Below are 224,746 nucleotides of genomic sequence, written 5' to 3'. Positions count from 1 at the left end.
GTGCGGCACGGAGCCGGTGTTCTGCAGCATCACGGCGAAGCTCCCGAGCGCCGTCTCGACGGCGTAGAGCCAGAAGCCCCCTAGGAAGAGGCGCGACTGCACCCGCCCGCCGAGCCCTGCGGCCCCATCATTGCCGATGCGCAGGCGCTCCGGCCGGATGGTGAGCAGGATGTCGCCCTGGCGATCGGCCAGGTCCGGCGGCAGGGCGAAGCGATGCCCCCCAGCTTCCGCCTGGCCGCCCCCCGCGCAGGCAGGCAGGCGGTTGCTGCGTCCCAGAAAGTCGGCGACGAAGTCGTCCGCTGGGACGTCGTAGGCCCGCCACGGTGCATCGATCTGAACGATGCGGCCGCCCTGCATGATCGCCACGCGGTCGCACAGGGCCATCGCCTCCGACTGATCGTGCGTGACCAGGATCGTGGTGACGCCGATCCTGCGCTGGAGTTCGCGCAGCTCGACCTGCATCTCCTCGCGCAGCTTCGCGTCGAGGTTCGAGAGCGGCTCGTCGAGGAGAAGCAGGCGTGGCTCGATTACTAGGGCGCGCGCTAGTGCGACCCGCTGCTGCTGGCCGCCCGACATCTGCCGCGGGAAGCGGTCGGCGAGATGGGCGAGGTGGACCAAATCGAGCGCCTCAGCGACGCGCTTTATGCGCTCCGCCTTCGACACCCGACGCATCTCCAGGCCGAACGCCACGTTCTCGGCCGCGGTCATGTGCGGGAACAGGGCGTAGGATTGGAACACCAGCCCGATGCCGCGCTTGGCCGCCGGCACCGTGGTCAGATCGCGCCCATCCATCGTGATGCGGCCGCGGCTCGGGGCCTCGAAACCGGCTATCATCTGCAGCGTGGTGGTCTTGCCGCAGCCGGAGGGGCCGAGCAGGCCAAGGAACTCCCCCGGGGCTACCGAGAAGCTGACCTCACGGATCGCCGTGAAAGCCCCGTAATCCTTGCCGATTCGGTCGAGGGTGAGGAAATGCGGGGCGGCCATCAGCGCTCGACCTCGCGCTGCCAGCGGCGGGTCCAGTCAGCGCGGTTGCGGTTCACCACATCCCAATCGAGCCCGATGAGGCTCTTCACCTGATCCTCACCGTAGATCACCCGGTTGGCGACCTCGGGGGGCAGTTTGGTGGCCGGGTTGGTCGGTCCGGCGCCGTACTGGGTGGCAAAGGCCAGTTGCACGGCCGGCGAGATCATATAGGCCAGGAACTTGTCGGCCAGGGCGGGCTCCGGGCTGCCGGTGACGGCGCATCCTGCGGTCATCAGGACCACGGATCCCTCCTTCGGCCGCACGATGGCCAGGGGGAAACCCGCCTGCTGCATCGCTGCGACCCGCGAGGAGCCCCAGACTGCGAGCCAGATCTCGCCGGACTGGAACATCTCGCTCATCTTGCCCGGGCTGCTCTCGTAGGCGAGGACGTTCGGGTTGATCTGCTGGCGCAGCACTTTGAGGCCCGGCGCAATGTCGGAATCGCTGCCGCCGTTGATGCGCGAGACCATCGCCAGGGTGTGGACGCCGTACGTATTGTCGATGCCCGGGATGGCGATGTGCTGCCGGTATTCAGGCCGGGCGAGGTCCATCCAAGACGTTGGGACCGGTAGGTTCTTCTGCGCGAAGACATCCTTGTTGTAGGCGATGCCGGTGAAGCCGAAGCCGGTGCCGACGGCCTGATCGCTCGCAAGGCGGGCGATCGGGTACACGGCGTCCCGGGTGGTCTCCGGCAACGGGCGGCAGAGGCCGAGCCCGGCCGCCTGGACCATCGGACCGTCGTCCAGCACGGCGACGCCGATGGTCTGATTGCCGCGCTGCGCCTGCATGCGGGCGAGATTGTCGGACGAGTTGCCGGTCAGGTAGTCGATCCGGACATTGTTCTCACGTTCGAAAGTCGGGATCACGCTGGAGCGCATGACCTGCTCATAGCTGCCACCGTAGCCGGCAACGGTCAGGCGCTGTTCGGCCACGGCCGAGGAGGCCGCCATGCTGAGCACGGTGGCCGTCGCAGTAAAGAGACCTAGTGTCGACCGCAACATTGCTTGCCTCCGTGAGCAATCGGAAAGCTATTCATGGGCATAAAACGAGCACGTCGCTTCCGGCCTGAGCATCTCCGCGAATTTCCAGCCCCGAATGCTTCACAGCGTGCGATCTCTTGACGAGGGACGCAAATTCATAATTTTTGTCGTTTCATTCCTTTCAGTAGCGAGTTGCAGGATTTTGGATGACCCCGAGCCGGCTTCGCCAGCTAGAAGCATTCCGTGCAGTCATGCAGAGCGGCTCGGTCAGCCGTGCGGCGCAGCGGATGTTCCTCTCACAGCCGGCCGTCACGAAGCTGCTGCGCGGCCTGGAGGACGAGACCGGATTGCCGCTCTTCGATCGCTCGCGCCGCCATCTTCAGCCGACGCCGGAAGCCGTGAAGCTGGAAAGTGACGTCGCGACCTTGTTTGCGGCCGCCGACCACCTGGATCGCACCATCGACGATATGCGGGGGGTCGGAAGCGGAGAGTTGCGCGTCGCAGCCATGCCACTGATGGGTCTGTCGCTTATTCCGCGGCTGCTAGCGAAGTTCGCCCGGGAGGTGCAGCCGGTGCGGATATCGCTCGTGGTGGCGAGTTCGCGTGAGGTCCATGATCTGGTGCAGGCCGGCAATGCCGACCTCGGGTTTGCCCTGCCGGTCGGCCGAAGCGCCCTCGTCGCAGCACCACCGATCGACCTGCCTGGACTTGTTGTCCTGCCACCCGGGCATCGCCTCACGCGGAACAAGGCGATTCCGCTTTCTGAGCTGCATGACGAACCCTACATCTCACTCGGTCGGCAGTACCGCCTTCGCGATCAGGTTGACGAACTCTTCACTGTCAACGGTGTCGTGCCTCGCCTTGTCGCGGAGACGCAGAACGCGGCAGCCGCCTGTGCCATGGTCGCCGCTGGCCTCGGCTTCGCTGTAGCGGAGGCTGTCACTGTGAGGGCCCTAAAGGGACAGGTTGTCGTGCGGAGATTGCAGCCGACTGTGACGTTCTCGGTCACTGTACTGGGAAGCCCTGGGCGCCCGCTATCAGCCGCCGCCCTGTCCTTCCTTAAACTGGTCCGCAGCGACTTAGATAACTGATCTTCCACTTAATGCGCTGCTCATTTTTGTTGCATCGGCGATTAAAACAGCAAATCTAGTTGTTTTATTATATTAAAAGCAGACGATCGATTGCATATTTTAACAAATCTTTGTAGTTTTGTAGCATGAAATTGGACGGATTGGGCAGTTATTCCGCAGCTTGCTATTACGCGTCCACATTGCGTCGGCAGGGACTCTGTCCGCTTCTATGGCACCCTTGCTTCGGGACGATTGTCTCTTCCAAACCTCTCGCCTCAGTCCCCACGAACATCAAGCTTCACGCGCTAGCCACTGGCGCAGTTTGGTCCACCGCGGCCGTGTGTTGCCGCCGCGGACCGCGATGCCCAGCGCCTTGCGCTGCCCGAGGAGCACGACCAACCGCTTGCCGCGCGTCACGCCCGTGTACAGGAGGTTCCGCGCCAGCATCGTCCAGTGCTGCATGGCCAGCGGGATCACCACCGCCGGGTACTCCGAGCCCTGCGACTTGTGGATGGTCGTGGCGTAGGCCGGCACCAGCGTGTCGAGTTCGCCGTACGGGTAGACCACCTCGCGCCCGTCGAAATCGACGATCACCGCGCCCTCGTCCTCGTCGATGCGGGCGACGGTTCCGAGATCGCCGTTGAACACCTCCCGGTCGTAGTCGTTCTGGCTCTCCATCACCCGGTCGCCGGGTGAGAAGCGCCAGCCGAACCGCTCCACCGAGATGGCGGGGTTCGGGTTCAGCACCGCCTGGAGTTCGTGGTTGAGGTTGCGCGCGCCGAGCACGCCGCGCTGCATCGGGGTGAGCACTTGCACGTCGCGCACCGGATCGAGGCCGAAGCGCGCCGGGATGCGTCTGGTCACCACCTCGATCAGCGTCTCCACCGCCGGCTCGGGCTCGTCGATCTCGATCAGGTGGAAGTCGCTGTCCGCGCCCCGAGCAGCTGGCTCGGGCATCTTGCCGGCGTTGATCCGGTGCGCATTCACGACGATCCGGCTCTCGGCCGCCTGCCGGAACACTTCGGTCAGCCGCGCCACCGGGATAGCTCCCGAGGCGATGATATCCGCCAAGACCTGCCCGGGCCCGACCGAGGGCAACTGGTCAACATCGCCGACGAGGAGCAGCGCCGCGTGCTCCGGCACCGCCTTGGTCAGGGCGTTCATCAGCGGCACGTCGACCATCGAGGTCTCGTCGATCACCAGCAGGTCGCAGGCGAGCGGGTTGTCCTCGTTGCGCGAGAAACCGCCGTGCTTCGGGTCGATCTCCAACAGGCGGTGGATCGTCTTGGCCTCGAGCCCGGTCTGCTCGGTCATGCGCTTGGCCGCCCGGCCGGTCGGGGCGGCAAGCAGCACCTGCACGCCCTTCGCCCGCAGGATCCGCAGGATCGTGTCGAGGGTCGAGGTCTTGCCCACGCCCGGACCGCCGGTGATCACCGCGAGCTTGGCGCCGAGCACCCGCCGCACGGCTTCCCCTTGCGAGGGCGAGAGCGTCTTGCCGGTCTTGTCCTGGACCCAGGGCTGAGCCCGGGCGAGGTCGATCTCCGGCCAGGGCGGTGTGCCCTTCGTTCGGCGGAGCAGCCGCTCGGCGATCATCCGCTCGGCGGCGTGCAGCCCAGCCAGGAAGATGCACGCCTTGTCGCCGAGGATGTCCTGCACGACCTCGCCGGTCTCCAGCACGTCGAGCAGCGCCGAGCGGATCAGCGCCGCCTCGACGCCGAGCAGCTCGCCCGCGAGCTTGATCAGTTCCGCAACCGGTAGGGCACAGTGTCCGCCGTCGGTCGCCGTCTGCAGGGCAAACGAGATGCCCGCGCGCAGCCGCTGCGGCGCCTCCGGGGTCAGCCCGAGCTTCATCGCGATGGCGTCGGCGGTCTTGAAGCCGATGCCGCGGATGTCCTTGGCCAGCCGATAGGGATCCTCGGTCATGACCACGATGGCGTCGTGGCCGTAGGTCTTGAAGATCCGCACCGCCCGCGCCGTTCCGACGCCGTGAGCGTGCAGGAACAGCATGATCTCGCGCACCGCCTTCTGCTCGGCCCAGCCGGCGATGATGCGAGCGGCGCGCTTCGGGCCGATGCCGGCGACCTCAGGCAGCCGCTGCGGCTCGGCCTCGATGATCTCAAACGTGCCCTCGCCGAACGCCGCGACGATGCGCTTGGCCATGGCCGGACCGATGCCACGCATGTGGCCGGAGGCGAGGTACTTCTCGATGCCCTCCACCCCGGTGGGCGGCGTGACCTTGAGGGTGTCAGCCTTGAACTGCACGCCGTGCTGGCGATCCGTGTGCCAGATGCCGGTGGCGGTGATCCACTCGCCAGCCGCGATGGCGGGGGCATGCCCGATCACCGGGACGAGATCGCGCTTGCCCCGAGCCTGGACCTTGAGCACGCAGAAGCCGGTCTCGGGGCTGTGGAAGGTGACGCGCTCGATGGTGCCTGCCAGCGCCTCGACGGGCTGACCGCGTTCAAACTGCCGCGGTCGCCCTCTCTCAGTCATGGGATACGTCCAGGCACCGTTCGCTGACGCTTCAAACCGCTACTGGCTCGAAATCTCGGCGCAGACGGGCAGCGACTACGAGAAGATCGGCCAAGCCTGATGAAGGCACAATGGCGACGCGTTGCCCCGCTCGCGAGTTCACCAGGTTATCCGCTACACCTGACGACCCGCGGTCTCTCTGCCGCAGGAACACGACAATCCTGCTCTGGTTCGTTGATCGAGATCGACGAGCGGGAGGGCAAGACATGGCGCAAGTGCGCGGATCTACGGTCGTGATCACCGGCGCGTCGAGCGGCATCGGCCGTGCCGCGGCTTATGCCTTTGCTGCCAGGGGTGCCCGCGTCGTTCTCGCTGCCCGTCGTGCCGATGTTCTCGACGATGTCGTACGCGAGATCCGGGACGGTGGTGGCGCGGCGATCGCGATCCCAACCGACGTGACCGACACCGACGCTGTCTTCGCGCTGGCGGAAGGCGCGGCGAGGGCGTTCGGTGGCATCGATGTCTGGATCAACAATGCAGGTGCGGGGGTATTCGGGCCGCTCCTCGACGCTCCGCTCGACCTGCACAGACAAACGATCGAGATCAACCTAATGGGTGCGATTCACGGTGCCTATGCCGTGCTGCCACACTTCCTGCGCCAGAGGCACGGCACGCTGATCAACACGGTCTCGATGGGCGGCTGGGCCCCGACGCCGTTCGCGGCAGCGTACACCGCAAGCAAGTTCGGCTTGCGCGGCTTCTCGGCCAGCCTTCGCCAGGAACTTGCCCGGCATAAGCACATCCACGTCTGTGGCGTGTTCCCAGCAATCGTCGATACACCCGGTCTGGAGCACGGGGCCAACGTCACGGGCAAGACGCTCAATCCAGGCCACGTCTACTACGCGCCCGAGGATGTGGCCGAGGCCTACCTGCGCTTGGTTCGACATCCCCGACACGAGATGGCGGTCGGCTGGCCGGCCCGCCTCGCCCAAGCCGGCTACGCGCTTGCGCCCTCGCTGACCGAGCGTGTGATGGGCGCAGGATTCCGCCTCGCATTGGACCGGGCCGATCCAGGATCACGGACCCATGGGGCACTGCGGGAGCCGATCCCACAAGGAACGAGCGCTGACGGCGGCTGGCGGGCACGCAAGGGTGTACCGTCGGCGGGGACGATGAGTGCCGGGCTCGTTTGGGCCGGTGTCGGCGCCGCCGTTTTGCTTGGCGTCGCCCTGAGCACGCGGAAGGCCCGATAGCGGATTGTATCCTCGTCTGCTCAGGCTGGGATCCGGGAGCCATCAACCGCGCTGAGCGTCGATCCTGGAACGATGTCGCCCCGCCGCCGTGGCAGACGTGCGAGCAAACCTGGCGTTCGGCCATGGAGCGGGCGTTTTGACAGGCGTTAAGGCGTGCGCGGGCGGATGTCCGCCGCGCCGGGGATCCAGCGGGTCCCGACAACAATCTGCCAAGACCGCTTGTCGCTCGCCCTACCGTTCGCCCGGCTTGAACGGGGGTTCCTTGCCCGGCGGCACGCCTTCCTCGGCCATACTCAGCAGCATGGCCACCGTCACGTAGGTGCCGGTGAGTGTCGTCAGGTCCACTACGCCCTGCTCACCCAGCACTTCCTTGGCACGATCAAAGGTCTCGTCCGAGACTGCATGCTGCGTGGAAAGCTCCATGCAGAAGTCGTAAACGGCCGCCTCGTCGGGCTTCATGCCCTCCGGCCGCTTGTTAGCTTTAAGATCCGCCGCCACCTGCTCGGAGAGTCCCGCTTTGATCGCCAGCGGGTAATGGGCGTACCACTCGACCTGCGAGCGCCAGAGGCGGCCCTGGATCAGGATCGCGAACTCATTCAATCGCGTCGGCACGGAGGTGTGCCAGCGCAGGTAGTCGAGCAGGTCGTACATCCGCTGAGCCATCTCGGGGCTTCGGATCATCGGGTTGTACGGGCCGGCAAGTCCGACGCTCGAGACCTTCATAATCTGTTCGCCAACCGGACGCTGAGCAGGCGTAAGCTGCTCGAGGGTTAGCTGCGGGAACCGCGGTGGGTGGTCGGATGATCCCCAGGAAGTCTGGGCAAACAGCCAGCCGCCTGAGGCCGCGACGACAGCCAGCGCCACGGTCTGGCCGGTTTTAAGCACGCCCATCGAAGTTCCTCCAAACGCGCGGACTCGTCTCAGCGAGCCGTCGTGCTCCAGCATAGTCCGCCAAGCGTCAGAGAAGATCCAGCAGATCCCTTTTGATCCTGAGGTCCGTTGTTATGATGGCTATAACCTTCGCGTTTTTTGACACTGTCGTGCCGGTCGGGCGGCGGTGAAGTTTGGGTCGCGGCGTACGGTCAGATCCGATGCCTGCTGCACACCCGCTCGACGGCATTACCGCTATCCTCAGGCCGCGTGTTGAAGGCGATCGGAACTGTCGGCGCAGCCTCCCGAGCTACGTTGATAAGGACTTCGAATACCGCCAGGTGCCGCGGCCAGGAACGCACGCCAGCGCCGATCACGAGGCAGTCGTAGGAGCCGGAAGTGAGCATCTGCCGCAGGATCGGGCCGGCTTGATCGTCCGGTTGTATGAAGCACTGCTCAGCCGCCCAGCCGCGGTCGCGCATATCCTTAAGCGCCACCTCGATCCCATGGTGGATCTTCTCGGCATTTAGTCCGTGCGGGAGAGCTGGGTCCGAGAAATCGACCGAGTCAGGTTCATAGCCAACCATCAGAACACGCATTGGACTCTCCGGCTTCGGCCACCGGACTGTGCCGGTCGCTCCGCCAGCTAGCGGTGATGACGGCGGCTGCAAGGCATAACGCTCAGGCTTGGGACATGCGGCCCGCCGCTCGTAGAGGCTTACAGACCCGCCTTTCGTGTTGCAGCCGTGTTGCGTGGAGCACCCGCAAGCGCCTCGGCTCGCGTCGTAAGCCATTGTAAATTAACGATCGGTGTTGCGGCGTGTTGCGCGCTTAGAATGCCGTATACAGGCCAAGAAAAACCCGCCAAGTCATTGACTGGGCGGGTGAATTGCTGGCGACCCCGGTTGGGCTCGAACCAACGACCTGCCGCTTAGAAGGCGGCTGCTCTATCCAGCTGAGCTACGGAGTCTGGGGTGCCAGCAGGCCCAGAAGCCACGGGCTTGGCCGAGGGTCAAGCGTCTGCGGCCGGTCCGGGGCGCCCCGATGGGGCAGCCGGTCGGCGTGGCAGCGAGCGCGTTCCGTCGCCCCGGCGCGGCAAGGCAGGGTTGCGGCCCGGGTGGATCCGGACAGGTCGGGGCGCGGTTCATGCCGGGGCCCAGCGCCCGCAGGAGCGCCCGCACAGGAGTCCGAGCTTGTCGCCCCCGAGTCCCCCCGCATCGTCGCCCAACCCGGCGCCCAACCCGGCGCCGAAAGGGGCCCAGGCCGGCGCCGCGCCGCCGGGCTGAGGGCCGGGCAGCCTCGGCCGGCCCGGGGCGGATCTGCGGCGCCTGCCCACGGGCCTGGACCTGCGCAACGTGCGGCTGGTCGAAGGCGTGCGTGCGGCCTTCGCGTTCGGCGTCGTGATCCTGATCAACATCTGGGTGCAATGGCCGCCGCTGCTGACCATGGCGCTGGCCGCCAACCTCGCGTGCTTCTGCGACAATGGCGGCCCGATGCGGGTGCGCCTGCGCGTGCTGACCGCGTTCTCGCTGCTCGGCGGCCTGCTCTGGGCGGGCCTCGGCCTGCTGCAGCCCCTGGGGCTGCTGGTGGTGGTGCCGGTCTCCTGTGCGCTGATCTTCGCGTGCTCCTACGTCCGGGTCTGGAGCGTGCAGGCGCAATCGGCCGGGAACGTGCTGGTGGTGGTGCTGTGCATCGCGCTCGACCGGCCGCTGACCCTGGAGCAGGCCGGGATCGTGGCGCTGATGTTCGCGGCCGGCGGGCTCTGGGCGACGCTGCTCGCCCTGGTGATCTGGCGCCTGCACCCGTACCGGCCGGCGCACCGGGCGGTGGCCGAGGTCTGGCACGGCCTGGCGCGGCTCTGCGGCGACCTCGAGCGGCTCGTCGCCCTGCCCGCTCCCGACGCGGACGCGTTCGACGGGCATGCGCGCGGCCACCGGCGGGGCGTGCGCGCGAGCATCGAGGCCGCCCGCACCATGATCCTCGACCTCGCCCGATCCCGGGAGCGCGTCTCCGAGCGCACCGCCCAGGCGCTCCTGCGCCTTGAGAGCGCCGAGCAGATTTTTTCCGCCCTGATCGCCGTTTCGGAGCTGATCGACAGCCGGCCCGATGCCCGCCGCCGGACCCTGGCCAAGACCTTCCTGCGGCGCCTGCGCCCGCTCCTGGTCACCATCGCCCGGGCGATCCGCGACGATGCCAGCCTCGATCTCGCCCGGCTGGAGCGCTCCATCGCCCGGGCGGCCGAGGACCTGTCGGAGGATCCGACCCTGGCGCGGCTGGCCGACCGGATCGTCGGGCGCGTCCGCATGGGCGCCAAGCTCTCGACCCCGGAGGGCTATCGGCCCGGCGGCACCCTCACGGACGGCCGCAGCCTCGACCGCTGGACCCGCTATTGGGAGCCGCTGCGGCAGAACTTCACCCCGGCCTCGCCGAACCTCCGGCACGCCCTGCGGGCCACCGCGGTCGCGGCGCCTGCGCTGGCCGCGACCCTGACCTATGCCGGCGCGTTCACGCATTGGCTGGTGATGACCGTGGTGCTGACCATGCAGCCGTTCTACGCCGCGACATGGCAGCGGGCACTGGAGCGGATCGGCGGCACCGTGCTGGGCGGCCTCGCGGGCGCGGTGCTGGCCTACTACGCCACGACCCCGCTGGTGGAGGCCGGGCTGATCCTCGTGCTCAGCGTCGTCGGGTTCGCCGCGCGCCAGATCTCCTACGGCTTCTTCGTCACCTGTCTGACCCCGCTGGTGGTGCTGCTGGTCGAGTTGCTGGAGCCCGGCCACAGCTCCTGGGAGATCGTCGGCATGCGCGCCGGCTTCACCGTGCTGGGCGGGCTGATCGCGGTGGCGAGCTGTCTCCTGCTCTGGCCGATCTGGGAGCCGGACCAGGTCCGACAGGAGTTGCGGCGGGCGCTCAAGGCCCATGCCGGCTTCGCCGAGGCGGTGCTGCTCGCCGTCCCCGGCGAGGCGCGCGATGCCGTCGTGCTGGCCCGGGCCCGCACGGCCGGCCTCGCCCTCAACGACCTGGAAGCCGCCCTGTCGCGGGCCCTGCAACAGCCCCGGGCGGGGAGCCACCCGGAGGTGGAGGCCGCCATGGTGGCGGACGCGACCCTGCGCCGGATCAGCGCCCGGCTGTCGGTGCTGCGCCACGCGCCCGAGGCCGGCGCCCCGAGGCGGAGGCCTGGCGGGCCTGGATCGCCGCCACCTTGGCGGCGCTCGGTGAGGACCGGCCGCTGCCCGAGCGGCCGGTCCTCGACCGGGGGCAGTCGCTCGCCCGCCTCGTGAGCCAGGTCGATCTCCTGAGCGGGACCCTGCGGCCGGGCGAGTTGCGGGCGATCGATGGCGTGGGGCCGGAAGCCGGCATCGGCGTGCGGGACGAGCTGGCCGTCCCGGTACGCTGACGGGCGGCGCCCCCCGGCCTCAGTACCGCGGCAGGGCGTTGGCCGGGCCGCCGGCATGCGGGCCGGCGTAGCGATAGGCGGAGGCCCGTGCGGACTGGGTCCGATCCTGCTGCAGGACGCCGGCATTCCCGACCCAGCCCGAATAGGCCGAGGCCGGGTAGGGCGAATGCTTCGAGTCCAGCCCCTGCGCCAGGGCCGGGGTGGCCGCGGCGGCGAACAGGGCGGCGGCGGCGAACATGCGAATCGTCATGACGATCTCCTCGTGTCTGAGTCTGACTGCGACGGGAAGTGATCCGGTCAACCGTGTCGGGTGAGGAAGATCGTCGGTGCGGCGGTCTTGATCGCTCGGGCTTTGCTTGGCCGAATGTGACCTCTCAACCGCGATACTCTGCCGGCGGTTCGACCGATGCCGTGCGGTGGCGCACGGTCGGCGCAAGGTCGGCGACCGTGCGGGTCCGAAGGCCCGATGCAGGATCCGGTGAGGCCGGAACGGCAGGCGCGGCGGTGCGGGTCTCGCGGCCGGCGCGGGGATGCGTCGCGCGGGGAAGCGTGCCACAGACCGCCCCGCAATGGATGCCCCGTGAGCGGGTATGAACCGGATCGCGCCAGGAACCCTGCCATGCGGTTGATCGTCGGCCTCGGAAACCCGGGTTCGCGCTACGCGAACAACCGGCACAATATCGGTTTCCTGGCCATCGACGCGATCGCCCGCCAGCACCGGGCGAGCCCGTTCCGGCACCGCTTCCAGGGCGAGGCTGCCGAGGTCGTGCTGGGCACCGAGCGGGCGATCCTGCTCAAGCCCTCGACCTTCATGAACGAGTCCGGGCGCTCGGTCTCGGAGGCGCAGCGCTTCTACAAGATCCCCTTGAGCGACGTGATCGTGCTGCACGACGAACTCGACCTCGCCCCGGCCAAGCTCCGGGTGAAGCTGGGCGGCGGCAATGCCGGCCATAACGGCCTGCGCTCGATCACCGCCCAATGTGGCAACGACTACCGCCGGGTGCGGCTCGGCATCGGCCATCCCGGCGACAAGGCACAGGTGCACGCCTACGTGCTCAATGATTTCGGCAAGGCCGAGCTGCCCTGGGTCGAGGATCTCTGCCACGCGGTCGCCGACCACGTCGCCCTGCTGGCGGTGGGCGAGGATGCGAGCTTCCAGAACAAGGTCCACCTCGCCATGGCCGGCCGAGGCTGGGACGCGGTGAAGACGCTGGGCGCGAAAAATTGACACGGAAACACGAGGACACGATATAGCCGGCGGAGGCTGCGATGAAGAACGTCACCGTGACGATGAGCGAGGCCCTGCTGCAGCGGGCGCGTGTCGCCGCCGCGCGCGACGGCAAGAGCCTGTCGCGGTTCGTCGCCGAGGCCGTCGAGCAGCGCGTCGGCCGGCCGCTGACGCAGCTCGAAGCGATCGAGCGGTTCCTGGCCGGCCCCCCAATGAACCTGACCGACGAGAACGGACGCGCCCCGACACGCGACCAGCTGTACGATGACTGACCAGGTCTTCGTCGATACCAACGTGCTGATTTATGGGCGCGACGCCAAGCAGAGCGACAAAAACGCGACCGCCCAGGAATGGGTGCGAAGCCTCGGCGCACAGGGCGCCGCGCGTATCAACATGCAGGTCCTCAACGAGTTGACACGCTGGATCCTGAGGAACGAGCCGAGGCGTCCCCTCGCCGACATCCAGCAGGAGATCGAGGCGCTTAAGGTCTGGGGCGACAAGCCCTTGGACGAGGAGGAACTCGAGGTCGCCTGGGCGGTGCGGGACAAGCTGGGCTATCAGTGGTTCGATTGCCTCCTGGTAGCCGCGGCCCAGCTCGCCGGATGCCGATACTTCCTGACCGAGGATATGGCACACGGCACCGTGTTCGAGGGCCTGACCCTCATCAACCCTTTCCGCGCGTCGCCCGGCGACGTGCTTCAACGGAACTGAGTCCATGGGCTTCAAATGCGGCATCGTCGGCCTGCCGAACGTCGGCAAGTCGACCCTGTTCAACGCGCTGACGCAGACGGCGGCCGCGCAGGCGGCGAACTATCCGTTCTGCACCATCGAGCCGAATGTCGGCGAGGTGGCGGTGCCAGATCCGCGCCTGGACGACCTCGTCCGGATCGCGAGTTCGAAAGAGAAAATCCCGACGCGGCTGACCTTCGTGGACATCGCCGGGCTGGTGCGCGGCGCCTCCAAGGGCGAGGGCCTGGGCAACCAGTTCCTGGCCAACATCCGTGAGGTCGACGCCATCGCGCACGTGGTCCGCTGCTTCACCGACGGCGACGTCACCCATGTCGAGGGCAAGGTCGATCCGGCCGCCGACATCGAAACCATCGAGACCGAGCTGATGCTGGCCGACCTCGACAGCCTGGAGCGCCGGGCCATCGCCCTGGAGAAGAAGGCCAAGGGTGCCGACAAGGAGGCCAAGGAGAGCCTCGATCTCGTCAACCGCGCCCTGCCGCTGCTGCGCGAGGGCAAGCCGGCGCGGCTGGTCGAGCGCAAGCCGGACGAGGAGAAGCTGTTCCAGTCCCTGGGCCTCATGACCGCCAAGCCGGTGCTCTACGTCTGCAACGTCGACGAGGGTGATGCCGACAAGGGCAACGCCTACTCGGATTCGGTCTTCGCCCGCGCCAAGGCCGAGGGTGCCATCGCGGTGGTGGTCTCGGCCAAGATCGAGAGCGAGATCGCCGTGATGCCGGAGGGCGACCAGGCCGAGTTCCTGGAGGCCGTGGGTCTGACCGAGCCCGGCCTCAACCGGGTGATCCGCGCCGGCTACGACCTCCTGGGCCTCGTGACCTACTTCACGGTCGGCCCCAAGGAGGCCCGGGCCTGGACGATCACCAAGGGCACCCGCGCGCCCGGCGCCGCCGGAGTGATCCACTCGGATTTCGAGAAGGGCTTCATCCGCGCCGAGACCATCGCGTTCAAGGACTACACCACGCTGGGCGGCGAATCCGGTGCCCGGGACGCCGGCAAGCTGCGACTCGAGGGCAAGGAGTACGTGGTGCAGGACGGCGACGTGCTGCATTTCCGCTTCGCCAACTGAGCCCCCCTCCCCTGACGCACTGGACGAGGCTGCCATGCCGGACCCCGCGGTCGAGGATTTTTCCGTCGGCGACGTCATCGCCGGCGAGCCCCTGACGGTCACCCGCGACGCCATCGTGGGGTTCGCGCGGGCGTTCGACTTCCAGCCATTCCACCTCGACGAGGCGGCGGCGGAGCCGACCTTCGTGGGCCGTCTGATCGCGTCGGGCTGGCACACGGCCGCGCTCGGCATGCGGCTGCTGCAGCGGGGTCCGTTCCAGGGCGGCTCGTCGTTGGGCGCGCCCGGGATCGACGAGTTGCGCTGGCTGGCGCCGGTCCTGCCCGGCGATGCGCTGACGCTGACCTTCCGGGTCGTGGGGATGCGGGACTCGGCCTCGAAGCCGGGGCTCGGCTTCGTCACCGCGGAGGTCGCGTTGGGCAACCCGCGCGGCGAGACGGTGCTGACCCAGCGCTTCACCTTCATGCTGGCCCGCCGCGGCACCGATCCCCTGCCGCCCCGCCCCGTCGAGATCGGCGAGCCGGGCCCGGTCGAGGAGCCGGAGGATGCCGAGATCCTGCCGTTCCTGCGGGACGCCGAAATCGGCTTGGTCCGCGACCTCGGGGCCTACCCGTTCAGCGCCGCCGCGATCGTGGCCTTCGCCGAGGCCTACGACCCGCAGGCGTTCCACCTCGACCACGCGGCCGCCAAGCGCAGCCATTTCGGCGGTCTCTGCGCCTCCGGCTGGCACACCGCCTCAGCCTACATGAACCGGCTGCTCACCACCCGCGCCCGGGACGCCGCCTACACGGCGAGCCGCGGCCCAGTTCCGGAATCGGGCCCCTCCCCGGGCTTCAAGAACCTGCGCTGGCTCAAGCCGGTCTACGCCGGCGACACGGTCCGGTTCAGCACGAAGCTCACCGACAAGCGCGCCTCCGCGTCCCGCCCCGGCTGGGGCCTGGCGTTTGCGCGCAACACCGGGGTGAACCAGCGCGGCGAGCCGGTTTTTTCGTTCGACAGCGCGGTGTTCCATCGCTGGGAGCCGTGAGGCGCAGCGGTTCCGGTCCCCGTGCGTTGTCGCGACGGAGACGGACGGGATACCGGATACATGTACCAGAAGAAGCTCGGCAACACGGGGCTGTTCGTTTCGGAACTCTGCCTCGGGACGATGACCTTCGGAGGCGGAGCCGGGATGTGGCGCCAGATCGGCGCCCTCGACCAAGCCGAGGCGGGGCGGCTCGTCGGGCGGGCGATCGACGCCGGCATCAACTTCATCGACACGGCGGATGTCTACGCCGAGGGGCTCTCCGAGGAGATCACCGGACAGGCCTTGCACGATCTCAAGGTCCCGCGTGACAGCGTCGTCGTCGCCACCAAGGGCTACGGGCCGATGGGTCCAGGCGCCAACGCGCGGGGCGCCTCGCGCTTGCACCTGATCGACGCCTGCAAGGCGAGCCTGAAGCGGCTCAAGCTCGACCACATCGACCTCTACCAGATCCACGGCTTCGACCCGGCGACGCCGATGGAGGAGACGATGCGGGCCCTCGACATCCTCGTGCAGCACGGCCACGTGCGTTACGTCGGGGTCTCGAACTGGGCGGCGTGGCAGATCGTCAAGGCGCAGGGCATCGCCGAGCGGGCCAACCTCGCGCGGTTCGAGACCCTGCAGGCGTATTACTCGATCGCCGGGCGCGACCTCGAACGGGACATCGTCCCGATGCTGCGGTCCGAGGGTCTCGGACTCCTGGTCTGGAGCCCCCTCGCCGGCGGCCTGCTCAGCGGCAAGTATTCCGGCGGTTCCGGGGAGGGTCGGCGGGCGAGCTTCGACTTTCCGCCGGTCGACGGCCCGCGCGGCGAAGCCTGCATCGCCGCGATGCGCCCGGTGGCGGAGAGCCGCGGCGTCTCGGTGGCTCAGGTGGCGCTCGCCTGGCTGCTGCACCGCCGGGCGGTGACCAGCGTCATCGTCGGCGCCAAGCGCCTCGACCAACTCGAGGACAACATCGCGGCCACGCGGCTGAGCCTCACCGACGCGGAACTCGATGCCCTCGACGCGGTGAGCGTCCTGCCGCCCGAATACCCGGGTTGGATGTTCGAGCGTCAGAACGCACGGGCGCAGCAGCTCGCCGAATCCGGCCGGCCCGGCGTGCGCTGAGGCGGCTCACGCCGCCTTCCGGCGCTCCGGGTAGAGCCCGCACAGCCCCTCTTCGCTCGCCGCGCAGATGCCGCGCTCGGTGATGATCCCGGTCACGAGGCGGGCCGGGGTCACGTCGAAGGCCGGGTTGGCCACGGGGCTGCCCGGGGAGACCACCTCGATCGTGGCGAAGCCGCCCTCGGCCAGGCGGCCGGTCATGTGGGTGACCTCGCGGCCGTCGCGCTCCTCGATCGGGATCTCCTTGACGCCGTCGTGGAGCGTCCAGTCGATCGTCGAGAACGGCAGGGCGGCGTAGAACGGCACGCGGTTGTCGTGGGCGGCCAGCGCCTTCAGGTAGGTGCCGATCTTGTTGCAGACGTCGCCCGACGCCGTGGTGCGGTCCGAGCCGACGATGCACAGGTCGACGCCGCCATGCTGCATCAGGTGGCCGCCGGCATTGTCGGCGATCACCGTGTGGGGCACGCCGTGGCCGTTCAGCTCGAAGGCGGTGAGCGCCGCGCCCTGGCTGCGCGGCCGGGTTTCGTCCACCAGCACGTGCACCGGCACGCCCCGCTCGTGGGCGGCGTAGATCGGCGCCAGCGCGGTGCCCCAATCCACCGTGGCGAGCCAGCCGGCGTTGCAATGGGTCAGCACCGTGACCGGCCGCCCGCCGTTCGCCTTGTGCAGGTCGGCGATGATCTGGCCGCCATGGGCGCCGATCGAGCGGCAGCTGGCGACATCCTCCTCGGCGACGCGGCCGGCTTCCGCGAAGGCGTGGGCGAAGCGCTCGGCCGGCTGGATCTGCCGCAGGTTGCCGGCGACCCGGTCGAGCGCCCAGCGCAGGTTGATCGCCGTCGGGCGCGTCGCGGCGAGCGTCGCCACCGCCCGGTCGATCCCGTCCATCGACGGATCCGCCCGCATGGCGAGCGCCAGCCCGTAGGCCGCGGTGACGCCGATCAGCGGCGCGCCGCGCACGATCATGGTGCGGATCGCCACCGCCGCGTCGTCCAGCGTGGCGAGGCGCCTCAGCTCGAACGCGAAGGGCAGGCGTGTCTGGTCGATCACCTGGACGCTGACGCCGTCCGGGTCCGGGAAGATCGTGCGATAGGGCTGACCGTCGATGTTCATGGCGGTTTCTGTGCCATAGCGGGGCGGTTTTTGCACCACCCCAGGCCCGGACACGCCCGCTCCGGATCCCGCGCGGGCCCGGGTACGGGGGGTCAGGCTTCCTCAACCTTAGCAGGTCGTTAAGGCCGGCGTGACTAGCCTTCGGGTCAGAGTCCCCGTTCGCGTCCGGTCCCGCATGCGCTCGCTTCGCCGTCCCGCGTCGCCCTACGACACTTACGTCGACAGCGTTCGCCCCTTCTTGGGCAAGCGCCTGACGGAGCTCGGAGGGCTCGTCCTGTTCACCGGCGCGGTCGCGCTCACCGTGGCGCTCGCCACGTGGTCGATCGACGACCCGAGCCTCAACCACGCCACCGACCACCCGGCCCACAACGTGCTCGGCCAGCCGGGCGCCGTCGTGGCCGACCTCGCCATGCAGATCCTCGGTCTGGGTGCCCTCGCGTTCGTGCTGCCGCCCGTGCTCTGGGGCGTCCGGCTGATGCGCGAGCGCGACCTGCCCCAGGGCGGCATGCGCCTGGCGCTCTGGATCATCGGCTTCTGCGCCGCGAGCGCGGTGGCGAGCGCCCTGCCGCCCACCGCGCGCTGGCCCCTGCCCACCGGGCTCGGCGGCGTCGCCGGAGACGGCCTGCTGTCCATGGCCCGGGTGATCGTCGGGGCGGTGTCGTCGGCGGCGGCCCACCTCGTCGGCTTCGTCTACGCCGCGGTGGCGATCCTCAGCCTGACCGGCGCCTGCCGGTTCGGGGCCGCCGAGGAGGAGTCCTTCCACGACGAGCCCTATCCCGCCCGGCATCCGTCCGTGCGGGGTCGCGACGAGCGCGAGGATGCCGACGAGCCGAGCCTCGGCCTCGTGGGCATCGGCGCCCTCGCCCAGGGCCTGATGCGGATGCGCGTCGCCCTGGCGCGGCGGATCGAGGCGTGGCGGACCGGCCGGGTCGAGCCGTTCGACAGCGCCTCCCGGCGCTCGCGGCGCGGCGCGCCTTCACGGATGCGGACCTGCCCTGGGCCGAGCACCTGCCGGAGGCCGCCCAAGCCGGGCCAGGCGCGGCGCGAGCCGTTTTCGAGGCCCCGTTCGACGGTCAGGATCCGAGCCGGGACGCGTCGGCTCCTGCGGGGGCGACCGCCCGCCGGGCACCGGTCCCGCTGCCCCGGAAGAGGACGAGCCGGACGCGTACGAGGAGGCCCCGCCGCGGCCGGCCGCCGCCCGTCCGGAGCCGACCGCCTCGCGGGTCGCGGCGCCGGCCGCCGCGCCGGTGCCGGCCCGCCGGGCGCCCGCGCCGCAGGTCCGGCCCGAGGATTACGCCCTGCCGGCCCTCGATCTGCTGGCGGCCCCGCGCGGCCCCTCCCCGGCAAGCCAGGTCTCGGCCGACGCCCTGGAGCAGAACGCGACCCTGCTCGAGGCGACGCTCGGCGATTTCGGCGTGCGCGGCGACATCCTGGCGGTGCGCCCCGGCCCGGTCGTCACGCTCTACGAGCTGGAGCCCGCACCCGGCACCAAGTCCAGCCGCGTGATCGCGCTCGCCGACGACATCGCCCGCTCGATGTCGGCGGTCTCGGCCCGCGTGGCGGTCGTCCCCGGCCGCAACGCCATCGGCATCGAACTGCCGAACGCCAAGCGCGAGACGGTGTTCCTGCGCGAGCTTCTGGCCTCCACGGACTTCGCCGAGAGCAAGCACAAGCTGGCTTTGTGCCTCGGCAAGAACATCGGCGGCGAGCCGATCATCGCCGACCTCGCCCGGATGCCGCACCTGCTGGTGGCCGGCACCACCGGCTCGGGCAAGTCGGTGGCGATCAACACCATGATCCTGTCGCTGCTCTACCGGCTGAAGCCGGAGGAGTGCCGGCTGATCATGGTCGATCCCAAGATGCTGGAGCTGTCGGTCTACGACGGCATCCCGCACCTGCTCTCCCCGGTCGTGACCGACCCCAAGAAGGCGGTGATCGCCCTCAAATGGGCCGTGCGCGAGATGGAGGAGCGCTACAAGAAGATGTCCAAGATCGCGGTCCGCAACATCGACGGCTACAACGCCCGCGTCTCGGAGGCCGCCGCCCGCGGCGAGGTGTTGACCCGGACCGTCCAGACCGGCTTCGACCGGCAAACCGGCGAGGCGATCTACGAGGACGAGGCCATGGACCTCGCCCCCCTCCCCTACATCGTGATCGTGGTCGACGAGATGGCCGACCTAATGATGGTGGCGGGCAAGGACATCGAGGGGGCGATCCAGCGGCTCGCCCAGATGGCGCGCGCGGCCGGCATCCACCTGATCATGGCGACGCAGCGCCCGTCGGTGGACGTGATCACCGGCACGATCAAGGCGAACTTCCCGACCCGGATCTCCTTCCAGGTCACCAGCAAGATCGACAGCCGCACGATCCTGGGTGAGATGGGCGCCGAGCAGCTGCTCGGCCAGGGCGACATGCTGTTCATGGCCGGCGGCGGGCGCACGACCCGGGTGCACGGGCCGTTCTGCTCGGACAGCGAGGTCGAGAGCGTGGTCGCCCACCTCAAGCGCCAGGGCCGCCCGAGCTACCTCGACGCCGTCACGGCCGACGACGAGGACGGCGCCCCCGAGAAGGGGACCAAGGGCAAGGCCGGCGCGGCCGAGCTGGAACTCGACGGCGCCGTGTTCGACCAGGGCTCGTTCGGCGAGACCGGCGGCGACCTCTACGACCAGGCCGTGCAGGTGGTTCTGCGCGACCAGAAGGCCTCGACCAGCTACATCCAGCGCCGGCTCCAGATCGGCTACAACCGCGCCGCCTCCCTGATGGAGCGGATGGAGACCGAGGGCATCGTCGGTCCGGCCAACCACGCCGGCAAGCGCGAGATCCTGTTGGAGGAGGCTGCGGGCTGAGGGTCTCGCGGTTCGACCGAGCGCGTCGAATCAAGGCTCGAGCGCCGGTCCCGATTGCACCGTGGGGACCGGCTCCGGGCCTGGGACGCGTCCCTGAAAGCGGTGGCGGCCGCCGAGGGCGAGCCCTCGGTACCGTGGCGGCGCATCATGCGGGCGTCGCGGCCGCGACCCTGCAATCGGCCCGGCAAACGGGCGCGGCCTTGGGTGTCGCCATCTTCGGCGCGCTGCTTACGGCACTGGCCAGCTTCGACCGCGCCCTGCCCGTCGCCCTTTGGATCATCGTGGCCGCGTCTCTGACAGCGGCGCTGGGCTGGCGGCTCTCGGCGGGTCGCAGTTCGGATGCGGGCCCCGGTCACGGGAACCCACCATTGGGCAGGGGAAGGGGCTGATCATCGATCGCCTGCGGAGACCGGTGTCTCGAAGGCGTGGCGCCTCACGCCACCGAGAACCGGAACGTGGTGGCCGCCCGAAAGACCTCCCCCGGGCGCAGGGTCGCGGACGGGAAGTCCGGCTGGTTCGGGGCGTCCGGAAAGCCCTGCGTCTCGAAGCAGACGCCGTCCCCGGAGCGGTAGATCCGGCCGGAGGGGCCGATCAGCGTGCCGTCCAGGTTGTTGCCGGTGTAGAGCTGCAGGGCCGGCTGCGTGGTCGCCACGTCGAGCCGCCGGCCGCTGCCCGGATCGATGCAGGCGGCGGCCGGGCGCAGGGTCCCGGCGGGGCCGCGCAGCACGAAGGTGTGGTCGTAGCCCTTGGCGTAGGCGAGTTGCGGGTCGCCCTCGCGGATGCGCGCGCCCAACCGGTGCGGTGTCCGGAAATCGAACGGGGTGCCGGCGACCGGCTGGACCGTGCCGGTGGGGACCTGCGTCGCATCCGTGGGCGTGAACGCGTCGGCCTCGATCTGGACGACGTGGTCGAGCACGCTGCCCGTCCCCTCCCCGGCCAGGTTGAAGTAGCTGTGGTTGGTGAGGTTCAGGACCGTGGGCCGGTCGGTCAGGGCCTCGTAGGCGATGTGCAGCAGCCCGTCCTCCGGCAGGCTGTAGCGCACGCGGACGTCGAGGTTGCCGGGGAACCCCTCCTCGCCGTCCGGGGAGCGGCGGGCCAGGGTGAGGCTGGTGGCGTCCGCCGCCTCCGCCTGCCAGAGGCGTGTGCCGAAATTCCGGTCGCCGCCGTGCAGGGTGTTGGGTCCCTCGTTCACCGGCAGCCGATAGGTGCGGCCGTCGAGGTTGAAGCGCCCGCCGGCGATGCGGTTGGCGTAGCGCCCGACCACCGCGCCGAAGCTCGGGCTCACGGTCTCGTAGCCCGCGAGCGTGTCGAGCCCGAGGACGACGTTGGCGCTGCGGCCCACGCGGTCGGGCACCTCGATCGCCGTGATCACCGCGCCGAAATCGATGACGTGGACGCGCAGGCTCCCCCGGGCCAGTCGGTGCCGGGTGACGACTTGACCGTCCGCGGTGCGCCCGAAGATCTCGCCCGCCATGCTGCGATCCCCGCTCAGCGCTTCCAGACGCCGAGCCGCTCGGTGCGCGCGTGGTCCTCGGCGGCGACCAGTTCGGGGCTGGCCTCCGGGGAGGCGCGGCCGCCGCCGTTGAACAGCACCACCTCCGAGAGGTCCCGCCCGTTCACCAGGCAGTTCATCGTGTCGCTGCCCGGCGCCGGCTGGCAGGTCACCGGGCGGCCGCCGATGTAGCGGGTCAGCTCGTCGGCCTGGCCGCCGCGCACCCACTCGACGCCGAACAGGCGCACGACCTTGCCGGCGACCTTCAGGGTCGCGGTGTCGATCACCTGGGCCGGTCCGGTGATGGCGTTGGCCGCGGGCGGCGGCGTATCGGGCTCCGGATCGCCGCCGGTCTCGGGCGGGGGCGTGACCGTATCGGGGGCCGCGGGAGACGCCGCCGACGGCCCAGTGGCTTGAGATCCGGCTTGAGATCCGGCTTGCGATCCCGCTTGCGGTGCGGCGGTCTGGACACTCGCGGGCGCGTCGGCCGTCTGGGGCGAGGTGGTCGTGGAGCGCGTGGCTTCGGGCTCGCGGCCGGCCAGGACGAGGCCCGCCGCGACCACCGCCACCAGGGCGGCCGCGCTCGCGCCCGCGAGCCAGCGCCGATGCCGGCGGCTGCCCTCGTCGCCGCCGGCGAGACCGAGCCGTTCGCGCAGACGGGGCAGGCTGTCACGCACCGACTCGCCGAGCCGGCCCGGGCCGTCGTTCCACGCCGAGACCGGATCCGCGCCGGACGCCGCGGCCTCGGAACGGCGGGTGAGACGGGCCTGCAGGCCCGTCCGCAGGGTGGCGAAGCGGCCGGCCGCGGTCTGCGCCAGCGCTCGTCCCTGGACGGAGGAGCGCTCGGCGAGAGACCGGGCCCGCTCGGACTGGGTCTCGACGAAGCGCGCGGTCGCGGCCTTCATCTCGTAGGCGCCGGTCAGGATCGGGGAATCCTTCGGATCTTCGGGCTCGGCCTCGGGCTCCGGTGCCACCTCCGGCGGCAGGAACAGGGCCGGATGCCGCGCCTGGAGTTCCGCCACGAAGTCGGCGAGCGTCAGCGGCTCGCCGGTGCCGGGCCGCGTGCGCACGACGCCGTGCCGGTCGAGCACCCGGTAGCCCGCGTCTCCGCGCACGATCGCGGCCTCGGCCATGAGCCCGAGGGTCCGCACCGCCACCGGGCGCGGGCGCGCCCGAGCGATCGCCGCCTGGATCGCCTCGCGGAGGGCGGCGCGCTCCGGATCGTCGAGCGCCGGACGCGCCGGCCTCGATTCCTGTTCCGCCACCACCGTTGAAGACGTCATAAACCCGATCCCGGCATCACCGCGCGCCGCACGGAAGCCGCTTTACGCCTTGCCGGGCGAGGGGGCCAGGGTGCCGGCCTGGACGCTCCGGTGCAGGACCCGTCCGGACTCGCCGACGATCACCGGGCGCGTGCCCGCGAAGCTCACCTCCAGGACCAGCTCGGCCGCCCCGGTGGAGACGGCGCCGCGATCCGGGTTCGCAGTGCGGAAATCCACGATCGTGCGGATCGTGCAGGTCTCGGCGTCGCAGGCAGTGCGGATGGTCCGCGGCTCGTAGCGCCGCTCGGGCCAGCGCTGCACGAAGCTGCGCTTCTCGGCGACCAGCCCCGCCAGGGTGACCGGGTGCCCGTAGAAGCGCACCCGCGACCCGTAGAAATGCGGTGCGGCGCCGACCATCGTGTCGCCCGAGCTGGAGACGGTGGCGAGGTAGTTCGCCGCCAGGGCCCGGGCCACGGCGGCCCGCTGCCCCGAGGCGGCCGAAGCCGGCGCCACGGCCGCCGGCGTGTCGGCGAGCCGGCGCGGATGCGCAGCATACCGCGGCGAGGCCTGGCGGGCGTGCGGACGCTCCAGGGCGGCCGCCCGCTTCGGGCCCGCGGCCCGGGTCACGGCGTCCTGGGTCGCGGCGCTCCCGGTTGCGGCGCTCTTGGTCGTAGCGCTCTTGGTCGTGGCGCTCTTGGGCAGGCCGTCGTCGGCGGGCTCTGGCTTGGCAGCCTGCCGGACCGGCTCCGTCTCCGGGACGGCCCGCTTCGCCTGGTCGGCCGGATTCAACTTGGCTGCCGCGGACGGCGCGCTGCGGGCCGGCGGATCGACCCAGGAACTCTGGGACCCCGCCCCCTGCTGCTGGGCCGAGGCGCCGCCGACGAGGGCCAGCGGCAGGATCACGCCGAGGGCGAGGGCAGAGCGGGTGGGAATGGTGGCGGGCATCGGTGCCTTCCTGGCGGCCGGAGCGTACGTGGGGAGAACGCGCCCGCATGCCGAAGCGGTTCCACGGTTTCCCCGGGCGCACCCGTGACTCTGACGATGTGCCGGGCCCACACCAGCCCGGGATTGCGTGGATGACGGGGTTGCGCTCGATCTTTTCACCACCAAGTCGGGGACAATCTTGGCTGTCGCGCGTTTCGGGCTGTCATCCCCCCTTTCGCCGCCCTGAGCATCGAGGTTCCTGTGTCCCGACTCGAGACCGCGGTGACCTCGCAGATGCATCGGAGCCCGTGATGAGTGCCGACCAACGCCGGGCGCTGCTGATCTGCAACGCGAAGGCGCGCAACGGCGGCCTCGACCTCGACGAGGTGCGGAGCATCCTGCGGGCGGGCGGCATCGAGCCGGTGGAGCCGCCGCCGGACGCCGATTGCCGAGAAGTGATCCGGGCGCACGCCAAGGATGTCGACCTCGTGATCCTGGGCGGCGGCGACGGCACCATGAACATGGCCGCACCCGCCCTGGTGGAGAGCGGGCTGCCCCTCGCTATCCTGCCGCTGGGCACCGCCAACGACCTCGCCCGCTCCCTGGACCTGCCGCTGGATCCGATCGCCGCGGCGCGGTTCATCCCGAATGCCGCGACGCGGCCGGTCGATCTCGGCTGGGTCAACGGCCACTACTACTTCAACGTCGCCAGCATCGGCTTCTCGGCCGAGCTCGCGGGCGAACTCACGGCCGAATCGAAGAAGACCTGGGGTGTGCTCGGCTACGCGGTGGCGGCCATCCGGGTGCTGCGCCGGGTGCGGCCGTTTACGGTGACGATCGAGCACGACGGCACGGTCGAGCGGGTGACGACCATCCAGGTCTCGGTCGGCAACGGGCGCCATTACGGTGGCGGTATGACCGTGGAGGAGGCCGCCACGGTCGATGACGGCAAGCTCGATTTCTACAGCCTGGAAGTCGCCCATTGGTGGCGGCTGATCGCGCTGCTGCCGGCCCTGCGCCGGGGCACCCATGGACGCGCGGCCGACGTGCGCGCCTTCCAGACCCGGGAGATCAAGATCGCGACGCGCAAGCCCCGGCCGGTGAACACCGACGGCGAGCTGACCACGCACACGCCCGCCCACTTCAAGGTCTTCCCGAAGATCCTCCGGGTGTACGCTCCCGATCCGGCGGACAGTGCCGGTCCGTTCGATCTGGCCGCCCTCGGCAGCCGCCTCTTCCCGACCAGCGAGACGCACGACCCGTGACCGACCTGATCCAGCTTGCGAGCCAGCCCGCGATCTGGGTCGCCCTGGCGACCCTCATCGTGATGGAGGTGGTGCTCGGCGTCGACAACCTGATCTTCATCTCGATCCTGACCAACAAGCTGCCGGCCGACCAGCAGACGCGGGCGCGGCGGATCGGCATCGGCCTGGCCTTGATCCTGCGGCTCGGTCTGCTGGGCACGGTCGCGTTCATCGTGCACCTGACCGAGCCGGTCTTCTCGGTGCTCGGACAGGACTTCTCCTGGCGTGACCTGATCCTGATCGGCGGCGGCCTGTTCCTGCTCTGGAAGGCCACCAAGGAAATCCATCACAGCGTCGACCCCGACGACCCGGCCGACACCGGGAAATCCGGCGGCACGATTGGGTTCGGCGCGGCGATCGGCCAGATCCTGCTCCTCGACCTCGTGTTCTCGATCGACTCGATCATCACCGCGGTGGGCATGACCGAGCACGTGCCGGTGATGATGGTGGCCGTGGTCGTGGCGGTGATCGTCATGCTGGTCGCGGCCGAGCCGCTCTCGGCCTTCATCGCCCGCAACCCCACCGTGGTGATGCTGGCTTTGGGCTTCCTGATCATGATCGGCATGACGCTGATCGCGGAAGGCTTTGGGGCGCACGTGCCGAAGGGTTATATCTACACCGCTATGGCGTTCTCGGCCGGCGTCGAAGGCCTCAACATGCTGGCCCGCGGACGCAAGCGGGCGGCCGCCGCCGGCACGGAGCGGAGCCCGCGCTGAGCGGTCCCGTCCCGCCGGCCTCCGGCGCAAGCGGCGACACGGCGCTGGAGACACCCATGCGGATCGCGGCCCTCCTGTGCGCCCTGCTGACCGCCAGCCCCGCCGGCGCGGAGACGGTCCCGATGCCCCCTCCCCTGCGGCCCGGCACGACCTCGCCCCCACCGGCACCTCCGGGCGGCGATCAATCTCGGCAATCCGGTGCTCGCCCGGTCCGGGGCGGACGGCCCGGCCGGCGTGTCGGTGGATCTCGCCCGGGCGCTGGCGCAGCGGCTCGGCGTGCCGGTAGCGTTCGTGACGTTTCCCGGCGCGGGGGCCGTCTCGGGCTCGGCCGGGTCCGGGACCTGGGACATCTGTTTCCTGGCGATCGACCCGAAGCGCGCCGAAGGCATCGCCTTCACGGCCCCCTACGTGCTGATCGCCGGCAGCTACCTCGTCCCGGCCGACGCGCCGATCCGGAGCCTGCCCGACGTCGACCGCGACGGGATCCGGATCTCGGTGGGGCATGGCAGCGCCTACGACCTGTTCCTGACCCGTACGCTGCGCCACGCGACCCTGGTGCGGGCGCCGACCTCGGCGGAGGCGGTCACGGCCTTCGCCCGGGACGGGCTCGACGTGGCCGCCGGGGTCCACCAGCCGCTCGCCGCCTACGCGGCCGCGCACCCGGAGGTGCGGCTGCTGCCGGGGCACTTCATGGAGATCCCGCAGGCGATGGGTCTGCCGGTGGGCCGGGACGCGGGGGCGGCGTATCTGGCCGACTTCCTCGCCCAGGCGAAGGCGGACGGGATGATCGCACGCAGCCTCGCGGCCGGCGGGCAGGATCCCGGGCTGGCGGCACCCTGATCCAAGCCGGGTGCATCATGCCGCCTCGATCAGCGCGATTCGCAGCGCAGGGTGAGCCGCGCTGGCGATGTCGACGCGTGCGTCCAGCGAGAACGTGTCGCGCTTCCCGGGCATCAGGTCGCCACGCGGGCGCGCAAGGCCGGGCTGCGCGGCGACGCTGCAAGCAGCGGGTCGGCCCGTGCCGCCATGTCAGGCGCTTCGATCGGTGTGTTCGCGCGATCCCTGGAGCCCTCCTGCGAGGCCCAGCGATCCTCGATCGCCGGACCTCGCAGGCCGAGGAGGTGCGCGGGATCGGCAGCCCCGCCCTCGTTACACCACCAGATTGACGATCCGCCCCGGCACGACGATCACCTTGCGCGGCGGCTTGCCCTCCAGGATCTTCTGGACCGTCTCCAGGGCCAGGGTCGCGGCTTCGACAGCCTTGGCGTCGGCGTCGCGCGGCACGGTCACGTCCGCGCGCTTCTTGCCGTTGATCTGGACCGGCAGGGTGATCTCGTCCTCGACCAGGAGCCCCGCCTCGGCCTCCGGCCAGGGCGCCTGGGCGGCGAGGCCGGGGCGGCCGAGCGTGGTCCAGCATTCCTCGGCGAGGTGCGGCATCATCGGGGCGATGAGCTGCACCAGGATGCCCGCCGCCTCCGTCGCCGCCGCGCCCGAGACCGGCCCGCGCAGCCCGTCCTCGAGGGCGTTGGCCAAGGTGTAGATGTGGGCGACGCAGCGGTTGAACCGCAGGCGCTCGATATCGTCCTGCACGGCGGCGAGCGCCCGGTGGGCGGCCTTGCGCAGGGTGAGGTCGGCGGCGCCATCCCCGCTCGCGGCCAGCGCGGCATGGGTCAGCCGCCAGACTTTCTGGACGAACCGGGCGGCGCCCTGCACGCCCTCCTCGCTCCAGATCACGTCGCGCTCGGGCGGCGAATCGGAGAGGACGAACCAGCGCGCCGTATCGGCCCCGTAGCTTGCGATGATGTCGTCCGGATCGACCACGTTCTTCTTGGACTTCGACATCTTCTCGATCGAACCGATCGCGATCGGCGCCTGAGTTTTCACGTGAAACGCGCGGCGCTCGCCCTCCTCGGTGGAGAAGCGGATCTCGGCCGGCGGCACCCAGGCGCCGGCCGCGTCCTTGTAGGTCTCGTGGACGACCATGCCCTGGGTGAACAACCCGGCAAACGGCTCGGAGACGCCGGCCCAGCCGGTCTCGCGCATCGCCCGCATGAAGAACCGGGCGTAGAGCAGGTGCAGGATCGCGTGCTCGATACCGCCGATATACTGGTCCACCGCCAGCCACCGATCGACCGTGGCGCGGTCGGTGGGGGCGTCGGTGAGCCAGGGCGCGGTGAAGCGCGCGTAGTACCAGGACGAATCGACGAACGTGTCCATCGTGTCGGTCTCGCGCCGGGCCGGTGCGCCGCATTGCGGGCACGGCACCGTCCGCCAGGCCTGGTCGCGCTCCAGCGGGTTGCCGGGCTGGTCGAACGAGACCTCCTCGGGCAGCTTCACCGGCAGGTCGGAGACCGGCACCGGCACCGGGCCGCAGGACTCGCAGTGGATGATCGGGATCGGGCAGCCCCAGTAGCGCTGGCGCGAGACGCCCCAGTCGCGCAGGCGGAACTGGACCTTGCGCTTGGCCACGCCCTCCCGCTCCAGCCGGCGCGCCACGGCCTCGAAGGCCTCCCCGGTGGTCATGCCGTCGAGGAAGCGCGAATGGATCATCCGCCCGTCCTCGACATAGGCGGTGGTGGTGATCAGGAACGCCTCCGGATCCTGCCCCTCGGGGCAGACCACCGGGACATTGCCGAGCCCGTACTTGTTGGAAAAGTCGAGGTCGCGCTGGTCATGCGCCGGGCAGCCGAACACCGCTCCGGTGCCGTAGTCCATCAGCACGAAGTTCGCGACGTAGACCGGCAGCGTCCAGGCCGGGTCGAGGGGGTGTCGGACGGTCAGGCCGGTGTCGAAGCCGAGTTTTTCCGCGGTGTCGATCGCCGCCTGGGCGGTGCCGGTGCGCCGGCATTCCTCGATGAAGGCCTGGAGATCCGGGTTGTTCGCGGCAACCGCTGCTGCCAGCGGATGGTCGGCCGCGATCGCCAGGAACCGGGCGCCGAACAGGGTGTCGGGCCGGGTGGTGTAGACCGTCACCGACTCGGCCTCGCCGGCCGGAGGCCGGGCCAAGTCGAACCGGACTTCCAGTCCCTCGGAGCGGCCGATCCAGTTCTTCTGCATCAGCCGGACTTTTTCCGGCCAGCGGTCCAGCCCGTCGAGGGCTGTGAGCAGATCCTCGGCGAAGTCGGTGATCTTGAAGAACCACTGGGTCAGCTCGCGCTGCTCGACCAGGGCGCCGGAGCGCCAGCCGCGCCCGTCGATCACCTGCTCGTTGGCCAGCACGGTGTGGTCCACCGGGTCCCAATTCACCTTGGCGGTGCGCCGGGTCACCAGGCCCTTGTCCAGGAAGTCGAGGAACATCCGCTGCTGGTGCTTGTAGTAATCGGGGTCGCAGGTGGCGATCTCCCGGCTCCAGTCGAGCGACAGGCCCATGGCCTTCAGCTGGTCGCGCATCGACGCGATGTTGGCGTAGGTCCAGTCCCGCGGGTTGACCTTGCGCTCCATGGCGGCGTTCTCGGCCGGCAGGCCGAACGCGTCCCAGCCCATCGGGTGGAGCACGTTGAAGCCCCGGGCGCGCTTGTACCGGGCCACCACGTCGCCCATCGCGTAGTTGCGCACGTGGCCCATGTGGATGCGCCCCGACGGGTACGGGAACATCTCCAGCACGTAGTATTTCGGGCGCCCGTCAGAATTGTCGGTCTCGAACAGGCGTTGCTCGGCCCAGGCGGCCTGCCAGCGCGGCTCGGCATCCTTGGCGTTGTAGCGCTCGACGGGCTGGGGGGCGGTGCTGGTCATGGGTCCGGCTGGGTCAGAGGCTCGGCGGCTGATCGGGGAGAGCCGCGGCACGGTTGCGGCCCAGTAGCATATCTGCGCCGGAGCCGGTCAACGGATGCAGGGATCCGGGCTTGCGCGAGGCGCGCAACGGCATAGGTCGGCGGGGCAAGGGACCGATGTCCCATCAGGATAGGCACGCGATGGACGACGCGATCACCGGGCAGACCGCTCCCGCCACCGACGGGATGGGGCAGCCGACCGCCAAACCCCCGGTCGGCGAGGCCGACGTCGCCGCCGGCCTCGCCGAGGTGCGAGCCGCCATCGCGCAGGCGGCCGAGGATTCGGAGCGCGACCCCGCGGAGGTCCAGCTCGTGGCCGTCTCCAAGACCGTGCCGGCGGAGGGCATCGTTCCGGCCCTGGAGGCGGGGCACCGGGTGTTCGGAGAGAACTACGTCCAGGAATCCGTCGCGAAATGGCCGGACCTGCGCGCCCGCTACCCGGATGTCGAGCTGCACCTCGTCGGCCCGCTGCAATCCAACAAGGCCCGCGAGGCGGTGGCCCTGTTCGACGTGATCCACGCCCTCGACCGGCTGTCGCTCGCGGCGGCGCTCGCCAAGGAAATCAACCGCGCGGGTCGGACCCCGAAGCTGCTGATCCAGGTCAATACCGGCGCGGAGCCGCAGAAGGCCGGGGTCCTCCCGGATCAGCTCGCCACGCTGCTGGCCGAGTGCCGTGACACCCACGGGCTCGCGATCCAGGGCCTGATGTGCATCCCGCCCGCGGAGGACCCGCCCTCGGCCCATTTTGCCCTGCTCGCCCGCCTGGCGCGGGATCACAACCTGCCGATCCTCTCGATGGGCATGAGCGCGGATTTTCCGGCGGCGATCCAGCAAGGCGCCACCCATGTCCGCGTCGGGACCGCCATCTTCGGGGCCAGGCCCCGGAAGGCGTGAGCCTCACCCGATCCGAAGATGCGTGCGTGGGCCGAGGCGCCCGAGCAGGCGCAGCAGGTCCGACCGGGCCAGGGCGACGCAGCCCTCGGTGGGGCGGTAGCCGTCCCGGGCGATGTGCAGGAAGATCGCGGAGCCCCGTCCCTTCCGGATCGGCGCGCGGTTGTAGTCGAGGTCGATCACCACGTCGTAGAGCCCGTCGTCGCGCCACATCGATTCGGCACTGATGCCCGGGGCCGGCAGGCGGATCGGCCGGTTGTAGCGGCGGTCCCGGCGGTCGTCGCACCAGCCGTCGCCCGGCCGGGTCGCCCGCAGGGACAGCGCCGAGCGCGGGCGCAGGCCGAGATGGTCCGGGCGGTACGCGCCGCCCGCAGGCGGAAGCGACCGCGCGGCGAGCCGCCGTCGCCCTCGCGCTTGTCGGAGACGATGCCGCCCGCCCCGAGGGCGCAGGGGATCACCGCCGGGCCGACCAGGAGCTGGCCCCGGCAGCGGTCGCCGACCAGTGCGCGGACCCGGATCTCGCTCACGGTCATGCGGACCGGTCCGGGCCGCTCGCGCCGATGTCCCCGCACAACACCCCTCCCCTGCCGGTCGCACGCGCCCCGGTCCGGCCCGCGGTGATGCGGCGCCAGGGGCAGATCGGCAGGGGTTATGCCCGGTATCCAATACCGAAACCGTGAAAAATTGCGCACAAGGCAATTTCCGGCCACAAACGAAGCTCTATCCTTACGGTGGAACCTAGGCCGTCGAAGCCGGGATTCGGGAGCGAATCAGCCCACCGCCCTGCGACGGGGGGACCGAGCGCCCTTGGATTCCGGCGCGCCGGCCCCGCTTTCCTGGAGCCGGCCGTGTTGTCACGCGACGGGCGGCGTGCTCCAGATCCTTGTCATCGCGCACTGTCTCCGAACACCGGGTCTCCCGGTCCCGCAGCGTGCTCCAGGGCCCCGGACGATGTCGAATGTCTATCGCCTGCTGATCTGTGACGACGACGCGATCCTGCGCGACACGCTCACCGAGCAGCTCGACCTCTGCGAAGAATTCACCGTGGTCACCGAGGCGAACGCCGCGGACGCGGTCCGGCGGGTCGGGGCCGAGCGCATCGATCTCGCCGTGATGGATGTCGGCCTGCCCGACCTCGACGGACGCGAGGCCGTGCGCCGGATGCGGGCCGGCGGCTTCCGCGGCCCGGTGATCATGCTGACCGCGCAGGACTCGGAGGCGGACCACGTCGAGGGGCTTGAGGCGGGCGCCAACGACTACGTCACCAAGCCGTTCAAGTTCGGCATCCTGCTCGCCCGGATCCGCGCGCATCTGCGCAGCCACGAGGCGTCCGAGGACGCGGTGTTCCAGATCGGCCCGTACACGTTCCGGCCCGGCGCCAAGCTGCTGGTCGGCGAGCGCGGCTCGAAGCTGAAGCTCACCGAGAAGGAGACCGCGATCCTGCGCTTCCTGTACCGGGCCGGCCGGGCCGTGGTGAACCGCGACACGCTGCTCGCCGAGGTCTGGGGCTACAACGCCCACGTCACCACGCACACGCTGGAGACGCATATCTACCGGCTGCGCCAGAAGATCGAGCCGAACCCCGCCACCGCGGCGATCCTCGTCACCGAGGGCGGCGGCTACAAGCTGCTGCCCTGATCGAATCGCGCCCGTCGCAGGGCGCACGCGGAGCCGGGTGCGATTGCAACGCGGTTGGGAACGGCTTTAGGGATTTGCGTGTACGCGAGGCGCAGGCTCGTTTGCACGCAGGCGGTGAGGCGGTTCCTTGGGGCTCGACGACGACATCGCGATCCTCGCCGACGCGCCGCTGTTCGGCTTCCTCGACCGGGACGCGCTGCGCCTGCTGACCTTCGCGGCCGAGCGGCGCGAGCTGGCGGACGGCGACCTGCTGTTCGCCCGCGGCGACCCGGCCGATGGCGGCTTCGTGGTGATGTCGGGCACGATCCGGCTCGCGCCCCGGGTGCCGGATGCCGAGCCGGTCCGTGCCGGGCGCTCGGCGCTGATCGGGCAGCTCGCCCTGTTCGTGCGCGGCACCCGGCCGACCGAAGCCCGGGCCGAGGGCGCCGCCGAGGTGATGCGCATCACCCCGACGCTGATGCGGCGCGTGCTGGAGGAATTCCCCGCGGCCGCGCAATCCGTCTACGACACCCTGGCGATCGACCTCGTGGACCTCGTGACCGATCTCGACCGGGTGCGGGTGCTGCTCGAGGATTGATCCGGGCGGATTGCGCCGGCTCCCCGGGTGACAGCCCCGGTGCCCGCGAGTAAGCACGGGCTCCCGCCATCGAGAGCATCGTGCGCCCATGTCCACCTCCGACCTCGCCAAGACCATCGAGACGGCCTGGGAAGAGCGCGCCGGCATCTCGACCTCGACCCAGGGCGCCGTCCGCGAGGCCGTCGAGGAGGCGTTGAACCTGCTCGATTCCGGCAAGGCCCGGGTCGCCGAGAAGAGCGGCAACCAGGATTGGGTCGTCAATCAGTGGCTGAAGAAGGCGGTGCTGCTGTCCTTCCGGCTCAACGACATGGCGACGATCGATGGCGGCCCCGGCGGCGCGCCGTGGTGGGACAAGGTCGCGTCCAAGTTCGCGGGCTGGGGCGAGGCGGAGTTCCGCGCCGCGGGCTTGCGTGCCGTGCCGGGCTGCTTCGTGCGCCGCGGCTCCTACATCGCGCCGGGCGCCGTGCTGATGCCGAGCTTCGTCAACCTGGGCGCCTATGTCGGCGAAGGCACCATGGTCGACACCTGGGTGACGATCGGCTCCTGCGCGCAGGTGGGGAAGAACTGCCACATCTCCGGCGGCGCCGGCATCGCCGGCGTGCTCGAGCCGCTCCAGGCCAACCCGGTGATCATCGAGGACGATTGCTTCATCGGCGCCCGCGCCGAGGTGGCCGAGGGCGTCATCGTCGGCCAGGGCAGCGTGCTGTCCATGGGCGTCTATATCGGCGCCTCCACCAAGATCGTCGACCGCAGCACCGGCGAGGTGATGTACGGCCGCGTGCCGCCCTACTCCGTGGTGGTCTCGGGCACGATGCCCGGAAAGGCTCTGCCGGACGGCACCCCGGGCCCGGGCCTGTACTGCGCGGTGATCGTCAAGCGCGTCGATGCCGGCACCCGCTCCAAGACCGCGATCAACGAGCTGCTGCGCACCTGATTCTTTTGGGACTTGAGGGCGGCCCTGTGGAGACGACGCGGACCCTGGACCTGATCGTGGCGGGCCGGCCGGTGCCGACCCCGTGCGCCGTGATCGGTGCGGGGCCCGACGCGCTGCTGCTGCCGGCCCTGTCCACGATCTCGGACCGGTCCGAGATGCACGCCCTCGCCCACGCCATCGGCTCCGAGTACCGCTGCCTGGTGCCGGACTGGCCGGGCTTCGGCGCCCGGCCGCGCACCCGGCTGCCGCTCGGTCCCGACACCCTGCACGCCTTCCTGGACGCGCTGCTCGCCGCCGCGCCCGGCCCCTACGCGGTCGGGATCGCGGCGGGCCACGCCGCAGGCTATCTCGTCGCCGCGGCGCGCAGGCACCCGGCAGCGTTCGCGCGCCTGGTTCTGGTGGCGCCGACCTGGCGCGGGCCGCTGCCCACCGCGATGCCGAGCCGGGCGCACTGGTTCCCGCGGATCCGCCGGGCCGTCGAGGCGCCGATCCTCGGCGAGGCGCTCTACCGGCTCAACATCAGCCCGCCGATCATCGGCCGGATGATGCGCGCCCACGTCTACGCGGACGCGGCTCACGTCACACCGGCTCTGATTCGCGCCAAGCACGCCATCACCCGGCAGCGCAACGGCCGCTTCGGCACCGCCGCCTTCGTCACCGGCGGCCTCGACCCGGTGGGCGACCGCGCGGCCTTCCTGGACCTGTTCGGGGACGGCCTGCCGCCGACCCTGGTGCTGCGGCCGGAGAACGCCCCGCGCCGCTCCGGCGCCGAGATGGACGCGCTGATCGCCCACGGCCGGGTCGCCAGCACCGCGATCCCCGGCGCGCTCAGCCCGCACGAGGAGTTTCCGGCCGCGGTCGCAACCGCGATCCGAGCGAATTAGCCGGCAAATTTATCGATTCAAAAAGTCCGGGACCTTTTGCGGGTCCAGGGCTTAGCCCTGGCATCATCAGGGCTCAGCCCCGATCACCGGGCTCAGCCCTTTGGAAACCCATGCTCCGGTGGCATCGTGATGACACCGCGATGGTAGGGGAAGCGGGCGCGCTGGAGCGGATCTGGGCCGGTGAAGATCAGCCGCGTCCGGAACGAGACCGGGCTGACGCAGATCAGGTAGCCCCGCAGGGCCTTGTCGCCGGGGACGAACAGGGCCGTCGCCAGATACCGCTCCTCGGCCCGGACCCAACCGGGGATGGGCAGGCACCAGCGCCGGGCCAGATGCTCACCGGCCCCACCCAGGAACGCGTCCGCCTCCGGCCGCCCCAGCAGGCCGGGCTCGTCGGCCACGAAGGCGGCCTGCCGGGCAACGTCGCCATCGGCCGCGTAGAAGGCGTCGAGGAAGTCGCGCAGGTGATGCTCCCAGTCGCCGTCGCCGCGCGCGCGCTCGACCACGGCAGCCAGGGAACGCGGCCTCATGGCGTCCCCGCGAAGACGGCCGAGAATCGACTGCGGGCCTCCGGTGATGGGTCTTCGCCGTAGATCGCGCGGTACAGCTGTTCCAGGGCTTCCACATCACGCAGGCCCAAGTGAGCGGCCAGGGCACGGGCGTCGTTCAGGTCACGGTCGCCGCGATCCAGGCTCTGCAGGGCATGGAGTTTCATCGCCAGGAGGTAGGCGGGTTTGGCCACAACCGTCCGAAGTCCCGGCGTCCCATCAGCCGGGAACGTGCCGGACAGGGCGAACAGCGTCTCATCCTCGTCGAGCGGAGTGAACATCCCGACGGCGTTGTTGAGCCAATCCGACTCCAGTCCCATCCGCGCGGCGACCCGGGCCACCGAGGGTGCCAGGGCTGCCTCGTCGTAGCCGGGTCGCACGACCGCATCGACATCCTCGGTGCCGCGCCGCCAGGCGAATTGCAGCATCAGCGCGCCGCCACCGTAGACGGCGATCTCGACGAACCGTCCGTACTCGGCGAGGTCGGCACCGAGTGCCTCGAAAGCCTCGAGGAGGCGGGCGCGGTCGAGCGGCTGAGCCATGGGGTCGGAAGGCCGGAGCGGGGATGGTGCAGCGTTCGCGTGAACGCGGCTTCGGGTCAACCGCCCCGCCCGCTCGACGAACCGCCGGGTTCGCCCCTGGACAGAATGAGAGCCCTGTGTGCGGACTGAACCGTCCCGCCAAGTCGTTCGTTTGCAAGTCGGTCGTTTGTCTGCGGGACCGGCCCGCCTCCACTCCCGCCCCTTCGCCGACACCGCCAAGGATCCGATGCGCCGCACCCTGACCTTGCCGATCCTCGCTCTGCTGGTCGCCGCGACCGTGGTGCGCGCCGAGGATATGCCCCAGCCAGCCCCGGCGAACCCGCCGGCGGCGCCGTCGCTCGGGGCCGACACGCTCAAGCCGGGCAAGCCGGCGATCAAGCCCTACCTGGCCGAGACCGCGGGTCCCGATGCCGTCCAGATCCTGCCGGCGCCGCCGGCCCACGACGCGCCGCTCGACAAGGCCGACCGGGCGGCCTTCAACAGCACCCGCGCGCTGAAGGGCAGTGCCCGCTGGGAGATCGCCGCGAACGACGTGTCGGAGGGGGCCTCCGCGGTCCTCGAGAACTTCGCCTGCGTGCTCGGCATCCGCATCGACCAGACCCGGGTGCCGGCGGTGATGAACCTCCTCGAGCGCACGCGCCTCGACCTCGCCCGGGCGACCCGCGGCCCGAAGGTCCATTACCGGCGGCTGCGGCCCTTCGTGGGCAACGAGGCGCCGATCTGCGTCCAGCGGACCCAGGCGCTCACCGACAGCTTCAGCTACCCGTCCGGCCATGCCACGCAGGGCTGGGCCTACGCGCTGATCCTGGCCTCCCTGGTGCCCGAGAAGGCGACCGCGATCCTGGCGCGTGGCCGGGCCTACGGCGAGAGCCGGGTCGTATGCGGGGTGCACTGGCTGAGCGACGTGGCGGCGGGGCGGATCACCGGCTCCTCGGTCCTCGCCACGCTGATGGGCGATCCGGGCTTCCGGGCCGACCTGGAGAAGGCGCGGGCCGAGCTCCGGGGCGCCCTGTCCGGCGGCGGCGCGGCCCCCGACCAGGCCATCTGCACCCGCGAGGCCGACGCCCTCCGGGAGCCGCCGCTGGAGTTCTGAGCCTCGAACGAGTCCAGATGCGAACACCTCCAAGTGTCCGACTGACGACACGCTTTCGGGCTGATCGATCGCCCGCGACGGGATGATCTTGGGGTCGAAGCGCCGATGCGTGGCGCATCCCGGGATCCATCGTGCCGCCGCGTTCCGCCCGCCTCGGGCTTCTGCTTACCGCCACCGCCCTGACGAACGCCGCCGTCGCGCGGGGCACGGACGTCAAGGGCGCAGACGTGCAGCTCAACGAGATCTCGGTCGAGGCCGCCCGCCCGACCTCGGTTCTCCCGGCCGGGGCCGGCTTCGGCGGCGCCAACGTGAGCGGCGGCAACGGCAACAGCGCGGCCACCGGCGGCGGAGGCGGCGGCCCCTCGGGCGTCACCGCCGACCGTCACCCTGTCCGACGCCCTGGTCGCCTACGACGTTGCGGCGCTCGATCCGAAAGACAAAGGGTTTCGTGCACCGATCAACGCGCTCAACCTCTTCGACCGCAGCTCCACGACCTGCCAGGCGGGCTTTCTGCGATCGCGGCGCCCCCGCGACGGTGATCGGCAGCCTGATCTATCGCTGGTAGCGGCTCCCGCGGGGCAGGGGAGCATGGCAGGTTCCCGTCCCCGGCACTGGAGGTCGATGCGGCTCCTGTCCTAAGGCCGGAGCCTCGTCCTCCCACCCGGGCCGCCCATGCTCTCGACCCTGCTGGTCGTGCTGCCGATCTTCGCGCTGATCTTCGCCGGCTGGCTGGCGCGGCGGATCGGCGTTCTCGGCACTGCGGCGACCACCGAGCTCAACCGGTTCGTGGTGTTCCTGGCCCTGCCGGCGCTGCTGTTCGACGTGACCGCGCACGCGCATTGGAGCGCGATCTGGAAACCCGGCTTCATCGGCGCCTTCGGGCTGAGCAGCCTGGCGGTGTTCGCCGTGACGGTGCTGATCCGGCGCGGGGAGGGGCGACCGCTCTCCGACGCCGCCGTGGACGGGCTCAACGCCGGCTATCCCAATACCGGCTTCATGGGCTTTCCGCTCGGGCTGGTCGCGTTCGGCCCGGAGGCGCTGGCCCCGACAACCGTGGCTGCGATCCTCACGGTCTGCGGGGTGTTCGCGGTGGCGATCGTGCTGATCGAGACCGGGCTGCGGCGGGAGACCGGCGATGGCGGCGCGGGCGGGTCCGGCGTCCCGGTCTGGCGCACGGTCGGCCGGTCGCTGATCCGCAACCCGCTCCTGGTGGCGCCGGCGCTGGGCGCCCTGGTACCGACCGCCGGCCTCACCCTGCCGGTGTCGGCCGAGACCTTCCTGAAGCTCCTCGGGGGCGCGGCCTCGCCCTGCGCCCTGGTGGCGCTCGGCTTGTTCCTGGCCCAGAAGCGCCGGCCCGGCGGCGCGCAGACCCGGGCGGCCGCCCTTCTGGTCGGCCTCAAGCTCGCCGGGCAGCCGCTGCTGGCCTACGGGCTCGGCCGCTTCCTGTTCGACCTGCCGCCGCTGCTGCTGCACGTCGCGGTGCTGATGGCGGCCCTCCCCACCGGCACCGGCCCGTTCATGCTGGCGGAATTCTACCGCCGGGAGGCCGACCTGACCGCCCGGGTGGTGCTGGTCTCGACGATCCTGTCGATCGTCACGGTGTCGGGCTATCTGGCAACGGTCTGAAACACCGCGACCACGCTCCCGCCGCAGAGGAATCGTAACGGTTGCCGCGTAGCCTCATGGCGCGGCCCGCCCGGTCCGGGCTAAGAGTGGCGGCGATGACGCGGGGCGGAACGGCGACGTGATGGTGCGTTCGGAAGTATCGGTTGCGGGTCGGGTCGGCCGCCTCGCCTGCGTCGCCGGCCTGGCGCTGAGCCTGTCGGCCTGCTTCCGTCCGTTGTACGGGCCGACCGCCTCCGGCGAGACCGTGCAGGCCCTGCTGGCCTCCGTGCAGGTCGACGACGTGGCGATGGCGCAAGGGCAGGAGCGGCTCGGGCATTACCTGCGCAGCGAACTGGTGTTCGAGCTCGACGGGTCGGGCCAGCCGTCGAGCAAGCGCTATCGGCTGAAGCTCTCGGGCTCCGAGATCGTGCAGACCCCGATCGTCTCCTCCACCACCGGCCGCGCCGAGGCCGGTACGCTGGTCGCCAACATCAAGTACAGCCTGGAGGACATGGCCGGCGCCAAGGTCTACTCCGAGGGCGTGGCCACCTCGACCGCGACCTACGACCGCTCGGTCCAGCGCTTCGCCAGCCAGCGGGCGGCGCGCGACGCCGAGATCCGCCTGGCCAGCGTGCTGGCGGACCAGATCAAGACCCGCCTCGCGGCCGTGCTGTCGACCAAGCCGTGAGCCGGCTTTGACGGCCGTCAAGGCGGGCGAGATCGAGGGGCTGATCCGGCGCGGGCCCGATCCGCGCATCCCGGTGATCCTGGTCTACGGGCCCGATACCGGCCTGGTCACAGAGCGCGCCCGCAAGCTCGCCGAGGATTTCGTCACCGACCCCGGCGATCCCTTCGCGCTGGTGCGGATCGACGGCGACACCCTCGCCTCCGACCCGGGCCGGCTGTGCGACGAGGCCGGCACGATGGGGCTGTTCGGCGGCCGCCGGTCGATCTGGGTCCGGCCCGGCAGCCGCAACTACGCGCCCGCCGTCGAGGCGGTGCTGGCCGCCGAGATCGCCGACGCGCGCGTCGTCGTGGAGGGCGGCGACCTCGCCAAGAACAACCCGATGCGCGTCCTCTGCGAGCGCTCGCCCCGGGCGCTGGCGATTCCCTGCTACGCCGACGACGAGCGCACGCTCGGCGACCTGATCGACCGCACCCTTCAGGAGCGCAGCCTGCGGATCGACCGGGCCGCCCGGGAAGTCCTGGTCCGCAGCCTGGGCGGCGACCGACGGGCGAGCCTGATGGAGATCGAGAAGCTGGCGCTCTACGCGGCCGGGGAGGGGACCGTGACCCTCGACCATGTCGAGGCCGTGACCAGCGACGTCGCCGCCAGCGTGCTCAACACCCTGATCGACGCCGCCTTCGACGGGCGCCGCGAGGCGGTGGAGCGCGACTACCGGCGCTTCCGGCACGAGGGGCTGGATCCCGGCGTGGTGCTGGGCTCGGCCCTGCGGCACGCCCTGACCCTGCTGGCGACTCGCCTCGACAATCCGGACAAGACCCCGGCCCTGATGGCGGCGGCCTGGCGGGGCCTGCATTTCAAGCGCAAGGCCAGCATCGAGGGCCAGCTTGCCACGTGGCCGGCCGGCACCCTCCGGCAGGCCGCCAAGGCCCTGCAGGAGGCCGTCCTGGCCTGCCGACGGGCCGAGCCGGAACTGGCCCACGCTCTCGCTTCAGCGGCGCTGCTGCGGGTGGCGGAGGCGGGGGCAAGGCGGCGGCGTTAGAGGTGATGCTGGCTCGATAGGACGCGCAGGCCTGCAATGGCGTGCGTTCCCCTCACGGGGGGATTTGAGTCTTCGCACGGTCGGGACTTCTCGCAGCGCGCGATCATCCACTTCGTCATCTCAGGGCCGCGCAGCGCAGCCCGGGATCCATAGCCGCCGAAAGATCAAGGTCCGGCGCCGTCGGCGGATCCGGATTCCGGGCTCGCCTGCGGCGCCCCGGAACGACAAGGCGATTCATCCTGTGGCCGCGACACCTCCGATCGAAGGCGGGATCTCGGAGGTCGTTGAAGCGCTGGGAGACCGCGAAACGCGTCCTCAGCCCTCCTCCGGCTCCGACACCTTGAAGCGGTTGAGCAAACCTTCCAGCTCGTCCTGGGTCTCGTAGCGGATGCGAATCTCGCCGGATTCCGCGTCCTTGGGCTTGTACGTCACCTCGACGCCCAGGGCCCGGCGGATGCGCAACTCCAGGTCGCGCACCGGGGCAGGGCGCTCGGCGGAGAGCCGCGGACGGCCGGGGCGGGGGGTGTCGGGCTTCGCGGCCTCGGCGGCCTCCGACGCCGCCACCGCCTCGACCTCGCGCACCGACAGGCCTTCGGCCACGACCCGGCGGGCCACGCCCTCGGGATCGCGCACGGCCAGGAGCGCCCGGGCATGGCCGGCGGTAAGTTCCCCGGCGGTGACCCGGTCCTGCACGGCGGGCGGCAGGTTGAGCAGCCGCAGGGTGTTGGCGAGATGGCTGCGGCTCTTGCCGAGGATCTCGGCCAACTCCTTCTGGGTATAGGCGAAATCCTGCATCAGGCGCTCGTAGCCCGAAGCCTCCTCGATCGGGTTGAGGTCGGCCCGCTGGACGTTCTCCAGGATGGCGAATTCCAGGGAGGCGCGGTCGTCGATCTCGACGATCACCACCGGCACCTCGTCGAGGCCGCCCTTCTGGGCCGCGCGCCAGCGCCGCTCGCCCGCCACGATCTCGAAAGCCCCCGGCACATCGCCGAGCGGCCGGACCACGATCGGCTGGATGATGCCGCGCTGGCTGATCGATGTCGCGAGCTCGGCGAGTTCCGCCTCGCCGAAGCTGCGGCGCGGGTTGCGCGGGTTCGGGCGCAGGAATTCCACCGGGACCTTGCGCTGCGGCTCGATCTTTCCGTCGAGCTTGGCCGCCTGTCCGGCGTCGCCGAAATCGCCGATCAGCGCCGCGAGCCCGCGCCCGAGACGGGGTCGTGCCCCCTCCTCCGCCATCCTTGTCACCCGTGTCACGCTCCGCACTCGATCCCCGGCTTCTGGGGATCACACAATCACGCCGCCGCCGGCACCCGGCCTTCACGCTGGATCACCTCGGAGGCGAGGCGCAGATACGCTTGGCTGCCGGCACATTTCAAATCGTAGAGCAAAGCCGGCTTGCCGTGGGACGGCGCCTCGGAGATGCGGACGTTCCGGGGGATCACGGTCTCGTAGACCTTGTCGCCCATGAAACCGCGCACATCCGCCACCACCTGGGCGGAGAGGTTGTTGCGCGGGTCGAACATCGTCAGCACGATGCCCTGGATGGTCAGCTTCGGGTTCAGGGCGCCCCGGACCTGCTCGACGGTGCGCAGCAGCTGGCTCAGGCCCTCCAGGGCGAAGAACTCGCATTGCAGCGGCACCAGCACCGCGTCGGCGGCGGCGAGCGCGTTGATGGTCAGCAGGTTGAGCGAGGGCGGGCAATCGATCAGCACGTAGCTGATCCGGTTCAGGCTCTGCGCCTGGGCGATGTCCTTGAGCACGGCGCGCAGCCGGTGCGCCCGGTCGGGCAGGGTCGCCAGCTCCATCTCCAGGCCGAGCAGATCCATGGTGGAGGGCGCGATCGACAGCCGCGGCACCGCCGTGGGGATCACCGCCTCGGCCAGCGTCGCCTCGCCGATCATGACGTCGTAGGTCGAGACGTGACGGCGTGCCCGGTCGATGCCCAGCCCCGTGGAGGCGTTGCCCTGCGGATCGAGATCGAGCACCAGCACGTCCTCGCCGATCGCCGCCAGCGCGGTGCCGAGGTTGATCGCGGTCGTGGTCTTGCCGACGCCGCCCTTCTGGTTGGCGAGCGCGAGGATGCGCAGGGGATGCCGCACGGACGGGCCTGGGGTGGAGCTACGGGCGGGATCACGGACAGGATCGCGGGAAGGATCCATGGACCGGTCGGCGGAGTCGCCGAGGATCGCTTCGGTCATCGATGGCTCGGGGCGGCGAGGGCAGTGACGCGCACGATCCGGGCTTCGGAATCAGTCCGGCTCGGCACGAGGTCGTTAACGACTCTCCACTGCGCGGCGGCCTGGGTCAATTCAGCTTGCACGTCGCGCCCTTTCGGAAACAGGCCGGTGGTGCCCGTTTTCAACAGCGGCTCGGTCCAGGCGAGGAGCTGCGTCATCGGCGCCAGAGCACGGGCGCAGACCACGTCGACGCCAGCGAACTCGCCGATCACCGCCTCGATCCGCGCGTTGCGCACCCGCGCTGGGGCACCGGTCAGCCGCGCCGTCTCGGTGAGGAAGGCGCATTTGCGTGCGTTGCTCTCCACCAGATCGACCTGGATGCCGCGTGACCGACCCGCGATGGCGAGGATCAAGCCCGGTATCCCGGCGCCGGAACCGAGGTCCAGCCAGGTCTGGGCCTCGGGGGCGAGGTCCAGGAGTTGCAGCGCGTCGTCGATGTGCCGGCTCCAGACCTCCGCCAGGGTGGCCGGGCCGACGAGGTTCTTGATCGGCTGCCAGCGCCGGAGCTGCGCGACGTAGAGATCGAGCAGCGCGGCTGTTTCACGTGAAACACCGGAGGCCGCCAGGATCCGGGTGCGGTCCGGGTCGCTCATGACGCGCGCCGGCCGGCGTCCGGCACGGCCCGTCTGGCATGGGCCGCCAGGAGGGTGAGGGCAGCCGGCGTGACGCCCTCGATCCGCGCCGCCTGGCCGAGGGTGCCCGGCCGAACGGTCTCAAGCTTGACCCGCATCTCGTTCGAAAGGCCGCTGATCCCAGCATAGTCGAGGCTCGGCGGCAGCCGCACGGCCTCGTCGCGCCGGAAGGCGGCGATGTCGGCGTTCTGCCGATCGAGATAGACCGCGTAGGTCGCGTCGGTCTTGAGCCGGTCCGCCACCCGCGGCGACGTCCCGGCCAGTTCCGGCCAGATCGCGGCGAGCTGCCCCCAGGCGATCTCGGGATAGGCCAGCAGCTGGAACGCGCTGCGGCGGATGCCGTCGCGGTTCAGCACGATCCCGTGGGTGGCGGCCTGGCTGGGGGTGAGGCTGACCGCGTCGAGGCGGGCCCGCGCCGCCTGGAGCTGCTGCTGGGAGGACGCGAAATGAGCCGCCCGACCCGGCCCGATGCAGCCCAGCGCGAGGCCGCGCGGGGTCAGGCGCTCGTCGGCATTGTCGACCCGCAGCGACAGGCGATACTCGGAGCGCGAGGTGAACATCCGGTACGGCTCGCTGACCCCGTGGGTGACGAGGTCGTCGATCATCACCCCGAGATAGGATTCGGCCCGATCGAAGGTCGCGGCGTCGAGGCCGCCGGCGCGCCGGGCCGCGTTGAGCCCAGCCACGAGCCCTTGGCCTGCCGCCTCCTCGTAGCCGGTGGTGCCGTTGATCTGGCCGGCCAGGAACAGGCCGGGCAGGCGCTTGACCTGCAGCCCGGCATCGAGCTCGCGCGGATCGACGTAATCGTACTCGATGGCGTAGCCCGGCCGCAGGATGGCGGCGCGCTCGAGCCCGGGGATCAGCCGGATCAAGTCGTTCTGCACAGCTTCGGGCAGAGCCGTGGAGATGCCGTTCGGGTAGATCGTCGGATCGTCCAGCCCCTCCGGCTCGAGGAAGATCTGGTGCCCCTCCCGGTCGCCGAAGCGCACCACCTTGTCCTCGATCGACGGGCAGTAGCGCGGGCCGCGGCTGGCGATGCCGCCGGAATACATCGGCGAGCGGTGGAGGTTCGCCCGAATCAGGTCGTGGACCGCCTGGTTGGTCCGGGTGATGCCGCAGCGGATCTGCGGCGTGGTGATCTTGTCCGTGAGCGTCGAGAACGGCACCGGGTCGGCATCCGCGTCCTGCATCTCCAGACCGGACCAGTCGATGGTGCGTCCGTCGAGGCGGGGCGGGGTGCCGGTCTTCAGACGACCCAGTCGCATGTCGAGCCGGTCGAGGGTCTGGGCCAGCCCGATCGCCGGCGCCTCCCCGACCCGGCCGGCCGGGATCTGGCGCTCGCCGATATGGATCAGCCCGCGCAGGAACGTGCCGGTGGTGAGTACCACGGCGGCGCAGGCGATCGTGCGGCCATCGGCCAGCACGAGACCGCGGAGGCGCCCCTCGGGATCGAGGACGAGATCCTCGCAGGCGCCCGCAACCACCGTGAGGCCGTCCGTTTCCGCGACGGCCGCCTGCATGGCGGCGGCGTAGAGCTTGCGGTCGGCCTGGGTGCGGGGCCCGCGCACGGCCGGGCCCTTGCGGCGGTTGAGCAGGCGGAACTGGATGCCGGCCGCATCCGCGACCCGGCCCATCAGGCCGTCGAGGGCGTCGACCTCCCGGACGAGATGGCCCTTGCCGAGCCCCCCGATGGCGGGATTGCACGACATCGCCCCGATCGTGGTGGGGTCGTGGGTGACCAGGGCCGTGCGGGCGCCGCAGCGGGCGGCGGCGGCAGCCGCCTCGACGCCGGCATGGCCGCCGCCGACGACCACGACGTCGAACCGGTCGGATGATGGGGTGCGCATGCGGGTGATTACGCGGGTGCGACCGGGACGGTCAACGCATCCGGCCGCGGGACCCTTGGATCGAACCAGGGAATCGACGCGCTCGACGCCTGTGTCCCACGCATGGCGGGGCAGGGGGCCATGAACACGGCGCAGTATTCGAGGCCGTCCGGGCGAGCGCAGCACGAATTCTTGCCGGCAGAACTTCGGAAATTCCAAGCGGCGCGCAGACAGACAAGCTCTCGCGCACGCTTGCCAGTGCTTTCGCGTCGTGCCAGCCTGTACACGAGATGAGATCCTGAACGGACAACGGCGTCCGACATGCCCCGGGACCGGGACTGTTTCGCAGCGTCGGCGGGCGGCGCGCGGTGCGGAGGGATTGCGATGTCGTCGCTGACCATCGGCCTGGGTGCCGCCTGCTGCGCGGCCGGCGCCGCCGCCCACTTCCTCGATCACACCCACCGCAAGGAAGGCCTGTTCGGCCTGGCGGCCTTCGGGCTGCTGCTGACCGGGATGTTCCTCAGCCGGTCATAGGCGGGCGTGGCGGTCGAAATCGGGGGGTAGCTGTTCCCCGCCCCACCCCGCGGCGCGACCTCATCCGACGCGAGCCGAGCGCGGACGGGAGATGCCGACCGGGCTTCCCCTCACCCGGTCATGGCCGTGGCGGTGTAGCCGGCCTTGGTGAGGGCGTCGGCGATCACCAGGGCCTGGGCGTCGGTGCGGATCGCGACACGCCCGGATTCCCGGTCCACCTCGACCTCGGCCCCCGGGTCGATCCGGTTGACCGTGCGGGTCACCGCGGCGGCGCAGCCGTCGCAGGTCATGCCCTCCACCTGCATCAGCAGGTCGGCGCGCGTCTCGTCCATCCGGGCCTCCATCAACCGTGTCACCGGCATTCCTGTGACGGGCATGTCGGAGCGCGGCGCAGCCGGCGCAAGACGCCTCAGAATTGAGCGGGCATGCGGAACGCGTAGTCGACCTTCAGGCCGAACTGGAACTGGTCGGGATTGCCGAACGGCCGGCGCACCAGCGGGCTGTCGCCGGACGCGCCCAGGATGCGGGCGTAGCCGGCATAGGCCGTGTAGGCCCAGGTCTCGCTCTGGGTGTAGGTCACGGCGCCGAGCACCCCCGCCGAATAGAAGCCGCCGGGATTGTACGGGGTCACACGGCCGTTGAGCGCGGCCTCGGCCGGCGACACGCCAAAATACTTCCGGGCGTAGCTGGCATCGCCGACGTTGAGGCGCGGGCCGATCGAGAACAGGAACGCCCCCGTCGGCATCAGGTAGTCGGCGGCCAAGGAGCCGACCGTGCCGTGATGCCCGTACACGCCCTGCCGGATTTCCACACGGGTGCGGATGGACGGGGCGGGGTAGAACTCGGCGAACACGCCGGGCTCCAGGGCGATGCGCGCATCCCGGAATCCGAACAGGTGGCGCCGGTCGTCACCGTAATAGCGGCCGGGCACGATCCGGGCGGTCGGGCCGATCCGGAACACCGGATCGTCGTAGAACGAGACGCTGAAGCCGTCATCCGGGGTCGAGAAGCGGCGCGGCTCGCCGGCCTTGCGGATGTCGATCGAGGGATAGCCGACCGCGGTGTAGTCCGATGCGCCGGGATAGCGCGGGATTGCCTGGAGCGAGGCGCTGACCGTGACGATCCAGGTGCTCGGATCGACGGCGCCCGGGTCGAGCTGCGTGAAGACCGGCCCCCGGCGCGCGGGCGCCGCCTCAAGATCTGCCGCGCGGCTCGGGGCGGCGGCGAGGACCAGAACGAGGGCGCCGACGGACGAGCCGACACGACGGAGAGAACGGAGCATCGGAACGCACTTCGGAACGCTTGAAGACACTGTGGTCATAGCCGCGCTTTATGCCGCCTTTTCTTTCCATCCACATGAGCGACCCGCGCAATCGTCTTCCGAGCACTCGCAAACCGCCTGTCCGTGACGATTCCGCAACGTTCCGGCTGGCTCCGGCACCACACCGGGCGGAAATCGCGTCCGCTCGCCTTGCCGCCGGGGCCGCGCGGCGACAAAGATCTCCGAATCGGTCTTCGCCCGCCGAATCAATCCCGGGACTTCTCCCGGCGGCCGGTGCGTGACCCGGGTAGGTGTTTTTGAAGATGGTCCCGGTCCTCGGCCGGTACGCGGGGCTGTTGGCGGCCGGGCTCCTGGCGCTGGTCGTGCTCGGGCCGCTGGCGGTGTTCGCGCCGCTCATGAGCGCCCTGGCGCTCGGTGCGCTCGCCGCCGTGGCGGCCGGCCTCGCCCAGGCGCGTACCACCGCCCTGAAGGCGCGCTGCGAGAAGCTGTCCGGCGAGGTCGATCTGCTGTCCCGGCGGCTGCTGAAGGCCGAGACCGCCGTCGTGCCGCCGCGGCCGGAGGCCGGCGATCCCGCACTGCGGGCCGAGGTCCAGGAGCTGACCGTGGAGCTGGGGCTGCTCAGCGGCATCGTCCGCGACCTGACCACGGTGGTCAGCACCCAGGATACCGAGATCGCCAGCCTCAAGGCCCGGCCCGAGCCGCGCCCGGAGCCCCCGCCAGCCGCGCTGCCGCCGGCCGAGCCGGAGCGCATCCCGGCGCCCCCGAGGCCGAGCCTGACACGGCAATTCCCGCGAGCCCGCCGCGGGCGGCTCCAGCCCGCGCCGCAGCCCGTCGCCGGGACGCGCACTCCGGAGGCACCGCCGGTGCCGCGCCCGATCCCGCCCCGTCCCGCCCCCGGGCCGCCGCGCCTTGGTCCGCCACGCCTCTGACCGCCACGCCTCTGACCGCCACGCCTCGGGCCGACCACGAGGCCGAGATCGTCCGGGCTTTCGAGGCGGATGCCCTCGAGATCCACCTGCAGCCGACGGTGACCCTGCCCCAGCGCAAGGTCACGGCCTACGAGGCGCTGGCCCGACTGCGGGTCGATGGCCAGCTGACCGAGCCGGAGGCGTTCCTCCCGGTGCTGGAGCGCTACGGCCGCACCACCGAGCTCGACCGGCGCATGCTGCAGCGGGCCGCCATCGTGGTCCGCCACCTCGCCCGCCGGGGCAGCGAGACCATGCTGACCTACGGCCTGTCGCCGCTCTCGCTGTTCGAGCCCGGGCTGCTGCGCGAGCTGGCCCGCACGGTCGCGGACGATCCGGCCCTGGCCGGGCTGGCGATCGCGCTGCCGCAGGCGAGCTGGCAGGGTCTCGATGGCGGGCAGCGCGGCCTGCTCCTGTCGCTGCGGGGCCGGATCGGGTTCAGCCTCGACCGGGCGGACGACCTGCGCTTCGATGTGGCCCAGCTCGCGGGGCTCGGGGTCGGCCAGGTCAAGGTTCCGGCCGAGCTGCTGCTGCGGCCGGGGCCAGAGCGACGGCGCCTGTCGGACATCGCCATCGAGGATCTCGCCCCGGCCCTGGCCCGGGCCGGCATCCGCCTGATCGCCACCGGCGTCGCCGACGAGGCGGACGTGCCGGACCTGATCGACCTCGACATCCCGTACGCCCAGGGTGCCGCCTTCGCGGCGCCACGGCCGGTGCGCGCCGAGGTTTTGGCCGCGCCGCCGCCGGAGCCGCCGCCCGCGCCGGCCGAGCCCGAGCCCGAGCGGCGGCCGTTCCGCTCGGTCCTGCGCAGAGCCGTCTGACCGGCGGTCCGAGCCGTGCGGCTCACCAATAGATCTGAAGCCGTCCCAGGACGGTGTCGACCGAGAACGGCGCGGTGCCCAGCGCGTCCGACTGGGCCGCGCCGGGCTGAACGCGGCCGTGGATGACGTTCGCGATCAGGCGCAGGTTCGGCTCGGGATACCAGCTCAGGCCCAGGCTCACGTCCCGCTCGGCGCCGCCGCGAAAGCCCCGGGCGTTCAGCTCGATGGCGCTGTAGCGGGCGGACAGCTCGAACACGCCGATCCCGCCCCGGGAGACCCGCTGGTCGTCCCGGGGCTGGACGCCCCTGAAAATCGCGTAGGTCGTTCCGCCATTGGGGGCCAGCGCGTAGGCGCGGCCGGCGCCGTTCAGCACCCAGCCGGCCTCGACATACCCGCCTTGAAAATTGAGGCCAGGGACGGCCCCGCCCGGGCCGCCGAACCGGTCGATCGCGGCGTGGATATACTCGGCCTGCACCAGGACGGGGCCGTTGCGATAGGCGAACTCGGCGCCGACCCGGGACACGCGCGCCACGTCCGGCAGGTCGCCGGTGTCGACGAAGGGGCGCGTGAACAGGAACGTCTCCGGCGCGGTGGAGAAGCCGAACGCACCGTCGGCCCGGCTCCGGCTCTGAAAGACGCCGGCGAGGCCGAAATGCAGGGTCTCGCGCTCTTCCAGGATCGGCGCCACGGTGGCGCGGCCCGCCGCCGCCACCCCGTCCCCGGTGATCCCGTTGCTGGCGGCGTCGCCGAACACGCTCGCCACGGCGGTCCAGGCCTGCCCGTGATGCCCGATAGCGAAGCCGAAGCGGCGATCCGGCACGAACGCGTTGGCGAGGGAGCGCTCGGCGAACAGGGTGTCGTTGTTGCTCTGCAGCCATTCGAGGCTCAGGGGCACCTTCATGTTGCCGAGCGTCAGGATCGTGTCCGGCAGCCCGGTCCAGGCGACGAAGGCGTCGTTGATCGGCAGGACCGGGTCGCTGAAATCGTACTGGAAGGCGACCACCCAATCCTTCCCGATGGTGAGCGTCGGCTCGATCCAGGAGCGGCGCACCGCGACGCTGTCGGGGAAGGCCGCGGCGAGGCCCGGCCGGCTGAAGCTGGCCGCGCCAGCATCCAGGTGGAGGCGGCCACCGATCTGGAGCTTCATCTCCGGCTCGGGCACGGTGAAGGTCAGGCCCTTCGCGTCGTAGCGCAGGCGCTCGCCGGCGGGGCCGGCCATACCCTCGATCGCATCCTCGGCCGCCCCGGCGGGCGAGGCGGCCAGGGTCAGGACCACGAGGGCAGGGACGGGGCGCATGCCCATCACCGGGCCATGGATCGGGCGGGGCGCCAATGACGTAGAGCAAGAATCGCCCGAATGATCGGGAGCGTGGCCCCGCGGTCCCAGTCCGTGCGGAGCGGATCCCGGACCGACGGCCGATCAGCCTCCGGCGGCCCCGTCGAGATACGCCCGGATGTAGCGCCCCGCGCTCGCCAGGGACCGCCGGCCGGCCGCGACCTCCGGGTAGAACAGGTGCCAGGCATGGATCATGTGCGGCCAGACCTGCAACTCGACCGCCACGTCCGCGGCCGCCGCCACCCCGGCGAGCCGCAGGGCGTCGTCCAGAAGCGTCTCCGCGGAACCGACCTGGATCAGCATCGGGGGCAGCCCGGCGAGATCGGCGCGGATCGGCGAGACCAATGGGTCGCCGGGATCGGCACCGTTGAGGTAGGCGGCGGCGAGTTCGGCGAGGTAGACCCGGCTGAGCAGCGGATCGACCGCAGCCTTGGTGTCCAGGCTCACCCCGGTGAGCGCGAGGTCGGTCCAGGGCGAGCTGAGCCAGAGGCAGGCGGGCAGGGGCAGGCCGCGCGCGCGCAGGGTCAGGGCCACGGCCAAAGCGAGGCCGCCGCCCGCGCTCTCGCCGGCCAGGGCGATCCGGCCAGGGGCGAACCCGGATTCGAGCAGGAACCGGTAGCCGGCCAGGGCGTCGCCCAGCGCGGTGGGGAACGGGTGCTCCGGCGCGAGCCGGTACGCGAGGGCGAGGGTGCGCGTCCCCGCTTCCCGGCCCGCCTGGGCCACGGCGTGGCGGTGACTCTCCAGCGACCCGGAGACGTAGCCGCCCCCGTGCAGGAACAGGATCACCCGGTCGCGGTCCGCGGCGGGCGTGGCGGTCCATTCCGCGGGCACGTCCCGGAGCTTCGCCGGCTGGACCGCGACATCGTCCGGCAGGCCATATCCCGCCCCCAGCGCATCGACCCGGGCGCGCCGGGCCGCGAGGTCGGCCGGGCGAGGACTGGCCGCGAGGCGTGCACGGATGACGGCGATCTCGCTCGCGTCGACGGAAGGACTCGGCATCGTCGGATCCCGGCACGGTTGAATACAGTCACGATGGCCGGAGCCGCGTGATTGGCCAAGATGATCGGGATCCGCAACCCAATGCAACGGGGATTGTGATCGGCGCGCCACCTCGCAGGGCTCTGCCCCGCACCTGCAAAAGGTCGCGGGCCTTTCGAAACCTCGCGTTTTGGCCGGCGCGCCCGGGCGTCGGACGAGCGTTAGACCGCCACGTTGTCGATCAGCCGGGTCCGGCCCAGGAACGCCGCCGCCAGGACCCGCGCCGGGGCCTCGACCCGCTCGACCTGGGCCAGGGTCCGGGTGTCGCAGACCGCGAGGTACTGGACCTCGAAACCCGCGGCCTCCAACGCGGCACGCCCGTCGGCGACAGGGCCTGCCACGGGGCTGCCGCCCCGGGCTGCCGCGGCGATGCCGGCCAGGACCGCGTGCAGGCGCGGCGCCACCGCGCGCTCCTCGGGCGTGAGGTAGCGGTTGCGCGACGACAGGGCGAGGCCGTCCGCCTCGCGCACGGTCGGGACACCCCGGATCTCGACCGCGAGGTCGAGGTCGGCCACCGCCTGCTGGATCACCCGGAGCTGCTGGAAATCCTTCTCGCCGAACAGGGCGACGTCGGGCCCGACCTGGTTCAGCAGCTTGGTCACCACCGTGGCGACCCCGGAGAAGTGGCCGGGCCGGAACGGGCCGCACAGCCCGTCCGTCAAGCCGGCGACATCGATCCGGGTCGCGAAGCCCGGTGGGTACATGGTCTCCACCGCGGGCGTCCAGGCCGCGTCGGCGCCGGCTTGGCCGAGCAGGGCGAGGTCGGCCTCGACGTCCCGTGGGTAGCGCGAGAAATCCTCGTTCGGGCCGAACTGGGTCGGGTTGACGAAGATGCTCGCCACCACCCGACGGCCGATCCGCCGGGCCTCGGCCACCAGCGCGAGGTGGCCCACATGCAGGGCCCCCATGGTCGGGACCAGGACGACGCGCTCGCCCGCACGCCGCCAGGCGCCCACGCTGTGGCGCAGGGGAGCGAGATCGCTGAAACGCAGGGGATTCGATTCGGGCACGGGTCCGGCTCCGCGGCGGGGCGCCGATCTAGCGCATCGGGCCGGATATCGGAACCGGCACCCGGTGGGCGAACGCGGATGTGCCCCGGCGTATGGCTGAACGCCGGCCGCCACCGTTCGGGACGATGCTCCGGAGCCTGCTCCGCGCGCCGGGACCCCACCGATGCCGGATCAGGGGCAGTAAGGCAGGAGCGACCGGCCGAACGGGTCGTCGACACCGAGCGGCGGCGTGAAGCCGTAGTAGCTCGGATGCGACAGGCCGTATTCCGAGCCGACATAGCTCGGATCGTCGGGCGCGTTGGTCGGCACCGGCACCCGGCGGGGCGTGCAACCCACGGGGATCGCCCGGGTGCGGAGGGCGTAGACCGGGCGCCGCTCGATTCCATCGTTGCGCGGGAAGAAGCGCGGGCCGCTCCGGGTGACGGTCTCGTAGCTCCCGCGCCCGTCGAGGCCGCCGCGGACGTCCAGGTCGGCCGCCCGGGCGCCTGCACACATGGCCAGGAGGGTGAGGCCGAGCACCGTCCCGATCCCGTGCGGCCGGGTCCCGCATGCCCCGCGTCGCTGCCGTGCCGTCACCCGCATGCCGAACCCGTCCCGCATCCCGGGCCAGGGTGCTGCACCAGGGTAAACGGCGGCTTACCGTCGGGGTGTGCCCTTGAGGTGATCGCTCGAAGTGATCGCTCGAAGTGATCGCTTGTAGCGATCCCTGGAGCGATCCTTGGAGCGTTCCTCGGGGCCGATCAGGTCAGCGGCACCACCAGGGCCGTCAGCACGGCCGCGAGGTCCCCCTCGGTGAGACGGATCTGCAGGCCGCGCCCGCCGCCGTTCACGTGAATCTCGGCCGCCGGATCCGACAGCGAGCCGGCATCGATCGCGGTGGGAAAAACCCGCTTCGGCCCGAGCGGGCTGATGCCGCCGACATGGTAGCCGGTGAGGCGCTCGGCATCCGCGGGCTTGAGCATCGCCGCCGCCTTGCCGGAGAAGGCCGCCGCCACGCGCTTCATCGAGACCTCCTTGTCGGAGGCCACCAGGAGGCAGACCGTCCGCCCATCCACCGCCGCCATCAGGGTCTTCAGCACACGGCCGGGCTCGACGCTCAGCGCTTCCGCGGCCTGGAGGCCGATGCGCGGGGCGTCCGGATCGTAGGCGTAGGCGTGGAGACTGTAACGGATCCCGGCCTTGTCGAGGGCCAGGGTCGCCCGGGTGGTTTTGGTGGCAGGCGTTTTGGCGGCAGGCATTTTGGCGGCAGGCGTTTTGGCCATGGAGCATCGTCTCGAGAGGTGGCGGCCGAAATTCGTGAGAAGACGCGGCGGACCAAAAAAGGCGCGCGTATCGGACCGGCTCCGATACCCGGCCTGCTGCGCCACTGCAGTCTCGGATCAGGTGGCGCCCACCCTGGCGGCGATGAGCCGGCCGATCTCGGCGTAGGCCGACTCGACAGCCGGCGCGGGGGCCGTGGCTCCGGTGACGTACACGCAGGCGAGGACCGGCGCAGGTCCGGACGGGGAGCCCGGCGGCCGAAGGATCGCCACATCGTTGAACGTGCCGTTGTCGCCGCTGCCGGTCTTGTCGCCGACGATCCAATCCGGTGGCAGCCCCGCGCGCAGGCGCTTGGCCCCCGTCTGGCACGCGATCATCCAGGCCTCCAATCGCCCGCGCGAGGCCGCCGACAGGACCGGACCGAGCAGCACGCGCCCGAGGGTCTGGCGCATCGCCTCCGGGCTGGTGGTGTCGCGCGGATCGCCCGGCAACGCGGTGTTCAAGGTCGGCTCGTCCCGGTCGAGGCGGGTGCGGGTATCGCCGGTGCCGCGCAGCCAGACGGTCAACGCTTTGGGTCCGCCCAGCGCGGTCAGCAGCAGGTTGGCCGCGCTGTTGTCGCTCCATACGATCGCGGCGGCGCAGAGGTCGGAGATCGACATCCGCCCGGTGCCGCCGCCGGCCTCCACGACCTTCCGGGTCACGGGTGCGTAGCTCAGGAGGATGTCGGGTCCGAAGTCGACGACCCGGTCCAGGGATTCCGATCCCGCATCGACCCGCGCCAGGATGGCCGCGACGGCGACCGCCTTGAACGTGCTGCACATCGGGAACAGCTCGTCCGCCCGGTGGCTCAGGAGCACGCGGTCCCGTGTCCCGGCCGAGACCCCGAGACGGCCGCCGAGACGCCGTTCGATCTCCGCCAGGGTCGGGGCCGTCTCATCGGCCCGGACGGTCCCCTGGCTCAGGATTAACGGTGCGGCGAGGACGCCGAGGCAAACGGTACGGCGGGTCCAGGACGTCACGGCGTCTCGCTCTCTCGGTGGATCGTCCCGCCGATCTTAAGCGTCGGCGTGACCGATCGATGACGCCAGGGGCGCGACTCGCCGCATCGGAGTGATACAGGGGCTGGAGCGCGTGTTTCACGTGAAACGCGTCGGATTCCAAGCGGCCGCGCACCACCGCCAGTGACACCAGCATGACCGAGTCCGATACCCTCTTCGCACCGGCCACCGGTTTCGGCCGCGCCGCCGTCTCGGTGATCCGGGTGAGCGGGCCGGGCGCCCGGGCGGTGCTGGGCGCCCTTGCCGGACCTCTGCCATCTCCCCGGCGCCTGTCGCTGCGTACCGTGCGGGATCCCGCGGACGGCACCGAACTCGACCGCGCCCTGGTTGCGTGGTTTCCGGGGCCCGACACCTATAGCGGCGAGGACATGGCCGAGCTGCACCTGCATGGCGGGACGGCGGTGCGGATGGGTGTGCTTACGGCGCTGGCCCGGATCCCAGGCTGCCGGGCGGCCGGCCCCGGGGCGTTCACCCGCCGGGCGGTGCTCAACGGCCGCATGGACCTCGCCGAAGCCGAGGCGGTGGCCGACCTGATCGACGCCGAGACCGAAGGGCAGCGCAGGCAGGCCCTGCGCCAACTCGACGGGGCGCTGAGCCGCCAGGTCGCGGCATGGCGGGCGGAGGCGATCGATTGCCTGGCGGCGGCCGAGGCCGCGCTCGATTTCGCCGACGAGGGTGACGTCGATGAGGCCAGCCTCGACGCCACACTGTTCGGCCGCGTGTCCGGCCTGCGCCACGCTATCGCGACCGCCCTGCACGATGGCCGCCGGGGCGAGCGCCTGCGCGAGGGGTTTGTCGTGGTGCTGGCCGGTGCGCCCAATGCCGGAAAATCGACGTTGCTGAATGCTCTTAGCCGGCGGGACGTCGCGATCGTGTCGGATGTGCCCGGCACCACCCGGGACGCCATCGAGATCCGCCTCGATCTCGGCGGCCTGCCGGTTTTCCTGGTCGACACCGCCGGCTTGCGCGAGACCGCCGAGCCGGTGGAGGCCGAGGGCATCCGGCGCAGCCGCGCCCGCATCGGCACGGCCGACCTCGTCTTGGCCCTCGTACCCCCGGACGGGAGCGGGCCGGATCTCGGTGCGGCCGACCTTCCCGTTCTCCCGGTGCGCACCAAGATCGATCTTTTTGCCGGCTTAACAAACACCGTGGCGCCCGGAGCACTGGCGGTCTCGGCCCGGACCGGGGCCGGGCTGGACGCGCTGCTGGACGCGATTCAGATCGCGGCGGAAGCCGGGCTCGGCACCGGCGACGCGCTGGTTACGCGGGCCCGCCACCGGGCGGCGCTGGAGGCCTGCGTGGCGCATCTCGACCGGCTTCTCGCCGGGGCGGGCGCTCTGCCCGAACTCGCTGCAGAAGATCTCCGGCTCGCAGTCCGGTCGCTGGGCGAGGTCGGCGGGCATGTCGGCGTCGAGGATGTGCTGGACCGGTTGTTTTCCGGTTTCTGCATCGGAAAGTAGTTTGTTAGCCGGCGTATTTCGAAGGATCTGGCGGTGGCGCCGGGCTCGGCAATCGCGTTTATCCTCCCGACCGCCGCCCTCGAACCGCGGCCTTTTCCGCGTGCGGACGAACAGGCCTCCGAGTCCGCCAGGCCGGCCATTGGGGCTATTGTGGGATCCGCAGGATCCGCGGGCGCCAGATCCCCAGGGCCACGTTGGCGGCCGACACCGCCAGCAGCACCCAGAGCGTGCCGCGCTCGCCCTCCAGCGAGGCGGCCAGGGCGGCGGGATCCAGCAGGCCGGCGAGCGCCCGGGCGCTGCGCTCGGCCTCGCGGTTCATCGGCCCCTGCACGTAGACCAGGCCGCCCTCGAACATCAGGACCCCGGTGGCGAGCTTCACCCAGGCCCAGCCGGCGTTGAGGTAGGCCCGGTTGAGCGCCATCGCGAGCAGCCCGGACAGCAGGGTCGCGGCGAGCGACGGCACGAACACCCAGGTGGCGACGGCCCCCATGGCGCCCCGGATCGCCGCGTAGCCGGGCAGGGCGGCCGGCGCGGGAGCCAGCGCCAGGAGGACCACCAGGGACGCCATCGCCCCCAGCAACCCGGCCGACCCCATCGTGTGGAGGAATTTCAGCAGGCGTCGCACGGCATCTGGCCCCCGGCCCGGTCGCCACGAGCTTAGCGCCGGAAACCCGGCGCGGGAGCGGGCCCGAAGGTCGCGGCCCACCCCCGTCAATCGTGCAGGCCCCTGTGAGCTGCGCAGGCCTCGTTCAGCTGTGCAGGCTTCCTTTGGCTGCGCAGGCTTCGTTCCGCTGCGCAGGCTTCGTTCAGCTGCGCAGGCCTGGTTTAGCTGCGCAGGCCTGGCGCCTCCTGGCCGGTGCGGGCCACGTACTCGGTGTAGCCGCCGCCGTACTGGTGGATGCCCTCGAGCGTCACCTCCAGCACCCGGTTCGACAGCGCCGCCAGGAAATGCCGATCGTGGGAGACGAACAGCATCGTGCCCTCGTAGTTGGCAAGCGCGGTGATCAGCATCTCCTTGGTGCCCATGTCGAGGTGGTTGGTCGGCTCGTCGAGCACCAGGAAGTTCGGCGGGTCGTACAGCATCAGGGCCATCACCAGCCGGGCCTTCTCGCCGCCCGAGAGCACCCGGCAGCGCTTCTCGACGTCGTCGCCCGAGAAGCCGAAGCAGCCGGCCAGCGCCCGCAGCGAGCCCTGCCCGGCCTGCGGGAACGCGTCCTCCAGGGTCTGGAACACGGTGCGGTCGCCGTCGAGCAGGTCCATGGCGTGCTGGGCGAAGTAGCCGAGCTTGACGCTGCCGCCGACCATGACCGAGCCGTCGTCCGGCGCGGTGGTGCCGGTGACGAGCTTCAGCAGCGTCGACTTGCCGGCGCCGTTGATCCCCATCACGCACCAGCGCTCCCGGCGCCGCACCGAGAAGTCCAGCCCCTCGTAGATCGTGCGGCTGCCGTAGCGCTTGTGGACGCCCTTCAGCATCACGACGTCGTCGCCCGAGCGCGGCGCCGGCTGGAACTCGAACGCCACCGATTGCCGCCGCCGGGGCGGCTCGACCCGCTCGATCTTATCGAGCTTCTTCACCCGGCTCTGGACCTGGGCGGCGTGGGAGGCCCGAGCCTTGAACCGCTCGATGAAGGCGATCTCCTTGGCCAGCATCGCCTGCTGGCGCTCGAACTGCGCCTGCTGCTGCGCCTCGTTCAGCTTCCGCTGGCCCTCGTAGAAGGCGTAGTCGCCCGAGAAGGTGGTCAGCGCGCCGCCGTCGATCTCGATCACCTTGGTGACGATCCGGTTCATGAACTCGCGGTCGTGCGAGGTCATCAGCAGGGCGCCGTCATAGGCCTTCAGGAACGATTCGAGCCAGATCAGGCTCTCGAGATCCAGGTGGTTGGACGGCTCGTCCAGCAGCATCACGTCCGGGCGCATCAGCAGGATGCGGGCGAGCGCGACCCGCATCTTCCAGCCCCCCGAGAGGGCGCCGACATCGCCGTCCATCATCTCCTGGCTGAAGCTGAGGCCGTCGAGCACCTCCCGGGCGCGCCCCTCCAGGGCGTAGCCGTCGAGTTCCTCGAACCGGGCCTGGACCTCGCCGTAGCGCTCCACCAGGGCGTCCATCTCGTCGGCCCGGTCCGGGTCGGCGAGCGCGGCGCCGAGCTCCGCCAATTCGGCCGCCACCGTGCTCACCGGGCCGGCGCCGTCCATCACCTCGGTGACGACGCTGCGCCCGGCCATCTCGCCGACATCCTGGCTGAAATACCCGATGGTGATGCCCCGGTCGGCCGCGACCTGGCCCTCGTCGGGCTGCTCCTGGCCGATGATCATCCGGAACAGGGTGGTCTTGCCGGCCCCGTTCGGACCCACGAGCCCGATCTTCTCGCCCCGCTGGAGCGCGGCCGAGGCCTCGATGAAGACGAGCTGCCGCCCGTTCTGCTTGGTGATTTTGTCCAGGCGTATCATGAAGGGCGGTTGCCGTGTCCGGGGGAAATACTTCGGGCCGCTTACGGCATGGATCGAGACGGCGCAAAGACGAAGCCGGGGTCGGGGGGCCGCTTGCCGCTCACGCAACCGTGGGATCGGCGCCGGGAGCCAAGCACAGGCAGGGCCGTTGCCCCGCGCGAGACACAAGGAACGCGATGCTGTTCGGTTGGTGGAAGACGAGCCTGGACATGGCCATGCTGGGCCTGGAGGCCCAGGGGGTGATCGCACAGCGCATGGCGATGTTCGCGGTGGGCGGCCCGGCCGCGCAGATCGAGGCGCAGCGCATGGTGACGGAGAAGATCATGGCGGCCAGCGAAGCGGCCCTGATGGTCGCCTCGGGCGCCTCGAACGGCAAGGTGATCCGCAGCTACCGCCGGAAGGTCCAGGCCAACGCCCTGCGGTTGAGCCAGCGCTGAGAAGCCCGGCCCGGGACGCATCGCGACCGGAGCCGCGTTCCGCACAGGCGCTGCGCGGCCTCCCCGTGCCGGGCCCGCGACGTCACAGCCTCCTGGTCGAAGGAGACGACGATCTCACCGGCGAGCCGCCGGCCTTCCTACGCCAGGACGCCGTCGGCGAAGTCGCCACCGGCCTCTCGCGGCCTGAGTCCGAGCCAACACGGCGGTGTCGAGGGACATGTTCGTGCGTCGTCCGGCGCACCAGCCCAAGCCAGCCTCCGCCCGGGCGTTCATCGCCTCGATCGTCCGAGGCGCATGCCGCGTCACGTCTGCGTCGAAGGCTTGGACGACATCGGCGATGGTGCCGGATGGCCGGGCCGCCCGCGCGCGCAGCGCACCACTTGGCCACGTCTCGCAGGTCGACCCGCTCCTCCGGCGAGAGGCCGAGATGTTGCAGCAGGTCCCGTCTCAGGGCGCCCTGTCCTTTCGCAGCCACGGCGAGGGACGCCATCGCGATCTGCATGGATCGGAATGGATGGATCGGACTGGGATAGGGCGTACGCCTGTCGCCATCCACGTCGCCGGGATACCGGCGCGCGCGAGAGAGCGGGGTCGATGCCCGTCGCGGAACGAGCGCAGCGAAGCGACCCGGGGAAGAGCCCGGTCAGGGAGCGTAGCGCCGCAGGGTTGCGTCGCTACGCCCGCATAGACAGCGCCTGCTCGCCGTATCCCCGGAGCCCTGACCGAGCCTCAGTTGTTCGCCGTCCGGAACGTGTCGCAGGCCTTGGTCTGCCCGCTCTTGTAGCCGGCGGTGAACCAGCGCTGGCGCTGGGCCGAGGAGCCGTGCGTGAAGGAATCCGGCACCACGTAGCCCTGCGAGCGCTTCTGCAGCGAATCGTCGCCGATCTGGGCGGCGGCGTTCAGGGCCTCGTCGATGTCGCCCTGCTCCAGCTCCGCGTACTTGTCGTTCGAGTTCTTGGCCCAGACGCCGGCCAGGCAATCGGCCATCAGCTCGATCCGCACCGACAGGGCATTCGCCTCGGTCTTGCTGGAGGCCTGCTGCTGGCGGGCCTGGACCTTGCCGAGAATGCCAAGAACGTCCTGGACGTGGTGGCCGACCTCGTGGGCGATGACGTACGCGTAGGCGAAGTCGCCCTTCACGCCGAACTTGCTCGCCATCTCCTTGAAGAAGCCGGTGTCCAGGTAGACCTTCTTGTCGAGCGGGCAGTAGAACGGGCCCATGGCGGCCTGGGCCGAGCCGCAGCCCGAGCGGGTGCCGCCGGTGTAGAGCACCAGGGTCGTCGGGGTGTATTGCTTGCCGGTCTGCTGCGGCAGGATCTGGCTCCACACGTCCTCGGTGTTGCCCAGGATCTTCGAGGCGAACCGGCCGCTCTCGTCCGTCGGGGCCTGGCGGCGCCGGGACTGGGTTTGCGGGTCGGCCGTCTGCTCCTGCTGGCCGCCGCCGCGGCCGATCTGCTGGGCGCCGCCGATCAGGATCGCCGGGTTGATGCCGGTGAAGTAGCCGATGATCATCAGCACCACGATGGTGCCGATCCCGAGGCCGCCCGCGCCGCCGCCCGGGAAGCCCATGCCACCGCCGCCGCCCTCACCGCGGCGATCCTCGACGTTGTCGGAGCTGCGTAGATCGTCCCAGCGCATGGTCCCGCCCTGATGCCGCGCCTGCCGCCGGGCAGGGTGCGGTCCTAACTGTGCATCGCCTATGTCCGAAAGCCGGCAGACACCGTTCGGGACGAAACTCTAATGACGGGAGGGAACGCCCGGTTCCGCGGCTCCGGTCAAGCTTTCCCGTCGAGCAGGGCGCGCAAGGCGCGAAAATCCCGCCATGCGAGGCGCTTCTGCACCGGCTGTCGCAGCAGGAAGGCCGGGTGGAGGGTGGCCAGGAGCTTCGCCTCGCCGGTCGGCAGCTTGTACGGGAACAGCCGGCCGCGGGTCCGCAGGATCCCGTCCTTGGTGCCGGTCAGCGTCTGGGTCGCGGGGGCGCCGAGGCAGACGATCACCTCCGGATCGACCAGCTCGATCTGGCGCTCCACGAAGGGCCGGCACACCGCCACCTCCTGGGGTGTCGGGTTGCGGTTGCCCGGGGGCCGCCACGGGACGATGTTGCCGATATAGGCGCTGGTCCGATCGAGGCCGATCGCCGCCATCATCTTGTCGAGGAGCTGGCCCGAGCGGCCCATGAACGGCTTGCCGATCCGGTCCTCGTCGGCGCCCGGGGCCTCCCCGAGAAACATCACCCGCGCCTCGGGATTGCCGTCGGCGAAGACCAGGTTCTTGGCTGTGAAGCGCAGCGGGCAGGCGTCGAAATCCGCCAGGATCTTTTCCAGCTCGTCGAGGCTCTTGGCCTCGCGCGCCCGGGCGCGGGCATCGCTCGCCGCCTCCTCCGGCTGGGCGCTCGCCGCACGCCCGAAGGTGCGGGCCGGGGCCGGGGACGGGGGGGGGTGAGCCCGGGGGCGGCACGAGGCTGTGGGACGGGCGGCGGGCCGGGGCGAAGCCGCCGGGCGCCAGGGCGCCCGCAGGGTCGGGGCCGGCGTGTCGGCCTCGCCGAAGCGGTCGTGCGGCCGCTCGTCGAGGACCGCGTCGGCGCCGGCCTCCACGTGGAAATCGAGATAGGCGATGAGGTCGGCTTGCGCGTCGGTGGGGCTCGGCATGCTGGTCAGCATGTGGGGCGCTCGATGCCTGTGGACAACTCTTGAAACCCGCTCGACGGCAAGGACTTGCGTGACCGAACGGCGCGGCCTTCGGCGCCCTGCCGCACGCCACGGTGACCGCCGGGTCGCCCCGAGCCCGTCCGTATTCCCCCCATGTGGCATAGGAGAGCTTTCGCTCAAGTCCGGGCTCCGGCAGCTTGCCTTTCCAGTCTGGAATCGCTTGAGACGGCGACACGTACTGCCGATCCGGCAACGGATCGGGCATAGCGACAAGAAAACAGGAGGCTCGACGATGGCGCTGCCCGAACGCGAAAGCATGGATTTCGACGTGGTCGTGGTCGGCGCCGGCCCGGCCGGGCTCGCCGCCGCGATCCGCCTGAAGCAGCGCGCGGCCGAGATCGGCGAGGAGATCTCCGTCGTCGTCGTGGAAAAAGGCTCCGAGGTCGGCGCCCACATCCTGTCGGGCGCGGTGATCGACCCGATCGGCCTCGACCGGCTGCTCCCGGACTGGCGCACCGATCCGGAGCGGCCGCTCAAGACCGAGGTCCGGCGTGACGAGTTCATGATGCTGACCAAGAACAGCGGCGTGACCCTGCCGAACGTGTTCTTCCCCAAGCTCATGTCGAACCACGGCAACTTCGTCGGCTCGCTGTCGAACACCTGCAAGTATCTGGGCGCCCAGGCGGAGGCGCTCGGCGTCGAGATCTATCCGGGCTTCCCGGCCGCCGAGGTGCTGTTCGACGAGGCCGGCGCGGTGGCGGGCATCGCCACGGGCGACCTCGGGATCGGCCGTTCGGGTGATCCGCGCGAGGACTACACCCGCGGCATGGAGCTGCGCGGCAAGTACACGGTGTTCGGCGAGGGCGCCCGGGGCAACCTGACCAAGGGGCTGATCCAGCGGTTCTCGCTCAATCGCCACAGCGACCACTTCAAGTACGGGCTCGGCGTCAAGGAGCTGTGGCAGCTGCCGGATTCCACCTTCGAGCCGGGGCTGGTGCGCCACACGATGGGCTGGCCCCTGCCGAACCGGGCCGGCGGCGGCTCCTGGCTGTACCATTTCGACGACAACCTGCTGTCGGTCGGCTTCGTGACGCACCTGAACTACGAGAACCCGACCCTGTCGCCGTTCGAGGAGTTCCAGCGCTTCAAGACCCACCCGATGATCGCCGACACCTTCGCGGGCGCCAAGCGCATCGGCTACGGCGCGCGCGCCATCATGGAGGGCGGCTGGCAATCGGTGCCCAAACTGGTCTTCCCGGGCGGCTGCCTGGTCGGCTGCTCGGCGGGCTTCGTCAACGTGCCGCGGATCAAGGGCTCGCACAACGCGATCCTGTCCGGGATGCAGGCGGCCGACGCCATCGCGGACGCCCTGAAGGCCGGCCGGGCCGGAGACGAGCTCGCCGCCTACGATGCCGGCTGGCGCGACAGCCCGATCGGGCAGGACCTCAAGGCCGTGCGCAACGTCAAGCCGCTCTGGTCGCGCTACGGCACCCTGGTGGGGGTGGGGCTCGGCGGGGTCGACATGTGGGCGACCAGCCTGCTCGGCGCCTCGCCGTTCGGCACGCTCAAGCACGGCAAGCCGGACCATGCCTGCCTCAAGCCGCTCTCGGAGGTGACGCCGATCACCTACCCGAAGCCGGACGGCAAGCTGACCTTCGACCGGCTCTCCTCGGTCTACCTCTCGAACACCAACCACGAGGAGGACCAGCCGCCCCACCTCAAGGTCCGCGATCTGGAGCTGCAGAAGCGCTCGGAGCACGACGTCTACGGCGGCCCCTCGTCCCGCTACTGCCCGGCCGGCGTCTACGAGTGGGTGGAGGACGCCGCCGCCTCGGACGGCGTGCGCTACCAGATCAACGCGCAGAACTGCGTCCACTGCAAGACCTGCGATATCAAGGACCCGAACCAGAACATCGATTGGGTGACGCCGGAGGGCCCGGGCGGACCGAACTATCCGAACATGTGAGGGACGGCCGATACATATCGGCCGTCTGACGCGTTCGCCGTTCGTCGGACAGGCGGGCGTACCCATATGTTTGCGATCAGCCGGCAGCGGGTTTGGGTCGCCGAGCCCCGGCGCCTCCCACGGGATGGCGCTCCGGTTGAGCCCGTTTCTCAGAGAAACACGTTTCGTCCGACCGTCCGGGTGTTGAGCGCGACGTCAGGGCGCGCGCTGTGGCAATCGTGACAAAGCATCGGGGCGGCTTCCTCGCCCCGAAGACCTTCCTCGCCCCGAAGACCTTTCTCGAGCCGTTGCGCGATCTCGACCCGGCTGCCTCGACCCGTCCGGACCTCTGGCCTGGGGTAGCCGCGTGCCGGAGTGCCGGTCTCGCTATCCCTGTGAGCGTGCCTCGCCCCTCGACGAACACGCTTCCGGCGATGCTTCCGAGCAAACCTCCGGCCGATCTGTTCGCCGCGGGCGGCAACGTTGTCGCAGCAAGCGACGAGGGCCCGCGCGGGTGCAAGCCTGACAGACGTGCGCGAGTCCGAGGACGCCGGCTACCGCGCCGGCCTGAATCCGTAAGCCCCCGCGCCATCCTTTCGCCTTGCGGGGCTGGCGGGATGCGTTCAGTGTCCCCAGCGATTTTCGGGGATGCCCCGCCATTCTCGCGCCCGGCCCCCGTAGGCCGGCGCCCAGGAGCCGCGACCGGTTCATGATGATAACACGCGCCCGCCGGAGCGTCTCGGCGCTCGCCCTGATGCTCGCCGCCGGCCTGCCTCAGACCGTTCTGGCCGCCCAGCCGCGCGAGTCGGCTCCGCTGCTCGAATACGAGCCCGCGGAATCCCTGGAGGGCAACTTCCTGTCCGCCTACATCGCGGGCGCCTCCCGGGACACGGCGGCGGCGGCGACCTTCTACCGCGAGGCGGTCAAGGCCGACCCGCGCAACGCCGAGCTGGTCGAGCGCGCCTTCATCTCGCTGCTCGCGGACGGCGCCCTGCCGGACGCGTTCCGGGCCGGCGAGAAGCTGATCGCACGCGATCCCACCAACGGGCTCGCCAACCTCTCCCTCGGGGTGCGCCAGATCAAGGCCGGCCAGTGGGCCGCCGCCCGCCAGAATTTTTCGAGGAGCGGCCGGGGCGCGGCCACCGACCTGACCGCGACGCTGCTGACCGCTTGGTCCTATGCCGGCGCGGGTGACGGCAAGAAGGCGCTGGAGACGGTCAACAAGCTCCGGGGCGAGCGCTACTACAACACCTTCCGCGACTACCATGCTGGCCTGATCGCCTCGGTGATCGGCGACAACGCCGAGGCCGAGCGGCGGCTCAAGGCCGCCTACGAGGCCGACCGCAACACCCTGCGGATCGTCGACGCCTACGCCCGGCTGGAGGCCAGCCTCGGCCGCACCGACCTGGCGATCCAGGCCTATTCCGACTTCGACCAGCTCTCGCCCCGGCACCCGCTGGTGCGCGACGCCCTGGACAAGCTCAAGGACGGCAAGCCGCTGGCCCGCCTGATCGGCAACGCCCAGGAGGGCGCCGCCGAGGTGCTGTACGGGCTGGGCTCGGCGGGCTCGACGCAGGGCGACGAGCTGCCCGCGGTGATCTACCTGCGGCTCGCGCTCTACCTCGCCCCCGACCACGCGCTGGCCCGGCTGACGCTCGCCGACACCCTGGACCGGATGAAGCAGACCGAGCGGGCCAACGAGGCCTACGCGCAGATCCCCGCGACCTCGCCGCTCAAGCTCAACGCCGACATCCAGGTCGGCCTCAACCTGGAGCAGATGGGCAAGGGCGACGAGGCGCTGGCCCATCTCGACGCCGCCATGAAGGCGCATCCGGACGACATCGACGTGATCACCGCGCTGGGCAACGTCCAGCGGGCGCGCAAGAAGTACGAGGAGGCGGCCGCCACCTATACCCGCGCCATCGACCTGATCGGCGACCGGCCACTGGCGAATTACTGGACGACCTTCTACTTCCGCGGCACCGCCTACGAGCGCGCCAAGCAATGGCCCAAGGCCGAGGCCGACCTGAAGAAGGCCCTGTCCCTGGTGCCGGCGAGCCAGCCGGCCGCCAAGGCCCAGGTGATGAACTATCTCGGCTATTCCTGGGTCGACCAGAAGATCAACATCGACGAGGCGTTCAAGCTGCTGCAGCAGGCCGCCGACGCGAGCCCCCGGGACGGCATGATCGTCGACAGCCTGGGCTGGGCCTATTACCGCCTCGGCCGCTGGGACGACGCGGTGCGCGAGCTGGAGAAGGCGGTCGAGCTGAAGCCCGGTGACCCGACCATCAACGACCACCTCGGCGACGCCTACTGGCGTTCAGGCCGGCGCCTCGAGGGCAAGTTCCAGTGGCAGCATGCCAAGGACCTGAACCCCGAGCCGGACGACCTCGCGCAGATCAACGACAAGCTGAAGGACGGCCTGCCGGAGATCGAGAAGCCCACCGCGACGGCCGAGACCGTGCCGGCCCCGGTGGCGGCCCCGCACAACGCCGAGAATCCGGAACTGCCCAAGGGCGCCCCGCAGCCGCACGAGGCCCCGGGCGCCGCCGACAAGGCCAAGAAGTCGGGGGGTTAAAAGCCGCCTCCTCCGGGGCGCGCATACTCTCCGGGCCGGCAAGACTAATTTGTCCGTCGGCTCATAAAAATCGACGCGCTTTTCCGGTCGGTTTGACGCACAGTGCCGCGGCTGCCCTCGGGCGGCCTCGCCGCGTCCCGGGCTGCGTCCGCGCATCCGAGCGACCGGCGCTGCACATCATCGCGAGGCAAGATCCCCGTACGATAACAGTCGGCGGGTGGGCGGGCGCCGGGCCCGCGGAGCCAGGGAGAACGCCCATGCCGTCAGATATCGAGATCGCCCGCGCCGCGACCCTGAAGCCGATCGCACAGGTTGCCGAGAAGCTCGGCATCCCGGACGAGGCGCTGCACAATTACGGCAAGCACATCGCCAAGCTCGACCACGGCTACATCGCCGGGCTCGAGGGCAAGGCGCCGGGCAAGCTCGTGCTGGTGACGGCGATCTCGCCGACGCCCGCGGGCGAGGGCAAGACCACCACCACGGTGGGCCTCGGCGACGCGCTGAACCGCATCGGCCAGAAGACCATGATCTGCCTGCGCGAGCCCTCGCTCGGCCCCTGCTTCGGCATGAAGGGCGGGGCGGCCGGCGGCGGCAAGGCCCAGGTCGTGCCGATGGAGCAGATCAACCTGCACTTCACGGGCGACTTCCACGCCATCACGTCGGCCCACAGCCTCGCGGCCGCCCTGATCGACAACCACGTCTACTGGGCGAACGAGCTCAACATCGACGTGCGCCGGATCCACTGGCGCCGGGTCGTCGACATGAACGACCGGGCCCTGCGCCAGATCACCCAGTCGCTCGGCGGCGTCGCCAACGGCTTCCCCCGGGAGGACGGATTCGACATCACGGTCGCCTCCGAGGTGATGGCGGTGTTTTGCCTCGCCAAGGACCTCGCCGACCTCGAGGAGCGCCTGGGCCGGATCGTCATCGCCGAGACCCGCGACCGCAAGCTCGTCACGCTCAAGGACGTGAAGGCCACGGGCGCCATGACGGTGCTGCTCAAGGACGCCCTGCAGCCGAACCTCGTGCAGACGCTCGAGGGTAACCCCGCGCTGATCCACGGCGGCCCGTTCGCCAACATCGCCCATGGCTGCAACTCGGTGATCGCCACCCGGGCCGGCCTGCGGCTGGCCGACTACACCGTGACCGAGGCCGGGTTCGGCGCCGATCTGGGCGCGGAGAAGTTCCTGGACATCAAGTGCCGGCAGGCCGGCCTGAGCCCCTCGGCGGTCGTGGTGGTGGCCACGATCCGCGCGCTCAAGATGCACGGCGGCGTCGATAAGAAGAGCCTCGGGGCCGAGAACATCGGCGCCCTCGAGACGGGGTTCGCCAACCTCGCCCGGCACGTCACCAACCTGCGCGGCTTCGGCCTGCCCGTTGTGGTCGCGGTCAACCACTTCCACGCCGACACCGACGCCGAACACGCCCGGCTGAAGGAGCTGTGCCGGGAACGCCTCGACGTCGAGGCGATCACCTGCCGCCACTGGGCCGAGGGCGGCGCCGGCGCCGAGGAGCTGGCGCACGCGGTGGTGCGGCTCGCCGCCTCGGAGCCGGCCCCGATCCGCTACGCCTACGAGACCGAGGCGCCGCTTTCGGAAAAAATCCGGGCGATCGCCACCAAGCTGTACGGCGCCGCCGACATCCAGATCGAGACCAAGGCCGCGGGCAAGCTCGCCACCTTCGAGAAGGACGGCTACGGCCACCTGCCGATCTGCATGGCCAAGACCCAGTACTCGTTCTCCACCGACCCGAGCCTGATGGGCGCCCCCGAGGGCCACGTCGTCGGGGTGCGCGACGTCCGGCTCTCGGCCGGTGCCGGCTTCGTGGTGGCGATCTGCGGGGAGATCATGACCATGCCGGGCCTGCCCCGGGTCCCCGCCGCCGACACGATCCGCCTCGATGCCGACGGGCAGATCGACGGGCTGTTCTAAGCGGGGTCGCTCGGGCTGCGCCTCTGCAGGCAAAGTCAGTCAGACGTCGCTGCTGAATCAGGCTGACGGCTGGACGCACGCGCATCTCCCGCCCCTGCGGGGGAAGGTGGCACCCGAAGCCGGGCCGGGCCGGGACGAAGGCCCGTGCGAGGGGCGCAACGTGCAGCCTATGGCTGCGGCCGTCATGCCCGCTCGGTTTCATCCAGAAGCCGGGTTCCCCTTTGCCGCCCCCTGCAGATGCTGCGCCCTCCCGCCCCCACAGATGGGGGAGGGCGCAGCATCGGCACCGCCCTTGGCCCTCGTCCGCGACGCGGCGGAAACCCGACCGCCTTCGAGGCTCATCCCGCCCCGAACAGCGCCACCGCCAGCCGCGAATGGTCCTCGCGCAGGCGGCCCGTATCCACACCCAGCGGCTCACCGTCGATCACCCGCCAGCGGCCGGCCACCATCACCCGGTCGGCCCGGGTCGCGCCGCACAGGACCAGGGCCGCCAGCGGATCGTGGGCGCCGGAGAAGCGCAGCTCGTCCAGGGTGAACAGGGCGAGGTCGGCCTCCAGGCCCGGCGCGATCCGGCCGATATCGGCGCGTCCCAGGCAGGCGGCCGAGCCCTGCGTGGCCCAGCGCAGGGCATCGCGATGGGTCACGGCCTCCGCCCCGTAGGTGAGCCGGCTCAGCATCAGCGCGTGCCGCACCCCCTCCATGAGGTTGGAGCTGTCGTTGGAGGCCGATCCGTCGACCCCGAGGCCCACGGGCGAGCCCGCCGCCTCCAGTTCGCAGGTGCGGCAGCGGCCCGACGCCAGGGTCATGTTCGAGGTTGGGCAATGGCACACGCCGACCCCGGCCTTGCCGAGCCGGGCGACCTCGGCGTCGTTGAAGTGGATGCCGTGGGCGAGCCAGACTCGGTCGGTCATCCAGCCGACCCGTTCCAGGTAGTCCACCGGTCGGCAGCCGAACATCGACTGGCAGTAGCCGTCCTCGTCCAGCGTCTCGCCGAGATGGGTGTGCAGGCGGCAGCCGTGCCGGGCGGCCAGCTCCGCGCTCTCGCGCATCAGCCGCTCGGTCACCGCGAAGGGCGAGCACGGCGCCAGGCCGATCTGCACCATCGCCCCGGGGGCGGGGTCGTGGAACAGGTTCAGCACCCGCTCGCAATCGGCCAGGATCGTGTCGTCGTCCTGCGTCAGCGTCTTGGGGGGCAGGCCGCCCTCCCGGTCGGACAGGCTCATCGACCCACGGGTCACGGCGGCGCGGATTCCGAGGCTCCGGGCCTCCTCGACCTGGACGTCCACCGAGTCCTCGAGTCCCTCCGGGAACAGGTAATGGTGATCGCCCGCCGTGGTGCAGCCCGAGAGCAGCAATTCGGTATAGGCCACCCGGGTGGCGAGCCGGAACGCCTCCGGGGTGATCCGGCCCCAGACCGTGTAGAGCGCCTTCAGCCACGGGAAGAGCGGCTTGTTGATCGCCAGCGGGTGCGCCCGGGTGAGCGTCTGGAAGGCGTGGTGGTGGGTGTTGATCAGCCCCGGGACGACCACGTGGCGCGCGGCGTCGAAGGTCTCGTCCACCGGGGCGGCCGGCCGGGCGCCCGCCGGCACGCATTCGACGATCCGGCCGCCCTCCACCACGACGCCGCCCCCGGCCCCCTCGGCCAGGATGGCCAGCGGATCGCGGATCCAGACCCGGCGGCCCCGTATCTCGGCGTCGCGCATGCTGTTCCCCTCGGGTCCCGACCTCGCACCGGACCGGTATCGGACCCGGCGCGGCGGCCGGCAAGCCCCGGACGGGTCAGGGGCGGCTGTCTCGCGGGCCGGCGCCCCCGGGCTTGACGCTCCCGGGCGGCGCTGAGACATGTCAGCGGGACTGACCTTCTTATCATCCGGTCTGCTTAGAGTGACGGTCTGCCCCCCGTGACGTCATCGGTTCAGCGCGACGGCCTGCGCGTCTCCGGGCTGCCTGCCGCGGCGCCCCGTCGGCCGGACGGCGTGGCCGCGACCGCCGCGCACGCCCTCGGCAGCGACGACCTGATCGAGCTGCTGTTCTTCGCCTACCGGGATTTCGTCGGCGACCCGGACCGGATCCTGGCCGCCTACGGCTTCGGCCGTGCGCATCACCGGGTGCTGCACTTCGTCGACCGCTATCCGGGGCTGACCATCGCGGAGCTGCTCGACATCCTGCGGATCACCAAGCAGAGCCTCAACCGGGTGCTGAAGGACCTGATCGGGCAGAGCTACGTCACCCAGAAGACCGGGCCGAGCGACCGGCGCCAGCGCCTGCTGTACTGCACGCCGTCCGGTGCCGAGCTGGCCGCCGACCTCACCCGCGTCCAGGCCCGGCGCCTGGCCCGAGCGCTCGCCGCGCCGGACGCGCTGGGCTCCCCGGAGGATTTTCTGATGGCGATGATCGAGCCGGAGGACCGGCCTGCGGTCCGGCGCCTGATGGCCCGGCGCGGGCCGACCGGCGGTGGCGGCGCGTGACGGCCGCCCCCGGGCCGACTTGCCCGACGCGGCGCCGCACGTCCTCGTGGTCGACGACGACCGCCGCCTGCGCGAACTGCTGGCCCGCTACCTGACCGACCAGGGGTTTCGCGTCACCGTGGCGGCCAGCGCCGCCGAGGCCCGGGCCCGGGCCCAGAGCGTCGTGTTCGACGCGATGGTGCTCGACGTGATGATGCCCGGCGAGAACGGCTTCGACTACGCCCGCAGCGTCCGCGAGACCTCCCGGGTGCCGATCCTGATGCTCACCGCCCGCTCCAACCCGAACGACCGGGTGATGGGCCTGGAGATCGGCGCCGACGACTACCTGCCCAAGCCGTTCGAGCCCCGGGAGCTGACGCTCCGGCTCAGCAACATCATCAAGCGCAGCGACCACCCGCGCGAGGCGGCGGCGGAGTCGGTGACCTTCGGGCCGTTCGCGTTCCGCATCGACCGGGGTGAATTGCGCCGGGACGACGCGCTGATCCGGATCACGGACCGGGAGCGCGAGATCCTGACGATCCTGGCCGCGGCCGGGGGCGCCAACGTCGAGCGCGAGCAGCTCGCCGGCCCCGGGGGCGCCGCCGCGGAGCGCACGGTCGACGTGCAGATCAACCGCCTGCGCCGCAAGACCGAGGTCGACCCCGCCAACCCGGTCTTCCTGCAGACGGTGCGGGGCGTCGGCTACCGGCTCGCGGTGGACTGATCCGGGCCCGCTACACCACCCGCGGCTCGCCCGGCTTCAGCTTCAGCCCCTTGGACACCCGGGTGGAGAGGCTGCCCACGACGGCGACGGCGACCGGCCCATCGGCCAGCGCACGGACCGCCGCCAGGGCGGCCTCGGCGTTCGGCTTCATCACGGCGTAGACCAGGGGAGCGGGTTTGGAACCCGACCGGCCGCGGCCGCCGGATCGCTCCGCGGTCACGGACACCAGGAAGGTCGTGTGGCGGCTCCGGGCGCGTCCAGGCATGTCTCAGCATGTGGCATGTCGGCTAATCATCACCAACTCCCCACCTCCCGGAAGGGCCGGGATGGAGAACGCGGATGTGCGGCACAGGGCGAATCGCGTGCCGCGATCGGCCGCCCCATCTCGCCTTACCCCATCCGGCGGCACCCGCGACGGATTTCGCGCGAATACTCTGCGGCTTTGTGTCGAAGACGCGCGATCACGGGCGTTCCGGGGGGCCCGTCGGCGCGTCAGGCCAGAACGAGGTCGAGGCCCGGCAGCGGGAGCCCCGCGAGCCGGGTGCTCCAGACTTGGCCGGGCGCCACCGGCAGGGCGTCGGTGAGCGTCCCGGTCGTGACGATCTCGCCAGGCGCGAGCGGCGGGCTCGCAGGATCGTTAGCCAGAACATCAACGAGATGGCCGAGGGCCGAAAGGGGGCCGCCGCCGAGCACGTTGCGGGCGCGGCCCCGGTCGGCGACCGCGCCGTCGCACAGCAGGTCGACCGAGAAACTCGCCAGCGCATCGATCCAGGCGGGCGTCGAAGCCGGGGTGAGCGGCACCCGCTCGCCCAGCACCAGCAGGCCGTGCAGCCCGAACGCCGCCACGGTGTCGGGGGCGGCGAAGCGCCAGCCGGGAAACAGCGACTGCACGAGTTCGAAACCCTGGGCCACCCAGTCGAGGCACCCGATCAGGGCGGCCGGGTCCATGCCGGGCTCGGGCGCCCGGGCCAGCCCGAACACGATCTCCGGCTCGATCCGCGGCTCGACCAGGGCGGCGAGCGGCACCGGCCCGGTCAGGTCGGCGCGCGCCCGCAGGGTCGTGTCGTAGACGTGGCCCCAGATCGGGGCGCGGACCCCGTAGGCGTCCCAGAGCGTCGTGTTGGTGAAGCCGATCTTGCGGCCCACCGGCCGCTCGCCCCGCGCCGCGCGCAGGCACCGGACCGCCTCGGCGACCCGGTAGGCGGCGGGCAGGTCCAGGCCGGCATCCCAGCCGCTCAGGGGCGGGATCTGGCGGCGATGCTCGTGAGCCGCCAGGATGGTGCGGGCATGGGTGGCGGCGGGGACGGGATCGCTCATCCCCGGACCTGTAGCATGGCGGCCGGCGGGGATGCGCTACCAGACCAGCCGTTCGATCACCGCGTCCGGGTGGACGGCCTGGCGCCCGAGCCATTCGGCGACGTCGCCGAGGCGGTGGTGCTCGGCCGAGACGCCGAGTTCCTCCGCGTGGATGCCGCGGGCCACCAAGAGGCTGGCGATGCCGAAGCCGCAGGCGCCGGCGATGTCGGTGCGGATCGCGTCGCCGATCGCCATCACGCGGCCCGGGTCCACCGGCGCGCCCGCGAGGTCGGCAGCCTTGGCGAGCGCCGCCTCGTAGACCGGGCGGTGGGGCTTGCCGGCGTAGATCACGGCGCCGCCGAGTTCGGCATAGGCCGCCGCGAGCAGGCCCGCGCAGGGGATCAGCCGGTTGCCGCTCTCGACCACGAGGTCGGGATTGGCGCAGATCAGGGTCAGCCCCCGGGCTGCCAGGCGCATGAGTTCGTCGCGGTAATCGTCGGCGGTCTCGCTGCGGTCGTCGAACAGGCCGGTGCAGACCACCAGGTCGGCCTCCACCTCCGGGACGAGGCTGAGGTCGAGGCCCTGGAAGATGCCGAGGTCGCGCTCGGGCCCGAGATGCCGGATCCGGGCGCCCGGGCGCTCGGCGATCAGCCCGCGGGTGAGGTCCCCCGAGGTCAGGATCGCGTCGTAGGCCTCCCGGGGCACGCCGAACCGGTCGAGGATCCGGCCGACGCCGTCCCCGGGCCGCGGCGCGTTCGAGACCAGGATCACCCGGCGCGGCCGCGCGCCCGGCAGGCCGCGGTACCGGATCAGCGCCTCGCCGGCCGGGACATGGGCCTTCTGGCCGTCATGCAGCACGCCCCAGACGTCGCAGAGGAGCAGGTCGTAGCGCTCCGCCACCTGCGCGAGGCCGTCGAGGGTCGGGATCGGTGCGGTCATGGAGGGATCCGGTCACGGTTTCAAAAGGTCCGGGACCTTTTGCGGGTGCAGGGCGGCGCGCTGCAAGCCTCCGGGCTCGCGCGACCCCAAGGCTTAGGGCGCTCGCCGCCCGACCGGGGACCGGTCCGGCGTGAGCGCGGGCGTCGAACCAAGGCCTGGGAGCCGTTCCCGCTTGCAGCGCGGTCGGGCGCTGTTCTACCGCGGCCCGAGCTTTTGCTCGGTGAAGAAATCGAGCATGGCCCGCGACGCGTCGGGCCCGTCGGTATCGGTGTAGCTGCCCTCGGGGCGGCCGCCGGACCAGGCATGGCCGGCGCCCCGGATCCGCCAATCCTCGACCACGACCCGGCCGGCCTCGTCCCGGAAGCGCGTGCGGGTGAAGGGATGGCCGCGGTCCTCGAAGGTCTCGGACCGGGCGGTCAGGCCGGCGACGTTGGCCTGGGCCAGCACCTGGTCGGCGTTGCGCACGCTGACGGTGCCGTCGTCCTCGCCGTGGAACACGATGGTGGGGATGCGCTGCCCGGCCGGGGCCGCACCGAACGACGCCGCGGTGCCGAGGCCGGGCGCGCCGACCTGCATGGCCATCAGCGCAGAGCCGAGGTCGCGGGCGCAGCCGGCGGCGAGGCCCGAATGGACCCCCACGGCGGCGTAGAGGTCCGGATAGGCCCGGGCGATGTTCAACGCGGCCGCGCCGCCCGCCGACATGCCGGCGATGTAGACCCGGGCCGGGTCGATCGCGTGGGCCGCCATCACGGCCCGGGTGAGCCCCGCGATGATCGCGGCCTCGCCGGATTCCCGGCGCTGGTCGCGCGGATCGTACCAGTTCCAGCAGCGCTGGACATGGGCCTGCCGGCTCTGGCCCGGATAGGCGACGAAGATGCCGGCGCGCTCGGCCAGCACGTTCATGCCGGTGCCGGCGGCGAAATCGTCCGGGTTCTGCATGCAGCCGTGCAGCATCACGATCAGCGGCGCCGGCTCGGCCGGATTCCCCGGGATGAACAGCTTGTAGTCGCGGCTGCCGGCCGGCTCGGCGTGGCTGAGGCCGACGAACCGGCTCTCGGCCGGCGGCTTGCGGGATGCCGGCTTGCTGGGCGCCGGCGGCCGCGCGGGTCCGCGCCGCGGTTGCCCGAACCCTTGAGCACCGGCGCGAGCCCGCGCACGACCTTGCCGACCGCGTTGCGGACCCGCAGCGCCGGATCGGAGATCGGGTTGCGGGCGGGCTCGATGCGCGCCGCGCGCCGCCCCGGTGCCGGAGCGTCCGTCCCGGCATGCCGGGGGCCGCGCTCGGCGCATCCGGGCGTTGCACCTGGGGCTGCTGCGGGGTCTCGGCGGTCTCCGGCGGCGGCGGGGCCGCGTAGCCGCCGAAGCTGCGCTGGATCAGGGCGGTCGCCTCGTCCAGGCGGCCCAGGCTGGTCAGGCGTGTGGCCTCGATCATGTCGGCGAAGGGCGAATGCGTGGCCCGGTCGCGGGCACCGTCCTGCATAGCCTTCAGCTTGCCGAAGGGATCCATGATGGGTGCGCGCTTGGTCACATCAGCGTCCGTGTCGCGGCCGGGATGGCCCGCGGGTCGGCATATGGTGCGATGCAATAGAGGCCGATGTGCGATGCGGCAAGGCCGGTCAGGACGGGTCGTCGGCGCCGATATACTCGGCCCAGATCGGTGCCGCACCGAGGCTCGCGCGGAAGCTGTCGTGCCGCGCCCGCTCCTCATCCGTAAGGCGGCTCCGATATGGCCGAGGGGCCGCCGGAGCCGCCTGGACGACGGTCCGGACCGCCGGGCCGGACTGGGCGTCCAGGAGCCCAAGGCTGGTCTGCTTGCCGCCGAGCAGCTCGACATAGACCTCCGCCAGGATCTGCGCGTCGAGGAGCGCCCCATGCTTGGTGCGTCGGCTGGTGTCGATGCCGTAGCGGTTGCACAGGGCGTCGAGGTTGTTGGCCGCGCCCGGGTGCTTGCGCCGGGCCATGGGCAGGGTGTCGACCACGTCGTCCAGCTGGATCGGCGGCGGCGCGTTCGCCCCGAGCCGGGCATATTCCATGTTGAGGAAGCCGACGTCGAAGGGCGCGTTGTGGATGACTAGGCGCCCGTCGGCCAGGAAGGCCTGCAGCTCGCCGACGATGTCGGCGAAGAGCGGCTTGTCCGACAGGAACGCGTCCGACAACCCGTGGACGTTGAACGCCCCCTCGGAGACCGCCCGCTGCGGGTTGCAGTAGCGGTGGAAGGTCCGGCCCGTGGGGATGTGGTTGAACAGCTCGAGCGCGCCGATCTCGATCAGCCGGTCGCCGTTCCGCGCCTCGGTGCCGGTGGTCTCGGTGTCGAGGACGATCTCACGCAGCATTTTTGCGACTCAGGGGTCAGGATCACGCGCCCGATCGGCGATGGGGCTCCGGGGCGGGTGACCGCTTGCGGAGGACTCTGTCGCCCGAAAGGTTGACACTTCCTTGGACGCCGGCGGACCGGCGCCCGTGTGCCTGGCGGCGAGCGCCTCAGGCCGCCAGGGCCAGCCGCCCCTCGTCCTCGTCGGCCTCGGCCGCCATGAACTGGGCCCGGGCGAGTTCGGCGAAGCGGCCGTTCTGGGCGACCAGCGCGTCGAACGTGCCGGCCTCGACGATCCGGCCCTCGTGGAAGACCAGGATGCGGTCGGCGTCCCGGATCGTGGCGAGCCGGTGGGCGATCACGAAGGTGGTGCGCCCCTCCATGACGGCCTCCAGGGCGCCCTGGAGCTTGCGCTCGGTGGCGGCGTCCAGCGCCGAGGTCGCCTCGTCGAGGATCAGGATCGGCGGGTTCTTCAGGAGCGCCCGGGCGATCGAGAGCCGCTGGCGCTCGCCCCCCGAGAGCGACCGGCCGCGCTCGCCGATCACCGTGTCGAGCCCGTCCTGCTGGCGCGCCATGAAGGCGCCGGCCTGGGCCCGCTCGAGGGCGTCGAGCATCTCGGCATCGGTGGCGTCGGGGCAGCCGACCTGCAGGTTCTCGCGGATCGAGCGGGCGAACAGCATCGGCTCCTGGAACACCACGCCGATGTTGTGGCGCAGGGACGACAGGCCGATGTCGCGCACGTCGAGGCCGTCGATGCGGATCGCCCCGGAGGACGGATCGAAGCTGCGGTGCAGGAGGCCCAGCGTCGTCGACTTGCCCGAGCCGGTGGTGCCGACCAGCGCCACGGTCTCGCCCGGGCGGGCCGAGAACGAGACGCCGTCCAGCGCCTTGCGCCGGCCGTCATACGAGAAGGCGACGTCGTCGAAGGTGACCTCGCCCTCGAAGCGGGCGACCTGCCGGGCATGGGGACGGTCGGCCACGGCCGGCACGGTGTCGTAGATTTCGAAGAACTCGGCGATCTTGGGCGCCTGCTGGAACAATCCGTTAACGAAGCCGACCACATGGTCGAGCCGCGCCACGAAGGCGGTGGCCAGGCTCATGAAGGCCACGACCTCGCCCACCGTGGTGGTGCCGGCCTGGTACAGCCAGATGCCGGTGACGAAGATCGCCGTCATGGTGATGGTCGCCGAGGCGCGGGTCGCCACGTTGGCGAGCGCCCACCAGGACAGGACCGGGATCTGCGCGGCGAGCAGGTTGGTGATGATGCCGCGCATCGCGTCCTTCTCGGCCTTGGCGCGGGTGAAGGACTGGATCACCGCGACGTTGCCCAGCGCGTCCGAGGCGTGGGCGGCGAGGCCGGAATTGAATTCCTCGACCTGGCCCTGGAGCGTCTCGGTCCGGCGCATCACGAAGGTGGTCAGCGCCGTGAAGGCCACCACCAGCACCACCAGGATCGAGCCGAGCTGCCAGTTGATGAACAGGGTCATCGGCAGGAGCACGACCAGCGAGACCAGGGCGACGAGGTGGTCGCGGAAGAAGCCGAGCCACAGCCAGGCCATGCCGTTGGTGCCCTCCAGCATCGCCTTCAGGACCCGGCCGGAATGGTTGGCCGAGTGGAAGGCCAGCGGCAGGTCGAGGACGTGCTCGAAGTAACTCGCCATCGAGGACAGGCGGTTGCGGTGGGCCAGCCGGTCGGCGTGGAGCGCGATGAACACGCCCGCCGCGATGGTGAAGAAGCCGAACGCCACCCAGGCCGCCAGCAGGGGCAGCATCGTGGCCATGGCGTTGCCGCCGCGCTTGAGGTGGGTCAGCTGATCGATGATCCGGCCCATCAGCAGCGGTTCGGCGAAGGCCGCCACCGCCAGCACGACGTTGGTGGCCGCCAAGCCGATGGCCAGCCGCCGATCCGCCTTCAGGAAACCCAGGACCCGCCCGTACAGACGAACCATCGCCACCGCTCCGCCACCCCCGGCGCGGCCCGTGTATCCGGGTCTCGCGCCACTTCTTAAGGTCCGTGCGACGGGCGGCCACCGCCGATTCCGCCGCCAAACCCCTCGCACCACACGGCTTATGCCCGAGCCCGCCTGAACGGGCGATGACGGCCCTATACAGGGTCGAAGCGTCCGCCTTTACGGTTCGTTCAGCAAGATTTCCTAACGCTGCGAATAACCCGGCCGCAAGCCACAGCGGGGGGCGACTCGTTGACGATTTGCATCGGGCGCCCAGGGCCGTGGATCGCGCAACCGCACTCGGCCTCCTCTCAAGCCTCGGCGTCGTGGTCGGGCTGATCCTCCTCGACGGCGGCCATTTCGGTGCCTCCGCGTCGGAGTACGCGGCGGGGGTGGTGTTCGGGGGCGCCACCGCGGCCACGATGATCCGCGTCCCGTTCCCGGTGATCGTGCACGGCCTGCCGATGGGCCTGCGCTACGCCTTCGTGATGCGCTCGGTGATGCCGCAGGCGCCGATCTGAGGAGATCACCAAGATCGCCGACGTGGTCCGCGAGTCCGGCCCGATGGCGCTGGAGAACATGGAGATCGCCGACCCGTTCCTCGCCCAGGGCGCGCGCGGCATCGCCGACGGCTACGACCGGGACTTCATCCGCGACACGATGGAGCGCGACCGCGACAACGTCCTCACGCATCCCGATGAGGGCTTGAGGGTCTGCCGGGCCTACGGCGACTGCGCCCCGGCCTGGGGCCTGATCGGCCCGATCCTCGGCCCGGTGGCGATGTTCGCCAACATGTCCGCCCCCTCGAAGCTCGGGCCCGCCATGGCGACCGCGCCGCTGGCCACGCTCTACGGCGCCGGGATCGCCAACCTGATCACCCTGCCGCTCGCCGACAAGCTGCCCGTGAAGCTCGAGGAGGCGGACGTCTCGCGCTCGCTGATCATCGACGGCATCCCCGACACCCCCGACCTGGCGGCCAACCGGCGGGTGACCGTGACGCTGCTGACGGAGGCGCCGCCGGTGCCGAACGTGAAGGGACTGCCGTAGGGCGACCCACCGCCGGCGGTCGGGGTTTCGAGAGGTCCGCGCCCTCTTGCGGGTGCAGGGCAGAGCCCTTGGAAACCGTCTTTCCGCTGGTGTCGCGTCCTACTTGGCGGTGAGCAGCGCCCAGTAGACCTTGTACTTCGAGCCCGGCGCGTACGCGGTGGCGATCCCCATCCGGGTCGCCCGGGGGTCGAGCATGGTGGCGTCGTGCGGGGGGCTCTCGCGCCAGCCCGAGAAGGCTTCGGCCAGGGTGTGGTAGCCGGCCGACAGGTTGGCGTTCACGTCGGAGAAGCCGAGCCGTCCGACCGCGGACTTCACGGTCTGCGCCCGGCTCGGCCGGTCGGCGAGCGCCATGGCGGCCACCTCCGCCTCGGCCAGCCGCTGCAGTTCGGGATCCACCGTCAGCGGGCCGGCGCCGCGGTTGCGGCGATAGGACGAGATCATGTCCCGGGCGGCGTCGGTGTCGACATGGGCGGTCTGGCTGGCCAGCGGCAGGTAGATGCTCGGCAGCGCCGTCTTGGTCGGCACCTGGGCGGCACAGGCGCCGAGCAGCGCCAGCGCCGGGATACAGGCCGCCGCCCGGAAGCCGCGTCTCAGGTTGCGTCCGCCCACGTTCGAAGGTCCATGCTCTGCGCATCCGGCTTGGACGCCCGAGCGATATAGGGAGCGCGGGGCGATTGCGCGACCGGCTCCGCCGCCCGGGCCGCCCGTCCTCAGCCTCCGGCGCTGCGGAGCCCACGGTCGCGCTGCTGTTGGGCCGGCAATGCCCCGGCCTCCTTCGCCTCTTGAGGGTCGGAGACTGGCGCACCCTGCCCGAACCGGCTCGCGATCTCGCCCATGGCGGCCTGCATCGCCTCGAAGCCCTGCACGGTCACGATGCTGGCGCCGGGGCCGAGCGGTGGGATGAAGCCCGCCCCCGAGAGGGTCGCGAACACCGCGTAGTTCAGGTCGGTCTGGACCTTCTGGCCGAGGCTGACATCGACGATCCAGACCAGCAGCTCGAATTCCAGGAACGGGTCGCCGATCTTCTTGAACACCACCCGGGGCGCCGGGTCCTTCAGCACGTCGGCATGGCCCTGCGCGCAGCCGACGATCATCTCGGCGGCCCGCACCGGATCCTGGTTGCGCAGGACGCTGACCGTGATGCTGACCCGGCCGGAGCGGTCGCCGCGCACCCGGTTCTTGACCACCCCGGAGATCAGGTTCGAGTTCGGTACGATCACGGACGAGCGGTCGAAGGTCTGGATCTCGGTGGAGCGCACCGAGATGCGCTTCACGATGCCCTCCGAATCGCCGATCACCACCTGGTCGCCGACCCGGATCGGGCGCTCCCAGAGCAGCAGCAGGCCGGAGACGAAGTTGTTGACGATCGATTGCAGGCCGAAACCGATACCGACCGACAGGGCGCCGGCCACGATGGTGAGCTTCTCCAGGCTCAGGCCCAGATACGAGAAGGCGAGCGCCAGGGCGAGCAGGAAGCCGCAATAGCCCGCGATCGTGGTGATCGAGTTGCGCAGGCCGGCGTCCAGGTCGGTGGCCGGCAGGTAGGTCAGTTCGAGCCAGCGCTGCACCGCCCGGGTGACGAACACGCCGAGCACCAGGATGCCGATGCCGAACGCGATGCTCGAGAGCGAGATCGTGACGTCGCCGACCTTGAAGCCGAAGAAGGCCTGCCGGATCGACGAGACGATGTCGGTGGAATCGAGCCCCCAGGGCGCCAGCACCAGCAGCGCCGCCACCAGGATCAGCACCACCCGGGCGGCCCCGGTCGCCAGCACCGAGATCTGGTTCAGCGAGCGCTTGCGCAGGCCGGTATTGGCCTGGAGCGTGGTGGCCAGCCGGGTCTCGTCGGTGAGCGCGCGGCCGATGAACGTGTCGACGCTCTGGACCAGCAGGTAGAGCAGGACCAGGACGCTCGCGGCCCAGATCAGCTGATCGATCAGGAAGGCTGCGAAGGCGACGTAGCCCACCAGCGCGCCGAGCCCGATCAGCCCCACGGCGGCCCAGCCGAGCAGCCGGGCCGGGCCGCCGATGCCCGTGGTGGTCTTGGTCGGCACGTAGGGGCCGAAGCAGGCCTCCTCCTCCTGATCGGTGTCGGCGAACCGGTGCAGGCCGACCGCCAGGATCAGCGCCGTGGCCACGGCGCCGAGGCCCCGGGTCGCGATCGAGATCGGCAGGGCCGCCGAGATCCCGGAATTCAAGGCCTCCACGGATTTCACCACGGTGAGCACCGTGGCGATGCCGACCGCCAGCCGGGTCAGCCGGGTGGCCGCCGCGTCGCCGACCGGGGCGGGGCGCCAGGCCGGCTTGTCGGGGCTGAGCAGCCCGTCGCACAGGGCCTCCACGAAGGCGATGAAGGCGAGGCCGCCCAGGATCGCGGCGGCCACCGGAAGCAGCCGGGAGGGCAGCAGGTTGGTGGCGTCGAGCGCGTAGTAGACCGCGTAGGAGCCCGCCACCGCCGGCACGGTGCCGAGCAGGATCACCCGCCAGGCGGCCAGCAGGGTCGCGCGCCGCGACGGCTCGGCGGTGGCGGCATCCCGCCGGGCGGCCCGGGGGGCGATGTTGCGCCGCCCGAAATACAGCGCGATCGAGATCCCGAAGGCGAGCCCCAGGAACAGCAGGTTGCCGATGCTGCCGTTGCGGGAGAACAGCAGCCCGATATCCGACACGGCGCTCTGCAGGGAGCGGGTATCCCGCGGCACGTCGGCCATGACCTTGGTCCAAAGGCCCGGCCCGACCAGGGGCTGCGAGCGCTGGAACAGGTCGCGGGTGAACGATTCGCGGCGGCGGTTCGAAACCCGGTCGATGATCTGGTCGCCCTGCACCTGCAGGGAGCGGGCGAGGCGCTGGGTCTCGTCGATGCGGGCGACGGCGGCGTCGCGCTCCACCCGCTGCTCGGCGACGTCGGGGCTCTCCTGGGTGTCCTTGGGCTTCGGGCCGAGCTGGGTCAGCCGCTCGCGCGCCGCCTCGAGCGGCGTGTCGAGCCGGGTGATCAGCGCGCGGATCTCCTCCGTGACGGTGGCGGCGCTGTCGCGAATCGACGCCAGGTCCGTCGGGGTCAGGTCGGGATGCCCGAGCTGCTTCTCGCGGGCCTCGAGCTCGGCCTTGGCGGCGTCGAGCTGGGCCCGGACCGCCTTGAGCGGCTCGGACATCTCGGGCTGGGGCGCGGCGGGCTTCGGCGCGGCCGGCTTCCCGTCAGCCCCTTTGGCATCAGAAGGCTTGGCATCAGAAGGCTTGGCGTCGGCAGGCTTGCCCTCCGCGGCCTGTCCGGCCGGGCTCCCGCCCTGCGCCGAGGCCGGCGGCACGGCCGCCAGGATCCCCAGCATCAGCGCGGCCAGGACGGCCAGCACGACGCGGGGCGCGCGGCGCGGCGTTCGGCTTCCGGGAGCGCACCAGCGTGCGGATCATGGGCTACCTCTCGTCGGGCGCGGCAGGCGCGCGTTCGGGGGCCGGCATCGGCGGACCGGCGGTCGTCGGGAACCGCGCGGGCCGCCTGCGGGCCTCTTGGAGCGCCCGCCGCCGGAGGGGACATCGGTTCGGCGTCGGCGAGCACGGGATATCGAAGCCGCACGAATCGGGACCGCCGGCGGCGCGGCCGGGCCCGATTCGCGCGGCCGAGCGCTGTGGGCGAGCAATAGGGCCAAACCGTGCCCCTGCCCACCCTCGGGCCGATCGCCCGTCCCCGCGGCGAGCTCCGGGACAGGCTTCAGGACCGGCTTCGGGACAGGTTTGGGGGCCGGCTTTGGGACAGGCTTCGGGACTGGCTTGGGGGCCGGCTGTGGGTGCGTCCCCGGGACCCGGCGGGAAAAGCTTCACAAGGGTGTCACGGTGGGATTAGATGAACACCTTATGGACAGGGCCTTTTCGTCGTCACGCGAAAGGGTTCGGCCGGCTCCGAAGCCGGTCCGGCCCGGCCGCGTTCCGGTTGCTACCGCACCGACTGGCGCCTTCGCGCGCCGGCCCGCCGCCCTGTTGCTCCTTCCGCCTCTCCCGCCGAGCCGACGCCCCGTCCGCCGGCCCGTCCTGCACCGGCCCCCGGCTGCGTCGGACGGGCCGGTGGGGCGACGGCGCGTTCCCGCGCGTTACACGCGTCAGAGATAGTCTGAAGAGTCGCGCCGATGATGGATCTCCAAACCCTCGTCCTGAACGCGGATTATCGGCCGCTCTCGTACAATCCGCTCTCGCTCTGGTCGTGGAAGGACGCCTTCACGGCCCTGTTCCTCGATCGCGTCACCTTGGTGGCGAGCTACGACGTCGAGGCGCGCTCGCCCTCGCGGGCGCTGCGGGTGCCGAGCGTAGTGGCGCTGAAGAACTACGTGACGCTGGCCCGCAGCCCCGCCTTCACCCGCTACAACATCTACCTGCGTGACGGCTTCAGCTGTCAGTATTGCGGGTTGCGGCTGCCCTCGGGCGGCCTGACCTTCGACCACGTGGTGCCGCGCTCCCGGGGCGGCCTGTCGAGCTGGGAGAACGTCGTGGCGGCCTGCTCGCCCTGCAACCTGCGCAAGGCCAACCGCACCCCGCAGGAGGCCGACATGCCCCTCGCCACTGAGCCGCGCCGGCCGACCCGCTATGAGCTGCACCACCGGCAGCCCGAGTTCGACCACCGCCAGTATCACCACACCTGGCTCGACTACCTGTACTGGGACAGCGAACTGGAGAGCTGAGACTGATTCACCAAGCCGGCCCGCGGCGGGGCGGCTCGTTGTACATCGGGACGTTGTGGTTGCGCGGCAGGTAGCCCCGGACGATCACGGGCGGCGGCACCGCCGTCAGGTCGGGCCGCACGCGGACGACGCGCCGGAGGCGGGGCGGATCGAAGCCGCGATCCTCGGGCCAAGCGGAGGCCGGGACGGGGGCGAGGGCGGCGAGCAGGATGGTCGCGAGCATGGCCCGCGCGCGCATCGGCCGTCGGGCGGAGCAGGGCGCTGTCATGGTCGGTCTCCGGCCGGCATCGGGGCGATCAGAACTTGAGGGCCGCGCCGCCACGGATGGTGTTCAGCTCGGCACGATGCCCGTTGAAGCTCTGGAACAGCACGTACTGGTACTCGCCCCGCAGCAGGATGTTGGGCGTGATCGCGTATTCGAGACCGAATCCCAGGGCGACGCCGCCGATCGTCTTGGTCTTGGCGTTGGCCACCAGCGTGCTCGGGCCGTACGGAATGGTCTGGGCGCCCTGTCCGGCCGGGGTCGACCGGTTCAGCGGGAAGTTTTGGTTGAAGCTGGCATAGCCGTGATTGTAGACGGCCGCCGGCAGGCCCGTGGTCAGGGCTTGGTTGGCCGCATAGGTCGTAGCGCCGTAGCCGTAATTCTGGACCGCGACGGTGTCGTTGATCGTCACCCGGCCGACCGCGAGGCCTCCGGTCACGTAGGGCAGCAGGTTGCCGAAGGCGTAGCCGGCCCGGGCGCGGATGCTGCCGTAATCGTCGATCCGCGTGTTCGACGTACCCGAGAGATTGACCGATTCGGAATTGCCCGCGGCCGTCGTCATGATCCGGCTGATGCCGTTGGTCGACCAGCTGTTCATGTCCGCGTGCGTGTAGTCGGCCTCGATACCCAGGACGATCTCGTCGAACTGGATGTTGTAGCCGGCAAACGCACCGAAGCTGGCGCTCTTCACGCGGGTCCCGGGCAGCGACAGAAACTTCGAGACGCCGAACTCGCTCTCGACCGCGCTGTAGCTGAAGTCTTGCGCGAGGGTCGATTGCAGGGCATCGCGCTGCGCCAGGCCGCCCGACGTATACCCGCCATGGCCGCCGACATACACGCCGCTCCAGTCGAGCACCGGAGCCGGGGCCGGATCGTAATCGGCGCCGCGCAGGTAATCGTAATCCAGGTCGGCGGCCCGGGCGGTGCTCGCGCCGCAGAGGCCGAGGATCGCCAGCAGCGGCAGGGTGACGGTGCGCATCGGGATCGTCCTGGAACTGCGAGACGGACGGCAGATCGGGCCTCGATGCAGAGATAGTTGGGTAACCTTAAGCGTCCGTTATTTCAGAGCTCTTCGCGCGTCCCGTTTCGATCATTGCGACTTGGATCAAACTATCCGGCAGCCCGATTCTGGTCTCCCACTCCTCCCGTTCCGCCGCAGCCCGGTCGCAAAACGAAAAACGGCGCGGAGGACATCCGCGCCGTCGGCCGTCAGAGCGTTGAGAAAAAAATCAGTACTTGCGGACCAGCGGTCCGGGGATCGGCTCCGGCATCAGCGGCGGCAGGGGCGCCGCGACGAGGCCGCCGAGGTAATAGCGCAGGCCGATCTTCACGTCGTGCGCCTCAATGTCCTTCACCTTGATCGCCTGCAGGCTGCCGGTGCAGCACGGCACGAAGCCCGGGCCGGTCTCGGCCTTGCCGAGGTTGAGGTAGCGGTACGCCACCTCGATCTTCAGGGCGTCGCTGACGTCATAGGCGAGACCGGCATGCAGCGCCCAGGCGAAGCTGCCGCTGGTCTTGCTCTTGTAGAACTTGCTGCCGCTGTTGGTGTTGTATACCGGATTGCCGTTGCTGTCGTAGACTGGCGCGTAGTTGTAGTACGCCTGCCCGCACTTGCAGTCGTAGATCGGGTTGCCGTAATCGTAGGCGTAGGTCGGGCTGGTGAACTGCTGGTTCGTCGAGTAGCCCGAGACGTGGTTGAAGGCGTAGCCGACACCGCCGCCGATGAACGGCGTGATGCCGTACCACGTGCCGAGGTCGAAATACGCGTTGGCCAGCACCACCGCGGAATCGAAGTTGCTGGACGACTTGTTGACCCCGTAGGAGCCGAGGCCGTTGTCGAACTCGGGGCCCTTGTAATACTCGCTGCCGCGCAGGCCGGTGGAGTAACGATACTCGCCGGTCACGTCGCCGCGCAGGAACGGGGTGAACTGATAGCCGACGCCGACGCCCGCGAACCCGCCGCCGCCGATCTCGTTGCCGAACGAGCGGTTGGCATCCGGATAGCCGGTGTAATCGTAGGCCTCGCTGTATCGCGGCCGCGTGTAGACGCTCGCGCCGACGTCGCCGCGCAGGTACCAGCCGCCGCCGACCTCGATCGGGGGCGGAGGGGCGGCGGCGGAGGCGGGGCAACAGGTCCGCGGCAGCGGCCAGGCAGGGCGCGCCGACGCTCGCCGCGAGCGTCAGGCTGCGCACCAAAGCGTTCAGCTTGGAGCGGGCCATGGAGATTCCTTCACTAGACTCGTGTGCCGGAGGCTTGGCATGCCGGCTCTGTTGACGAGGCGAAGGATGGATCGAACGTCTTAAATCCGGCTTAACGTTAAATGTTAGCCTTGCCGGCTGCTTACGGTCCGCAAACCTGCACCCCAGGGAAGGATTTGCTAGTCTTGCCCGCACCATCCCGCACCGTCAGGACGACGACGCCCGCCGGCGGATCGGGCTGAGCCGGTGTTGCCCGAGGACGTGCGCATCCTGGCGCTGATGCTGCCGGAGACGGTGGCGGGCGCCCACCGCGGCAACCCGGATTTCCGGGTCGGCGGCCGGGTCTTCGCGACCCTGTGGGTGGAGGAGGACCGGGTGGTGCTGCGCTTGGCCCCGGCCGACCAGGCCGCGTTGTGCGAGGCCGAGCCGGACCTGTTCACGCCCCTGGACGGCGCCTGGGGCCGGCGCGGCTGGACCAATCTCGACCTCGACCCGTGCGAGGAGGAGACCCTGCGCGCCGCCCTGCTGGCGGCCTGGCGGACCACCGCGCCCGCTTTGCTGCGCGCCGCATATGCGTGAGCGCGAAAGCCCCGCCGAAGGGCCGCGGGCCCCTCGGGACCCCCGACCTCAGGCTGCGACTTTGGTGACGGCCTCGACCACCTCGTCGACCACCTCGTTGACGAGGCCGCGGTCGTCGCCCTCGGCCATCACGCGGATCACCGGCTCGGTGCCGGAGGGGCGGATGACCAGGCGGCCGCCATTGCCCAGCCGGGCGCGGGCCTGGGCGATGGCGCTGACCACGCTGTCCTGGCTGAGCGGCTCGCCGGCCCGGTAGCGTACGTTCTTGAGGATCTGCGGCAGCGGGTCGAAGCAGTGGCAGACCTCGCTCACCGGCCGGCCCTGGCGCTGGACCACGCTCAGGATCTGCAGGGCCGCCACCAGGCCGTCACCCGTGGTGGTGTAGTCCGACATGATGATGTGGCCGGATTGCTCGCCGCCGAGGTTGTAGCCGTGCTCGCGCATGTGCTCGAGCACGTAGCGGTCGCCGACCGCGGTGCGGGCCAGCGACAGGCCGAGGCCGCCGAGAAAGCGCTCCAGGCCGAGATTGGACATGATGGTGGCCACCAGCCCCGGCTGGGTGAGCCGCTCGTCCTCCTGCCAGGAGCGCGCGACCACCGCCATCAGCTGGTCGCCGTCGACCACGTGGCCCTTCTCGTCGACGATCAGCACCCGGTCGGCGTCGCCGTCCAGCGCGATGCCGATATCGGCCCGGCGCTCGCGCACCTTGGCGACCAGGGCGGCCGGGGCGGTGGAGCCGACATCCCGGTTGATGTTGAACCCGTCCGGCTCGGTGCCGATGGCGATCACCTCGGCGCCGAGCTCCCACAGGGTCTCGGGGGCGACCCGGTAGGCGGCGCCGTTGGCGCAATCGACCACCACCCGCAGGCCGTCGAGGGTCACGTGCCGGGGCAGGGTGCGCTTGGCGAACTCGATGTAGCGGGCGTGCACACTCTCGATCCGCTTCGCCCGGCCGAGGTCGGCGGAGCCGGCCAGCTTGGTGTGCAGCTCGGCGTCGATCAGCTCCTCGATCTCACGCTCGATCGCGTCGTTGAGCTTGAACCCGTCGGGCCCGAACAGCTTGATGCCGTTATCCTCGAAGGCGTTGTGCGAGGCCGAGATCATCACCCCGATATCGGCCCGCATCGAGCGGGTCAGCATCGCCACCGCGGGGGTCGGCACCGGGCCGAGCAGCAGCACGTCCATGCCGACCGAGGTGAAGCCCGCCACCAGGGCGGTCTCGATCATGTAGCCCGACAGGCGGGTGTCCTTGCCGATCACCACCCGGTGGCGGTGGTCGCCGCGCTGGAACACCAGACCCGCCGCCTGGCCGACCTTCAGGGCGAGTTCCGGGGTGATCACCCCGTTGGCCCGGCCCCGGATGCCGTCGGTTCCGAAATACTTGCGCGCCATCACGATCTCCGGTGCCGGGCCTCTCGTCCGGCCAACGCGGCGACAGAGTAGCGCGACAGAACTTAGCAGATTGGATTGCCCCGGGTGCTCCCCGACAAAGACGGTCGAAATGCGGCGTGCCCCGGCGCGGGGCGCTACAGCACCCGCGGGAGCGCCGCCGTGAGCAGCGTCACGCCGGAGACCGTCAGGAGGCCGAGCACCACCCGGCGGAACGCCGTCTCGCTCAGGCCGACATAGACCCGTGTGCCGAGGAAGACCGGGATCAGCATGGCGGGCAGCACCACGGCCAGCATCGGCAGCGCCGTCCGGGTGACGAGTCCGGAGCCGAGATAAACCAGCATCGTGACCGCCAGCATCGTCAGGTTGAAGTTCTGGATGATCGTGCGCTGCACATCGCGCTCGTAGCCGCGCAGGACGCACCACAGGGTCGGCAGCGTGCCGGTGAAGCCGCCGAGCCCGCCGAGCAGGCCGCCGCCCAGGCCGACGGCGGCATCCGCCAGCCGCCCGCCCACGGTGATCCGCGGCAGGTCCTTGGCGAGCAGCATCGCCGGGCACCACACCACCAGCAGGGTGCCGAGCACCAGCTTGAACCAGTCGGCATTGAGGTGCGGCAGCAGGAGCACGCCCAGCGGAATCCCGGCCAGCCCGCCCAGCACGAACGGGGCGAGGCGGGCCCGGTCGACGCCGCGCCGGACCGTCACGGCGGCCACGATCTGGCCGGTCAGAGATCCGGCCACCGCCAGGACGGCGGCCAGTTGCGGATCGATCACCCAGGCCCAGAACGACAGGGCCACGAGCCCGAAGGCGAAGCCCGACAGCCCCTGCACGAACCCGGCGACCGCGGCCCCGAGGCCGACGACGAGATAAACGGACAACGCCATCGGGTACGCGGCTCGGAAAGATCCCGCTCCCGGTCTTTCCGATTCGCCCACCGGATCCGAGCCTCCGGCCGAGCTTGCGGGGGGTGTTCGCGGACAGGCGGGGCGGATTGTCAGGGGGGGCTGGAGGCTCCGGTCCGGAACCGAGACGCGCCCTCGCTGCGCGGCGATCCGGGGGGTTCACATATCGGTCGGCGTCGATCGCGACGTGCCCCGTCTCCCGTGCGAGAGAGGCAGGGGTGAAGGATACGCCCTCTCCGGAAGAACCCGTCCCCTCAACCCTGTCCCTCTCGCTAACGGGAGAGGGGACCCGCGCCACAGCGTTCACGGCCGGAGACCGCTTGACGCAGAAAACCCAACGAAAAAGGGCGCCTCGCGGCGCCCTTCTCGTATCGTCGTCGACCGGGATCAGGCCTGCGGCTGCGGCTCCAGGCCACCGTCGCTCTCCTTCGGGCGGCCACGGCCCGCGGAGGGGACCGAGGAGCCCCGGGCCGGGGTCGGGGGCACGTCGCCGCCGTCGCGGAGCGGGGGCTGGCCCTTCAGCAGGTTGCGGATCTCGTCGCCCGAGAGGGTCTCGTATTCGAGCAGCCCTTGAGCGAGCGCCTCCAGGTCGTCCTTGTGCTCGGCCAGGATGCGCCGGGCCTCCTCCAGGCCGGTCTCGACCAGGCGGCGGACTTCGGCGTCGATCTTCTGGGCGGTCGATTCCGACACCGATTGCTGCCGGCCCATCGACATGCCGAGGAAGACCTCGTCGTTATTCTCGCCGTACGCCACGGTGCCGAGCTCAGGCGAGAAGCCCCAGCGGGTCACCATCATCTTGGCGAGACGGGTCGCCTGCTCGATGTCCGACTGGGCGCCCGACGTGACCTTGTCCCGGCCGAAGGTCATCTCCTCGGCGATGCGGCCGCCCATCATGATCGCCAGCCGCGAGGTCATCTGCTCGAAGCTCATGGAGAGCTTGTCGCGCTCGGGCAGCTGCATGACCATGCCGAGCGCCCGGCCGCGCGGGATGATGGTCGCCTTGTGCACCGGATCGGTGGCCGGGACGTTGAACGCCACGATGGCGTGGCCGCCCTCGTGATAGGCGGTGAGCCGCTTCTCGTCCTCGGTCATCACCAGGGTGCGCCGCTCGGCGCCCATCATGACCTTGTCCTTGGCGTCCTCGAACTCGTGCATCGTGACGATGCGCTTGCCGCGACGGGCCGCCAGCAGCGCCGACTCGTTGACGAGGTTCATCAGGTCGGCACCCGAGAAGCCGGGGGTGCCGCGGGCGATCACCTTGAGGTCGACATCGGGGGCCAGCGGCACCTTGCGGACATGGACCCGCAGAATGCGCTCGCGGCCGGTGACGTCCGGGTTCGGCACCATGATCTGGCGGTCGAACCGGCCCGGGCGCAGCAGCGCCGGGTCGAGCACGTCGGGGCGGTTGGTCGCCGCGATGATGATGACGCCTTCGTTGGCCTCGAACCCGTCCATCTCCACGAGGAGCTGGTTCAGGGTCTGCTCGCGCTCGTCGTTGCCGCCGCCGAGGCCGGCGCCGCGATGGCGGCCGACCGCGTCAATCTCGTCGATGAAGATGATGCAGGGCGCGTTCTTCTTGGCCTGCTCGAACATGTCGCGCACGCGGCTGGCACCGACACCCACGAACATCTCGACGAAGTCGGAGCCCGAGATGGTGAAGAACGGCACGTTGGCCTCGCCCGCGACCGCCCGGGCGATCAACGTCTTACCGGTGCCGGGCGGGCCGACGAGCAGCACGCCGCGCGGGATCCGGCCGCCGAGCCGCTGGAACTTTTGCGGGTCGCGGAGGAATTCCACGATCTCTTGGAGGTCTTCCTTGGCCTCCTCGACGCCCGCGACGTCGTCGAACGACACGCGGCCGTGCGCTTCGTTCAGGAGCTTGGCCTTGGACTTGCCGAAGCCCATGGCGCGGCCGGCGCCGGACTGCATCTGGCGGCTGAGGAAGATCCAGGCGCCGATGAAGACGAGGATCGGCAGCCAGCTCACGAGCAGCTGGATGAACCAGGGGGTGTTGTCGGACGGCGGGCGGGCCGTGATCGTCACGCCCTTACCCTGGAGCTTGGAGACCAGGCTCGGGTCGTTGGGCGCGTAGCTGGTGAAGTTGCCGCCCCCGACATAGGTGCCGGACACGTCCTGCCCGGAGATCACCACCGACTGGATCTTGCCGGCATCGGCATCGTTGAGGAGCTGGCTATAGGCGATCTCGCTGCCGCCGCCCCGGTGACCCGGGTTCTGGAACAGCGTGACGAGGGCCAGCACCAGCAGGAAGATGACGACCCACAAGGCAAAGTTGCGAAAATTCGGGTTCATCGATCGATCCTTGGTGCGTGCGGCCCCCTAGACGGACACCTCGCGCGGCTTTGCCGGTCCATCCGTGCACACCTCGCCAATGTAGGCGGGGGGGGCTGCGTTGCCAAGTAAGCCGCTCCCCCCTGCGGCGAGGGCAGCATCTATCCGTCAATCGGCGGTCTTGTGCCGGCGAGGCGGCGCGGCCGCCAGGCTGACCGTGCCGGCGGCATCCGCGGCGATCAGGATCCCGGCCAGGGTCCGCCGGATCGGCTCCCGGCGGCGCAGGGCCGGCAGCAGGCCCCGAGGACCAGGGATTCCAGGCGCTCGAGGCGGCGCGGCGCGGCCCCGGCCCGGGTGAGGGCGGCGTCGAGACAGCGCAGGGCCGTGGCCTCCGGCAGGGTCGCCAGCACGGCGCCGTCGAGGCGCATCGCGGCGGCATCGGTATTCTTTGCCGGGAGCACAGCCGCCGCGAGGGCGTGTGCGGCCATGACCCGGAGGGCGGCGTCGTCCCGGGCGGCCCGCTCGGCCAGGCGTGCGAGCCGCGCCGGGCTCAGGCCCTCTGCCGCCAGGGCGGCCCAGGTGGCGCGCAGGCGGGCGCGGGCGAAGCGCGGATCGGCATTGGCCGGATCACGGACATGGGAGATGCCGCGGGTCTCGCACCACGCCGTCAGGGTCGCCTTCGGCAGGGCCAGGAACGGCCGACCGAGGGTGATGCCGGGGGCGAGCGGGCGCTCGGCCCGCATGCCGGCGAGCCCGGCCGGTCCGCTGCCCGCGGCAAGCCGCATCAGCACGGTCTCGGCCTGGTCGTCCCGGGTATGGCCGGTGAGCACAAGGCCGGCGCCGACCGCCTCGGCATGGGCGGCCAGCAGCCGGTAGCGGGCAGCCCGGGCCGCATCCTGCAGGCCGGTGCCGGGCTTCGAGCCAGCCCAGGCGAGGACCGCGTGCGGCAGGCCGAGCGCCCAGGCCGCCCGGCCGACGCCCTCGGCTTCCGGGCCTGAATCCGGGCGCAGGCCGTGATCGACGGTGGCGACCCACACGGTTGCCGCAAGCGCGGCGGCGGCGTGCATCAGCGCGCTCGAATCGGGCCCCCCCGAGACGGCGAGCAGCACGCCGCGCTCGGGCCGACCAAGCCAGGGCGCGAGGGCGCGGAGGACCGGATCGTCCGACGGTCCAGTCATGGATTCAAAAGGTCCCCGACCTTTTGCGGGTCCAGGGCAGAGCCCTGGTATCTCGTGGGCTCCGCCCCCGAACTCCGCCAAAGGGCACGCCCTTTGGGATCCCCGATCAGGCCGCGCAGCGGGCGCGCTTCTGCTCCCGGGCGACGCCCTGGCGGACGCCGGAGCCGGCATTGGGGAATTTCCGGTCCAGCTCGGCGAGCGTCGCGCAGGCCTGCTCGCGGGCGCCCAGCGCGTTGAGCGTGACGCCGAGCTTCAGCATCGCGTCCGGCGCCTGGGACGAGCGGGCGTAATCGGTGGAGACCTTCAGGAACTGCTCGGCCGCCTCGCGGTTGCGGCCGCGGGCCAGGTAGCTCTCGCCGAGCCAGTAGGTCGCGCTGGCGACCCGGTTGTCGCGGGGATGCGACTGGATGAACTGGCGCAGGCCCATCTCGGCCTGCTCGTACTGCTTGGAACGGTAGAGCTCGACCGCGGTCTCGTAATCGGCGGACGGATCTCCGGTCCGGGTGGCGGCCACGCTCTCGGCGGGGCGGGCCGCCGGGACCGGGATCGCGCCGGTGCGGGCGGGCGGGCGCAGGTCCACGGGCTCGTCGTAGCCGGGGCGGCGCCCTCGGCGTCCGGATCCTCGTCGTCGATCGCGGCCCGGGGCACCGCCTGCGGCCGCACAGGGGCCGCCTCGGCGGCCTCCCGGGCCGGCAGCGGCGGGGAGGCCGGCGTGCTGCCGAGCGGCATCGGCGCTCCGGGTGCGCCAGGGGCCTGGGACGGGTCGAAGGCGTCGCCGCGCTTGCCGGGGCGGCCGGAGCCCGGATTGCCACCGTTGACCGTACCGGACGGGGCGGGGGCCGCCGAGGGCGCCGACGGGCTGGATCTGCCGCCGCCCTTACCCTCGTTCAGGCGAAACTCGACATCCTCCTGGAACTTGCGCAGCTGCTCTTTCAGCTGCCGGTTCTCGTATTGGAGGGTCTCGATCTGCCCGGACATGATCCGGGACTGGTTCTCGATGCGACCCAGGCGCACCACCAGTTCCGAGGCATCCTGCGCGGCGGCCGGATGGCCGAGGAGCAGGGCCCCGAGGATCGTGGTGAGCGCGAGGCGGGTGCGAAGGCGGGCGGGCATGATGGGCTGCGGTCCGATGGAAGCGCGAGGCCCTATCAGATGCGCCGTTCCGCGGCAAAACTGCGGCGCGGTCCGGTCGAACCCGGGGCCGACGCTGTCTTCGCAGAAAAGCCTGCCGACTCTGTGAAGAATCGGCAGGCGGACGGACCTCTTGGCCGTCTCTGCGAAGATTACGCCCCGGCGCCGCGGTCGAGCACGATCACCGCGCGGCGGTTCTGCGACCAGCACGAGATGTCGTTGCACACCGCCACCGGCCGCTCCTTGCCGTACGAGACCGTGCGCATCCGGCTCGCCCCGATGCCCCGGGTGGCCATGTAGTCGTTGACCGCCTGGGCCCGGCGGGCGCCCAGCGAGAAGTTGTATTCGCGGGTGCCGCGCTCGTCGGCATGGCCCTCGATGATGAAGGTGTAGCGCGGGTAGCGCTGCAACCAGGCGGCCTGCTTGTCGAGGGTCGCGGTGGCGGTGGGGGTCAGATCGGTGGAATCCGATTCGAAGAAGACCCGGTCGCCGATATTGACGACGAAGTCCTGTGCGCTGCCCGGGGTCGCGGCGCCGGCGCCGAACGCGGAGGCGTCGGCGAGGTCCTTGTCGTTGCTGCAGGCGCCGAGTCCGAGGCCGGCGCAGAGCGCGAGGCCGAGGGCGAGTGCGCGGAAACGCTGGGGCATGATCGTTCAACTCCTCGAGCGGGGCCGAAGGCCGGCTGCGGGTCTTCGAGGCGGGTCCGCGTCGTCCTGAGCGCCGGTGATAGGCGCGGATGGTTAAGCGACGGTTCCGGCGGGCGCCGCGCAACGTCCTGCGGGCCCGCTTCGGTCGGCGGCGTGCGCTGCCGCACGCACGGCCATGCTGACGCGCCCGGATTGCGGCACCGCCGGGGCGATCGGGCCGGGCGATCGATCAAGCCGAGCCGTTTCCGCCCCGCGAGTTGCCGCGATGCAACAGGGCCGGATACCGCATCCGGGAGCGTTTTAAGACATTCTCAACCCTGTCGGGCCTTGATTCGCATGGAACGCTCGCCGTCGACGCGGATACCTGTTCGGCACACGCGAGCGCATTCCGATCCAAAGACGCCGCGCGATTCCCGGACCCCCAATGCGCCCCGCCCAGTGCGTCCTCATCGTTGAGGACAGCTACCTGCTCCTCGAGATCATCGCGAGCCTGTGCGAGACGCAGGGCATCCGGGTGATCGAGGCCTCCACCGGGGAGGCGGCGCTGACGCTCCTGCGGGCGCGGGGCCACGAGATCGACTGGCTGTTCACCGACATCCACCTGCCCGGCCTGATCGACGGCTGGACCGTGGCCCACGCGTTCCGGGCGCTCCATGCCGACCGGCCGGTGGTCTACACCTCGACCGATGCGAGCGGCGGCCGGGGCGTGGCCGGCAGCCTGTTCCTGCGCAAGCCGTTCCAGGTGGAGGCGGTCAACCGTCTGGTCCGGATGATGGGCGACGGCCTGAGCGACGCCCCGCTCTGCGCGGCGGGCTGAACGCGTCCCGGTTACCCGGCCCGGAACAGCGCGACGATCTCGGGGGTGGCGAGCCAGGTCTCGACCCGCTGGCACGCGAGGTCGCCGGCCGGCAGGGCGTCGTAGAGGGAAAAGCTCGCCGCGATGAAGCCCGGCAGGTCGTAAAGCCTCGGGAAGTCGTCGCCCCGGGGCTTGGTCTTGAACAGGTACGAGCCGATGAGGCCGAAATGCTCGGCAATCGGCGGGTAGAGCGGCCAGACCACGTCCTGGACCAGCTCGTCGCCGAGGTAATCCTCGATCTCCACGGGCTCCGGCGTGAACCCGCTCTCCTGAAGCAGGCGCCGGGCGATATCGCCGATGACGAAGGCCTTGGGGTGGTTCATCAGGTGCATGAAGGCGCCGCGCCGCGCCCAGCGGGTCACCTCCCGGTCCAGGCCGAAGCCCAGGGCGGCGGCGGCCCCGACCAGCTCGCGCACGGCCGGGTCCCAGTGGTCGAGGTAGCCCAGGCGCCGGAACACGGCCTCGCGGAACAGGCCGGCGGTGCGGCCGGCATCGAGGCCGAGCCGGTGGGCGCAGAGGGCGATCGCCGAGTGGTACTGCCCCGTCGGCGAGGGCGCGAGCTTCAGGGCGGCGAGGTCCGAGGCCTGGCCGGCATAGACCATGTCCGGGTGGAAGGCCGAGAACATGATCGCCGGGAACAGCTTGAGCCGTGGGTCGGCCGCCCGCAGAGTGGCGACGTCGCCGCCCGGGATCAGCCCGGCCGGGAAGGTCTGCGAGAAGACGTGATCGTGGGAGCGGAGCGTCCGGACCAGACCGTCGATATGGCCGTGGTCGCGCTTGAGGTAACCCATCGGTATGTAACGCACGGGGCTGCGCGGGGCGAGCAGGCGCATCGCCTGCGCGATGCCCCGGGCCTGGCAATTGCCGAGCACCGCGATGGCCGGCCCGTCACGGGTCGTGGCGGCGCGCGCGCGGTTTCGCCATGGTGTCGCCCAGGTGGGCGCCCAACTGGGGGTCGACAGGGACAACGCGCTGCGGGCGCGCCGGGGCAGATCGTTCAGGGCCACGTCGCGTGCCGGGGTCAGCGGACGGATCAGCAGCCCCGAGGGCAGTTGCCGTCGTGAAGAAGAGGGTTCGAAGATGGCGTTGAATCCGTATACGGGTCTACCGGCCGAGCGATTCTGGCGCAAGGTCGTGACGAACGTGCCGCCCTTCGCGGTCAATCCGCACCCGAAGGACACGTTCGCGATCGGGCCGACCGACAAGGTCGCCACCGGCGGCTCGTGCTTCGCGCAGCGGGTGGCCGAGGCGGTGCGCGGCGCCGGCTTCAACTACTACCTGACCGAGCCGCCGCCCCCCGGCATGAGCGCCGAGGAGGCCAATGCCCGCCAGTTCGGCACCTTCTCGGCCCGCTACGGCAATCTCTACTACACGCGCCAGTTCGTGCAGCTGTTCGACCGGGCCTATGGCCGGTTCGAGCCCGAGCTGAAGGCGTGGCTGCGAGACGACGGCCGCTACGTCGACCCGTTCCGCCCCACCGTCGAGCCGGCGGGTTTCGCCAGCGAGGCCGAGGTGGTCGCCGCCCGCGACGCGCATCTGGCCGAGGTGCGCCGCCTGTTCGAGACCCTCGACGTGTTCGTGCTGACGCTGGGCCTCACCGAGGGCTGGCGCTGGCGGGGCGACGGCGCGGCGCTGCCCCTCGCCCCCGGGGTCGCAGGCGGCACCTTCGATCCCGAACTCTACGAGTGCGTCAACGCCGGCGCCGGCGAGGTGCTGGGCGACCTCAACGGCTTCCTGGACCGGCTCTGGAGCGTGAACCCGAAGGCCCGGGTGATCTTCACGGTCTCGCCCGTGCCGATGATCGCGACCTACATGGACCGGCACGTGATGGAGTCGAACAGCTACTCCAAGTCGGTGCTGCGGGTGGCGGCCGGCGAGGTGGTCGGCCGGGGCGATCCGCGGGCGGTGTACTTCCCGGCCTACGACATCGTCACCAGCAACGTGAATGCCGGGCGCTACTACAACGAGGACCAGCGCACCATCAACGACGCGGGCGTGCGCCACGTCATGCGGCTGTTCCTGTCGACCTTCGCGCGCGACCGCGCCGCCGCGGCCCCGACCCACGCCCCCGTGGACCTCGCGGCCGAGTTCGAGGGCAACGCCGGCGTGATCTGCGACGAGGAGGAGATCGAGCGCAGCGTGGCGTGAGCGGCGGGGGATTTGCCTCCGGGCAGGTGTTTCGGGCAAGCTCAGCAGCCTGGGCGCTCGCGCCCGTCCGGAGTCGATCCCCTTGAGCCTGCCCCCGCCCCGCCAGCCCGACCACGCGATCGACCCGGTCTTCGTGGCGCGGCACTCGCCCCGCGCCTTCACGGGCGAGGCGCTGCCCGAAGCCGAGCTGATGCGGATGATCGAGGCGGCGCGCTGGTCGCCGTCGGCCTACAATTCGCAGCCGTGGCGCTTCCTCTACGCGCTGCGCGGGGACGCGAACTGGGAGACGTTCTTCGGCCTGCTCGTGCCCGGCAACCAGAAATGGGTCTCGGGCACCGGCGCGATCCTGTTCCTGGTCTCGAACGGACTCATGAAGGTCGGCGACGAACTGAAGCCGTCCTACAGCCACTCCTTCGACGCCGGCACCGCCTCGCTCGCCTTCCAGCTCCAGGCGATCCACCAGGGCTGGCACGCCCACGGCATGGTCGGGTTCGACCATGTCCGCGCGCCCGAGGTGCTGCGCCTGCCCGAGAACCACCGGATCGAGGCCGCCTTCGCGGTGGGCCGCAAGGTCGCGGAGGCCGACCTCACCGAGGAGCAGCGTCCGCGGGAGGCCCCGAACGGCCGCCGCCCAATCACCGACTTCGTCATCGCCGGCGCGTTCCCGCCCTCCGGCACCTGAGGCGGTCCGGAACCGGAGTCTACGACCAGGGATTGTGTCGGCAGCGCAACGGCGCCGGCCCGCGCCCCGCCTTCTCCCGCCCCGCCACGATCGGAGCCTGCCCATGGACCCGAAAGCCTCGGTCCCGCCCGGCGGCAGCGCCGTGCCCGATCCGTTCCTCGACGCGGGTGGGTTCGACCATGCCTCCGGCCTCCAGACCGTGGCCGACCGCCACGGGGTGAGCCTCGATGCGGTGCGCCACCTGGTCCAGGCGTTGGAGCGCGGGCACGGCACGATGGCGCAGTTCAACCATCCCGACCTCGGCGGGATGGGCCAGTGGTTTTCCGGCGGCATGGTGATGGTCGGCCGGATGTTCGACGACGGCCTCAAGGCCCGGGTCGACGCCCTTTGCACCGAACTCGCCGCGGCGTTGCCGGCGGGCGGCTTCACGGAGGTCGGGCCTGCGTCGCAGCGCGGCGGCGGTGAGTGGTGGCCCGCCGGCCTCGGGGCTCCGGCGAGCACCGGCGCGCAGGACGGCCTGCGCTACGCCTATTTCCCCGACACGCGGCGGCTCGCGATCGAATCGGGCACCGGCATCGCGCTCTACGATACCGGCGAGCACCACATCTCCGGGGTGTCGCAGGCGAACGGCAGCCTCGATTTCACCGGCCCTCGGGGCGTCGTCGCCCTCGACCGCCTGCGCCGCATCGAGGCGGAGACGGCGGCCCCCCGGCAGGTCGATCCGGCCGAACCGCCGCCTGTCCAACCGAGCGCGCCCCCTGCCCAGCCGAGCGCGCCCGCGCCGGTGCCGGCCGCCTCGGGCGACGTGCTGGCCACGATCGAGCGCCTGGCGGAGCTGCACGCCCGGGGCGTGCTCAGCGCGGCGGAATTCTCGGACAAGAAGGCGGAACTGCTGGCGCGGCTCTGAGTCTTCGCGCTCCCGACACGCCCACCTGCGCCCTCCTCCTGAAGGGAGGCGGAGGGGTGTGTCCTAGGCTGTCAGCCGTCCGGATACCGACCCGGTCAGGCGATGCCGGCGCGCAGCAGGTCGTGGACGTGCACGATGCCGACGGGCCGGCCGTCGGTCACCGCGAAGACCGCGGTGATCAGCCGGCGGTTCATCAGCTCGAGGGCGGCCTGGGCGAGCTTGTGCGGCTCCACGGTGATCGGCTCGCGGGTCATGATCGCCGAGACCGGGGTGTCGAGGATCTCGGGGCCCATGTGGCGGCGCAGGTCGCCGTCCGTGATGATGCCGACGAGGCGCCCGGCGCCGTCCGTGACGCCGACGCAGCCGTAGCGCCGCGCCGCGATCTCGATCAGCACCTCGGACATCAGCGCGGTCTCGTGGACCAGCGGCATGTCTTGGGGGCCGTGCATCACCTGCTGCACGGTCTTGAGGCGGGCCGCCAGCGTGCCGCCGGGATGGAGGGTGTGGAAGCGGGCCGAGGTGAAGCCGCGCCGCTCCAGCAGCGCCACCGCCAGGGCGTCGCCGAGCGCCAGCTGGATCAGGCTGGAGGAGGTCGGGGCGAGGTCGTGCGGGCAGGCCTCGCGCACCCGCGGCAATTCCAGCAGCACGTCGGCGGCCTTGCCCAGCGTGCTGGCGCCGTTGCGGGTGATGGCCACCAGCGGGATCGAGAAGCGCCGGCTGAAGCCGACGAGGTCGGAGAGCTCCGCGGTCTCCCCGGACCAGGACAGGGCGATGATCACGTCGTCGCGGGCGATCATGCCGAGGTCGCCGTGGCTCGCCTCGGTGGGGTGGACGAAGAACGCGTGGGTGCCCGTGGAGGCCAGCGTCGCGGCGATCTTGCGGCCGATATGCCCGCTCTTGCCGATGCCGCTGACGATGACCCGGCCCTTGCTCTGCAGGATGGTCTGCACCGCCTCCTCGAACGCGACGCCGAGGCTGCCCTGGAACGCCGCGCTGGTCTCCTGCAGGGCGGCGATGCCCAGTTGCAGGCTGCGGATCCCGATATCGCGGGTGCCCGCGAGATGCGGCGAGGGCGCGTCGTAGGGGTCGTCGCGCAGGGCGCTGGAAGCGGGAGCGGTCATCGGTTCCGTTCTGGACCCGTCGAGCAGGGTCCGGCGCCGCGAAGGCGAAGCGAAGCGAGGTTTTCGACGCTAGGGAGCCGTCATGGTTGAAATGTGACGCCGGGACGACATGCCGCCCCTCTCTGTCCGCCCGGCGGTTGAAGGCCCGCTCCGGCGGGTCCATGCTCCGCATACGCCAGCCAAAAAGGGCCCGAGCCCCATGACCATCCGCTTCCCCGATCCCGACCCGAACATCCTCGCCCGGCGGGGGGAGATCCTGGCGGGCCTCGCGCCCCTGGTCGCCCCGGAGGCGCTGGTGGTGAGCGAGGACGAGCGCCGGGCCTTCGAGACCGACGGGCTCACCGCCTACCGGCAGATGCCGCTGGCCGTGGTGCTGCCCTCGACCACGCGGGAGGTGGCGGCCGTGATGGCCTATTGCCACGCCGCGGGCGTGCGGGTGGTGCCGCGGGGCGCCGGCACGTCGCTCGCCGGCGGGGCGATCGCGCAGGGCGACGCGATCATCCTCGGCGTCGGCAAGATGACCCAGGTGCTCGACCTCGATTTCGAGAACCGCACCGCCCGGGTACAGAGCGGGCTGACCAACCTGGCAATCTCGGGCGCGGTCGCCCACGAGGGCTTCTTCTACGCCCCCGACCCGTCGAGCCAGCTCGCCTGCACGATCGCAGGCAACATCGCGATGAATTCCGGCGGGGCGCACTGCCTGAAATACGGCGTGACCACCAACAACCTGCTGGGCGTCACCCTGGTGCTCAACGACGGCACCGTGGTGGAGGTGGGCGGCCAGCACCTCGACAGCCCCGGCTACGATCTCCTGGGCCTCATCTGCGGGTCGGAGGGGCAGCTCGGCATCGTCACCGAGGCGACCGTGCGGATCCTGCGCGCCGCCGAGGGCGCGCGGCCGGTGCTGGTCGGCTTCTCGAAGGTCGAGGATGCGGGCGATTGCGTCGCCGCGATCATCGCGGCCGGCATCATCCCGGTGGCGATCGAGTACATGGACCGCGAGGCGATCCTGATCACCGAGGACTTCGCCCAGGCCGGCTACCCGCGCGACGCCGAGGCGATGCTGATCATCGAGGTCGAAGGCTCGGATGCCGAGTGCGACGCGATGCTGGGGCGCATCGAGGCGATCGCCAAGGACTTCAGGCCGACCAGCGTGCGGGTGTCCCGCTCGGAAGCCGAATCCGCCGCGATCTGGAAGGGCCGCAAGTCGGCCTTCGGGGCGACGGGGCGCATCTCGGACTACATCTGCATGGACGGCACCATCCCAACCGGCCAGCTCGGCCCGGTGCTGGAGCGGATCGGGGCGATCTGCGCCGGCCACGGCCTGCGGGTGGCCAACGTGTTCCACGCGGGCGACGGCAACCTGCACCCGCTGATCCTGTTCGACATCAACACGCCGGGCGAATTGCAGAAGGCCGAGGCCGCGGGCGACGCGATCCTGAAGCTCTGCGTCGAGGTCGGCGGCTGCCTCACCGGCGAGCACGGCGTCGGGATCGAGAAGCGCGACCTGATGCGGTTCCAGTACGCGCAGGTCGATCTGGAGCAGCAGATGCGGGTGAAGGCGGTGTTCGACCCCGACTGGATGCTCAACCCCGCCAAGGTGTTCCCCCTGGACGGACGCCTGGATAGCAAGGCGGCCTAGAGCCACTGATAGAGCGCCCGCGCAGTCCCGGGCTTCCAAGGGGCTCAGCCCCTGGGCGGCTCGTCAGGGCGGAGCCCTGATGGAGCCCCGGCCTCCCGGTCAGGCCGCCACGCCGCCGCGGGTCGGCCCGGCCTCGAAGCCGGCGCAGGCTGCCGGCGGTCAGGCCAGGATCGCGGCGAGGTCGGCCACCGGGGCGGGCGGGCCGAACAAATTGCCCTGCAGCTCCTGGCAGCCTTCCTCCCGCAGGATCCGCGCCTGCTCGGGGGTCTCGACGCCCTCGGCCAGGACGTCGATCTTCAGGGCGCGTCCGAGCCAGATCATGGCCCGCAGGATCTCGACGCTGCCGCCGTCCCGCGCGAGGCTGCGCACGAAACCCGGGTCGATCTTGAGCTTGTCGAACGGGAACCGGTGCAGGGTGCCGAGGCTCGAATAGCCGGTCCCGAACTCGTCCATGGCGATCCGCACGCCCGCGGCGCGGAACGCCCGCAGGAGCGACAGGTTCGCGGCGTTGTCCTGCAGCAGCACCGCTTCGGTGATCTCGAGTTCCAGGCGGTCCGGCCTGAGCCCGCTGTCGGCGAGCGCCGCCCGGACATCCGCTTCGAGGCCGAGGCCGGCGCATTGCAGCGGGGACAGGTTGACCGCGACCTTGACCGGGTCCGGCCAGGACGCGGCGGCCCGGCAGGCCGTGGCGAGGATCCAGGCGCCCAGCGGCCCGAGCAGCCCGACCTCCTCGGCCAGCGGGATGAACTCCGCCGGGCCGACCTCGCCGTGCTCGGGATGGTGCCAGCGCGGCAGGGCCTCGAAGCCGTGCAGGGCCTGGCCGTGCGCCCCGACGATCGGCTGATAGTGCAGCACGAACTGGCCCCCGGCCAGCGCCCCGCGCAAATCGCCCCCGAGTTGCCGGCGGCGCTGGATCTCGACATCCATGGCCGGGTCGAAGAAGCGCCACGTACCCCGCCCGGCGGCCTTGGCCTGGTACAGGGCGATGTCGGCCTGCCGCAGCAGCGTGGCGGCGGTGCCGGACGGATCTTCGGCGATGGCGATGCCGATGCTGGTGCCGATCACCAGGGTGTGGCCGTTCACCGCGACCGGCGTCTCGAGGGCCGCCACGAGGCGCCGTGCCAGGCGCGCGGCGTCGGCGGGCAGGGAGCGCCGTGCCGGGGACGATGGCGAACTCGTCGCCGCCGAGCCGGGCCACGAGGTCACCGACCGCCACCGTGGCGGCGAACCGGGCCGCCACCGCGCAGAGCAGCGCGTCGCCGACCGGATGCCCGTAGGTGTCGTTCACGACCTTGAAGCCGTCGAGGTCGAGGCACAGCACGGTCGCCGGCGCGCGGGCGTCGCAGCTGGCCAGGGCCGCGTCCATGCGCTCCTTCAGGACGAGGCGGTTCGGAAGGCCCGTGAGCGCGTCGTGCCGGGCCATGTGGGCGACCCGGGCCTCGCTCCGGCGCCGCTCGGTGACGTCCTCGTGGGTGCAGAGCCAGCCGCCGCCGGGGATCGGGGCGTGGACCACGTCGACCGCCCGGCCGTCGGCGAAGTCGCAGGTCAGCGACACCGCGTGGCCTGCGCGGCGGTGCGCTCGCAGGCCGCCACCAGCGCCCCGCGGCCGCGGATCCGAGGCCGTTGCGCGGGTCGCTCAGGTGGCCGAGGAGGGCCGGGAGGGCGGTCCCGGGCCGGCGCAGCTCCTCCGGGACCGCGTACATCCGCGCGTAGCGGGCGTTCATGACGATGAGGGCGTCGTCCCGGTCGAACAGGCACAGGCCCTGGACCATGTTGTCGAGGGCGATGCCGAACCGGGCGTCCTGGAGCCGCAGCGCCCGCTCGCCGCGCTCGCGCCTCGGCCAGGCCAGGCCGCCTCGGCCTGGGCGAGCTGATCCTGCGCGCGGGCCTGCCGGCGGCCGAGCAGCACCAGCGCGAGCAGGCCGAGATCGAGCAGGAACGCCGCCACCCCCACGATGGTCGCCTGCTGGTGCGCGGCCGCCAGGCAGGCCTCCGCGGTGCGGCTGATGCTGAGGACCAGCGGGTAGTTCTTCAGGGCGTGGGCGGCGATGAGCCGATCCTGGCCGTCGATCGGGCTGACGGTTCGCAGGACGCCGCCCTGCGCGGCCCGGGCGGTGATCAGGGATGCGCCGGCGCTGGGGAAGATCCGGCCGATCGTCCCCTCGCGGTGCGGGTGCCGGACCAGCAGCATGCCGTCGTTGCGGAACAACGACACCACGGCGTCGTCCGCGGGCGCGATCTGATCGTACAGGCTCTCGAAATAGCTCAGCTCGACCGCGCCCAGGATCAAGCCCAGGAACGTGCCGTCCGGGGCCGCGACCTTCCGGGCGATGTAGATCGTCCAGGCGCCGTCCCCCCGGTTCGGGACCGGGCGGCCGACGTAGCGCTGCAGGGTCGGGTCGGCGGACAGCGCCTTGAAGTAGTCCCGGTCGGCGATGTTGACGGACGGGATCGGCCAGTAGCGGCTGAAGTTCAGCAGCTGTCCGGTCCGGTCCACCAGGGTGATGGCGTTGGCCTGCGGCAGCGCCGCGATCCAGGTCTTCAGCGCCGTGTGCATGGAGGGACGGGACGCCGCCTCGGCATAATGCGCGCCATCGGCGATCCCCGCCTGGCGGAATTCGGCCAGCACGGCGTCCTGGACGAGCTCGATCGCCTGCAGCGCCCGGTCCGCCTGGTCGGCCAGGACCGTGGCGAGGCCGCCGAGGCTGCGCTCGTTGTCGTCGACCGCGCGCGTCTCCAGGTGGGCGATGAACAGCGCGGCCGCGGCCGTGATCACCAGCCCGAGGCCGATGGCCGTCCAGGCGCGCAGATCGCGGGCCTGCCGCCACCGCCGCAGGCGCACATGCCGGGCCGCCCGAGCGAAAAACGGGAAGATTGACTTATAACCCACCAGAACACGCTCGGACTACGCTCTATAACAGGGCTATATTGCCCCCGTTAATGAGTTGTTGTGCCGAAAGCGTAAACCACAGGACAATCCTGCCATACATCCTTCTCGATGGATGGCCGCCCGCGTCCGCGAACAGGAGGGCGCGCAGCGGGAAGTCGGAAGCGGGCGCCTCACCCGGCCGCGCGCAGGACCGGGACCGTCGTCAGCCACGCGCCGGTCTCCGGGCGCTCCGCCATGAGGCGCGTCAGGGCGGCGGCCGGCATCGCCCGTCCGTAGTGGAAGCCCTGGCCGACCTTGCAGCCCAGCGCCCGCAGGACGACCTCCTGGCCCTCGGTCTCGATGCCCTCGGCGACCGTGTCGAGGCCGAGGTCGTTGCTCATCCGGATGATCGCACGGGTGATCGCGGCATCGTTGGCCTCGGTGAGCAGGTCGCTCACGAAGGTGCGATCGATCTTCAGGGTCGTCAGTGGGAAGCGCTTGAGGCTGCTCAGCGAGGCGTAGCCGGTGCCGAAATCGTCGAACGCGATCCGAACGCCCAGGGCGCGCAGGTCCCGGATCGTCCCGAGGGTGCGGTCGTCGTTCTGCAGCACGACCCGCTCGGTGATCTCCAGCTCCAGCGCCTCCGGCGGGACCCGGTGGCGGGCCAGCGCGTCGGAGACCTCGCGGACGAGGTTTCCGGTCTTGAACTGGGCGGAGAACAGGTTCGCCCCGACCCGGAACGGTGGCAGCCCCTGGTCCCGCCAGGCCGCGATCTGCCGGCAGGCGGCATCCAGCACCCAGGCGCCGACCGGGAGCGCCAGCGGGCTCATCTTGATGGCCGGGAGGAACGTGCCGGGCAGGAGCAGGCCGCGCTCCGGGTGCTGCCAGCGGAGCAGGGCCTCGGCGCCGACGAGCCGGCCGCTCGTGAGGCAGATCTGCGGCTGGTAATGCAGCACCAGCTCGTCGCCGTGCAGGGCGCGCAGCAGCGCGTCCTGGGTGTTGCGCAAGGCCGTCGCGGCATGGCGCATCTCGGAGGCGAACATCCGGGCGGAGCCGCCGCCCTCCTGCTTGGCCCGGTACAGCGCGAAATCGGCGCTGGCCAGCAGCTCCTCGCCGTCGCGGCCGTGCTCGGGGGCGAGGGCGAAGCCGATGCTCGCGCCGGCCCGCAGCACGTGCGTCTCGACCACGACCGGGTCGGCCAGCGCGGCCAGGACCGCGGTGGCGCAGGCGCGCGCCGCCAGGGGTCGCCGGTGCCGGGCAGCAGCACCACGAACTCGTCGCCGCCCAGGCGCGCCATCACGGCCCGGCGCGGCAGCACCGCCGGGATCCGCACCGCGAGCGCCTGCAGGAGCGCATCGCCGACCGCGTGGCCGAGGCTGTCGTTGATCGCCTTGAACCCGTCGAGATCGACCAGCAGCACCGCGGCCGGCTGGCCGCGCCGGTAGAGGTCGTTCAGCAGGGTTTCGAACCGGCGGCGGTTGGTCAGGCCGGTCAGGGCATCCTGGTGGGCGAGGCGGAGCAGGCCGGCCTCACGCCGGCGCCGCTCCGAGATGTCCCGGATGATGGCGCCGAGATTCGGCCCGCCCTCGTCGTGCCAGACCGACAGGGCGATCTCGGCCGGGCATTCCGCACCGTCCTTGCGCCGGACCATCACCTCGATGGTGCGGCCGGCGACCTTGGCCGCGTCGCCCGCGAAGATCCGTTTCAATCCGGCCGTGTGGGCCGCACGCATGCGCTCGGGCACGATCAGATCGAAGGGCTCCCCCAGCATCTCGTCGTGGGTGTAGCCGAACAGCGCGGCGGCGGCCTGGTTGGCGAACCGGATCCGGCCCTCGCGGCTGATCGCCAGCAGCGCCAGCTCGGTGGCGTTGGCGAAGCCCATCATGGACACCCGGGCCAGCTCGCTGCGCCGCAGGGTCATCTGCTGGACCACCAGGGCGGCGAGGTCGGCGAGCGCCCGGCGGTCCCGGGCCGGGAAGTGGCGGCGCGGCACCGTATCGGCCACGCACAGCGCCCCCAGCCGGAAGCCGTCCGCGGTGATCAGCGGGGCGCCGGCGTAGAAGCGGACGAAGGGCGGTCCCACGGCGAGGGGATTGTCGGAGAAGCGCGGATCGCGCCGCGTATCCGGGATGACCAGGAGATCGTCGGACCGGATCGTGTGGGTGCAGAACGAGGCGCCGCGGGCCGTCGGCGCGGGATCGAGACCGACCTGATCGAGGCCCACCTGATCGAGACCGACTTGCGCCTTGATCCATTGATGGTGCTGATCGATCAGCGAGACGTAGGCGATCGGCGCGCGGAACAGCCGTGCCGCCAGCTGGGCGATGGCGTCGAACCGCTCCTCGGGGGCGGTCCCAGCGATCTGGAACGTGCCCAGGGCGTGAAGACGCAGGGTCTCCTGCTCGGCCAGGACGCAGTCCGACGTGGTCGCTGCCGACACCGATTTCGCTCCCGGCCCTTCAGCTCGACCCTCATGGGCGCTGCAGGACACGACTGTAAACAGCGAATCTTATCGTAGGTTTAAATCAGCGGTTGTCGATCTACGGTGATCACCAGCCCGGCCGTAGAAGCAGGGCCGCATGCTGGTATCCATGACACGGCTCCCGGCCGTCTCCGGTCGAGAGCCAGTATCCGGCCGGCCCGTGGCGCGGCGATCCGGTTTGTTTCCGGTCCGATTGCTGCGGGCCGGCTGCGCGAAAGCCTCCCTCTGCGCCGAGCGGCGCGGAGGGAGACCGGGGCTGGCGCTCAGGCGGCCTCGACGGACTTGCGGCTGGTGCTGCGGCCCTTGGCGGGGGCGGACTCGGCCTTCTCGGCCTTGCGGCGGCCGCCGCGGGCCGGCGCGGGCGCCGCGGCAGACTCGACGTCCGGCTCCTTCTCGGATGGCTGGGTGCGGCCGGGTTGGCCGAGACCGAGGCTCTTGGCCAGCGCCGAGCGCTGCGCCGAGTAGTTCGCCGAGGTGGTCGGGTAATCCGCCGGCAGGCCGTACCGCTCGCGGTAGCCCTGCGGATCGAGGCCGTGCTTGGTCAGGTGGCGCTTCAGGGTCTTGTACGACTTGCCGTCGATGAAGCTGACGAGACCATCCGGGCGGATCGACTTGCGGACCTGCGCCGGGGTCGGCCGCTCGACAGTGTCTTCCGCCGCGGTGGAAGGCCCGGAGCCGATCGAATTCAGCGCCTCGTGGATGCTCGCGATCAGCGCGGGCAATTCGGTCGGGGGCAGGGAATTGTTGGCGACATAGGCCGCAACGACGTCCACGGTCCGTTCGATATAGTGCGCTTGGGATGCGGACGCTTCTTCGGACATTCTTGCTTTCCTTGAGTTGGATGTGTGTGGGAATGGCGGCTTACTGCGAGTTAAGACAGCCGCAGGAAAAAGCAAGGTGATCCATACAATTCCATGTGATCGATTGAAAGTTCAGGTCTACATCGGCCGGCCAAGGTTACAGGTTGAAGTTGCATTGGCGCCATTATCCAGGCACTTGCGCGGCGCTATATCCTGGCCTGCGCGACGAATGCTGGCACTGGCTGGAAGCGAGGTTTTCGTTGGTGGGAGAGACCGTTACGGCCAAGGTCAGCAGTTCCCGCGGGGGGTCTTGGCGCGACTTTCCCGGCCGTTGACCGGTCTTGCCGCCGCGCCGCAAAATATTTTTGCAGGATCGCCGATCGCCTGTGGGTTCCGGCACCGTTGAGGGCGGGATCCGGGCTCAGGCGAAGGACTTGCGGGGGTCGAACGCGTCGCGCACTGCTTCGCCGGCAAAGACCAGGAGGCTCAGCATCACGGCGATGACCAGGAATCCGGTGAGACCGAGCCACGGCGCGGTCAGGTTGTCCTTACCCTGTGCCAGCAGCTCCCCCAGGGAGGGCGAGCCCGGCGGCAGGCCGAAGCCCAGGAAGTCGAGGGAGGTCAGCGTGGTGATCGAGCCGTTCAGGATGAAGGGCAGGAAGGTCAGCGTCGCCACCATGGCGTTGGGCAGCAGGTGGACCGTCATGATGCGCAGGTTCGACAGGCCGAGCGCCCGCGCGGCCCGGACGTATTCGAAGTTCCGCGCCCGCAGGAACTCCGCGCGCACGACGCTGACCAGCGCCACCCACGAGAACAGCAGCATGATCCCGAGCAGGACGAAGAAGCCGGGGGCGATGAAGGCCGAGATGATGATGATCAGGTAGAGGGTCGGTATCCCGCCCCAGACCTCGATGAACCGCTGGAACGCGAGATCGACCCAGCCGCCGAAATAGCCCTGCACGGCCCCGGCCACGACCCCGATCGCCGAGGAGACCGCGGCCAGGATCAGCCCGAACAGCACCGAGATGCGGAACCCGTAGATCACCCGCGCCAGCACGTCCCGGGTGGTGTTGTCGGTGCCGAGCCAGTGCCACGGGATGTCGGCGCAGGTCGCCCCGCCGAGTTTTTCCGCCACCGGCTTGCACTGGGCGTCCGAGAGCATCCAGGTCGGCGGCGACGGCGAGGGTGTCGGCAAATCCTCGTTGATCGTGTCGTAGGAGAACCGGATCGGCGGCCAGAGCGCCCAGCCGTGCTCGGCGATCTCCTTGCGGATCTCGGGCGACCGGAAATCCGTGACCGCCAGGAAGCCGCCGAACGTCTCCTCGGGGTAGTCCACCAGCACCGGGACCAGCCACTCGCCCTTGTAGGACAGGACGATCGGGCGGTCGTTGGCGATGAACTCGGCGAACAGGCTGAGGACGAACAGCGCCGCGAAGATCAGGAACGACCAGGAACCGAGGCGGTTGCGGCGGAAGGTGTCGAGCCGGCGCCGGTTGAGCGGCGACAGCCAGCCGCGCCCGCTCGAAACAGGGGCCGGCGCGGGAACGGCCTCATCGGGCCGCAGGACGGTCGGCTGGGCGCCCGGCAACGGCACCGTGACGACCTCGCTCTCACCGGCGCGCGCGGTCTCGTTCATGGCCGCGGACCCTGTGGAACCAGAAGATTCTTGAGGACCGGAAGAGCCTTGCTGTGGCAGAGCAAGGTGCCGGATCCAGACGAGACCGGGCAAGGCGCCGGTCTCGTCCCCCGTGCGGGCGAGGGGGCACGGCGCAGCCGGAACGAGCCGACGCGGAAAAACCGCAGATCGGACAGCGAGACGGTCACGGAACGGGGGCTACGACCCTTCGACCCTCGTAAACCCCGGATACCACTCAGGCGTCGAGGCGGGTCGCGGTGCCCTCGATCTCGTTCGGGCGGACGCCGCCGGACCGCTCCATCCAGCGGCGCAGCAGGCGGACATTGCGGCGGTTGGCCTTGAAGGCGGCGTCGAACAGGTCGCCCGCCAGGGGGACGACGCCGAGCAGACCGTCGAAGGCGACGTTCAGCCCCATCCGGGCCACCAGCCAGCGGGGGGCGCCCAGGCGCTTGGCCTCGTAGACGATGAACGAGGAGATCACCATGCCGGCCACGTCGCCGATCACTGGCACGAGCCCGATCAACGCGTCGAACCCGACCCGCCGGTTGATCCCCGGGATCACGAAGGCCGTGTCCATGAAATGCGCCAGCGTCTCCAGCCGGGCGAGGCTGGCCTCTCGGTCGAGATCGGCCGACAGGAACGGCGGCAGGCGCGACGACGCGCTGCCGGGAAAGGTGCTGCCGGGAAAGGTCTTGGCGCCGGCGGAGGGGCCGGTCCGGGAAGCCTGGGAGAAATCCATCGTGGGGATCCGTCGGAGAGCCATCACCGTCAACGAGGTGGCCCCCCCGGGGGATCCCCGCAAGCAAAGCGCCTGCGACCATCATGCCGCACCCCCGGCCACGCCGCGCATCCGCGCGAGGGCGGTGTCCAGGGTGGCGTCGGCCTTGGCGAAGCACAGGCGCACGAGGCTGCGCACCGAGCCGTCCGGGTAGAACGCGCTCACCGGGATCGCGGCGACGCCGTGGCGGGTGACCAGAGCCTCGCAGAAGGCGACGTCGTCGGCGTAGCCGAGCCCGGTGATGTCGATGTTGAGGAACCATGTGGCCTGCGCCGGCAGGACCCGGAAGCCGAGGTCGCGCAAACCGGAGGCCAGCCGGTCGCGGGAGGCCGCGTAGCCGGCCCGCATGGCCTCGAACCACGGCTCGGGCTTGCCGAGGCCGTACGCCACCGCCTCCTGCAGGTTGGGGGGCGTGGTGAAGGTGAGGAACTGGTGCGCCTTGGCCAGGACCGGCATCAGCCGGGCATCGGCCATCACGAAGCCGACCTTCCAGCCGGTGAGCGAGAAGATCTTTCCCGCCGAGCCGATCTTGACCGTCCGCTCGCGCATCCCGGGCAGCGCCATCAGCGGCCGGTGGCGGGCGCCGTCGAAGACCACGTGCTCCCAGACCTCGTCGCAGAGCGCGGTGACGTCGAACCGCGTGCAGTACCGGGCGAGCAGCGCCAGGTCGTCCGGGTCGAACAGGGTCGCGCTGGGGTTCAGCGGATTATTGAGCACCACAACCTTCGTGCGCGGGCCGAACGCGGCGGCCAGCGCCGCCTCGTCGAGCCGGAAGGCCGGCGGCTGCAGGGCCACGATCCGCGGAACGCCGCCCGCCCGCTGCACCAGCGGCAGGTAGGCGTCGTACATCGGCGCGAACAGCACGACCTCGTCGCCGGGCTCGATCAGCGCCAGCAGGGCCCCGGCGAGCGCCTCGGTCGCCCCGGAGGTCACCATCACCTCGGTCTCGGGGTCGAGGGCGAGGTCCTGGTGCCGGGCGTAATGCGCGGCCACGGCCTCGCGCAGAGCCGGCACTCCCATCATCGGCGGATACTGGTTCCAGCCGTCGAGGAGCGCCCGGGCGCCGTGCTCGCGCACGTCCGCGGGGCCGGGATCGTCCGGGAAGCCCTGCCCGAGATTGACCGCGTCGTGGGCCCGGGCGAGCCGCGACATGGTCTCGAACACCGTGGTCGGCAGGGCGGCAAAGACCGGATTCATGCGGTGCGGGACGCCGCTTGGGGCGCAGCAGACAGGCTGGACATCGGCGGGATGTAGCATGGGGTCGGCAGCGTGCGGAATGTGCGCACCCGCACAGACCCATCCATCCGGGCGAACGGCGGGGCTGACGAATGTTGACATTCATCAGTCGTAACGTAGGTTCGTCTCACGGCTGGAGCGGCGCTCTCGCCGGCGGGGCTTTGCCCCCTCGCTCCGTCAGCGAGACGCCGCTCCGGTCCTCTTCGAGGGCCATCGATCTCCGGATCGGTGGCCCTTTCGGCATGTGATCGGTCGCGCGATCTGGTAGCGTGCCGGGCCCACCGGATGCGACCATGCGGACGACGCACGCCCTACGCCTCGCCCTGCTGATCGCCGGCCTGGGCCTCGTCCTCCGGCTCGGCCTGCCGGTGGCGCCCGTGGACGCGCCGTTCCGCGCGGTGCTGAAGGCCTATGCGGCGCCGGACCCGTCCGCCGCGGCGCCCAGCAACACGGCTGAAACCTCCGCGCCCTAGTGACGGCACATTGGCCGGGCATCCGATAGGCCCCGGCGATGGAATATGCCGCAGCCGCCGGACACCGTCCGGCCTGGATAGCCGCGTAGGCCGATGCCACCGTCCGGGCCGCCGAAGCGTGGGCGGCCGGAACATGCGCCATGGGGGCGTGCACAGCGAGGGATAGGGTGCCGTCGGTCGCGCAGGCGTCCGGCATGTGCTCTAGTCAGGCATGAACGAGAGTTCACCGATCCGCACCGACACGGCGCGCGCCTACCAGCCGGGCCCGGGCGCCGGCGCGCGACGTCCGCACGCGGCGCTTCCGGCCGATCCGCTGGCTCGTGATCCTGGCCCTGCTGGCGGGCGCGGGGGGCGATCGGCTACCGCTGGTACGAGGGCGCGCACCGAAGGCCGCCGAGCCGGCCACGCCCCACAAGGGCGGCGGCCGCGGCGGGCGGCATGGCGGCGGCGACATGGCGCAGGCGGTGGGCGTCGCCCCCGTGACGACCGGCGACATGCCGGTGGTGCTCCAGGGCCTCGGCACCGTGACGCCGCTCGCCACCGTGACGGTGAAGTCGCAGATCAGCGGCTACCTGATGGCGGTGAAGTTCCGCGAGGGCCAGACCGTCAAGGCTGGCGACGAGCTCGCCCTGGTCGATTCCCGGCCCTACGAGGCGCTGCTCGCCCAGTATCAGGGCCAGCTCGCCCGCGACCAGGCGCTGCTGCAGAACTCGAAGCTCGACCTGCAGCGCTACCAGACGCTGAACCGGCAGGATTCGATCTCGAAGCAGAACGTCGACACGCAAGCCGCCCTGGTCAAGCAGAACGAGGGCACCGTGGCGGCCGACCAGGCGCTGGTCGACCAGCAGAAGCTCAACATCGCCTACACCCACATCACCGCGCCGGTGGACGGGCGGGTCGGCCTGCGGCAGGTCGATCAGGGCAACTACATCTCGGCCGCCTCCACGGCGATCGTGGTGGTGACCCAGCTCCACCCGATCTCGGTGATCTTCACCCTGCCGGAGGACGACGTGGCCCGGGTGATGCGCCAGGTGCGGGCGGGAGCCAAGCTCGCGGTGCGTGCCTACGACCGGGGCGACGCCCACCAGATCGCGATCGGCACCCTCGACACCGTCGACAACCAGATCGACACGACCACCGGCACGGTGAAGCTGCGGGCGCAGTTCGACAACGCCGACGAGGAGCTGTTCCCGAACCAGTTCGTCAACGCCAAGCTCACCGTCGACACGGTGCGGGCCGCGACGCTGGTGCCGAATTCCGGCCTGCTGCAGGGCACGCCCGGCACCTACGTCTACCTGATGGATGGGGACAGCAAGGTCACGGTCCGGCCGATCAAGACCGGAGAGACCGACGGGACCAACACCGTCGTGGTCTCGGGCCTGAAGCCGGGCGACCGGATCGTCACCGACGGCACCGACCGGCTCAAGGACGGCGCCGAGGTCCGGATCACGGACGGCGCGCAGGCGGCGGGCGCGACCGGCGCGGTCACCGGGGCGGGCGACAAGCCCGGCGGAAAGCCGGCCGCCGGACCGGGCGGGGCGGCCGAGGCCGCCCCTCCGGCAGCGCCGGAGGGGCGGCCGCCGGCACGGGCGCCGGTCGGCGCAGTGAGCCCCGGCCAGGGCGCGCCTGCCATGAACCCGTCCCGCCTCTTCATCCTTCGTCCGGTCGCCACGACGCTGCTGATGCTGGCGATCCTGATCGTCGGCGGCGTCTCGTACCTGAACCTGCCGGTCTCGGCGCTGCCAGCCGTCGATTACCCGACGATCCAGGTCCAGACCTTCTATCCGGGCGCGAGCCCCGAGGTGATGACCTCCTCGGTCACGGCGCCGCTGGAGCGACAGTTCGGCCAGCTCGCCAACCTCAACCAGATGACCTCGCAATCCTCGGCGGGCGCCTCGGTCATCACGCTGCAGTTCAACCTCGACCTGCCCCTCGACATCGCCGAGCAGCAGGTCCAGGCGGCGATCAACGCCGCCGGCAACCTGCTCCCCTCGGACCTGCCGGCGCCGCCGATCTACGCCAAGGTCAACCCGGCCGACGCCCCGGTGCTGACCCTGGCCCTCACGTCGAAGACCCTGCCGCTGACCCAGGTGCGCGACCTCGCGGAATCGCGGCTCGCCCAAAAGATCAGCCAGGTGGCCGGCGTCGGCCTGGTCAGCATCTCGGGAGGCCAGCGTCCGGCGATCCGGGTGCGGTTCAACGCCCGGGCGCTCGCCGCCTACGGGCTGAACATCGACGACCTGCGCACCACCATCACCAACCTCAACGTCAACACCCCCAAGGGCTCGATCGACGGGCCGAAGCAATCCTACCCGATCAACGCCAACGACCAGATCCGCGACCCGAAGGCCTACAACGCGGCGATCATCGCGTATCGCAACGGCGCCCCGGTGATGCTCTCGGAGGTCGCCGACGTGGTCGAGGGGCCGGAGAACACCAAGCTCGGCGCCTGGGCCGACACCACGCCCGCGGTCATCCTGAACATCCAGCGCCAGCCGGGCGCCAACGTCATCGCCACGGTCGACAAGATCAAGGCGCTGCTGCCGCAGATGCAGGCGAGCCTGCCGACCTCCGTCGCGGTGGCGCCGCTCACCGACCGCACCACCACGATTCGGGCCTCCGTGGAGGACGTGCAGTTCGAGCTGGGGCTTGCGATCGCGCTGGTCGTGCTGGTGATCTTCCTGTTCCTGCGCAGCCTGTCGGCGACGCTGATCCCGAGCCTGTCGGTGCCCCTGTCGCTGATCGGCGCCCTGTCGGTGATGGACCTGTACGGCTTCTCCCTCGACAACCTGTCGCTGATGGCCCTGACCATCGCGACCGGCTTCGTGGTCGACGACGCCATCGTGGTGATCGAGAACATCGCCCGCCACGTGGAGGCCGGCGATTCGCCCCTGGAGGCGTCCCTGAAGGGGTCGCGCGAGATCGGCTTCACCATCATCTCGCTCACCGTCTCGCTGATCGCGGTGCTGATCCCGCTGCTGTTCATGGGCGACGTGGTCGGGCGCCTGTTCCACGAATTCGCCATCACGCTGGCCGCCACCATCGTGATCTCCGCGGTCGTGTCGCTGACCCTGGTGCCGATGCTGTGCGCGCGCCTGCTCAAGCACGCGCCCGAGGCCAAAATCTGCCGCCGCGAGGGCGTGTTCGCGCGCGCCGGGCGGCGCGCCACCGACGGTACGATCGCCGCCTACGGCCGGGCGCTCCGGGTGGTGCTGAACCATCAGGGTCTGACCCTGCTGGTGGCGCTCGGCACCCTGGTGCTGACCGTCTACCTGTTCGTGGTGATCCCCAAGGGCTTCTTCCCGGTCCAGGATACCGGGGTGATCCAGGGCATCACGCAGGCGGACCAGTCCGTCTCCTACGCGGCCATGGCCGAGCGCCAGCAGCGGATGGCCGCGCTGATCCTGAAGGACCCGGACGTCGCCAGCCTGTCCTCGTTCATCGGGGTCGACGGCCAGAACGTCACGCTCAATTCCGGCCGGATGCTGATCAACCTCAAGCCGCGCGACCAGCGGACGGACTCGGCCGGCGCGATCATCCGACGGATCACGGAGGCGGCCCGGGCCGAGCCCGGCATGCGCCTGTACATGCAGCCGGTCCAGGACCTGACCATCGACACCGCGGTCTCGGCGACCCAATACCAGCTCATCCTGGAGACCCCGAACCTCAACGATTTCGAGACCTGGGTTCCGCGCTTCACCGAAGCCCTGGCGAAATCCCCGGTGGTGGCCGACGTCGCGAGCGACCACCAGGCGCAGGGGCTCGCCGCCTACGTCACCATCGACCGTCCCACCGCCGGCCGCTACGGCATCACCCCGGCGACCATCGACAACGCCCTCTACGACGCCTTCGGCCAACGGATCATCTCGACCATCTTCACCCAATCCAACCAGTACCGGGTGATCCTGGAGGCCGACCCGAACCTGCACACCACCCTGCGCAGCCTCGACACGATCTACCTGCCGTCCTCGACGGCCACCAACGGCCAGGTGCCGCTCTCCGCGGTGGCGCGGATCAGCGAGCGGCGGGCGCCCCTGCTGATCTCGCATCTCGGTCAGTTCCCGGCCACCACGGTGTCGTTCAACCTCGCCCCCGGCGCGGCCCTCGGGCAGGCCGTGGAGGCGATCGAGCAGGCCAAGGCCGCGATCGACCTGCCGCCCTCGTTCCGGGTGGTGCCGCAGGGCTCGGTCTTCGCGTTCCAGTCGGCGCTCAGCAACGAGCTGTTCCTGGTGCTCGCGGCGATCATCACCGTCTACATCGTGCTGGGCGTGCTCTACGAGAGCTTCATCCACCCGATCACGATCCTGTCGACCCTGCCGTCGGCCGGGATCGGGGCGCTGCTCGGCCTGATGCTGTTCGGCCTGTCCCTCGACATCATCGCGGTGATCGGCATCGTGCTCTTGATCGGCATCGTGAAGAAGAACGCGATCATGATGATCGACTTCGCGCTGCAGGCCGAGCGCGAGGACGGGCTCGATCCCCGGGAGGCGATCTTCCAGGCCTGCCTGCTGCGCTTCCGCCCGATCCTGATGACGACGCTGGCCGCCCTGTTCGCGGCGGTGCCGCTGATCCTCGGCACCGGCGTCGGCTCGGAGCTGCGCCAGCCGCTCGGCATCTGTATCGCCGGCGGCCTGATCGTCAGCCAGGTGCTGACCCTGTTCACGACCCCGGTGATCTATCTGGCCTTCGATCGGCTGGAGCGACGGATCGCCGGGCGGCGGGGGCCCGCCCTCGAAAGCGGCGAGGCGGTACCATGAGGGGCCGGGACGATTCCGCGCCTCTCCCTCCCCCCTCTGCGGGGGAGGGTGGCCCCCGAAGGGGGTCGGGAGAGGGGAGCGACGGTGCAGGATGTGGCTCACTCCGTGCCGACGGGCGCCGCTTCGAAGCGATCTCGCCCCGCCTGCGCACCTTCGCGAAAGGCCAGCGCCGCGAGCGGACCCGTGCGGAGGATCTCTTCTGGCAGCAGGTGCGTGCCGGGCGCTTTCACGGACTCAAGTTCAGCCGGCAAGTTCCGATCCCGCCCTATATCGCCGATTTCCTCTGTGCTTCCGCACGATTGATCGTCGAGCTGGACGGTGAACCGCACGAGACCGACGCGCGTCGTCGCCGTGACGCGCAGCGCGATGCGTGGCTGAAAAGCCAGGGCTTCGAGGTCCTGCGCTTCCCGAACGATCTCGTGCTGAGCAATCTCGGTCTGGTCCTCGACAGGGTCGGCGAGGCCGTCGAGGCGCGCGCCCTATCCCTCCCCCGCAGCGGGGGGAGGGAGATGCGCGGAGCCGGTTGCGCCTCTTCCGACAAGCACGCAGCGCTCCGCCAGGACCACCACGGGAGGCACCGCCCGTGAACATCTCCGAGCCGTTCATCCGCCGGCCGGTCGCGACCACGCTGCTCACGATCGGCGTGCTGCTCGCCGGCCTGTTCGCGTTCCTGAAGCTGCCGGTGGCGCCGCTGCCGCAGATCGACTTCCCGGTCATCCTGGTCCAGGCCCAGATGCCGGGCGGCTCGCCCGAGACCATGGCGACCACCGTGGCGGCCCCCCTGGAGCGGCGGCTCGGCGCCATCGCGGACGTCAACGAGATGACGTCCACGAACTCGCTCGGCTCCACCCGGATCGTGCTGCTGTTCGGCCTGAACCGGGACATCGACGGCGCGGCGCGCGACGTCCAGGCGGCGATCAACGCGGCGCGCGCCGACCTGCCGGCCTCGCTCCGGCAGAACCCGACCTACCGGAAGTTCAACCCCGCCGACACGCCGATCATCATTCTCGGCATGACCTCGGACACGCTGACCCGCGGCCAGGTCTACGATTCGGCCGCCACCGTGGTGCAGCAGAAGCTGTCGCAGCTGCCCGGCGTCGGCAACGTCGATATCGGCGGCTCGTCCCTGCCGGCGGTACGGGTGGAGCTCGATCCCACCGCCCTGTTCAACTACGGCATCGGCCTGGAGGGCATCCGGGCGGCGCTCGCCTCGGCCAACGCCAACTCGCCCAAGGGCGAGATCGACGCCGGCGGCCGGCGCTACCAGCTCTACGCCAACGACCAGGGCCGCAAGGCCGAGGATTACCGCGACATCATCGTGGCCTACCGCAACGGCGCCGCGGTGAAGCTCACGGATGTGGGCGAAGTGCTCGACGGCGTCGAGGACAAGCGCAACCTCGGCATCGTCAACGGCAAGGCCGGCGTGCTGCTGTTCGTCTACAAGCAGCCCGGCGCCAACGTGGTAGAGACCATCGACGCGGTGAAGAAGGCGCTGCCGCAGCTCACCGCGGCGCTGCCCGGCGGCATCGACATCAAGCTCACCGGCGACCGCAGCGCCACGATCCGGGCATCGCTCGCGGCCACCGAGGAGACCCTGCTGGTTGCGGTCGGCCTCGTGATCCTGGTGGTGTTCGCCTTCCTGCGCTCCGGCCGGGCGACCCTGATCCCCGCGGTGGCGGTGCCGATCTCGATCATCGGCACCTTCTCGGCGATGTACCTGCTCGGCTACTCGCTCAACATCCTGTCGCTCACGGCCCTGATCATCGGCACCGGCTTCGTGGTCGACGACGCCATCGTGGTGCTGGAGAACGTCCAGCGCCACATCGAGGACGGCAAGCCCCGGTTGCAGGCGGCGCTGATCGGCGCCCGGGAGGTCGGCTTCACGGTGATCTCGATGAGCCTGTCGCTCATCGCGGTGTTCCTGCCGATCCTGCTGATGGGCGGCCTGATCGGACGGATCTTCCAGGAATTCTCCGTCACCCTGTCGCTGTCGATCCTGATTTCCTTGGTCCTTTCACTGACCACGACGCCGATGATGTGCGCCCGCCTTTTGCGGGCCGAGGGGCACGGACGCGCGGCGGGACGCCGGCCGAACATCCTGATCCGCGGCTTGGAGGGCGGCTTCTCCTGGCTGCTCGACGCCTATGCCCGGACTCTGTCGGTGGCGCTCGCCCATCCGCGGCTGGTGCTGCTGAGCCTGCTCGCCACCGTGGGGCTCAACGTCTACCTCTACATCATCGTGCCGAAGGGGTTCTTCCCCGAGCAGGATACCGGCCAGATGATGGGCGGCGTCCAGGCCGACCAGCGCATCTCGTTCCAGTCCATGGAGACCAAGCTCCGGCAGGCCACCACCATCGTGGGCGCGGATCCGGCGGTGGAGAGCGTCGTCGGATTCACGGGCGGCCGCGGCACCAACTCGGCCAACGTGTTCATCGGGCTCAAGCCCATCGGCGAGCGGGCGCCGATCTCGGCCGTCATGGCGCGGCTCCGGCCGAAGCTCGCCCAGGTCGCGGGCGCGCGCCTCTACGTCTTCCCGCGCCAGGACCTGCAGATGGGCGGCCGCCAGAGCTTCGCCCAGTACCAGTACACCCTCCAGGGCGACACCGCCGAGGAGCTGTTCGCCGCCGCCCCGAAGCTGGTCGCCGCCCTCCAGAAGGACCCGACCTTCGCGGACGTCACCTCCGACCAGCAGGAGGGCGGGCTGGAGACCCGGGTGGTGATCGACCGCGCCACCGCGTTCCGGTACGGCATCACCCCGAATAAGATCGACAACACCCTGTACGACGCCTTCGGCCAACGCCAGGTCTCGACCATCTACAACCCCCTGAACCAGTACCACGTCGTGATGGAGATCGCCCCGCGCTACCTGGAATCCCCCGAGACGCTGAAGCAGATCTTCGTCTCGACCTCCGGGGGCAACGCGCCGGGCGCGGCCATCACCAACGCGGTGGCCGGCACCGTCGCGGCAGCGGGCGGCGTCAACACCAACGCGGCCACCGGCACCAGCAGCCCGGGCAGCGGCGCCGCGCCCTCCACGGGGCCACGACCGCCACGGGGGCGGTCGGCGGCGCGTCCACCGGAGCCGCCGCGGCGGCCGCCACCAGCACGGCCGATGCCGCTTCGAACGCCGCCGCGATCGCCTCCGACTCCGCCCGCAACGCCTCCTCCAACGCCATCGCGGCGAGCAAAGGCGGCGCCTCCTCGAGCGCACCGGTCTCGGCCGCCAAGGAGACCATGGTGCCGCTCTCGGCCTTCGCCCGGATCGAGCCGGGCAGCGCCCCCGTCCAGGTGAGCCACCAGGGCCTGTTCGTCGCCACAACGATCTCGTTCAACCTCGCACCGGGCAAGAGCCTGTCGGACGCCACCGCGGCGATCGACCGGGCGATGGCGTCCCTGCGGCTGCCGGCGACGATCCACGGCGAGTATGCCGGCGCGGCCAAGAACTACGTGGCCTCGGCCTCGCGCCAGCCGCTGCTGATCCTGGCCGCGATCCTGGCGGTCTACGCGGTGCTGGGTATCCTGTACGAGAGCTTCGTGCACCCGCTGACGATCCTCTCGACCCTGCCGTCGGCCGGCGTCGGCGCGGTGCTGGCCCTGCTGGTGACCGGCACCGAATTCACCATCATCGCGCTGATCGCGGTGTTCCTGCTCATCGGCATCGTGAAGAAGAACGCGATCATGATGATCGACGTGGCGCTGGACGCCGAGCGGACCCGGGGGGCGAATCCCGTGGATGCGATCCGCGAGGCCTGTCTCGTGCGCTTCCGGCCGATCATGATGACCACGCTCGCCGCCATGCTGGGGGCCGTGCCGCTGATCCTGGCCACCGGCGAGGGGGCCGAGCTGCGCCGGCCCCTGGGCATCGCCATCGTGGGCGGATTGATCGTGAGCCAGATCCTGACCCTGTACACCACCCCCGTCGTCTACCTGACCCTCGACCGCCTCCGGCACCGGGTGCTCGCCCGCCGCCAGCGGCGCCGGGCCCGGCGGCGCAGCGGCATTGCCGGCCGGAGAGTGATGCGTTCGTTTTCACGTGAAACACCGGCGGCCCCGACGCGCGCGCCTCGCTCTCTCGGCGCCGAGCACGCATCATCGATCGATGGGAGCGACGCTGCGCGCGCATTCCCTCCCCCCTCTGCGGGGGAGGGTGGGCCCCGGAGGGAGTCGGGAGAGGGGCAGCGCGACGGTTCACGATGTGTCGCCCGTCGCGACCTCTCCGGCACCGTCGCTCCCCTCTCCCGACCCGGCCTGACGGCCGTGCCACCCTCCCCCGCGAAGGGGGGAGGGAGACGCGCTCGCGGCCTCGGGCTGCGCCATATTCTCTATCTCCCCCTCATCCCCGCACTGGCCGGCTGCGTGGTCGGCCCCGACTATGCCCGGCCCTCGGTCGAGACCCCGCTCGCCTACCGGGAGGGCGGCAAGCGGGAGGACAGCGCGGCTGTCGTGGCGGCGCGCAAGAAGGGCTGGCGCGAGGCCCGGCCCAACGACGCGGCGGAGCGCGGCGACTGGTGGCGGGTGTTCAAGGACCCGACCCTCGACCGCCTGATCCGCCTCGTGGATGTCGACAACCAGTCCCTCCGGCAGGCGGTGGCGAATTACCGGCAAGCCCGGGCCCTGGTCGCCTCGGCCCAGGCCGCCCTGTACCCGACCGTTGTCGGCGCCCCGAGCATCACCCGGACCGGCAGCGGCAACACCGCGCGCACCAGCGCCGCGCTGCTCGGACAGGCGAGCTGGGAACTCGACCTGTTCGGCGGCACCCGCCGGAATATCGAGAGCGAGGCGGCGCTGGCCCAAGCCGACGCCGCCACGATCGCCGCGACCCGGCTGACCATCCAGGCCGAGGTCGCGGCCGACTACCTGACCGTGCGCTACGCCGACGCCCTCCAGAGGGTGCTCGACGAGAACGTCGCGAACTTCAAGAAGACGCTCGGCATCACCGAGAACCAGTACGCGGCCGGGGTCGCGGCCCGCTCGGACGTGATCACGGCGCAGACCCAGGTCCAGACCATCGAGGCCCAGGCCATCGCGATCCGGCTGACCCGGGTACAGTACGTCAACGCCATCGCGACCCTGATCGGGCGACCGCCCTCGGAGGTGACGATCCCGGTGGCCGGCATCGGCCGCAACCCGCCCACCGTGCCGGTCGGGATCCCGTCCGACCTGCTCGAGCGGCGGCCGGATGTCGCCCAGGCCGAGCGCTTGGTTCAGGGCCAGAGCGAGCGGATCGGCGTCGCGGTCGCCGCTTTCTACCCCACGGTGACGATCTCGGCCCAGGGCGGCATCTCGGGTCTGACCCGCAACGGCCTGTTCTCGGCCGCCAACCAGGTCTGGTCGGCGACCGCCGCGGGGACCGAGGTCCTGTTCGACGGCGGCGCCCGCACGGCGGCGGTGCGCTCGGCCGAAGCCGGCTACGACGCGGCGGTGGCCAATTACCGGCAGGTGGTGCTCGCCGCCCTGGCGGAGGTCGAGAACCAGATGGCGGCCCTGCGCATCCTCGGCCTGCAGCAGAGTGCCCAGGACGCGGCGGTCGAATCGTCCCGCAGGGCCGTGGAGATCACCCTCAACGAGTACCGGGCCGGCACGCAGAACTTCACCACGGTGGTGACCGCGCAGGGCCTGCTCGTGAGCAACGAGATCAACGCCCTCCAGGTCCGGCTCAACCGCTTCACCGCGGCGGTCACCCTGATCCGGGCGCTGGGCGGCGGCTGGGACGTCCGCGCCCTGCCGAGCGATGCCGAACTGAAGGGTCCGACCCTGCCGATCGACCGAGGCGGCCAGGCCGTCCGCCCGGACGAGTGAGGCGCACGATCCCGGCCCCTGATGTCGGGCTTTGCCCAGGTATCTGGGGCTCCGCGCCCGTGCACCGCCGAAGGGCTGAGCCCTTCGGGATCCCGGATCAGCCGTGTTCCGCGTGTCCCGGGCAGGGCTGCACCTCCACCGTGACGTGGCTCAAACCGCGCACCCCGGCGAGCCGGGCCTTGTAGTGCGTGGGCGGCTGCGGGTTGTCGCTGACGAGCGCGATCACCGCGGCGCGGTGGCCCGGACCGACCTGCCAGAGGTGCAGGTCGCTCACCCGGTCGCCCTCCGTCTCCAGGCGGGCGCGGATGTCGGCCGTGGCGGCCGGGGACGGCCGGGCATCGAGCAGCACGAGGCCCGCCGTGCGCAGGAGGGTCCAGGACCAGGCCAGGATCACCACCGTGCCGACCAGGCCCATGGCCGGATCGAGCCAGGCGAGGCCGAGATAGCGCCCGCCCAGCAGGGCGGCGATCGCCAGGACCGAGGTCAGCGCATCGGCCATCACGTGGATGTAGGCGGCACGGAAGTTGGTGTCGTGGCCGCCATGACCATGACCACCATGACCATGACCATGACCGCCATGGCTGTGGCCGCCCTGGCTGTGGCCGCCCTGGGCGTGGCCGTGATCCCCGTGATCGTCGTGGTCGTCGTGCAGGAGCCAGACGCTGGCGAGGTTCACCACGAGTCCGAGGACGGCGATCGGGATGGCCGACCCGAAGCCGATCGGCGCCGGGTGGAGCAGCCGGACGAGGCTCTCGGCGCCGATCAGCAGGGCGATCAGGCCCAGGATGACCGCGCTGGCGAAGGCCGCCAGATCCCCGAACTTGCCGGTGCCGAAGCTGAATCGCGGATCCTCCGCGTGGCGCCGGGCGAAGCGGTAGGCCAGGGCCGCGATGCCGAGCGCCGCCGCATGGGTCGACATGTGCCAGCCGTCGGCGACCAGCGCCATCGAGCCGTACCAGGTGCCGCCGACGATCTCGACCACCATCGTGGCCGCGGTCAGCGCCACCACCGCCCAGGTCCGGCGCGCGTGCCGGTCATGACGGTCTCCCAGGAACACGTGGCCGTGGCTCCAGGGTTCGAGGGAGTGGGTATGCATGCGCGATTCTCCACCGCTGTCCGATCGCAGCAGCATAGAGAGACGCTGTCGGAACGGGCATTGCTACCGGTGGGTTGTCACGCCGATTTGCTGCAGTGCAGCCCGAAAGGAGCCAGGCATGGCCGAGCAGACGATAGCCCTCAAGGACGATGCGGCCAGCGGCACCAAGCCGGCGCCGCCCTGCACGCTGGTGATCTTCGGGGCCGGCGGCGACCTGACCAAGCGCCTCCTGATGCCCTCGCTCTACAACCTCGCCGGGGCCGGGCTCCTGCCGGAGGGTTTCTCCATCCTGGGCGTCGATCATTCCGACGGCACCGACGAGTCCCTGCGGGACAATCTCACCCAGACCCTGGAGGCGTTCAGCAAGGATCCGACCTCGGAGTTCCACGCCGACCACATCGACCCCAAGAGCTGGGGCTTCATCCGCGACCGGCTGCACTACCTGAAGGGCGATTTCGAGAAGCCCGAGACCTTCGCGGCGGTCAAAGACAAGGTGAAGGGCAGCGCGGTGTTCTACTGCGCGGTGGCGGCCCGGTTCTTCGGCACGATCGTGGACGGCCTCGGCCAGGCCGGCCTGCTCAAGCAGGAGGACGGCGACTTCCGCCGGGTGGTGATCGAGAAGCCGTTCGGCTCGGATCTCGCCTCGGCCCGGGAACTCAACGCCCGGATCCTGAAGCAGGCCGACGAGAGCCAGTTCTACCGCATCGACCACTTCCTGGGTAAGGAGACGGTCCAGTCGATCATGGCGTTCCGCTTCGCCAACGGCCTCCTCGAGCCGGTCTGGCGGCGGGAATACATCGACAGCATCCAGATCACCGCGGCCGAGACCGTGGGCGTCGAGGAGCGCGGCGGCTTCTACGAGCCGACCGGGGCGCTCCGGGACATGGTGCCCAACCACATGTTCCAGCTGCTCTGCATGGTCGCCATGGAGCCGCCGAACTCGTTCGGCGCCGAGGCGGTGCGCTCGGAGAAGGCCAAGCTCGCCCAGGCCGTCCAGCCGATCCCCCCGGAGGACGCGGTGCGCGGCCAGTACACGGCGGGCACCTCCGAGGGGCGCGACGTGCCGGGCTACCGCGACGAGCCGCACGTCGCCAAGGACTCGGTCACCGAGACCTACATCGCCCTCAAGCTCAACATTGAGAACTGGCGCTGGGCCGGCGTGCCGTTCTACGTCCGCACCGGAAAGCGCATGACCGGGCGGCGCACCGAGATCGCCGTGTTGTTCAAGCCGGCCCCGTTCAAGATGTTCGAGGACACCCCGAACGCCGACCTCGGACCCACGGTGATGCGGATCATGATCGACCCGGACCATGGGGTCGGCACCGAGTTCAACGTGAAGGTCCCGGGCCCGGAGATGAAGATCGGCCGGGTGAGCGCCGCGTTCCGCTACAAGGACTTCTTCGCCGACCAGCCGAATGTAGGCTACGAGACCCTGCTGTACGATTGCATGATCGGCGACGCGACCCTGTTCCAGCGGGCCGACAACATCGAGGCCGGCTGGTCGGCGGTGGATCCGCTGCTCCAGGGCTGGCCGCAGGCGGACGTGAAGCCCTATCCGGCCGGCAGCACCGGGCCCAAGGAGGCGGACGACCTCCTGGCCCGGGACGGCCGCCACTGGCTGGGTCTCGACGGCAAGACGGATTGAGGACCGCACAGCCATGCCGGATCCGACGGCCACGTCATCGGATCCGGTCGTTTTCGAGTTGGCCGCGACGTGTCGCCCTCCGACCGTCATGGAGATGTTCCGTCGAACAAAGGGGCGGCGACTTCGGGCGCGGCGACATTCACCTTTCCGGTCGATAAACCCTGACGAATGAATTCTCCCAGGTCGCACAGATCGCGACCGTAATTGCGCGAAGCTCCTGCGTGACGTCATGCAGGCATACGTCAGGCCGCAGCGGGACGAGATCGAGCATGACGCTTGGTTTCGCCGGCAGGTTCAGATCGGACTGGATTCTGCCAATAGGGGCCGTGTGATCCCCGCCGAGGGCGTGGAAGCGCGGTTCGCTGCCGGGCGGACAGCCACACGGCAACGGCTCGATTCCAAGACCAGCGGCTGCCATCGCGCCCGATGAGCGGTTCGCCGAGACGACCGCCCGCTTGGTGGATCGTCCCGCTCTCGGGCGTCCGGGCCGTGTCGCCGGCACACGCGATCTGATCGTCATCGCCGGTACATCATCGTCTACGACGTCGAAGATGTTTCCGTTCGAATGCTCCGGGTCTTGCACGCCGCTCTGCAAGGGCCGCCTCGGTCGCGTTGAGCGTCCGAGACCGAAGCCGATATCCGGAGCGATCTCAGCGTCGCTTGAACGGCAGCATCGCGGCCACGGCGAGCGCGTCGACCCGGTTGTTCAGCGGGTCGCTGGCATGGCCCTTGACCCAATGCCACGCCACCTCGTGGCGGGCGTTGGCCGTATCGATCCGGCGCCAGAGATCCTCGTTCTTCACCGGCTTCTTGTCGGCGGTGCGCCAGCCCCGGGCCTTCCAGTTGTGGATCCAGCTGGTGATGCCCTGGCGCAGGTACTGCGAGTCCGTGAACAGGTCGACCCGGCAGGGGCGCTTGAGCGCCTCCAGGGACTCGATCGCCGCCAGGATCTCCATGCGGTTGTTGGTGGTGTGCGCCTCGCCGCCCGAGAGCTCCTTCTGGGTATCGCCGAAGATCAGGATCGCGCCCCAGCCGCCCGGGCCGGGATTCCCCGAGCAGGCGCCGTCCGTGTAGATCTTCACCCGCATGGGCTCGGTTGCGGTCTCGGTCGTCTCGGTGCTCATCCGTCCCTCAGGCCTGCCGCCCGTAATCCCGCGCGTCCCGCGCCTGGCGATGGAAGGTGAGCCGGCGATCGAACTCCCGTGGGTCCTTGGGCTTCACCAGGGCGCCGGGCGGCACGTTCAGCCAATCGACCAGACGGGTCAGCATGAAGCGGAGCGCTGCGCCCCGACACAGGATCGGCAGCGCCGCGACCTCGGCGGATTCCAGCGGCCGCACCGCTTCGTAGCCGGCAATCAACGCCGCGGCCATGTCCCGGTGGAAGGTACCGTCGGCCTCGAAGCACCAGGCGTTGAGGCAGACCGCGAGGTCGTACGCGAACGCGTCCGTGCAGGCGAAGTAGAAGTCGATCAGCCCGGAGAGGCTGTCGCCGATGAAGAATACGTTGTCGGTGAACAGATCCGCGTGGATCACCCCGCCCGGCAGGTTCCGGGGCCAGGCGGCTTCCAGCCGTGCGAGGTCGGCGCGGGTGCGCTCCGCCAGGCCCGGCGCCACCGAATCGGCCTGGGCCTCGGCCTGCGCGAAGAGCGGGCGCCAGGACGCCACCGACAGGCTGTTCTCGCGCACCATCGCGAAATCGGCGCCGGCCGCGTGCAGCTCGGCGAGGGCCCGGCCGAGTTCCCGGCAATGCCCGACGCCGGGTGTCTTGACCGAGACACCCTCGAGGAAGCTGACGATGGCGGCCGGCCGACCGCAGAGCTCCCCGAGCGCCGTGCCGGCTCGGTCCCGCACAGGCTGCGGACAGGCGAGGCCGCGCGCGGAGAGGTGCTCCATCAGCCCGAGGAAGAACGGCAGGTCCCCCGCCCGCACCCGCTTCTCGTAGAGGGTCAGGATGTAGCAGCCCTGGGTGGTCTGCAGGAAGAAGTTGGAATTCTCGACACCCTCGGCGATGCCCTTGAAGGAGAGCAGGCTGCCGATGGAATAGGCGGACAGGAACTCGGAGAGCGCCGCGTCGGATACCTCGGTGTAGACGGCCACGTGTTCGCGCTCGGGTTTCTTCTTGGGCGTTTCAGGATCGTCGAAGGATCGCACAGCGACACGACGGACCCGGTTTTCCGACCCGCTGCCTCATCCTGAGGTGCTGCGGAGCGGCTTCGAAGGAGCGCTCCAGACGGCCGCACGATCCCTGGAGGTCTCCTTCGCGCCCTCCGGTACACCCCATCACCTCGGGATGAAGGGGTTGGACGGGATAGGCCCCCTCCTGGGTCGGGGGCGGGATCCTGGCGCGGCCTACTCGGCCGCTTCGCTGCGCAGCTCGCGCGGCAGCGGGAAGACCATGTCCTCGACCACGGTCGAGACGGTGTCGACGATCACGTCGTAGCGCGCGGCGAAGGCCTCGATGATCTCCTCGACCAGCACCTCGGGGGCCGAGGCGCCGGCGGTGAGGCCGAGCTTGCGGATGCCCTCGAAGGCCGGCCAGTCGATCTCCTCGGCGCGCAGCACGAGGCGGGTGATCGGGCAGCCGACGCGCTCGGCGACCTCGCGCAGGCGCTGGGAGTTCGAGGAGTTCGAGGAGCCGACCACGATCAGGGCGTCCACCAGCGGGGCCACCTGCTTCACCGCCTCCTGGCGGTTGGTGGTGGCGTAGCAGATGTCGTCCTTGTGCGGCCCGGTGATGTTCGGGAACTTCTTCTTGAGCGCTTCGACGATGTGGCGGGTGTCGTCGACCGACAGGGTCGTCTGGGTGACCCAGGCGAGGTTGTTGGGATTCTCGGGCGTCAGGGCCTGGATCTGGTCCAGATCCTCCACCAGGGTGATCGAGCCCTTGGGCAGCTGGCCCATGGTGCCCACCACCTCGGGATGGCCGGAATGGCCGACCAGCAGCACGTGGCGGCCGCGCTTGTGGTGGATCTCGGCCTCGCGGTGGACCTTGGTGACCAGCGGACAGGTGGCGTCGATGGTCGTGAGCCCGCGGGAATCGGCGTTGGCCGGCACGGTCTTGGCCACGCCGTGGGCGGAGAAGATCACCGGGGCGCCGCTGTCGGGCACCTCGTCGAGTTCGCGGACGAACACCGCGCCCTTCCGCTTCAGGCTCTCGACCACGTACTTGTTGTGGACGATCTCGTGCCGGACGTAGACGGGCGGCCCGTAGAGGGCGAGAGCCCGCTCGACCACGTCGATGGCCCGCACCACGCCGGCGCAGAAGCCGCGTGGGGCACAGAGCAGGATCTCCAGCGGCGGCTTGCCGGTGGTGCCCTGAGCGGGCGCGAGGGACGCGAGGTCTGCGGTCATGGTGTCGATGTGGCGAGGGCGGGGCTGTCCTGTCAACGGTCCTGGACTGCGAACCGGGCAGGAAGACGACCGCGGAGCGTCCCTGTAGCACGTTTGCCGCGCGTTTTGGACCCGGGGTGCCCGGATCCTCGACCTAGAGCCGGCGGATCCCGGTCACCGCCCCGAAACTGTTCTCCCGGATCCGGGCCACCGCGCCGGCCAGCGGCTCCGCCGCCACCGCCATGTGGTGGCCGTTGGCGTGGATCAGCGTCTCGGAGTCGCGCATCAGCCCGACATGGCCGCGCCAGAACACGAAGTCGCCCCGGCGCAATCCGTCGAGGGCGAGCGGCAGCGCCCGGCCTAGGCCCCGCTCCTGCATGTCGGCGTCGCGCGGGCAGGGGAGGCCGGCGGCGTCGAGGCAGAGCTGCACGAGACCCGAGCAATCGAGCCCCAGGCTGGTACGGCCGCCCCAGAGATAGGGAATCCCTGCGAGCCGCTCGGCCGTGGCCGCGTAGTCGGGCTCGTGCTGCGCCAGCGGGGCGCAGTGGCGCGCGAAGACGTAGCCGCCGGGGGTCTCGAAATAGGCCCCGGCCTCGCCGGTGACGACGAGGCGCGCGCCGAGGCTGAGATGGGCGCGCACCGGCCGCTTCAGGTCGGGCTCGGGATACAGGAAGGTGCGCACCGCCGTGACCCTGTGGGTCGGCTCGGGTGCGGCGGGGCCGAGGCAATCGGCCGGCAGGTAGCCGACATAGCCGTCCCGGACGAGTTGCACGAAGGCGAACCCATCCTGTTCGGCGTAGAGGTCCACGGCGTCGCCGAGCAGCGCCTCGGTGTCGAGCCCGGCCTCCGCCGACGGCGCCCGGCGCAACGGCGCCGCCGGCGCCACGACCCGGCGCGGGGCGGCGGCGACGAAGCGCTCCGCCGTAACCCGGCCGCGCAACCGGATGTCGGCGATGTCCGGACGGGCCGGGGTGAGGCGGGGATCGAGTGATTCGGCCATGGCGCGCGAGCCTAGCGCATCGTCCGGGGGACCGGATCCCGGCCGATGCGCGCGGCCTCGGGTTTCCGCTCATCCCGGAGGTTCGGCCCACCCGTCGGCACGAGGCTCCGGACGGTCTCCGCCCGGTCCGGGACGGGGATCGCGATCCCCGCTTGGCACCCCGCGCGGGCCCGCGTTATTATGCCGCAGCGCAGCGCCGACCGGCGCGCGGATGATGTTCGCCCTGTGGAGCGGGGGTAACGGCGTGCCGTATGCGGTATTCCAGCCCAAGACATGTTCCCCGGACGGGCAGCCGCCGATTATGATGCACTGCACAACCGGCGCGGAAGGCGCTATGTCTGTTCGATGATGACCGCGAGTCGCCCCGTGAAGAAGACGCAGAAGAGCTTCGCCGACCTGCCGCCGATCCGCGTGCGCCGCGAGCCGCCCACGGTGAACGAGGCGGTCGCCGCCGCCCAGGACCTGGCCGACGATGTCGAGCAGCAGGTCGAGATCGCCGCGGGCCTGATCGGGCTTCCGGTCGACGAGGTCCGCCCGCACGTCCTGGCGGCCAAGAAGGCCAAGCCGGAGCGGATGCCGGAGCGGATCCTGACCCATGCCAGCCCCAGCCGGGCGCCCCGCACCGTGGTGGTCGAGCGTCGCACCCGCCCGACCGTGGTGATCGAGCGCCGCACCCGTCCGCTTGCCCCGCCGCGCTGACAGGGCCGGGGCCACCCCACCGTGCGGGCGTCGGCGCGGCGGCTTCAGCCCCGCGCGACGCAAAGTCCCCGACCATCAATCGGCGGTCTGGACCGACCAGGTGGCGTGGCGGATGCCCGGCGCCTTGGCGAGATCGGCCGTGACCGCATCCAGCTCGCTCGCCTTGACGGCGCTGGCCGTCAGCGTCGCGACCACGTCGACCGCGCCCCCGCCGCGCTCCTCGACCTCGACGTTGCTGACCGGATAGTTCGCCGCCTCCAGGCGCTCGACCAGCAGGTCCTGGGCGGGACCGGCCTCGCCGGGCGCGGTGGTCACCTGGACCTCGTAGGTCGCCTCGGTGGAGGATTCGCGGATCGGGGCGCAGTTGATGGCGTTCACCAGGGGCCGGAGCGCCGTGTTGCAGGTCAGCACCGTGACGGTGACGAACACCGCCTCCAGCGGCAAGTCGGCGCCGCAGAACGCCCCCACGGCGGCGGAGCACCACAGGGTGGCGGCCGTGTTGAGGCCGCGCACGTTCATCCCCTCCTTCATGATCACGCCGGCGCCCAGGAAGCCGATGCCGGAGATCACGTAGGCCACCGTGCGGACCCCGCCGTCCGGGCCGGTCAGCCGCATGCCGAGATCGACGAAGGCCGAGGCGCCGATCGCCACCAGCACCGCGGTGCGCAGGCCGGCGGTGCGCTGCCGGTACTGCCGCTCGGCCCCGATCGCCGTGCCGAGCACGAAGGCGACGATCAGGCCGATGGCGGATTTGAATTCCTCGGGGATGGCGGCGTAGCTGGTCATGGCGGTCTCTTGCGAGGCGAGAGGTGACGAAACCGTGACATCATGGCCGGCTCGGCGCGCCGTCCGGGATAGCGGATCCGGGACGGCGCACCAGGCCCTTGGTTTTGCATCACCTTTTCCCGGAATCCGGCAACCGGCCCCCGGGATGACGCTCGGCACGGGCCGGAGGCGGAACCGGCCGGGATTGACGGCCCCACCGGGCAGCGGGCACACCGGCCTCAACCTGAGGATCCCTCATGAATACGGGACCCGGGCCGAGGAGACGTGCAGGATGCAGGACACGGCCCCCGTGGCGGGTGTATTTCTCCGCGCCCGAGCGTTCTTCGCATGAGTGACGCCCTCGCCGAACGCCGTCCCGGGGCCGAACCGGACGCGGCCCTGCACGGGCGGGTCCTGGCCCTGCGCGACGGGTTGGAACGCGGCCTGATCGGCAGCGCCGGCCTGGTCGAGCGCCTGCTGATCGGTCTGCTCACCGGCGGCCACCTCCTGATCGAGGGCGCGCCGGGCCTCGCCAAGACCCGCGCGGTCAAGCGGCTGGCCGACGGGCTCGACGGCTCGTTCGCACGCATCCAGTGCACCCCGGACCTGATGCCGGCCGACCTCACCGGCACCACCGTCTGGCGCCAGGACAGCGGCAGCTTCGAGTTCCTGCAGGGACCCCTGTTCCACGCCCTCGTGCTGGTGGACGAGGTCAACCGGGCGCCGCCCAAGGTGCAGTCGGCCCTGCTCGAGGCGATGGCCGAGGGGCAGATCACGGTCTCCGGGAAGACCCACCCGCTCGCCGACCCGTTCATGGTCGTGGCGACCCAGAACCCGATCGAGCATGCCGGCACCTTCCCGCTTCCGGAGGCGCAGCTCGACCGCTTCCTGCTGCACGTCGTGGTCGAGATGCCCGACGAGGCCACCGAGCGGGCGATCCTCGACCTCGTGGAGGGCGAGATGACCCACCATGTCGAGGCCATGCCGGTGCGCCTGGCGCTGGCCGACGTGCGCGCCGCCCGGGAGGCGGCTCTGGCCACCTACGTGTCGCCGGCGCTCAAGGATTACCTGGTCCGCCTGGTGGCGGCGACCCGCACCGATGCGGCGGCGCCGGACCTGCGGGCGATGATCGAGCACCCGGCCTCGCCGCGCGGCACGCTCGCGCTGATGATGGCGGGCAAGGCCCGGGCCTGGCTGCGCGGCCGGGACCACGTCACCCCGGAGGACGTCACCGAACTCGCCCGGGACGCGCTCTCCCACCGCATCGGCCTGACCTGGCGCGCGGCCGCCGAAGGCAAGACCGCCCGCGGCCTGGTCGGCGAGCTGGTGCAGCGGGTCCGGGCGCTCTGAGGGTGTTCGGGCTTTGGAACAGGAGCCGGAAACGCCCTCCCCCCTCTGCGGGGGAGGGTACCCTGCGCAGCAGGGGGGGAGAGGGGCAGCGCGACAATTCAGGATCTGAAGCCCGTCGCGATCTTTCCGGCAGCGTCGCTCCCCTCTCCCGACCCGGCCTGACGGCCGGCCTACCCTCCCCCGCAGCGGGGGGAGGGAAGAGCGCGCGTTTTGAGAGTGCCGCCCAGTCCCAAATGAACGGCGTCCATCTCTCGGGTGAGGCCCTGATGGGCCTGCGCCACTTGGCCCGGCGGGGCGCGGCGCCGGCGACCCGGACGCTCGCCGGCCTGCCCGGCGGCATCGTCACCAAGCGGCGCGGGCGCGGTTCCGAGCCGGAGGACGTGCGGCTCTGGTCCGAGGGCGATGACCGCCGGTTCATCGACCGCAACGCCACCGCGCGCACCGGGCAGCTGCACGTGCGCACCCATCACGACGAGCGCGACCGCGCCGTGGTGCTGCTCGCCGATTTCCGGCCCTCGATGCTGTTCGGCACCCGCCGGGCCCTGCGCTCGGTGGCCGCCGCCGAGGCCCTGGCGCTGCTCGGCTGGCGGGTGGCGGCCGATGGCGGCCGGGTCGGCCTCGCGGTGGCGGCCTCGGGGGGCAGACGGTGCTGCGCCCGGCCGGCGGCGAGCGCGCCATGATCGCGGTGACCGGCGCCCTGGCCCAGGCGCATGCGGACGCCCTCGCGGCGGCCGGCGCCGCCGGGTCCGACGCACCCTGGAGCCGACCCTCGGGCTCGCCCGCAGCCTGCTGCCCGCCGGCGGACACCTGGTCGTCGCCAGCGCCCTCGACGCCCCCGGCCCGGGCTTCGACGAGACGCTGACCCTGCTGGCCGAGCGGGTCGCGATCCGGCTGATCCTGGTGAGCGACGCCTTCGAGCGCGCCCGCCCGCCGGGCTTCTATCCCTTCGCGTTGGCGGATGGCCGGCGCGGCACCGCGCTCCCGACGGCGCTGCCGGGTGAGACCGCCGAGGCGCGGCTGGCCGATTATGCCCGCCGGGGCATCGCGGGGGTGCGCCTCGACGTCGAGGCCGGCCCGGAGGCCTACGCGCCGCTGATGGAGCGCCTCGATGCGGTGCTGTGAGGCTCGGGGCTCGTCCCGACAGATGGGTGCCGGCTTGCGGACCGAGACGAGGCGCAGACGAAACCCTGCCGCGTCGCCGCGTCTCCCACATCCGGGCCCGGCGCGATGAACCCCGTCGAGATCGCCCCGAGCCTCGACCAGCTCCGCGGCCTGCACCTGCCGGGGGGCGCCGCCGGGGCGGTGCAGGGGTCGTCGTCGCGGCGGCGGCCTTGGGCTTCCTCGCCGCCCTGCTGGTCGGGCTCGTCCGCTACCTGCGCGGACGGGCCCGGGCGAGCCTGCGCCGGGCGGCGCTCGCCGAGCTCGCCGGCACCCGCGGCCTCGATCCGGCTTCCCGTCTCGTGGCGCAGGCGCGCCTGCTGCGCCGCCTCGCCCGGACGCTCGCGGGGACGCCGCCGCCCGGGAGACCGGCGCGGCCTGGGCCGCCCGCCTCGACACGCTCCTGGCCACCGACTTCTTCACGCGCGGATCCGGCCGGGTCCTGGCCGACGGGCTGTACCGGCGCCAGGAACCCGACCTCGACGGGCTCGACGCCGAGCTGGGACGCCTGATCGGACGGTTGCGGACATGAGCGGCCTCCTCCCCGCCTGGCTCACGGCGCAGCTCTCGGCCTTCGACCTCGCGGCGCCCTGGATCCTGTTCGCCTTGCCGCTACCGCTGCTGGCCGCCCGCCTGCTCCCGGCCGAGACGGAGGGCGGCAGCGGCGCCCTGCTGGTGCCCGGGACCCTGGTCGGCACCGCCCGCTCCGGCGCCGACCTCGCCGCCCGCGGCCGCCGCCGGGCCGCCCTGGTCTGGACCTCTGGGCCGCCCTGGTGGTGGCGCTCTCCGGGCCCCGCCTGGTGATGCCGGCCGCAGCCCTGCCGGCTTCCGGCCGTGAGATCATGATCGCCATGGACCTGTCCGGCTCGATGGAGCGCCGCGATTTCACGCTGGACGGCGAGACCGTGAACCGGCTCACCGCGGTCAAGCGCGTCGGCACCGACTTCATCCGGCGCCGGGCCGGGGACCGGATCGGCCTCGTGATCTTCGCCGACCAGGCCTACGTCGCCGCCGCCCCGAGCTTCGACACCGCGGCGGTCGCCCGCGCCCTCGACGAGGCGACCATCGGCATCAGCGGCCGTTCCACCGGCATCGGCGACGGCCTCGGACTGGCCCTGCGCCGGCTCGACCCGAAGGACCCCGGGCCGCGTGCCGACGGCCTGGCGGCGCCCTCCGCGGCGCCCTCCGCGAAGGCCGTGATCCTGCTCTCGGACGGCGCCAACAATGCCGGCCAGACCGCCCCCAAGGACGTGGCCGCCCTGGCCAAGGAGCTCGGCATCCGGGTCTACACGATCGCGCTCGGCCCCCGGGACATGGCCGATGCCGACGGCGAGCAGGACGTGGTCGACACCGAGACCCTGCGCGACATGGCCCAGGCCAGCGGCGGCGAAGCGTTCCGGGTCCGCACCACCGAGGATCTCGTCCGGGTCGCCGACGCGATCGACCAGCTGGAGGGCGGCCGCGCCCTCGCGCCCCCCCTGCCGCTGCGCCGGGACCTCTGGCCCTGGCCCGGCGCCCTGGCGCTGGCCGCCGCCGCGGCCCTGCTGGCGACCCGGAGGGGGGTGTGATGATGAATCCTGCGCTCTCGCATGATCACAGTCCAAGCCTTGCGGGCTTCATCCCGCGCGGGGCGGGTGGTCCCCGAAGGCCGTTCGGTAAGCGGCGACGCGACCCTGCGGGTCCGGACTTCCGGCGCGCCGTCTCCGGATACGGCCTCTCCCGATCCCTGCCGACGCAGGGGCCACCCTTCCCCGCAGGGGAGGGCGGAAGGACGCGCGTCGGTTTCGGACGGGTCGAGAGAACGCCCATCGCGAGGCGACCCGCATGAGCGCGCTCGACGCCTTCGCGTTCCTGCGCCCCTGGTGGTTCCTGGCGATCCCGGTCGTGGCGCTGCTGGCGCTCCGCGCCGCCTGGCGGGCGGCGCCGCTCGGCGATTGGGGGCGGGCGGTCGATCCGGCCCTCATGGCCCATCTCGCCCGCGCCGGAGCCGTGATCGGCGGACGGCGGCAGGCGAACCGGGCCGCCGCCCTGGCCGCCGGGGCGATCGCGCTGGCGCTGACCGGCCCCGCGGTGGAGCGCGCCGATACGGCGACCTTCCGCAATCTCGACGCGACCGTGATCGTCCTGGACCTCTCCCGCTCGGTCACCGAGGGTGGGAACCTCCAGGGCGTCCGCCAGGCCGCCGCCGCGATCGCCGAGGCCGCCGGCACCCGGGCCGTGTCGCTCGTCGTCTATGCCGGCGACGCCTATCTCGCCGCCTCGCCGACCACCGATCGGGACAGCTTCGGCACGACCCTGTTCGCCCTCGATGCCGACACCGTGCCGGACCGCGGCAGCCATCCCGAGCGCGGGCTGACGCTGGCCCGCCGGACGCTGGCGGAGGCCGACGTCGTCGCGGCCGACGTGGTGCTGATCAGCGACGGCGACGGCATCGGCGAGGCCGCCAACCGGGAAGCCCGCGCTCTGGCCGATCGCGGCTGGCGCCTCCAGGCCCTGTTCGTCCCCGCCGACAAGCCGCTGCCGCCGGGTGCCCTGAAGCCCGACCGGGCCGCCCTCGACGCGCTGGTCCGGGCTGGCGGTGGGCGCGTCGCCGACATCACCGAGCCCGGCCCGGTGCTCGACGCGGTCGGGGCGGGGACCGCCCAGCACCTCGCGGCCGGTGGCTACGGCGTGCTCGCCTACGCGGATCTCGGCCGCTGGCTGCTGCTGCTCGCAGCCCTGCCGGCCCTGGTCCTGTTCCGCAGGAGCGCGTGATGGAGCGGTTCTTGTCCAGGACCGGTCTCGCAGTCCCGATCCGCGCCGGCCTTCCCCCGGGCTGGCGGCGGTTCGCCCGGATGGCCGGGCTGGCGCTGGCCGGCCTCGGGCTCGTGGCTCTGCTCGCCGTCTCGCAGCCCCGCACCGGGTTCGGGCGGCTGCTGATGGCGCTCGGCCTGCCCGGGCTCGCCGCCGACCTGATCGTCGATCCGGCCTGGCGCGCCGCCGCCCTGTACCAGGCCGGCCGCTACGGCGAGGCGATCGCGCTATTCCGCAACGGCGGAAAACGGGCCCGCTACAACCTCGGCAACGCCCTGGCGCGAGCGGGCGATTTCGAGGGCGCGCTCGCCGCCTACGACGAGGCCCTGCGCTTCGACCCGCGCGACGCCGACGCGCAGGCCAACCGCTCCCTGGTCGCCCGGATGGTCGCCGAGGTGATCGACCGCGGCCCCGGCGGCGGCATCGCCAACGGCACCGCGCAATACGGCGCCCGCTACAACAACACCGCCAACCAGGACCAGAACAACGACATCAACGCCGCCTCCAGCGGCGAGGGCCTGGCCGGCAACAAGGAATCCAACGCCAGCGCGTCCCTGCCCGGCAACAGCAAGGTCGCCCGCCGCGGCAAGGCCGAGCAGCAATCGATCGACGCCGGCAAGGGCCAGGCCGGGGCTCGGCCGGCGACGCGGCCGGGCGCGGCCGCACCGGCGGCGGTGCGGCCATGGTCGCGGAGGCGCCCGAGCGCGAGGTCCGCCGGGTGACCAAGAGCTTCGAGGCCCACGAGATCCGCCCCGACCGGCTCTGGCTCCAGACCCTGCCGGACGATCCCGGCCGCTTCCTCAAGCTGCGCCTGCGCGCCGAGCAGACCCGCCGGGTCGAAGCCGGCACCGCCATCCCGGCCGGGAGCAATCCGTGGTAGTGTTTTGGGACTTTTTCCGCCCGCGTCTGGCTCCCCTGGCGCGCTGCCGGATGGCCACGTTACCGGATGCGGAGCGGGTCCCCTCTCCCGTACGGAAGAGGGGGCTCGTCGTGGCCTGCGCAACGCGATGTGAACGTGCAGCAGCCGGCAGCCGGAAGCGACAGAGCCGCCTCCTGCTCCTGGCGCTCGCGCTCCTCGCCCCCCTTCCGGCGCAGGCCGAGATCGAGCCCGGCGACCTGACCCTCACGGTCACCGCGGAGTTCAACGGCAACAGCCCGCCCTTCGCCCGCGAGATGGTGCTGTTGAAGATCCATGGGGTCTACAAGCAGCCGATCCTGCTGGAGGAGGTCGTCCAGCCCACCCTCGCCAACTTCTCCTGGACGCAGCTCGGCCGCGACCATTGGAGCAAGACAAAGCTTCCGGACGGCCAGAGCGCCATCGCGTTCGACCGCACCGTGGCGGTGTTCCCGCACCACGCGGGCGACTTCATCCTCGAGCCCTTCACCCATAAGCTGACGGTCAACGACTTCGGAGAGCGGCGGATCGTCGAGGTGCGCTCGAAGCCGATCCCGTTCCCGGTGGCGGCCTGGACCGCCGCCGGAGGCGGCCCGGACGTCAAGGAACCCTGGTGGCTGCCCGCCCGCGACGTGGCGGTCACCGATTCCTGGAGCCCGGACCCCGAGACCGTGAAGCTCGGCGAGACCACCCGGCGGATCGTCACCTTGGAGGTCCAGGGCATGGTCGCCGAGGGCCTGCCGCCCCGGCCGGTGATGCGCACCCGGGGCATCCTCACCTTCGCCGGCCCGGTCACCCGCGAGACCCTGCTGACGCCCTCCGGGCCGGTGGCCCGGGCGACCTACCAGTGGGACGTGCGGCCCGGCGTGCCCGAGGTGATTCCCCTCGACGCCATCGCGATCCCGTGGTTCGACACCAACACCCGCACCATGCGCGAGGCCGAGATCCCGGCCCGGCAGATCGGCGGCGGCCTGCCCGACCGGGAGGGCGATCGGGCGCCGCCCCCGGTGCCGTCCCCGCTGGTCGCGGCCGCCGCGGCGCTCGCGGCCTTCGGCCTGGGGCTGGCCCTGATCGGGTACGGCGCGGGCCGGCCGCGCCTGCGCCTGTCCGGTACCGCCCGCCGGGCCCTGAACCGGGCCGCCCGCGCGGGCGATCCGACCGGGTTCCGCGCAGCCCTGGAGGCCGCCCGCCGGGAGTCGCCGGAACTCGCCCGGACTTGGCAGGCCCGGCCCGATCTCGCGGTGCGGCTCGCCGCCCTCGACCGGGCGGTGTTCGGCACCGCGGGCGCCCCCGTCCCGGACCTGCTGGCCCTGGCCCGGGCGCTGTCGCGGCCCGAATTCTCGGCGGGCGCGCCCGGTCCGGACCGGTTGGCCCCGCTCGACGGGCCGGCGGCCTGATCCGGGCTTCGGCGGCCCCTGCATAGCGTCCGGGCAGGTACGCTTCTTGTGCAACGGCTCAAGTTCTGAGCACGCATCAATGTTTTGCACCGTCTTGCGGGACCTGATTTCGCTTCGTAGTCTTTGCTATCCCAACAACAAAGACTTGATTCGAAACAACAGGGAGGACGCCATGACACGCGCCAACGACGTCAAGGACCGGTTCCGCGCCCGGCTGCAGGATGCCGACGCCCGCAGCAACGACTTCCGCCGGAAGCTGCTGGAGGAGGGCAACCGCGCCCTCGAGCCGGTGGTCGGCGTCCTGAGCCTGATGGCGGAAGTGCTCAACGAGGAGGACAACGTCCACGGCAGCATCACGGGCCTCGAGGCCAAGATCGACCAGGACAACTTCATCAGCCTGTGCGCCAAGCTGCGCGGGACCGACACCGAGCAGAAGATCAAGATCAAGTACGGCCCCGAGCTCGGCGGCAGCAACACCATCTCGGTCTCGGGCCTCAATCAGCGCTACAACGAGCGCCTGGTCCCGGGCGCGACCGGCGCCGCCCTCGGCCGCAGCGTCGGCAGCGACATCCACCTGGACGAGCACCGCGGGACCGACCTGGCCGAGGTGGTCCGCGAAGTCGTCGAGGATTTCTACGCGGCCCAGATCGAGCAGCGCAGCCACTTCGCCGCCGTGCAGTAACGCGACCGCTGATCGTGCGGCGGGGAGCCGGATTCCCCTCGGCCCCGTCCTCGGCTAATCCTGCCCGGGATGGGGATGGGGCTCCCCGATAACCGCCCGGCCGTCGCCAGGCCGGGCTGATGGCTCCTACCGCACGGGCGGCTCCGGACGTCCGCGGTGGGGCCGTGCGCCCGACGCCGCGAAGCGGACGTGACGGCACCGCCCGACCGAACAGGAAGGGCCGGTATGATCAACACCCTCATCGTCATCCTCGGGGCCGGGCTCGGCGGCGGGGCCCGCCACGGGGTCAACGTCGCGGTCACCCGTCTGCTGCCGGGCTTCGGGTTTCCCCTCGCCACGATCGTCATCAACGTGCTCGGCTCGTTCCTGATGGGCGTCCTGGCCGAGAGCTTCGCCCTGCGCGGGGCGGCCGGACACCCGGCGCGGCTGTTCCTGACCACCGGGGTGCTGGGCGGCTTCACCACCTTCTCGACCTTCTCGCTGGACGCGATCAGCCTATACGAGCGCGGCCATCTGGCCGCCGCGGCCCTCTACGTGACGGTCTCGGTGGCGGCCGGTCTGCTCGGCCTGCTGGCCGGCATCGCCCTGATGCGGACGGTTCTCAGCGGTGGCTGAAAATGGTCATGGTTTCGAAAGGTCTACGACCTTTTTCCGGGTCCAGGGCAGAACCCTAATATCGCGGGGCTGCGCCCCAATCCCCCAAGGGCTGAGCCCTTCGGACCCCCGGACTTGCCTCAGTCGGCGATGAACTTCAGGCGGTGGTCGCGGTAGAGGTCGACGATCGCCGCGGCGGTCTCCTCGATCGAGCGACGGGTCACGTCGATGGTCGGCCAGCGGTTCTTGGTGAACAGCCGGCGCGACATGGTGATCTCGTCGGCCACCGCCGAGCGGTCGACATACATCGAGGATTCGTCGGCGTTGAGGCTCGACAGTCGGTTCTGACGGATCTGCACGATCCGCTCGGGCGAGGCGAACAGGCCGACCACCAGGGGCTTGCGCGCCCGCTCGATCGCCGGCGGCAGCGGCATGCCGGGCACCAGCGGCAGGTTCGTGGTCTTGAGCCCGCGGTTGGCGAGGTAGATCGAGGTCGGTGTCTTCGAGGTCCGGCTGACCCCAAGCAGGATCACGTCGGCATCCTCCAGGTCCTCCGGCAGGTTGCCGTCGTCGTGGGCCAGCGTGAAGTTCATCGCGTCGATGCGCTTGAAATACTCCGCGTTGAGCATGTGCTGGGCGCCCGGCCGGGCCGTGGTCTCGGCCCCGAGATAGGCGCGCAGCAGGTCGTGGACCGGCCGCAGCACCGACAGGCAGGGGGAGCTGGTCTCGCGGGCGACCTCTTCGAGCCGCTCGCCCAGGTCGCCGCCCACCAGGGTGTAGAGCACCAGGCCCGGCGCCGCCCGGATCTCCGAGATCACCCGGTCGAGCTGCGCCGCCGAGCGCACCAGCGGATAGACGTGCTCGATCGCCGAGACGCCCTCGTACTGCGCGGCCGCCGCCCGGCCGACGTTGATCAGCGTCTCACCGGTGGAGTCGGACACGAGGTGAAGGTGGAAGTAGCTCCGGCCCATCGGGTCGCCTTCGTCTCGCCGGGGGCGTTATCCACTGCCGGCCGCCAGGGAGTCGATGAGTGTGGATAGGATGCGGCTTCGGGCTGGTCCAGGGCGAAGGGGCCGCGCCTTATCGACTCCGCCGTTCACAGGTACGCCGTCGAGGCGCGCGGAATCCGGGCGCCTGGGAGAATCCGGGACGCAACAGGGGCGCGTACCGGACTCGGCGTTCGCAAGCCGCTGTTGGACTTGGCCGTTCTCGCAACATGGAGCGAATCCTTTAAAGCCTCGTTAACGGCGCGGCGGCGGGGACGGCCTGTGGATCCGATTGCACCATCGTGTTGAGGCCCCCCAATAGAAAAAACAGAGTCCTAGAATCTCTCTTTTCTTTTCGAGAGGGGCCTGTGTGGGGATCCGGCGCGCCTCGACTCGACAGGACGGCCGCTGACGGGCATGCGGAATGACGGGGACGGAATGGGAGCGACGATGACGGGGACGGAGCGCGGGTCCGGAGGCAAGTCCGAGCGGGCGGTGCTGCGCGTCCTCGAGGGCGAGGCGATCGGGCCGCCCCCCGCCTGGATGATGCGCCAGGCCGGCCGCTACCTGCCGGAATACCGGGCGAGCCGGGCCGAGGCCGGGTCCTTCCTCGACCTCTGCTACAGCCCGGACTTCGCCGTCGAGGTGACCCTGCAGCCGATCCGCCGGTTCGGCTTCGACGCGGCGATCCTGTTCTCGGACATCCTGGTCGTCCCCCACGCGCTGGGCCAGGACGTGCGCTTCGTCGAGGGCGAGGGCCCGCGCCTCGATCCCCTGGACGGCCGCGACGCCTTCGGGCGGCTGCGCGAGGCCGGCGATCCGGCGATTTTTTCGCACCTAGCCCCGGTCTTCGAGACGGTGAGGCGGCTGCGTGCCGAACTGCCCGGCGAGACCACCCTGCTCGGCTTCTGCGGCGCGCCCTGGACGGTGGCGAGCTACATGATCGGCGGGCGCGGCACCCCGGACCTCGCCCCCGCCCGGGCGCTGGCCGAGGGCGACACCGCCTTGGTCGACACCCTGATCGACCGCCTCGTGACGGTGCAGACCGAGTATCTCGTCCGCCAGCTCGAGGCCGGCGCCGACGCGGTGCAGATCTTCGAATCCCATGCCGGCACCCTGCCGCGCGCCGTGCCGGCCTCCGAGAATATCGTCGAGCCTGTGGGCGACGTGACCGAGAGCGCCCTGCCGGACGACGCGGCCGTGGACGCCCTGACCCGCTGGTCGCTCCGTCCGATCGCCCGGATGATCGCGGGCGTCCGTGCACGGGTCCCGCACGCCAAGATCATCGTGTTCGCCCGCGGCTCGGGCCTCGACGGCCATGCCCGGGTGGTGCCGGAGACCGGCGCCGACGCCGTGGGCGTGGATTGGGCGGTGGACCTGAAGGCCCTGCGCCGGCACGTGCCGGCCACGATGGTGACCCAGGGCAACCTGCATCCCGATACGCTGATCGCCGGCGGCGACGCCCTCGATGCCGGGGTCGACGCGGTGCTGGAGGCCACCGCCGGCCTGCCGCACATCTTCAACCTCGGCCACGGCATCACCCCGCAGACGCCGGTCGCCCATGTCGAGCGCATGCTCGCGCGGCTGCGCCGGTAGAGCCCGTGCTGTACGACTGGATCAAGGCCGGGCACGTCATCAGCCTGATCGCCTGGATGGCGGGCATGCTCTACCTGCCCCGGCTGTTCGTCTACCACGCGAGCCTGCCGCCGGGCTCGGAGGCGCAATCCGCGACCTTCAAGGTGATGGAGCGGCGCCTGCTCAAGGCGATCATGAACCCGGCCCTGATCGCCACCTGGGCGTTCGGGCTGGTGCTGGCCTGGATGAGCGGCTTCTACGCGAGCCCCTGGCTTCAGGCGAAGTTTGTGCTGGTGCTGGCGATGTCGGGCATCCACGGCTGGCTCGGCCGGATGGTCAAGGAGTTCGCAGCCGACCGGAACACCCGCGGGCACAGGTTCTACCGGGTGCTCAACGAGGTGCCGACCCTCCTGCTGATCGGCATCGTCATCCTGGCGGTGGTCAAGCCGGGCTTCTGATCCCGGGATCCTGTGATCCGGGGTCCGTTGCGCCGTCGGGGCCGGAGCCTTTCACCGGCCGGGCCGTTGGGGGCCATGACCAAGCTATTCGCCCTCCTGCTGCCGATGGCGCTCCTCGCCGCCGCCCCCGCCCGGGCCGCGAGCTTCGCCTGCGACAAGGCCGAGACCCCCGACGAGAGGGCGATCTGCGGGCATCTCCCGCTCAACGACATGGATGTCGAGATGGCGACCCGGTTCGCCATCCTGAAGGATGTCCTGCCGATGGGCGGCCAGACCAAGCTGCGCGACGACCAGGAGGACTGGCTCAAGGAGCGCCACGCCTGCGGCGCCGACCTCGCCTGCCTGCGCGGCCTCTACGAGACCCGGTTGAAGGTGCTGCGCGGAGTGCTGGCGGAATTCGCCAAGCAGGGACCGCAATAGAAGCAAGGGCCGCAGCAGACATTGTGTCGCCGGTTTGACGATCCTCGCACCGCAGGGCCGATCGATCCCGGCGCTCATGCGCGTGCGTGAACTCATCGCCGCCCGACCCACGGTCTCGTCCGCGGGCGGGAAAATCCTCTCCGGCGTCGGGGTGGCGGGTCGGTTTTGCGGTCGCTCGGCGGGGTGATCCGCCGCCGAGCGGGAGACACGGCCGGTGCAGGCGAGAGTCAGGACGTCCGCGAGCCGGTCGGCACCATGGAGGGCGTTCTAGAGCCGGGCCAGCAGCCGCTCCGCCAGCGGGTTCTCGGCCGCGAAGGCGTAGTCGACCCGCCGGACCGTCACGGCCCGGGCGCCGGCCTCGACCAGGGCGCCCGCGAGCGCGAACACCGCGCCCTCGGGGCAGCGCATCACGATCTCGCCGTCGCCCCCGCGCGGGGCACCGTAGGGCAATTCGGCCTCGTGCAGGCCCGCGATCGTGGCGAGGTCGATCGCGCCGCTCTCCGGCAGGGCCGCCCGGACCTCCCGGGTGGTGCGGGCGCGCTCCTCGGCGGCGATGCGGCCGAGCACGGTGCGCAAAGCCGTCCGCTGGTCCTCGCCCCAGGGCGCCTTCAGCGAGGCGACCAGGTTGGCCTCGGAGCGCAGGATGATGCCGTCGTCCAGCACCTTCAGGGCGTTGGCGCTGAGCGTCGCGCCGGTGGTGGTGATGTCGACCACGATCTCGGCGGAGCCGGCGGCCGGCGCACCCTCGGTGGCCCCCAGGCTCTCGACGATCCGGTAATCGGCCACGCCCTTCTCGGCGAAGAACCGGCGGGTCAGGTTCACGTACTTGGTCGCAACCCGCAGGCGGCGGCCGTGGCGGGTGCGCATCAGCGCCGCGACCTCGTCGAGGTCGGACATCGCCCGCACGTCGATCCAGGCCTGGGGCACCGCCACCACCACGGTGGCGTTGCCGAAGCCGAGCGGGGTCAGGAGTTCGACCTGGCCGCGCACGTCCGGCAGGGTCTCGCGGATCAGGTCTTCGCCGGTCACCCCGAGATGGGCGGCGCCTGAGGCGAGCTGCGCCGCGATCTCCGAGGCCGAGAGGTAGCGGACCTCGACCCCCGGCACGCCGACGAGCTTGCCGCGGTAGTCGCGGGCGCCGGCACCTTGGGCGAGCCGCAGGCCGGCGCGGCCGAAGAACGCGCTGGCGTTCTCCTGGAGGCGTCCCTTGGACGGGACGGCGAGGATCAGCGGCATGGCGCCCGGTTCCGAGGGGGTCATCGGCCGGCTCCCGCCACGCGCTCGACCCAGAAGGTGCAGCCCACCGCGGGCAGGGGCGCCGGGCTGCCGAGATGCCCGAGCAGGCCGTCGTAGCGGCCGCCGCCGACCAGCATCGGGCCGTCGCCCTCGTTCACCTCGAAGATGAAGCCGGTGTAGTAGTCGAGGTTGCGGGCGAAGCCGCCCTGGAAGCGGAACCGCTCGATCGGCAGGCCGCGCGCCGCGATGAAGCCGGTACGCTCCTCGAACAGGTCGAGGGCGGCCGAGAGCGCGTCGTGGCGCAGGCCCGCATCGGCGACCAGCGCCCGCAGGTCGCGTGCGGCGGCGTCCGGATGGCCGGCGATGGCCCGGTAGCGGTCGAGCACGGCGCGGTTCTCGGGGTTGAGCCCGGCCCCGCCATTGGCCTGCGCGGCCGCCTTGCCGAGGAAACGCTCGGCGATCTCGCCGGCGCTGCGGCCACCCACCGCCGAGATGCCCGCGATGGCGAGCACGTCCTCCACGAAGGCGCGCACGCCCCGCGGGTCCTGGCCCTGGATCGCGGCGAGCAGCCCGGCATGGGGATCCTCGGGCCGGGCGCCCTCGCCGCCATTGGTGACGTCGTCGAGGGATCGCCCGGCGGCGAGCGCCCGCAGGGTCCGGCGCTTGGCCGCCGGCGGCACCGCCAGCCCGTCGAGCAGAGCCACGGTCAGACCCATATCGCCGAGCCGCACCGCGGGGTCGGTCCGGCCGAACAGCGCGAGGCCTTCGAGCGCCAGCCCCAGCACCTCGGCATCGGCGGCCGGGGTGTCGGTGCGGCCAATCGATTCGATGCCGGCCTGGAAGAACTCGTCCGGCTCGTCGGCGGCCAACCGGAAGACCGGGCCGCAATAGCTGTAATCGGCCGCCCGGCCATCGGCCTGGGCCCGGTGCAGGCGGCAGACGGGGATCGTGAATTCCGGCCGCAGGCACAGCTCGGTCCCGGCCGCGTCCTGGGTGACGAAGATGCGCCGGCGGATGTCCTCGCCGGACAGTTCCAGGAACGGCTCCACCGGCTGCAGAACCGGCGGCGTCACCGGGTGGTAGCCGGCCGCACTCAGATGCGCGAGCAGGCGCGTCCGCGCCGCGTCGCCCGCCCCCGTCTCACCGGCCTCCGGTCGTGTCATGGTGTCCATCCTCGCGGGCGCTCTGTAGCAACCGCAATCGCGCTTGGCGACACGCACGCGCACCCGACCGGCGCGACGGTGTACGCAGGCCTGCCCGGACGGGGCGGGGTGCGTTTCCTCAGAGCGGCCGGGTGCTGCCGAGCCGGGCGCCCCGCGGGCGTCGTCCGGGCTTGCGGCGGGTCAGCGTGGCCATGGCGGGGCACCCGCGATCCCGGCGCTGAGCACCGGAGCGCTGCCGGTCCCCGGGTGGCGACCGCGGTGGCGCTCGGCAGCCGGTCGGGCACCGAGCGGCCCGCCCAGGCCGAGGCCGGCGCGGCGAGCATCAGCGCGGCCGACAGGATCAGGGTCTTGGCCAGCATCCCCGGGTCTCCCAGCCGGTCCCGTCGCGGGTCCGACCGGGGACAACGCGGCCGGACCCGCCGCGTTCGATGCCGCGAGCGGACCAGCCTCAGCGCGCGCCGTCGACGCGGATACCGGTTCGGCGCAAGCGGGCGCGCTGAACCGGGGAACGGCCCTAAACGGCCGGAAAGTGCCGGGCCAGCACGGCGCGGACCTGCGCCACCATGTCGGCCTCGGGGCAGGAGACCTGCGCCGGGCGCGCGGCCTTCCACTCGGCGTTGCTGCCGATGCTCTCGGCCGCCCGCGCACCCTCGATCAGATCCTTGATCTGGACCTCGCCGGCCAGGCGCTCGTTCGAGCCCTGGATGATCGCCGCCGGGGCGCGGCGCCGGTCGGCATACTTCATCTGCGCCTTCATGCCGGCGGAGCCGAGATAGAGCTCGGCCCGGATGCCGTCGGCCCGCAGCAGCGCGACCAGCCGCTGGTAATCGGCCATGTTCTCGCGGTCGAGGACCAGCACCACCACCGGGCCGGGGGTCTCGGTGCCGGCGAGCAGCGGGCTCTTCACCAGCTGCAACGCCGAGAACAGCCGCGAGACGCCGATGGAGAAGCCGGTGGCCGGCACCGGCTCGGCCCGGAACCGCCCGACCAGGCCGTCGTAGCGGCCGCCGCCGGCCACCGAGCCGAAGCGCACGGTCTGGCCGTCCTCGTTGGTGACCGGGAAGGTCAACTCGGCCTCGTAGACCGGGCCGGTGTAGTATTCGAGCCCGCGCACCACGCTCGGATCGGCGCGGATCACGTCGTGGCCGTAGCCGGCGGCGGCGCAGAGCCGCATGATCGCGTGCAATTCGGCGATGCCCTCGCGGCCGGTCTCGGACCCGCCCACCGCCTCGTGCCAGCCGGCGAAGAACCTCTCCCAGAAGGCCATCCGATCGGCGCCGTCGCCGGCATCGGCCTGGAACGACACGTAGGCCAGGATCCGGGACACCGCATCGGCGTCGAGGCCCGCGCCCTTGGTGAAGTCGCCGCTCTCGTCCTTGCGGCCCGCGCCCAGGAGGTCGCGCACGCCGTCGACGCCGAGCCGGTCGAGCTTGTCGATCGCCCGCAGGACGGTCAGGCGCTGGCCAGCCTTGTCGGGGCCGGCGAGCCCGATCGCCTCCATGACGCCGTCGAGCACCTTGCGGTTGTTGACCTTGACGACGTACTGGCCGCCGAGCCCGAGCCGGTCCAGCGTGTCGGCCATCAGCATGCAGGTCTCGGCATCGGCCGCGACGCTGCCGGCGCCGACGATGTCGGCGTCGAACTGCATGAACTGGCGGAAGCGGCCGGGGCCCGGCTTCTCGTTGCGGAACACGAAGCCGGCCCGGTAGCTGCGGTAGGGTTTCGGCAGCGCGTCGTAGTTCTCGGCCACGAACCGGGCCAGCGGCGCGGTCAGGTCGTAGCGCAGGCTGAGCCAGGCCTCGTCGTCGTCCTGGAACGAGAACACGCCGGCATTCGGCCGGTCGAGGTCGGGCAGGAACTTGCCCAGCGCCTCGGTGTACTCGACGAACGGCGTCTCCAGGGCCTCGAAGCCGTAGAGCTCGAAGCTCTTGCGGATCGTCTCCAGCATCCGCCCCTGCGCGGCGATCTCGTCGGCGCGGCGGTCGACGAAGCCGCGGGGCAGGCGGGGTTTCAGGATTTCGGCCCGGCTCTCGGCCTTCGCGGTTTCGGGCTTGGACATGTGAACGCGTTCGCTTCCCGCGGACCCGGAGCCCGGGTCCGGTGTGAGTCGTCCCCGGCGCGGCGGGGATCCTGGGGCCGGGCTCTAGAGCATGACGGGCGAAAGGGGAATTCGGTTTCCGGCCGGCTCGCTCGGCCGCTCGTGCCGCGCCGCCCTGGAGCATCGTTCCGAAAGGTGGCCGCCGGCTCCCGCCTTCGAGGGCGCTCCTGCGCGTCGCCACGCCCGGGTGAGGGGGCGGGTGGGAACGCCCGTCAAACCGTTGAAGAATTCAGTACGGCGCCGTCAGCTTGATCCAGAGCAGGACCGCCAGGCTGATGACGGCGATCGGCATCTGCAGGGGGCGCAGGCGGGCATGGGCGAGCGGCACCTGCCCGGCGCGCGCCGCGATCGGATCCAGGATCCCGATCGCGGCGTAGCCCAGGATCAGCATGGCCAGCGCCGGCACCGCCTTGCCCATCACGGCCGAGAACAGGCTGAACAGGCCGAGCCCGTACAGGATCAGCATCGTCACGATCTGCGCGAGATGCGGGCCGCCCTCGGTGCGGAAGCTGACGCCCCGGTGGACGCCGGCCAGGAACAGCAGGATCGAGGCGGCGTACAGCAGGGTGAACAGGGCCACGAGGTAATCGAGGGGTTGGCCGTTCAGCCACCAGGTCGCGGCGGCGCCGACCGCGATCGGCACCATCGGGCCGAAGCCGAAGACGAGGTCGAGCCACGGGATCCGGCGCGGCTCGTGCGCGGTGATGGTGCGTCCGGTAGCGTCGTCGCGCATGTCTATGGGGCCGGGCTCTCGGGTTGACGGTTTGCTGCGCTGCGGCGCCGGGACGGGGAACGGCCCCACGGGAACGCGGTTCCGTGCAGAGCGCATTAGCGCCGCCGTGCCGGTTTCGCGAGGTCCGGCGTGCGGAGGCGGTGTTCAACTGATCGTGGCGGGTGGGTTCGGGCCATCGGAATCCGGCCTCCCGAACGACGACGGTCCAGCGCATCGTGCCGGGTACCGGAACCGGCGCGATGCGCTCTAACCTCGAGCAAGAGTGTATTTTTCCCAAAGCCGGAGGCCACCGGTCGGAACGAGGCTTCGGGCTTCAGCGCCGCGCCGCATCCGGGGCGACGTGAATCCGGTGGTTCCTGCGGGGGAGAGCGGCGCGGGTGCAGCAGCCCCGTCCCGCGGCGAGGCGGGCCCGTCGTCACCGATCTCGCGCGCCCCGGACCAATCCCGATCCATCAGCCCCTTGAGTGCAGTGGAAAAACGCGTTACTTTTGCTCTGCCCTCATCACAAGGTCAGCGCCGCAGCGCGCCCGTGAGCCGCGAGGGTCCTGCCGTACACGGTCCAGCCAAGACGATCTTCGGGCCCCTCGCTGTTCCAGCGCGGCCCGCTCTCCGGCGCCCGTCCCCCGGGTTGCTTGGCGCAGAACCGGCCCTCCCACCTTCTTCGTCGGTTGCAAGACACCCCATGACGCCACATCCCGACGCCTTCGCCGACCCCCTGGCCGATCCCGAGACCGCGGATGCGGCCGACGCGCCCGCCACCCCGGGGACCGTCGCCGCCCTCGAGGGCGTGCGCGAGGTCAAGCTGTTCGATCTCAAGGCCAAGACGCCGACCGACCTGATTGCGTTCGCCGAGGAGGTCGAGGTCGAGAACGCCTCGACCATGCGCAAGCAGGAGCTGATGTTCGCCATCCTGAAGCAGCTCGCTGCCAAGGAGGTCGAAATCATCGGCGCCGGCACCGTCGAGGTGCTGCAGGACGGCTTCGGCTTCCTGCGCTCGAACGACTCGAACTACCTGCCGGGCCCGGACGACATCTACATCTCGCCGACCCAGATCCGGCGCTTCGGCCTGCGCACCGGCGACACCGTCGAGGGCCCGATCCGCGGCCCCAAGGACGGCGAGCGCTACTTCGCGCTCCTGAAGGTCAACACGATCAACTTCGAGAACCCGGAGAAGATCAAGCACAAGGTCCACTTCGACAACCTGACGCCGCTGTTCCCGACCAAGCGGTTCAAGCTGGAGCTCGAGAATCCGACCAAGAAGGATTTCTCGCCCCGGATCATCGACATCGTCGCGCCGATCGGAAAGGGCCAGCGCGCCCTGATCGTGGCGCCGCCGCGCACCGGCAAGACCGTGCTGATGCAGAACATCGCGCAGTCGATCACCCTCAACCACCCGGAATGCTACCTCATCGTGCTGCTCATCGACGAGCGCCCCGAGGAGGTCACCGACATGATCCGCTCGGTGAAGGGCGAGGTCATCGCCTCGACCTTCGACGAGCCGGCCACCCGCCACGTGCAGGTCGCCGAGATGGTGATCGAGAAGGCCAAGCGCCTGGTGGAGCACGGCCGCGACGTCGTCATCCTGCTCGACTCGATCACCCGGCTCGGCCGCGCCTACAACACCGTGGTGCCGTCCTCCGGCAAGGTGCTGACCGGCGGCGTCGACGCCAACGCCCTGCAGCGGCCCAAGCGCTTCTTCGGTGCCGCCCGCAACATCGAGGAGGGCGGCTCGCTCTCGATCATCGCCACCGCGCTGATCGACACCGGCTCGCGCATGGACGAGGTGATCTTCGAGGAGTTCAAGGGCACCGGCAACTCGGAGATCATCCTGGACCGCAAGGTCTCGGACAAGCGCATCTTCCCGGCGATCGACATCACCCGCTCCGGCACCCGCAAGGAGGAGCTGCTGGTCCCGCCGGACGCCCTCAAGAAGACCTACGTGCTGCGCCGCATCCTGAACCCGATGGGCGTCACCGACGCGATCGAGTTCCTCATGGACAAGCTGCGCCAGACCAAGAGCAACGGCGACTTCTTCGACTCGATGAACACCTGATCGGGTCCCGGACCCTGTCTCGAGGGCTCCGGCCCTGAATCCCACCAAAGGGCTCGGCCCTTTGGAAACGAAAGGTCGGCGTTGACCTTCTCCTAACCGGCCGCTGCCATGGTCGGCCCTGGGAGCCAGGTTGCGTATCGGCTCCGCGACAGCCCCGCCGGCCGGTTCATCCCGGCGGCGGGGCTCGTCGCAGCCTTGCTTCGCAAGCGCGATCCGTGACACTGGCGCGATGCCCCGCTCGCCCTGGCTCCGTCCGGACCCGCTCCTCCTCGCCTCCACCAGCCCGACCCGACGCCTCCTGCTGGAGAGCGCGGCCCTGCCGGTCGAGACCGCCGCCCCCGATGTCGACGAGCGCGCGGTCGAGGCGTCGAGCCAGGACCTGTCGCCGCCCGACCTCGCGCTGCGCCTCGCCCGCGCCAAGGCCGACGCGGTGGCCGCCCGCCATCCCGGTCGGGTCGTCCTCGGCGCCGACCAGGTGCTCGAGCTCGACGGCACGGTCTTCCACAAGCCCCGGGATGCCGACGAGGCCCGGGCCCAGCTCGCCCGCCTGGCCGGTCGCACCCACGCCCTGCATTCCGCGGTGGTGCTGGCCGGCGCCCTCGACGACGGCTTCGTGGAGACCGCCCGGCTGACGATCCGCCCCCTCGATGCCCGGGCGATCGCGGCCTATGTGGCGTGTGCCGGCGAGGACAGGGTCCGCGCCAGCGTCGGCGGTTACCAGCTCGAAGGACCGGGCATCCACCTGTTCGAATCGGTCGCCGGCGACCACAGCACCGTGTTGGGCCTGCCGCTGCTGCCGCTGCTCACGCGCTTGCGTGACGCCGGTTACCTGGATTTCTAGAGCATCGTTCCGAAAGGCGGCCGCCTTTCGGAAAAAGTCGATGCGCCGGGCCAGGCTGGGTTTCCAAAGGGCTCAGCCCTTTGGCAGGGTTCCGGGGCGGAGCCCGGAGGCTTGCGGGGCACCGCCCCGGAACCCGCAAAAGGCCCCGGACCTTTTGAAACCATGATCCAACGGAGCACCGTCTTGGCCGGGCACGATCATTCCCACGGATCCCATTCCCACGGCGGCCACGGGGGCCATGGCGGCCACGCTCACGCGCCGAAGAATTTCGGGCCGGCCTTCGCGATCGGGATCGTGCTCAACACCGGTTTCGTGGTGGTCGAGGCGGCCTACGGCTATCTCAGCAACTCGATGTCCCTGATGGCCGATGCCGGCCACAACCTCTCGGACGTGCTGGGCCTGGGCGCCGCCTGGATCGCCGCCATCCTGGTGCGCCGCCGGGCCAGCGCCCGCTTCACCTACGGCTATCGCGGCTCGTCGATCCTGGCGGCCCTGTTCAACGCGGTGTTCCTGCTGATCGCCATGGGGGCGGTGATCTGGGAGGCCTTGGTCCGGCTGGTCCATCCGGAGCCGGTGGCCGGGACCATCGTGATGGTGGTGGCCGCCATCGGGATCCTGATCAACGGCGTCACCGCCTGGCTGTTCGCCAGCGGCGCCAAGGGCGACATCAACATCCGCGGCGCCTTCCTGCACATGGCGGCCGACGCCGCGATCTCGGCCGGGGTCGTGGTCGCCGGCCTGGTGATCCAGCTCACCGGGCTCAGTTGGCTCGATCCCGCGGTCAGCCTCGCCATCGCGGGCCTCGTGGTCTGGGCGACCTGGGGGCTCCTGCGCGACAGCGTGGCGATGTCGCTGGACGCGGTGCCGCCGGAGATCTCCCCGGAGGCGGTGACCGGCTTCCTGCGCGAGCGTCCCGGCGTGGTCGACCTCCACGACCTGCACATCTGGCCGATGAGCACCACCAGCGTCGCCCTGACGGTCCACCTGGTGATCGCCGAGGATCACCCGGCGCACCGGATGCCCGGCAACGGCTTCCTGGCGGAGACCACCGAGGGCCTGCGGACGCGCTTCGGCATCGGCCACGTCACGATGCAGATCGAGGCGGCCGGCGGCCCGGCCTGCCGGCTCGCCGAGGCGTGCGCCGCGTGAGCGCGGCCCCGATCCCCCGGGCCTTCGTGGTCGGCCACCCGATCGCGCATTCGCGCTCGCCGCTGATCCACGGCTACTGGCTCGGCCAGCACGGCATCCCGGGCTCCTACGAGCGCCTGGACGTCGCCCCGGCGGCGTTCCCGGACTTCCTCCGGGCGCTGCCGGATTCCGGTTTCCGGGGCGGCAACGTCACGATCCCCCACAAGGAGGCGGCCTTCGCGCTGGCCGACACCCTGACGCCGCGGGCGAAAACGATCGGCGCGGTGAACACCTTGGTGGTCGAGCCCGACGGTCGGATCCGCGGCGACAACACCGATGCGCCGGGCTTCTGCGCCCATCTCGACCACAGCCTCGGAGCCGGATGGCCGGAGCGGGCCGGCGGCACGGCCGTGGTGCTGGGCGCCGGCGGCGCGGCCCGGGCGATCGTGGTCGGCCTCGCCGAGAACGGTGTCCGCCGGATCCTGATCGCCAACCGCACCCGCACCCGCGCCGAGACCCTGGCGGCCCTGGCACCAGGGGTCGGCGCGGCGCTCGACTGGAACGACCTGCCCGACGCGCTGGCCGGGGCGGGGCTCGTGGTCAACACCACCTCGCTCGGCATGAAGGGGCAGCCACCCCTCGACTTCGACCTCACCCCGCTGCTGGCAACCGCCGCGGTGGCCGACATCGTCTATGCCCCGCTGGAGACGGACCTGCTCGCGGCGGCGCGGCGGCGCGGGCTCGCCGCGGTCGACGGTCTCGGCATGCTGCTGCACCAGGCGGTGCCGGGCTTCGAGGCCTGGTTCGGCCTGCGCCCGGCCGTCACCCCGGGCCTGCGCGACCGGATCGTGGCGGATCTCGCCGGATGACGCAGGGGCGCCCCGCCAGCCGTCCCGTCATCCTCGGCCTGACCGGCTCGATCGGCATGGGCAAGTCGGCCACCGCCACGATGTTTTCGGCGCTCGGCGTGCCGGTCCACGATGCCGACGCCGCAGTCCATGCCCTCTACGGCCCGGGCGGCGAGGCCGCCGCGGCGATCGGGGCCGCCTTTCCCGGCGTGCTCGACCCGCAGGGCGGCGTCGACCGTGCCCGCCTGCGCGACGCGGTGCTCGGCAACGCCGACCGGATGGCGGCGCTCGAACGCCTCGTCCATCCGCTGGTCCGGGCGGCCAGCACGGCGTTCCTGGCCCGGCACGCGGCCGCGCCGCTGGTCGTCCTCGACATCCCGCTGCTCTACGAGACCGGGGGCGAGGGCCGCTGCGACGCGGTCGCGGTGGTCAGCGCGCCCCCCGAGGTGCAGCGCGCCCGGGTGCTGGCCCGTCCCGGCATGACCGCCGACGCCTTCGAGGCGATCCGCGCCAAGCAGATGCCCGACGCCGAGAAGCGGGCCCGGGCCGATTTCGTCATCGACACCAGCCGGGGCTTTCCCGCCGCCGAGGCCGAGGTGGCCCGGATCGTGGCCGCGCTGACGGAGCGCGGTGCGTCGGGACACCCGGCCCACCGGTGACACGGCCCCGCGACGGCATATCTCCCGGTCGATGATCCGGACGCGGGATGGACGACGATGCGGTGTCTCGAACAGATCGGTGAGGCCGCAGGAGCCCGCGCCGTCGCGTCCAGGATCCTCGTCGCGGCGCTGATCCTGCCGCTGCTCGCGGCCGGTCCGGCCCAGGCGTACTATGGCGGTGCCTGCCCGCCGCCGAAGAAACTCGCGGCCGGCGCCTGCGTCACCGCCTGCCCGGGCGGGTACGAGGATCGCGGACGCGACTGCGTGTACCGCAACCAGTCCCGCTGACCATTCTGTCCTACCCATCGCCCATGAGGCTGACGCCTCCTGGGCCCCGGGCGTCGGCGACCGAGGGCCGTGACGAGTCGAGGCTTCCGGCCGTCGGTCTCACACCCACCCGATCCGCGCGAAAAACCCCGCGATCTCGGCCGCGGCCCGGTCGGGATCCTCCCGGTGGGGGAAGTGGCCGACATCGGGGAACGGCGCCAAATCGAGGTTCGAGAACGTCTCGCCGAGGTGGTCGGTCCAGGCATAGGGGAAGATCGGGTCGTGCTCCGCCCAGCGCACGCAGGTCGGCACGGCGATCGGCGGCAGGGGCGGGGCCTCGCCCTTCAGCATCGCGATCCGACCGGCATGGGCCGCCCGGTAATGCGCGAAGCCGCCCGCGAGGTTTCCGGGCTTCCAGAACGTGTCCGTGAAGGCGTCCAGCACGGGATCGAACGCGTCCTTGCGGTGCGACCAGTGCCGCAGGAAGTGGCCGATATAGGCAGCGCAGCTCTCGCGGCTCGCGCCGACCAGCGCCAAGGCCAGGTCCATCTGGTTGAAGGACTGGTACCAGATCTCGCTGAGCCGGTCCGGCTCCCCGAGGCGGGGCCCGATCCCGGGATAGACGAAGTCGAACAGGAACAGGCCGGCGCATCGTTCCGGGTGGGCGCGGGCGAGCGCCTGGATCACGGCCCCGCCGACATCGTGGCCGACGATGCCGGCGCGTTCGAGGCCGAGCGCGTCCAGCAGCGCCGCCATGTCGGCGGCCTGCTCGGGTGGTCCGAAGGCGCCCCCGGGCTTGTCGCTGTCGCCGAAGCCGCGCAGGTCCGGGGCGATCAGGGTGTGGCGCGCCCTGAGCCGCGCCATCACGGGCTCCCAGGTCAGCCAGAATTCCGGCCAGCCGTGGAGCAGAAGCAGCGGCGTGCCCGTGCCGCAGCGCGCGACATGCAGGTCCGCGCCGTTTACCCGGATCGTCAGGTGCTCGATGCCGTCCATCGTCCCTCCATCACGGCCCGGCGCGCCAGCATCTTCGCCTGCAGGCGGCTGCGCCGGGCGGCGATCACCGTGCCGTTGATCTCGCCGCCGAACAGGAACATCGCGGCCAGCCAGTACAGGAACACCAGGAACACCATCGCGGTGGCCAGGCCCCCGTAGGTCGACGCGTAGGCGTTCGAGAAGCGGTCGAGATAATAGCCGAAGCCGAGGCCGGCGAAGAACCACAGGACCAGCGTCACCGCGATCCCCGGCAGCACCGACAGGATCGAGCGCCGGCCGGCGGCCACGAACTTGTGGGCGATGATCAGCACCACCGCGAGCAGCAGTGCCGTGACGGCGATCCGCCCGATCGCCACCGTGAGGCTCAAGGGCTCCAGCCCGGGCGCGACCAGCACGACGTTGCGCCAGATCAGCGGACCCAGCACCACCAGCAGCGCGAAGGCCAGCATCGCAAAGGCGCCGCAGATCACGTAGCCGATCGATTCGAGCCGGGTCAGCCACCACGGCCGGCTCTCCCGCAACCCGTAGGCGCGGTTGAGGCCGACCCGCAGGCTCTCGACACCGGAGGACGAGAAGTACAGGGCGAACAGGGCGCCCAGCGTCAGCACGCCGCTGCGCTGCTCGGTGAGCACCCGGTGGACCTCGCCGACGATCGGCTTGGCGATCTCCCGGGGCCAGGCGTCGAAGATCAGAACGCCGGCCTCGTCGGCGAGCGACTGCGTGCCGAACAGGCCGGCCAGCGCCGCGAGCAGGATCAGGAACGGGAACAGGGAGGTCAGGGTCGAGAGCGCGATGTGGCTGGCGATCGCCCACCCGTCATGGGAGACGAAGCGCTGTGCCGCGAGGCCCGAGACCTGAAATCCGTTGCGGAGTGCGTTCACGGGTGTCCAACGATCCTCGTGGCCGGGCCGCCGATGAAGGACGCCCGGGCCGGCCCGTCAACGCCGCCCGACCGGTCCCGTTCGCAGTCCCACTGCCGGCCCCATCCCTGGGCCCGTTCCAGGCCCCGTTCCAGACCCCTTGCGCGGTCTCTTGCGCGGTCCCTTGCGCGGCCCGGACATGCGGGTCTCGGGGCCACCCGTGCGGGCCGATCGGATCGCGGGAGCCGGCGGGCCCGATTTCTGTTGCGACTCGCTTACCCGATGCGCCTTGATACAGCCATGCTTACGTCCGCTCCACGTCCGGCGCTCGCCGCCGGAGCCCTGCCGGTCCTGTTCGTTCCGATCTGGGCGACCGGCTTCATCTCCGCCCGGGCGGTGATCCCGCACGCCGATCCGCTGGGCTTCACGGCGGTCCGGTTCACCGGGGTCGCCCTGGTGCTGGCGCTGATCGCCGTGGCGTCCCGGGCGCGCTGGCCCGGGACCCGGGCGGGCTGGCGCGATCCGATGGTGGCCGGCTTCCTGATGCAGGGGATCTACCTGTCGGGGGTGTTCTGGGCGGTGAGCCGGGGCTGCCGGCCGGGATCGCCGCCCTGGTCGGCAGCCTGCAGCCGCTGCTGACCGCGCTGCTGGCGGGTCCGCTGCTCGGCGAGCGGGTCGGCGGCCGGCGGGCGCTTGGGATCCTGCTGGGCTTTGCCGGTGCCGGCCTGGTGCTCGCGCCGAAGCTCGGCGCCGCCGACCCGTCCGGGATCCCGCCGGTGGCCCTTGCGGTCAGCCTCGTGGCGGTCCTGGCCCTGACGCTGGGCACTCTCTGGCAGAAGCGCACCGGCGGCGGCGGCGACCTCCTGGCCAACGCGACGCTGCAATTCGTGGGCGGGATGGCCTGCGCGATCCCGCTGGCGCTCGCCTTCGGCCATGCGACGATCGACCCCGTGGCGCCGCTCTGGCTCGGGCTCGCCTGGGCGATCCTGGTCAACTCGGTGGCCGGGATCCTGCTGTTGCTGGCACTGATCCGGCGGGGCGCGGTGGCGGGCGTCGCGGCCCTGTTCTTCCTGGTGCCGCCGGTGGCGGCCGTGCTGGGCTACCTGCTGTTCGGCGAGGTGCTCACCGCCGTGCAGGGCGCCGGGATGGCGGTGGCGGCGGTGGGCGTCGCGGTGGCGAGCCGGGCCTGAATCGTCCGACCTGCGACCGAAGGCCCGGAAACCCTTCACGGCCTCGCGGCTTGATGCGCGGGCCGTTCCGGCCCCGCACCGTGCGAGGCGAGAATGAACCAGGACAAGCCCCGCGAGATCCGCCTCGCCCTCGATGCGATCCCCCTCGGCGGCAAGGCCGAGGGCAAGGCGGGTGAGGACGCGGTGCTGTTCGTGCGCGACGCGGATGGCGTGCGCGCCTTCCAGGCCAAGTGCCCGCATCTCGGAGCCCCGCTTGCCAAGGGCGAGATCTGCGGCAGCCGACTCTACTGCCCGTGGCACAAGGCGGCCTTCGCGATCGCCGACGGCAGCGTCGAGGAACCGCCGGCCCTCGAATCGCTCACCCGCTACCCCGTCCGGATCGAGGGCGGCGAGGCGGTGGCGACGCTGACCCCCGAGCCCGCCCCGGCCAAGCGCGCCGGGACGACCGTCGGGGCTGTCCTGATCGTCGGGACCGGTGCGGCGGCGGTCGCCTGCGTCACCACGCTCCGGCGCGAGGGCTTTTCCGGCACGATCACCATGATCGGCCGCGAGGTCCAGGAGCCCTACGACCGGACCAAGCTCTCCAAGCAGTTCCTGGCGAAGCCGACGCCCCCCGAGGCGATGCTGCTGGAGCCGGATTTCGCCGCCGCACATCGGGTCGAGCGGATCGCGGCCGAGGCAACCCGGATCGACCCGGCGACCCGGAGCGTCACCCTGGCGGATGGTCGGGTTCTCACCAGCGACGCGCTGTTGATCGCCACGGGCAGCCGCGCGGTGAGGCCGGATTTCGAGGGGGTTGACCGCGACGGGGTCATGACGCTCCGCAGCCTCGACGACGCGGTGCGGCTCAGCGACGCGGCGGAGCAGGCCAGGCGCGTGGTGGTGATCGGGGCGGGCTTCATCGGCCTGGAGGCGGCGGCCTTCCTGACCAAGCGCGGCCTGTCCGTCACCGTCCTGTCGCGTGAGGAGATCCCCTTCGCCAAGCGCTTCGGCGAGGCGGTGGGGACAGCGCTGAAACGCTACCATGCCGGCAACGGCGTGACCTTCGTGACGGGACGCGTCGCGCGGATCGTCGGCGATGAATCCGTCGCGGCGGTCGAGATCGAGGACGGCACACGGCTGCCCGCCGATCTCGTGGTGATCGGCGCCGGCGCTGCGCCGGAGACCGCGATCGTCGCCGGAGCGGAGCCGGACGCGCAGGGGGGCCTCGCCGTCGGCACCGACCTCAAGCTCGCCGACGGGGTCTGGGTCGCGGGCGACATCGCGGCCTTCCCGGAGCATGGCAGCCGGCTCACCGCCCGCATCGAGCACTGGCGGCTGGCGCAGCAGCACGGCACCCACGTGGCGAGGGCGATCCTCGGAGCGACGGATGCGTTCTCCGGCACGCCGTTCTTCTGGAGCAATCAAGGGGACAAGCGCCTGGATTACGGCGGCTACGCGCCGGATTTCGACCGGGTCATCCTGCAGGGCGATCCGGCGGCGCTGGACTTCATCGCCTACTATGTCCGCGAGAACCGGGCGGTGGCAGCCTGCAGCATCGGGCGCAACCCGGCCTTCACGGCGTTCCTGCACCTGCTCGGCGAGGACCGCGTGCCGAGCCCGGAAGCGATCGAGGCCGGCGCGGATCTCCCCGCCCTGGCGTGATGCTTGTTTCGCCGCGGGCCCTCGGGGGACGCGCGTCGAAGAGACCCAGGACGGGCGAGGCCGCTTGGCGTAGCGATACCAGATCGGGTCGCCGTCACGCGGACGGAACCAGTTCCGGCGGCTCCATCTTTCGGTAGAACGCCGCCCGCCGTCCGAGAAGCTGGGCCATCCTGGGAGGCATCATGAATTCCATCGTCGTCGTGGCCCTGATCTGTGCCGCCTCCGTCCAGACTCCGGATTGTTCGCGCGAGACCGCCTTGGACGTGATCACCGGCCCGGCCCACACGCTTCAAGAATGCCTGATCCAGGGACCCGTGCTGGCGGCCAATGCCGGTTTCAAGGGCGAGGACGGCGCCTATGTGAAGACCCGCTGCGAACAGAAGCACTGAACCGGACGCGTTCCCGACGGACAGGCCCGCGGATGATCAGTCTCCAGCGCGGGGCCCCGTCTCGGGCCGGGCCGGCTTGAACTGCGAAGGGCTGCGCGTCGAGCGGTCCACCGCCGTCTTCAACTTGAGTTCAAGACGCGGCAAATGAAATCTGCTTCGGCCCCGGCGCCGGACGGGTTAGAAGTCATGATCCAATAAAACGCCACGCGAGCCAAAACCATGTCCGCATCCCCCGTTATCCAGACCGAGCCGCAGGACGTCGTCAGCCTCGTCAAGGCAGCCGGCGAGAGCGCGAAGGCCCTCCTGTCGGAAGCCACGCGCCGGGTCCGCACGCGCATCCTCGGGACGGACGGGCGGATCGATGCCGGCAAGCTCGAGGCGCAGCAGCATGCCGCCCACGGGCTCGCGTGGCTCGCGACCTACGCGGAGGCGGTGGCCGAACTCGGCGGCTATGCCGAGCGTCTCCAGGCCGAGGGCCGGTTCGGCGAGACCGAGACGCTGCTCGTGCGGATCGGCGCGGGCGAGTACCTCGACCAGCTGTTCTCCGGCATCCCGATGAGCCAGGGCGAGATGGTCCGCCCGGTCGGCTCGCTGGGCCTGTCGGCCAAGGAAGTCGCGCAGTACCGCACCGACGCGGTCGAGACCCTGATCGCCGAGGGCAACACCCTGGAGCACCGCGCCGCCCTGGTGGCGCTGATGCGTGAGGGCGGCGGCTCCGCCACGGTGGGTGCCTCGGGCCTCGACGAGGACATGGAGGCGATCCGCTCCGAGATGCGCCGCTTCGGCAAGGCCGAGGTGGTCGAGCAGGCGCATGAGTGGCACCTGAAGAACGAATACATCCCCATGGAGGTCGTCACCAAGATGGCCGAGCTGGGCGTGTTCGGCCTGACCATCCCGGAGGAATACGGCGGCATGGGCCTGCCCAAGACCGCGATGTGCGTGGTCTCGGAGGAGCTGTCCCGGGCCTATATCGGCGTCGGCTCGCTCGGCACCCGCTCGGAGATCGCCGCCGAACTGATCCTGTGCGGCGGCACCGAGGAGCAGAAGCACCGCTTCCTGCCCAAGATCGCGTCGGGCGATATTTTGCCGACCGCCGTGTTCACCGAGCCGAATACCGGCTCGGACCTTGCCTCGCTTCGCACCAAGGCGGTGAAGGAGGGCGAGGTCTGGAAGATAACCGGCAACAAGACCTGGATCACCCACCCGGTCCGAGCCGACATCATGACCGTGCTGGTGCGGACCAAGCCCGAGGAGAAGGGCCATCGCGGCCTCTCGATGCTGATCGCCGAGAAGCCCCGGGGCACGGACGAAGAGCCGTTCCCGCTCCAGGGCCTGTCCGGCGGCGAGATCGAGGTGCTCGGCTACCGCGGCATGAAGGAGTACGAGCTGGCCTTCGAGGAACTGGAGGTTCCGGCCGCGAACCTGCTCGGCGAGGTCGAGGGCAAGGGCTTCGCCCAGCTGATGCAGACCTTCGAGTCGGCCCGGATCCAGACCGCGGCCCGGGCCATCGGCGTTGCCCAGTCGGCCCTCGACGTGGCCCTGCGCTACGCCGAGGACCGGGTCCAGTTCGGCAAGGCGCTGGTCAGCTTCCCGCGGGTCGCCGACAAGCTCGCCATGATGGCGGTGGAGATCAACATCGCCCGCCAGCTCACCTACTTCTCGGCGCGCGAGAAGGATGCCGGCAAGCGCTGCGACCTGGAGGCCGGGATGGCCAAGCTGCTGGGCGCCCGGGTCGCCTGGGCGGCCGCCGACAACGCGCTCCAGATCCACGGCGGCAACGGCTTCGCGCTGGAATACCCGGTCAGCCGGATCCTGTGCGACGCCCGCATCCTGTCGATCTTCGAGGGCGCGGCCGAGATCCAGGCCCAGGTCATCGCCCGGCGGCTGCTCGAGGCCGCGTAAAGATTGCGGCCCCCGCACACGGTCCGGGACCGTGTGCGGGGGCCTGGCACAGCCCGAGTGCATCGGGGGTCTGCCCCGATAGCCCCGCCCCGAGGGCTGAAACCCTCGGGAACCCGCTACTTGGTGATCTTCACCGAGACCGGGTCGCTCGACGGGAACGTCTCCTCGAGGGCGTCGTCGAGGCGCTCGTCCAGCTTCTCCTGCTTGTTCTCGGGATTGGCCTTGTCGCCCGGCTTGGCGCTGCCCTGCTGGAAGCCCGGCTTGGTCTCGTTCTTCAGCGTCTGGTCGTCGGCCATGTCTGTCGCTCGTCGGTGAGGAGTGCACGCTGGGTGCCTGTGCGCATCAACGCGACGGGCCCCCGGTGTTTCCGATCTTTCCCCCGGCGGCGGCCGCATTCGACCCGGGCGTCCCCGGATCAGGCGGTGGCGACCGCGCGGCCCGGCTGCCGGCGCGCGATCCGGCCCGGCGCGACGGCCTCCCGCATCACCGTTTCGTAGACGCTGGTCAGCCGGTCCAGATGGACGTCCGGGGTCAGCGGCGCGGTCCAGTAGCGGCCATGCGCGGCCCGGCCCATCCGGGCGGCGAGGTCGTCGTCCGACAGGCGGCGCAGGTGGGCGGCCAGCGCGTCGGGATCGCCCGAGCGGAACCAGAAGCCGGTCTCCCCGTCGACCACCGCTTCCCGGCCCGCGCAGGCATCGCTGACGACCACCGGCGTGCCGCAGGCCAGGGCCTCGTAGACGGTGAGCGGTTGGCCCTCGTACCAGACGCTCGGGAAGACCAGCGCCCGCGCCTGCCGCATCAGCGCCTGCACGGCGGCGGGGTCGCGCCAGCCCAGCATCACCGCCTCGGGATAGCGGGCGGCGAGGTCGGCCCGCTCGGAGCCGTCGCCGACGAACACCGCCCGCACCCCGGCCCGCCGGGCGGCCTCCGCGAAGATCGGCGCGCCCTTCTCGGTTGAGATCCGGCCGACGAACAGGAAGTCCCCCGGCGGCCCCGCCTGGACCAGCGCCTGGTCCACGGCGATCGGGTTGTCGACCCGGTGGAACCGGGTGCCGGCGGGCAGCAGCGGCCGGACCACGCTCTCCTGCAGGTCGCTGATCGTGATCACGTGGGCGAACAGCTCGGGCAACCGGGCGACATGCGCGAGCCCGGCATGGCGGACCATCCGGGCGACCTTGCGCGGGTAGCTGCGGGCGTCGCAGTTCGCCAGGATGCAGGAGGCCGACATCGGCACCCGGTGGCAGATCTTCTGCTCCGGATAGGCGTAGAACCCCCCGGTCGGGCAGACCAGGAAGAACTCGTGCATCGTGTAGAGGCAGGGCAGCCCGGAGGCCCGCAGGGCCGGGCCGATGGCGGGCGACAGTGCCTTGGCGAAGGCGTGGACATGGACCAGCGTGTCGCGCGGATCGCAGGCGGCGAGCTCGGCCGCCAGCGCCCGGGCCGCCGCCCCGTTCCAGATCGCCTGGGCCGCGAAGGCCAATTTGCTCCGCGCCGTGGTGACGTCGTCCTGATCCAGGCAGACCACCCGGATTCCGGCGCGCTCCAGCCGCGGATCGACCGGCCCCACGGCCGCGAACAGGCTGACGCGGAAGCCCCGGGCGGCGAGACCGAGGGCGGATTCGATCGCGACCTTGGCTTGGCCGCCGTTGATCGCGGCATGATCGGCGACGAGGACGACGTGCACGTCAGGAACTCTGCCGCTCTCTTTTCGGGGCGTAAGTCTGTAACGAGCGGCGGTTGATCCTCCGTAAACCGGCCTGGACTTATCATTGCGGCAGGCCCTGCCGAGACAATGCATGCATGTCGTGATCCTCGCCGAGTTCGCGACCGCCAGCGGCGGGGCGGAGAAGGTCGCCCTGGAATCCGCCCGCGGGCTCGCCGAGGCCGGCTTGGCGGTGACCTACATCCAGGCGATCCGGGGACCGGTCGATCCCCTTCTGGACCATCCGGGCATTGACCGGATCGAGCTCGGCCTGCCCGACATCTGGACCCTGGGCGGCGTCCGGGCGGCGGCCACCGGGATCTGGCATGCGGCCGCGGCGCGCGCCCTGGAGGCGGCGTTCCGGCACCTGCCGGCGGCGCCGGATTGCCTCCACCTGCATCAGTGGACCCGCACCCTGTCGCCGGCGATCTTCCCGGTCCTGTCCCGGCTCGGCGTGCCGGTGGTCGTCACCCTGCACGATTACGCCATGGCCTGCCCGAACGGGGTCTATTACCGGTTCGACCGGGCCGAGCCCTGCGGGCTGGCGCCGCTCTCGCCCGCGTGCCTCGCCGCGCCCTGCGACCCCGCAGCCGGGTTCACAAGCTCGTGCGCGTCGCCCGCGCCGGGGCGCTCCGGCAGGCGCTGCACGGGCGTCCGATCCACGTCGTCCACGTCTGCGACGCCAGCCGGCGGCGGCTCGGCGACCTGCTCGGCGGCTACGCGCTCACCCATCACCGCATCGACAACCCGGTCCGGGTCGCGGACGGGCCGCCGGCCGACCCCGCCCGGGGCGATGCCATCGCGTATGTCGGCCGCCTGACCCGGGAGAAGGGGGCCGACCTCGTGGCGGACGCCGCCCGGGCGGCGGGGCTGACGGCCCTGTTCGTCGGCGCCGGCCCCCTGGAGGCGGAGCTGCGCGCCCGGCCCGGCGTCGAGGTGGTCGGATGGCAGGCGCCCGATGCCGTCTGGGCCCTGCTGCGCGGACGCGCCCGGGCGCTCGCCGCCCCGTCGCGCTGGTACGAGACCGGGCCGCTCACCGTCTACGAGGCCCTGGCGGCCGGCATCCCGGTGGTCGCCTCCGACCGGTCCGGTGCTGCCGAGAAGGTCCGGGACGGGCGGACCGGCTTCGTGGTCGCCCCCGAGATCGAGCCCCTGACGGCGGCGTTCTCGGCCCTGCGGGACGATACCCGCGCCCGGACCCTCGGGGACAACGCCCGGGCCCGGTTCCGGGCCGAGCCGATGACCCTCGCAACCCACGCCGCCGCGCTGCGCGCGCTCTACGCCGGCCTCGTGGGAAGCGGCGCGGGTGCGCTGCACCATGCCGGTGGAGCCGCACGGTCCGCCTAGCGGCCGGCCGGGCCGGATCGACAACCCCTCGATCAGTCTCTGCCCCGGGCGCTGCGGCTATAGACAGCGGACAGCTTTGATATAGAGAGGCATCGCGCCGAGCCGATCATGACGAAACGCTCGGTAACGAACGGCGGAGCCGCCGAGCTTTGTCATTGACCGACGCGTTGCCGGCGCAGCGATCCGAACACTGCCGTGTGGCCGCCAGTCTGCACTTTATCGACGTTTCCGTCCCGGCCCGGAACCGCAGATCGGCAGTTGACTTCTTGTTGCAGTGCAACATATAGAAGCGCGTCACCGCGGACGCAGATCGGCGTCCCACCCCGAGACAGCGTGTGCTGGAGACTTCGATGCAGACCCCGAACTTCGAGATCCCGACCGAGATGCGCGACTTCGCCGAGAAGAGTGTCGACCAGGCGCGCAACGCCGTCGGGACCCTGATGTCGAACGCCATGAAGGCGGCCGAGCAGGCCCAGGTCTCGGGCCAGACCCTCCAGTCGACCATGACGGCGGCGGTCTCGAAGGGTTTCGAGCACGCGCAGAACAACGCCAACGCGACGTTCGACTTCGCCCAGAAGCTGGCGCGCACCAAGGACCTGCGCGAGGCGTTCGAGCTGCAGTCCGAGTTCGTCCGCAGCCAGTTCGCCGCCCTTCAGGCCCAGGCCAAGGATTTCGGCGCCCTCGCGCAGCAGAACGTCGCCCGCTAAAGCGCTTGCCGCCGAAGTGGATACCGTTTCGGCGTAAGCGAGCGCGTTGCTCTCAGACACGGCTCCGTCCGCTCCGGCGGACGGAGCGCGGCGGTGCCAGGTCCGACAGGGCGGGCACCGCTGGATCGTCCAGACCCGAGCCCATCAGACCCAGGCGGTCCTCCCCTCCCGGCCGGCGCTCCGTCAGGGGGCCCGACGCGAACGAGGAGACGATCCGCCATGGGCAAGCCGCGTCGACCCAGGAGGCCCCGCTTCACCTGGAACCCGCAGCTCGGCATCGAGCCGGGTACGGCCGCACCTGCGACCGATACGGCCATCCTGGCGGATGCCGTGTCCAAGGCCACGGAGACCGGTTTCTCTCCGAGCCGGGAGGCCGCCGAGCCGAGCGCGCCGGCCGCGTTGCCGGTGGCCGCCTTCGTCCCGCCCGTCACGGTCGAGCCCGCTCCGACCGGCGCGGTCGCCGCGGAGCCTCCGGCCAAGGGCACGTCCTATCGTCCAGGGAGCGACGGCATCGGCACGACCATCGCCCAGTACATGCAGGGCGAGGGCGAGGCCGCACTGGCGCATATCCGCGCGCTGTCGCAAGCCGGCTCACCGACCGAGCTGATCCGCCTCCAGATGGGCGAGGTCCAGCGCGCCGCCGACGCCTCCCTGACCTGCTGGAGCGCCGTGTTCCGCCAGGCGAGCCGCCTCGTCGCGTTCCGCTGACGGCACGGGTGCGGGCTTGATGCGATCAGGCCGGCGACAGCGTCGATACGAGGCGCTCGCTCACACCGAACCGAGATCGCTTGGGCGGCGACCGCTCCGGCCCCGCCCACCTCGCCGAAGGACCTGAATGGACATGATGTCCAATCCGTCCCTTCCCGAGGTAAGGTCCTGCGAGCCTGGCAGGCAGCCGACGCCAAGCAGGACTTCGGTCGGCTGGTCGATGCGGCCAAGGACGGCCCCCAGTTGCTGCTCCGGCATGCCGAGCCCGTGGGGGTCGTGCCGTCGATGGAGCATCACGAGCGCCTGGGGACCCAAGCCGACGCCGCGTTCGCGGACTTCCTGCTCGCGTCGCCGCTCGAAGAGGCGGATTTCGACAAGGACGTCGGCCTGAGCCTGTCCGGTGACTGAGCCGCCGGCCGGCTGGATCGTAGACACGAACGTGATCTCGCGACCGTCCGCGACGAAGGACGATCCGGATCCGCCGGCCTCGCGCTGGATCCGGCGCAACGCCCATCCGATCCGGATCAGCGCCGTGACCGTCGCGGAGATTCGCCGTGGGCTCGCGTTGGAGACCTTGCGGATCGAGCGCTTGAAAGACCCGCGGGCGCGACGACGCGACCAAGCCGTCCTCGACATCAAGGCGGACTGGTACGGACATTTGCGATCTCGCTTCGCCGACCGCATCGTTTCGATCGACGCCGACGTGGCCGAACGTTGGGCCGACGTCTCGGTCCGGTTTCCCTCCATCCGGGATGGGGACAAGGCGATCCTGGCTTCGGCGCTCGTCCATCGCTACGGGATTGCGACGCGCAATCGTTCGGACTTCAAGGCCTCGTCGGTGCCGCTGGTGGATCCGTTCGACCCGGCTACGTGGTGGGACGACGATCCGGGGCCGACCGACCCCCATCCTGGCCATTGATCGATGTCACCCCGTGATCCGGCGCTGAACCCAGGACCGCCACATTCGGGTTGTCCATCGCGGCAACCCGCCAGGTCGCACCCGCAACCATCGATTAACCACGATCATCCTATGCCTGGGTGGAGGGCACGGGAGATGAATCCGGACCGATGCCGAGCTGTGCGCACCTGATCCGTTCCGCCTTGTACCGCCTCTGCCTCGCCGCGACGCTGGCGGCGACGCCGGTCGTGGCCCAGAACGGCGACAAGCCGACCAATCCGCCCACCGGGCCGGCGCCCGCGGTCGCCATCGGGGCGGATCTCGCCAGCCAGGCCGGCACCACGCGGCTCACCCTGACGCTGTCGCGGGCCGTGGAGGCGCGCGGCTTCGTGATGGAGCGGCCCGACCGGGCGGTGATCGATCTGCCCGAGGTCAACTTCCAGCTCGATTCCGGGGCCGGGCGCCGCCGCGAGGGCGTGGTCCAATCGTTCCGCTACGGGTTGTTCGCCCCCGGCCGCTCCCGGGTCGTGATCGATCTGGCCGCCCCGGCCGCGATCGGGCGGATCGAGACCGTGACCCGGGCCCGGGACGGTGCGGTGCTGCTGACGATCCCGCTCCAGCGGGTCGAGCGCGAGGCCTTCCGCAAGGCCGCCGCCGCCAGCGATCCGGCCCCGCCCAGGCACGCAGCGCCCCGCCCGAGCCCGCCGACCAGCGCCCGCTGATCATGGTCGATGCCGGGCATGGTGGCACCGATCCCGGGGCGATCGCGGTGGGCGGGGTGTTCGAGAAGGACATCGTGTTCGGCTTCGCGCAGGCGCTGGTCGGGAAGCTCGAAGCCGGGGGCCGCTACCGGGTCCGGATGACCCGCGACCGGGACGTGTTCGTGCCGCTCGCCGAACGCGTGCGCATCGCCCGCGAGGCCAAGGCCGACCTGTTCGTGTCGATCCACGCGGATTCGATTTCGGCGGCCCCGCAGGTGCGGGGCGCCACGATCTACACCAACGCCGAGAAGGCCACCGACATCGAATCCGCCAAGCTCGCCGAGCGCGAGAACCGGGCCGACGCGGCGGCCGGCGCCGACGCCGCCGAGGCGCCCCCGGACATCGCCGACATCCTGCAGGAGCTGACCCTGCGCGAGACCCGCGGCTTCTCGTCGGGCTTCGCCCGCACGCTGATGGGCCAGCTCGCCCCGGTCATGGAGATGAGCGCCAAGCCCCACCGGGAGGCGCGCTTCATGGTGCTGCGCTCCCCGGACGTTCCGAGCGTGCTGGTGGAACTCGGCTATCTGTCGAGCAAGCGCGACCTGGAGATGCTGCAATCGCCCGAGTGGCGGGCGGGCGTCACCGGCTCCATGGCCAAGGCGATCGACCAGTTCTTCGGCAACCGCGCGACGCTCAGGCCCGCGCTGATCACGCGACGGTCGGCCGCCGTCGCCCCAGTTTTACCATAGAGTAAGTGTCGATACGGGACGTCCGAACGCCCCGTCGCACCGCCGTTGAACCGGTAATCCGAGGGGGCTTCACGGGAGCGTCCGGAAGCCGACCGCGTCGAGAATCGACGCCCGTGCCGGATGAGCCGAACCCGGCAGGCGGCCGGGCCAGCGACGAGCGGAACACCGGATGCGTCTGATCCTTCGTTTCTTCGGGATCCTGTTCAGCGCCGCCGCGGTGCTGTTCGTGGTCGGCGCCGCGGCCGGCGGGTACTTCTATTGGAAGTACAGCCAGGACCTGCCCGACCACGCCGCGCTCGCCAATTACGAGCCGCCGGTGATGACCCGCATTCACGCGTCGGACGGCTCGCTGCTCGCCGAGTATGCCCGCGAGCGCCGGCTGTACCTGCCGATCCAGGCGATGCCGAAGATCGTGGTCGCGGCCTTCCTGTCGGCCGAGGACAAGAACTTCTACAAGCACGGCGGCATCGATCCCGAGGGGATCGTGCGCGCGTTCCTGACCAACGCCAAGTCGGGCAAGCGCCAGGGCGCCTCGACCATCACCCAGCAGGTCGCCAAGAATTTCCTGCTGTCGTCCGAGCAGACCTACGACCGCAAGATCCGCGAGGCACTGCTCGCCCTGCGGATCGAGGCGGCCTACTCCAAGGACAAGATCCTCGAGCTGTATCTGAACGAGATCTTTTTGGGCACTATCGTGCCCGGCCGCAACCTGCACGGCGTGGCGGCGGCCGCGCTGGATTACTTCGGCAAGTCGGTCCACGAATTGACCATCAACGAGGCCGCCTACCTCGCCGCGCTGCCGAAGGGTCCCAACAACTACCACCCCTACCGCAAGACCCAGGCGGCCCTGGACCGCCGCAACGAGATCATCCGCCTGATGGCGGAGAACAGCTACATCACCAAGGAAGAGGCGGATTCCGCCAAGAAGATGCCGCTCGGGGTCAACCCGCGGGTCGCCTTCCCGAACGCCGCCAACGCCAACTACTTCACCGAGGAGGTCCGGCGCGAGATCTCCGAGCGCTACGGCGAGAAGAAGCTCTACGAGGGCGGCCTCTCGGTGCGCGCCACCCTCGACCCGAAGATGCAGGCCTGGGCCCGCAAGGCCCTGGTCGACGGCCTGGTGCGCTACGACCAGGCCCATGGCTGGCGCGGCGCCGTCACCAAGGTCGACCTGACCGGACGCGACTGGGGCATGGCCGCCGCCGAGGTGCCGGCGCTCGGCGACGTGGCGCCGTGGCGGCTCGCCGTGGTGCTTGGCAACGGCGGCGGCGGCGTGCAGGTCGGCCTCCAGCCCCGGCGCGAGGCTTCGGGCCAGGTCGGCAAGGACCGCGAGACCGGCGTGATCACCCCGGACGGCATGCGCTGGGCCGGCCGCCCCAACCTCCAGCCCGGCGACATGGTCTATGTCGAGGCGATCGACGGCGGCCGCGGGCAGTACCGCCTGCGCCAGAAGCCCGAGGTGTCCGGCGCCATCGTGGCGATGGACCCGAATACCGGCCGCGTCCACGCGATGGTCGGCGGCTTCTCGTACGACGAATCCGAGTTCAACCGGGCCACCCAGGCGATGCGCCAGCCCGGCTCCTCGTTCAAGCCGATCGTCTACTCGGCGGCGCTCGACAACGGCTACACGCCCGCCTCGATCGTGCAGGACACGCCGATCACCATCGAGGGCGGCCCCGGCCAGGAAGCCTGGACGCCCTCGAACTACGACGGCAAGTCCGGCGGCCCGCACACCCTGCGGTACGGGATCGAGCATTCGAAAAACCTGATGACGGTCCGGCTCGCCAAGGATGTCGGCATGCCGCTCATCGCCGAGTACGCCCGCCGCTTCGGCGTCTACGACGACCTGCTGCCGGTTCTGCCGATGTCGCTCGGCGCCGGCGAGACCACGGTCATGCGCATGGTCACGGCCTACTCGATGCTCGCCAATGGCGGGCGCCGCATCCGGCCGACCCTGATCGACCGCATCCAGGACCGCATCGGCGAGACCATCTACCGGCACGACAACCGCAAGTGCATCGGCTGCGACGCCGAGAAATGGTCGGGCCAGGACGAGCCGAAGCTGGTGGACGATTCCGAGCAGGTGCTCGACCCGCTCACCGCCTACCAGATGGTCTCGATCATGGAGGGCGTCGTCCAGCGCGGCACCGCGACCCTGCTGAAGCAGATCGGCAAGCCGCTCGCCGGCAAGACCGGCACCACCAACGACGCCAAGGACGCGTGGTTCGTGGGCTTCTCGCCGGATCTCGCGGTCGGCATCTATATCGGCTTCGACAAGCCGCGCTCGCTCGGTGACCGTGCCACCGGCGGCGGCTTGGCGGCCCCGATCGCCCTCGAGTTCCTGAAGGTGGCCCTCAAGGACAAGCCGCCGACCCCGTTCCGCGTGCCCCCGGGGATCAAGCTGATCCGCGTGAACCTCGGCTCCGGCACCCGCGCCGGCTCGGGGGAGGGCGCCGGCACGATCCTGGAGGCCTTCAAGCCGGGCACCGCGCCGCCCGATTCCTACGTCGCCCCGGCCCAGAGCGCTGCCCCCGCTTCGGTCCCGGCGGACCCCGACCGGGCCGCCCAGGCCGGCGGGCTCTACTGAGGGCCGGAAGCGGATCTGACCCACCGTGTCATTCCGGGGTGCCGCAGGCGAACCCGGAATCCCGATCCGCCGGCGGTGCAAGGTCTTGATCCGTCGGCGGTTATGGATCCCGGGTTCTGCCCTGTGGCCCCGGGATCCCAAACTCGGGTGCGGTGCCGGCTGCGGACCGCTCCAAGACAGAAAAAAGCCGCCCGGTTGGGGGCGGCTTGGGAGAGTCATCAGGGAGGCATCAAACAGAGCGGACGGAACCGTCCAACTCGATATCCAGAACTCTGGATGTCTCTTTATGCCCCGTGAACCTTAATCGCCGGTTAAAGATCGGTCTTGCGCCCGAAACTCAGGCTGCGAGACTGTCGAAGAGACCGCGTCCGTCGGTGCCGCCGATCAGGCCTTCGACGAAATTCTCCGGGTGCGGCATCATCCCGAGGACATTGCCGCCCTCCGAGTAGACGCCCGCGATGGCGTTGAGGGAGCCGTTGCGGTTGGCCTCGACCGTGATCGTGCCGGCGGCGTCGCAGTACCGGAAGGCCACGCGGCCCTCGCCCTCGATCCGCGCCAGGGTCTCGGGATCGGCGAAGTAATTGCCCTCGCCATGCGCGACGCAGACGTCGATGACCTGCCCCTGTTTGTAGGCGCTGGTGAAGCGCGTGTCGGTGCGCTCGACCCGCAGCGTCTGGCGGTGGCAGATGAAGCGCCGGTTGACGTTGCGCATCAGGACCCCCGGCAGGAGGCCGGACTCGCACAGGATCTGGAAACCGTTGCAGATGCCGAGCACGAGGCCGCCCCGGGCCGCATGCGCCCGCACCGCGTCCATGGCGGCCGCGCGTCCCGCGATCGCGCCGCAGCGCAGGTAGTCGCCGTACGAGAAGCCACCCGGCAGGACGGCGAGGTCGGTCCCGGCCGGTAGATCCGGATCGGCGTGCCAGACCATGCTGACCCGTGCGCCCGACCGGCGCAGCGCCCGGGCGACGTCGCTCTCGCGATTCGAACCCGGAAAGACGACGACCGCAGCGTGCATCAGAGGATCTCGATCGCGTAGTTCTCGACGACGGTGTTGGCGAGCAGCTTCTCGCAGGCCGTCCGCAGGGTGGCCTCGGCGGCCGCGCCGTCGGCGGCGGAGACCTCGAGTTCGAACACCTTGCCCTGCCGGACGCTGTCGACGCCTTCGACGCCCAGCGACCGGAGCGCGGCCTCGATCGCCTTGCCCTGCGGGTCCAGCACACCGGTCTTCAGGGTGACGATGATACGGGCTTTCATGGATCTTCCGGTCTCACGCGCAGCCGAAAACGTGGGCGCGACCCGCGGCGTCGTTACACGGGCGGCCATCGCGCGTTCCCTAGCAGGAAGGCCGCCGGCCTGTCGAACGCCGTGTCGGACGGACGGGGCGGCTAGCGGGGCGTGGCCCGGGTGCGGATCGGCTCGATGCTGGTCGCCCGGCGCCAGAGCTGGAGCATGATCCAGGCGGCGAACAGGCTGAACAGACCCATCAGCACGTGGCCGACCCGGTCGCCCAGGTCGAACAGGCCGGCGAGCGCCCAGCCGGCCGCGATGGCGACGGCGAACACCTCGGTGCCGACGAGGACCATCATGCTCACGATGGTGATGGCGTTGCGCCCGTTCACGAGACCCGTCTCCCGGTCGATTGCGAGGCCCCGAAACGAAATGATCCCGGGACCCGCGCAGCTAGCCCAGAGGCGAGGGGCTATGCAACCGCGGGAGCCGGGATCGTCCGGTCCCTGACGTCAGCGCGGCGCGCGCTTGGCCAGGATCCGCTGCAGGGTCCGGCGGTGCATGTTCAGGCGCCGGGCGGTCTCGCTGACGTTGCGGCTGCACAGTTCGTAGACCCGCTGGATGTGCTCCCAGCGGACACGGTCCGCCGACATCGGGTTCTCGGGCGGGTCGGCCCGCTCGCCCGGCTGCGCCATCAGCGTGCCGTGGATCTCGTCGGCGTCGGCGGGCTTGGCGAGGTAGTCGAACGCGCCGAGCTTCACCGCCGTGACGGCGGTCGCGATGTTGCCGTAGCCGGTCAGGATCACGCCCCGCGCCTCGGGGCGGCGCTCCTTGAGGCGGGCGATCACGTCGAGGCCGTTGCCGTCGCCGAGCCGCATGTCGATCACCGCGAAGGCCGGGGGGCGAGCCTCGACGGCTGAGACGCCGTCGGCCACGCTATCGGCGACCTGGACGTGGTAGCCGCGGCTTTCCATGGCCCGGGCGAGCCGCGTCGAGAACGGCTTGTCGTCGTCCACGATCAGCAGGCTGCGATCGGTGAAGGCGGCGAGGGGATCGGCTTCGTTGATCACGGCAGGATCGATCGCTGTCGTGGTCCCGGGCTGCGTCAGCATCCGGTACTCCTTTCGGGTTTTCGTGAGGGCGTTATTCGGTCAGTTCTTGGTCTGATCCTCATATAGGGACGACATCGCCCGGGGGCAGGGGCGCGTGGATATTGAGTTCCGGCGAATGACGCGGGGCTGCCCCCCGCTCGAAGATGTGGCGGGCCCAGGAGACGCGCACGATCGCCCCATGGGCCTCAGGTGCCGAGACGTTCATCAGCGCGATCTGGGCGCCCGAGCGCTCGATCAGGGTCTTGGCGATGAACAAACCGAGGCCGAGGCCGGCCCCGACGGTCCCGCCGGTCTGCGCGCGGTCGGCGCTGCGGGTGGTTACGTAGGGCTCGCCCGCCCGCAGCAGGACCTCGCTGGAAAAACCCGGACCGTCGTCGCGGATCTCGATCCAGACGCGCTCCTGGGTCCAGCGGCCTTCCACGGTGACGCGCGAATCGGCGAAGTCGACCGCATTGTCGAGTATGTTGGCCAAGCCGAACATCACCCCGGGGTTGCGGCGGCAGGCGGGCTCCGGGCCTTCGCCCAGGCTGGAGATGTCGAGCACGGCGCCAAGCGCGCGCTGGGGCGCCACCAGCTCCTCGACGAGATGGCTGAACGTCACCGTCTCCAGGAAGCCGACGCCGTCGCCGTCGAGGGACGTGAGCTTGCCCAGGATGCCTCGGCAGCGGTCGACCTGCTCGCGCAGCAGGTTCAAATCCTCGGCCACCGCCGGCGAGGCGGTCGGCCCGAGCTGGCGGATCAGCTCCTTGGTCACCAGCATGATCGTCCCGAGGGGCGTGCCCAATTCGTGGGCAGCCGCCGCCGCGAGACCGTCGAGCTGCGACAGGTGCTGCTCCCGGGCCAGCACCAGTTCGGTGGCCGCCAGGGCCTGGGCGAGGAGCCGCGTCTCCTCGGCGACCCGCCACGCGTAGACGCCCGTGAAGGCGGTCCCGAGCAGGATCGCGGTCCAGACCCCCGAGACGTACAGGAACGGCAACTCGATCCGCCCGTCCGAGAACCAGGGCAGGGGCCGGTGCACCAGGGCGAGCAGCGTCGCCAGCCCCACGGCGAGCAGGCCGAGCGCCAGGGTCCGCTCCGGCGGCAGCGCCGTCGCGGAGATCAGCACGGGGGCGAGGAACAGCAGCGAGAACGGGTTCTGCAGGCCGCCGGTGAGGAACAGCAGCGCTGCGAGCTGCACGATGTCGAAGGCCAGCAGCAGGGCCGCGGAATCGTCGCTCAAGCGGTAGCTCGCCGGGAAGCGGATGCGCAGGGCCAGGTTCAGCCAGGACGAGGTGGCGATCACCAGGAAGCACCAGCCGAACGGCAGCGCCAGGCCCAGGCCGAACTGCGCCCCGACCACGGCGGCGCTCTGGCCGGTGATGGCGAGCCAGCGCAGGCGGACGAAGGTGTCCAGCCGGAGGTGCCGGGCGTTGCGGACGAGGCCGTTGAGATTGCTGTCGGGCATGCGTGCATCGATGCAGCGCCGGGTGAATCCTCACCGACGCAGAGCTTGGGCAGACGTGCGGCCCCGTCGAGCCGACGGGGTCGTGACGGGCAAGTCGCCCCGGGGCGCGGATGTTCCGCGATCGTTCAGGGTGGAACCTTAGGCTGTCACCGCGGGTTGCGTCAGGCTTTTCGCCCGTCGGCGCTCCGCCGGCAGTCCCGGGACGCGAGGTGGCGATGCTTCTGGCTTACGCGATGTTCGAGGGTGCCCGCGCCATGATGGCGCCGGCCCGGCTCGCCGCCGACCTGACCCGCCACGCGCTCCAGATGCCCGGCAATCCCCTGGCCTACGGACCCTATGCCCGGGCGGTCAGCGCGGGCTGCGAGATGTTCGAGCGCGCCACCCGCCGCTACGGCAAGCCGGCCTTCGGGTTCACCGAGACGCTGATCGACGGCGCAGCGGTCCCGGTCAGCGAGCGGGTCGTCTGGGAGCGGCCGTTCTGCCGGCTGGTGGCGTTCGAGCGGGCCTTCCTGACCCCGCCCGCCGAGCCGGAGCCGAAGCTGCTCATCGTCGCGCCGATGTCGGGGCACTACGCCACGCTGCTGCGCGGCACCGTGGAGGCGATGCTGCCGAACCACCGGGTCTACATCACCGATTGGAACGATGCCCGGATGGTGCCGCTCGCGGCGGGGCGCTTCGATCTCGACACCTACATCGACTACCTGCAGGAGATGTTCGCGCTGCTCGGGCCGGACCTGCACATCATGGCGGTGTGCCAGCCGGCGGTGCCGGTCCTAGCTGCGGTGGCGCTGATGGAGAGCAAGGACGGCCAAGGGGAGGGCGACCCGGCGGTGCCGGCTTCCATGACCCTGATGGGCGGCCCGATCGACACCCGCCGCTCGCCCACGGCGGTGAACTGCCTCGCCCAGGAGCGCGGCCAGACCTGGTTCGATCGCAACACGATCAGCCTGGTGCCGCCGATCTTCCCGGGGGCCTGGCGCCGGGTCTATCCCGGCTTCCTGCAGCTGTCGGGCTTCATGGCAATGAACCTCGACCGCCACGTCACCGCCCATTCCGACATGTTCGACCACCTGGTGAAGGGCGACGGCGACTCGGCCGAGAAGCACCGGGACTTCTACGACGAGTACCTCGCGGTGATGGACCTGACCGCGGAATACTACCTGCAGACCGTTCAGACGGTCTTCGTCGACCATGACCTGCCGACGGGCCGGATGCGTCACCGCGGCACCCCGGTCGATCTCGGGGCGATCCGCCGCTGCGCCATCCTGGCGGTGGAGGGCGAGAACGACGACATCTCCGGGGTCGGCCAGACCAAGGCGGCCCTCGACCTGACGCCGAACCTGCCCGAATCCCGCAAGGCGTACCATCTCCAGGCTGGCGTCGGGCATTACGGGGTGTTCAACGGCTCCCGCTACCGCACCGTCATCGCACCGCGGATCGCCGCCTTCATCCGCGCCCAGCAGGCGGAAGCCCGGACGCGCGGATCGCATCTGCGCCAGGTGGGCTGACGAAAGGTCCGATCTCGAAAGGTCCGAGACCGTTCGCGGGTCCAGGGCGGAGCCGGTTTCCCGGGGCCTCCGCCGGAAGGCGGCGAGCCCACTGAAATCCCGCTTCCGATCCCGCGATCCCGCCGTGCATGGCCGGCGCGCGCTGCATTTTGAATTCTCTTCCACCCACGGTGGCGCGAGGCTTGCGAGGTCGCCGGCGTGAGCACGATGACCGCCGATCCTCCACCGCCCCTCCGCGTCCCCGGCCGGACTCCATCCAGCCGGATGAGGCCGTGCGCGAACAGGATGCGGATAACTGGAATTCGATCCCCCAAAACCGTCTTGCGGTAGCAGGGAACTGGCGCATGTTGCTGATCGTGTGAAAATCCAGCCTCCCCCGGCCGCGATACACGGCCGGGTCCTTCCGTCGACCGATTCACAGACGCACCCGGAGTGCGGGCCGGTGGCCGGGATCGAGATCCCGCCGGCCAGGGAGATCACGATGGACCGCAGGACGTTCCTCAAGGGCTCGGCCGCACTCGGGCTGGCCGCCCCGCAGGTCGCGATGCCGGCCGTGGCGCAGGGCGCCAAGGTGCTGCGCTTCGTGCCCCAGGCGAACCTCGCCAATTTCGATCCGATCTGGGGCACGCAATACGTGGTGCGCAATGCCGGCACCCTCGTGTGGGACATGCTGTACGGCGTCGACGCCCAGCTGAAGCCGCAGCGCCAGATGGTCGAATCCGAGGAGGTCTCGGGCGACCAGCTGACCTGGACCTTCCGGCTGCGGCCCGGCCAGACCTTCCACGACGGCGAGCCGGTGCTGGCCAAGGACGTGGTGGCGAGCCTCGGACGCTGGATGGCCCGGGACCCGATCGGCCTGATGATCCGGGGCATCCAGGACGACCTCGCCGCGGTCGACGACCGGACGTTCCGCTGGCGCCTGAAGAAGCCGTTTCCGAAGCTCCTCTACGCGCTCGGCAAGACCAACGCCCCGATGGCCCTGATCATGCCGGAGCGGATCGCCAAGACCGACCCGTTCACGCAGATCACCGAGTATGTCGGCTCCGGCCCGATGACCTTCGTGCGCAACGAATGGGTGCCGGGCGCGCGCGCCGTGTTCCAGAAATTCGCCGGCTACAAGCCCCGCGAGGAGCCGAATTCGTGGCTGGCGGGCGGCAAGCACATCCTGGTCGACCGGGTCGAGTGGGTGATCATGCCGGACGCGGCCACCGCGTCGGCGGCCCTGCAGAACGGCGAGGTCGACTGGTGGGAGAACCCCATCTCCGACCTCGTGCCGCTCCTGCGCAAGAACGCCAACCTCAACGTCGACATCGCCGACCCGCTGGGCAATGTCGGGTCGTTCCGGATGAACCACCTGCATCCGCCCTTCGACAACCCGAAGATCCGCCAGGCCGTCATGACCGCCATGAGCCAGGAGGATTACATGCGGGCGATCGTTGGCGACGACGACACCTTATGGAAGACGCTGCCGGGCTTCTTCACGCCGGGCACGCCGCTCTACACCGAGGCGGGCGGGGGCAGCGTCGGAAAGGGTGACATCAAGCTCGGCCAGAAGCTGCTGAAGGAAGCCGGCTACAAGGGGGAGCCCGTCGTCTGCGTGGTGGCGCAGGACCAGGGGATCACCAAGGCGCAGGGCGACATCACCGCCGACCTGCTGAAGCAGATGGGCTTCAACGTCGACTTCGTCGCCACCGACTGGGGCACCACCGGCACCCGCCGGGCGTCCAAGGCGCCGCCGTCCCAGGGCGGCTGGAACATGTTCCACACCTGGCACGCGGGCGCCGACTGCATCAATCCGGCGGGCTATCCCGCGGTCCGGGCCAGCGGCGACAAGGCCTGGTTCGGCTGGCCCAACGTCCCGCCCGTGGAGGCTGCCATCGCTGAGTGGTTCGACGCGGCCGACCCGGCCGCCGAGAAGGCCGCCATCGACAAGGTCAACGCCGCCGCCTGCGAGGGCGTGGTCTACGTGCCGACCGGGTTCTTCCTCGGCTACCAGGCCTGGCGCAAGAACGTCTCCGGCATCGTGAAGGGGCCGATCCCGTTCACCTGGGGCGTGTCGAAGGCCTGAGGCCAGGAGGCGTCCCATGCTCGGCTATATCGGCAGGCGCATCCTGGCCACCATCCCGGTGATGGCGGTGGTCGGCTTGTTCGTCTTCAGCCTCCTCTACTTCGCCCCCGGCGATCCGGCCGCGATCATCGCGGGCGATCAGGCGACACCGGACGACGTCGCGCGCATCCGCGCCTCGCTCGGCCTCGACCGGCCGTTCCTGGTCCGGTTCGGCGAATGGTCCTGGCAGATCCTGCACGGGGACCTCGGCACCTCGATCTTCACCAACCTGCCGGTCACCACGATGATCGGGCAGCGGGTGCAGCCGACCGTCTCGCTGATGCTCGTCACCCTGATCCTGGCCGTCGTGGTCGCGGTGCCGCTCGGCGTCGTGGCGGCCTGGAAGGCCGGCAGCCTGATCGACCGCCTGGTCATGGGGCTCGCCGTGATGGGCTTCTCGGTGCCGGTCTTCGTGGTCGGCTACGTGCTGGCCTACGTGTTCGCCCTCGAACTCGGCTGGCTGCCAGTGCAGGGCTACACGCCGATCGAGCAGGGCCTATGGCCGTGGTTCGCGAACCTGATCCTGCCCGCGGTGACGCTGGGCCTCGTCTACATCGCGCTGATCGCCCGGGTGACGCGGGCGACCATGCTGGACGTGCTGCAGCAGGATTACGTGCGCACCGCCCGGGCCAAGGGGCTGGCGCAGGGGCCGGTGCTGTTCATCCACGCCCTCAAGAACGCCGCGGTGCCGATCGTCACCGTGATCGGCATCGGCATCGCGCTGCTGATCGGCGGCGCCGTCGTCACCGAGACGGTGTTCGCGATTCCCGGCCTCGGCCGCCTCACGGTCGATGCGATCCTGCGGCGCGATTACCCGGTCATCCAGGGCGTCGTCCTGCTGTTCAGCTTCGTCTACGTGCTGGTGAACCTCGCCATCGACCTGTTCTACACCTTGCTCGACCCGAGGATCCGCTATTGACCGCGACCGTCGCGCCTCTCTCCGGTCCGTCGCGCGCCGCGGACCCGTCGCTCAAGGGCCCGCCGCACAAGGGGCCGCCCCCCGCGGGGCTCGCCGTCGCCACGCCGCTGCCGGACGTGATCCCGGCCCGCAAGCGCCGGGGCCGGGTCTGGACCTATGTGCGCCGCAACCCGACCATCGTGGCCGGCGGGGGCCTGCTCCTCGTGGTGTTCCTGATGGCGGTGCTCGCGCCCTATCTCGGCACCGTCGATCCCACCGCCCTGGCGCCGGCCAAGCGCACCCGCGTGCCCTCGGCCCAATACTGGTTCGGCACCGACATGCTCGGCCGGGACATCTATTCGCGGGTGGTCTACGGCGCCCGGGTCTCGCTGCTGGTCGGCTTTTCCGTGGCGCTCCTCGCCTCGGTGGCGGGGCTCGCGGTCGGACTCGTCTCCGGGATGGTGCGCTGGCTCGACGGCATCGTCATGCGGATCGTGGACGGCATGATGTCGATCCCGCCGATCCTGCTGGCCATCACCCTGATGGCGCTCACCCGCGGCTCGGTCCAGAACGTGATCGTGGCGATCACCATCGCGGAGATCCCCCGGGTCGCCCGGCTGGTCCGGGGCGTCGTGCTGTCCTTGCGCGAGCAGCCCTATGTCGAGGCCGCCGTAACCACGGGCACGCGCATGCCGGCGATCATCTGGCGCCACATCCTGCCCAACACCCTGGCGCCCATGACCGTGCAGGCGACCTACATCTGCGCCTCCGCGATGATCACCGAGGCGATCCTGTCGTTCATCGGCGCGGGCGTGCCGCCGTCGACGCCGTCCTGGGGCAACATCATGGCCGAGGGCCGGGCCCTCTGGCAGGTGAAGTTCTACATCATCCTGTTCCCGGCGATCTTCCTGTCCATGACGGTGCTCGCGGTGAACCTCGTCGGCGACGGCCTGCGCGACGCCCTCGACCCCCGCATGGCCAAAGACGCGTGAGGACCAGCAGCGTGAGCGGCACCCCCCTCCTGTCGATCGAGAGCCTGCAGGTCCACTTCCGCACCCCCGACGGGGTGAACCGGGCGGTGGACGGCGTGTCCTTCGCCATCCAGGCGGGGGAGACCCTGGCGATCGTCGGCGAATCCGGCTGCGGCAAGTCGGTGACCGCGATGTCGATCCTGCGCCTCCTGCCCGAGCCGCCGGCCAGCATCGCCGGCGCCATCCGGTTCGAGGGGACGAATCTCCTCGACCTGCCGACCCGCGCGATGCGCAAGATCCGCGGCAACGACATCAGCGTCATCTTCCAGGAGCCGATGACCAGCCTGAACCCGGTGCTGACGGTGGGCCGCCAGATCGGCGAGACCCTGCGGCTGCACCAGGGCCTGAGCCGGCGCGAGGCCGAGGCCCGGGCCGTGGAGATGCTGACGCTGGTCGGCATCCCCGAGCCCGGGCGCCGGGTGCGGGAATACCCGCACCAGCTCTCGGGCGGCATGCGCCAGCGGGTGATGATCGCCATCGCGCTCGCCTGCTCGCCCAAGCTCCTGATCGCCGACGAGCCGACCACGGCGCTCGACGTGACCATCCAGGCCCAGATCCTCGACCTGATGCGCGACCTGAAGCATCGCGTCGGCGCCGCGATCATGCTGATCACCCACGATCTCGGCGTGGTCGCCGAAGTCGCCGACCGGGTGGTGGTGATGTATGCCGGCCGGAAGGTCGAGGAGGCCTCGGTCCGCGACCTGTTCCGGGCGCCGCGCCATCCCTACACCCGCGGCCTGATGGGGGCCGTACCCAAGCTCGGCGCTGTCGAGCACGGCGCCACCGAGCGGCTCGCCGAGATTCCCGGCATGGTCCCGAGCCTGAAGCAGCGGATCGAGGGCTGCGTCTTCGCCGGACGCTGCCCGGACGTGACCGACCTGTGCCGCGCCTACGCCCCGGCCCTGGAGCCGAAGGCCCCCGCGCATCTCGCCGCCTGTCACTACGCGCCCAAGGACGCCCTCGCGGCATGAGCGTCACCCCCGCGCCCACATCCCGCACCCTGCTGGAGGTCAATGACCTCAAGAAACACTTTTCCCTCGGCGGCGGCCTGTTCGGCCGGTCGACCCGGGTGCTCAAGGCGGTGGACGGCCTGTCCTTCACGGTGGACCGGGGCGAGACCCTGTCGCTGGTCGGCGAATCCGGCTGCGGCAAGTCCACGGTCGCCAAGGCGCTGATGCGCCTCTACACGCCGACCGCCGGGCAGGTGGTGCTGGCCGGCCGGCGCATCGACGACCTCTCGGCCGGCACCCTGCGGCCCCTGCGCCGCCGGATGCAGATGGTGTTCCAGGACCCGTTCTCGTCCCTCAACCCGCGGATGCGGGTGCGGGCGATCCTGGCCGAGCCGATCCGCAATTTCGGGCTGGCCAAGGGCTCGGCCGACATCGAGGCGAAGCTCGCGGCCCTGATGGAGCGGGTCGGCCTGCCGCGCGAGGCGTTGGGGCGCTGGCCCCACGAATTCTCCGGCGGCCAGCGCCAGCGCATCGGCATCGCCCGGGCGCTCGCCGCCGAGCCGGACCTGATCATCTGCGACGAGGCGGTCTCGGCGCTCGACGTCTCGGTGAAGGCCCAGATCGTCAACCTGCTGCGCGACCTGCAGCGCGAGCTCGACCTCGCGATGCTGTTCATCTCGCACGACCTCGCCATCGTGGAGCACATGACCCACCGGGTGGCGGTGATGTATCTCGGCAAGATCGTCGAGATCGGCCCGCGGCGGGCGCTGTTCCTGGCCCCGAAGCACCCCTACACCCAGGCCCTGCTCTCGGCGGTCCCGATCCCCGAGCCCGGGGCCGGACGCACCCGCATCGTACTCAAGGGCGACGTCCCGAGCCCGATCAACCCGCCCGCCGGCTGCCGCTTCCACACCCGCTGCCCGCAGGCCTTCGACCGCTGCAGGGTCGAGGAGCCCCGCCTCGATCCCGTGGGCGCCGGCCATCTGGCCGCCTGCCACCTCAACGACGACGCGGCCGCACCGGCGGTCGCGGCCTGACACGATCCGGAGACAGCCGTGCCGCACGACCTCATCCTCAAGGGTGCGCGGATCATCGACCCGTCCCAGAACCACGACGGGATCGGCGACGTCGCCTTCGCGCAGGGCCGCGTCTCGGGCTTCGGCCGCGATCTCGTCGCGGGCCCGGGCACGCAGGTGCGCGCGATGGCGGGCGCGATCGTCACGCCCGGGCTGATCAACCTGCACACCCACGTCTACTGGGGCGGTACCTCGCTGGGCATCGACGCCGACGCGTTCTGCCGGACCTCCGGGGTGACGACCTCGGTCGATACCGGCAGTGCCGGGCCCGGCAATTTTTCCGGATTTCGCACCCACGTCATCGACCGCTCGGAGGCGCGGATCCTGGCCTACCTGCACGTCTCCTTCGCCGGCATCTTCGGCTTCTCGAAGACCATCATGGTCGGCGAGAGCGAGGATCCGCGGCTGATGGCGCCCCGCGAGGCCGTGGAGGTGGTCGAGGCCAACCGGGACGTCATCGTCGGCATCAAGGTCCGGGTCGGGCGCCACGCCTCCGGCGACCAGGGCACCGCGCCCCTCGACATCGCCCTGCAGGTCGCGGAGGAGACCGGCCTGCCGCTGATGGCCCATATCGACGAGCCGCCGCCGAGCTACGAGGCGGTGCTGGCCATGCTGCGCCCCGGCGACGTGCTGACCCACGCCTTCCGGCCGTTCCCGAATTCCCCGATCACCGCCCAGGGCGCCGTGAAGCCCGCCCTGCGGGAGGCCCGGGCGCGCGGCGTGCTGTTCGATATCGGCCACGGCAAAGGCTCGTTCGCGTTCAAGACCGCCCGGGCCATGCTGGCGGGGGGCTTCCTGCCGGACACGATCTCGTCCGACGTGCACCAGCTCTGCATCGACGGGCCGGCCTTCGATCAGGTCACCACCATGTCCAAGATGCTCTGCCTCGGCATGAGTCTGCGCGACGTCGTCGCCGCCTCCACGGTCAACGCCGCGGTGGCGCTCAAGCGCATGGAATACGGGACCCTGAAGGTCGGGGCGCTCGGCGATGCCACCGTGCTGTCGGTGCAGGACGGGGCGTTCGACTACGTGGACACGCGGGGCGAGCACATGACTGGCGCCCAGCGGATCGTGTCGGAGGGCGTGGTGCTGCGGGGTCGATGGTGGCACCCGGTTTGAGATGGGGACGATGCGGTTTTCCGCCGAAGGGCTCGCAGGCCGCCGTCCTTGGGAGCGGAGGACCATCGATCGAGCGCGCCTGGGAGCCGTACGAAACAGAACCTCCAGCGCCGCGTCCGAACCGGCATAAGCGGCCGATTCCACACCCGCGCAGTCGCTCAAGACCGACGCAACGAGCGGGTTCAACCGGACAGCAATCCTAGTTTATTAAGAATACACCGCTTTACAGCCTCGCCGCATCGATCCTACACTTTCCCGTGAGGTCCGGACCATCGCCGGACGATCAGCGACATGCGGCTCAAGCCGCGGCGCCAGGGAGGATGGATGGATACGGGTCAGCCTCTGCTGGAGGTCGACGGCGTCACGCTCCGCTACAAGACGCCCGAGCACCTCGTCACGGCCACCTACCGGGTGAGCTTCCGGATCTGGCCCGGGGACCGGTTCGTCCTGCTCGGACCCTCCGGGTGCGGGAAGTCGACCCTGCTCAAGGCGGTGGGCGGCTACATGGCCCCCACCGAGGGAGAGATCCGGCTGAAAGGCCGCCCGGTGACCGAGCCCGGCCCCGACCGGATGATGGTGTTCCAGGAATTCGACCAGCTGCTGCCGTGGAAGACGGTCCGGCAGAACGTGGTCTTCGCCCTCGAAGCCTCGGGCCGGCTGAAGGGACGGGAGGCGCTGGAGCGGGCGAACCTCTACATCGACAAGGTCAACCTGACGAAGTTCGCCGACAGCTACCCGCACACCCTGTCGGGCGGCATGAAGCAGCGCGTCGCCATCGCCCGCGGCATGGCGATGGAGCCCGACATCCTGCTGATGGACGAGCCGTTCGCGGCGCTCGACGCGCTCACCCGGCGGCGCATGCAGGACGAGCTGCTGATGCTCTGGGAGGAGACGCGCTTCACGGTGCTGTTCGTGACGCACTCGATCCCCGAGGCGATCAAGGTCGGCTCGCGCATCCTGCTGCTCTCGCCCCATCCGGGCGAGGTCAAGGCCGAGCTCAACAGCGCGGCAACCCCGGAGGCGGCGCTGCGGCTCGAGAACCGCATCCAGCAGATGCTCTTTTCGGAAGAGATCCAGGAGGCGGAGAATGTCTAGCGCGCGCGTGTTGACCGGCGCTCCCCTGACGGTGCCGCCGCGCCCCGCCGCCACGGATCCGGCCCGCCCCGAGATCGTGCGGGAGACCGGCCACGCCCACGGCGCCCCGGTTGTGGAGAAGCCGCTCTCGGCGTTCGAGCGCCTGTACAACCAAGCCTGGCTGCGCAAGATCCTGATCCTCGTCCTGCTGGCGGGGATCTGGGAGGCCTACGGGCGCTACCTCGACAACGACCTCCTGTTCCCGACCTTCTCGGCCACCATGGAGGCGTTCTTCCGGGCGGTCGCCGACGGGACGCTGCCGGCCCGGGCCTGGAGCTCGCTGAAGGTGCTGCTGATGGGCTACGCCGCCGGCGTCCTCCTGGCGACCCTGCTCACCGGCATCGCCATCGCGTCGCGGATCGGGACCGACCTCCTCGAGACCCTGACGTCGATGTTCAACCCGCTGCCGGCGATCGCGCTGCTGCCGCTGGCGCTGATCTGGTTCGGGCTCGGCAACGGCAGCCTGATCTTCGTCCTGGTCCACTCGGTGACCTGGGCGATCGCGCTCAACACCCATTCGGGCTTCCTGTCGGTGAGCCGGACGCTCACGATGGTCGGGCGCAATTACGGGCTGTCGGGCCCGCGGCTGATCGGCAAGATCCTGATCCCGGCCGCGTTCCCGTCGATCCTCACCGGCCTGAAGGTCGGCTGGGCCTTCGCGTGGCGCACGCTGATCGCGGCCGAGCTGGTGTTCGGCGTCAGCTCCGGGGCGGGCGGGCTCGGCTGGTTCATTTTCGAGAACAAGAACATGCTCGACATCCCGAACGTGTTCGCCGGGCTGCTCACCGTGATCCTGATCGGCCTCGTGGTGGAGAACCTGATCTTCCAGACGATCGAGCGGCGGACCATCCAGCGCTGGGGCATGCAGGCCTGATCCCCTGACGCCTGATCCCCTGACGCCTGATCCTCAAGCGGCGCGGCTTCGGGTATGCCCCGCGGATCCTTCGCGGTGACCCGGAGCCTCGACCACCATGCCGACCCTGTCCCTCGCGGAGGCCCACGCGCTCGCGGCCGGCGCCTTCCGCCGCTGTGGCGCCGCCCCTGCCGCCGCCGACAGCACCGCCCGCGCGCTGGTCGCCGCGGAGGCGGACGGCCTGAAGGGCCATGGCCTGTCGCGGGTGCCGGGCTACGCCGCGCAGCTGCGCACCGGCAAGGTCGTGGGCGATGCCCGCGTGGTGGTGAGCCGGCCCCGGCCGGGACTCCTGGCGATCGATGCCGGCAACGGCTTCGCCTACCCGGCGCTCGACGCGGCCCTGGCCGAGCTGCCGGATCTGGCACGCCGGCAGGGGATCGCGGCGGCCGGGATCCGCCGCTCGCATCATTGCGGGGCGGCCGGCCTGCCCGTCGAGGCGCTGGCCGAGGCCGGGTGCGTCGCGATCCTGTTCGCCAACACCCCCGCCGCCATGGCGCCCTGGGGCGGCAGCCGGGCGGTGTTCGGCACCAACCCGCTGGCCTTCGGCTGCCCGCTGCCCGGTCGGGCGCCCATCGTGATCGACCTCGCCCTGTCGAAGGTCGCCCGGGCCAGCATCGTCGGCGCGAAGCAGCGCGGCGAGGCGATCCCGGAGGGCTGGGCGCTCGATGCCGAGGGACGCCCGACCACCGATCCCGCCGCCGCCCTCGACGGCACGATGGCGCCGCTCGGCGACGCCAAGGGGACGGCGCTCGCCTTGATGGTGGAACTCCTGGCGGCCGGGCTCACCGGTGCCCGCTTCGCCGCCGAGGCCAGCTCGTTCCTCGACGCGGCGGGCGACCCGCCCGGCACCGGACAGCTGATCCTGGCGATCGACGCCACGGCCCTCGGCCCCGACGCCCCGGAGCGCTTCGCCGTCCTGGCGGCTTCGATCGAGGCGCAGGACGGCGCTCGCCTGCCGGGAAGCCGGCGCCTCGACCTGCGGGTCCGCGCCGCGCGGGACGGGCTGACGGTTCCGGACACCCTCGCGGCCGAGATCGAAGCGTTGGGGTGACGGCGATGCGGTGTTTCCCGTGAAACACGCACGCTGCGGGGCGAAGCGGTTCGGGCAAGGGAAAGTCTGATACACCGCCACGGCAGGGGCGCTCGAGACGGCCGGATCGCGGGGCGTCCGCGCAGGATCGCTCGGTATGCCGGGACGGCGGATGAAGGACGCGACGATGGCTCATCTCGACAGGCGCCGCGTTCTCCAGGGCGGCCTCGGCGCGCTGGCTGTTGCGGCGACGCCCTTGCGCGCCCGGGCTGAGGAGGTCGTGCTTCCCTTCAGCAGCGGCACGCGCCCGCTGGTCGCCTATCCGGGCAAGCGCCCGCTTCTGCAGACCACGGCCCGGCCGCCCCAGCTGGAGACGCCGTTCGCGGTGTTCGACGAGGGGGCGATCACCCCCAACGACGCCTTCTTCGTCCGCTATCACCTGGCCGACATCCCCCTGGAGATCGACCCGGACACGTTCCGGCTCGGCATCGCCGGCCATGTCGAGCGCCCGGTCTCGCTGTCGCTGGCCGAGATCAAGGCGCTGCCGGGGCGGAGCGAGATCGTGGCGGTCAACCAATGCTCGGGGAACTCGCGCGGCTTCTTCGAGCCGCGCATGGCCGGCGGTCAGCTCGCCAACGGCGCCATGGGCTGCGCGCGCTGGACCGGCGTGCCGCTGAAGAGCGTGCTCGACCGCGCCGGGGTGAAGGCGGGCGCCGTGCAGGTCGCGTTCGACGGGATGGACGGGCCGGTCCTGCCCGAGACCCCGGACTTCGTGAAGGCGCTCGGCCTCGACCATGCCCGCGACGGCGAGGTGATGCTGGCCTGGGGCATGAACGGCGAGGACCTGCCCTGGCTCAACGGGTTTCCGCTGCGCCTCGTGGTGCCGGGCTTCTACGGCACCTACTGGGTCAAGCACCTGAACGCGATCACGGTGCGCGACACGCCGTTCGACGGCTTCTTCATGAAGAGCGCCTACCGCATCCCGGACAATGCCTGCGCCTGCACGGAGCCGGGCCAGGCCGCCAAAGCCACGGTGCCGATCGGCCGGCTCAACGTGCGGTCGTTCCTGACCAGTCTCGCCGACGGGGCGGACATCAAGGCCGGTCCGGTGCACGTGCGCGGCATCGCGTTCGACGGCGGCTCCGGGATCAAGACGGTCGCGGTGTCCACCGACGAGGGCCGGACCTGGACGCAGGCCGCCCTGGGCCAGGATTCGGGTCCCTACGCGTTCCGGCCCTGGTCGCTCACCCTCGACCTGGCCGCGGGCGCGCACAGCGTCCGGGTCCGGGCCACCGCCAACGACGGCAGCACGCAGCCGATGGACTCGCTCTGGAACCCGTCCGGGTACATGCGCAACGGCGTCGAGATCACCCGGGTCCGGGCGGCGTGAGGGGGAACGGGATGCGCGCGCTTTTGATCGGATCGATGATCGCCGGCCTTCTCGCCGGCACAGCCCTCTCGGCCCCGCGCCGCTACACGGTGCCGGATCCCACGGCCGAGTTGCGGGCCCCGAAGGACGGTGCGTCGGGTGGCCAGGCGCAGGGCTTCGTCGCAGCGCAGGCCAATTGCCAGACCTGCCACTCCGTCGATTACATCGCCACCCAGCCCCCGGGGCGGGGGAAGGCGTTCTGGGAGTCGGAGGTGACCAAGATGATCAAGGTCTACCACGCCCCGATCGACGAGGCGGACGGCCACGCGATCGCGGCCTATCTGGCGGACACGTATTGAGCGACGGCCGCGCCTCAGCGCAGCGTCACGGCCTGCGCGGCGTAGGACGCGACGCTCTGCACCACCGGCAGGTCGTAGGCGTAGATGCGGCCGGCCAGGATCGTCAGGGCGAGGGCCCAGAACACGGCACCACCGACCCGGCGCGCAGTCCGGTCGCCCGAAGCAGTCGGGCACGCCTCGGCCACGCCCGCGGCGACGGGCTCGCCAAAGGGGTCGAACGCCATCGTCGTCGACCGAGTATCCGGGGTGGTGCGCATGACGGTGAATGTCGCGCTCGGGACCCCGCGCCGCAATGGACGGGACTTCCGAAGTTTTCTCGCGCCGGAGAGCGTCCTTCTCTCTTGTGCGCTCGCGACAAACGTTTTCTTCCCTTTGCTCGGATGTCGACCGTGGAGCGACCGGCGTGAGCCCCAGATCATCGGCCCGGACGGGTGAAACCGGGACCACCGTGCGGGACGGGGCGACCACCTCCGTACTGCCGGGCATCGGCCTGTGCGCGGCGATCACCGCCCTGGCCATGGCCGCGCAGGCGCTCGAGGAGCGGGTTGCCGGCCATCCCTATGTCGAGGCCCTGGTGCTGGCGATCCTGATTGGGATCGCGATCCGCACCGCCTGGACGCCGGATGCCCGGTTTCGCACCGGCATCGCGTTCTCGGCGAAGCAACTCCTGGAGGTGGCCGTCGTACTGCTGGGCGCCTCGCTGAGCCTCGGGGCGATCCTGGCCTCCGGTCCGGCGCTGCTGGCCGGCATCGTCGGCACCGTTGTGATCGGGATCGGCGCCAGCGTGGGGATCTGCCGGGCGCTCGGCCTGCCGCCCAGGATGGCGATCCTGGTGGCGTGCGGCAACGCGATCTGCGGCAACTCGGCCATCGCCGCGGTGGCGCCGGTGATCGGGGCGCAGCCCAAGGACATCGCGGCCGCCATCGCGTTCACCGCGGTGCTCGGCGTGCTGATGGTGCTCGGCTTGCCGCTGTTCGTGCCGCTCGCGGGCCTGAGCGACAACCAGTACGGCGTGCTGGCCGGGCTCACCGTCTACGCGGTCCCGCAGGTGCTGGCCGCGACCGTCCCGGTGAGCCTGCTCTCCACCCAGGTCGGCACCCTGGTCAAGCTCGTGCGCGTGCTGATGCTGGGACCGGTGGTGGTGGCGTTCTCACTGATCGCCCCGCGCCTGCCGCGGGAGGCCGGGCAGGACGCCGAGGCGGAATCGACCCGCGCGAAGGGCCGGCCCGGCCTGACCAAGCTGGTGCCGTGGTTCATCCTCGGCTTCCTGGTCCTGGCGACGTCCCGCTCCATAGGGCTGATCCCGGATGCGGCCGTCAAACCGCTGACGCAGCTCGCGGGCGTGCTCACGGTGCTGTCCATGGCGGCCCTCGGCCTCGGCGTCGATGTGCGGGTGCTCGCCCGGGTCGGAGGCCGGGTCACCCTGGCCGTGACCGCGTCGCTGGCCGTCCTCGTCGCGGTCAGCCTCGGCCTGATCCGCGGCCTGGGGATCGGTTGAGGGCGTGGACAAGCTTAAAATTGTGTTCTGAGTCTTGTATTTCGAATTCCTGCCGAATCTAAGCTTGGGTCCCGCAACAAAGCCGCCGGGCGTCTGAGTGGAAACACTCTGTCCAGACAGCGTTGTCTAGAGTGTCGGCATTAAAATGCTGCCGTTTCGGGCAATCGGCTGAACAGACCATCTTGACACTGCGATGGTTTTTGCTTTGGAACCAATGGGTCATCCACGAAAGCTTAGATCGGAACTCGCGCCGTGCCCGAAACGCATCCTGAGAGCAGCACCGAACTCGCCGTGCTGGTCGGCGACGTCGTCGCGGCTTACGTCTCGAACAACCCCGTCCCACCCACGTCCCTGCCGGCGTTGATCGCCAGCGTGCACGGCGCGCTGATCAACCTCGACCGCAAGGTGCCCGTCGAGGTCGCACCCGTGATCGAGCCGCCGACCGCGGCGCAGATCCGCAAGTCGGTCCAACAGGACGGGATCGTCAGCTTCATCGACGGGCGGTCGTACAAGACGCTCAAGCGGCATCTCACCGCCCACGGCCTGACGCCGGAGCGGTATCGCGAGCGCTATAGCCTGCCGACGGATTACCCGATGACGGCGCCGGGCTACGCCGCGCAGCGCTCCGCCCTCGCCAAGGCGATCGGCCTCGGTGTTCCGGGCGCCCGCGCCGAGCAGCGCCGGACCGGCACGAACGGCTGATCGCCGGCGTTGACCAGGGTGCGCGTCAGCGCCTGCGGAACGGCAGCACGCGTGCGGTCATTCCGGGCAGGCGGGCGCTGGGCGGGCGGCCAAAGGTCTGGGGCCCAGCTCAGGTAGATGATGCGGGCGCCGACGGCCACGGCGGCCACCTCCGGCGCGGGGGGACGTGGCGTTCGCCGGTTGCCGGCCGCGCGCGGCCCGTTGCGCCGATCCCTGGCGCCGGGACGGTTGCCCGTCCGGCAGGGACCGCCTGCGCGGGGACTGGGGCTTATCGGGCTTGGCTGAGAACGACACGTCAAAAAGTCCCCGTCCGCGTTCGAGGCGCGAGCGGAGACGGACGGTTCGGTCGGCCGTAGGTCCGCCGGGGCGCTCGACCCTCGACAACGTGGCTATTCTACCGGATGGCCCGAAGCACGACAGACCGACTTCGTCCAAAAAACTTGTCTCTGTGTCCCACGGCATCCCGCGGCATCCATCGAAAGGCGACGGGACGGGCCTCGGGCGCCGCCCTGCGATGCGGGCCCGACGCGGCGCCTCGATGGGCCGCGGACAAGCGGAGGGCGGTGGACGCCCCCTCCCTCAACCCACGAAGCGCCGCTACGAAGCGCGGGCGCCCGGCACCGCGGCCAGGAGGCTGCGGGTGTAGGCGTGCTCCGGGGCCGCGAACAGGTCGGCGGTGGTGCGCATCTCCACGATGGCGCCGCGATGCATAACGGCGATCCGGTCGCAGATCGTGGCCGCCACCCGCAGGTCGTGGGTGATGAACAGCATCGCCAGCGACAGCCGCTGCTTCAGATCCTCCAGCAGGTCCAGCACCTGGCGCTGAACCGAGACGTCGAGCGCGGAGACCGCCTCGTCGGCCACCAGCACGTCCGGCTCCATGGCGAGCGCCCGGGCGATGCCGATGCGCTGGCGCTGGCCGCCCGAGAAGGCGTTCGGGTAGCGGGCGGCCGCCTTCGGGTCGAGGCCGACGAGGTCGAGGAGGCTCCGGGTGCGCTCCCGCGCCTCCGCGGCCGGAACGCCGTGGGCGACCGGGCCCGCCATGATGATCTGCTCCACGGTGCGGCGCGGATTCAGCGAGGCGAACGGGTCCTGGAAGATCATCTGGATGCGGCTGCGCTGAGCCCGCAGGTCCGCACGCCGGAGCGCGGTGTAGTCGAGGCTGCCGAGCCGGACGGTGCCGCCGTCGGGCTCGATCAGCCGGATCGCGAGCCGCGCCGTGGTCGACTTGCCGGAGCCGGATTCGCCGACCAGCCCCAGGGTCTCGCCGCGCCGCACGTCGAAGGCGACCTCCTTGACCGCCGCGACCACCCGGGGGGTGCCGAACAGGCCGGCCTTGGTGGTGTAGGTCTTGGACAGCCCGATCACCGACAGGGCCACGGGGGAGGCCTGCACGCTGGCCCGCACCGGCGGGGTCAGGCTCGGCACCGCGGCGAGCAACGCCTTCGTGTAGGGGGCCTGGGGATCGCGCAGCACCGCCTCGGCGCTGCCCGATTCCACCAGCCGGCCGCGCTGGAGCACCGCCACGTGGTCGGCGATCTCCGCGACCACGCCGAAATCGTGGGTGATGAACAGGACGCTCATCCCGCGCTTGCGCTGCAACTCGCGGATCAGCTTCAGGATCTGGGCCTGGGTGGTGACGTCGAGCGCCGTGGTCGGCTCGTCGGCGACCAGGACCGACGGCTCCAGGGCGAGCGCCATGGCGATCATCGCGCGCTGCCGCTGGCCGCCGGAGAGCTGGTGCGGATAGGCCCGCACCGCCTCCTCGGGGTTGGACAGCCCGACCTCGGTCGCCAAGGCCACCGCCCGGGCCCGCCGCTCGGCCCGGGTGAGCAGGTTATGCGCCTCGAACATCTCGGCGATCTGGTCGCCGATGCGCATCACCGGGTTGAGCGCGGTCATCGGCTCCTGGAACACCATGGCAATCCGCCGGCCGCGCAGGGCGCGCCAGGCCGGCTCGTCCAGGCTCAGCAGGTCCCGTCCCTCGAACAGGATCGAGCCACCCTCGGGCTTGAGCGCCCGGGGCAGGAGGCCGGTGAGCGCGTAGGCGCTCATCGACTTGCCGGAGCCCGATTCCCCGACCACGCAGAGGATTTTGCCGGGCTCCAGGTCGAGGTTCAGGCCCTCGACGGCGTAGGGACGGTCGGCGCCCTTGGGGAGCGCGATCGTCAGGTCACGGATGCGGACGACCGGCTCGCTCATGGTTCAGCTCCTCGCGGCGCGGCGGCGCAGGATGTCCGGCCCGGCCTCGCCGAGATCCCAGAACAGCCCGGCCATGATCGCCAGGCCCTCGCGGGTGCTGGAGGCGAGCATGTGCTCGTCCGGCCCGTGCTGGCGGCAGGCCGGGTAGGAATGCGGCACCCACAGGGTCGGCAGCCCGAGGATCTCCGAGAAGGCGTCGTTCGGCAGCGAACCGCCGAGATTGGGCAGCAGGGCCGGTTTTTTTCCGGCGCTCGCCTCGATCGAGAGAAGCGCCCATTCCACCCAGGGGTCTTCCACCGGCAGCCGGGTCGCTTGAAAAACCTCCGAAGCCCGGGCCGGCCGGACCTCGATCATCGGAAAACCGTTGGCGTCGAGATGCGCGCGCACGTTCTGGATCAGGTTCTGCCAGTCGGTGCCGACCACGAAGCGCAGCTGCAGGGTCGCCTTGGCGTGGGGCGGCACCGCGTTGAGCGGTCCGTCCGGATCGCCGGTCTTGAAGGCGAGGACTTCCAGGGTGTTCCAGGCGAAGACCCGCTCGGCCGGGGTGAGCCCCGGCTCGCCCCAATCGGAATCGATCGTCGGGGCGGTCGGATCCTCGCCGACCCGGATGTCGCGGAGCGCCGCGCGCACGCCCTCGGGGATGGGCGGCGGCCGCAGGGCCTCGACCAGGATGCTGCCGCGGGCATCGACCATCGAGGCGATCGCCGAGGCCAGCACCGTGCCGGGGTTGCGCAGCAGGCCGCCCCAATTGCCGGAATGGTGCGGACCCTCGCGCAGGTTCAGGCTCAGTTCGAAATTGTAGGCGCCGCGGGAGCCCAGGAACAGGGTCGGGCGCTCGGCGCTGAGCCGCGGCCCGTCCGAGGCGATCAGCACGTCGGCGCGCAGGGCCTCCGCGTGCGCGCGGCAGAACGGACGCAGGCCCGGCGAGCCGGATTCCTCGCCCATCTCGATCAGCAGCTTCACGTTGAAGCCGAGGCGGCCGTCGCGCGCCGCGATCACCTGCTCCAGGGCCGCGAGGTTGAGGACGTGCTGGCCCTTGTTGTCGGCGGTGCCGCGCCCGTACCAGCGGTCGCCCTCGACCACGATCTCCCAGGGGCCCAGCCCCGTGCGCCACTGCTCGGGATAGCCCCGCACCGTGTCGCCGTGGCCGTAGATCAGCACGGTGGGGAGGTCCGGTCCCTCGTGCCGCTCGGCGATCAGGAACGGGCCGTGCACCCCGTCCGGATTGTCGTGTTTTTTGGGTGTCTCGAAGCCGAGGCGGGTGACGAGAGGCGTGATGAAGGTGTCGAGATAGGCGTGCAGGGCCGCCTCCTGGCCCGGCGCCTGGCTCTCGGTCGGGTAGGCGACCGCCTCCCGCAGGAGTGCGAGGAACGCCCCGGCGTCGAAGGTGTCGGTTGCGCGCGCGATGGCGTCGTCTCGCGTCATGGTGTGTTTCCCGTGAAACATTGCGGTTCTGGCCGGAATGGATCCCGCGCTGCCCGAGCCTGTCGGCCGGCCCGGGGCACTTCCGGACGTCTGGTCAGTGCCGGGCTTCGGGGGCGGTGATGTCGCGCAGGCCGTCGCCCAGGAGATTGATCGCCAGCACGAGGAAGAGGAGCGCCACGCCCGGGATGGTGATCACCCAGGGCTGGAAGAACATGTACTGCTTGCCCTCCGCGATCATCAGACCCCAGGACGGCAGCGGCGGCTGCACCCCGAGCCCCAGGAACGACAGGGCGGCCTCGAGCAGGATCGCGTGCGCCATCTCCAGGGTCGCCACGACGATCAGCGCGTTGAGGATGTTGGGCAGGATCTCCTGCAGGATGATGCGCAGGTCGGTGAGGCCCGAAGCGCGGGCGGCCGAGACGAAATCCTGGTTGCGGATCTGCTGGGTGGCGGCCCGGGTCACCACGGCGAAGCGGTCCCAGAGCAGGAAGCCCAGCACCAGCACCACGACCTTGAGCGAGCCGCCGACCAGCGACGCCATGGCCAGCGCCACCAGCACCACGGGCATCGCCAGACGCGTGGTCACGATGTAGCTCACCACCGAATCGACCCAGCCGCCGAAATAGCCGGCGCAGAGGCCCAGCACCGTGCCGATCAGCCCGGAGATCAGCGCCGCCGAGATCCCGATCAACAGGGAGATCTGGCCGCCGTAGAGTAGGCGGCTGAGGTAGTCGCGCCCGAGCTTGTCGGTGCCGAGCGCGTGGTCCCAGGTCCCCTTGGCCTGCCAGATCGGCGGGATCAGGCGGCGCGAGACGTCCTGCGCATAAGGGTCGTGCGGGGCGATCAGCGGTGCGGCCAGCGCGGCCAGCACGATCACCCCGAGGATGCCGGCCCCGATCAGGAAGCCGGCGTGATGCAGGCCGCGCCGGAGCACGAGGCCGGTCGGCGAGCGGGCGGCGCCAGGGCGGCCGGCACCCCGACAGGAGGGGGGAGGGCGGGGGCGGCGAGCGCCGCCGTGTCGGGGGCAGGCTCATGGGGCGAGCGTCCTCACGATTGGCGCAGGCGCGGATCGAGGAAGGCGTTCAGCAGGTCGGCCGCGAGCGTCAGGGCGATGTAGATCATCGCCAAAACCAGCACGATCGCCTGGACCACCGGGAAGTCGTTGCGGGCGATCGATTCCCAGGCGAGCTGGCCGAGCCCCTGGAGCGAGAACACCGCCTCGATCACGATCGAACCGCCGAGCATGAAGCCGAACTGCACCGCCGCCAGGGCGATCACCGGGATCACGGCGTTGCGCAGCGCATGCCGGACCAGGATCTTGCGCGTCGGCAGCCCCTTGGCCCGGGCGGTCCGGACGTAATCCGAGGCCAGCACCTCCAGCATGCCGTTGCGGGTGAGCCGCATCACCGCCGGCATGGCGTAGTAGCCGAGCGCCACCGCGGGCAGGACGAAGTTCTTCCAGCCGGTGTTGCCCGAGACCGGCAGCCAGCGGAGGTTGACCGAGAAGATCAGGATCAGGGTCAGCCCGAACCAGAAACTCGGCATCGCCTGGCCCAGCACCGAGACCGACAGGGCGAGCCGGTCGATCCAGGTATCGCGGCGGACGGCGGCGATCACCCCGAGCGGCACCGCCACGAACAGGGCCACCGCGAGCGCGATGATCCCGAGATAGAGCGTGATCGGCAGGCGGGCGGCGAGCAAGTCGATCACCCGCTCGCGGAAGTAGAAGGAATTGCCGAAATCGAGGTGCAGCGCCCGCCAACCCCAGGCGAGGAACTGGGTCAGCAGAGGCTGGTCCAGGCCGTAATCCTTGCGGATCTGCACGATCTGGGGCCCGGTGGCCTCCGGCCCGCCAATCGCCGTGGCGAGGTCGCCGGAGAGGTGGAGCAGCATGAAGCTCGCCACCGAGACCGTGAAGGCCACCGCCAGGGCGACCAGGATGCGCCGGAGCGTGAAGGCCAGCACGCGAGCGGCCTACTTCCAGGACGCCGCGTAGAAGCGCGGCACCTCATCCGGCTGGGCGGTGAAGTTCAGGTCCGACGTGAAGGCGTAGTTGGTGGCGTACGAGAACATCGGCAGGGCGTAGGCCTGGGCGGCGATCCGCTGGAGCGCCTTGGCGTAGGCGGCCTTGCGCTTGTCCGGGTCGGTGGAGCCGTCACCCTCCTGCAGGTCGGCGATCACCTGCGGATCCTTGGTCAGGTCCTCCTCGCCGCCGCGGAAGAAGACCCCGTCGAAGGCCGAGACGTCGTAGACCGAGAACGAGCCCCAGGTCTGATAGCCGATCGAGACCTTGCCGCTCCGCAGGGCATCCCGGAACGCGGCGTAGCGCAGGTAGTTGAGCCGGACCTTGATGCCGACCGCCCCGAGATAGCCGATCACCGCCTCGGCGTAGTCCCGCTCGCGATAGGCGCCGAGGTCGATCTCGAACCCGTTCGCGTAGCCCGCTTCCTTGAGCAGGGCCTTGGCCTTGGCCGGGTCGTAGGGGTAGCGCATCACCCCCTGGTCGTTGCAGCCGAACTGATCGACGAAGCACAGCGCGTTCATCACCCGCGAGGCGCCGCGCACGAGGTTATCGACCATCGCCTTGCGGTCGATGGCGTAGGAGATCGCCTGCCGGACCCGCACGTCCTTGAGCGGCGAGTTCTCCTTGGCGCGGCCGAGCGTGTCGAACTGCAGGAAGCCGACCCGCATGGTCTCGGAGTTGAGCACGGTGACGTTGGGCGCGGCGCGCAGCTGTTCGGCCTGGTCGCTCGGCACCCGCCAGATCCAGTCGACACCCCCGGTCATCAGCTCGGCCATCCGGCTCTCGCCGTCCGGGATGACCCGGAACTGCAGCTTGCCGATCTTCGGCGTCCCGAGCGGGCTGCCCGACCAATACTTGGTGAAGCGCTCCATGGAGACGCCGCGCCCGCTATCGACCTTGGTGATCCTGTACGGGCCGCTGCCGATCGGCGCCTTGGCGAAGCCGTCGAGGCCGACCTTCTTGAAGTAGGAGGCCGGGAAGATCGGCATGGGCCCGGCGAGGTATTCCAGTGCCGCCGGGAACGGCGCCTTGAGGTGGATCCGGGCGCTGTGCGGGCCGGTGACCTCCACCGACTTCATCCAGTCGACGTTCTGGCGGGTGACCGTGCGGGCCTCGGGCGTCAGCATGAAGTTGAACGTGAAGGCGACGTCCTCGGGCCCGAGCGGGTCGCCGTTGTGGAAGGTCACGCCCTCGCGGATCGTCAGGTCCAGGGTGGTGTCGTCGGCCCAGGTCCAGGCGGTGGCGAGCATCGGCTTGTAGGTGCCGTCCGCGGGGTCGCGCCACAGCAGCGTGTCCCAGCAGTTGCGGGCCAGGATGACGCCCTCGCGGGCGCTGTTGTGATAGGGGCTGACGTTCTCGGGCTCGCTGTCGGAGGCGTAGACCAGGGTGTCGTCGGCCTTGCCGGCCAGGGCCGGGCTCGCCGCGACCAGTGCGATCAGGGAAGCCGCCAGCGACGCGGTGAGGGTGATCGTCCGTACCGGCATGTCGATTCCGTCTCCGACGACGACGGGCAGGATGTCGGGGAGGATCTCCGCGACTGCCGCCTTTTTCACCCTGCGATGATGTTGTGCATCTGGGATCGCAACAAGTAGAATTTGGCGAGCGGTGCGTTGCCATCTGGGCAACGGATATGCGCCATAAGGGATATCGAGGCAGGATAATGCAGACGACAGGGCTGCGCTACTTCCTGGCCGTAGCCCGCACCGGCTCGATCGCGGCGGCCTCGGCCCAGCTGAACGTCGCCGCCTCGGCGATCAGCCGGCAGATCGGCAACCTGGAGGCCGAACTCGACTGCGTGCTGTTCGAGCGGCGCCCGCGCGGCATGGTGCCGAGCCCGGCGGGCGAGCTCCTGGCCCAGCACGCGCACCAGATGCTGATCCGGTCCGAGCAGGTCGTCACCGAGATCCGGGAGCTGGAAGGCCTCGCCCGCGGCCTGATCCGGGTGGCGAGTTCCGAGGGGTTTTCGCTCGACATCGTGCCGAGCACCGTGGCGTCCTTCCACGCGGCGCATCCGGGCCTGCGCTTCGAGGTGACCGTGCTGCCCCCCGCCCAGGTGACCCAGATCGTGGCCGCCGGCGAGGCCGACCTCGGCATCACCTTCGCACTCGCGCCGTCCACCCAGGTCGAGGTGCTGTATGATGAACAGGTCGACATGCTGGTGCTCGCCGCCCCGGACCATCCCCTGGCGCGGGCGAAGGTGGTGCAGCTGTCCGAGTTGCCGAACTATCCCATCGCCCTGCCGACCCGGGACACGACCCTGCGGCAGGTGTTCGACGCCGCCTGCCTGCAGGAGGGCATCGTGATCGAGCCGGTCCTGACCGCCAACAACCTGGCCACCCAACTGCCGTTCGTGCGCAGATCCCGCGGTCTCGCGCTGATGTCGGCGCTCTCGATGCGCACGCCGCTGGACCTGAACGCCCTGGTCAGCCTGCCGATCCGCGCCCGGGCGAGCCTCTCAAGGAACATCCAGATCCAGGCGATGCGCGACCGGCGTCTACCCCGGGCGGTGCGGGGCTTTTTGCGCCAGCTCCTGGACGCGCTGCCGCCGCCGGCAGGTTCTGCGTAGAGCCGTGCCCGATCGCGTTGCAATCAAGCACGGCTCTAAGTTCTTGTTTTGCCGCGTTCTCTTGAGGCGAACCGGTCTCCACTTCGTCGGAGAACGCTCGAGGCCGCCGCGTCAGGCGCCGCCGCGGCCCGACGCGATGGCGCAGCTATGGTCCATCACGTCCTCCGCGCTGGCGCTCGGCGCCCGGTAGGCCAGGAGCAGAAAACCCGGCTCGGGATCGCCCGGCGGCGTGGCGAGTGCCGCGAAGCTCGTCCGGTGCAGGTCCGGCCGGGGACCCGGCAGGGTGCGCAGGGCCGCGAACGGGTTGAAGCGCTCGGCCTCGGCTTCCGGCACCCGCATCGCGTGGTAGCGGTCCCCGGCGAGCGGCACCGGGAAGCGGGTCCAGGTCCCGCGGATCTGGCGGCCATGCGCCTTTACGGCGGCCAGCACGCTGGGCTTCAGGCAGTCGAGGTGGATGTGGAGCTGGTCCTGGCTCCGCCCCCGGGCCGAATTGACCGCCAGCCCCACGGCCTCGGGCGGCAGCTTGCCCTTGAGGGCGTCCGACACGAACGGACGCGCGGCCAGCGCCGCCCGCCAATAGGCGGCACCCCGCTTCCCGCGCAGGACCGGAGCCTCCAGGCCGGCGGTGGTGTCGGTGGGCATCACCACGATGTGGGTCGGCTCGCCGGGCGCGCGCAGAACCGCCGTGCCGGGGCGGTCCTTGTCGCCGAGATCCACCGAGAGGCACGGGAAGGTCCGGTCGGCGAGCCGCTTGGCGAGCACGCAGGTCTTCAGCGCGGCCCACAGGACGTCCCGGCTGGGATCGGGCGCCGCCGCGGCCGGCATCGCGAGCACGACGAGGAGGGCGGTGATCGGCGCACGGCGCATGAAACATCCCAGTGACGGCGCACCTCCGGGGCTGCCCGGTTCGCCGCGCTTGCGATAACCGATCCGGGACTGCGCCGGCAAAGCGTCCGGCGCCCCAATGGGAGCCCGTGATGCCGACTGCGCTCACCCCGGAGATCGGCGCCCGCTTCGCCGCCGTCGCTCTCGGCCATCTCACCCGCGAATATCCCAACTCGCCCGGGCACGTCCTGGCGGGCCCGGAGGACGCGCGCACGCCCGCCGCGCTGCATCCGGTCTTCCACGGCAGCTACGATTGGCATTCCTGCGTCCACGGCACCTGGCTGCTGGCCCGGGTGCTGCGGCTGTTCCCGGACGGCGCGCAGGCCGGGGCGATCCGCGCGCATCTCGATGCCCAGCTGGTGCCCGAGAAGGTCGCCGGGGAATGCGCGTATTTCGCCGCGCCGGCCGCCCGGGGGTTCGAGCGGCCCTACGGTTGGGCCTGGCTCCTGAAGCTCGCCGACGCGCTGTCCCGCCTGCCCGAGCGCCGCTGGGCCGAGGCCCTGGCGCCGCTCACCGGCCTGATCGCGCAGCGCGTCCGGGACTTCCTGCCGATCGCCCCCTATTCGGTGCGGGTCGGCACGCATTTCAACACAGCCTTCGCGCTGCGGCTGGTGGCCGACTACGCCGACGGGGCGCAGGACGCGGCCCTGTCCGGTCTGCTGCGAGCCACCGCCGAGCGCTGGTACGGGGCCGACGTGGATTGCCCCGCCTGGGGCGAACCGGGGGGCGACGACTTCCTGTCCTCGGCGCTGATCGAGGCGGAATGCCTGCGCCGCCTCCTGCCGCCGGAGCGGTTCTGGCCCTGGTTCGACCGGTTCCTGCCGGACCTCGCCGCGGGGCGGCCCGCGACCCTGTTCCGGCCCGCCCGCGTGACCGACCGCAGCGACGGCAAGATCGCCCATCTCGACGGGCTGAACCTCAGCCGCGCCTGGTGCTTCCGGTCGCTCGCCGCCGCCCTGGGCGGGGACGATCCCCGCCGCCCGCGGCTCCAGGCCGCCGCGGAGGCGCATCTGGAGGCCGGCCTCCCGCACGTGACCGGCGACTACATGGGCGAGCACTGGCTCGCGTCCTTCGCGCTGCTGGCACTGGACACCGAGACGCAATCCGGCCCGCTCGCGGCTTAGGGCGCTTGCCGCCGCAGCGGATGCCGGTTCGGCGTCAGCGAGCGCGCTGAACCACGAACCGAGAGCCGCTCCCCTCGGCGAGGCGATCGGAAACGGCTGCAAAGATGAGAGGTTTTTGAGAACCTTTTGCCGCAGGCGGCGTTGTTCCTCGCCGGCCGCACGCGCGACGCACAAAAAAGGACCGCCCCCGAAAGAGCGGTCCGAAGTCTTGGGAGGAAACGCCCACGAGGGGCAGCAGCGCGGCGACGCCATCGCCGTGCTGCATCGCGTCAACCGGAGAGCGGGGACCTTGTTCCCCGCCCGTCCCGGCGCTGGGTTGCCTCGTGGAGCACCTTGGCGAGCTGCTCGGCCGAATAAGGCTTCCGCACCAGCGTGAATCCGTGCGCGTCGTCGGTGGCCAGGACGTGGCTGTAGCCCGAGGTCAGGACCACCGGCAGCTCCGGGCGGGTGACCTGCAGGGCCCGGGCGAGGGCGACGCCGCCCATCCCGGGCATGACCACGTCCGAGAACACCGCATCGAAGCGATCCGGCGTCCGCTGCAGCTCGGCGAGGGCCTCCTCGGCGGATTTCGCCCAGATCGGCGCGTGGCCGAGATCCTCCAGGATCTGGGTGCAGAAGCGCCCGACCCCGAGATTGTCCTCCACGACGAGGATGCACAGGCTCCGCTGCGGCTCCGGCTCGCGGCGGTCGTCGCGGCCCGGATCGGCCACCTCCACGGGGGCGTCGACCTGCGGCAGGTACAGGGTGAAGCGCGTGCCGCTCCCGGGCAGGCTCGCCACGTCGATATCGCCGCCCGACTGCTTGGCGAATCCGATGACCTGGCTGAGCCCCAGCCCGGTCCCCTTGCCGATCTCCTTGGTGGTGAAGAACGGCTCGAAGATCCGGCCGAGATCCGGTGCCGGAATGCCGGTTCCGGTATCGACCACCATCACGGCCACGAACGGTCCCCGGGCGCCGGCATGGCCGCGGATCGGCGGCATCGGGCGGCCGCTCTCGAGGTGCAGGGTCAGGCTGCCTTCCCCGTCCATCGCGTCGCGGGCATTCACCGCCATGTTGATCAGCGCGGTCTCGAACTGGCTCTCGTCCGCCCGCACGAAGCAGGGCGTGCCCGGCAGCTCGGTCTCCACGCGGATGCGCGCGCCCGTGACCGAATCGAGCATGTCGGAGATGCTGCGCAGCCGGGCGCAGATGTCGAACACCTGGGGCTTGAGCGCCTGGCGCCGGGCGAAGGCCAGGAGCTGCCCGGTGAGCTTGGCCGCCCGGTCGACCGTGTCCGAGACCGCGTCGAGGTAGCGGCGCCTGCGCTCCTCGGCGAGTTCCGGCCGGCGCAGGAACTCGACCGACGAGCGGATGATGGTCAGCAGGTTGTTGAAGTCGTGGGCGACGCCGCCGGTAAGCTGGCCGATCGCCTCCAGCTTCTGCGATTGCCGCAAGGCTTCCTCGGCCTGGCGCTGCTCCGTGATGTCGCGCCCGAAGCCGTAGAACAGCCCGTCCTCCGGGACGACGGTCCAGAGCACCCGCCGCCGGTCGCCGTCGCGGGTCGTGCAGGCCAGTTCCACATCCTCCACCCGCTGGTCCTCGCAGAGGGGCTTCAGCGCCTCGCGCGCCGCCTCGCGGTCCGTGAGGGCGATGAAATCCAGGGCGGTCCGGCCCAGCGTCTCGTCCTCGGACCAGCCGAGCGCCCGGCTCCAGGACGGATTGACCGACTGGACCTGCCCGTCCTTGTCCGAGACGATCTTCAGGACCGGCGACAGGGTCCAGACCCGGTCGCGGTCCCGGGTCTGGGCGGCGACCTGCGCCTCCAGGCGCTCGGCGCGGGACTGCAGCAGCGCCTCGTCCCGGTGCCGGGCCATCGCGGCGGCCCGGGCCTCCAGCAGGTCCATGAGGGTCCGGGCGAGGGCCTCGAGGACGAAGACCTGCGGCCCGGTCAGGCTGCGCGGTTCGCGGTCGAGGACGCTGAGCGTGCCGATCGGCCAGCCGTCCGGGGTCACGAGCCGGACGCCGGCGTAGAAGCGCAGGCCCGGTTCGCCTGCGATCGGCCCGCAATCCGTCAGCACCAGCGCGCCGTCCCGGCTCAGGGTCTCGAGGCCGAGGCCGGTCTCGAGGGGCCGGTCCGGCGCGTCGTGGCCGAACGCGGCCTTGGTCCAGTGCCGGTCGGCATCCGCGAAGGTGATCCGCGCCATCGTGGTGCCGCAGGACGCAGCCGCGATCTGCGCGATCTCGTCGAAGGCGGGCTCGGGCGCGGTGTCGAGGATGGCATAGCCGCGCAGAGCCGCGAGGCGCTGGGGATGATGGCGTTCGAAGCCGGACGGGCAGGACATGGTCTCGTTCCGCGACACGGCTGCGTCATATCCCACGGCAACGACCCTCCCAAATCGGATCGATCAACCACAGCTTGACGGCTTGGTGAGCCGGCCCTTCCTACAACGCGTGGCTTCGGGTTTGAGGCAGGTCCGACCGATGCAGATCGCCGCGTCGCCGGGTGCTGGGCGCCGTGGCCGCGGACCGATGGTTTGCGATGCGCAGTATCGTCGCACGGCGTATCGATGGCGGAGGCAGCGAGTTGCTTCGTCAGATCATCGCCCCGAAAGATGGTTCCCTCCCTTCTGAACACGATGTCGCGAAGCTTAAAAGACCTGGCGCGCCGCCCCGGCGATCGGGTGCGGGACGACGCGCTGGGCTCGTCATGACCGGAGCAGGTGTGGACCTCAGACTCAACGATATCGCCTGGGGCACGCGCGGCGATCCGGTTGCGGCGGCCCGCGCGGTCGCGGCCGGTGCGGCGCGTCGGGCGGGACGCCACGACCACGACGGCGGCTTTCCGGCCGAGGATGTCGCGGAACTCGCCCGGGTGGGGCTGCTGGCCGCGCCGGTGCCCCATCGCGCGGGCGGCGCCGGTCTCGGCGAGGAGCCGGACGGGGCGATTCTCCAGGCCGTGCTCACCCATGTCGGGTCCGGCAGCCTCGCGCTGGGGCGCGTGTACGAGGGCCATGTCAACGCGGTGCAGCTCGTCGCCCGCTATGCCGACGGCGAGGCGCGCAGCGCCTTGCTGGCCGATGCCGTCCAGGGCCATCTGTTCGGGGTCTGGAACACCGAGCCGCCGGGCGACGGCCTCAAGATCGACGCCACCGGAGGCGCCCCGACCTTACGGGGCGTGAAGACCTTCGCGTCGGGGGCGGGGTTCGTGACCCGCGCCCTCGTGACCGCGCAGCCCGACGCGCCCGGGTCGCAGATGATCGTCGTCGCCCTCGAGCCCGGCGAGCGGGCGGATCTGTCGGCTTGGCGCGCGCAGGGGATGCGGGCCTCGGCGACCGGCACCGTGGATTTCACCGGGCTCGGCGCCGACCGCTTCACGCCCGTGGGCGCGCCCGACGACTATCAGGTGCAGCCGCATTTCTCGGGGCGCCTGGCGCTTCCTCGCGGTGCAGCTCGGCGGCCTGGAGGCGCTGCTCGACGCGTGGCGCGGCCATCTCGTCGCCACCGGCCGCGGCGAGGACCCGCACCAGCTCGCCCGCCTCGGCGAGGGCGTGATCGCGGCCGAGACCGCCCGCCTCTGGGTGACGCGGGCCGCCGCGATCGTGGGCGAGGAGGGCGATCCGGACGGGATCATCGCCTACGTGAACCTCGCCCGCCTCGCGGTGGAACGCGCCGGGCTCGACCTGCTGGAACGGGCGCAGCGCTCGGTCGGGCTGCAGGGCTTCCTGCGCGACCACCCGCTGGAGCGCTTGACCCGGGATCTCGCGACCTACCTGCGCCAGCCCGGCCCCGACCGGGCGCTGACCGAGGGCGCCCGCCACGTGCTGCGCGACGCGCGGGCGAGTGGCGACCTCTGGTCGGGCGAGGCCTGAACCCGGAAGGCCCGGATTCGAGACGCAAGCGTTTTCGAATGCGGCATCGCGTCTGTGAATCCGGGGCCGGCAGCCGGGAGCCCTCACGGCCAGCCAGCGTTTGCAGCATCCGGGACAGGTTCGGATCAGCATGGCCAAGCGCAGGACGAAGACGGTCGCCCACCAGGAGACCGAGGACGCGCCGCTGATGCCCACGGGGGCGCTGGCGGTGGCACTGCTGGATCTGGCCGAGGACGCGGCCCCGCTGGTCCACGTGGCCCGGGATGCCCGGCGGCTGGAGGAGCTGGCCGCGACGCTCAAGGCCCTCGATCCCGACATCCGGGTCGCCGTCTACCCGGAATGGGATTGCCTTCCGCTCGACCACGCCTCGCCGTCGCGGGCCACGATGGGCGCCCGGGCTGCCGTGATGCGCTGGCTGACCGACCGCGACGCCCTGCCGGACTTCGTGCTGACCACGGCTCCGGCACTGATCCAGCGGGTGCCTCCGCCGGAGACCTGGGCCGACGCCCGGGTGACGTTCCGGGTCGGCGACCCGCTCGACGTCGCCGCCGTGATGGCCGGCCTCAAGCGCCTCGGCTACATCCTCGACGAGCGGGTCGACGAGCCCGGCGAGATCGCAGTCCGGGGTCGCACCGTCGAGGTGTTTCCGGCGGCCGCCCCGCGGCCCTGCCGGATCGAGCACGCGGACGGGCGCGTCACCGCGATCCGCTCCTACGATCCGATCTCGCAGCGCTCCGTCGCCGAAGTCGCGGATCTGGTGATCGACCCGGCCACCGAGATCGTCCTCGCCCCGGATTCCGGCCAGAGCTTCGAGCCCTTCACCGGGCAGGAGCACCGCCTGGAACGCTACTATCCGCGTCTCGTCACCCTGCTCGATTACGTGCCGGGGGCCCGCCTGGTCGTCGAGGACGGGACGCAGGCCCGGGTCGACGCCTTCTACGAGCAGATGGAGGAAGCCGGCGCCCGCCGGGCGCCCCGCGGCGGCCGCGCCGAGGGCGGCGACGGTCTCTACCTCGCGCCGAAGGCGTGGCGGGCCGTCGTGGCCGAGCTGACCCGGGCGGTGGCCACCGACGCGGCGGGTGAGTTGCTCGGGGTCCCGGTCTTCGCCCGGGAGCGGCGGCCCGAGGCGGCCTTCGCCAAGGCGATGCGCGAGCGGCTGAAGGCGGGCGACGTCGTCGTGCTGGCGGGCTCGCGCCAGCCGCCCGGCGCCCTCGTGCGCCAGGCCGGCAAGATCGCCGAGCGCCCGGTCCGGCTGATCGACGGCTGGTCCGACCTCGCCGACGCGGCGCCGGGCGACATCCTCGCCCTGGAGGCGCCGATCGGCGCCGGTTTCAAGGTCCAGGGGCGGGGCGCGACGGTGTTCGCCGCCGCCGACCTGTTCGGGCCGGACGCCGCGGTGTCCGGCACCGCCCGGGCGATCCTGCCGATGGGCGAGGTCGACCTGCGCCCCGGCGACGTCGCGGTCGACCGCGACCACGGCCTGTGCGTGTTCGAGGGGCTGGAGCCCGTGTCGAACCCGCTGGGCGTCGGCGCGGAGGACGAGCCCTCCGAGGCCTTGCGGCTGCGCTTTGCCGGCGACGCGATCCTGATGGTGCCGGTCACCCAGGCCGACCGGATCTGGCGTTACGGCCCGGAGCCCGACGCGGTCACCCTCGACAAGCTCGACGGCGGGACCTGGGCCCGCCGCCGCCTCCAGGCCGAGGCCACCATGGCCCGGACCGCCCGGGTGATGCTGGAGGCCGCCCGCGCCCGCCGGGATACCGAGGCTCCCGTCCTGGCGCCGCCGTCCCGCGACATGGAGCGGTTCGCCGCCGGCTTCGGCTTCGCCCCGACCCCCGATCAGGCCGCCGCGGTGGACGCGCTGATGGCCGACCTCGCCTCCGGGCGTCCGATGGATCGGCTGGTCTGCGGCGATGTCGGCTTCGGCAAGACCGAGGTCGCGCTGCGGGCCCTGGCGGCGACGGTATTTGCCGGCAAACAGGCGGCGCTCATCGCCCCCACCACGGTCCTGGCCCGCCAGCACGTCGAGACCCTGCGCCGCCGGTTCGGACGGTTCGGCATCGAGGTCGCGCAGCTCTCGCGCCTGGTCTCCCCGGCCGAGGCCAAGCGGGTGAAGGCCGGTCTCGCGGACGGTTCGATCCGGCTCGTGGTCGGAACGCAGGCGCTGGCCGCCCGCGGCGTGGGCTTCGCCGATCTCGGCCTGACGGTGATCGACGAGGAGCAGCGTTTCGGCGCCAAGATGAAGGCGGACCTGCGCCGCCTCGCCGTGGGCGGGCACGTGCTGACGCTCACCGCCACCCCGATCCCGCGCACGCTCCAGGCGGCGCTCGTCGGCTTGCAGAGCCTCAGCGTGATCGCCACGCCCCCGGTGATGCGCCAGCCGGTCCGGACCGTGGTGGCGCCCTTCGATGCCGACGCGGTGCGCGAGGCCCTGATCCGCGAGCATCGCCGCGGCGGCCAGAGCTTCGTCGTCTGCCCGCGCATCGAGGATATCGGCCCCATGGCCGAGCGCCTGCGCGGCCTCGTGCCGGGCCTGAACGTGCTGGTGGCGCACGGGGACCTGAAGCCGTCGGCGATGGACGAGGTCATGGTCCGCTTCGCCGACGGGGACGGTGACGTCCTGCTCGCCACCGCCATCGTGGAGAGCGGGCTCGACGTGCCCCGGGCCAACACCATGCTGGTCTGGGAGGCCGCCCGGTTCGGCTTGGCGCAGCTCCACCAGTTGCGCGGCCGGGTCGGCCGCGGCCAGCGGCGCGGCGTCGTCCACCTGCTCAGCGATCCGGCCGCGCCGCTGGCGCCCGCCGCCCTCCAGCGCCTGCGCGCCCTGGAGGCCCTGGACCGGCTGGGTGCCGGCTTCGCGGTCAGCGCCCGCGACCTCGACCTGCGCGGGGCCGGCGATCTCGTCGGCGAGGATCAGGCCGGCCACGCCAAGCTCGTGGGGCTCGGCCTCTATCAGCACCTGCTGCAGCTGGCGCTGACCGCCGCCAAGGGTGAGCCGGCCGAGGATTGGAGCCCGGAGATCGAGATCGGGCTGCCGAGCCGGATCCCGGCGGATTACGTGCCCGAGCCCGAGATCCGCCTGAGCCTCTACACCCGGCTGCTGCGCCTGCGCGACGGCGAGGCGATCGAGGCCCTGTCCGGCGAGGTCGAGGATCGCTTCGGCGCAGCCCCGGCGCCGGTCCTGGCCCTGTTCACCCTGGCGCGGCTGCGCGCCGCCTGTTGCGGGCTGGGCGTGGCCCGGCTCAGCGGCGGTCCCCAAGGTGTCGCAGCCGACATCCGGTCCGACCGGCCATTGCCGCCGATGCCGGCCGAGGACGGGATCATCCTGCGCCAGGGCCGCGTGGTCTGGCGGCACGCCTGTGCCGACGCGCAGGCGCGGGCCGCGTTGGCGGCCGACCTCCTCGACCGCATCCGGGCCGCCCGGGAGCGGGCCGCTTGAGCCTGGTCCACGCCCGGGCTGCGCTCACGCGTTTGTGAGGGCTGCCCGGACCGGACCGGTACAATCGTATCAGTGACAGCAGGGCTGCCGGTGCCCATCTGCGGCGGGCTACACTCCGACCGAGCGCCCCGTGCCACCCGGTGGTGCGCCGGCCCGGTCGGGTCCCGACGTTGTACCGGGGTCTCTTGCCCTTTCGTCTCCGGTACGGCCGCACGGCCGGGCGCCCATGACCCCGTGCAAGGCGGGTGCCCGGCCTGTCGTCCGCCGATGTCCGGCGGGGCAATTGACGTGATCCGGAGTTGACCGGCGCCGTCCGGTCGGGCCTTCTCGCGCAGAACGGGAGGCGCCCCGAGTCCGCTGGAATTTCTCCGCGACTCTGCGCTGGCCCGGGCCGATCAAGGGAGGCACCATGCACGTCACGATTGAGCAGGCCGAGCGGGCAATCGCCGCGGCGCGGGCGAAGGCGAAGGAGCTGGACACCCAGATGTGCATCGCGGTGGTCGATTCCGGCGGCAACCTGAAGGCGTTCCATCGCATGGACGACGCCTGGGTCGGCTCGATCGACATCGCCCACAAGAAGGCCAAGACCTCGGTGTTCTTCGGCATGATGACCGGCCAGATCGGCCAGCTGTCCCAGCCGGGCGGCCCGCTCTACGGCATCGAGCATTCCAACGACGGGCTGATCACCTTCCCGGGTGGGATCCCGATCGTCGATGCCGACGGTGTCATGTCGGGCGCGATCGGCGTCAGCGGGTCGACGGTGGAGAACGATCACGCCGTGGCGGAGGCCGGCGCCAAGGCGATCGGCCGGACCGAGCTTCCCGCCCATCCCTGGCGCACCTGAACCCGCCCTACGGCTCCCGCTGCGCGAGCGCCCGGCCGATCCCGAGCAGCAGCATGCTCGAGATCAGCCGGAGCTGCGGGTTGCCGTAGCGCTCCAGCGCCGAGTGGACCCGGATGCAGTTGTCGGCGGCCGCCTCCAGGTGCTTGACCTCGATCGGAGGCTTGACCTGGATCGGGTTGCCGTCCCGCCCCGGCGGGGTGCCGCCGTACAGGTCCGTGACGTCGATGTAGGCGCCGCGCCCACGCAGCGCCCCCGTGGTGTCGGGGGCCAGCCGGCCGCGGGTGAGGATCCAGCGGACGTCGCCGGTCTGGCTCAGGACGCGAAACTCCAGCGAGACCGGGCCGCCGGTCCGGCGCACCTTGCGGATCTCGTCGAAGACCCAGCCGCGATCCTCGGGATGGACACGTCCCAGGGCGACGTCGAGCGGCAAAGGCTTGCCGGCAAAGCCCTCGTTCCCGGACAGCAATGCGGCCGCGCCCGCGTCGAGGACCGATCGGCCGGCGGAGACATCCGTATCCCAGGTACCGACGAAACCCGCATCCTGCAGGGCGGAGGCCGCCATGGACGCCAATGCCATTCCATCCCCCAAACCTGGTTGCGGCCCGCCCATCCCCGGGACAGCCGGCAGCCGCGTGCGACACTTGCAACCGACAAGCACTTAGGCAACGGATCGATCCAAATCGTCCATGCCCCGCGCCCTGACATGTCGTCACGGGTCTCCGGCCCCGGCTCGACAGCGGCGGGGATCAAGCCTGAGCGCCTGAAGCTGCATTCGCAGTGCACAAACCCGGCGTAAAGCTTTTCATGGCGCAGTCTGTCCGTCACCGAACGCGCGGGCATTGCTGCGATGAGCGTGCCGACGGCGCGGATACCGTGTCGGCCCAGGACTTTCGATGCGCAGATACATTTTCAGAGCGATACGCCGGGACCCGGACGGGATGCTTGGCCCGGACCTGTACCGGCAGACCTTCGAGGCCGCCGACGACGCGGGCGCGGTGGCGGCGGCCAAGCGGATCGATCTCGATCTGGCCGCGCTCGGCGCCAACGCGGTCTACGTCTCGGCCGCGGACGGACGGGCGATCTGGAGCCTGCACGCCCAGGATTTCCCGGATCCGAGCCTCTGAGGACCGGTCGGCGCCGGAGACCGGAGCCGGGGGGATGTCCCCCGACCCTGCTGGTGCCGGGCGGGATCACGGCCTAACGTCGCGGACGCCGGTACGGGGTCGGCCGGGGCGCGCGCGGGACCGCATCGCTATGGATCGCACCAACCTCCCGCTCTCGCAGGACCGCCTCTGGGACAACCTGATGGCGCTCGCCCGGATCGGCGCGCTTCCCAACGGCGGCAACGACCGGCAGACCCTGACCGATCGGGACGCCGAGGGGCGCACCCTGTTCCGGCGCTGGGGCGAGGCGGTCGGGCTGACCCTGACGGTGGACCGGATCGGCAACATGGTCTTCCACCGGCCGGGGCGGGACCCGGGCCGGAAGCCCGTCGCCATCGGCAGCCATCTCGACACCCAGCCCACCGGCGGCAAGTTCGACGGTCCGCTGGGCGTGCTCGCCGGGCTGGAGATCATGCGCGCCCTGCACGAGGCCGGGATCGAGACCGAGGCGCCGCTCCTGCTGATCAACTGGTGCAACGAGGAGGGCTCGCGCTTCGCGCCGCCCATGAGCGGCAGCGGCGTCGCCATGGGGATCGTCTCCGAGGCCGACGTTATGGCGACCCGGGATCTCGCCGGCCACGTGTTCGGTGAAGAGCTGCGCCGGATCGGCTGGCAGGGGGACGCGGATCCGGCGGATCTTCGCGGGCTCGGCGCGTATTTCGAACTGCACATCGAGCAGGGCAAGCGCCTGGAGGATGCCGCCCTCACCATCGGCGTGGTCGACCGGGCGCTCGCCCAGATCTGGTACGAGCTGACCGTGCTGGGCGAGGAGGCCCATGCCGGCAGCCCCATGGCCGGTCGGCGGGACGCCATGATGGCCGCCGCCGCGCTGATCGGCTCGCTCGAGGCGATCGCCCGGGACGCGGTCGGCCCCGGGGGCGAGCGCGGCCGCGCCACCGTGGGGGTCCTGAAAGCCGAGCCCGCGAGCCGCAACATCACCCCGGGCCGGGTCTGGTTCAGCCTCGACACCCGCCACGGCGACCCCGGTCAGCTGGAGGCGATGCGGGAGCGGATCCTGGCCCGGGCCGACGCGCTCGCCGCCGAGCGGGGCGTCGCGATCCGGGTGGAGGAGTTCTGGCGCGCGCCGCTCACCCCGTTCGACCCGGTCCTGGTGGACCGCGTCCAGGCCGCGGCCGAGGCGCGGGGCCATGCCTGGACCCGGATGCCGACCGCGATCTATCACGACGCCGTCTATTGCGCCCGGACGGTGCCGGCGGCCCTGGTGTTCTGCCCGTGCCACGGCGGCATCAGCCACAATGAGGCCGAGAGCATCACGCCGGATTGGGCCCGGGCCGGCATGGAGGTGCTGGCCGACGCCGTGCTGGCCACGGCCGGCATCGCGCGTTCCTGAGGAGGCTGGTTCGGCATGCCCGACGACGACAACGTCATCCGCCCGACCTTCGGCGCGCCTCGCCCCGCACCGCCGGAGCGGACGGAGCCCGAGCCCGATCAGCCGCCGCTACGCCTGTTCGGCGCGGCCGCGGGCCACCGGGTCGGCCTGATCCGCGATCCGGCCGCTCAAGAAGGCGACGTGTTCCGGATCGTGGTCGGCCCGGAGGACGAGCACGCCGTCGAGACGGTGGCGCTGCTGCCGGCCGCCGGCGATGCGGAGGGCGAGGCGGAGCGGATCGGCTTCGCGATCCTGCGGGCGCTGGAGGTGGTCGAGGGCGCGGTCTGAACCGGAAGCCCGCGCGGCGGGACGGTCAGACGACCGGCTTGGGCTTGATGATCGGCGAGCGCGTCAGGCTCTGGATCTCGCGGCCGGGCCGTCCGGCCTTGAGGGCAATCTCCTCTTCCTGCTCGGCGATGATCTGCCGGGCCGGCTCGTCGCCGTCCAGGCCGCCGAGGATCTCGGCCGGCACACGGCGGTTCGAAGCTCGGGAGCCGTCCTCGAAGACGACGTCGAACAGAATGAAGCCCCGTTCCTGGGGTCTCGACTTGATGCGCTTAGCCATAGGTGCTGATACGCCACCGCGATCCCGCGCGGCAGGGGGCACCGGCGCGCAGGGGGTTGCGCCGCGCGCAGCGCCGAACCTGCCCGCGGCCCCGCTCTCGCCGTGATCTTTCGTGCCGACGGTCCCCGACCGACCGCACCGCCAATCGAGGAAACGTCCGTGATACCCTGGGTTCATCTCGACACCGGAGCCGTCCCGGGGGGCGGTACCGACCTGCGCCTGATGCAGCGCGGCGACGAATTCTCGATCCTGGCCGACACCATCGAGCTGATGAACAACCGCCGCAGCGGCTCCGAGGCGGCGCTCGCCGCGATGACCTGCGAGCGGCTGAAGGACCGGCCCCGGGCCCGGATGCTGATCGGCGGCCTCGGCATGGGCTTCACCCTGCGGGCGGCCCTGGAGGGCCTCGGCCCGGATGCGCGGGTCGTGGTCGCCGAGCTGGTGCCGGCCGTGATCGCCTGGGCCCGCGGCCCGCTCGCCCACGTCTTCGCCGATTGCCTGGACGACCCCCGGGTCGACGTGCAGGAAGCCGACGTGAACCGCCTGATCCAGGCGGGGCCGGGCCAGTACGACGCCATCCTGCTCGATGTCGACAACGGCCCGGAAGGGTTGATGCGCCGCTCGAACGACCGGCTCTACGACAATTGGGGCCTCAAGCGGGCCCGCTGGGCCTTGCGGCCGGGCGGCATCCTGGCTGTCTGGTCCGGCGCTCCGGACCGGAAGTTCAAGGCCCGCCTGCAGCGCTCCGGCTTCGCGGTCGAGGAGGCCCGGGTCCATGCCAGCGGCCGCGGCAGCGGGCCCAAGCACGTGGTCTGGCTCGGCACCCGCACCGACGGCCCGGCCGAGCCGTCCCGGCCTGAGGCCGGTCGCGGGACGCCCGCCCGGTAAGGGTCCGGCTGCCGCCCACGGTCGCACCCCCTGGGCCGGCGCAGGGGAGTTCGCACATGCGAGGCATGGGTGCGAATGGCGGGCATCTCTACACGGTTGAGGTCAGGCCGAGCCGGCACGACCCGGGCCGTTTCACGTGGGCGATCCGGGACCGCGGCAAGCTGGTTCGTGGATCGTACCGCCCGCACGCCTCCGAGGGTGTGGCCCGCGCAGTCGCCCTGGCCGAGGTCGAGCGGCTGATCGGGCACGACGAGCCGCAGAACGACGGCTGATCAGCGTCTCGTCATGATCTGAGTGCATGCCTGTGGATCGGTCGGGTGTCGCTCATGCATAAGCAAACGGCTCCCGGTCGGTTGCATGCCGCAATGCGGTAGCCTATCTGTGCAGTGCGGGATGGCGATGGCGTCGCGATCCCGCTGCCCTTCTTGGGCGTTTCCTCCCTAGACTTCGGGCCGCTCCTTCGGGAGTGGCCTTTTTTTCTGTCCTGTCTCCTCTTTTTCAGTCCCGTCCCCGTGGCGGCGGACAGCGATCCGGACTTTGAAGCTCCGGCCGGAGGTTTCGGCCAAGCGGAACCATGACCTTGGCTGTTCGTTTTGCCGTCATGGAACACTATAGATCCACCCTTGCGACGACTGCGATCGCCGTATTCGGCTTGGTCGTGGCGGCCCATACTCTTCATCCGGGCAATTACGAGGCGCAGCAGCGCCCGGTCCGGACTGTCGCAGCGCAGGCTGCTCCATCGGGTTGGGCGGATCCGCCGGCCCGGCTGGCCAGCCCCGGCAAGTCCGACCTCCCCACAGCGGAGAACGGGCGTGCGCCCGCCCCCGACCTGCTGGCGCCGCGATTGGCCGCCGCACTGCCGCTGGGTGCCATCGCGGCTCCGGCGCTGCCGAGCGAGATGGTCGCCCCCGCCGAAAAAGCTCGGAAGACGGTGGTGGCACACCGGTCGAAGGTGGCGGATCGCAGCCCCCGCCGGACGGCCCGCCTGCGCAACGCCGGCCTGGCCCGCACGGCAGCCGTCGAGCCGATGACCGCACCATCGGCGCCCGCGCCGGCGCCCAGGAAAATCGATCCGATCGGCGATCTGATCCGCGGGCTCGGCCTCGGCCGCGAGGGCTGACCGCCCCGCGCCCTACTGGACGTGGATGGTCAGCTTCATCTTCGGGTGGATGCCGCACTGGATGACGAAATCCCCCGCTTCCGCCAGGACCAGCCGGGTCTCGGTGCCGGGTTCCTGATCGCCCGCATCGAACGAGAACCGGTCCGCCTCGATGAAGGCGTGGTGGGTCTGGCTGGAATCCTCGTTGCGCAGGGTGATCGTATCGCCGCGCCGCAGGAACAGGTCGGTCGGCACGTAGTGGCGTCCCTTCTGCAGCACGACGCGGGTCGTGCTCGACAGCATCGCCCAGGCCGCGGGCGGTGCGGCGCACAGACCCGCCAGAACCAGCGTTCCGACGAGGAGCAAGGGCCGGAGGCGCCGGTTGCGAAGGGGCATGTTGGGTGTCCGCTGGGTACTGGATACGCCCGGGCAGGGGATTGAGGCGGGATCGACCGCCGAGCGGCCCGGGCTGCCGCGAAGCGCCATGGTGCGCCGAGGTCCTGAACACCCCGCTAAGCCAGACCGTAAGATTGTCCCGATCGTTCAGTCAATAAGGCGCCGATATTTAGTCTCTACAAGTCTTGATTGTATTGATCGCTAGAGTCCGTCTCCCCAGCATCTGGACCGCAGGCCGTCAGCGCCTCGCGTACATGGTCCCGGAAGACCTGGACCCGTGCCGGCAGGTCGCGCCCGGCCAGCGTCACGGCGCGCAGGACCCCGCCGCGGCTGGCCCAGGGGGCCAGCACGCGCACGAGCTGGCCCGCCGCGACAGCCCGGGCGGCCACGAGGCTCGGGATATGGCCGATCCCGGCCCCTGCCAGGGTCAGGCGGTGGACGGTCGCGAAGTCGCTGACCCGGATGGCCGGGCTCATGACGACCTGCTCGGACTGGCCGCGCCCATCGGTGAGGGGCAGGGCCCCCGAGCCCAGCCGCTCCCGGGACAGGATCAGGTCGTGGCCGTGCAGCCCGGCCAGGTCGGCCGGCGCGGGGCGGCGCAGCAGGTAGGCGGGCGCGGCGTAGAGGCCGACCGCCAGGGTCGCCAGGACGACCGCCCGGTAGCCGGTCTCCTCCGCGCCGCCCAGCCGCAGGGCGAGGTCGATCCGGTTGGCCGCCAGGTCGAGGCGGGCATCGGTGTTCAGCATCTCGACCGTGATCTGCGGATAGGCCGCCCGGAAGCTCGCGACGATCTCGGGCATCACCTCGATCCCGAAATCGATGGAGGTGGTCATCCGCAGGTGCCCGGCCGGCACCGTCCGGGCGTCGCGGGCGGTCTCGGCGGCCTCGTCGAGCAGGGCCAGGCTCTCGTGGGCCTTGGCGTAGAACGCCAAGCCCTCTGCGGTGGGCGAGACCGCCCGGGAGGTTCGGGCCATCAGCCGGGTGCCGAGCGCCCGTTCCAGCCGGGAGAGGCGACGGCTGACGCTGCCCTTGGTTTCCCGCAGGCTCGCGGCCGCGGCCGTGACGGTGCCGAGATCGACGACCGTGCAGAAGGCGCGCACGTCGTCGAGTCCGCCCTGGAAGGTTTCCGTTCTCGCAACCATGGGGTTCCGGATAGCAGGCTCAACCGCGGCCGTGAACGGGTCTACAGCGCTGCTGCGGCGCACCGAATCGCGCATGATCGTCGCCTGTAGGAGACACCCTTGAAGTCGATTCTCGCCTCCGGCCTTCTGGCCGTCCTGGTCGCCACCCCGGTCCTGGTCGCCACTCCGGTCCTGGTCGCCACCCCGGTCCTGGCCCAGACCCCGCCGACCCGTGACCCGGCCCAGATCCAGGCCGGCACCTACGCGGTCGATCCCAACCACACCCAGGTCGGCTGGCGGGTCTCCCATATGGGCTTCTCGAACTATGCCGGCGGCTTCTCGGACGTGTCCGGGACCCTCGATCTGCAGCCCAAGAACCCGGCGGCCGCGAAGCTGTCGATCAAGATCCCGGTCGCCTCGGTGACCACGACCAGCGCCAAGCTCACGGACGAGCTGAAGGGCGACCAGTGGCTCGACGCGGGCAAGTTCCCCGAGATGACCTTCGTGTCCACCAAGGTCACGCCCGAGGGCAAGGACAAGGCGAAGGTGGCCGGCAACCTCACGCTGCACGGCGTGACCAAGCCGGTGACGCTGGACGTCACCCTGGTCGGGGCCGGCGTGAACCCGCTGAGCAAGAAGGTCACGGTCGGGTTCGACGCCACCGGCACGGTCAAGCGCTCCGAGTTCGGGGTGAAGACCTACCTGCCGCTCATCGGCGACGACCTGCACCTGACCATCGCGGGCGCCTTCGAGCGTCAGGACTGACCCGGACCGACGGGACGGGAGGATGGCGATGGCATGGGTCGCATCGGCGCGGCGCTACTCCGCGGTGGCCATCCTGCTGCACTGGGCGAGCGCGCTGGGCGTGCTCGCCCTGATCGGCATGGGCCTGACCATGACGCATGCCGGGCTGGCGCCGATGCGCCTGTTCCCGCTCTACCAGTGGCACAAGTCGGTCGGGATCACCGTGCTGGTCCTGACCGGCCTGCGCCTCGCCTGGCGGCTGTTCCACCGGCCGCCCCCGCACCCGGCGGGCATGCCGGCCCGCGAGCGCCGGGCGGCGGGAGCGGCCCATGCCATCCTGTACGGGCTCCTGATCGGGCTGCCGCTCACCGGCTGGGCGGTGGTCTCGCTCTCGCCGTTCAACATCCCGACGGTGCTGTACGGGCTCGTACCCTGGCCGCACCTGCCGCTGGCCCCGCTGCTGACCGACCCGGCGGGGGCGGAGGGGGCCGTCAAGCTGCTGCACGCCTACGGGGCGTGGTTCCTGACGGCGTTGCTCGTGCTGCACGTGGCGGCCGCGCTGCGCCACCATCTCATCCTGCGGGACGGCGTACTGGCACGGATGCTGCCGGGCCGCGCCGCCGCGCTGCCTCCCGAAACCCTGGACTCGACCCGATGACGCTGCGTCTCGCGTGCCTCGCCCTGTGCCTGTCGGCCGCCCTCCCGGGGGCCGTGCGGCCGGCCGCCTCCGCCGAGTGGGCGGTGGATCCGGCCAAGAGTGCGATCCGGTTCTCGGGGGTGCAGGTCGGGACCCCGTTCTCGGGACGCTTCGAGCGCTTCGACGCCCGGGTGGCGTTCGACCCTGCCAAGCCCGAGGCCGGCCGCGCCACAGTGCTGGTCGATCTCGGCAGCGCCCGGACCGGCGATGCCCAGCGCGACGCGGCTCTGCCGCAGAGGGACTGGTTCGACGTGACCAGCGCCAGCCACGCGCGCTTCGAGGCCACCCGCTTCGTCGACAAGGGCCGGGGCGACTACGAGGCGGTCGGCGACCTGACCATCCGGGGCATGACGCGTCCGCTGACTCTGCCTTTCCACCTGGCGCTCGAAGGGGACCAAGCGCATGCGACCGGGCATGCCGGCCTCGTCCGCACCGATTTCGGCGTCGGCCAGGGCGCCTGGGCCTCCGGACAATGGGTCGCCCTTGAGGTCGGGGTCGATATCGAGCTGGTCGCCACGGCAAAGCCCGCCGCTGGGGCCGACGGGCACTGACCGGTCCCGTCGCTGCCTACGTCCCCGGCTGGTCCTCGGAACCGGTGCCCAGCGCCCGCTGCACCATCACGCTGTCCGACCAGCGGCCGTATTTGAAGCCCACCGCCTTCAGGTAGCCGACCTGGACGAAGCCGCAGGTCTCGTGAAGGCGGAGGGACGCGGCGTTCTGCGCGTCGATGTAGCCGATCATCTGGCGGTAGCCGCCGGCCGCGCAGGCCTCGATCAGGGCCGGCAGGAGGCGGCGCCCGATCCCGGCATGGAGGTGGTCGGGATGCACGTAGATCGAGTGCTTGAGCGTGTAGCGATAAGCCGGACGCTTCCGGAACGGCACCGCGTAGGCGTAGCCCGCCACCTGGCCGCCGCGCTCGGCGACGAGGTGGGGCAGGCGCTTCTTGCGCATGGTCTTGCGCCGGCGCTTCAGGTCGTCGGGCAGCAGGCGCGCTTCGTCGTCGAATTCGGCGACGTTGCCGACGCCCTTGCCGATATGGTGCTCGTAGATCGCCACCATCGCCTCGACATCCGCGTCCGAGGAGGCGCGGATGATGATGTCCGGGCTCGGCCGCGCCGGGATCGGGGCGCCCTCTTCGGGCTCGATCTCCATCAGGCGCCGTCCCGCACGACGTAGGTGTGGAAGCGGATCCGCCCGTCCGGCTCGACCTCGCGGTAGACCCCCTGGATCTCGGCCTCGAAGCCGGGGAACAGGTTGGCCGAGGCCTCGAACATCTTGAAATAGTCGAGCATCGGCTTGGCCCTGTCGTCCAGGCGCTCGCCCGGCAGGACGGTGCCGATGCCCGGCGGGTAGACCAGCATCAGGGTCGAGGCGATGCGCCCCTCGGCCTCGGCGATCGGCACGTAATCGACCTTGTTGCGGGTCAGCATCTGGGCGGCGCGCTTGGGCGGCATCACCATCTCGGGCAGGTGTTCGGGGGCGAATTGCCGACGCTGGAGCATGGAGGTGTTGGCCTCCCGGTGGAAGGCGTGGAACTCGGCGCAGAGGTCGCGCAGGCGCACGCCCCGGTAGCGGTTGGGCCGGCGGTTGACGAATTCCGGCATCGCATCCTCGAGCGGCACGTTGTCGTCGTGGTGCCGCTTGAACGCGACGAGGCCGGAGATCAGGGTTCCGGCCTTGGACGACTCGACGCCCGGCGTCAGCAGGAAGAGCAGCGAGTTCAGGTCGTTCTTCTCGGCCACGATCCGGTTCTCGCGCAGGTACTGCGCGACGATCGGGGCCGGCACGCCGTGGTCGGCATAGGCCCCGGTCCGTCGGTCGAAGCCCGGGGTGAGCACCGTGAGCTTGTTCGGGTCGGTGATCGCGTAGCCCGGCGCCACATGGGTGAACCCGTGCCAGCGGGCACCGGGCTTCAGTTCCCAGTGCCGCGGGTCGGCGGCGAGCTCGTCGGTGGGCACCTTCTCCCACGGCACCTCGGCCCCGTCGGCGTTGGTGGTCACGTCCGGCACGAACGGGTCGAAGAACCAGCGCCGCAGTGGATCGGCCTCGTTCTCCTCGAACTCCCGACGGATCGCCCGGACCTTCTTGCGCCATTCGATCCCGAGCCGGATCGTGTCGTCCCACAGGATCATGCCCGAGCGGCCCTTCATCATCTGGGCGCCGACATCGAGGGAGGCGAAGAGCGGGTAGAACGGCGAGGTCGAGGCGTGGACCAGGAAGCTCTCGTTGAGGCGCTTGTGCTCCACGCGCCGGGTCTGGCCGCGGATATGGCCGTCGCGGGTGTGGATCTGCGAGGCCTGTGAGAAGCTCGCCAGCTGCTTGTGGGTCGATTGCGTGGCGACGATGCCCGGCGAAGTCTCGTCGAGGCCGGTGAGTCCCATGGCGAAGCGGCGCGCGAAGAGCGGGTGGAACTTCATGAAGCCCGCCCAGGCCTCGTCGAACAGGATGTAGTCGCAGAGGTGGCCGATCCGCTCCAGGATCTCCTGCGCGTCGTAGATCGTGCCGTCATAGGTGCATTGCTCGATCACCGCGACCCGGAACGGCCGCTCCCGGCGCCAAGCCTCGGGGTCGGTGACCAGCGGGTTGGCGCGGATCTTTTCCCGGATCCGGGTCTCGTCCAGGGCCTCGTGATAGATCGGACCGATCAAGCCGAAGGCGTTCCGGTCCGTCTCCAGGAAGATCGGGATGCCGCCGCCCAGGAACAGGGCGCCGTGATGGGCCGCCTTGTGGTTGTTGCGGTCGAACAGAACGAGGTCGTCCTCGGCCACCAGCGAGGACAGGACGATCTTGTTGGAGGCCGAGGTGCCGTTGAGGACGAAGTAGGTCTTCTCCGCCCCGAAGATCTTGGCGGCCTCCTTCTGGGCCTTGAGCGCGGGCCCTTCGTGGGTCAGCAGGTCGCCGAGGTCGAGCACCGAATTGTCGAGGTCGTCGCGAAAGATCGCCTCGCCGAGGTGCTCCACGAAGATCCGGCCGATGGGTGAGCGGTTGTAGAAGATGCCGCCGTTGTGCCCCGGGCAGGTCCAGAGCTGGTTGCCCTTCTCGGCATAGTCCACGAGCGCGCCGAAGAACGGCGTCTTCAGGGTCTCGGCATATTGCGTCACCCGGCTGACCAGGCCGCGGGCGATGAATTCCGGCGTCTCTTCCGCCAGGAAGATGTAGCCGTCGATGAAGTCCAGGAGCTCGACCGGGATGTCCTCCAGCCGCTTGCGGCGGACCATGATGACGATCGGCATCTCCAGGCCGCGCTTGCGCATCATGTCGATGAGCGCGGCGGCCTTGCCGTCGAGACCGCGCTTGCCCCAGTCGACCACCATGCAGCCGATGGCGGCATCGGTCTGCACGGCGATCGCCGCGTCCTCGACCCGCCGGGCCCGCACCACCTCGAAGCCGCGATTCTCCACCGCCGCCACGATCTGGGCGACGCGCGCGCCCTCCAGGTCGTCCGGATCGAAGGCGGGGGCGCACATCAGAACCGTGAAGCGACGGTGGAAATCCATAGGGCCTCTCAAAGCCTCGTAAGCAGCGAGTGGCTTTCTGGCCCATCTGCGACGTTTGCATGACGGTGAGGCGGATCGCGGCTGAAACCGGACGGAATCGGCGAACTCAGGCGCCGATCGCGCGACCGATCACCTGGGCCATCGGCCTGATGGCGATCCCCAGGGCGGCCAGGTCGGACCGCACCCGCGCGGCCATCGCGACCGCGCCCGGTGTGTCGCCGTGGACGCAGATGCTGTCGATTCGGGCCGGGATGCGTCGCCCGGACAGGCACGTGATGGCGCGGTCCTCGATCATCCGCACCACGCGCTCCGCCGCCTCGGCCGGATCGTGCAGGACCGCGCCCGGGCGCGTGCGCGAGACCAGGTTGCCGGTCTCGGCGTAAGCCCGGTCGGCGTAGATCTCGCGCGCCAGTGGCAAACCGAGCCGCTCGCCGGCCCGCTCGGTCTCGAGGCCGGGCATGACCACGAAGATCAGGTCGCGGTCCAGCGTCCGGATCGCCCGGGCCACCGCCAGGGCGAGATCCGCGTCCGCGTTGGCGATGTTGCCCAGCGCCCCGTGGGTCTTCACGTGCCGCACCGGGCAGCCGGCATCCTGGGCCAGCGCCAGGAGGGCGCCGACCTGATAGAGCACGGCCTTCTCGACGTCGGCCGGGCGCTCGCCGTGGATCGGGCGCCGGCCGAAGCCCCAGAGATCGAGGAAGCCCGGATGCGCCCCGGCCTGGACCCCGGCGCAGGCGGCGAGCGTCAGGGTCTCGTGCATGACCAGCGGGTCGCCGGCGTGGAACCCGCAGGCGATGTTGGCCGAACTGGCGATCGCCAGCATCCCGGCATCGTCGCCGAGGCGGTAGACGCCGAAACCCTCGCCCATGTCGCAGTTCAGGTCGACGATCATCGAGGTCCCTCGCGTGCGCAGCGGTTGCGCGCATTCAAGGGTCGGACCAGTTGCCCGCCGCCGCCTCCGAGGCGGGAGCCACCTCTCTACTGAAGCGGGTACCGGCTCAGGATGTCCTCGGTCCGCTGGACGGTCTTGTCGTACCTGCAGGCATACAGCGCCCCGGTGGTGCCGCTGCCGTTGTTCCACTCGCTGAAAGTGAGATCGCCGCAATCGGCGTCCCGGAAGGCGATCCAGGCGCGCTGGGCCGCCGTGAACTGGGCCTTCCAGGTCGCCTTGGCGTCCAGCGGGCGGTCGTCCTGTTCGATGACCGACAGGGCCTTCTTGTAGGCGGCGTTGAGCTTCGCGTCGGCCGCCTCGAGGGCCTTGTGCAGGCAGGTTTGGGTCTCTGGCGTCGAGGTCGCGGCCCGGCACAGCTTGGCCGAAGGCTGGTCGGCCCGGGCGCTCGCGAAAGGAAGGGCGCAGGTCCAGAGCGCGGCGAGGGCAAGGATCCCGGTCGAGCCGGCCACGGTGAAGGGGTTCGAGGGCATCGCGGTCTCCCCGGAGGCGAATTACGCCGGCGCGGATGCGCGGCCGGACCGCGGAACGCTGGCCGGAAAGGCATGAACACTTCTTTTTCATGCGGAACGCCCGGGCTGCCGGACTGGGCACGGCTCGATCTCGGCCTGCACCACGCCACGGTGCTCGACGGTCGCCGGACGACGTTCCGGGCCAATGTGCTGAACGCCACCGGGACGCGGTACTCGACCGGGGTCGCCGCGTTCGGCACCGTCTTCCAGGGCGGCCCACGCACCTCCCTGCTGTCGATGTCGATCGACCTGTAGGCATCCGAGGGCGCGACCTCCTGCCCCGGCGGCGATGTTTCACGGGAAACACTGCCTTAAGTCTGCCGGCCCGAACCTGTGGCCCGGATGCCGTCGCCTTCCCGTGCGTCGCGCGCTAGCACGGCCGGGCATGACGGCATCGAACACGACATCCACTTGGCGTGACCAGAAGAACGCCAAGGCCCAGGCCCGACTGGAGCGGGCCCTGCCCGCGATCTTCCCGGCGCCAATCCTGCACCACGCGCTGACGCGGCCGCTGATCCCGCCGACTCCGCGCCTGGCGGTGGAGAGCTACTGGCGCAACCACATCCTGCGGGCCGACTGGCTGGCCCGGGCCCTGGCCGCGCGCTCGGGGACGCCGGAGGGCTGGACCTGGCAGCTCGGCGAGGGCGGCGCCGGCGGCCGCCCGGCGAGCTTCCGGATCCCGCCCGCCCCGTTCCGCGAGCCGGCCTTCGCCCGCGGCCGCGGCGCCTGCTGCATCTGCGGCCAGCCGGTCTACCGGTTCGGCTGGCACCGCGACCTCTGGGGGCAGGGCGTTCCCAACGGTAAGGCCGCCTGGCACGCCGCCTGTGTCGCCGCCTGGAAGTTCTGGATCGCGCCGCACGAGCAGGTCCGCGTCCTGAAGCGCCATCAGGGGCATCGCTGCAAGGCCTCCGGTAAGCGGCTGCTGCGCACCGCGGAGGTGGACCACGCCGTGCCGCTCTACCGGGTCTGGCGTGAGCACCGCGACGCGCCCTGGCCGGAGCTGCTCGGCTACTGGGGCGCGCCGAACCTGCAGGTCGTCAACCGGACCGCCCACGTCCTGAAATGCCGGGACGAGGCGGCCGAGCGCTCGCAGACCCTGCGCCTCTCCCGGTACCGGGTCGTCGAGGACGAGTCCGGGTTCAGCGTGATCGAGGAGGAGTGAGCCGCCGGCTCAGCCGCGCGTCACCGCCTCCAGGCCGTGGGACAGGTCGGCCAGCAGGTCGTCCACGGCTTCCAGGCCGATCGAGAGGCGCAGCAGCCCGTCGGTGATGCCCGCGATGGCGCGCGCCTCGGGATCCATCGCCGCATGCGTCATGGTCGGCGGGTGCGCGATCAGGCTCTCGACCCCACCCAGCGATTCGGCCAGCGTGAACACCCGCAGGGTCTCCACCAGGGTCTTCACCGCAGCGCGGCCACCGACGAGCTCGAAACTCAGCATGGCGCCGAACCCGGCCTGCTGCGCCTTGGCGATGGCGTGGCCCGGGTGGGACGCCAAGCCCGGGTAATGGACACGGCTCACGGCCGGATGCGCATCCAGGAAGGCCGCGAGCTGGGCGGCGTTCTGTTGCTGGCGCTCCACCCGGACGAACAGGGTGCGGATGCCGCGCAGGGTCAGGTAGGCGTCGAGCGGCGAGCCGGTGACCCCGATCGTGTTCGCCCAGGCCGCGAGGCCGTCGCCGACCGAGGCCTCGGCGGCGATCACGGCCCCGCCGATCACGTCCGAATGGCCGTTGAGGAACTTGGTCGTGGAGTGGACGACGAGATCCGCCCCGAGGGCGATCGGCCGCTGCAGCGCCGGCGACAGGAAGGTGTTGTCGACCACGGCCAGGGCGCCGACCGCCTTGGCCGCATGGGTGACGCGGCGGACATCCATGACCCGCATCAGCGGATTGCTCGGGGTCTCGATCAGCACGACCTTGGGTGTCTGAGCCAGCGCTGCGGCCAGGGCGTCCGGGTCGGTCTGGTTGACGAACAGCACCCGGTACTGCCCGCGGGCGGCGCGGAGGCTGAGCAGCCGGTGCGTCCCGCCGTAGCAATCATGCGGCGCGACCAGCAGGTCGCCGGGACACAGGCTCGACAGGGCGAGATCGATGGCCGCCATGCCGCTCGACACCATGACGGCCCTGGCGCCGCCTTCGAGCTTGGCGATGGTGTCGGCGAGCTGGTCGCGGGTGGGGTTGCCGAGCCGCGAGTAATCGTAGGGCCCGGGTTGCTCGAAGGCGGGAAACTTGAAGGTCGTCGAGAGGTGGATCGGCGCGATCACGGCGCCGAAGGACGTATCCTGGGCCACCCCGTTGGTCGCCGCGATCGTGCGGGCATCGAGCCCCTCTGGCATCGGCTTGTCTTTCCTGCGCCGAAATTCGGACCGGCGCGCATGGCCGGCGGGTCGTCAGCGCGTTCTTTATGCCGAACGGAATAGGCTTTCAAGAGAACGAGCCGCGCGCCACCCGAGCGAACATATCCCGGGCCGGACAGGAGGCCGCTCCGTCTCCGGCGCGTCTCCGGTTTGCCGATACCCGGTGGCGCGGAGCCGTGGCGCCGTCACGGCAGGAATTCTAGCCGGGACAGCAGCCGGTTGCCGACCACGGCTTCCCCGACGGCCACGCTGCAGGTCATGCACGCCGCGAGCGTCACCCCCGGCGGCACCGCGTCGATATGGATCTGGACGGGAATGCGTTGCGCCAGCTGCACCCAGGTGAAGACCGGGTTGACGGTCGGCAGGCCGAGATGGTCGCGGCTCTCGTTGGCATCGGCAATGCCGTGCCCGATGCTCTCCACGTGCCCGGAGAGGGGCGGCTCGAAACCCATCAGGCGGATCTCGGCGCGCGCGCCGATCGCGATCCGGGACAGCTTGGTCTCCTCGAAATACGCGGTGATCCAGAATCCCTCCGCATCGATCACCGAGACCCGCGTCGCGCCGGTCGTCGCATAATCTCCCGGCCGCAGCCGGAGGTGGGTGACGTAGCCGTCCACAGGTGCCCTGATCGTGGTGCGGTCGAGGTTGACCTCGGCGACCTGGGCGGCGGCGACCGCGGCGTCGTGATCCGCACGCGCGATCGCCGCCATACCGTTGGCCTGCTCGACCGCTTCGGAGGCCACGACACCCGGGCTCAGCTGGTTGCGCCGGCGTGCCGCTGCGGTTTTCAGCGCCGCGTCCTCGCGCCAGGCCAGGACCACGGCCTGTGCGCTGTCGAGCGCCAGCCGGAAGCGGTGCGGATCGATGACGTAGAGGATGTCGCCCCGATGGACGAACTGGTTGTCGACGGCGCGCACGTCGACGACCGTACCCGAGACCTCGGGGGTGACCCGCACCATCTCGGCGCTGACTCGCCCGTCGCGCGTCCAGGGCGCGAGCATGTAGGTACGCCACAGCGCGGCGAGCAGCAGCACCGTCGCGGCGACGGTGGCGACGGCGGCGAGGGTCAGCGCGGGGCGGAGCAGGCGCTTCAGGACCGTCATGGCGGCACTCAGACGAGGAGGATGAGAAGCGCGACCGTCGCGAGCAGCAGCGCGAATTCCAGCAGCGCGGGATGCCAAGCGAAGCGCAGCACCCCGGCCCGGTCCAGGACGGCCCGAAGCGCGGCGAAGAGCGGGAGCGCCGCGACGAGGTAGACGAGGATGGGCGGCAGGTAGACGCCCCCGATCGCGACCTCGCTCAGCATGGCGCGCTCCGGTGGTGGTCGAAGGACCAGTCCGGATGCGCGTCGAGCAGCACCGCCATGTCGGTCAGGCAGGCGGCGACCCGATGCGCCGCCGGCCACGTGTTCGGATCCTCGATCGACCGCGCGGCGATCTCGGCCGCCGCCGCCGCGAGAATGTCGCGCGCCTGCCGGCGGGGATCGTGCGGGAGGAGCAGGCGGAAGACGAGCAGCGTCACGAAGACCGCGGCCACCCAGCCGAACGCCTGGTTCAGGAAGGCCGGCACGCTGAACGCCATCGGGTTGGTCGCGCCGACGAGGGTGTT

Annotated in this window: 191 protein-coding genes, 1 tRNA gene, 17 pseudogenes and 1 riboswitch (2 of these 210 running past the window's edge); of the genes and pseudogenes, 107 read left to right on the top strand and 102 right to left on the bottom strand. The window is 71.0% G+C overall.

Translation table 11 applies throughout. The features are described from left to right. Window positions 1-984, bottom strand: partial view of an ABC transporter ATP-binding protein gene (locus FVA80_RS23835; protein ID WP_147907921.1) — the 5' portion only. It extends 66 nt beyond the left edge of the window; only the first 984 of its 1,050 coding nucleotides appear in the window; its start codon is at window positions 982-984; its stop codon lies off the left edge, out of view. Continuing rightward, complete coding sequence (locus tag FVA80_RS23830; RefSeq protein WP_147907922.1) at window positions 984-2,024, bottom strand: ABC transporter substrate-binding protein; 1,041 nt, start codon at window positions 2,022-2,024, stop codon at window positions 984-986. Before FVA80_RS23830 ends, FVA80_RS23835 begins: the two co-directional genes overlap by 1 nt. Before the next feature lie 185 nt (window positions 2,025-2,209). Here FVA80_RS23830 and FVA80_RS23825 point away from each other — a divergent pair, with 185 nt between their 5' ends. After that, complete coding sequence (locus tag FVA80_RS23825) at window positions 2,210-3,094, top strand: LysR family transcriptional regulator (RefSeq protein WP_147907923.1); 885 nt, start codon at window positions 2,210-2,212, stop codon at window positions 3,092-3,094. 270 nt (window positions 3,095-3,364) lie between these two features. On the opposite strand, the gene FVA80_RS23820 is transcribed toward FVA80_RS23825, so the two are convergent. Next, on the bottom strand, window positions 3,365-5,566 hold the full coding sequence (locus FVA80_RS23820) for an ATP-dependent RecD-like DNA helicase (RefSeq protein WP_147907924.1): 2,202 nt from the start codon (window positions 5,564-5,566) through the stop codon (window positions 3,365-3,367). 245 nt (window positions 5,567-5,811) lie between these two features. On the opposite strand from FVA80_RS23820, the gene FVA80_RS23815 reads away from it, so the two are divergent. Next, window positions 5,812-6,798 carry an SDR family oxidoreductase gene (locus FVA80_RS23815; protein WP_147907925.1) on the top strand — a complete coding sequence of 329 codons (987 nt, stop codon included), beginning with the start codon at window positions 5,812-5,814 and terminating at the stop codon, window positions 6,796-6,798. Window positions 6,799-7,029: 231 nt separating this feature from the next. Here the strand turns inward: FVA80_RS23815 and FVA80_RS23810 are convergent, their stop codons facing one another. From FVA80_RS23810 to FVA80_RS23800, 3 genes are all read right to left on the bottom strand, one after another. Continuing rightward, window positions 7,030-7,689: a carboxymuconolactone decarboxylase family protein gene (locus FVA80_RS23810; protein ID WP_147907926.1), complete on the bottom strand. Its 660-nt coding sequence runs from the start codon at window positions 7,687-7,689 to the stop codon at window positions 7,030-7,032. Between the two features lie 191 nt (window positions 7,690-7,880). Next, window positions 7,881-8,267, bottom strand: a complete 387-nt coding sequence (locus tag FVA80_RS23805) for a hypothetical protein (protein WP_147907927.1) — start codon at window positions 8,265-8,267, stop codon at window positions 7,881-7,883. A gap of 294 nt (window positions 8,268-8,561) precedes the next feature. After that, window positions 8,562-8,638, bottom strand: a tRNA-Arg gene (locus FVA80_RS23800). Window positions 8,639-9,023: 385 nt separating this feature from the next. On the opposite strand from FVA80_RS23800, the gene FVA80_RS23795 reads away from it, so the two are divergent. Beyond that, window positions 9,024-10,949 (top strand): FUSC family protein, encoded by a 1,926-nt coding sequence (locus FVA80_RS23795; RefSeq protein ID WP_246692113.1) that lies wholly within the window; start codon window positions 9,024-9,026, stop codon window positions 10,947-10,949. 135 nt (window positions 10,950-11,084) lie between these two features. Here FVA80_RS23795 and FVA80_RS23790 read toward each other — a convergent pair whose 3' ends face one another. Then, entirely contained in the window at window positions 11,085-11,315 is a 231-nt protein-coding gene (locus FVA80_RS23790; protein WP_147907928.1) for a hypothetical protein, read from the bottom strand. A 369-nt stretch (window positions 11,316-11,684) separates the two neighbouring features. Here FVA80_RS23790 and pth point away from each other — a divergent pair, with 369 nt between their 5' ends. Genes pth through FVA80_RS23760 form a run of 6 tightly spaced genes read left to right on the top strand, consistent with a single transcriptional unit; the run spans window position 11,685 to window position 16,234 of the window. Beyond that, window positions 11,685-12,293, top strand: coding sequence for an aminoacyl-tRNA hydrolase (gene pth / locus FVA80_RS23785; protein WP_147907929.1), 609 nt, complete (start codon window positions 11,685-11,687; stop codon window positions 12,291-12,293). Window positions 12,294-12,334: 41 nt separating this feature from the next. After that, a complete protein-coding gene (locus tag FVA80_RS23780) occupies window positions 12,335-12,565 on the top strand; it encodes a hypothetical protein (RefSeq protein WP_147907930.1) in 231 nt (76 codons plus the stop codon). Then, window positions 12,558-13,004: a PIN domain-containing protein gene (locus tag FVA80_RS23775; RefSeq protein ID WP_147907931.1), complete on the top strand. Its 447-nt coding sequence runs from the start codon at window positions 12,558-12,560 to the stop codon at window positions 13,002-13,004. The genes FVA80_RS23780 and FVA80_RS23775 overlap by 8 nt, the downstream gene beginning before the upstream one ends. A gap of 4 nt (window positions 13,005-13,008) precedes the next feature. Beyond that, the gene (ychF, locus tag FVA80_RS23770) at window positions 13,009-14,106 is read left to right on the top strand and encodes a redox-regulated ATPase YchF (RefSeq protein ID WP_147907932.1); all 1,098 of its coding nucleotides are present in this window, start codon (window positions 13,009-13,011) and stop codon (window positions 14,104-14,106) included. Window positions 14,107-14,140: 34 nt separating this feature from the next. Continuing rightward, window positions 14,141-15,130 carry a MaoC/PaaZ C-terminal domain-containing protein gene (locus tag FVA80_RS23765; RefSeq protein ID WP_147907933.1) on the top strand — a complete coding sequence of 330 codons (990 nt, stop codon included), beginning with the start codon at window positions 14,141-14,143 and terminating at the stop codon, window positions 15,128-15,130. Between the two features lie 60 nt (window positions 15,131-15,190). Further along, window positions 15,191-16,234 carry an aldo/keto reductase gene (locus tag FVA80_RS23760; RefSeq protein WP_147907934.1) on the top strand — a complete coding sequence of 348 codons (1,044 nt, stop codon included), beginning with the start codon at window positions 15,191-15,193 and terminating at the stop codon, window positions 16,232-16,234. A gap of 6 nt (window positions 16,235-16,240) precedes the next feature. On the opposite strand, the gene mtnA is transcribed toward FVA80_RS23760, so the two are convergent. Then, the gene (gene mtnA / locus FVA80_RS23755) at window positions 16,241-17,341 is read right to left on the bottom strand and encodes an S-methyl-5-thioribose-1-phosphate isomerase (protein WP_147907935.1); all 1,101 of its coding nucleotides are present in this window, start codon (window positions 17,339-17,341) and stop codon (window positions 16,241-16,243) included. Window positions 17,342-17,516: 175 nt separating this feature from the next. Between mtnA and FVA80_RS23750 the strand changes: the two are divergent. Further along, window positions 17,517-20,187, top strand: a pseudogene (locus FVA80_RS23750) (DNA translocase FtsK 4TM domain-containing protein). A 433-nt stretch (window positions 20,188-20,620) separates the two neighbouring features. Here FVA80_RS23750 and FVA80_RS23745 read toward each other — a convergent pair. The 3 genes from FVA80_RS23745 to FVA80_RS23735 are packed head-to-tail and all read right to left on the bottom strand — an operon-like array spanning window position 20,621 to window position 23,886. After that, window positions 20,621-21,661: an aldose epimerase family protein gene (locus FVA80_RS23745; RefSeq protein ID WP_147910848.1), complete on the bottom strand. Its 1,041-nt coding sequence runs from the start codon at window positions 21,659-21,661 to the stop codon at window positions 20,621-20,623. Window positions 21,662-21,675: 14 nt separating this feature from the next. Continuing rightward, on the bottom strand, window positions 21,676-22,962 hold the full coding sequence (locus FVA80_RS23740; RefSeq protein WP_147910849.1) for a nuclease: 1,287 nt from the start codon (window positions 22,960-22,962) through the stop codon (window positions 21,676-21,678). Between the two features lie 42 nt (window positions 22,963-23,004). Next, window positions 23,005-23,886 carry a hypothetical protein gene (locus FVA80_RS23735; RefSeq protein WP_147957884.1) on the bottom strand — a complete coding sequence of 294 codons (882 nt, stop codon included), beginning with the start codon at window positions 23,884-23,886 and terminating at the stop codon, window positions 23,005-23,007. Window positions 23,887-24,176: 290 nt separating this feature from the next. Between FVA80_RS23735 and FVA80_RS23730 the strand changes: the two genes are divergently transcribed. The 3 genes from FVA80_RS23730 (at window position 24,177) to FVA80_RS23720 (ending at window position 26,725) form a co-directional block, all read left to right on the top strand. Continuing rightward, on the top strand, window positions 24,177-25,130 hold the full coding sequence (locus tag FVA80_RS23730) for a lipid kinase (RefSeq protein WP_147910974.1): 954 nt from the start codon (window positions 24,177-24,179) through the stop codon (window positions 25,128-25,130). Further along, a complete protein-coding gene (locus FVA80_RS23725; protein ID WP_147910973.1) occupies window positions 25,127-25,885 on the top strand; it encodes a TerC family protein in 759 nt (252 codons plus the stop codon). The genes FVA80_RS23730 and FVA80_RS23725 overlap by 4 nt, the downstream gene beginning before the upstream one ends. A 198-nt stretch (window positions 25,886-26,083) precedes the next feature. Continuing rightward, window positions 26,084-26,725 (top strand): transporter substrate-binding domain-containing protein, encoded by a 642-nt coding sequence (locus FVA80_RS23720; RefSeq protein ID WP_246692112.1) that lies wholly within the window; start codon window positions 26,084-26,086, stop codon window positions 26,723-26,725. 309 nt (window positions 26,726-27,034) lie between these two features. Here FVA80_RS23720 and leuS read toward each other — a convergent pair whose 3' ends face one another. Beyond that, entirely contained in the window at window positions 27,035-29,617 is a 2,583-nt protein-coding gene (gene leuS / locus FVA80_RS23715; protein ID WP_147910360.1) for a leucine--tRNA ligase, read from the bottom strand. A gap of 179 nt (window positions 29,618-29,796) precedes the next feature. Here leuS and FVA80_RS23710 point away from each other — a divergent pair, with 179 nt between their 5' ends. Beyond that, window positions 29,797-30,549, top strand: coding sequence for a YggS family pyridoxal phosphate-dependent enzyme (locus tag FVA80_RS23710; RefSeq protein WP_147910361.1), 753 nt, complete (start codon window positions 29,797-29,799; stop codon window positions 30,547-30,549). A 3-nt stretch (window positions 30,550-30,552) separates the two neighbouring features. On the opposite strand, the pseudogene FVA80_RS23705 reads toward FVA80_RS23710, so the two are convergent. After that, window positions 30,553-31,079: pseudogene (locus FVA80_RS23705) on the bottom strand (L,D-transpeptidase family protein). Window positions 31,080-31,497: 418 nt separating this feature from the next. Here FVA80_RS23705 and FVA80_RS23700 point away from each other — a divergent pair. From FVA80_RS23700 to FVA80_RS23685, 4 genes are all read left to right on the top strand, one after another. Next, window positions 31,498-32,184 (top strand): response regulator transcription factor, encoded by a 687-nt coding sequence (locus tag FVA80_RS23700; RefSeq protein ID WP_007563457.1) that lies wholly within the window; start codon window positions 31,498-31,500, stop codon window positions 32,182-32,184. A gap of 127 nt (window positions 32,185-32,311) precedes the next feature. After that, window positions 32,312-32,761 (top strand): cyclic nucleotide-binding domain-containing protein, encoded by a 450-nt coding sequence (locus tag FVA80_RS23695; protein ID WP_147910363.1) that lies wholly within the window; start codon window positions 32,312-32,314, stop codon window positions 32,759-32,761. 88 nt (window positions 32,762-32,849) lie between these two features. Beyond that, on the top strand, window positions 32,850-33,695 hold the full coding sequence (gene dapD, locus FVA80_RS23690; RefSeq protein ID WP_147910364.1) for a 2,3,4,5-tetrahydropyridine-2,6-dicarboxylate N-succinyltransferase: 846 nt from the start codon (window positions 32,850-32,852) through the stop codon (window positions 33,693-33,695). A gap of 26 nt (window positions 33,696-33,721) precedes the next feature. Beyond that, window positions 33,722-34,579 (top strand): alpha/beta hydrolase, encoded by an 858-nt coding sequence (locus FVA80_RS23685; RefSeq protein WP_147910365.1) that lies wholly within the window; start codon window positions 33,722-33,724, stop codon window positions 34,577-34,579. Between the two features lie 92 nt (window positions 34,580-34,671). On the opposite strand, the gene FVA80_RS23680 is transcribed toward FVA80_RS23685, so the two are convergent. Together FVA80_RS23680 and FVA80_RS23675 are read right to left on the bottom strand one after the other, a co-directional pair. Continuing rightward, a complete protein-coding gene (locus FVA80_RS23680) occupies window positions 34,672-35,109 on the bottom strand; it encodes a hypothetical protein (protein ID WP_147910366.1) in 438 nt (145 codons plus the stop codon). Then, entirely contained in the window at window positions 35,106-35,669 is a 564-nt protein-coding gene (locus FVA80_RS23675; protein WP_147910367.1) for a hypothetical protein, read from the bottom strand. Before FVA80_RS23675 ends, FVA80_RS23680 begins: the two co-directional genes overlap by 4 nt. 226 nt (window positions 35,670-35,895) lie before the next feature. Here FVA80_RS23675 and FVA80_RS23670 point away from each other — a divergent pair, with 226 nt between their 5' ends. From FVA80_RS23670 to holA, 4 genes are all read left to right on the top strand, one after another. Further along, entirely contained in the window at window positions 35,896-36,762 is an 867-nt protein-coding gene (locus FVA80_RS23670) for a phosphatase PAP2 family protein (RefSeq protein ID WP_147910368.1), read from the top strand. A gap of 672 nt (window positions 36,763-37,434) precedes the next feature. Then, window positions 37,435-38,388 (top strand): AEC family transporter, encoded by a 954-nt coding sequence (locus FVA80_RS23655; protein WP_147910369.1) that lies wholly within the window; start codon window positions 37,435-37,437, stop codon window positions 38,386-38,388. Between the two features lie 121 nt (window positions 38,389-38,509). Beyond that, window positions 38,510-39,055 carry an LPS assembly lipoprotein LptE gene (gene lptE, locus FVA80_RS23650; protein ID WP_147910370.1) on the top strand — a complete coding sequence of 182 codons (546 nt, stop codon included), beginning with the start codon at window positions 38,510-38,512 and terminating at the stop codon, window positions 39,053-39,055. Between the two features lie 7 nt (window positions 39,056-39,062). Beyond that, window positions 39,063-40,094: a DNA polymerase III subunit delta gene (gene holA, locus FVA80_RS23645; RefSeq protein ID WP_147940902.1), complete on the top strand. Its 1,032-nt coding sequence runs from the start codon at window positions 39,063-39,065 to the stop codon at window positions 40,092-40,094. A 315-nt stretch (window positions 40,095-40,409) separates the two neighbouring features. On the opposite strand, the gene FVA80_RS23640 is transcribed toward holA, so the two are convergent. The 4 genes from FVA80_RS23640 to mnmG are packed head-to-tail and all read right to left on the bottom strand — an operon-like array spanning window position 40,410 to window position 44,810. After that, on the bottom strand, window positions 40,410-41,330 hold the full coding sequence (locus tag FVA80_RS23640) for a ParB/RepB/Spo0J family partition protein (RefSeq protein WP_147940901.1): 921 nt from the start codon (window positions 41,328-41,330) through the stop codon (window positions 40,410-40,412). Between the two features lie 56 nt (window positions 41,331-41,386). Continuing rightward, window positions 41,387-42,292, bottom strand: coding sequence for a ParA family protein (locus FVA80_RS23635; RefSeq protein WP_246692111.1), 906 nt, complete (start codon window positions 42,290-42,292; stop codon window positions 41,387-41,389). Beyond that, on the bottom strand, window positions 42,289-42,924 hold the full coding sequence (gene rsmG, locus FVA80_RS23630; RefSeq protein ID WP_147910745.1) for a 16S rRNA (guanine(527)-N(7))-methyltransferase RsmG: 636 nt from the start codon (window positions 42,922-42,924) through the stop codon (window positions 42,289-42,291). The genes FVA80_RS23635 and rsmG overlap by 4 nt, the downstream gene beginning before the upstream one ends. Further along, on the bottom strand, window positions 42,921-44,810 hold the full coding sequence (gene mnmG / locus FVA80_RS23625; protein WP_147910746.1) for a tRNA uridine-5-carboxymethylaminomethyl(34) synthesis enzyme MnmG: 1,890 nt from the start codon (window positions 44,808-44,810) through the stop codon (window positions 42,921-42,923). The genes rsmG and mnmG overlap by 4 nt, the downstream gene beginning before the upstream one ends. A gap of 363 nt (window positions 44,811-45,173) precedes the next feature. On the opposite strand from mnmG, the gene FVA80_RS30735 reads away from it, so the two are divergent. Then, window positions 45,174-45,323: a hypothetical protein gene (locus tag FVA80_RS30735; RefSeq protein ID WP_187193489.1), complete on the top strand. Its 150-nt coding sequence runs from the start codon at window positions 45,174-45,176 to the stop codon at window positions 45,321-45,323. Between the two features lie 110 nt (window positions 45,324-45,433). On the opposite strand, the gene FVA80_RS23620 is transcribed toward FVA80_RS30735, so the two are convergent. After that, the gene (locus tag FVA80_RS23620; RefSeq protein ID WP_147857329.1) at window positions 45,434-45,655 is read right to left on the bottom strand and encodes a heavy-metal-associated domain-containing protein; all 222 of its coding nucleotides are present in this window, start codon (window positions 45,653-45,655) and stop codon (window positions 45,434-45,436) included. 77 nt (window positions 45,656-45,732) lie between these two features. Then, the gene (locus tag FVA80_RS23615; protein ID WP_147910747.1) at window positions 45,733-46,605 is read right to left on the bottom strand and encodes a MipA/OmpV family protein; all 873 of its coding nucleotides are present in this window, start codon (window positions 46,603-46,605) and stop codon (window positions 45,733-45,735) included. Window positions 46,606-46,907: 302 nt separating this feature from the next. Here FVA80_RS23615 and FVA80_RS31600 point away from each other — a divergent pair, with 302 nt between their 5' ends. Continuing rightward, entirely contained in the window at window positions 46,908-47,534 is a 627-nt protein-coding gene (locus FVA80_RS31600; protein ID WP_246692110.1) for a hypothetical protein, read from the top strand. Window positions 47,535-47,632: 98 nt separating this feature from the next. Continuing rightward, entirely contained in the window at window positions 47,633-48,391 is a 759-nt protein-coding gene (locus FVA80_RS31595; protein WP_246692109.1) for an EAL domain-containing protein, read from the top strand. A gap of 22 nt (window positions 48,392-48,413) precedes the next feature. Here the strand turns inward: FVA80_RS31595 and FVA80_RS23605 are convergent, their stop codons facing one another. From FVA80_RS23605 to bla, 6 genes are all read right to left on the bottom strand, one after another. Then, the gene (locus FVA80_RS23605) at window positions 48,414-49,688 is read right to left on the bottom strand and encodes a porin (RefSeq protein WP_246692108.1); all 1,275 of its coding nucleotides are present in this window, start codon (window positions 49,686-49,688) and stop codon (window positions 48,414-48,416) included. Window positions 49,689-49,811: 123 nt separating this feature from the next. Then, complete coding sequence (locus FVA80_RS23600) at window positions 49,812-50,726, bottom strand: alpha/beta hydrolase (protein WP_147910440.1); 915 nt, start codon at window positions 50,724-50,726, stop codon at window positions 49,812-49,814. A 200-nt stretch (window positions 50,727-50,926) separates the two neighbouring features. Further along, window positions 50,927-51,775 carry a pantoate--beta-alanine ligase gene (panC, locus tag FVA80_RS23595; protein WP_147910439.1) on the bottom strand — a complete coding sequence of 283 codons (849 nt, stop codon included), beginning with the start codon at window positions 51,773-51,775 and terminating at the stop codon, window positions 50,927-50,929. Window positions 51,776-51,946: 171 nt separating this feature from the next. Next, entirely contained in the window at window positions 51,947-52,270 is a 324-nt protein-coding gene (locus FVA80_RS23590) for a hypothetical protein (protein ID WP_147910443.1), read from the bottom strand. Window positions 52,271-52,515: 245 nt separating this feature from the next. After that, window positions 52,516-53,037, bottom strand: coding sequence for a YbaK/EbsC family protein (locus tag FVA80_RS23585; RefSeq protein WP_246692107.1), 522 nt, complete (start codon window positions 53,035-53,037; stop codon window positions 52,516-52,518). A gap of 117 nt (window positions 53,038-53,154) precedes the next feature. Beyond that, entirely contained in the window at window positions 53,155-54,054 is a 900-nt protein-coding gene (bla, locus tag FVA80_RS23580; RefSeq protein ID WP_147910438.1) for a class A beta-lactamase, read from the bottom strand. 173 nt (window positions 54,055-54,227) lie between these two features. On the opposite strand from bla, the gene mnmE reads away from it, so the two are divergent. Then, window positions 54,228-55,553: a tRNA uridine-5-carboxymethylaminomethyl(34) synthesis GTPase MnmE gene (gene mnmE, locus FVA80_RS23575; RefSeq protein WP_147910437.1), complete on the top strand. Its 1,326-nt coding sequence runs from the start codon at window positions 54,228-54,230 to the stop codon at window positions 55,551-55,553. 145 nt (window positions 55,554-55,698) lie between these two features. On the opposite strand, the gene FVA80_RS23570 is transcribed toward mnmE, so the two are convergent. Beyond that, complete coding sequence (locus FVA80_RS23570) at window positions 55,699-56,178, bottom strand: hypothetical protein (protein ID WP_147910436.1); 480 nt, start codon at window positions 56,176-56,178, stop codon at window positions 55,699-55,701. A gap of 200 nt (window positions 56,179-56,378) precedes the next feature. After that, a complete protein-coding gene (locus tag FVA80_RS23565; RefSeq protein ID WP_147910435.1) occupies window positions 56,379-58,001 on the bottom strand; it encodes an ABC-F family ATP-binding cassette domain-containing protein in 1,623 nt (540 codons plus the stop codon). A gap of 176 nt (window positions 58,002-58,177) precedes the next feature. Here FVA80_RS23565 and FVA80_RS23560 point away from each other — a divergent pair, with 176 nt between their 5' ends. Continuing rightward, a complete protein-coding gene (locus FVA80_RS23560) occupies window positions 58,178-58,438 on the top strand; it encodes a hypothetical protein (RefSeq protein WP_147910434.1) in 261 nt (86 codons plus the stop codon). A gap of 729 nt (window positions 58,439-59,167) precedes the next feature. On the opposite strand, the gene FVA80_RS23550 is transcribed toward FVA80_RS23560, so the two are convergent. Both FVA80_RS23550 and FVA80_RS23545 read right to left on the bottom strand, forming a co-directional pair. Then, a complete protein-coding gene (locus FVA80_RS23550; protein ID WP_147910433.1) occupies window positions 59,168-60,076 on the bottom strand; it encodes a neutral zinc metallopeptidase in 909 nt (302 codons plus the stop codon). Between the two features lie 137 nt (window positions 60,077-60,213). Further along, the gene (locus tag FVA80_RS23545) at window positions 60,214-61,098 is read right to left on the bottom strand and encodes a uracil-DNA glycosylase (protein ID WP_147957883.1); all 885 of its coding nucleotides are present in this window, start codon (window positions 61,096-61,098) and stop codon (window positions 60,214-60,216) included. Between the two features lie 280 nt (window positions 61,099-61,378). Here FVA80_RS23545 and FVA80_RS23540 point away from each other — a divergent pair, with 280 nt between their 5' ends. The 3 genes from FVA80_RS23540 (at window position 61,379) to FVA80_RS23530 (ending at window position 67,540) form a co-directional block, all read left to right on the top strand. After that, complete coding sequence (locus tag FVA80_RS23540) at window positions 61,379-63,052, top strand: electron transfer flavoprotein-ubiquinone oxidoreductase (protein ID WP_147910743.1); 1,674 nt, start codon at window positions 61,379-61,381, stop codon at window positions 63,050-63,052. 688 nt (window positions 63,053-63,740) lie between these two features. Continuing rightward, a complete protein-coding gene (locus FVA80_RS23535; protein WP_147910742.1) occupies window positions 63,741-65,609 on the top strand; it encodes a tetratricopeptide repeat protein in 1,869 nt (622 codons plus the stop codon). A gap of 257 nt (window positions 65,610-65,866) precedes the next feature. After that, the gene (locus FVA80_RS23530) at window positions 65,867-67,540 is read left to right on the top strand and encodes a formate--tetrahydrofolate ligase (RefSeq protein WP_147910741.1); all 1,674 of its coding nucleotides are present in this window, start codon (window positions 65,867-65,869) and stop codon (window positions 67,538-67,540) included. A 338-nt stretch (window positions 67,541-67,878) separates the two neighbouring features. Here the strand turns inward: FVA80_RS23530 and FVA80_RS23525 are convergent, their stop codons facing one another. Continuing rightward, window positions 67,879-69,243, bottom strand: a complete 1,365-nt coding sequence (locus FVA80_RS23525; RefSeq protein WP_147910176.1) for an 8-oxoguanine deaminase — start codon at window positions 69,241-69,243, stop codon at window positions 67,879-67,881. A 273-nt stretch (window positions 69,244-69,516) separates the two neighbouring features. On the opposite strand from FVA80_RS23525, the gene FVA80_RS23520 reads away from it, so the two are divergent. Then, window positions 69,517-70,008, top strand: a complete 492-nt coding sequence (locus FVA80_RS23520; protein WP_147910186.1) for a MarR family transcriptional regulator — start codon at window positions 69,517-69,519, stop codon at window positions 70,006-70,008. Then, complete coding sequence (locus tag FVA80_RS23515) at window positions 69,995-70,711, top strand: response regulator transcription factor (protein WP_147957882.1); 717 nt, start codon at window positions 69,995-69,997, stop codon at window positions 70,709-70,711. Before FVA80_RS23520 ends, FVA80_RS23515 begins: the two co-directional genes overlap by 14 nt. Window positions 70,712-70,721: 10 nt before the next feature. Here FVA80_RS23515 and FVA80_RS23510 read toward each other — a convergent pair whose 3' ends face one another. The 6 genes from FVA80_RS23510 to FVA80_RS23485 all read right to left on the bottom strand — a co-directional run bounded on the left by FVA80_RS23510 (window position 70,722) and on the right by FVA80_RS23485 (window position 77,212). Next, window positions 70,722-70,976 carry a hypothetical protein gene (locus FVA80_RS23510; protein ID WP_147910178.1) on the bottom strand — a complete coding sequence of 85 codons (255 nt, stop codon included), beginning with the start codon at window positions 70,974-70,976 and terminating at the stop codon, window positions 70,722-70,724. A 227-nt stretch (window positions 70,977-71,203) separates the two neighbouring features. After that, entirely contained in the window at window positions 71,204-72,028 is an 825-nt protein-coding gene (locus FVA80_RS23505) for a hydratase (protein WP_147910179.1), read from the bottom strand. 36 nt (window positions 72,029-72,064) lie between these two features. Further along, complete coding sequence (locus tag FVA80_RS23500) at window positions 72,065-72,946, bottom strand: TIGR01459 family HAD-type hydrolase (RefSeq protein ID WP_147910180.1); 882 nt, start codon at window positions 72,944-72,946, stop codon at window positions 72,065-72,067. A gap of 195 nt (window positions 72,947-73,141) precedes the next feature. After that, on the bottom strand, window positions 73,142-74,236 hold the full coding sequence (locus FVA80_RS23495; protein WP_246692106.1) for a PHB depolymerase family esterase: 1,095 nt from the start codon (window positions 74,234-74,236) through the stop codon (window positions 73,142-73,144). 326 nt (window positions 74,237-74,562) lie between these two features. Further along, window positions 74,563-75,279 carry a DNA polymerase III subunit epsilon gene (gene dnaQ, locus FVA80_RS23490; RefSeq protein WP_147910181.1) on the bottom strand — a complete coding sequence of 239 codons (717 nt, stop codon included), beginning with the start codon at window positions 75,277-75,279 and terminating at the stop codon, window positions 74,563-74,565. 148 nt (window positions 75,280-75,427) lie between these two features. Beyond that, entirely contained in the window at window positions 75,428-77,212 is a 1,785-nt protein-coding gene (locus FVA80_RS23485; RefSeq protein ID WP_147910182.1) for a glucan ABC transporter ATP-binding protein/ permease, read from the bottom strand. Between the two features lie 275 nt (window positions 77,213-77,487). Between FVA80_RS23485 and FVA80_RS31590 the strand changes: the two genes are divergently transcribed. Continuing rightward, window positions 77,488-77,727: a hypothetical protein gene (locus FVA80_RS31590; protein ID WP_246692105.1), complete on the top strand. Its 240-nt coding sequence runs from the start codon at window positions 77,488-77,490 to the stop codon at window positions 77,725-77,727. A gap of 22 nt (window positions 77,728-77,749) precedes the next feature. Continuing rightward, a complete protein-coding gene (locus FVA80_RS23480) occupies window positions 77,750-78,253 on the top strand; it encodes a MotA/TolQ/ExbB proton channel family protein (RefSeq protein ID WP_246692104.1) in 504 nt (167 codons plus the stop codon). A 99-nt stretch (window positions 78,254-78,352) separates the two neighbouring features. Here FVA80_RS23480 and FVA80_RS23475 read toward each other — a convergent pair whose 3' ends face one another. Then, a complete protein-coding gene (locus FVA80_RS23475) occupies window positions 78,353-78,862 on the bottom strand; it encodes a CAP domain-containing protein (protein ID WP_187193488.1) in 510 nt (169 codons plus the stop codon). 101 nt (window positions 78,863-78,963) lie between these two features. Further along, a complete protein-coding gene (locus FVA80_RS23470) occupies window positions 78,964-81,402 on the bottom strand; it encodes a DUF3772 domain-containing protein (RefSeq protein WP_246692456.1) in 2,439 nt (812 codons plus the stop codon). A 966-nt stretch (window positions 81,403-82,368) separates the two neighbouring features. On the opposite strand from FVA80_RS23470, the gene FVA80_RS23460 reads away from it, so the two are divergent. Next, a complete protein-coding gene (locus FVA80_RS23460) occupies window positions 82,369-82,917 on the top strand; it encodes an HNH endonuclease (protein WP_007563401.1) in 549 nt (182 codons plus the stop codon). Window positions 82,918-82,924: 7 nt separating this feature from the next. Here the strand turns inward: FVA80_RS23460 and FVA80_RS23455 are convergent, their stop codons facing one another. The 3 genes from FVA80_RS23455 to FVA80_RS23445 all read right to left on the bottom strand — a co-directional run bounded on the left by FVA80_RS23455 (window position 82,925) and on the right by FVA80_RS23445 (window position 85,083). Further along, window positions 82,925-83,185 (bottom strand): hypothetical protein, encoded by a 261-nt coding sequence (locus tag FVA80_RS23455; RefSeq protein ID WP_246692103.1) that lies wholly within the window; start codon window positions 83,183-83,185, stop codon window positions 82,925-82,927. Window positions 83,186-83,213: 28 nt separating this feature from the next. Next, window positions 83,214-84,158, bottom strand: coding sequence for an outer membrane beta-barrel protein (locus FVA80_RS23450; RefSeq protein ID WP_147910184.1), 945 nt, complete (start codon window positions 84,156-84,158; stop codon window positions 83,214-83,216). Between the two features lie 250 nt (window positions 84,159-84,408). Next, entirely contained in the window at window positions 84,409-85,083 is a 675-nt protein-coding gene (locus FVA80_RS23445) for a hypothetical protein (RefSeq protein WP_246692102.1), read from the bottom strand. A 541-nt stretch (window positions 85,084-85,624) separates the two neighbouring features. On the opposite strand from FVA80_RS23445, the gene FVA80_RS23440 reads away from it, so the two are divergent. Next, on the top strand, window positions 85,625-85,957 hold the full coding sequence (locus tag FVA80_RS23440; protein WP_147910785.1) for an MmcQ/YjbR family DNA-binding protein: 333 nt from the start codon (window positions 85,625-85,627) through the stop codon (window positions 85,955-85,957). A 48-nt stretch (window positions 85,958-86,005) separates the two neighbouring features. On the opposite strand, the gene glmM is transcribed toward FVA80_RS23440, so the two are convergent. The 6 genes and pseudogenes from glmM to pal all read right to left on the bottom strand — a co-directional run bounded on the left by glmM (window position 86,006) and on the right by pal (window position 93,493). After that, on the bottom strand, window positions 86,006-87,349 hold the full coding sequence (gene glmM / locus FVA80_RS23435; RefSeq protein WP_147910786.1) for a phosphoglucosamine mutase: 1,344 nt from the start codon (window positions 87,347-87,349) through the stop codon (window positions 86,006-86,008). Window positions 87,350-87,483: 134 nt separating this feature from the next. After that, window positions 87,484-88,230 (bottom strand): sulfite exporter TauE/SafE family protein, encoded by a 747-nt coding sequence (locus FVA80_RS23430; protein WP_147910787.1) that lies wholly within the window; start codon window positions 88,228-88,230, stop codon window positions 87,484-87,486. Between the two features lie 405 nt (window positions 88,231-88,635). Beyond that, entirely contained in the window at window positions 88,636-90,558 is a 1,923-nt protein-coding gene (gene ftsH / locus FVA80_RS23425; protein ID WP_147910788.1) for an ATP-dependent zinc metalloprotease FtsH, read from the bottom strand. 27 nt (window positions 90,559-90,585) lie between these two features. Then, a pseudogene (gene tilS / locus FVA80_RS23420) lies at window positions 90,586-91,715 on the bottom strand (tRNA lysidine(34) synthetase TilS). Window positions 91,716-91,821: 106 nt separating this feature from the next. Then, window positions 91,822-92,828 (bottom strand): annotated as a pseudogene (ybgF, locus tag FVA80_RS23415) (tol-pal system protein YbgF). A 170-nt stretch (window positions 92,829-92,998) separates the two neighbouring features. Continuing rightward, window positions 92,999-93,493, bottom strand: a complete 495-nt coding sequence (gene pal, locus FVA80_RS23410; protein WP_147909994.1) for a peptidoglycan-associated lipoprotein Pal — start codon at window positions 93,491-93,493, stop codon at window positions 92,999-93,001. Window positions 93,494-93,917: 424 nt separating this feature from the next. On the opposite strand from pal, the gene FVA80_RS23405 reads away from it, so the two are divergent. Continuing rightward, window positions 93,918-94,310, top strand: coding sequence for a response regulator (locus tag FVA80_RS23405; RefSeq protein ID WP_147909993.1), 393 nt, complete (start codon window positions 93,918-93,920; stop codon window positions 94,308-94,310). 11 nt (window positions 94,311-94,321) lie between these two features. Here FVA80_RS23405 and FVA80_RS23400 read toward each other — a convergent pair whose 3' ends face one another. Continuing rightward, on the bottom strand, window positions 94,322-95,356 hold the full coding sequence (locus tag FVA80_RS23400) for a WcbI family polysaccharide biosynthesis putative acetyltransferase (RefSeq protein WP_246692101.1): 1,035 nt from the start codon (window positions 95,354-95,356) through the stop codon (window positions 94,322-94,324). A 73-nt stretch (window positions 95,357-95,429) separates the two neighbouring features. Here FVA80_RS23400 and FVA80_RS23395 point away from each other — a divergent pair, with 73 nt between their 5' ends. The 3 genes from FVA80_RS23395 (at window position 95,430) to FVA80_RS23385 (ending at window position 98,086) form a co-directional block, all read left to right on the top strand. After that, complete coding sequence (locus FVA80_RS23395; RefSeq protein ID WP_147909992.1) at window positions 95,430-96,497, top strand: GSCFA domain-containing protein; 1,068 nt, start codon at window positions 95,430-95,432, stop codon at window positions 96,495-96,497. A gap of 82 nt (window positions 96,498-96,579) precedes the next feature. Next, window positions 96,580-97,179: a nitroreductase family protein gene (locus FVA80_RS23390; RefSeq protein WP_147909991.1), complete on the top strand. Its 600-nt coding sequence runs from the start codon at window positions 96,580-96,582 to the stop codon at window positions 97,177-97,179. A 103-nt stretch (window positions 97,180-97,282) separates the two neighbouring features. Then, complete coding sequence (locus tag FVA80_RS23385; protein WP_147909990.1) at window positions 97,283-98,086, top strand: SHOCT domain-containing protein; 804 nt, start codon at window positions 97,283-97,285, stop codon at window positions 98,084-98,086. Window positions 98,087-98,181: 95 nt separating this feature from the next. Here FVA80_RS23385 and FVA80_RS23380 read toward each other — a convergent pair whose 3' ends face one another. Continuing rightward, window positions 98,182-99,207, bottom strand: coding sequence for a KpsF/GutQ family sugar-phosphate isomerase (locus FVA80_RS23380; RefSeq protein ID WP_147909989.1), 1,026 nt, complete (start codon window positions 99,205-99,207; stop codon window positions 98,182-98,184). 199 nt (window positions 99,208-99,406) lie between these two features. On the opposite strand from FVA80_RS23380, the gene FVA80_RS23375 reads away from it, so the two are divergent. Further along, window positions 99,407-100,849 (top strand): FAD-linked oxidase C-terminal domain-containing protein, encoded by a 1,443-nt coding sequence (locus tag FVA80_RS23375; RefSeq protein ID WP_147909988.1) that lies wholly within the window; start codon window positions 99,407-99,409, stop codon window positions 100,847-100,849. A gap of 159 nt (window positions 100,850-101,008) precedes the next feature. Here the strand turns inward: FVA80_RS23375 and FVA80_RS31585 are convergent, their stop codons facing one another. The 10 genes and pseudogenes from FVA80_RS31585 to FVA80_RS23345 form a co-directional block, all read right to left on the bottom strand. Continuing rightward, window positions 101,009-102,055 carry a GGDEF domain-containing phosphodiesterase gene (locus FVA80_RS31585; protein WP_281408671.1) on the bottom strand — a complete coding sequence of 349 codons (1,047 nt, stop codon included), beginning with the start codon at window positions 102,053-102,055 and terminating at the stop codon, window positions 101,009-101,011. A gap of 16 nt (window positions 102,056-102,071) precedes the next feature. After that, window positions 102,072-102,404, bottom strand: a pseudogene (locus FVA80_RS32040) (diguanylate cyclase); the annotation flags it as partial. 165 nt (window positions 102,405-102,569) lie between these two features. Continuing rightward, window positions 102,570-103,739: a cache domain-containing protein gene (locus tag FVA80_RS31575; protein WP_246692100.1), complete on the bottom strand. Its 1,170-nt coding sequence runs from the start codon at window positions 103,737-103,739 to the stop codon at window positions 102,570-102,572. A 170-nt stretch (window positions 103,740-103,909) separates the two neighbouring features. Continuing rightward, entirely contained in the window at window positions 103,910-104,725 is an 816-nt protein-coding gene (locus FVA80_RS31570) for an EAL domain-containing protein (protein WP_246692454.1), read from the bottom strand. Window positions 104,726-104,833: 108 nt separating this feature from the next. Continuing rightward, window positions 104,834-104,905 (bottom strand): annotated as a pseudogene (locus tag FVA80_RS32035) (hypothetical protein); the annotation flags it as partial. A 116-nt stretch (window positions 104,906-105,021) separates the two neighbouring features. Beyond that, window positions 105,022-106,158 (bottom strand): annotated as a pseudogene (locus tag FVA80_RS31565) (diguanylate cyclase); the annotation flags it as partial. A 305-nt stretch (window positions 106,159-106,463) separates the two neighbouring features. Then, window positions 106,464-107,021 (bottom strand): MucR family transcriptional regulator, encoded by a 558-nt coding sequence (locus FVA80_RS23360; RefSeq protein ID WP_147909985.1) that lies wholly within the window; start codon window positions 107,019-107,021, stop codon window positions 106,464-106,466. A 400-nt stretch (window positions 107,022-107,421) separates the two neighbouring features. Next, entirely contained in the window at window positions 107,422-108,636 is a 1,215-nt protein-coding gene (locus tag FVA80_RS23355) for an ABC transporter permease (protein WP_147909984.1), read from the bottom strand. 235 nt (window positions 108,637-108,871) lie between these two features. Further along, window positions 108,872-109,375, bottom strand: a complete 504-nt coding sequence (locus FVA80_RS23350) for a DUF4112 domain-containing protein (RefSeq protein ID WP_147909983.1) — start codon at window positions 109,373-109,375, stop codon at window positions 108,872-108,874. Window positions 109,376-109,456: 81 nt separating this feature from the next. Continuing rightward, entirely contained in the window at window positions 109,457-110,611 is a 1,155-nt protein-coding gene (locus tag FVA80_RS23345; protein ID WP_147909982.1) for an aminotransferase, read from the bottom strand. A gap of 332 nt (window positions 110,612-110,943) precedes the next feature. Between FVA80_RS23345 and FVA80_RS23340 the strand changes: the two genes are divergently transcribed. The 6 genes and pseudogenes from FVA80_RS23340 (at window position 110,944) to FVA80_RS32225 (ending at window position 121,679) form a co-directional block, all read left to right on the top strand. Further along, complete coding sequence (locus FVA80_RS23340; protein ID WP_147909981.1) at window positions 110,944-111,123, top strand: hypothetical protein; 180 nt, start codon at window positions 110,944-110,946, stop codon at window positions 111,121-111,123. A 452-nt stretch (window positions 111,124-111,575) separates the two neighbouring features. Next, window positions 111,576-112,517: pseudogene (locus FVA80_RS31560) on the top strand (efflux RND transporter periplasmic adaptor subunit); the annotation flags it as partial. A 237-nt stretch (window positions 112,518-112,754) separates the two neighbouring features. After that, the gene (locus FVA80_RS23335) at window positions 112,755-115,880 is read left to right on the top strand and encodes an MdtB/MuxB family multidrug efflux RND transporter permease subunit (protein WP_147910041.1); all 3,126 of its coding nucleotides are present in this window, start codon (window positions 112,755-112,757) and stop codon (window positions 115,878-115,880) included. A gap of 131 nt (window positions 115,881-116,011) precedes the next feature. Further along, window positions 116,012-116,467 carry a DUF559 domain-containing protein gene (locus FVA80_RS23330; RefSeq protein WP_246692453.1) on the top strand — a complete coding sequence of 152 codons (456 nt, stop codon included), beginning with the start codon at window positions 116,012-116,014 and terminating at the stop codon, window positions 116,465-116,467. Then, a pseudogene (locus tag FVA80_RS23325) lies at window positions 116,464-118,845 on the top strand (efflux RND transporter permease subunit); the annotation flags it as partial. The gene FVA80_RS23330 and the pseudogene FVA80_RS23325, both read left to right, overlap by 4 nt. 269 nt (window positions 118,846-119,114) lie before the next feature. Then, window positions 119,115-121,679 (top strand): efflux transporter outer membrane subunit, encoded by a 2,565-nt coding sequence (locus FVA80_RS32225; protein WP_348644592.1) that lies wholly within the window; start codon window positions 119,115-119,117, stop codon window positions 121,677-121,679. Between the two features lie 97 nt (window positions 121,680-121,776). Here the strand turns inward: FVA80_RS32225 and dmeF are convergent, their stop codons facing one another. Next, window positions 121,777-122,775: a CDF family Co(II)/Ni(II) efflux transporter DmeF gene (gene dmeF / locus FVA80_RS23315; RefSeq protein WP_147910044.1), complete on the bottom strand. Its 999-nt coding sequence runs from the start codon at window positions 122,773-122,775 to the stop codon at window positions 121,777-121,779. A gap of 118 nt (window positions 122,776-122,893) precedes the next feature. Here dmeF and zwf point away from each other — a divergent pair, with 118 nt between their 5' ends. After that, window positions 122,894-124,420, top strand: a complete 1,527-nt coding sequence (gene zwf / locus FVA80_RS23310) for a glucose-6-phosphate dehydrogenase (RefSeq protein WP_147910045.1) — start codon at window positions 122,894-122,896, stop codon at window positions 124,418-124,420. A 650-nt stretch (window positions 124,421-125,070) separates the two neighbouring features. On the opposite strand, the gene rnhA is transcribed toward zwf, so the two are convergent. The 4 genes from rnhA to FVA80_RS23280 all read right to left on the bottom strand — a co-directional run bounded on the left by rnhA (window position 125,071) and on the right by FVA80_RS23280 (window position 128,750). Then, complete coding sequence (gene rnhA / locus FVA80_RS23295; protein ID WP_147855113.1) at window positions 125,071-125,544, bottom strand: ribonuclease HI; 474 nt, start codon at window positions 125,542-125,544, stop codon at window positions 125,071-125,073. 7 nt (window positions 125,545-125,551) lie between these two features. Then, window positions 125,552-126,517 carry a homoserine kinase gene (gene thrB / locus FVA80_RS23290; RefSeq protein ID WP_147910046.1) on the bottom strand — a complete coding sequence of 322 codons (966 nt, stop codon included), beginning with the start codon at window positions 126,515-126,517 and terminating at the stop codon, window positions 125,552-125,554. A 252-nt stretch (window positions 126,518-126,769) separates the two neighbouring features. Continuing rightward, a complete protein-coding gene (gene ispH / locus FVA80_RS23285) occupies window positions 126,770-127,771 on the bottom strand; it encodes a 4-hydroxy-3-methylbut-2-enyl diphosphate reductase (RefSeq protein ID WP_147855115.1) in 1,002 nt (333 codons plus the stop codon). Window positions 127,772-127,904: 133 nt separating this feature from the next. Beyond that, a complete protein-coding gene (locus FVA80_RS23280) occupies window positions 127,905-128,750 on the bottom strand; it encodes an NlpC/P60 family protein (protein ID WP_147910047.1) in 846 nt (281 codons plus the stop codon). A gap of 366 nt (window positions 128,751-129,116) precedes the next feature. Between FVA80_RS23280 and FVA80_RS23275 the strand changes: the two genes are divergently transcribed. Beyond that, on the top strand, window positions 129,117-129,449 hold the full coding sequence (locus tag FVA80_RS23275) for a hypothetical protein (protein WP_246692098.1): 333 nt from the start codon (window positions 129,117-129,119) through the stop codon (window positions 129,447-129,449). Between the two features lie 75 nt (window positions 129,450-129,524). Here the strand turns inward: FVA80_RS23275 and FVA80_RS23270 are convergent, their stop codons facing one another. Further along, the gene (locus tag FVA80_RS23270; RefSeq protein ID WP_147910049.1) at window positions 129,525-130,235 is read right to left on the bottom strand and encodes an MgtC/SapB family protein; all 711 of its coding nucleotides are present in this window, start codon (window positions 130,233-130,235) and stop codon (window positions 129,525-129,527) included. A gap of 327 nt (window positions 130,236-130,562) precedes the next feature. On the opposite strand from FVA80_RS23270, the gene FVA80_RS23265 reads away from it, so the two are divergent. The 9 genes and pseudogenes from FVA80_RS23265 to crcB all read left to right on the top strand — a co-directional run bounded on the left by FVA80_RS23265 (window position 130,563) and on the right by crcB (window position 139,104). Beyond that, window positions 130,563-131,564 carry a MoxR family ATPase gene (locus FVA80_RS23265; protein WP_147910050.1) on the top strand — a complete coding sequence of 334 codons (1,002 nt, stop codon included), beginning with the start codon at window positions 130,563-130,565 and terminating at the stop codon, window positions 131,562-131,564. A gap of 266 nt (window positions 131,565-131,830) precedes the next feature. Further along, window positions 131,831-132,686: pseudogene (locus tag FVA80_RS32220) on the top strand (DUF58 domain-containing protein). 105 nt (window positions 132,687-132,791) lie between these two features. Beyond that, window positions 132,792-133,254, top strand: a pseudogene (locus FVA80_RS23255) (DUF4381 family protein). Further along, window positions 133,251-134,290, top strand: a pseudogene (locus tag FVA80_RS23250) (VWA domain-containing protein). Before FVA80_RS23255 ends, FVA80_RS23250 begins: the two co-directional pseudogenes overlap by 4 nt. 256 nt (window positions 134,291-134,546) lie before the next feature. Then, the gene (locus tag FVA80_RS23245; RefSeq protein WP_147957880.1) at window positions 134,547-135,476 is read left to right on the top strand and encodes a VWA domain-containing protein; all 930 of its coding nucleotides are present in this window, start codon (window positions 134,547-134,549) and stop codon (window positions 135,474-135,476) included. After that, window positions 135,476-136,395: pseudogene (locus tag FVA80_RS23240) on the top strand (tetratricopeptide repeat protein). The gene FVA80_RS23245 and the pseudogene FVA80_RS23240 overlap by 1 nt, the downstream one beginning before the upstream one ends. Then, a complete protein-coding gene (locus FVA80_RS23235) occupies window positions 136,389-137,807 on the top strand; it encodes a hypothetical protein (RefSeq protein ID WP_246692095.1) in 1,419 nt (472 codons plus the stop codon). The pseudogene FVA80_RS23240 and the gene FVA80_RS23235 overlap by 7 nt, the downstream one beginning before the upstream one ends. Before the next feature lie 172 nt (window positions 137,808-137,979). Continuing rightward, entirely contained in the window at window positions 137,980-138,489 is a 510-nt protein-coding gene (locus tag FVA80_RS23230; RefSeq protein ID WP_147909093.1) for a hypothetical protein, read from the top strand. Between the two features lie 62 nt (window positions 138,490-138,551). After that, window positions 138,552-138,625, top strand: a riboswitch (Fluoride riboswitch). Window positions 138,626-138,714: 89 nt separating this feature from the next. Beyond that, complete coding sequence (crcB, locus tag FVA80_RS23225) at window positions 138,715-139,104, top strand: fluoride efflux transporter CrcB (RefSeq protein ID WP_147909092.1); 390 nt, start codon at window positions 138,715-138,717, stop codon at window positions 139,102-139,104. A gap of 119 nt (window positions 139,105-139,223) precedes the next feature. On the opposite strand, the gene FVA80_RS23220 is transcribed toward crcB, so the two are convergent. After that, on the bottom strand, window positions 139,224-140,054 hold the full coding sequence (locus FVA80_RS23220; RefSeq protein ID WP_147909091.1) for a pyruvate, water dikinase regulatory protein: 831 nt from the start codon (window positions 140,052-140,054) through the stop codon (window positions 139,224-139,226). A gap of 453 nt (window positions 140,055-140,507) precedes the next feature. Here FVA80_RS23220 and FVA80_RS23215 point away from each other — a divergent pair, with 453 nt between their 5' ends. From FVA80_RS23215 to FVA80_RS23205, 3 genes are all read left to right on the top strand, one after another. Continuing rightward, on the top strand, window positions 140,508-141,665 hold the full coding sequence (locus FVA80_RS23215) for a uroporphyrinogen decarboxylase (RefSeq protein WP_147909090.1): 1,158 nt from the start codon (window positions 140,508-140,510) through the stop codon (window positions 141,663-141,665). A 5-nt stretch (window positions 141,666-141,670) separates the two neighbouring features. Continuing rightward, window positions 141,671-142,102, top strand: coding sequence for a protoporphyrinogen oxidase HemJ (gene hemJ / locus FVA80_RS23210; protein WP_147909089.1), 432 nt, complete (start codon window positions 141,671-141,673; stop codon window positions 142,100-142,102). A gap of 75 nt (window positions 142,103-142,177) precedes the next feature. After that, the gene (locus FVA80_RS23205; protein WP_147909088.1) at window positions 142,178-142,522 is read left to right on the top strand and encodes a lysozyme inhibitor LprI family protein; all 345 of its coding nucleotides are present in this window, start codon (window positions 142,178-142,180) and stop codon (window positions 142,520-142,522) included. 267 nt (window positions 142,523-142,789) lie between these two features. On the opposite strand, the gene hisG is transcribed toward FVA80_RS23205, so the two are convergent. The 4 genes from hisG to FVA80_RS23180 form a co-directional block, all read right to left on the bottom strand. Further along, window positions 142,790-143,782 carry an ATP phosphoribosyltransferase gene (gene hisG / locus FVA80_RS23200; RefSeq protein WP_147909087.1) on the bottom strand — a complete coding sequence of 331 codons (993 nt, stop codon included), beginning with the start codon at window positions 143,780-143,782 and terminating at the stop codon, window positions 142,790-142,792. Then, window positions 143,779-144,921: an ATP phosphoribosyltransferase regulatory subunit gene (locus tag FVA80_RS23195; RefSeq protein WP_147898692.1), complete on the bottom strand. Its 1,143-nt coding sequence runs from the start codon at window positions 144,919-144,921 to the stop codon at window positions 143,779-143,781. The genes hisG and FVA80_RS23195 overlap by 4 nt, the downstream gene beginning before the upstream one ends. Window positions 144,922-145,435: 514 nt before the next feature. After that, complete coding sequence (gene hisS / locus FVA80_RS23185; RefSeq protein WP_147909085.1) at window positions 145,436-146,980, bottom strand: histidine--tRNA ligase; 1,545 nt, start codon at window positions 146,978-146,980, stop codon at window positions 145,436-145,438. A gap of 268 nt (window positions 146,981-147,248) precedes the next feature. After that, a complete protein-coding gene (locus tag FVA80_RS23180) occupies window positions 147,249-147,752 on the bottom strand; it encodes a DUF3429 domain-containing protein (protein WP_147909084.1) in 504 nt (167 codons plus the stop codon). A 682-nt stretch (window positions 147,753-148,434) separates the two neighbouring features. Between FVA80_RS23180 and rho the strand changes: the two genes are divergently transcribed. From rho to FVA80_RS23150, 6 genes are all read left to right on the top strand, one after another. Continuing rightward, entirely contained in the window at window positions 148,435-149,805 is a 1,371-nt protein-coding gene (gene rho / locus FVA80_RS23175) for a transcription termination factor Rho (protein ID WP_147909083.1), read from the top strand. A gap of 229 nt (window positions 149,806-150,034) precedes the next feature. Continuing rightward, the gene (locus FVA80_RS23170; RefSeq protein ID WP_147909082.1) at window positions 150,035-150,646 is read left to right on the top strand and encodes a Maf family nucleotide pyrophosphatase; all 612 of its coding nucleotides are present in this window, start codon (window positions 150,035-150,037) and stop codon (window positions 150,644-150,646) included. 162 nt (window positions 150,647-150,808) lie between these two features. Continuing rightward, window positions 150,809-151,795, top strand: a complete 987-nt coding sequence (locus FVA80_RS23165; protein ID WP_187193487.1) for a cation diffusion facilitator family transporter — start codon at window positions 150,809-150,811, stop codon at window positions 151,793-151,795. Further along, complete coding sequence (locus FVA80_RS23160) at window positions 151,792-152,643, top strand: shikimate dehydrogenase (RefSeq protein ID WP_147909081.1); 852 nt, start codon at window positions 151,792-151,794, stop codon at window positions 152,641-152,643. Before FVA80_RS23165 ends, FVA80_RS23160 begins: the two co-directional genes overlap by 4 nt. Further along, entirely contained in the window at window positions 152,640-153,281 is a 642-nt protein-coding gene (coaE, locus tag FVA80_RS23155; protein ID WP_147909080.1) for a dephospho-CoA kinase, read from the top strand. Before FVA80_RS23160 ends, coaE begins: the two co-directional genes overlap by 4 nt. A 57-nt stretch (window positions 153,282-153,338) precedes the next feature. Beyond that, the gene (locus FVA80_RS23150) at window positions 153,339-153,569 is read left to right on the top strand and encodes a hypothetical protein (RefSeq protein WP_147909079.1); all 231 of its coding nucleotides are present in this window, start codon (window positions 153,339-153,341) and stop codon (window positions 153,567-153,569) included. 99 nt (window positions 153,570-153,668) lie between these two features. Here the strand turns inward: FVA80_RS23150 and FVA80_RS23145 are convergent, their stop codons facing one another. Beyond that, window positions 153,669-154,541: an alpha/beta hydrolase gene (locus FVA80_RS23145; RefSeq protein WP_187193486.1), complete on the bottom strand. Its 873-nt coding sequence runs from the start codon at window positions 154,539-154,541 to the stop codon at window positions 153,669-153,671. After that, complete coding sequence (locus FVA80_RS23140; protein ID WP_147909078.1) at window positions 154,520-155,422, bottom strand: YihY/virulence factor BrkB family protein; 903 nt, start codon at window positions 155,420-155,422, stop codon at window positions 154,520-154,522. The genes FVA80_RS23145 and FVA80_RS23140 overlap by 22 nt, the downstream gene beginning before the upstream one ends. Before the next feature lie 279 nt (window positions 155,423-155,701). Here FVA80_RS23140 and FVA80_RS23135 point away from each other — a divergent pair. The 4 genes and pseudogenes from FVA80_RS23135 (at window position 155,702) to FVA80_RS23120 (ending at window position 160,526) form a co-directional block, all read left to right on the top strand. Continuing rightward, a pseudogene (locus FVA80_RS23135) lies at window positions 155,702-156,591 on the top strand (DMT family transporter). A 93-nt stretch (window positions 156,592-156,684) separates the two neighbouring features. Continuing rightward, window positions 156,685-158,235: an FAD-dependent oxidoreductase gene (locus FVA80_RS23130; RefSeq protein WP_147909076.1), complete on the top strand. Its 1,551-nt coding sequence runs from the start codon at window positions 156,685-156,687 to the stop codon at window positions 158,233-158,235. Between the two features lie 182 nt (window positions 158,236-158,417). Beyond that, complete coding sequence (locus tag FVA80_RS23125) at window positions 158,418-158,624, top strand: hypothetical protein (protein ID WP_147909075.1); 207 nt, start codon at window positions 158,418-158,420, stop codon at window positions 158,622-158,624. A 219-nt stretch (window positions 158,625-158,843) separates the two neighbouring features. Then, window positions 158,844-160,526 carry an acyl-CoA dehydrogenase family protein gene (locus FVA80_RS23120; protein WP_147909074.1) on the top strand — a complete coding sequence of 561 codons (1,683 nt, stop codon included), beginning with the start codon at window positions 158,844-158,846 and terminating at the stop codon, window positions 160,524-160,526. Window positions 160,527-160,642: 116 nt separating this feature from the next. Here the strand turns inward: FVA80_RS23120 and FVA80_RS23115 are convergent, their stop codons facing one another. After that, entirely contained in the window at window positions 160,643-160,822 is a 180-nt protein-coding gene (locus FVA80_RS23115) for a hypothetical protein (protein WP_147909073.1), read from the bottom strand. A 119-nt stretch (window positions 160,823-160,941) separates the two neighbouring features. Further along, the gene (locus FVA80_RS23110) at window positions 160,942-162,210 is read right to left on the bottom strand and encodes a glycosyltransferase family 4 protein (RefSeq protein WP_147909072.1); all 1,269 of its coding nucleotides are present in this window, start codon (window positions 162,208-162,210) and stop codon (window positions 160,942-160,944) included. A gap of 112 nt (window positions 162,211-162,322) precedes the next feature. Between FVA80_RS23110 and FVA80_RS23105 the strand changes: the two are divergent. The 3 genes and pseudogenes from FVA80_RS23105 (at window position 162,323) to FVA80_RS23095 (ending at window position 164,990) form a co-directional block, all read left to right on the top strand. Next, a pseudogene (locus FVA80_RS23105) lies at window positions 162,323-163,575 on the top strand (glycosyltransferase). Window positions 163,576-163,925: 350 nt separating this feature from the next. After that, window positions 163,926-164,282: a phasin gene (locus tag FVA80_RS23100; protein WP_147909070.1), complete on the top strand. Its 357-nt coding sequence runs from the start codon at window positions 163,926-163,928 to the stop codon at window positions 164,280-164,282. A gap of 219 nt (window positions 164,283-164,501) precedes the next feature. Beyond that, window positions 164,502-164,990 (top strand): hypothetical protein, encoded by a 489-nt coding sequence (locus FVA80_RS23095; protein WP_147909069.1) that lies wholly within the window; start codon window positions 164,502-164,504, stop codon window positions 164,988-164,990. Between the two features lie 60 nt (window positions 164,991-165,050). On the opposite strand, the gene FVA80_RS31545 is transcribed toward FVA80_RS23095, so the two are convergent. Further along, a complete protein-coding gene (locus tag FVA80_RS31545; RefSeq protein ID WP_246692502.1) occupies window positions 165,051-165,497 on the bottom strand; it encodes a hypothetical protein in 447 nt (148 codons plus the stop codon). Between FVA80_RS31545 and FVA80_RS23085 the strand changes: the two genes are divergently transcribed. From FVA80_RS23085 to FVA80_RS23075, 3 genes and pseudogenes are all read left to right on the top strand, one after another. After that, window positions 165,391-165,909 carry a PIN domain-containing protein gene (locus FVA80_RS23085; protein ID WP_147909067.1) on the top strand — a complete coding sequence of 173 codons (519 nt, stop codon included), beginning with the start codon at window positions 165,391-165,393 and terminating at the stop codon, window positions 165,907-165,909. The two genes, FVA80_RS31545 and FVA80_RS23085, sit on opposite strands and share 107 nt — an antisense overlap. 149 nt (window positions 165,910-166,058) lie before the next feature. Further along, a pseudogene (locus FVA80_RS23080) lies at window positions 166,059-167,338 on the top strand (N-acetylmuramoyl-L-alanine amidase). A 169-nt stretch (window positions 167,339-167,507) separates the two neighbouring features. After that, the gene (locus tag FVA80_RS23075; protein WP_147909487.1) at window positions 167,508-169,925 is read left to right on the top strand and encodes a penicillin-binding protein 1A; all 2,418 of its coding nucleotides are present in this window, start codon (window positions 167,508-167,510) and stop codon (window positions 169,923-169,925) included. Between the two features lie 337 nt (window positions 169,926-170,262). On the opposite strand, the gene purQ is transcribed toward FVA80_RS23075, so the two are convergent. The 5 genes from purQ to FVA80_RS23050 all read right to left on the bottom strand — a co-directional run bounded on the left by purQ (window position 170,263) and on the right by FVA80_RS23050 (window position 173,711). After that, window positions 170,263-170,943 (bottom strand): phosphoribosylformylglycinamidine synthase subunit PurQ, encoded by a 681-nt coding sequence (gene purQ, locus FVA80_RS23070; protein ID WP_147909486.1) that lies wholly within the window; start codon window positions 170,941-170,943, stop codon window positions 170,263-170,265. Next, on the bottom strand, window positions 170,943-171,182 hold the full coding sequence (purS, locus tag FVA80_RS23065; protein WP_147909485.1) for a phosphoribosylformylglycinamidine synthase subunit PurS: 240 nt from the start codon (window positions 171,180-171,182) through the stop codon (window positions 170,943-170,945). Before purS ends, purQ begins: the two co-directional genes overlap by 1 nt. 131 nt (window positions 171,183-171,313) lie before the next feature. After that, window positions 171,314-171,547 carry a hypothetical protein gene (locus tag FVA80_RS23060; protein WP_147854731.1) on the bottom strand — a complete coding sequence of 78 codons (234 nt, stop codon included), beginning with the start codon at window positions 171,545-171,547 and terminating at the stop codon, window positions 171,314-171,316. A gap of 120 nt (window positions 171,548-171,667) precedes the next feature. Further along, a complete protein-coding gene (locus tag FVA80_RS23055) occupies window positions 171,668-172,267 on the bottom strand; it encodes an ActR/PrrA/RegA family redox response regulator transcription factor (RefSeq protein WP_147854732.1) in 600 nt (199 codons plus the stop codon). 58 nt (window positions 172,268-172,325) lie between these two features. After that, window positions 172,326-173,711, bottom strand: coding sequence for an ActS/PrrB/RegB family redox-sensitive histidine kinase (locus tag FVA80_RS23050; protein WP_147909484.1), 1,386 nt, complete (start codon window positions 173,709-173,711; stop codon window positions 172,326-172,328). A gap of 215 nt (window positions 173,712-173,926) precedes the next feature. Here FVA80_RS23050 and phaZ point away from each other — a divergent pair, with 215 nt between their 5' ends. The 12 genes from phaZ to FVA80_RS22990 all read left to right on the top strand — a co-directional run bounded on the left by phaZ (window position 173,927) and on the right by FVA80_RS22990 (window position 187,205). Continuing rightward, window positions 173,927-175,219, top strand: a complete 1,293-nt coding sequence (gene phaZ, locus FVA80_RS23045; protein WP_147909483.1) for a polyhydroxyalkanoate depolymerase — start codon at window positions 173,927-173,929, stop codon at window positions 175,217-175,219. Between the two features lie 481 nt (window positions 175,220-175,700). Beyond that, complete coding sequence (locus FVA80_RS23040) at window positions 175,701-177,287, top strand: ABC transporter substrate-binding protein (RefSeq protein ID WP_147909482.1); 1,587 nt, start codon at window positions 175,701-175,703, stop codon at window positions 177,285-177,287. A gap of 16 nt (window positions 177,288-177,303) precedes the next feature. Next, window positions 177,304-178,245 (top strand): ABC transporter permease, encoded by a 942-nt coding sequence (locus FVA80_RS23035; protein ID WP_147909481.1) that lies wholly within the window; start codon window positions 177,304-177,306, stop codon window positions 178,243-178,245. 107 nt (window positions 178,246-178,352) lie between these two features. Continuing rightward, complete coding sequence (locus FVA80_RS23030) at window positions 178,353-179,216, top strand: ABC transporter permease (protein ID WP_147909491.1); 864 nt, start codon at window positions 178,353-178,355, stop codon at window positions 179,214-179,216. Between the two features lie 11 nt (window positions 179,217-179,227). Then, a complete protein-coding gene (locus FVA80_RS23025; RefSeq protein WP_147909480.1) occupies window positions 179,228-180,226 on the top strand; it encodes an ABC transporter ATP-binding protein in 999 nt (332 codons plus the stop codon). After that, window positions 180,223-181,242: an oligopeptide/dipeptide ABC transporter ATP-binding protein gene (locus tag FVA80_RS23020; protein WP_147909479.1), complete on the top strand. Its 1,020-nt coding sequence runs from the start codon at window positions 180,223-180,225 to the stop codon at window positions 181,240-181,242. Before FVA80_RS23025 ends, FVA80_RS23020 begins: the two co-directional genes overlap by 4 nt. A gap of 18 nt (window positions 181,243-181,260) precedes the next feature. Then, entirely contained in the window at window positions 181,261-182,400 is a 1,140-nt protein-coding gene (locus FVA80_RS23015) for an amidohydrolase/deacetylase family metallohydrolase (protein WP_147909478.1), read from the top strand. 324 nt (window positions 182,401-182,724) lie between these two features. Then, entirely contained in the window at window positions 182,725-183,495 is a 771-nt protein-coding gene (locus FVA80_RS23010; protein WP_147856321.1) for an ABC transporter ATP-binding protein, read from the top strand. After that, window positions 183,488-184,408, top strand: coding sequence for an ABC transporter permease (locus FVA80_RS23005; RefSeq protein ID WP_147909477.1), 921 nt, complete (start codon window positions 183,488-183,490; stop codon window positions 184,406-184,408). The genes FVA80_RS23010 and FVA80_RS23005 overlap by 8 nt, the downstream gene beginning before the upstream one ends. Window positions 184,409-184,505: 97 nt before the next feature. After that, window positions 184,506-185,498 carry an Ldh family oxidoreductase gene (locus FVA80_RS23000; protein WP_147909476.1) on the top strand — a complete coding sequence of 331 codons (993 nt, stop codon included), beginning with the start codon at window positions 184,506-184,508 and terminating at the stop codon, window positions 185,496-185,498. 166 nt (window positions 185,499-185,664) lie between these two features. After that, entirely contained in the window at window positions 185,665-186,867 is a 1,203-nt protein-coding gene (locus FVA80_RS22995) for a molybdopterin-dependent oxidoreductase (protein ID WP_147909490.1), read from the top strand. Between the two features lie 11 nt (window positions 186,868-186,878). Continuing rightward, window positions 186,879-187,205, top strand: coding sequence for a cytochrome c (locus tag FVA80_RS22990; RefSeq protein ID WP_147909475.1), 327 nt, complete (start codon window positions 186,879-186,881; stop codon window positions 187,203-187,205). A 14-nt stretch (window positions 187,206-187,219) separates the two neighbouring features. Here FVA80_RS22990 and FVA80_RS22985 read toward each other — a convergent pair whose 3' ends face one another. After that, on the bottom strand, window positions 187,220-187,429 hold the full coding sequence (locus FVA80_RS22985) for a hypothetical protein (protein ID WP_246692094.1): 210 nt from the start codon (window positions 187,427-187,429) through the stop codon (window positions 187,220-187,222). A 224-nt stretch (window positions 187,430-187,653) separates the two neighbouring features. Here FVA80_RS22985 and FVA80_RS22980 point away from each other — a divergent pair, with 224 nt between their 5' ends. Together FVA80_RS22980 and FVA80_RS22975 are read left to right on the top strand one after the other, a co-directional pair. Then, window positions 187,654-188,703: a YeiH family protein gene (locus FVA80_RS22980; protein WP_147909489.1), complete on the top strand. Its 1,050-nt coding sequence runs from the start codon at window positions 187,654-187,656 to the stop codon at window positions 188,701-188,703. A 252-nt stretch (window positions 188,704-188,955) separates the two neighbouring features. Further along, complete coding sequence (locus tag FVA80_RS22975) at window positions 188,956-189,405, top strand: MucR family transcriptional regulator (protein WP_147909473.1); 450 nt, start codon at window positions 188,956-188,958, stop codon at window positions 189,403-189,405. Window positions 189,406-190,002: 597 nt separating this feature from the next. On the opposite strand, the gene FVA80_RS22970 is transcribed toward FVA80_RS22975, so the two are convergent. The 5 genes from FVA80_RS22970 to FVA80_RS22950 all read right to left on the bottom strand — a co-directional run bounded on the left by FVA80_RS22970 (window position 190,003) and on the right by FVA80_RS22950 (window position 196,539). After that, window positions 190,003-191,607, bottom strand: coding sequence for an ABC transporter ATP-binding protein (locus tag FVA80_RS22970; RefSeq protein ID WP_147909472.1), 1,605 nt, complete (start codon window positions 191,605-191,607; stop codon window positions 190,003-190,005). A 3-nt stretch (window positions 191,608-191,610) separates the two neighbouring features. Continuing rightward, window positions 191,611-193,032, bottom strand: coding sequence for a M20 family metallopeptidase (locus FVA80_RS22965; protein WP_147909471.1), 1,422 nt, complete (start codon window positions 193,030-193,032; stop codon window positions 191,611-191,613). 94 nt (window positions 193,033-193,126) lie between these two features. Next, window positions 193,127-193,966: an ABC transporter permease gene (locus tag FVA80_RS22960; RefSeq protein ID WP_147957879.1), complete on the bottom strand. Its 840-nt coding sequence runs from the start codon at window positions 193,964-193,966 to the stop codon at window positions 193,127-193,129. Window positions 193,967-194,079: 113 nt separating this feature from the next. Beyond that, a complete protein-coding gene (locus FVA80_RS22955) occupies window positions 194,080-194,997 on the bottom strand; it encodes an ABC transporter permease (RefSeq protein ID WP_147909217.1) in 918 nt (305 codons plus the stop codon). A gap of 9 nt (window positions 194,998-195,006) precedes the next feature. Continuing rightward, window positions 195,007-196,539, bottom strand: coding sequence for an ABC transporter substrate-binding protein (locus FVA80_RS22950; RefSeq protein ID WP_147909239.1), 1,533 nt, complete (start codon window positions 196,537-196,539; stop codon window positions 195,007-195,009). A gap of 176 nt (window positions 196,540-196,715) precedes the next feature. Between FVA80_RS22950 and FVA80_RS22945 the strand changes: the two genes are divergently transcribed. Beyond that, a complete protein-coding gene (locus tag FVA80_RS22945; protein ID WP_147909218.1) occupies window positions 196,716-197,621 on the top strand; it encodes a LysR family transcriptional regulator in 906 nt (301 codons plus the stop codon). A gap of 111 nt (window positions 197,622-197,732) precedes the next feature. Here FVA80_RS22945 and FVA80_RS22940 read toward each other — a convergent pair whose 3' ends face one another. Beyond that, window positions 197,733-198,488: a CDP-diacylglycerol diphosphatase gene (locus FVA80_RS22940; protein ID WP_147909219.1), complete on the bottom strand. Its 756-nt coding sequence runs from the start codon at window positions 198,486-198,488 to the stop codon at window positions 197,733-197,735. A gap of 110 nt (window positions 198,489-198,598) precedes the next feature. Here FVA80_RS22940 and FVA80_RS22935 point away from each other — a divergent pair, with 110 nt between their 5' ends. Beyond that, on the top strand, window positions 198,599-199,630 hold the full coding sequence (locus tag FVA80_RS22935) for a DUF2891 domain-containing protein (protein ID WP_147909220.1): 1,032 nt from the start codon (window positions 198,599-198,601) through the stop codon (window positions 199,628-199,630). 269 nt (window positions 199,631-199,899) lie between these two features. On the opposite strand, the gene FVA80_RS22930 is transcribed toward FVA80_RS22935, so the two are convergent. After that, window positions 199,900-201,951, bottom strand: coding sequence for an ATP-binding protein (locus FVA80_RS22930; RefSeq protein WP_147909240.1), 2,052 nt, complete (start codon window positions 201,949-201,951; stop codon window positions 199,900-199,902). Between the two features lie 365 nt (window positions 201,952-202,316). On the opposite strand from FVA80_RS22930, the pseudogene FVA80_RS22925 reads away from it, so the two are divergent. The 3 genes and pseudogenes from FVA80_RS22925 to FVA80_RS22915 all read left to right on the top strand — a co-directional run bounded on the left by FVA80_RS22925 (window position 202,317) and on the right by FVA80_RS22915 (window position 207,761). Continuing rightward, window positions 202,317-203,478, top strand: a pseudogene (locus tag FVA80_RS22925) (acyl-CoA dehydrogenase family protein). Between the two features lie 130 nt (window positions 203,479-203,608). Next, entirely contained in the window at window positions 203,609-206,917 is a 3,309-nt protein-coding gene (locus FVA80_RS22920; protein ID WP_187193484.1) for a DEAD/DEAH box helicase, read from the top strand. A gap of 409 nt (window positions 206,918-207,326) precedes the next feature. Further along, a complete protein-coding gene (locus FVA80_RS22915; protein ID WP_147856263.1) occupies window positions 207,327-207,761 on the top strand; it encodes a heme-binding protein in 435 nt (144 codons plus the stop codon). Window positions 207,762-207,768: 7 nt separating this feature from the next. Here the strand turns inward: FVA80_RS22915 and FVA80_RS22910 are convergent, their stop codons facing one another. After that, window positions 207,769-208,338 carry a PAS domain-containing protein gene (locus FVA80_RS22910; RefSeq protein WP_147909221.1) on the bottom strand — a complete coding sequence of 190 codons (570 nt, stop codon included), beginning with the start codon at window positions 208,336-208,338 and terminating at the stop codon, window positions 207,769-207,771. 361 nt (window positions 208,339-208,699) lie between these two features. On the opposite strand from FVA80_RS22910, the gene FVA80_RS22905 reads away from it, so the two are divergent. The 3 genes from FVA80_RS22905 (at window position 208,700) to FVA80_RS22895 (ending at window position 210,602) form a co-directional block, all read left to right on the top strand. Then, on the top strand, window positions 208,700-208,885 hold the full coding sequence (locus FVA80_RS22905) for a hypothetical protein (protein ID WP_147856265.1): 186 nt from the start codon (window positions 208,700-208,702) through the stop codon (window positions 208,883-208,885). A 130-nt stretch (window positions 208,886-209,015) separates the two neighbouring features. Beyond that, window positions 209,016-210,275 (top strand): allantoate amidohydrolase, encoded by a 1,260-nt coding sequence (locus FVA80_RS22900; RefSeq protein ID WP_147909222.1) that lies wholly within the window; start codon window positions 209,016-209,018, stop codon window positions 210,273-210,275. Window positions 210,276-210,290: 15 nt separating this feature from the next. Next, window positions 210,291-210,602: a hypothetical protein gene (locus FVA80_RS22895; RefSeq protein ID WP_147909223.1), complete on the top strand. Its 312-nt coding sequence runs from the start codon at window positions 210,291-210,293 to the stop codon at window positions 210,600-210,602. 25 nt (window positions 210,603-210,627) lie between these two features. Here the strand turns inward: FVA80_RS22895 and FVA80_RS22890 are convergent, their stop codons facing one another. Further along, window positions 210,628-210,879 carry a hypothetical protein gene (locus tag FVA80_RS22890; protein ID WP_147856268.1) on the bottom strand — a complete coding sequence of 84 codons (252 nt, stop codon included), beginning with the start codon at window positions 210,877-210,879 and terminating at the stop codon, window positions 210,628-210,630. Window positions 210,880-211,038: 159 nt separating this feature from the next. Here FVA80_RS22890 and FVA80_RS22885 point away from each other — a divergent pair, with 159 nt between their 5' ends. From FVA80_RS22885 to FVA80_RS22875, 3 genes are all read left to right on the top strand, one after another. Beyond that, window positions 211,039-211,767, top strand: a complete 729-nt coding sequence (locus tag FVA80_RS22885; protein WP_147909224.1) for a hypothetical protein — start codon at window positions 211,039-211,041, stop codon at window positions 211,765-211,767. A 65-nt stretch (window positions 211,768-211,832) separates the two neighbouring features. Further along, the gene (locus tag FVA80_RS22880; protein WP_147857547.1) at window positions 211,833-212,039 is read left to right on the top strand and encodes a hypothetical protein; all 207 of its coding nucleotides are present in this window, start codon (window positions 211,833-211,835) and stop codon (window positions 212,037-212,039) included. Between the two features lie 329 nt (window positions 212,040-212,368). Continuing rightward, window positions 212,369-212,887, top strand: coding sequence for a hypothetical protein (locus tag FVA80_RS22875; protein WP_147909225.1), 519 nt, complete (start codon window positions 212,369-212,371; stop codon window positions 212,885-212,887). Between the two features lie 12 nt (window positions 212,888-212,899). Here the strand turns inward: FVA80_RS22875 and FVA80_RS22870 are convergent, their stop codons facing one another. Continuing rightward, window positions 212,900-213,262, bottom strand: coding sequence for a hypothetical protein (locus tag FVA80_RS22870; RefSeq protein WP_147909226.1), 363 nt, complete (start codon window positions 213,260-213,262; stop codon window positions 212,900-212,902). Window positions 213,263-213,438: 176 nt separating this feature from the next. Beyond that, window positions 213,439-214,404 (bottom strand): LysR family transcriptional regulator, encoded by a 966-nt coding sequence (locus FVA80_RS22865; protein WP_147909227.1) that lies wholly within the window; start codon window positions 214,402-214,404, stop codon window positions 213,439-213,441. 99 nt (window positions 214,405-214,503) lie between these two features. Here FVA80_RS22865 and FVA80_RS22860 point away from each other — a divergent pair, with 99 nt between their 5' ends. From FVA80_RS22860 to FVA80_RS22850, 3 genes are read left to right on the top strand one after another with little or no spacing between them, the layout of a single operon-like run. Beyond that, complete coding sequence (locus tag FVA80_RS22860; protein ID WP_187193483.1) at window positions 214,504-215,148, top strand: YceI family protein; 645 nt, start codon at window positions 214,504-214,506, stop codon at window positions 215,146-215,148. 28 nt (window positions 215,149-215,176) lie between these two features. Next, window positions 215,177-215,785, top strand: a complete 609-nt coding sequence (locus FVA80_RS22855) for a cytochrome b (protein WP_147909228.1) — start codon at window positions 215,177-215,179, stop codon at window positions 215,783-215,785. Beyond that, complete coding sequence (locus FVA80_RS22850) at window positions 215,782-216,375, top strand: YceI family protein (protein WP_147909229.1); 594 nt, start codon at window positions 215,782-215,784, stop codon at window positions 216,373-216,375. The genes FVA80_RS22855 and FVA80_RS22850 overlap by 4 nt, the downstream gene beginning before the upstream one ends. Before the next feature lie 16 nt (window positions 216,376-216,391). On the opposite strand, the gene FVA80_RS22845 is transcribed toward FVA80_RS22850, so the two are convergent. From FVA80_RS22845 to FVA80_RS22830, 4 genes are all read right to left on the bottom strand, one after another. Continuing rightward, window positions 216,392-216,976, bottom strand: a complete 585-nt coding sequence (locus FVA80_RS22845) for a GNAT family N-acetyltransferase (protein ID WP_147909230.1) — start codon at window positions 216,974-216,976, stop codon at window positions 216,392-216,394. Further along, complete coding sequence (locus tag FVA80_RS22840; RefSeq protein ID WP_147909231.1) at window positions 216,976-219,321, bottom strand: Orn/Lys/Arg decarboxylase N-terminal domain-containing protein; 2,346 nt, start codon at window positions 219,319-219,321, stop codon at window positions 216,976-216,978. Before FVA80_RS22840 ends, FVA80_RS22845 begins: the two co-directional genes overlap by 1 nt. Window positions 219,322-219,427: 106 nt before the next feature. Continuing rightward, on the bottom strand, window positions 219,428-220,213 hold the full coding sequence (locus tag FVA80_RS22835) for a 5-oxoprolinase subunit PxpA (protein ID WP_147909232.1): 786 nt from the start codon (window positions 220,211-220,213) through the stop codon (window positions 219,428-219,430). Window positions 220,214-220,299: 86 nt separating this feature from the next. Continuing rightward, a complete protein-coding gene (locus FVA80_RS22830; RefSeq protein ID WP_147909233.1) occupies window positions 220,300-220,743 on the bottom strand; it encodes a lysozyme inhibitor LprI family protein in 444 nt (147 codons plus the stop codon). A gap of 72 nt (window positions 220,744-220,815) precedes the next feature. Here FVA80_RS22830 and FVA80_RS22825 point away from each other — a divergent pair, with 72 nt between their 5' ends. Next, entirely contained in the window at window positions 220,816-221,037 is a 222-nt protein-coding gene (locus FVA80_RS22825) for a ferric siderophore receptor protein (protein ID WP_246692093.1), read from the top strand. A 130-nt stretch (window positions 221,038-221,167) separates the two neighbouring features. After that, window positions 221,168-221,944 (top strand): hypothetical protein, encoded by a 777-nt coding sequence (locus FVA80_RS22820; protein WP_147909234.1) that lies wholly within the window; start codon window positions 221,168-221,170, stop codon window positions 221,942-221,944. A 9-nt stretch (window positions 221,945-221,953) separates the two neighbouring features. Here the strand turns inward: FVA80_RS22820 and metB are convergent, their stop codons facing one another. The 4 genes from metB to FVA80_RS22800 all read right to left on the bottom strand — a co-directional run. Further along, on the bottom strand, window positions 221,954-223,117 hold the full coding sequence (gene metB / locus FVA80_RS22815; protein WP_147909235.1) for a cystathionine gamma-synthase: 1,164 nt from the start codon (window positions 223,115-223,117) through the stop codon (window positions 221,954-221,956). A gap of 206 nt (window positions 223,118-223,323) precedes the next feature. Next, window positions 223,324-224,241 carry an HlyD family secretion protein gene (locus tag FVA80_RS22810; protein ID WP_147909236.1) on the bottom strand — a complete coding sequence of 306 codons (918 nt, stop codon included), beginning with the start codon at window positions 224,239-224,241 and terminating at the stop codon, window positions 223,324-223,326. An 8-nt stretch (window positions 224,242-224,249) separates the two neighbouring features. After that, the gene (locus FVA80_RS22805; RefSeq protein ID WP_147909237.1) at window positions 224,250-224,444 is read right to left on the bottom strand and encodes a DUF1656 domain-containing protein; all 195 of its coding nucleotides are present in this window, start codon (window positions 224,442-224,444) and stop codon (window positions 224,250-224,252) included. Next, on the bottom strand, window positions 224,438-224,746 hold the end of the coding sequence (locus FVA80_RS22800; RefSeq protein WP_187193482.1) for an FUSC family protein. 684 nt of this gene lie beyond the right edge of the window; only the last 309 of its 993 coding nucleotides appear in the window; its start codon lies off the right edge, out of view; its stop codon occupies window positions 224,438-224,440. The genes FVA80_RS22805 and FVA80_RS22800 overlap by 7 nt, the downstream gene beginning before the upstream one ends.

The sequence above is a fragment of the Methylobacterium sp. WL1 genome (assembly GCF_008000895.1).
Taxonomy (GTDB): domain Bacteria; phylum Pseudomonadota; class Alphaproteobacteria; order Rhizobiales; family Beijerinckiaceae; genus Methylobacterium.
Note: the sequence above shows the minus strand (reverse complement) of the source record. Positions and strands in the feature narration are given on the sequence as shown.

What these genes read in the sequence shown, in the direction of transcription:
- FVA80_RS23830 (WP_147907922.1), bottom strand. Translation starts at nt 2,024, where the DNA reads ATGTTGCGGTCGACACTAGGTCTCTTTACTGCGACGGCCACCGTGCTC.
- FVA80_RS23825 (WP_147907923.1), top strand. Translation starts at nt 2,210, where the DNA reads ATGACCCCGAGCCGGCTTCGCCAGCTAGAAGCATTCCGTGCAGTCATG.
- FVA80_RS23820 (WP_147907924.1), bottom strand. Translation starts at nt 5,566, where the DNA reads ATGACTGAGAGAGGGCGACCGCGGCAGTTTGAACGCGGTCAGCCCGTC.
- FVA80_RS23815 (WP_147907925.1), top strand. Translation starts at nt 5,812, where the DNA reads ATGGCGCAAGTGCGCGGATCTACGGTCGTGATCACCGGCGCGTCGAGC.
- FVA80_RS23810 (WP_147907926.1), bottom strand. Translation starts at nt 7,689, where the DNA reads ATGGGCGTGCTTAAAACCGGCCAGACCGTGGCGCTGGCTGTCGTCGCG.
- FVA80_RS23805 (WP_147907927.1), bottom strand. Translation starts at nt 8,267, where the DNA reads ATGCGTGTTCTGATGGTTGGCTATGAACCTGACTCGGTCGATTTCTCG.
- FVA80_RS23790 (WP_147907928.1), bottom strand. Translation starts at nt 11,315, where the DNA reads ATGACGATTCGCATGTTCGCCGCCGCCGCCCTGTTCGCCGCCGCGGCC.
- pth (WP_147907929.1), top strand. Translation starts at nt 11,685, where the DNA reads ATGCGGTTGATCGTCGGCCTCGGAAACCCGGGTTCGCGCTACGCGAAC.
- FVA80_RS23780 (WP_147907930.1), top strand. Translation starts at nt 12,335, where the DNA reads ATGAAGAACGTCACCGTGACGATGAGCGAGGCCCTGCTGCAGCGGGCG.
- FVA80_RS23775 (WP_147907931.1), top strand. Translation starts at nt 12,558, where the DNA reads ATGACTGACCAGGTCTTCGTCGATACCAACGTGCTGATTTATGGGCGC.
- ychF (WP_147907932.1), top strand. Translation starts at nt 13,009, where the DNA reads ATGGGCTTCAAATGCGGCATCGTCGGCCTGCCGAACGTCGGCAAGTCG.
- FVA80_RS23765 (WP_147907933.1), top strand. Translation starts at nt 14,141, where the DNA reads ATGCCGGACCCCGCGGTCGAGGATTTTTCCGTCGGCGACGTCATCGCC.
- FVA80_RS23760 (WP_147907934.1), top strand. Translation starts at nt 15,191, where the DNA reads ATGTACCAGAAGAAGCTCGGCAACACGGGGCTGTTCGTTTCGGAACTC.
- mtnA (WP_147907935.1), bottom strand. Translation starts at nt 17,341, where the DNA reads ATGAACATCGACGGTCAGCCCTATCGCACGATCTTCCCGGACCCGGAC.
- FVA80_RS23745 (WP_147910848.1), bottom strand. Translation starts at nt 21,661, where the DNA reads ATGGCGGGCGAGATCTTCGGGCGCACCGCGGACGGTCAAGTCGTCACC.
- FVA80_RS23740 (WP_147910849.1), bottom strand. Translation starts at nt 22,962, where the DNA reads ATGACGTCTTCAACGGTGGTGGCGGAACAGGAATCGAGGCCGGCGCGT.
- FVA80_RS23735 (WP_147957884.1), bottom strand. Translation starts at nt 23,886, where the DNA reads ATGCCCGCCACCATTCCCACCCGCTCTGCCCTCGCCCTCGGCGTGATC.
- FVA80_RS23730 (WP_147910974.1), top strand. Translation starts at nt 24,177, where the DNA reads ATGAGTGCCGACCAACGCCGGGCGCTGCTGATCTGCAACGCGAAGGCG.
- leuS (WP_147910360.1), bottom strand. Translation starts at nt 29,617, where the DNA reads ATGACCAGCACCGCCCCCCAGCCCGTCGAGCGCTACAACGCCAAGGAT.
- FVA80_RS23710 (WP_147910361.1), top strand. Translation starts at nt 29,797, where the DNA reads ATGGACGACGCGATCACCGGGCAGACCGCTCCCGCCACCGACGGGATG.
- FVA80_RS23700 (WP_007563457.1), top strand. Translation starts at nt 31,498, where the DNA reads ATGTCGAATGTCTATCGCCTGCTGATCTGTGACGACGACGCGATCCTG.
- dapD (WP_147910364.1), top strand. Translation starts at nt 32,850, where the DNA reads ATGTCCACCTCCGACCTCGCCAAGACCATCGAGACGGCCTGGGAAGAG.
- FVA80_RS23680 (WP_147910366.1), bottom strand. Translation starts at nt 35,109, where the DNA reads ATGAGGCCGCGTTCCCTGGCTGCCGTGGTCGAGCGCGCGCGCGGCGAC.
- FVA80_RS23675 (WP_147910367.1), bottom strand. Translation starts at nt 35,669, where the DNA reads ATGGCTCAGCCGCTCGACCGCGCCCGCCTCCTCGAGGCTTTCGAGGCA.
- FVA80_RS23670 (WP_147910368.1), top strand. Translation starts at nt 35,896, where the DNA reads ATGCGCCGCACCCTGACCTTGCCGATCCTCGCTCTGCTGGTCGCCGCG.
- FVA80_RS23655 (WP_147910369.1), top strand. Translation starts at nt 37,435, where the DNA reads ATGCTCTCGACCCTGCTGGTCGTGCTGCCGATCTTCGCGCTGATCTTC.
- lptE (WP_147910370.1), top strand. Translation starts at nt 38,510, where the DNA reads ATGGTGCGTTCGGAAGTATCGGTTGCGGGTCGGGTCGGCCGCCTCGCC.
- FVA80_RS23640 (WP_147940901.1), bottom strand. Translation starts at nt 41,330, where the DNA reads ATGGCGGAGGAGGGGGCACGACCCCGTCTCGGGCGCGGGCTCGCGGCG.
- FVA80_RS23635 (WP_246692111.1), bottom strand. Translation starts at nt 42,292, where the DNA reads ATGACCGAAGCGATCCTCGGCGACTCCGCCGACCGGTCCATGGATCCT.
- rsmG (WP_147910745.1), bottom strand. Translation starts at nt 42,924, where the DNA reads ATGAGCGACCCGGACCGCACCCGGATCCTGGCGGCCTCCGGTGTTTCA.
- mnmG (WP_147910746.1), bottom strand. Translation starts at nt 44,810, where the DNA reads ATGCGCACCCCATCATCCGACCGGTTCGACGTCGTGGTCGTCGGCGGC.
- FVA80_RS30735 (WP_187193489.1), top strand. Translation starts at nt 45,174, where the DNA reads ATGTCGTCGCTGACCATCGGCCTGGGTGCCGCCTGCTGCGCGGCCGGC.
- FVA80_RS23620 (WP_147857329.1), bottom strand. Translation starts at nt 45,655, where the DNA reads ATGGACGAGACGCGCGCCGACCTGCTGATGCAGGTGGAGGGCATGACC.
- FVA80_RS23615 (WP_147910747.1), bottom strand. Translation starts at nt 46,605, where the DNA reads ATGCTCCGTTCTCTCCGTCGTGTCGGCTCGTCCGTCGGCGCCCTCGTT.
- FVA80_RS31600 (WP_246692110.1), top strand. Translation starts at nt 46,908, where the DNA reads ATGGTCCCGGTCCTCGGCCGGTACGCGGGGCTGTTGGCGGCCGGGCTC.
- FVA80_RS23605 (WP_246692108.1), bottom strand. Translation starts at nt 49,688, where the DNA reads ATGCGCCCCGTCCCTGCCCTCGTGGTCCTGACCCTGGCCGCCTCGCCC.
- FVA80_RS23600 (WP_147910440.1), bottom strand. Translation starts at nt 50,726, where the DNA reads ATGCCGAGTCCTTCCGTCGACGCGAGCGAGATCGCCGTCATCCGTGCA.
- FVA80_RS23590 (WP_147910443.1), bottom strand. Translation starts at nt 52,270, where the DNA reads ATGTGTGCAGGCGCCCGGGCGGCCGACCTGGACGTCCGCGGCGGCCTC.
- FVA80_RS23585 (WP_246692107.1), bottom strand. Translation starts at nt 53,037, where the DNA reads ATGGCCAAAACGCCTGCCGCCAAAATGCCTGCCGCCAAAACGCCTGCC.
- mnmE (WP_147910437.1), top strand. Translation starts at nt 54,228, where the DNA reads ATGACCGAGTCCGATACCCTCTTCGCACCGGCCACCGGTTTCGGCCGC.
- FVA80_RS23565 (WP_147910435.1), bottom strand. Translation starts at nt 58,001, where the DNA reads ATGATACGCCTGGACAAAATCACCAAGCAGAACGGGCGGCAGCTCGTC.
- FVA80_RS23560 (WP_147910434.1), top strand. Translation starts at nt 58,178, where the DNA reads ATGCTGTTCGGTTGGTGGAAGACGAGCCTGGACATGGCCATGCTGGGC.
- FVA80_RS23550 (WP_147910433.1), bottom strand. Translation starts at nt 60,076, where the DNA reads ATGCGCTGGGACGATCTACGCAGCTCCGACAACGTCGAGGATCGCCGC.
- FVA80_RS23545 (WP_147957883.1), bottom strand. Translation starts at nt 61,098, where the DNA reads ATGCTGACCAGCATGCCGAGCCCCACCGACGCGCAAGCCGACCTCATC.
- FVA80_RS23540 (WP_147910743.1), top strand. Translation starts at nt 61,379, where the DNA reads ATGGCGCTGCCCGAACGCGAAAGCATGGATTTCGACGTGGTCGTGGTC.
- FVA80_RS23535 (WP_147910742.1), top strand. Translation starts at nt 63,741, where the DNA reads ATGATGATAACACGCGCCCGCCGGAGCGTCTCGGCGCTCGCCCTGATG.
- FVA80_RS23530 (WP_147910741.1), top strand. Translation starts at nt 65,867, where the DNA reads ATGCCGTCAGATATCGAGATCGCCCGCGCCGCGACCCTGAAGCCGATC.
- FVA80_RS23525 (WP_147910176.1), bottom strand. Translation starts at nt 69,243, where the DNA reads ATGCGCGACGCCGAGATACGGGGCCGCCGGGTCTGGATCCGCGATCCG.
- FVA80_RS23510 (WP_147910178.1), bottom strand. Translation starts at nt 70,976, where the DNA reads ATGCCTGGACGCGCCCGGAGCCGCCACACGACCTTCCTGGTGTCCGTG.
- FVA80_RS23505 (WP_147910179.1), bottom strand. Translation starts at nt 72,028, where the DNA reads ATGAGCGATCCCGTCCCCGCCGCCACCCATGCCCGCACCATCCTGGCG.
- FVA80_RS23500 (WP_147910180.1), bottom strand. Translation starts at nt 72,946, where the DNA reads ATGACCGCACCGATCCCGACCCTCGACGGCCTCGCGCAGGTGGCGGAG.
- FVA80_RS23495 (WP_246692106.1), bottom strand. Translation starts at nt 74,236, where the DNA reads ATGCGCCGAGCGCGGCCCCCGGCATGCCGGGACGGACGCTCCGGCACC.
- dnaQ (WP_147910181.1), bottom strand. Translation starts at nt 75,279, where the DNA reads ATGCTGCGTGAGATCGTCCTCGACACCGAGACCACCGGCACCGAGGCG.
- FVA80_RS23470 (WP_246692456.1), bottom strand. Translation starts at nt 81,402, where the DNA reads ATGTCCGAGCCGCTCAAGGCGGTCCGGGCCCAGCTCGACGCCGCCAAG.
- FVA80_RS23460 (WP_007563401.1), top strand. Translation starts at nt 82,369, where the DNA reads ATGATGGATCTCCAAACCCTCGTCCTGAACGCGGATTATCGGCCGCTC.
- FVA80_RS23455 (WP_246692103.1), bottom strand. Translation starts at nt 83,185, where the DNA reads ATGACAGCGCCCTGCTCCGCCCGACGGCCGATGCGCGCGCGGGCCATG.
- FVA80_RS23450 (WP_147910184.1), bottom strand. Translation starts at nt 84,158, where the DNA reads ATGCGCACCGTCACCCTGCCGCTGCTGGCGATCCTCGGCCTCTGCGGC.
- glmM (WP_147910786.1), bottom strand. Translation starts at nt 87,349, where the DNA reads ATGGCGCGCAAGTATTTCGGAACCGACGGCATCCGGGGCCGGGCCAAC.
- FVA80_RS23430 (WP_147910787.1), bottom strand. Translation starts at nt 88,230, where the DNA reads ATGGCGTTGTCCGTTTATCTCGTCGTCGGCCTCGGGGCCGCGGTCGCC.
- ftsH (WP_147910788.1), bottom strand. Translation starts at nt 90,558, where the DNA reads ATGAACCCGAATTTTCGCAACTTTGCCTTGTGGGTCGTCATCTTCCTG.
- pal (WP_147909994.1), bottom strand. Translation starts at nt 93,493, where the DNA reads ATGCCCCAGCGTTTCCGCGCACTCGCCCTCGGCCTCGCGCTCTGCGCC.
- FVA80_RS23405 (WP_147909993.1), top strand. Translation starts at nt 93,918, where the DNA reads ATGCGCCCCGCCCAGTGCGTCCTCATCGTTGAGGACAGCTACCTGCTC.
- FVA80_RS23395 (WP_147909992.1), top strand. Translation starts at nt 95,430, where the DNA reads ATGGCGTTGAATCCGTATACGGGTCTACCGGCCGAGCGATTCTGGCGC.
- FVA80_RS23385 (WP_147909990.1), top strand. Translation starts at nt 97,283, where the DNA reads ATGGACCCGAAAGCCTCGGTCCCGCCCGGCGGCAGCGCCGTGCCCGAT.
- FVA80_RS23380 (WP_147909989.1), bottom strand. Translation starts at nt 99,207, where the DNA reads ATGACCGCTCCCGCTTCCAGCGCCCTGCGCGACGACCCCTACGACGCG.
- FVA80_RS23375 (WP_147909988.1), top strand. Translation starts at nt 99,407, where the DNA reads ATGACCATCCGCTTCCCCGATCCCGACCCGAACATCCTCGCCCGGCGG.
- FVA80_RS23360 (WP_147909985.1), bottom strand. Translation starts at nt 107,021, where the DNA reads ATGTCCGAAGAAGCGTCCGCATCCCAAGCGCACTATATCGAACGGACC.
- FVA80_RS23355 (WP_147909984.1), bottom strand. Translation starts at nt 108,636, where the DNA reads ATGAACGAGACCGCGCGCGCCGGTGAGAGCGAGGTCGTCACGGTGCCG.
- FVA80_RS23350 (WP_147909983.1), bottom strand. Translation starts at nt 109,375, where the DNA reads ATGGATTTCTCCCAGGCTTCCCGGACCGGCCCCTCCGCCGGCGCCAAG.
- FVA80_RS23345 (WP_147909982.1), bottom strand. Translation starts at nt 110,611, where the DNA reads ATGAATCCGGTCTTTGCCGCCCTGCCGACCACGGTGTTCGAGACCATG.
- FVA80_RS23340 (WP_147909981.1), top strand. Translation starts at nt 110,944, where the DNA reads ATGCGGACGACGCACGCCCTACGCCTCGCCCTGCTGATCGCCGGCCTG.
- FVA80_RS23335 (WP_147910041.1), top strand. Translation starts at nt 112,755, where the DNA reads ATGAACCCGTCCCGCCTCTTCATCCTTCGTCCGGTCGCCACGACGCTG.
- FVA80_RS32225 (WP_348644592.1), top strand. Translation starts at nt 119,115, where the DNA reads ATGGTGCCGCTCTCGGCCTTCGCCCGGATCGAGCCGGGCAGCGCCCCC.
- dmeF (WP_147910044.1), bottom strand. Translation starts at nt 122,775, where the DNA reads ATGCATACCCACTCCCTCGAACCCTGGAGCCACGGCCACGTGTTCCTG.
- zwf (WP_147910045.1), top strand. Translation starts at nt 122,894, where the DNA reads ATGGCCGAGCAGACGATAGCCCTCAAGGACGATGCGGCCAGCGGCACC.
- rnhA (WP_147855113.1), bottom strand. Translation starts at nt 125,544, where the DNA reads ATGAGCACCGAGACGACCGAGACCGCAACCGAGCCCATGCGGGTGAAG.
- ispH (WP_147855115.1), bottom strand. Translation starts at nt 127,771, where the DNA reads ATGACCGCAGACCTCGCGTCCCTCGCGCCCGCTCAGGGCACCACCGGC.
- FVA80_RS23280 (WP_147910047.1), bottom strand. Translation starts at nt 128,750, where the DNA reads ATGGCCGAATCACTCGATCCCCGCCTCACCCCGGCCCGTCCGGACATC.
- FVA80_RS23270 (WP_147910049.1), bottom strand. Translation starts at nt 130,235, where the DNA reads ATGACCAGCTACGCCGCCATCCCCGAGGAATTCAAATCCGCCATCGGC.
- FVA80_RS23265 (WP_147910050.1), top strand. Translation starts at nt 130,563, where the DNA reads ATGAGTGACGCCCTCGCCGAACGCCGTCCCGGGGCCGAACCGGACGCG.
- FVA80_RS23245 (WP_147957880.1), top strand. Translation starts at nt 134,547, where the DNA reads ATGAGCGCGCTCGACGCCTTCGCGTTCCTGCGCCCCTGGTGGTTCCTG.
- FVA80_RS23230 (WP_147909093.1), top strand. Translation starts at nt 137,980, where the DNA reads ATGACACGCGCCAACGACGTCAAGGACCGGTTCCGCGCCCGGCTGCAG.
- crcB (WP_147909092.1), top strand. Translation starts at nt 138,715, where the DNA reads ATGATCAACACCCTCATCGTCATCCTCGGGGCCGGGCTCGGCGGCGGG.
- FVA80_RS23220 (WP_147909091.1), bottom strand. Translation starts at nt 140,054, where the DNA reads ATGGGCCGGAGCTACTTCCACCTTCACCTCGTGTCCGACTCCACCGGT.
- FVA80_RS23215 (WP_147909090.1), top strand. Translation starts at nt 140,508, where the DNA reads ATGGGAGCGACGATGACGGGGACGGAGCGCGGGTCCGGAGGCAAGTCC.
- FVA80_RS23205 (WP_147909088.1), top strand. Translation starts at nt 142,178, where the DNA reads ATGACCAAGCTATTCGCCCTCCTGCTGCCGATGGCGCTCCTCGCCGCC.
- hisG (WP_147909087.1), bottom strand. Translation starts at nt 143,782, where the DNA reads ATGACCCCCTCGGAACCGGGCGCCATGCCGCTGATCCTCGCCGTCCCG.
- FVA80_RS23195 (WP_147898692.1), bottom strand. Translation starts at nt 144,921, where the DNA reads ATGACACGACCGGAGGCCGGTGAGACGGGGGCGGGCGACGCGGCGCGG.
- hisS (WP_147909085.1), bottom strand. Translation starts at nt 146,980, where the DNA reads ATGTCCAAGCCCGAAACCGCGAAGGCCGAGAGCCGGGCCGAAATCCTG.
- FVA80_RS23180 (WP_147909084.1), bottom strand. Translation starts at nt 147,752, where the DNA reads ATGCGCGACGACGCTACCGGACGCACCATCACCGCGCACGAGCCGCGC.
- rho (WP_147909083.1), top strand. Translation starts at nt 148,435, where the DNA reads ATGACGCCACATCCCGACGCCTTCGCCGACCCCCTGGCCGATCCCGAG.
- FVA80_RS23170 (WP_147909082.1), top strand. Translation starts at nt 150,035, where the DNA reads ATGCCCCGCTCGCCCTGGCTCCGTCCGGACCCGCTCCTCCTCGCCTCC.
- FVA80_RS23165 (WP_187193487.1), top strand. Translation starts at nt 150,809, where the DNA reads ATGATCCAACGGAGCACCGTCTTGGCCGGGCACGATCATTCCCACGGA.
- coaE (WP_147909080.1), top strand. Translation starts at nt 152,640, where the DNA reads ATGACGCAGGGGCGCCCCGCCAGCCGTCCCGTCATCCTCGGCCTGACC.
- FVA80_RS23150 (WP_147909079.1), top strand. Translation starts at nt 153,339, where the DNA reads ATGCGGTGTCTCGAACAGATCGGTGAGGCCGCAGGAGCCCGCGCCGTC.
- FVA80_RS23145 (WP_187193486.1), bottom strand. Translation starts at nt 154,541, where the DNA reads ATGGACGGCATCGAGCACCTGACGATCCGGGTAAACGGCGCGGACCTG.
- FVA80_RS23130 (WP_147909076.1), top strand. Translation starts at nt 156,685, where the DNA reads ATGAACCAGGACAAGCCCCGCGAGATCCGCCTCGCCCTCGATGCGATC.
- FVA80_RS23125 (WP_147909075.1), top strand. Translation starts at nt 158,418, where the DNA reads ATGAATTCCATCGTCGTCGTGGCCCTGATCTGTGCCGCCTCCGTCCAG.
- FVA80_RS23120 (WP_147909074.1), top strand. Translation starts at nt 158,844, where the DNA reads ATGTCCGCATCCCCCGTTATCCAGACCGAGCCGCAGGACGTCGTCAGC.
- FVA80_RS23115 (WP_147909073.1), bottom strand. Translation starts at nt 160,822, where the DNA reads ATGGCCGACGACCAGACGCTGAAGAACGAGACCAAGCCGGGCTTCCAG.
- FVA80_RS23100 (WP_147909070.1), top strand. Translation starts at nt 163,926, where the DNA reads ATGCAGACCCCGAACTTCGAGATCCCGACCGAGATGCGCGACTTCGCC.
- FVA80_RS23095 (WP_147909069.1), top strand. Translation starts at nt 164,502, where the DNA reads ATGGGCAAGCCGCGTCGACCCAGGAGGCCCCGCTTCACCTGGAACCCG.
- FVA80_RS23075 (WP_147909487.1), top strand. Translation starts at nt 167,508, where the DNA reads ATGCGTCTGATCCTTCGTTTCTTCGGGATCCTGTTCAGCGCCGCCGCG.
- purQ (WP_147909486.1), bottom strand. Translation starts at nt 170,943, where the DNA reads ATGCACGCTGCGGTCGTCGTCTTTCCGGGTTCGAATCGCGAGAGCGAC.
- purS (WP_147909485.1), bottom strand. Translation starts at nt 171,182, where the DNA reads ATGAAAGCCCGTATCATCGTCACCCTGAAGACCGGTGTGCTGGACCCG.
- FVA80_RS23055 (WP_147854732.1), bottom strand. Translation starts at nt 172,267, where the DNA reads ATGCTGACGCAGCCCGGGACCACGACAGCGATCGATCCTGCCGTGATC.
- FVA80_RS23050 (WP_147909484.1), bottom strand. Translation starts at nt 173,711, where the DNA reads ATGCCCGACAGCAATCTCAACGGCCTCGTCCGCAACGCCCGGCACCTC.
- phaZ (WP_147909483.1), top strand. Translation starts at nt 173,927, where the DNA reads ATGCTTCTGGCTTACGCGATGTTCGAGGGTGCCCGCGCCATGATGGCG.
- FVA80_RS23040 (WP_147909482.1), top strand. Translation starts at nt 175,701, where the DNA reads ATGGACCGCAGGACGTTCCTCAAGGGCTCGGCCGCACTCGGGCTGGCC.
- FVA80_RS23035 (WP_147909481.1), top strand. Translation starts at nt 177,304, where the DNA reads ATGCTCGGCTATATCGGCAGGCGCATCCTGGCCACCATCCCGGTGATG.
- FVA80_RS23020 (WP_147909479.1), top strand. Translation starts at nt 180,223, where the DNA reads ATGAGCGTCACCCCCGCGCCCACATCCCGCACCCTGCTGGAGGTCAAT.
- FVA80_RS23010 (WP_147856321.1), top strand. Translation starts at nt 182,725, where the DNA reads ATGGATACGGGTCAGCCTCTGCTGGAGGTCGACGGCGTCACGCTCCGC.
- FVA80_RS23005 (WP_147909477.1), top strand. Translation starts at nt 183,488, where the DNA reads ATGTCTAGCGCGCGCGTGTTGACCGGCGCTCCCCTGACGGTGCCGCCG.
- FVA80_RS23000 (WP_147909476.1), top strand. Translation starts at nt 184,506, where the DNA reads ATGCCGACCCTGTCCCTCGCGGAGGCCCACGCGCTCGCGGCCGGCGCC.
- FVA80_RS22995 (WP_147909490.1), top strand. Translation starts at nt 185,665, where the DNA reads ATGGCTCATCTCGACAGGCGCCGCGTTCTCCAGGGCGGCCTCGGCGCG.
- FVA80_RS22990 (WP_147909475.1), top strand. Translation starts at nt 186,879, where the DNA reads ATGCGCGCGCTTTTGATCGGATCGATGATCGCCGGCCTTCTCGCCGGC.
- FVA80_RS22985 (WP_246692094.1), bottom strand. Translation starts at nt 187,429, where the DNA reads ATGGCGTTCGACCCCTTTGGCGAGCCCGTCGCCGCGGGCGTGGCCGAG.
- FVA80_RS22970 (WP_147909472.1), bottom strand. Translation starts at nt 191,607, where the DNA reads ATGAGCGAGCCGGTCGTCCGCATCCGTGACCTGACGATCGCGCTCCCC.
- FVA80_RS22965 (WP_147909471.1), bottom strand. Translation starts at nt 193,032, where the DNA reads ATGACGCGAGACGACGCCATCGCGCGCGCAACCGACACCTTCGACGCC.
- FVA80_RS22950 (WP_147909239.1), bottom strand. Translation starts at nt 196,539, where the DNA reads ATGCCGGTACGGACGATCACCCTCACCGCGTCGCTGGCGGCTTCCCTG.
- FVA80_RS22945 (WP_147909218.1), top strand. Translation starts at nt 196,716, where the DNA reads ATGCAGACGACAGGGCTGCGCTACTTCCTGGCCGTAGCCCGCACCGGC.
- FVA80_RS22940 (WP_147909219.1), bottom strand. Translation starts at nt 198,488, where the DNA reads ATGCGCCGTGCGCCGATCACCGCCCTCCTCGTCGTGCTCGCGATGCCG.
- FVA80_RS22935 (WP_147909220.1), top strand. Translation starts at nt 198,599, where the DNA reads ATGCCGACTGCGCTCACCCCGGAGATCGGCGCCCGCTTCGCCGCCGTC.
- FVA80_RS22930 (WP_147909240.1), bottom strand. Translation starts at nt 201,951, where the DNA reads ATGTCCTGCCCGTCCGGCTTCGAACGCCATCATCCCCAGCGCCTCGCG.
- FVA80_RS22920 (WP_187193484.1), top strand. Translation starts at nt 203,609, where the DNA reads ATGGCCAAGCGCAGGACGAAGACGGTCGCCCACCAGGAGACCGAGGAC.
- FVA80_RS22915 (WP_147856263.1), top strand. Translation starts at nt 207,327, where the DNA reads ATGCACGTCACGATTGAGCAGGCCGAGCGGGCAATCGCCGCGGCGCGG.
- FVA80_RS22910 (WP_147909221.1), bottom strand. Translation starts at nt 208,338, where the DNA reads ATGGCATTGGCGTCCATGGCGGCCTCCGCCCTGCAGGATGCGGGTTTC.
- FVA80_RS22905 (WP_147856265.1), top strand. Translation starts at nt 208,700, where the DNA reads ATGCTTGGCCCGGACCTGTACCGGCAGACCTTCGAGGCCGCCGACGAC.
- FVA80_RS22900 (WP_147909222.1), top strand. Translation starts at nt 209,016, where the DNA reads ATGGATCGCACCAACCTCCCGCTCTCGCAGGACCGCCTCTGGGACAAC.
- FVA80_RS22895 (WP_147909223.1), top strand. Translation starts at nt 210,291, where the DNA reads ATGCCCGACGACGACAACGTCATCCGCCCGACCTTCGGCGCGCCTCGC.
- FVA80_RS22890 (WP_147856268.1), bottom strand. Translation starts at nt 210,879, where the DNA reads ATGGCTAAGCGCATCAAGTCGAGACCCCAGGAACGGGGCTTCATTCTG.
- FVA80_RS22880 (WP_147857547.1), top strand. Translation starts at nt 211,833, where the DNA reads ATGGGTGCGAATGGCGGGCATCTCTACACGGTTGAGGTCAGGCCGAGC.
- FVA80_RS22875 (WP_147909225.1), top strand. Translation starts at nt 212,369, where the DNA reads ATGGAACACTATAGATCCACCCTTGCGACGACTGCGATCGCCGTATTC.
- FVA80_RS22870 (WP_147909226.1), bottom strand. Translation starts at nt 213,262, where the DNA reads ATGCCCCTTCGCAACCGGCGCCTCCGGCCCTTGCTCCTCGTCGGAACG.
- FVA80_RS22865 (WP_147909227.1), bottom strand. Translation starts at nt 214,404, where the DNA reads ATGGTTGCGAGAACGGAAACCTTCCAGGGCGGACTCGACGACGTGCGC.
- FVA80_RS22855 (WP_147909228.1), top strand. Translation starts at nt 215,177, where the DNA reads ATGGCATGGGTCGCATCGGCGCGGCGCTACTCCGCGGTGGCCATCCTG.
- FVA80_RS22850 (WP_147909229.1), top strand. Translation starts at nt 215,782, where the DNA reads ATGACGCTGCGTCTCGCGTGCCTCGCCCTGTGCCTGTCGGCCGCCCTC.
- FVA80_RS22845 (WP_147909230.1), bottom strand. Translation starts at nt 216,976, where the DNA reads ATGGAGATCGAGCCCGAAGAGGGCGCCCCGATCCCGGCGCGGCCGAGC.
- FVA80_RS22840 (WP_147909231.1), bottom strand. Translation starts at nt 219,321, where the DNA reads ATGGATTTCCACCGTCGCTTCACGGTTCTGATGTGCGCCCCCGCCTTC.
- FVA80_RS22835 (WP_147909232.1), bottom strand. Translation starts at nt 220,213, where the DNA reads ATGATCGTCGACCTGAACTGCGACATGGGCGAGGGTTTCGGCGTCTAC.
- FVA80_RS22830 (WP_147909233.1), bottom strand. Translation starts at nt 220,743, where the DNA reads ATGCCCTCGAACCCCTTCACCGTGGCCGGCTCGACCGGGATCCTTGCC.
- FVA80_RS22825 (WP_246692093.1), top strand. Translation starts at nt 220,816, where the DNA reads ATGAACACTTCTTTTTCATGCGGAACGCCCGGGCTGCCGGACTGGGCA.
- FVA80_RS22820 (WP_147909234.1), top strand. Translation starts at nt 221,168, where the DNA reads ATGACGGCATCGAACACGACATCCACTTGGCGTGACCAGAAGAACGCC.
- metB (WP_147909235.1), bottom strand. Translation starts at nt 223,117, where the DNA reads ATGCCAGAGGGGCTCGATGCCCGCACGATCGCGGCGACCAACGGGGTG.
- FVA80_RS22810 (WP_147909236.1), bottom strand. Translation starts at nt 224,241, where the DNA reads ATGACGGTCCTGAAGCGCCTGCTCCGCCCCGCGCTGACCCTCGCCGCC.
- FVA80_RS22805 (WP_147909237.1), bottom strand. Translation starts at nt 224,444, where the DNA reads ATGCTGAGCGAGGTCGCGATCGGGGGCGTCTACCTGCCGCCCATCCTC.